The organism is Bacteroidota bacterium (assembly GCA_016706255.1).
In the GTDB taxonomy this organism is placed as follows: Bacteria; Bacteroidota; Bacteroidia; order Chitinophagales; family BACL12; genus UBA7236.
The window spans coordinates 57,672-288,357 of the sequence record JADJJZ010000001.1; the positions used below are offsets into that span (position 1 = coordinate 57,672).

Annotated in this window: 199 protein-coding genes, 3 tRNA genes and 2 pseudogenes (2 of these 204 only partly in view); 95 read left to right on the plus strand and 109 right to left on the minus strand. The window is 36.8% G+C overall.

The window, feature by feature from the left end:
* Nucleotides 1-18, minus strand: partial view of a ribulose-phosphate 3-epimerase gene (locus IPI65_00250; GenBank protein ID MBK7439992.1) — the beginning only. 642 nt of this gene lie to the left of the window's left edge; only the first 18 of its 660 coding nucleotides appear in the window; the start codon lies at nucleotides 16-18; its stop codon lies beyond the left edge, outside the window.
* Between the two features lie 229 nt (nucleotides 19-247).
* Between IPI65_00250 and IPI65_00255 the strand changes: the two genes are divergently transcribed.
* The 7 genes from IPI65_00255 to IPI65_00285 all read left to right on the plus strand — a co-directional run bounded on the left by IPI65_00255 (nucleotide 248) and on the right by IPI65_00285 (nucleotide 7,111).
* The gene (locus IPI65_00255; GenBank protein ID MBK7439993.1) at nucleotides 248-2,002 is read left to right on the plus strand and encodes a S9 family peptidase; all 1,755 of its coding nucleotides are present in this window, start codon (nucleotides 248-250) and stop codon (nucleotides 2,000-2,002) included.
* Entirely contained in the window at nucleotides 1,999-2,859 is an 861-nt protein-coding gene (locus IPI65_00260) for a TraB/GumN family protein (GenBank protein ID MBK7439994.1), read from the plus strand. Before IPI65_00255 ends, IPI65_00260 begins: the two co-directional genes overlap by 4 nt.
* A gap of 17 nt (nucleotides 2,860-2,876) precedes the next feature.
* Nucleotides 2,877-3,659: an ATP-binding cassette domain-containing protein gene (locus IPI65_00265; protein ID MBK7439995.1), complete on the plus strand. Its 783-nt coding sequence runs from the start codon at nucleotides 2,877-2,879 to the stop codon at nucleotides 3,657-3,659.
* Between the two features lie 26 nt (nucleotides 3,660-3,685).
* A complete protein-coding gene (locus IPI65_00270) occupies nucleotides 3,686-4,891 on the plus strand; it encodes an ABC transporter permease (GenBank protein ID MBK7439996.1) in 1,206 nt (401 codons plus the stop codon).
* A gap of 207 nt (nucleotides 4,892-5,098) precedes the next feature.
* Nucleotides 5,099-5,575, plus strand: a complete 477-nt coding sequence (locus IPI65_00275) for a GNAT family N-acetyltransferase (protein MBK7439997.1) — start codon at nucleotides 5,099-5,101, stop codon at nucleotides 5,573-5,575.
* Nucleotides 5,576-5,672: 97 nt separating this feature from the next.
* On the plus strand, nucleotides 5,673-6,086 hold the full coding sequence (gene mscL, locus IPI65_00280) for a large-conductance mechanosensitive channel protein MscL (protein MBK7439998.1): 414 nt from the start codon (nucleotides 5,673-5,675) through the stop codon (nucleotides 6,084-6,086).
* 98 nt (nucleotides 6,087-6,184) lie between these two features.
* Nucleotides 6,185-7,111, plus strand: coding sequence for a DUF3078 domain-containing protein (locus IPI65_00285; protein ID MBK7439999.1), 927 nt, complete (start codon nucleotides 6,185-6,187; stop codon nucleotides 7,109-7,111).
* 53 nt (nucleotides 7,112-7,164) lie between these two features.
* On the opposite strand, the gene IPI65_00290 is transcribed toward IPI65_00285, so the two are convergent.
* The 5 genes from IPI65_00290 to gcvP form a co-directional block, all read right to left on the minus strand.
* Nucleotides 7,165-8,454, minus strand: coding sequence for an acetyl-CoA hydrolase/transferase family protein (locus IPI65_00290; protein ID MBK7440000.1), 1,290 nt, complete (start codon nucleotides 8,452-8,454; stop codon nucleotides 7,165-7,167).
* A 105-nt stretch (nucleotides 8,455-8,559) separates the two neighbouring features.
* Nucleotides 8,560-9,534: a deoxyhypusine synthase family protein gene (locus tag IPI65_00295; protein ID MBK7440001.1), complete on the minus strand. Its 975-nt coding sequence runs from the start codon at nucleotides 9,532-9,534 to the stop codon at nucleotides 8,560-8,562.
* 59 nt (nucleotides 9,535-9,593) lie between these two features.
* Nucleotides 9,594-10,232: a hypothetical protein gene (locus tag IPI65_00300; protein ID MBK7440002.1), complete on the minus strand. Its 639-nt coding sequence runs from the start codon at nucleotides 10,230-10,232 to the stop codon at nucleotides 9,594-9,596.
* A gap of 138 nt (nucleotides 10,233-10,370) precedes the next feature.
* Nucleotides 10,371-10,754 carry a nuclear transport factor 2 family protein gene (locus IPI65_00305; GenBank protein ID MBK7440003.1) on the minus strand — a complete coding sequence of 128 codons (384 nt, stop codon included), beginning with the start codon at nucleotides 10,752-10,754 and terminating at the stop codon, nucleotides 10,371-10,373.
* An 84-nt stretch (nucleotides 10,755-10,838) separates the two neighbouring features.
* A complete protein-coding gene (gcvP, locus tag IPI65_00310) occupies nucleotides 10,839-13,733 on the minus strand; it encodes an aminomethyl-transferring glycine dehydrogenase (protein MBK7440004.1) in 2,895 nt (964 codons plus the stop codon).
* A 148-nt stretch (nucleotides 13,734-13,881) separates the two neighbouring features.
* Between gcvP and IPI65_00315 the strand changes: the two genes are divergently transcribed.
* Complete coding sequence (locus IPI65_00315; protein ID MBK7440005.1) at nucleotides 13,882-15,813, plus strand: flotillin family protein; 1,932 nt, start codon at nucleotides 13,882-13,884, stop codon at nucleotides 15,811-15,813.
* 179 nt (nucleotides 15,814-15,992) lie between these two features.
* Here the strand turns inward: IPI65_00315 and IPI65_00320 are convergent, their stop codons facing one another.
* The 4 genes from IPI65_00320 to IPI65_00335 form a co-directional block, all read right to left on the minus strand.
* Nucleotides 15,993-18,449: a TonB-dependent receptor gene (locus tag IPI65_00320; protein ID MBK7440006.1), complete on the minus strand. Its 2,457-nt coding sequence runs from the start codon at nucleotides 18,447-18,449 to the stop codon at nucleotides 15,993-15,995.
* 43 nt (nucleotides 18,450-18,492) lie between these two features.
* Nucleotides 18,493-19,350 (minus strand): helix-turn-helix transcriptional regulator, encoded by an 858-nt coding sequence (locus IPI65_00325; protein ID MBK7440007.1) that lies wholly within the window; start codon nucleotides 19,348-19,350, stop codon nucleotides 18,493-18,495.
* Between the two features lie 225 nt (nucleotides 19,351-19,575).
* Nucleotides 19,576-20,991, minus strand: coding sequence for a serine hydrolase (locus IPI65_00330; protein MBK7440008.1), 1,416 nt, complete (start codon nucleotides 20,989-20,991; stop codon nucleotides 19,576-19,578).
* 156 nt (nucleotides 20,992-21,147) lie between these two features.
* Nucleotides 21,148-22,323: a T9SS type A sorting domain-containing protein gene (locus tag IPI65_00335; protein MBK7440009.1), complete on the minus strand. Its 1,176-nt coding sequence runs from the start codon at nucleotides 22,321-22,323 to the stop codon at nucleotides 21,148-21,150.
* A 187-nt stretch (nucleotides 22,324-22,510) separates the two neighbouring features.
* Here IPI65_00335 and IPI65_00340 point away from each other — a divergent pair, with 187 nt between their 5' ends.
* Nucleotides 22,511-22,981: a hypothetical protein gene (locus IPI65_00340; GenBank protein MBK7440010.1), complete on the plus strand. Its 471-nt coding sequence runs from the start codon at nucleotides 22,511-22,513 to the stop codon at nucleotides 22,979-22,981.
* A gap of 43 nt (nucleotides 22,982-23,024) precedes the next feature.
* On the opposite strand, the gene IPI65_00345 is transcribed toward IPI65_00340, so the two are convergent.
* Nucleotides 23,025-24,293: a hypothetical protein gene (locus tag IPI65_00345; protein ID MBK7440011.1), complete on the minus strand. Its 1,269-nt coding sequence runs from the start codon at nucleotides 24,291-24,293 to the stop codon at nucleotides 23,025-23,027.
* A gap of 459 nt (nucleotides 24,294-24,752) precedes the next feature.
* On the opposite strand from IPI65_00345, the gene IPI65_00350 reads away from it, so the two are divergent.
* From IPI65_00350 to IPI65_00360, 3 genes are all read left to right on the plus strand, one after another.
* Nucleotides 24,753-25,262, plus strand: coding sequence for a T9SS type A sorting domain-containing protein (locus tag IPI65_00350; protein ID MBK7440012.1), 510 nt, complete (start codon nucleotides 24,753-24,755; stop codon nucleotides 25,260-25,262).
* Nucleotides 25,263-25,531: 269 nt separating this feature from the next.
* Complete coding sequence (locus IPI65_00355; GenBank protein MBK7440013.1) at nucleotides 25,532-25,771, plus strand: hypothetical protein; 240 nt, start codon at nucleotides 25,532-25,534, stop codon at nucleotides 25,769-25,771.
* A gap of 53 nt (nucleotides 25,772-25,824) precedes the next feature.
* Nucleotides 25,825-26,466, plus strand: a complete 642-nt coding sequence (locus IPI65_00360) for a carboxypeptidase-like regulatory domain-containing protein (protein MBK7440014.1) — start codon at nucleotides 25,825-25,827, stop codon at nucleotides 26,464-26,466.
* A gap of 14 nt (nucleotides 26,467-26,480) precedes the next feature.
* Here the strand turns inward: IPI65_00360 and IPI65_00365 are convergent, their stop codons facing one another.
* From IPI65_00365 to IPI65_00380, 4 genes are read right to left on the minus strand one after another with little or no spacing between them, the layout of a single operon-like run.
* Entirely contained in the window at nucleotides 26,481-27,068 is a 588-nt protein-coding gene (locus tag IPI65_00365) for a peptide deformylase (protein ID MBK7440015.1), read from the minus strand.
* A gap of 2 nt (nucleotides 27,069-27,070) precedes the next feature.
* Nucleotides 27,071-27,481 (minus strand): Holliday junction resolvase RuvX, encoded by a 411-nt coding sequence (gene ruvX, locus IPI65_00370; protein MBK7440016.1) that lies wholly within the window; start codon nucleotides 27,479-27,481, stop codon nucleotides 27,071-27,073.
* A gap of 3 nt (nucleotides 27,482-27,484) precedes the next feature.
* On the minus strand, nucleotides 27,485-28,339 hold the full coding sequence (locus IPI65_00375; GenBank protein MBK7440017.1) for a UbiA family prenyltransferase: 855 nt from the start codon (nucleotides 28,337-28,339) through the stop codon (nucleotides 27,485-27,487).
* Nucleotides 28,340-28,350: 11 nt separating this feature from the next.
* Entirely contained in the window at nucleotides 28,351-30,006 is a 1,656-nt protein-coding gene (locus tag IPI65_00380; protein ID MBK7440018.1) for a DNA polymerase/3'-5' exonuclease PolX, read from the minus strand.
* Between the two features lie 121 nt (nucleotides 30,007-30,127).
* Between IPI65_00380 and IPI65_00385 the strand changes: the two genes are divergently transcribed.
* The 7 genes from IPI65_00385 to IPI65_00415 are packed head-to-tail and all read left to right on the plus strand — an operon-like array spanning nucleotide 30,128 to nucleotide 36,811.
* Entirely contained in the window at nucleotides 30,128-30,739 is a 612-nt protein-coding gene (locus tag IPI65_00385; GenBank protein ID MBK7440019.1) for a TetR/AcrR family transcriptional regulator, read from the plus strand.
* A gap of 4 nt (nucleotides 30,740-30,743) precedes the next feature.
* Complete coding sequence (locus tag IPI65_00390; GenBank protein MBK7440020.1) at nucleotides 30,744-32,012, plus strand: TolC family protein; 1,269 nt, start codon at nucleotides 30,744-30,746, stop codon at nucleotides 32,010-32,012.
* Nucleotides 32,013-32,016: 4 nt separating this feature from the next.
* Nucleotides 32,017-32,907: an HlyD family efflux transporter periplasmic adaptor subunit gene (locus IPI65_00395; GenBank protein MBK7440021.1), complete on the plus strand. Its 891-nt coding sequence runs from the start codon at nucleotides 32,017-32,019 to the stop codon at nucleotides 32,905-32,907.
* An 18-nt stretch (nucleotides 32,908-32,925) separates the two neighbouring features.
* Entirely contained in the window at nucleotides 32,926-33,840 is a 915-nt protein-coding gene (locus IPI65_00400) for an ABC transporter ATP-binding protein (protein ID MBK7440022.1), read from the plus strand.
* Nucleotide 33,841: 1 nt separating this feature from the next.
* Entirely contained in the window at nucleotides 33,842-34,588 is a 747-nt protein-coding gene (locus IPI65_00405; protein MBK7440023.1) for an ABC transporter ATP-binding protein, read from the plus strand.
* A 1-nt stretch (nucleotide 34,589) separates the two neighbouring features.
* Nucleotides 34,590-35,696, plus strand: coding sequence for an ABC transporter permease (locus IPI65_00410; protein MBK7440024.1), 1,107 nt, complete (start codon nucleotides 34,590-34,592; stop codon nucleotides 35,694-35,696).
* Complete coding sequence (locus tag IPI65_00415; GenBank protein MBK7440025.1) at nucleotides 35,693-36,811, plus strand: ABC transporter permease; 1,119 nt, start codon at nucleotides 35,693-35,695, stop codon at nucleotides 36,809-36,811. Before IPI65_00410 ends, IPI65_00415 begins: the two co-directional genes overlap by 4 nt.
* 50 nt (nucleotides 36,812-36,861) lie before the next feature.
* Here IPI65_00415 and rpmA read toward each other — a convergent pair whose 3' ends face one another.
* The 9 genes from rpmA to IPI65_00460 form a co-directional block, all read right to left on the minus strand.
* On the minus strand, nucleotides 36,862-37,128 hold the full coding sequence (gene rpmA, locus IPI65_00420) for a 50S ribosomal protein L27 (GenBank protein ID MBK7440026.1): 267 nt from the start codon (nucleotides 37,126-37,128) through the stop codon (nucleotides 36,862-36,864).
* An 11-nt stretch (nucleotides 37,129-37,139) separates the two neighbouring features.
* Nucleotides 37,140-37,448 carry a 50S ribosomal protein L21 gene (gene rplU / locus IPI65_00425; GenBank protein MBK7440027.1) on the minus strand — a complete coding sequence of 103 codons (309 nt, stop codon included), beginning with the start codon at nucleotides 37,446-37,448 and terminating at the stop codon, nucleotides 37,140-37,142.
* Nucleotides 37,449-37,692: 244 nt separating this feature from the next.
* Nucleotides 37,693-38,766 (minus strand): ketoacyl-ACP synthase III, encoded by a 1,074-nt coding sequence (locus tag IPI65_00430; GenBank protein ID MBK7440028.1) that lies wholly within the window; start codon nucleotides 38,764-38,766, stop codon nucleotides 37,693-37,695.
* A gap of 85 nt (nucleotides 38,767-38,851) precedes the next feature.
* Nucleotides 38,852-40,246 (minus strand): NAD(P)-binding protein, encoded by a 1,395-nt coding sequence (locus IPI65_00435; GenBank protein ID MBK7440029.1) that lies wholly within the window; start codon nucleotides 40,244-40,246, stop codon nucleotides 38,852-38,854.
* 256 nt (nucleotides 40,247-40,502) lie between these two features.
* Nucleotides 40,503-41,114: a cupin domain-containing protein gene (locus IPI65_00440; GenBank protein ID MBK7440030.1), complete on the minus strand. Its 612-nt coding sequence runs from the start codon at nucleotides 41,112-41,114 to the stop codon at nucleotides 40,503-40,505.
* A 1,014-nt stretch (nucleotides 41,115-42,128) separates the two neighbouring features.
* Nucleotides 42,129-42,212, minus strand: a tRNA-Leu gene (locus IPI65_00445).
* A gap of 126 nt (nucleotides 42,213-42,338) precedes the next feature.
* Nucleotides 42,339-42,860: a Fe-S protein assembly co-chaperone HscB gene (gene hscB, locus IPI65_00450; GenBank protein MBK7440031.1), complete on the minus strand. Its 522-nt coding sequence runs from the start codon at nucleotides 42,858-42,860 to the stop codon at nucleotides 42,339-42,341.
* Nucleotides 42,861-42,898: 38 nt separating this feature from the next.
* On the minus strand, nucleotides 42,899-44,218 hold the full coding sequence (gene rseP / locus IPI65_00455; protein ID MBK7440032.1) for an RIP metalloprotease RseP: 1,320 nt from the start codon (nucleotides 44,216-44,218) through the stop codon (nucleotides 42,899-42,901).
* Nucleotides 44,219-44,277: 59 nt separating this feature from the next.
* Nucleotides 44,278-45,777, minus strand: a complete 1,500-nt coding sequence (locus IPI65_00460) for a GH3 auxin-responsive promoter family protein (protein ID MBK7440033.1) — start codon at nucleotides 45,775-45,777, stop codon at nucleotides 44,278-44,280.
* 87 nt (nucleotides 45,778-45,864) lie between these two features.
* Here IPI65_00460 and IPI65_00465 point away from each other — a divergent pair, with 87 nt between their 5' ends.
* The 4 genes from IPI65_00465 (at nucleotide 45,865) to IPI65_00480 (ending at nucleotide 48,008) form a co-directional block, all read left to right on the plus strand.
* On the plus strand, nucleotides 45,865-46,338 hold the full coding sequence (locus IPI65_00465; protein MBK7440034.1) for a hypothetical protein: 474 nt from the start codon (nucleotides 45,865-45,867) through the stop codon (nucleotides 46,336-46,338).
* Nucleotides 46,339-46,407: 69 nt separating this feature from the next.
* Nucleotides 46,408-46,896, plus strand: a complete 489-nt coding sequence (locus IPI65_00470) for a methylated-DNA--[protein]-cysteine S-methyltransferase (GenBank protein MBK7440035.1) — start codon at nucleotides 46,408-46,410, stop codon at nucleotides 46,894-46,896.
* An 85-nt stretch (nucleotides 46,897-46,981) separates the two neighbouring features.
* Nucleotides 46,982-47,368: a T9SS type A sorting domain-containing protein gene (locus tag IPI65_00475; GenBank protein MBK7440036.1), complete on the plus strand. Its 387-nt coding sequence runs from the start codon at nucleotides 46,982-46,984 to the stop codon at nucleotides 47,366-47,368.
* Nucleotides 47,369-47,450: 82 nt separating this feature from the next.
* Complete coding sequence (locus IPI65_00480) at nucleotides 47,451-48,008, plus strand: septal ring lytic transglycosylase RlpA family protein (GenBank protein MBK7440037.1); 558 nt, start codon at nucleotides 47,451-47,453, stop codon at nucleotides 48,006-48,008.
* On the opposite strand, the gene IPI65_00485 is transcribed toward IPI65_00480, so the two are convergent.
* Nucleotides 48,005-48,442 (minus strand): GNAT family N-acetyltransferase, encoded by a 438-nt coding sequence (locus IPI65_00485; protein MBK7440038.1) that lies wholly within the window; start codon nucleotides 48,440-48,442, stop codon nucleotides 48,005-48,007. The genes IPI65_00480 and IPI65_00485 overlap by 4 nt on opposite strands.
* Before the next feature lie 168 nt (nucleotides 48,443-48,610).
* Here IPI65_00485 and IPI65_00490 point away from each other — a divergent pair.
* The 4 genes and pseudogenes from IPI65_00490 to IPI65_00505 all read left to right on the plus strand — a co-directional run bounded on the left by IPI65_00490 (nucleotide 48,611) and on the right by IPI65_00505 (nucleotide 52,737).
* A pseudogene (locus tag IPI65_00490) lies at nucleotides 48,611-49,190 on the plus strand (YdeI/OmpD-associated family protein).
* A gap of 237 nt (nucleotides 49,191-49,427) precedes the next feature.
* Nucleotides 49,428-49,904 carry a transcriptional repressor gene (locus IPI65_00495; protein MBK7440039.1) on the plus strand — a complete coding sequence of 159 codons (477 nt, stop codon included), beginning with the start codon at nucleotides 49,428-49,430 and terminating at the stop codon, nucleotides 49,902-49,904.
* Between the two features lie 33 nt (nucleotides 49,905-49,937).
* Complete coding sequence (katG, locus tag IPI65_00500; protein ID MBK7440040.1) at nucleotides 49,938-52,145, plus strand: catalase/peroxidase HPI; 2,208 nt, start codon at nucleotides 49,938-49,940, stop codon at nucleotides 52,143-52,145.
* 118 nt (nucleotides 52,146-52,263) lie between these two features.
* Nucleotides 52,264-52,737 carry a hypothetical protein gene (locus IPI65_00505; GenBank protein MBK7440041.1) on the plus strand — a complete coding sequence of 158 codons (474 nt, stop codon included), beginning with the start codon at nucleotides 52,264-52,266 and terminating at the stop codon, nucleotides 52,735-52,737.
* Nucleotides 52,738-53,922: 1,185 nt separating this feature from the next.
* On the opposite strand, the gene dnaK is transcribed toward IPI65_00505, so the two are convergent.
* On the minus strand, nucleotides 53,923-55,821 hold the full coding sequence (gene dnaK, locus IPI65_00510) for a molecular chaperone DnaK (GenBank protein ID MBK7440042.1): 1,899 nt from the start codon (nucleotides 55,819-55,821) through the stop codon (nucleotides 53,923-53,925).
* Between the two features lie 239 nt (nucleotides 55,822-56,060).
* Here dnaK and IPI65_00515 point away from each other — a divergent pair, with 239 nt between their 5' ends.
* Nucleotides 56,061-57,134: a hypothetical protein gene (locus IPI65_00515; protein MBK7440043.1), complete on the plus strand. Its 1,074-nt coding sequence runs from the start codon at nucleotides 56,061-56,063 to the stop codon at nucleotides 57,132-57,134.
* 15 nt (nucleotides 57,135-57,149) lie between these two features.
* On the opposite strand, the gene IPI65_00520 is transcribed toward IPI65_00515, so the two are convergent.
* The 3 genes from IPI65_00520 to IPI65_00530 form a co-directional block, all read right to left on the minus strand.
* Complete coding sequence (locus IPI65_00520; protein ID MBK7440044.1) at nucleotides 57,150-58,211, minus strand: hypothetical protein; 1,062 nt, start codon at nucleotides 58,209-58,211, stop codon at nucleotides 57,150-57,152.
* Between the two features lie 145 nt (nucleotides 58,212-58,356).
* On the minus strand, nucleotides 58,357-60,738 hold the full coding sequence (locus tag IPI65_00525) for a CRTAC1 family protein (protein MBK7440045.1): 2,382 nt from the start codon (nucleotides 60,736-60,738) through the stop codon (nucleotides 58,357-58,359).
* Nucleotides 60,739-60,849: 111 nt separating this feature from the next.
* The gene (locus IPI65_00530) at nucleotides 60,850-63,138 is read right to left on the minus strand and encodes a CRTAC1 family protein (protein MBK7440046.1); all 2,289 of its coding nucleotides are present in this window, start codon (nucleotides 63,136-63,138) and stop codon (nucleotides 60,850-60,852) included.
* 275 nt (nucleotides 63,139-63,413) lie between these two features.
* On the opposite strand from IPI65_00530, the gene panB reads away from it, so the two are divergent.
* Entirely contained in the window at nucleotides 63,414-64,241 is an 828-nt protein-coding gene (gene panB, locus IPI65_00535; GenBank protein ID MBK7440047.1) for a 3-methyl-2-oxobutanoate hydroxymethyltransferase, read from the plus strand.
* A gap of 67 nt (nucleotides 64,242-64,308) precedes the next feature.
* On the opposite strand, the gene nifJ is transcribed toward panB, so the two are convergent.
* On the minus strand, nucleotides 64,309-67,890 hold the full coding sequence (gene nifJ, locus IPI65_00540; protein MBK7440048.1) for a pyruvate:ferredoxin (flavodoxin) oxidoreductase: 3,582 nt from the start codon (nucleotides 67,888-67,890) through the stop codon (nucleotides 64,309-64,311).
* Between the two features lie 181 nt (nucleotides 67,891-68,071).
* Nucleotides 68,072-69,001 (minus strand): hypothetical protein, encoded by a 930-nt coding sequence (locus IPI65_00545; protein MBK7440049.1) that lies wholly within the window; start codon nucleotides 68,999-69,001, stop codon nucleotides 68,072-68,074.
* Between the two features lie 26 nt (nucleotides 69,002-69,027).
* Here IPI65_00545 and IPI65_00550 point away from each other — a divergent pair, with 26 nt between their 5' ends.
* From IPI65_00550 to IPI65_00570, 5 genes are read left to right on the plus strand one after another with little or no spacing between them, the layout of a single operon-like run.
* Entirely contained in the window at nucleotides 69,028-71,430 is a 2,403-nt protein-coding gene (locus tag IPI65_00550) for a T9SS type A sorting domain-containing protein (GenBank protein ID MBK7440050.1), read from the plus strand.
* A 20-nt stretch (nucleotides 71,431-71,450) separates the two neighbouring features.
* On the plus strand, nucleotides 71,451-72,338 hold the full coding sequence (locus IPI65_00555) for a 3-hydroxybutyryl-CoA dehydrogenase (protein MBK7440051.1): 888 nt from the start codon (nucleotides 71,451-71,453) through the stop codon (nucleotides 72,336-72,338).
* A gap of 40 nt (nucleotides 72,339-72,378) precedes the next feature.
* Nucleotides 72,379-73,308 (plus strand): hypothetical protein, encoded by a 930-nt coding sequence (locus IPI65_00560; protein ID MBK7440052.1) that lies wholly within the window; start codon nucleotides 72,379-72,381, stop codon nucleotides 73,306-73,308.
* A gap of 52 nt (nucleotides 73,309-73,360) precedes the next feature.
* A complete protein-coding gene (bioD, locus tag IPI65_00565) occupies nucleotides 73,361-73,987 on the plus strand; it encodes a dethiobiotin synthase (protein MBK7440053.1) in 627 nt (208 codons plus the stop codon).
* Between the two features lie 3 nt (nucleotides 73,988-73,990).
* Nucleotides 73,991-75,265, plus strand: coding sequence for an adenosylmethionine--8-amino-7-oxononanoate transaminase (locus IPI65_00570; GenBank protein MBK7440054.1), 1,275 nt, complete (start codon nucleotides 73,991-73,993; stop codon nucleotides 75,263-75,265).
* Here IPI65_00570 and IPI65_00575 read toward each other — a convergent pair.
* The 5 genes from IPI65_00575 to IPI65_00595 all read right to left on the minus strand — a co-directional run bounded on the left by IPI65_00575 (nucleotide 75,262) and on the right by IPI65_00595 (nucleotide 82,522).
* Nucleotides 75,262-76,044, minus strand: coding sequence for an enoyl-CoA hydratase/isomerase family protein (locus IPI65_00575; GenBank protein MBK7440055.1), 783 nt, complete (start codon nucleotides 76,042-76,044; stop codon nucleotides 75,262-75,264). The genes IPI65_00570 and IPI65_00575 overlap by 4 nt on opposite strands.
* 36 nt (nucleotides 76,045-76,080) lie before the next feature.
* On the minus strand, nucleotides 76,081-78,477 hold the full coding sequence (locus IPI65_00580) for a TonB-dependent receptor (protein MBK7440056.1): 2,397 nt from the start codon (nucleotides 78,475-78,477) through the stop codon (nucleotides 76,081-76,083).
* A gap of 142 nt (nucleotides 78,478-78,619) precedes the next feature.
* Nucleotides 78,620-79,177 (minus strand): hypothetical protein, encoded by a 558-nt coding sequence (locus tag IPI65_00585; GenBank protein MBK7440057.1) that lies wholly within the window; start codon nucleotides 79,175-79,177, stop codon nucleotides 78,620-78,622.
* Nucleotides 79,178-79,263: 86 nt separating this feature from the next.
* On the minus strand, nucleotides 79,264-81,870 hold the full coding sequence (locus tag IPI65_00590; GenBank protein ID MBK7440058.1) for a valine--tRNA ligase: 2,607 nt from the start codon (nucleotides 81,868-81,870) through the stop codon (nucleotides 79,264-79,266).
* An 88-nt stretch (nucleotides 81,871-81,958) separates the two neighbouring features.
* Entirely contained in the window at nucleotides 81,959-82,522 is a 564-nt protein-coding gene (locus IPI65_00595) for a hypothetical protein (GenBank protein MBK7440059.1), read from the minus strand.
* Nucleotides 82,523-82,741: 219 nt separating this feature from the next.
* Between IPI65_00595 and IPI65_00600 the strand changes: the two genes are divergently transcribed.
* From IPI65_00600 to IPI65_00610, 3 genes are all read left to right on the plus strand, one after another.
* Nucleotides 82,742-83,359 (plus strand): endonuclease/exonuclease/phosphatase family protein, encoded by a 618-nt coding sequence (locus IPI65_00600; protein ID MBK7440060.1) that lies wholly within the window; start codon nucleotides 82,742-82,744, stop codon nucleotides 83,357-83,359.
* A 5-nt stretch (nucleotides 83,360-83,364) separates the two neighbouring features.
* Nucleotides 83,365-83,964 carry a T9SS type A sorting domain-containing protein gene (locus tag IPI65_00605; protein ID MBK7440061.1) on the plus strand — a complete coding sequence of 200 codons (600 nt, stop codon included), beginning with the start codon at nucleotides 83,365-83,367 and terminating at the stop codon, nucleotides 83,962-83,964.
* Between the two features lie 124 nt (nucleotides 83,965-84,088).
* On the plus strand, nucleotides 84,089-85,297 hold the full coding sequence (locus IPI65_00610) for an alanine dehydrogenase (GenBank protein MBK7440062.1): 1,209 nt from the start codon (nucleotides 84,089-84,091) through the stop codon (nucleotides 85,295-85,297).
* A 64-nt stretch (nucleotides 85,298-85,361) separates the two neighbouring features.
* On the opposite strand, the gene IPI65_00615 is transcribed toward IPI65_00610, so the two are convergent.
* Nucleotides 85,362-85,964: a sigma-70 family RNA polymerase sigma factor gene (locus tag IPI65_00615; protein ID MBK7440063.1), complete on the minus strand. Its 603-nt coding sequence runs from the start codon at nucleotides 85,962-85,964 to the stop codon at nucleotides 85,362-85,364.
* Complete coding sequence (locus IPI65_00620; GenBank protein ID MBK7440064.1) at nucleotides 85,955-87,004, minus strand: glycosyltransferase; 1,050 nt, start codon at nucleotides 87,002-87,004, stop codon at nucleotides 85,955-85,957. Before IPI65_00620 ends, IPI65_00615 begins: the two co-directional genes overlap by 10 nt.
* Before the next feature lie 181 nt (nucleotides 87,005-87,185).
* Between IPI65_00620 and tgt the strand changes: the two genes are divergently transcribed.
* Together tgt and IPI65_00630 are read left to right on the plus strand one after the other, a co-directional pair.
* Nucleotides 87,186-88,316 (plus strand): tRNA guanosine(34) transglycosylase Tgt, encoded by a 1,131-nt coding sequence (gene tgt / locus IPI65_00625; GenBank protein MBK7440065.1) that lies wholly within the window; start codon nucleotides 87,186-87,188, stop codon nucleotides 88,314-88,316.
* Nucleotides 88,313-89,440 carry an LptF/LptG family permease gene (locus IPI65_00630; protein ID MBK7440066.1) on the plus strand — a complete coding sequence of 376 codons (1,128 nt, stop codon included), beginning with the start codon at nucleotides 88,313-88,315 and terminating at the stop codon, nucleotides 89,438-89,440. The genes tgt and IPI65_00630 overlap by 4 nt, the downstream gene beginning before the upstream one ends.
* 345 nt (nucleotides 89,441-89,785) lie before the next feature.
* On the opposite strand, the gene dnaB is transcribed toward IPI65_00630, so the two are convergent.
* The 4 genes from dnaB to IPI65_00650 form a co-directional block, all read right to left on the minus strand.
* The gene (gene dnaB / locus IPI65_00635; protein ID MBK7440067.1) at nucleotides 89,786-91,333 is read right to left on the minus strand and encodes a replicative DNA helicase; all 1,548 of its coding nucleotides are present in this window, start codon (nucleotides 91,331-91,333) and stop codon (nucleotides 89,786-89,788) included.
* 255 nt (nucleotides 91,334-91,588) lie between these two features.
* Nucleotides 91,589-92,572, minus strand: a complete 984-nt coding sequence (locus IPI65_00640; protein MBK7440068.1) for a YitT family protein — start codon at nucleotides 92,570-92,572, stop codon at nucleotides 91,589-91,591.
* 144 nt (nucleotides 92,573-92,716) lie between these two features.
* Entirely contained in the window at nucleotides 92,717-94,180 is a 1,464-nt protein-coding gene (locus IPI65_00645) for a hypothetical protein (GenBank protein ID MBK7440069.1), read from the minus strand.
* Between the two features lie 104 nt (nucleotides 94,181-94,284).
* On the minus strand, nucleotides 94,285-95,463 hold the full coding sequence (locus IPI65_00650; protein MBK7440070.1) for an acyl-CoA dehydrogenase family protein: 1,179 nt from the start codon (nucleotides 95,461-95,463) through the stop codon (nucleotides 94,285-94,287).
* Nucleotides 95,464-95,701: 238 nt separating this feature from the next.
* On the opposite strand from IPI65_00650, the gene IPI65_00655 reads away from it, so the two are divergent.
* Both IPI65_00655 and IPI65_00660 read left to right on the plus strand, forming a co-directional pair.
* On the plus strand, nucleotides 95,702-96,070 hold the full coding sequence (locus IPI65_00655) for a dihydroneopterin aldolase (GenBank protein ID MBK7440071.1): 369 nt from the start codon (nucleotides 95,702-95,704) through the stop codon (nucleotides 96,068-96,070).
* 37 nt (nucleotides 96,071-96,107) lie between these two features.
* A tRNA-Cys gene (locus IPI65_00660) sits at nucleotides 96,108-96,178 on the plus strand.
* A gap of 71 nt (nucleotides 96,179-96,249) precedes the next feature.
* Here the strand turns inward: IPI65_00660 and IPI65_00665 are convergent.
* Nucleotides 96,250-96,870 (minus strand): hypothetical protein, encoded by a 621-nt coding sequence (locus tag IPI65_00665; protein ID MBK7440072.1) that lies wholly within the window; start codon nucleotides 96,868-96,870, stop codon nucleotides 96,250-96,252.
* A 95-nt stretch (nucleotides 96,871-96,965) separates the two neighbouring features.
* Here IPI65_00665 and mqnB point away from each other — a divergent pair, with 95 nt between their 5' ends.
* Both mqnB and IPI65_00675 read left to right on the plus strand, forming a co-directional pair.
* On the plus strand, nucleotides 96,966-97,643 hold the full coding sequence (mqnB, locus tag IPI65_00670; GenBank protein ID MBK7440073.1) for a futalosine hydrolase: 678 nt from the start codon (nucleotides 96,966-96,968) through the stop codon (nucleotides 97,641-97,643).
* The gene (locus tag IPI65_00675) at nucleotides 97,640-98,470 is read left to right on the plus strand and encodes a 1,4-dihydroxy-6-naphthoate synthase (GenBank protein MBK7440074.1); all 831 of its coding nucleotides are present in this window, start codon (nucleotides 97,640-97,642) and stop codon (nucleotides 98,468-98,470) included. The genes mqnB and IPI65_00675 overlap by 4 nt, the downstream gene beginning before the upstream one ends.
* 1 nt (nucleotide 98,471) lies before the next feature.
* Here IPI65_00675 and IPI65_00680 read toward each other — a convergent pair whose 3' ends face one another.
* Nucleotides 98,472-99,080: a class II aldolase/adducin family protein gene (locus IPI65_00680; protein MBK7440075.1), complete on the minus strand. Its 609-nt coding sequence runs from the start codon at nucleotides 99,078-99,080 to the stop codon at nucleotides 98,472-98,474.
* A 153-nt stretch (nucleotides 99,081-99,233) separates the two neighbouring features.
* Here IPI65_00680 and IPI65_00685 point away from each other — a divergent pair, with 153 nt between their 5' ends.
* Nucleotides 99,234-99,536 (plus strand): hypothetical protein, encoded by a 303-nt coding sequence (locus IPI65_00685; protein MBK7440076.1) that lies wholly within the window; start codon nucleotides 99,234-99,236, stop codon nucleotides 99,534-99,536.
* On the opposite strand, the gene mtnA is transcribed toward IPI65_00685, so the two are convergent.
* Nucleotides 99,537-100,640, minus strand: coding sequence for an S-methyl-5-thioribose-1-phosphate isomerase (gene mtnA, locus IPI65_00690; GenBank protein MBK7440077.1), 1,104 nt, complete (start codon nucleotides 100,638-100,640; stop codon nucleotides 99,537-99,539).
* A gap of 2 nt (nucleotides 100,641-100,642) precedes the next feature.
* On the opposite strand from mtnA, the gene IPI65_00695 reads away from it, so the two are divergent.
* Nucleotides 100,643-101,608 carry a hypothetical protein gene (locus IPI65_00695; GenBank protein ID MBK7440078.1) on the plus strand — a complete coding sequence of 322 codons (966 nt, stop codon included), beginning with the start codon at nucleotides 100,643-100,645 and terminating at the stop codon, nucleotides 101,606-101,608.
* A gap of 60 nt (nucleotides 101,609-101,668) precedes the next feature.
* Nucleotides 101,669-102,172, plus strand: coding sequence for an OmpH family outer membrane protein (locus tag IPI65_00700; protein ID MBK7440079.1), 504 nt, complete (start codon nucleotides 101,669-101,671; stop codon nucleotides 102,170-102,172).
* A gap of 37 nt (nucleotides 102,173-102,209) precedes the next feature.
* Here IPI65_00700 and IPI65_00705 read toward each other — a convergent pair whose 3' ends face one another.
* The 3 genes from IPI65_00705 to IPI65_00715 form a co-directional block, all read right to left on the minus strand.
* Nucleotides 102,210-103,622 (minus strand): T9SS type A sorting domain-containing protein, encoded by a 1,413-nt coding sequence (locus IPI65_00705; GenBank protein ID MBK7440080.1) that lies wholly within the window; start codon nucleotides 103,620-103,622, stop codon nucleotides 102,210-102,212.
* A 17-nt stretch (nucleotides 103,623-103,639) separates the two neighbouring features.
* Complete coding sequence (locus tag IPI65_00710) at nucleotides 103,640-106,093, minus strand: carbohydrate binding family 9 domain-containing protein (GenBank protein MBK7440081.1); 2,454 nt, start codon at nucleotides 106,091-106,093, stop codon at nucleotides 103,640-103,642.
* 138 nt (nucleotides 106,094-106,231) lie between these two features.
* Nucleotides 106,232-107,191, minus strand: coding sequence for an alpha/beta hydrolase (locus IPI65_00715; GenBank protein ID MBK7440082.1), 960 nt, complete (start codon nucleotides 107,189-107,191; stop codon nucleotides 106,232-106,234).
* 139 nt (nucleotides 107,192-107,330) lie between these two features.
* Here IPI65_00715 and IPI65_00720 point away from each other — a divergent pair, with 139 nt between their 5' ends.
* The 3 genes from IPI65_00720 (at nucleotide 107,331) to IPI65_00730 (ending at nucleotide 111,312) form a co-directional block, all read left to right on the plus strand.
* Nucleotides 107,331-108,917: a hypothetical protein gene (locus IPI65_00720; GenBank protein MBK7440083.1), complete on the plus strand. Its 1,587-nt coding sequence runs from the start codon at nucleotides 107,331-107,333 to the stop codon at nucleotides 108,915-108,917.
* A 61-nt stretch (nucleotides 108,918-108,978) separates the two neighbouring features.
* On the plus strand, nucleotides 108,979-109,827 hold the full coding sequence (locus tag IPI65_00725) for a PIG-L family deacetylase (protein MBK7440084.1): 849 nt from the start codon (nucleotides 108,979-108,981) through the stop codon (nucleotides 109,825-109,827).
* A gap of 45 nt (nucleotides 109,828-109,872) precedes the next feature.
* Entirely contained in the window at nucleotides 109,873-111,312 is a 1,440-nt protein-coding gene (locus tag IPI65_00730) for an MFS transporter (protein MBK7440085.1), read from the plus strand.
* 9 nt (nucleotides 111,313-111,321) lie between these two features.
* Here IPI65_00730 and purE read toward each other — a convergent pair whose 3' ends face one another.
* Nucleotides 111,322-111,873 (minus strand): 5-(carboxyamino)imidazole ribonucleotide mutase, encoded by a 552-nt coding sequence (purE, locus tag IPI65_00735; GenBank protein MBK7440086.1) that lies wholly within the window; start codon nucleotides 111,871-111,873, stop codon nucleotides 111,322-111,324.
* Between the two features lie 50 nt (nucleotides 111,874-111,923).
* The gene (locus IPI65_00740; GenBank protein ID MBK7440087.1) at nucleotides 111,924-112,928 is read right to left on the minus strand and encodes a hypothetical protein; all 1,005 of its coding nucleotides are present in this window, start codon (nucleotides 112,926-112,928) and stop codon (nucleotides 111,924-111,926) included.
* Nucleotides 112,929-113,123: 195 nt separating this feature from the next.
* Here IPI65_00740 and IPI65_00745 point away from each other — a divergent pair, with 195 nt between their 5' ends.
* Nucleotides 113,124-113,714 carry a 2OG-Fe(II) oxygenase gene (locus IPI65_00745; protein ID MBK7440088.1) on the plus strand — a complete coding sequence of 197 codons (591 nt, stop codon included), beginning with the start codon at nucleotides 113,124-113,126 and terminating at the stop codon, nucleotides 113,712-113,714.
* Here the strand turns inward: IPI65_00745 and IPI65_00750 are convergent.
* The 4 genes from IPI65_00750 to IPI65_00765 form a co-directional block, all read right to left on the minus strand.
* Nucleotides 113,711-114,973: a transglutaminase domain-containing protein gene (locus IPI65_00750; protein MBK7440089.1), complete on the minus strand. Its 1,263-nt coding sequence runs from the start codon at nucleotides 114,971-114,973 to the stop codon at nucleotides 113,711-113,713. The two genes, IPI65_00745 and IPI65_00750, sit on opposite strands and share 4 nt — an antisense overlap.
* Before the next feature lie 35 nt (nucleotides 114,974-115,008).
* Nucleotides 115,009-115,845 (minus strand): hypothetical protein, encoded by an 837-nt coding sequence (locus tag IPI65_00755; protein ID MBK7440090.1) that lies wholly within the window; start codon nucleotides 115,843-115,845, stop codon nucleotides 115,009-115,011.
* Nucleotides 115,832-116,614, minus strand: a complete 783-nt coding sequence (locus IPI65_00760; protein ID MBK7440091.1) for a hypothetical protein — start codon at nucleotides 116,612-116,614, stop codon at nucleotides 115,832-115,834. The genes IPI65_00755 and IPI65_00760 overlap by 14 nt, the downstream gene beginning before the upstream one ends.
* A 123-nt stretch (nucleotides 116,615-116,737) precedes the next feature.
* Entirely contained in the window at nucleotides 116,738-117,271 is a 534-nt protein-coding gene (locus IPI65_00765; GenBank protein ID MBK7440092.1) for a hypothetical protein, read from the minus strand.
* Between the two features lie 199 nt (nucleotides 117,272-117,470).
* On the opposite strand from IPI65_00765, the gene IPI65_00770 reads away from it, so the two are divergent.
* Nucleotides 117,471-117,983 carry a hypothetical protein gene (locus tag IPI65_00770; GenBank protein MBK7440093.1) on the plus strand — a complete coding sequence of 171 codons (513 nt, stop codon included), beginning with the start codon at nucleotides 117,471-117,473 and terminating at the stop codon, nucleotides 117,981-117,983.
* Nucleotides 117,984-118,140: 157 nt separating this feature from the next.
* Here IPI65_00770 and IPI65_00775 read toward each other — a convergent pair whose 3' ends face one another.
* The 3 genes from IPI65_00775 to IPI65_00785 form a co-directional block, all read right to left on the minus strand.
* Nucleotides 118,141-118,545: a hypothetical protein gene (locus tag IPI65_00775; GenBank protein MBK7440094.1), complete on the minus strand. Its 405-nt coding sequence runs from the start codon at nucleotides 118,543-118,545 to the stop codon at nucleotides 118,141-118,143.
* A gap of 137 nt (nucleotides 118,546-118,682) precedes the next feature.
* Nucleotides 118,683-119,207 (minus strand): hypothetical protein, encoded by a 525-nt coding sequence (locus tag IPI65_00780; protein ID MBK7440095.1) that lies wholly within the window; start codon nucleotides 119,205-119,207, stop codon nucleotides 118,683-118,685.
* A 97-nt stretch (nucleotides 119,208-119,304) separates the two neighbouring features.
* A complete protein-coding gene (locus tag IPI65_00785; protein MBK7440096.1) occupies nucleotides 119,305-120,459 on the minus strand; it encodes a 5-(carboxyamino)imidazole ribonucleotide synthase in 1,155 nt (384 codons plus the stop codon).
* Nucleotides 120,460-120,507: 48 nt separating this feature from the next.
* Between IPI65_00785 and IPI65_00790 the strand changes: the two genes are divergently transcribed.
* On the plus strand, nucleotides 120,508-122,190 hold the full coding sequence (locus IPI65_00790; GenBank protein ID MBK7440097.1) for a gliding motility-associated C-terminal domain-containing protein: 1,683 nt from the start codon (nucleotides 120,508-120,510) through the stop codon (nucleotides 122,188-122,190).
* A gap of 10 nt (nucleotides 122,191-122,200) precedes the next feature.
* Complete coding sequence (locus IPI65_00795) at nucleotides 122,201-122,743, plus strand: CopD family protein (protein ID MBK7440098.1); 543 nt, start codon at nucleotides 122,201-122,203, stop codon at nucleotides 122,741-122,743.
* Between the two features lie 47 nt (nucleotides 122,744-122,790).
* On the opposite strand, the gene IPI65_00800 is transcribed toward IPI65_00795, so the two are convergent.
* From IPI65_00800 to IPI65_00810, 3 genes are all read right to left on the minus strand, one after another.
* Nucleotides 122,791-123,258, minus strand: coding sequence for a hypothetical protein (locus tag IPI65_00800; GenBank protein ID MBK7440099.1), 468 nt, complete (start codon nucleotides 123,256-123,258; stop codon nucleotides 122,791-122,793).
* 167 nt (nucleotides 123,259-123,425) lie between these two features.
* Complete coding sequence (locus IPI65_00805; GenBank protein ID MBK7440100.1) at nucleotides 123,426-124,139, minus strand: response regulator transcription factor; 714 nt, start codon at nucleotides 124,137-124,139, stop codon at nucleotides 123,426-123,428.
* On the minus strand, nucleotides 124,136-125,281 hold the full coding sequence (locus IPI65_00810) for a histidine kinase (GenBank protein ID MBK7440101.1): 1,146 nt from the start codon (nucleotides 125,279-125,281) through the stop codon (nucleotides 124,136-124,138). The genes IPI65_00805 and IPI65_00810 overlap by 4 nt, the downstream gene beginning before the upstream one ends.
* 252 nt (nucleotides 125,282-125,533) lie before the next feature.
* On the opposite strand from IPI65_00810, the gene IPI65_00815 reads away from it, so the two are divergent.
* The 7 genes from IPI65_00815 to IPI65_00845 all read left to right on the plus strand — a co-directional run bounded on the left by IPI65_00815 (nucleotide 125,534) and on the right by IPI65_00845 (nucleotide 131,373).
* Complete coding sequence (locus IPI65_00815) at nucleotides 125,534-126,340, plus strand: MotA/TolQ/ExbB proton channel family protein (protein ID MBK7440102.1); 807 nt, start codon at nucleotides 125,534-125,536, stop codon at nucleotides 126,338-126,340.
* A gap of 36 nt (nucleotides 126,341-126,376) precedes the next feature.
* Nucleotides 126,377-127,069: a biopolymer transporter ExbD gene (locus IPI65_00820; GenBank protein ID MBK7440103.1), complete on the plus strand. Its 693-nt coding sequence runs from the start codon at nucleotides 126,377-126,379 to the stop codon at nucleotides 127,067-127,069.
* Nucleotides 127,070-127,081: 12 nt separating this feature from the next.
* Nucleotides 127,082-127,648: a biopolymer transporter ExbD gene (locus IPI65_00825; protein ID MBK7440104.1), complete on the plus strand. Its 567-nt coding sequence runs from the start codon at nucleotides 127,082-127,084 to the stop codon at nucleotides 127,646-127,648.
* Between the two features lie 61 nt (nucleotides 127,649-127,709).
* Nucleotides 127,710-128,516 (plus strand): energy transducer TonB, encoded by an 807-nt coding sequence (locus IPI65_00830; protein ID MBK7440105.1) that lies wholly within the window; start codon nucleotides 127,710-127,712, stop codon nucleotides 128,514-128,516.
* Between the two features lie 137 nt (nucleotides 128,517-128,653).
* A complete protein-coding gene (locus tag IPI65_00835) occupies nucleotides 128,654-128,842 on the plus strand; it encodes a C4-dicarboxylate ABC transporter (protein ID MBK7440106.1) in 189 nt (62 codons plus the stop codon).
* A gap of 25 nt (nucleotides 128,843-128,867) precedes the next feature.
* Complete coding sequence (locus tag IPI65_00840) at nucleotides 128,868-129,749, plus strand: substrate-binding domain-containing protein (protein ID MBK7440107.1); 882 nt, start codon at nucleotides 128,868-128,870, stop codon at nucleotides 129,747-129,749.
* Nucleotides 129,750-129,768: 19 nt separating this feature from the next.
* Nucleotides 129,769-131,373, plus strand: coding sequence for a tetratricopeptide repeat protein (locus tag IPI65_00845; GenBank protein MBK7440108.1), 1,605 nt, complete (start codon nucleotides 129,769-129,771; stop codon nucleotides 131,371-131,373).
* A gap of 846 nt (nucleotides 131,374-132,219) precedes the next feature.
* On the opposite strand, the gene IPI65_00850 is transcribed toward IPI65_00845, so the two are convergent.
* The gene (locus IPI65_00850) at nucleotides 132,220-133,071 is read right to left on the minus strand and encodes a hypothetical protein (GenBank protein MBK7440109.1); all 852 of its coding nucleotides are present in this window, start codon (nucleotides 133,069-133,071) and stop codon (nucleotides 132,220-132,222) included.
* 129 nt (nucleotides 133,072-133,200) lie between these two features.
* Here IPI65_00850 and rpsF point away from each other — a divergent pair, with 129 nt between their 5' ends.
* The 3 genes from rpsF to rplI are packed head-to-tail and all read left to right on the plus strand — an operon-like array spanning nucleotide 133,201 to nucleotide 134,315.
* A complete protein-coding gene (gene rpsF / locus IPI65_00855; protein MBK7440110.1) occupies nucleotides 133,201-133,593 on the plus strand; it encodes a 30S ribosomal protein S6 in 393 nt (130 codons plus the stop codon).
* A gap of 1 nt (nucleotide 133,594) precedes the next feature.
* On the plus strand, nucleotides 133,595-133,861 hold the full coding sequence (locus IPI65_00860; protein ID MBK7440111.1) for a 30S ribosomal protein S18: 267 nt from the start codon (nucleotides 133,595-133,597) through the stop codon (nucleotides 133,859-133,861).
* Nucleotides 133,862-133,868: 7 nt separating this feature from the next.
* Complete coding sequence (gene rplI, locus IPI65_00865) at nucleotides 133,869-134,315, plus strand: 50S ribosomal protein L9 (protein MBK7440112.1); 447 nt, start codon at nucleotides 133,869-133,871, stop codon at nucleotides 134,313-134,315.
* A gap of 64 nt (nucleotides 134,316-134,379) precedes the next feature.
* Here the strand turns inward: rplI and IPI65_00870 are convergent, their stop codons facing one another.
* The 5 genes from IPI65_00870 to IPI65_00890 all read right to left on the minus strand — a co-directional run bounded on the left by IPI65_00870 (nucleotide 134,380) and on the right by IPI65_00890 (nucleotide 141,906).
* Entirely contained in the window at nucleotides 134,380-135,279 is a 900-nt protein-coding gene (locus IPI65_00870; GenBank protein ID MBK7440113.1) for a T9SS type A sorting domain-containing protein, read from the minus strand.
* 4 nt (nucleotides 135,280-135,283) lie between these two features.
* Nucleotides 135,284-136,546, minus strand: coding sequence for a T9SS type A sorting domain-containing protein (locus tag IPI65_00875; protein MBK7440114.1), 1,263 nt, complete (start codon nucleotides 136,544-136,546; stop codon nucleotides 135,284-135,286).
* 115 nt (nucleotides 136,547-136,661) lie between these two features.
* On the minus strand, nucleotides 136,662-137,888 hold the full coding sequence (locus tag IPI65_00880) for an ABC transporter permease (GenBank protein ID MBK7440115.1): 1,227 nt from the start codon (nucleotides 137,886-137,888) through the stop codon (nucleotides 136,662-136,664).
* Nucleotides 137,889-138,020: 132 nt separating this feature from the next.
* Nucleotides 138,021-139,910, minus strand: coding sequence for a T9SS type A sorting domain-containing protein (locus IPI65_00885; GenBank protein ID MBK7440116.1), 1,890 nt, complete (start codon nucleotides 139,908-139,910; stop codon nucleotides 138,021-138,023).
* An 85-nt stretch (nucleotides 139,911-139,995) separates the two neighbouring features.
* Nucleotides 139,996-141,906, minus strand: coding sequence for a hypothetical protein (locus tag IPI65_00890; protein MBK7440117.1), 1,911 nt, complete (start codon nucleotides 141,904-141,906; stop codon nucleotides 139,996-139,998).
* A gap of 153 nt (nucleotides 141,907-142,059) precedes the next feature.
* On the opposite strand from IPI65_00890, the gene IPI65_00895 reads away from it, so the two are divergent.
* Nucleotides 142,060-144,318, plus strand: coding sequence for an aconitate hydratase (locus IPI65_00895; GenBank protein ID MBK7440118.1), 2,259 nt, complete (start codon nucleotides 142,060-142,062; stop codon nucleotides 144,316-144,318).
* Between the two features lie 121 nt (nucleotides 144,319-144,439).
* On the opposite strand, the gene IPI65_00900 is transcribed toward IPI65_00895, so the two are convergent.
* The gene (locus IPI65_00900; GenBank protein ID MBK7440119.1) at nucleotides 144,440-144,790 is read right to left on the minus strand and encodes a GTPase; all 351 of its coding nucleotides are present in this window, start codon (nucleotides 144,788-144,790) and stop codon (nucleotides 144,440-144,442) included.
* Between the two features lie 49 nt (nucleotides 144,791-144,839).
* Between IPI65_00900 and IPI65_00905 the strand changes: the two genes are divergently transcribed.
* From IPI65_00905 to IPI65_00925, 5 genes are all read left to right on the plus strand, one after another.
* Nucleotides 144,840-146,129, plus strand: coding sequence for a hypothetical protein (locus IPI65_00905; protein ID MBK7440120.1), 1,290 nt, complete (start codon nucleotides 144,840-144,842; stop codon nucleotides 146,127-146,129).
* Between the two features lie 159 nt (nucleotides 146,130-146,288).
* A complete protein-coding gene (locus tag IPI65_00910; GenBank protein ID MBK7440121.1) occupies nucleotides 146,289-147,758 on the plus strand; it encodes a T9SS type A sorting domain-containing protein in 1,470 nt (489 codons plus the stop codon).
* Nucleotides 147,759-147,817: 59 nt separating this feature from the next.
* On the plus strand, nucleotides 147,818-148,345 hold the full coding sequence (locus IPI65_00915; protein MBK7440122.1) for a hypothetical protein: 528 nt from the start codon (nucleotides 147,818-147,820) through the stop codon (nucleotides 148,343-148,345).
* Between the two features lie 122 nt (nucleotides 148,346-148,467).
* Complete coding sequence (locus IPI65_00920; GenBank protein MBK7440123.1) at nucleotides 148,468-149,004, plus strand: YceI family protein; 537 nt, start codon at nucleotides 148,468-148,470, stop codon at nucleotides 149,002-149,004.
* A gap of 3 nt (nucleotides 149,005-149,007) precedes the next feature.
* Nucleotides 149,008-149,400 carry a hypothetical protein gene (locus IPI65_00925; GenBank protein ID MBK7440124.1) on the plus strand — a complete coding sequence of 131 codons (393 nt, stop codon included), beginning with the start codon at nucleotides 149,008-149,010 and terminating at the stop codon, nucleotides 149,398-149,400.
* 88 nt (nucleotides 149,401-149,488) lie between these two features.
* Here IPI65_00925 and IPI65_00930 read toward each other — a convergent pair whose 3' ends face one another.
* Nucleotides 149,489-150,775, minus strand: coding sequence for a T9SS type A sorting domain-containing protein (locus IPI65_00930; protein ID MBK7440125.1), 1,287 nt, complete (start codon nucleotides 150,773-150,775; stop codon nucleotides 149,489-149,491).
* 278 nt (nucleotides 150,776-151,053) lie between these two features.
* Between IPI65_00930 and IPI65_00935 the strand changes: the two genes are divergently transcribed.
* Nucleotides 151,054-154,434 (plus strand): lamin tail domain-containing protein, encoded by a 3,381-nt coding sequence (locus IPI65_00935; GenBank protein ID MBK7440126.1) that lies wholly within the window; start codon nucleotides 151,054-151,056, stop codon nucleotides 154,432-154,434.
* A gap of 92 nt (nucleotides 154,435-154,526) precedes the next feature.
* Here IPI65_00935 and IPI65_00940 read toward each other — a convergent pair whose 3' ends face one another.
* Complete coding sequence (locus IPI65_00940; GenBank protein ID MBK7440127.1) at nucleotides 154,527-155,918, minus strand: hypothetical protein; 1,392 nt, start codon at nucleotides 155,916-155,918, stop codon at nucleotides 154,527-154,529.
* 50 nt (nucleotides 155,919-155,968) lie between these two features.
* On the minus strand, nucleotides 155,969-156,550 hold the full coding sequence (locus IPI65_00945) for a YceI family protein (GenBank protein ID MBK7440128.1): 582 nt from the start codon (nucleotides 156,548-156,550) through the stop codon (nucleotides 155,969-155,971).
* A gap of 233 nt (nucleotides 156,551-156,783) precedes the next feature.
* On the opposite strand from IPI65_00945, the gene IPI65_00950 reads away from it, so the two are divergent.
* Nucleotides 156,784-157,191 (plus strand): hypothetical protein, encoded by a 408-nt coding sequence (locus IPI65_00950; GenBank protein MBK7440129.1) that lies wholly within the window; start codon nucleotides 156,784-156,786, stop codon nucleotides 157,189-157,191.
* Between the two features lie 287 nt (nucleotides 157,192-157,478).
* Here IPI65_00950 and IPI65_00955 read toward each other — a convergent pair whose 3' ends face one another.
* From IPI65_00955 to IPI65_00970, 4 genes are all read right to left on the minus strand, one after another.
* Nucleotides 157,479-158,405 carry a c-type cytochrome gene (locus IPI65_00955; GenBank protein ID MBK7440130.1) on the minus strand — a complete coding sequence of 309 codons (927 nt, stop codon included), beginning with the start codon at nucleotides 158,403-158,405 and terminating at the stop codon, nucleotides 157,479-157,481.
* Nucleotides 158,406-158,738: 333 nt separating this feature from the next.
* The gene (locus IPI65_00960) at nucleotides 158,739-159,305 is read right to left on the minus strand and encodes a DUF1572 family protein (GenBank protein MBK7440131.1); all 567 of its coding nucleotides are present in this window, start codon (nucleotides 159,303-159,305) and stop codon (nucleotides 158,739-158,741) included.
* Between the two features lie 17 nt (nucleotides 159,306-159,322).
* On the minus strand, nucleotides 159,323-159,820 hold the full coding sequence (locus IPI65_00965) for an acyl-CoA thioesterase (GenBank protein ID MBK7440132.1): 498 nt from the start codon (nucleotides 159,818-159,820) through the stop codon (nucleotides 159,323-159,325).
* Nucleotides 159,821-159,884: 64 nt separating this feature from the next.
* A complete protein-coding gene (locus tag IPI65_00970; protein ID MBK7440133.1) occupies nucleotides 159,885-160,487 on the minus strand; it encodes a TetR/AcrR family transcriptional regulator in 603 nt (200 codons plus the stop codon).
* A 979-nt stretch (nucleotides 160,488-161,466) separates the two neighbouring features.
* Here IPI65_00970 and IPI65_00975 point away from each other — a divergent pair.
* From IPI65_00975 to IPI65_00985, 3 genes are read left to right on the plus strand one after another with little or no spacing between them, the layout of a single operon-like run.
* Nucleotides 161,467-162,003, plus strand: coding sequence for a hypothetical protein (locus tag IPI65_00975; protein MBK7440134.1), 537 nt, complete (start codon nucleotides 161,467-161,469; stop codon nucleotides 162,001-162,003).
* Entirely contained in the window at nucleotides 162,000-163,010 is a 1,011-nt protein-coding gene (locus IPI65_00980; GenBank protein MBK7440135.1) for a T9SS type A sorting domain-containing protein, read from the plus strand. The genes IPI65_00975 and IPI65_00980 overlap by 4 nt, the downstream gene beginning before the upstream one ends.
* An 11-nt stretch (nucleotides 163,011-163,021) precedes the next feature.
* Entirely contained in the window at nucleotides 163,022-166,288 is a 3,267-nt protein-coding gene (locus IPI65_00985; protein ID MBK7440136.1) for a VCBS repeat-containing protein, read from the plus strand.
* Between the two features lie 465 nt (nucleotides 166,289-166,753).
* Here the strand turns inward: IPI65_00985 and IPI65_00990 are convergent, their stop codons facing one another.
* From IPI65_00990 to IPI65_01035, 10 genes are all read right to left on the minus strand, one after another.
* Nucleotides 166,754-167,638 carry a hypothetical protein gene (locus tag IPI65_00990; protein MBK7440137.1) on the minus strand — a complete coding sequence of 295 codons (885 nt, stop codon included), beginning with the start codon at nucleotides 167,636-167,638 and terminating at the stop codon, nucleotides 166,754-166,756.
* 333 nt (nucleotides 167,639-167,971) lie between these two features.
* Nucleotides 167,972-168,643 carry a hypothetical protein gene (locus tag IPI65_00995; GenBank protein ID MBK7440138.1) on the minus strand — a complete coding sequence of 224 codons (672 nt, stop codon included), beginning with the start codon at nucleotides 168,641-168,643 and terminating at the stop codon, nucleotides 167,972-167,974.
* 14 nt (nucleotides 168,644-168,657) lie between these two features.
* A complete protein-coding gene (locus IPI65_01000) occupies nucleotides 168,658-169,839 on the minus strand; it encodes a hypothetical protein (GenBank protein MBK7440139.1) in 1,182 nt (393 codons plus the stop codon).
* 157 nt (nucleotides 169,840-169,996) lie between these two features.
* Nucleotides 169,997-170,395: a hypothetical protein gene (locus IPI65_01005; GenBank protein ID MBK7440140.1), complete on the minus strand. Its 399-nt coding sequence runs from the start codon at nucleotides 170,393-170,395 to the stop codon at nucleotides 169,997-169,999.
* A 280-nt stretch (nucleotides 170,396-170,675) separates the two neighbouring features.
* A complete protein-coding gene (locus IPI65_01010; protein MBK7440141.1) occupies nucleotides 170,676-171,026 on the minus strand; it encodes a hypothetical protein in 351 nt (116 codons plus the stop codon).
* A 364-nt stretch (nucleotides 171,027-171,390) separates the two neighbouring features.
* A complete protein-coding gene (locus IPI65_01015; GenBank protein MBK7440142.1) occupies nucleotides 171,391-172,254 on the minus strand; it encodes a T9SS type A sorting domain-containing protein in 864 nt (287 codons plus the stop codon).
* A gap of 141 nt (nucleotides 172,255-172,395) precedes the next feature.
* On the minus strand, nucleotides 172,396-173,172 hold the full coding sequence (locus tag IPI65_01020) for a hypothetical protein (protein ID MBK7440143.1): 777 nt from the start codon (nucleotides 173,170-173,172) through the stop codon (nucleotides 172,396-172,398).
* A gap of 167 nt (nucleotides 173,173-173,339) precedes the next feature.
* Entirely contained in the window at nucleotides 173,340-173,690 is a 351-nt protein-coding gene (locus IPI65_01025) for a hypothetical protein (protein ID MBK7440144.1), read from the minus strand.
* Nucleotides 173,691-174,818: 1,128 nt separating this feature from the next.
* Nucleotides 174,819-175,331, minus strand: a complete 513-nt coding sequence (locus IPI65_01030) for a hypothetical protein (protein ID MBK7440145.1) — start codon at nucleotides 175,329-175,331, stop codon at nucleotides 174,819-174,821.
* Between the two features lie 35 nt (nucleotides 175,332-175,366).
* Nucleotides 175,367-176,431, minus strand: a complete 1,065-nt coding sequence (locus IPI65_01035) for an ImmA/IrrE family metallo-endopeptidase (GenBank protein ID MBK7440146.1) — start codon at nucleotides 176,429-176,431, stop codon at nucleotides 175,367-175,369.
* Nucleotides 176,432-176,690: 259 nt separating this feature from the next.
* Here IPI65_01035 and IPI65_01040 point away from each other — a divergent pair, with 259 nt between their 5' ends.
* The 6 genes from IPI65_01040 to IPI65_01065 all read left to right on the plus strand — a co-directional run bounded on the left by IPI65_01040 (nucleotide 176,691) and on the right by IPI65_01065 (nucleotide 180,305).
* Nucleotides 176,691-176,912: a DUF2188 domain-containing protein gene (locus IPI65_01040; protein ID MBK7440147.1), complete on the plus strand. Its 222-nt coding sequence runs from the start codon at nucleotides 176,691-176,693 to the stop codon at nucleotides 176,910-176,912.
* Between the two features lie 4 nt (nucleotides 176,913-176,916).
* A complete protein-coding gene (locus IPI65_01045; protein ID MBK7440148.1) occupies nucleotides 176,917-177,333 on the plus strand; it encodes a hypothetical protein in 417 nt (138 codons plus the stop codon).
* Between the two features lie 8 nt (nucleotides 177,334-177,341).
* Entirely contained in the window at nucleotides 177,342-177,854 is a 513-nt protein-coding gene (locus IPI65_01050) for a hypothetical protein (protein ID MBK7440149.1), read from the plus strand.
* 4 nt (nucleotides 177,855-177,858) lie between these two features.
* On the plus strand, nucleotides 177,859-178,884 hold the full coding sequence (locus tag IPI65_01055; GenBank protein MBK7440150.1) for a hypothetical protein: 1,026 nt from the start codon (nucleotides 177,859-177,861) through the stop codon (nucleotides 178,882-178,884).
* Nucleotides 178,853-179,548, plus strand: a complete 696-nt coding sequence (locus tag IPI65_01060; GenBank protein MBK7440151.1) for a hypothetical protein — start codon at nucleotides 178,853-178,855, stop codon at nucleotides 179,546-179,548. Before IPI65_01055 ends, IPI65_01060 begins: the two co-directional genes overlap by 32 nt.
* Nucleotides 179,549-179,738: 190 nt before the next feature.
* Nucleotides 179,739-180,305 carry a transposase gene (locus IPI65_01065; GenBank protein MBK7440152.1) on the plus strand — a complete coding sequence of 189 codons (567 nt, stop codon included), beginning with the start codon at nucleotides 179,739-179,741 and terminating at the stop codon, nucleotides 180,303-180,305.
* Nucleotides 180,306-180,323: 18 nt separating this feature from the next.
* Here the strand turns inward: IPI65_01065 and IPI65_01070 are convergent, their stop codons facing one another.
* From IPI65_01070 to IPI65_01110, 9 genes are all read right to left on the minus strand, one after another.
* On the minus strand, nucleotides 180,324-182,312 hold the full coding sequence (locus IPI65_01070) for a hypothetical protein (GenBank protein MBK7440153.1): 1,989 nt from the start codon (nucleotides 182,310-182,312) through the stop codon (nucleotides 180,324-180,326).
* Nucleotides 182,309-183,436, minus strand: a complete 1,128-nt coding sequence (locus tag IPI65_01075; protein MBK7440154.1) for a hypothetical protein — start codon at nucleotides 183,434-183,436, stop codon at nucleotides 182,309-182,311. The genes IPI65_01070 and IPI65_01075 overlap by 4 nt, the downstream gene beginning before the upstream one ends.
* A gap of 241 nt (nucleotides 183,437-183,677) precedes the next feature.
* On the minus strand, nucleotides 183,678-183,920 hold the full coding sequence (locus IPI65_01080; GenBank protein ID MBK7440155.1) for a hypothetical protein: 243 nt from the start codon (nucleotides 183,918-183,920) through the stop codon (nucleotides 183,678-183,680).
* Between the two features lie 15 nt (nucleotides 183,921-183,935).
* A complete protein-coding gene (locus tag IPI65_01085) occupies nucleotides 183,936-184,643 on the minus strand; it encodes a hypothetical protein (GenBank protein ID MBK7440156.1) in 708 nt (235 codons plus the stop codon).
* Nucleotides 184,644-185,508: 865 nt separating this feature from the next.
* Complete coding sequence (locus tag IPI65_01090; protein MBK7440157.1) at nucleotides 185,509-185,820, minus strand: hypothetical protein; 312 nt, start codon at nucleotides 185,818-185,820, stop codon at nucleotides 185,509-185,511.
* Complete coding sequence (locus tag IPI65_01095; protein MBK7440158.1) at nucleotides 185,801-186,259, minus strand: tellurite resistance TerB family protein; 459 nt, start codon at nucleotides 186,257-186,259, stop codon at nucleotides 185,801-185,803. Before IPI65_01095 ends, IPI65_01090 begins: the two co-directional genes overlap by 20 nt.
* Before the next feature lie 11 nt (nucleotides 186,260-186,270).
* A complete protein-coding gene (locus tag IPI65_01100; protein MBK7440159.1) occupies nucleotides 186,271-188,766 on the minus strand; it encodes an Hsp70 family protein in 2,496 nt (831 codons plus the stop codon).
* A 12-nt stretch (nucleotides 188,767-188,778) separates the two neighbouring features.
* Nucleotides 188,779-189,171: a hypothetical protein gene (locus IPI65_01105; protein ID MBK7440160.1), complete on the minus strand. Its 393-nt coding sequence runs from the start codon at nucleotides 189,169-189,171 to the stop codon at nucleotides 188,779-188,781.
* A gap of 38 nt (nucleotides 189,172-189,209) precedes the next feature.
* The gene (locus tag IPI65_01110; GenBank protein MBK7440161.1) at nucleotides 189,210-190,862 is read right to left on the minus strand and encodes a hypothetical protein; all 1,653 of its coding nucleotides are present in this window, start codon (nucleotides 190,860-190,862) and stop codon (nucleotides 189,210-189,212) included.
* A gap of 1,695 nt (nucleotides 190,863-192,557) precedes the next feature.
* On the opposite strand from IPI65_01110, the gene IPI65_01115 reads away from it, so the two are divergent.
* From IPI65_01115 to IPI65_01135, 5 genes are all read left to right on the plus strand, one after another.
* Nucleotides 192,558-193,922: a pyridoxal-phosphate dependent enzyme gene (locus IPI65_01115; GenBank protein ID MBK7440162.1), complete on the plus strand. Its 1,365-nt coding sequence runs from the start codon at nucleotides 192,558-192,560 to the stop codon at nucleotides 193,920-193,922.
* A 7-nt stretch (nucleotides 193,923-193,929) separates the two neighbouring features.
* A complete protein-coding gene (locus IPI65_01120) occupies nucleotides 193,930-194,679 on the plus strand; it encodes an ABC transporter substrate-binding protein (GenBank protein MBK7440163.1) in 750 nt (249 codons plus the stop codon).
* A gap of 74 nt (nucleotides 194,680-194,753) precedes the next feature.
* Nucleotides 194,754-195,695, plus strand: a complete 942-nt coding sequence (locus IPI65_01125) for a ribose-phosphate pyrophosphokinase (GenBank protein ID MBK7440164.1) — start codon at nucleotides 194,754-194,756, stop codon at nucleotides 195,693-195,695.
* A gap of 12 nt (nucleotides 195,696-195,707) precedes the next feature.
* On the plus strand, nucleotides 195,708-196,343 hold the full coding sequence (locus IPI65_01130) for a 50S ribosomal protein L25 (protein MBK7440165.1): 636 nt from the start codon (nucleotides 195,708-195,710) through the stop codon (nucleotides 196,341-196,343).
* A gap of 104 nt (nucleotides 196,344-196,447) precedes the next feature.
* The gene (locus tag IPI65_01135; GenBank protein ID MBK7440166.1) at nucleotides 196,448-197,005 is read left to right on the plus strand and encodes an aminoacyl-tRNA hydrolase; all 558 of its coding nucleotides are present in this window, start codon (nucleotides 196,448-196,450) and stop codon (nucleotides 197,003-197,005) included.
* Nucleotides 197,006-197,024: 19 nt separating this feature from the next.
* Here IPI65_01135 and IPI65_01140 read toward each other — a convergent pair whose 3' ends face one another.
* Nucleotides 197,025-197,927, minus strand: coding sequence for an alpha/beta hydrolase (locus IPI65_01140; GenBank protein ID MBK7440167.1), 903 nt, complete (start codon nucleotides 197,925-197,927; stop codon nucleotides 197,025-197,027).
* 101 nt (nucleotides 197,928-198,028) lie between these two features.
* Here IPI65_01140 and IPI65_01145 point away from each other — a divergent pair, with 101 nt between their 5' ends.
* Both IPI65_01145 and IPI65_01150 read left to right on the plus strand, forming a co-directional pair.
* Nucleotides 198,029-198,637 carry a fumarylacetoacetate hydrolase family protein gene (locus tag IPI65_01145; GenBank protein ID MBK7440168.1) on the plus strand — a complete coding sequence of 203 codons (609 nt, stop codon included), beginning with the start codon at nucleotides 198,029-198,031 and terminating at the stop codon, nucleotides 198,635-198,637.
* A 54-nt stretch (nucleotides 198,638-198,691) separates the two neighbouring features.
* A complete protein-coding gene (locus IPI65_01150; GenBank protein ID MBK7440169.1) occupies nucleotides 198,692-200,770 on the plus strand; it encodes a tungsten formylmethanofuran dehydrogenase in 2,079 nt (692 codons plus the stop codon).
* A 516-nt stretch (nucleotides 200,771-201,286) separates the two neighbouring features.
* Here IPI65_01150 and IPI65_01155 read toward each other — a convergent pair.
* From IPI65_01155 to IPI65_01165, 3 genes are all read right to left on the minus strand, one after another.
* The gene (locus IPI65_01155) at nucleotides 201,287-201,802 is read right to left on the minus strand and encodes a GNAT family N-acetyltransferase (GenBank protein ID MBK7440170.1); all 516 of its coding nucleotides are present in this window, start codon (nucleotides 201,800-201,802) and stop codon (nucleotides 201,287-201,289) included.
* 211 nt (nucleotides 201,803-202,013) lie between these two features.
* A complete protein-coding gene (locus IPI65_01160; GenBank protein ID MBK7440171.1) occupies nucleotides 202,014-204,332 on the minus strand; it encodes a PKD domain-containing protein in 2,319 nt (772 codons plus the stop codon).
* Nucleotides 204,333-204,467: 135 nt separating this feature from the next.
* Nucleotides 204,468-206,489, minus strand: coding sequence for a T9SS type A sorting domain-containing protein (locus tag IPI65_01165; protein MBK7440172.1), 2,022 nt, complete (start codon nucleotides 206,487-206,489; stop codon nucleotides 204,468-204,470).
* 176 nt (nucleotides 206,490-206,665) lie between these two features.
* On the opposite strand from IPI65_01165, the gene IPI65_01170 reads away from it, so the two are divergent.
* A complete protein-coding gene (locus tag IPI65_01170; GenBank protein MBK7440173.1) occupies nucleotides 206,666-207,736 on the plus strand; it encodes a rhodanese-related sulfurtransferase in 1,071 nt (356 codons plus the stop codon).
* Between the two features lie 137 nt (nucleotides 207,737-207,873).
* The gene (locus tag IPI65_01175) at nucleotides 207,874-209,127 is read left to right on the plus strand and encodes a methionine adenosyltransferase (GenBank protein MBK7440174.1); all 1,254 of its coding nucleotides are present in this window, start codon (nucleotides 207,874-207,876) and stop codon (nucleotides 209,125-209,127) included.
* Between the two features lie 76 nt (nucleotides 209,128-209,203).
* On the opposite strand, the gene IPI65_01180 is transcribed toward IPI65_01175, so the two are convergent.
* The 7 genes from IPI65_01180 to IPI65_01210 all read right to left on the minus strand — a co-directional run bounded on the left by IPI65_01180 (nucleotide 209,204) and on the right by IPI65_01210 (nucleotide 217,530).
* Nucleotides 209,204-210,070, minus strand: coding sequence for a sigma-70 family RNA polymerase sigma factor (locus tag IPI65_01180; protein MBK7440175.1), 867 nt, complete (start codon nucleotides 210,068-210,070; stop codon nucleotides 209,204-209,206).
* A 194-nt stretch (nucleotides 210,071-210,264) separates the two neighbouring features.
* On the minus strand, nucleotides 210,265-212,418 hold the full coding sequence (locus IPI65_01185) for a polyribonucleotide nucleotidyltransferase (GenBank protein ID MBK7440176.1): 2,154 nt from the start codon (nucleotides 212,416-212,418) through the stop codon (nucleotides 210,265-210,267).
* 268 nt (nucleotides 212,419-212,686) lie between these two features.
* Nucleotides 212,687-212,959, minus strand: a complete 273-nt coding sequence (rpsO, locus tag IPI65_01190; protein MBK7440177.1) for a 30S ribosomal protein S15 — start codon at nucleotides 212,957-212,959, stop codon at nucleotides 212,687-212,689.
* A 146-nt stretch (nucleotides 212,960-213,105) separates the two neighbouring features.
* Nucleotides 213,106-213,975 carry an acetyl-CoA carboxylase carboxyltransferase subunit beta gene (locus IPI65_01195; GenBank protein ID MBK7440178.1) on the minus strand — a complete coding sequence of 290 codons (870 nt, stop codon included), beginning with the start codon at nucleotides 213,973-213,975 and terminating at the stop codon, nucleotides 213,106-213,108.
* Between the two features lie 82 nt (nucleotides 213,976-214,057).
* The gene (locus tag IPI65_01200; protein MBK7440179.1) at nucleotides 214,058-215,131 is read right to left on the minus strand and encodes a class I fructose-bisphosphate aldolase; all 1,074 of its coding nucleotides are present in this window, start codon (nucleotides 215,129-215,131) and stop codon (nucleotides 214,058-214,060) included.
* Between the two features lie 318 nt (nucleotides 215,132-215,449).
* Nucleotides 215,450-215,522, minus strand: a tRNA-Gln gene (locus IPI65_01205).
* A gap of 796 nt (nucleotides 215,523-216,318) precedes the next feature.
* Nucleotides 216,319-217,530, minus strand: a complete 1,212-nt coding sequence (locus tag IPI65_01210) for a TlpA family protein disulfide reductase (GenBank protein ID MBK7440180.1) — start codon at nucleotides 217,528-217,530, stop codon at nucleotides 216,319-216,321.
* Nucleotides 217,531-217,575: 45 nt separating this feature from the next.
* Between IPI65_01210 and IPI65_01215 the strand changes: the two genes are divergently transcribed.
* Both IPI65_01215 and mnmH read left to right on the plus strand, forming a co-directional pair.
* Nucleotides 217,576-217,830, plus strand: a complete 255-nt coding sequence (locus tag IPI65_01215; GenBank protein MBK7440181.1) for a hypothetical protein — start codon at nucleotides 217,576-217,578, stop codon at nucleotides 217,828-217,830.
* 26 nt (nucleotides 217,831-217,856) lie between these two features.
* Nucleotides 217,857-218,609: a tRNA 2-selenouridine(34) synthase MnmH gene (gene mnmH / locus IPI65_01220; GenBank protein MBK7440182.1), complete on the plus strand. Its 753-nt coding sequence runs from the start codon at nucleotides 217,857-217,859 to the stop codon at nucleotides 218,607-218,609.
* A 46-nt stretch (nucleotides 218,610-218,655) separates the two neighbouring features.
* Here mnmH and IPI65_01225 read toward each other — a convergent pair whose 3' ends face one another.
* On the minus strand, nucleotides 218,656-219,423 hold the full coding sequence (locus IPI65_01225; GenBank protein MBK7440183.1) for a hypothetical protein: 768 nt from the start codon (nucleotides 219,421-219,423) through the stop codon (nucleotides 218,656-218,658).
* 171 nt (nucleotides 219,424-219,594) lie between these two features.
* On the minus strand, nucleotides 219,595-222,267 hold the full coding sequence (locus IPI65_01230) for a T9SS type A sorting domain-containing protein (GenBank protein MBK7440184.1): 2,673 nt from the start codon (nucleotides 222,265-222,267) through the stop codon (nucleotides 219,595-219,597).
* Between the two features lie 284 nt (nucleotides 222,268-222,551).
* Between IPI65_01230 and selD the strand changes: the two genes are divergently transcribed.
* Nucleotides 222,552-223,589 (plus strand): selenide, water dikinase SelD, encoded by a 1,038-nt coding sequence (selD, locus tag IPI65_01235; protein MBK7440185.1) that lies wholly within the window; start codon nucleotides 222,552-222,554, stop codon nucleotides 223,587-223,589.
* On the opposite strand, the gene IPI65_01240 is transcribed toward selD, so the two are convergent.
* A complete protein-coding gene (locus tag IPI65_01240; protein MBK7440186.1) occupies nucleotides 223,586-224,140 on the minus strand; it encodes a hypothetical protein in 555 nt (184 codons plus the stop codon). The genes selD and IPI65_01240 overlap by 4 nt on opposite strands.
* A gap of 268 nt (nucleotides 224,141-224,408) precedes the next feature.
* Between IPI65_01240 and IPI65_01245 the strand changes: the two genes are divergently transcribed.
* A complete protein-coding gene (locus IPI65_01245) occupies nucleotides 224,409-225,653 on the plus strand; it encodes an aminotransferase class I/II-fold pyridoxal phosphate-dependent enzyme (GenBank protein ID MBK7440187.1) in 1,245 nt (414 codons plus the stop codon).
* A 29-nt stretch (nucleotides 225,654-225,682) separates the two neighbouring features.
* Here IPI65_01245 and IPI65_01250 read toward each other — a convergent pair whose 3' ends face one another.
* Complete coding sequence (locus IPI65_01250; protein ID MBK7440188.1) at nucleotides 225,683-226,075, minus strand: acyl-CoA thioesterase; 393 nt, start codon at nucleotides 226,073-226,075, stop codon at nucleotides 225,683-225,685.
* A gap of 100 nt (nucleotides 226,076-226,175) precedes the next feature.
* Here IPI65_01250 and IPI65_01255 point away from each other — a divergent pair, with 100 nt between their 5' ends.
* On the plus strand, nucleotides 226,176-227,039 hold the full coding sequence (locus tag IPI65_01255) for an SDR family oxidoreductase (GenBank protein MBK7440189.1): 864 nt from the start codon (nucleotides 226,176-226,178) through the stop codon (nucleotides 227,037-227,039).
* 1,788 nt (nucleotides 227,040-228,827) lie between these two features.
* Here the strand turns inward: IPI65_01255 and murB are convergent.
* Nucleotides 228,828-229,843 (minus strand): annotated as a pseudogene (murB, locus tag IPI65_01260) (UDP-N-acetylmuramate dehydrogenase).
* Between the two features lie 115 nt (nucleotides 229,844-229,958).
* Between murB and IPI65_01265 the strand changes: the two are divergent.
* Nucleotides 229,959-230,686 carry the 5' portion of a T9SS type A sorting domain-containing protein gene (locus IPI65_01265; GenBank protein ID MBK7440190.1) on the plus strand. The gene runs 781 nt beyond the window's last position, so the window shows 728 of its 1,509 coding nt (coding positions 1-728); its start codon is at nucleotides 229,959-229,961; the stop codon falls past the right edge of the window.

Consider the following 230,686-nt stretch of genomic DNA (forward strand, 5'->3'; position numbering starts at 1 on the left):
CGCAACTAAATGACTCATGGCGCAAAGATACACCCTTGATTTTGAAGAATTGGGGGCTCAAATTTGACAGTCGAAAAAATATTCCACTTGTCGAAAATAAGTAGCTTACTAAACTTTGAATCGCAGATCTTTGACTGGTAAACCAGCCTCAAATGTAACTTTGACAGAAATTTTTAAAAATGCGGATTCCTTACAAGACTTTTTTCGTAACCCAAAACAAACCGGATTTCATATAGCACCTGACGGAATGCATATTTCCTGGCTTTCAGGTTATAAAGACCGCATGAATATTTTTGTCAAAAATGTAGCTTCCGGAACAATTCGTCAGCTAACTTTTCAAACAAACAGAGATATTTCCACTTATTTATGGCTTAATAATACCCAACTTGCTTTTTTGCAAGATAATAATGGGGATGAAAACCATCATGTATTTGCTGTTGAATTAGCCGATGGCGCAACCCGCGACCTTACGCCATTTGAAAATGTAAAGGTGGATATTATTGATGAACTGGAAGATGATGAGGCACATATCCTCATCATGATGAATCGCAGGAATCCACAATTATTTGATGTTTTTAAGCTGAATACCATTGATGGCACGCTTACACTTTTAGAAGAAAATCCTGGAACAATAACCGGATGGGTAACCGACCACAAAGGTGATATTCGAATTGCTATTACAACAGATGGTGTAAATTCAAGTTTATTATATCGAGATGTAATTAGCGAACCTTTTAAACCTATTGTTACAACTAATTTCAGAGAAGGTATTTCACCTTTATTTTTTGATTTTGAAAATAAATATTTTTATGCACTAAGTAATATCGGTCGCGATAAAATTGCAATTGTATTATTTGATCCGGTTGCAGTTAAGGAATTGGAAATACTATTTGAGCACAACGCAGTAGATGCCGACAATCTGGGTTATTCGAAAAAAAGAAAAGTAATAACCAGTGCAGCATATACAACCGATAAAAAACATTATACTTTTTTTGATAAAACCAGTGAACAACGTTACGAACGTGTTAAATCGCTGATACAGGAAGATGCTGAAATTTATTTTACGGATAAGGATAAAAATGAATCATTTTTTATCATCAGAACATTAAGTGATGTATCGCTTGGAAATTATTATTTGTACGATGCAAATCTGGATACCATTACCCATCTCGCTAACGTAAGCCCATGGCTCAACAGCGAAGCACTTTGCCACATGGAGCCGATACAATATACCTCACGTGATGGTTTAACGATAAATGGTTATTTAACATTACCAAATAATAATTCATCACAACCATTTCCTTTAATTGTAAATCCGCATGGTGGACCATGGGCGCGGGATACATGGCATTTTAATCCCGAAGTACAATTTTTAGCCAATCGTGGTTATGCTGTTTTACAAATTAATTTCAGGGGTTCCACCGGTTATGGCAAACAATTTTTGGAAGCTGCATTTAAACAATGGGGCAAAACCATGCAAAATGATATTACCGATGGCGTTCAATATTTAATTGAAAAAGGAATAGCCGATAAAAATAAAATTGGTATTTACGGAGCAAGTTACGGTGGTTATGCAACGCTTGCAGGTTTAACATTTACGCCTGATTTATATGCCTGTGGTGTCGATTATGTTGGCGTGAGCAGTTTATTTACATTCATGTCGTCTATTCCACCATATTGGGAACCTTACTTGGAAATGATGTACGAAATGGTTGGGCATCCTGAAAACGATAAAGCATTACTCGCTTCATCTTCTCCCCTTTTGCATATCGATAAAATTAAAGCCCCACTTTTTGTTGCTCAGGGCGCTCTTGATCCTCGTGTAAAAAAATCGGAAAGCGACCAGATTGTTGAAGCATTAAGAGCAAAAAATATTGATGTAGATTATATGGTTAAAGATAATGAAGGCCACGGGTTTTCAAATCAGGAAAACAGGTTTGAATTTTATGCTGCCATGGAAACATTTTTAAGTAACCATTTATTAAACGATTCGCAATCATGAAATCATTTTTGTGTGTTTTATTTTTAGTTTGTTCATTTTGTGTCGCACAGGCTCAAAACACGGGCTACACGGGTTCTCTGCTGTGGAAAGTGAGTGGTAACGGTCTGGAAACACCATCATATATTTATGGCACCATACATTTATTGGAGCAAAGTGATTTTAAAATTAAACCTGAAGTTGATTCTGTGTTTGATGCTGCAGATAAAATTATTTTCGAAGTTGATTTAACCGATATTACTTTACAATCCACTTTTCAAAACTGGATGTTATTACCGGACAATAAATCTATTAAAGATTATTGTAGTGCTGATGAGTTTAATAAAATATCGAAATACTGCACAGATTCATTAAAAGTAGATATTTCAGCTTATGCTAATCAAAAGCCATTCGCAATTTATCAATTACAAACAACACATTTAATAAAAGGCGAATTAGCATCATTTGAATTGTATTTTTTACAAAAATGTATGCGCAGTCAAATTCCGGTTGGCGGACTGGAAACACTAAATTCACAATTGCACATTTTTGATTCAATCAGCTATGAGGAGCAACTGGATTGGATTGTAGCCTCAATTGATTCTTCTGATGAACAGTATACCAATTTTGATAATATGGTGGCAAGTTATTTGTCGGGAGATTTAAATGCATTATTAAATTTAATGGAAACCAATTCACCTGAAATAAAAAAATATGATGATTTATTTTTGGTGAACAGAAATAAAAATTGGATACCGGTTATTATGAATGAGATAAATAAACAATCTTCATTTATTGCAGTTGGCGCAGCACATTTAGGTGGGCCAACCGGTATTTTACAATTATTAGCAAATAAAGGATATACCATTACACCATTATAAATAAGTAAATTTAGAATATGATAACAATTACCAACCTCTCAAAATCATTTCAGTTGTCGAGGCAACAAAAAAAAGAAATGAATTATGCGCAACAGGGCGACACAGTACATGCCGTGAAAAATGTATCATTTACCTGCCAGCCGGGTCGCATTTTTACGTTGCTGGGGCCTAACGGGGCAGGTAAAACAACCACTCTGCGTATGATAGCCACTATTTTAAAACCAACATCGGGTACTATTGTAGTTAATGGATTCGACACGGTTACCAATGGTGTAGATGTGCGCAATAATTTAGGGTTTTTAACCGGTTCAACCGGTTTGTACGACCGACTTACACCGGATGAAACAATTACCTATTTCGGCAGGTTAAACGGTATGGATGAAGTTACGCTAAAACGCCGTAAAAAAGAATTATTCGATTTATTGGGCATCAACGAATTTGCACATCGTCGCGTAGGGAAATTCAGTACAGGTATGAAACAAAAAGTTTCTATTGCCCGAACAATGATTCACGACCCGCAGGTTGTTGTATTTGATGAGCCAACTTCAGGTTTAGATGTAATTGCTGCAAAAAGTATTATCGAATTAATCAGACAATGTAAGCGCGAAAACAAAACCATAATCTTGTCGACACATATTATGAGTGAAGTAAATATGCTTGCAGATGATTTAGCAATTATTTACAAAGGTGATCTTATTTATAACGGTTTGTTCGAAGATTTCAAAAAAGGTATGCGCGAAATCACTTTAGAGGATGAATTTATTCGCATGGCACAAGAACATGAACCCGCAACAATCTGAACAATTTAACTTTATCAATCAATACAATGAAAAATATAATTACCATATTTCTTAAAGAAATAAAAGATATCATGCGTGATAAACGCACACTGATGGTGATGCTGCTTATCCCACTTGTAGTTTATCCGGCCATTTTTGTAGGTATTACCAAATACATGACCGCACAAAGTGAAAAGGCCGTATCTGAAACCTTGCGTATAGCAATTATTTCAAACGGCAATGAAGCAAATTTTAAAGGGTTTATTACACCAATGCCTAATACAAAAATTTCTTCAGTTACAGATACCACAAAAGCGAAAGAACTCATTTTAGCAGATAGTATAGATGTAGCCTATTATTTCCCTGCTGGTTACGACTCAGCGCTTGCTAAATTAGAAGCAACTGGTTTTCAATATTTTTATACATCCACGAATAATGAATTTGAAGTGGGCATTGTTCAAAATATAAATTCCGGTTACAAACAACAACTGGTAAAACAAAAACTCGCAGAAATAAAAGTAAGTGAAACTGTGCTTGAACCTGCAAAAAGTATTGAACGTAACCTGGCTTCATCACGTGAACAATTAGGTAGTATTGTGGGTGGTATTATCCCTTACTTTTTTATCATTTTCTGTATGATTGGATGTATGTATCCGGCTATTGATCTTGCTGCAGGGGAAAAAGAAAGAGGGACACTTGAAACCTTATTGGTTTCATCTGCAAGCCGTATGGAAATTTATACCGGGAAACTCATTACAGTAACCTTAAGCGGGTTTATTTCCGCAATGGCAAGTATTGCCGGATTAATTGTTTCTGCAAAACTTATTGGCAGCGGTGCCAGTGATTCTGATATGTCACAAATAAGCGAATTATTGTCAGGAATTATCTCTCCGGGGTCCATTATTATGATGCTCGTGATATTATTACCACTTAATATCTTTTTTGCGGCAATCACACTCATGTTATCTATTTATGCAAAAACATTTAAAGAAGCACAAAGTATGATTACGCCATTAATGATATTTATTGTTTTCCCAACCATTTTTGGTATGTTACCGGGTGTTACCCTCGATTATAAAACTGCATTGGTTCCAATCTTAAACGTTTCACTCGGTGCCAAGGAAATTATTTCCGGTACAATTGAAATTGGTCCGCTTTTAATGACCTATGCTGCATTATTTATTTATGCCGCTATTGCATTGATTATCAGCGTTCGTTTCTTCAATAACGAAAAAAATATTTTAAGGGGTTAAGAAAAAAAAGCTGAAATTCCTGTAAACTGAACACAAATCCCGGTAATCCACCATTACCGGGATTTCTTTTTTTGATTTTTTTCTTCGGATGACGGAACATTGCACTCCCGAATTTTGTTAACTGAATGTTGACAATTAGAAGTGGCACATCACACAACCATTGTTAATTTTATAACGTTTATCTAACTTAGGAAAGAAATCGGTTTCATGGAGAATTTATTCTGGAAAATAAAGAGTTTTCATCAGTTGAATGTATTTGAGCTGTATGGTATACTGCGTTTAAGGCAGGAAGTGTTTGCTATTGAGCAAAATTGTGTATACCTGGATGTTGATGGAAAAGACCAATTTTGTGACCATATTTTTGGGGTAGATGATGCAGGAAAAGTTATCGCCTCTTGTCGCATTGTTCAACCCGGTACCGGTTATAATGAAGTAAGTATCGGACGTGTTGCAACGCATCCTGAACACCGCAATAATGGTTACGGGAAAATGGTTATGGATAAAGCAATTAATTTTATTGAAGATAAATACGGCCCGGTGTCCATCAAAATTGAAGCCCAGTATTATTTAGAAAAGTTCTATTCTGGTTATGGTTTTGAGCCGAAAAGTGACATATACTTACTCGACGGAATTGAGCATATTGAGATGGTACGCGAAAAGAACGCCGTTCACGTCAGAGCCTGATAGAAACCCACACTTTTTCACATTTGAGTTTTGCAAAATTTTGTTACTATTGTGACAGAATAAACCAATATTTGTTAACCTAAAAATCAATCACATTATGGGAATGTTAAAAGAATTCAAGGATTTTGCCATGAAAGGCAACCTAATCGATATGGCAGTCGGTTTTGTAATGGGTACCGCTTTCGCCGCAGTTTCGAATACCTTTATTAATGGAATGGTAATGCCTTTGGTGAGCCTAATTTCAGGTAAAGATTTCCACACATGGAAATTTACACTGAAAGAAGCTCAAATGGCCGCTGATGGCACAGTTGCAAAAGCTGAAATTGCCATCATGTATGGTGATTTTATTTCAGTGCTGATCAACTTCATCATTATTGCTTTTGTAATGTTTATGGTAATAAAAGCAATTAATTCAATGAAGAAAAAAGAAGAAGCAGCACCTGCAGCACCTCCGGCTCCTTCCGCTCAGGAAGTTTTACTTGGAGAAATTCGCGATCTGTTAAAAAAATAAATCGTATAATATACAATGCCTTCCAATTGGGAGGCATTGTTATGTATAATTGGCCCGATTATTGAAAAACGGCCTGCAATTAAATCAATCAAAAAAATATGAAAAAATTATTTACCCTTGTTATCCTGCTGAGTACGGTTACAATATCTTTCAGTCAGGTGGATACTACCTGGAAAAAAGGTGGTGGCGCTATTCTTAATTTTAATCAAACATCTTTAACCAATTGGGCTGCCGGTGGTGAAAGTAACCTCTCCGCTACCCTGCTCACCAATTTTTATGGTAATTACAAAAAAGATAAAACTACCTGGGACAATACCTTAAATATGAATTACGGTTTAATTACTGCGAATAATTATGATGATATCCGCAAAAATGACGACCGTATCGAATTAAACAGTAAATATGGTCGCTATGCATTCGCCGACGATTTTTACTATTCAGGAATGTTGAACTTTTTGACTCAGTTTGCAGCAGGTTACGATTATGTTACCGACCCTGCCGCTGCAATGCCTATTTCTAAATTATTATCTCCGGGTTATTTAACCGCAGCTATCGGTTTGGACTGGAAACCAAGTGACAAATTTTCACTATTCCTGTCACCTGCAACCGGCAAATTTACTTTTGTATTAGATGAAGATATATCTACTGCAATAACCGACACAGCCAACAATAAAAACCGTTACGGTGTTGATGCAGGAGAAAATTTACGCGCTGAATTTGGTGCCTCAATGGTGGCCGCTTTAAATACACCTATCGGAAAAAACACCAGCTTTTCTTCTAAACTCGTGTTGTTTAATAATTACACCGATCCAATTGCTGAACACAAAGGAAATATTGACGTCGATTTTCAAAATAATATCAATATTAAAGTGAGTAAATATTTTGCAACAACAATTTTCTTACAAGTATTATACGATCACGACATTGCAATTGCAACTTATGAGGATGGTGTGCAGGTAGGCACAGGTCCAAAAACACAATTTAAAGAGGTATTCGGAATCGGATTAAGTTATTCGTTTCAATAATATACGATAAACCCCTAAAATAAATCCGATGTGTTGAGCATCGGATTTTTTATTTATACAAATAATTTAAATCGTTCAAAACAGGATTGATGCAATGCTGCTCGATCATCCGGATGTGCAATTTCAATTAAAGCCTTTGCGCGTTGACGTAAATTTTTTCCAAACAAATAAGCAATACCATATTCAGTTACAAGATAATGTACATGTGCTCTGGTTGTTACTACTCCGGCTCCCGGTTTTAATACAGGCACAATTCGTGAAACACCTTTTGCAGTGCGCGATGTTAATGCAATAATCGGTTTTCCGCCTTCACTTAACGCCGCACCACGCATAAAATCCATTTGTCCACCCACACCCGAATACTGAATAATACCAATTGAATCAGCACAAACCTGACCTGTTATATCTACTTCTATAGCACTATTGATTGCAACTACTTTATCGTTTTGTTTAATTACAGATGGTTCATTTACATAATCGATATCTAAAAATTCAAAAGCCGGATTATCATCAACGTAATCATACAATTTTCTTGAACCCAAGGCAAACCCTGATACTGTAGTATTTGGATGTATTTTTTTGTATTTGTTATTCACTACATCCGATTCAAATAACGGAATCAATCCATCAGAAAACATTTCTGTGTGTACACCTAAATCTTTGTGATTGGTAAGTGCTTTTAACACGGCATCAGGAATAGCACCGATGCCCATTTGTAATGTACTTCTGTCTTCAATTAATCCCGCAATATGTTCGGCAATTTTCATTTCATCTTTCCCTACCTTTTCACCGAATGAAGCTTCATGCAAAGGTTCATTTACATATACCATAGCGTGAAAACGGGATGCATGAATTAAACTGTCGCCATGTGTGCGTGGCACCTGCGGATTTACCTGCGCAACAACATATTTTGCCATATTTACTGCGGTTCGTGCAATATCAACTGAAACACCTAAAGAGCAGTAACCATGTTTATCAGGAGGTGAAACTTGCACTAACGCAACATCTAACCCTAAAATACCGCGTTTAAATAACTCCGGAATTTCACTTAAAAAAACGGGAATGTAATCTGCAAAACCACTATTTACATCTTGTCTGATACTGTTAGAAACAAACATACTGTTCATCGAAAAGCTGTCGCGATGTTCCGGTTTATCTACATGCATATCTCCATACACACTGATAAATACCAATTCTACGTCGTGAATCTGGTTGCTTCTTTCGGCAAGATGTTTTAATAAATGTGTTGGTGTACATGCGCTGCCATGAACAAAAACGCGATCACCCGATTTAATGCAGCTTAATGCCTGTTCGGCAGAAATATAATTTGGCGTTGTATACATAATAATTATAGTTTAATAATCATGCATTTACAAAAGGTGCAAATGCATGATAAATATTTACAACGCAAAAGTAGATACGTAATTCAACAAAAAAGTTGATAAAAATCACCAACCTAAAACCCAGGCAAAAATTAATGGCGCAACAATAGTCGCATCACTTTCTACAATAAACTTGGGCGTATGAATATCTAATTTACCCCAGGTAATTTTTTCGTTAGGCACAGCACCTGAATAACTACCATACGACGTTGTTGAATCGGAAATCTGACAGAAATATCCCCAAAACGGCACATCATGCCATTCTAAGTCCTGATACATCATAGGCACCACACAAATTGGAAAATCGCCGGCAATACCACCGCCAATTTGAAAAAATCCTACGCCTTTACCTGCAGAATTATTTCTATACCAATCGCTCAACCATACCATGTATTCAATACCACTTTTCATGGTGGAAGTTTTTAATTCGCCTTTAATACAATATGATGCGAAAATGTTACCCATTGTACTATCTTCCCAACCCGGAACCACAATCGGGATATTTTTTTCTGCAGCAGCAATCATCCACGAATTTTTCGCGTCAATTTCGTAATCTTCTTTCATTACGCCACTCAATAATAATTTATACATGTATTCATGCGGAAAATATCTTTCACCTGCAGCTTCTGCATCTTTCCAGATTTTTACAATATGGTGCTGTATTTTTCTGAATGCTTCTTCTTCAGGAATACAGGTATCGGTAACACGGTTTAATCCCTGCTCCAGCAATTCCCATTCCTGAGCAGGTGTTAAATCACGATAATTCGGCACGCGTTTATAATGTGAATGGGCAACCAGGTTCATTACATCTTCTTCAAGGTTTGCACCGGTACAACTAATAATATCAACCTTGCCTTGTCTGATCATCTCGGCAAAAGAAATGCCTAACTCGCCTGTACTCATAGCGCCGGCAAGGGTAACCATCATTTTGCCGCCTTCCAGTAAATGTTGTTCATATCCTTTGGCAGCATCAACCAGCGCCGCAGCATTAAAATGGCGATAATGATGTGCTATAAAATTCGAAATAGGTCCTTTGTTCATTGTTCGTTATTTTGAACTGCAAAGTAACGAAAAAAAACGGCAACCCTATGCTGTAGTGTTTATTCGAAATAATACAAAAGTCCCAGTCTGAAATAGAATCCGCTTTCCATGGAAGGATTTACACCGGTGTATGACCAATATTCAGAAGTACCAATGAACGGGATTTTATACATCATATCAAATTGCACACCTACAACATCGGTTGGCAAATACAATAATTTCAGCCCGCCAAAAGCATTAAAGGTTTGTCCGGAATAATTAAAGATAAAATCATCTCCATTATGTACGCATTTTTGTTCAACGGTTTGAAAAATAAATTCACCACCTCCGGTTACGCCTATCATAAAGTTATTATACGCTTCGCTTTCATACCAATATGTTCCACCTATGCCAAGGTTATACCAATTTACAATTTCGTCAATATTTTCGGGATCAGCAAAACTTGAGTTTCCAAAAAAATCACTGGTATAATGCGTTAGTTTTGGTAAACCGATTCCGGCATTTACATAAACATCGTAATTACTCATGAATTCATAATAACCTGCACTGAAAATTGCGCCGGGTAAAAACGCACTTTCTCCGTAATATGCATTTCCTTTTTGATACAAAACATTTATTTGACCTGTGGCGAATATCTGCGCATTTACGTGTTGCAGAAATAAAAAACTGATGCCGATTGCAAGTAATGTTGTTTTCATAGTGTTATTTTGAGTGTGAAAACAAAATTAATCTTTTGCAGGTATTTTACAAATCGACAACGTTTCTGTCACGCTGTATTATAAAATAAAAAAGGGGCGCTATTGCACCCCAAAACAAACAACCTGAAAATTTTAATGTTATGCGTTGTAATAAAATTTTTCTTCTATTATTTTACCATCCTTCCAGCGTTGAACAGAAACCTGTTTGTAATTTCTGTCGCCCCATTCACTATGTGTATAATCAAATTCCCACTCATTAATAGCAATGCCATCGCTGATTAACACATTATGTAATTTTGCTCCGCGAAATGCTGTGAGTTTACCTACAAATTCTTCTTCAAATTTGCGACATTCATCCTTTCCCGTACGAACCGGAAAATTATTGTCTTGCATAACTACGTCGTCAGCATAAAATGTTTCAAACGCTCCGAGAATATCTCCACCCAGAATGCGTGCGTTGAGCTCGTCAACCAATTGTTTTAAATTGTCCATGTTTTTTAATTTATATGTATACACATACATGTATATACAGGTTTTTGTTCACTAAAACATAAAAAAACCTGTTAAACGATAACATTTAACAGGTTTTTGATGTGATTTTAAGTTTTAAGCGGTCATGTAGCTCTCAACCGGCGGACAAGTACAAATCAAATTGCGATCGCCCTGGGTGTTGTTGATACGGCTTACACTTGGCCAGAATTTTCTGTCTTTCAAATAGCTAACCGGAAACACAGCTTCTCCCCTGCTATAAGCATGATTCCATTCTTCAGCCATAATATGGTTCAAAGTATGCGGTGCATTTTTTAATACATTATCTGCTTTATCTGCACTGCCATTTTCAATTGCTTCAATTTCTTTCCTGATACCACTTAAAGCTTCAATAAAACGATCCAGTTCTTCTTTACTTTCACTTTCAGTCGGTTCAATCATTAATGTTCCGGCTACTGGAAATGAAACAGTTGGTGCATGGAAACCGTAATCCATTAATCGTTTTGCTACATCTTCAACTTCTAAACCAATAGTATGTTTCCATTTTCTGAAATCAATAATAAATTCATGCGCTACTCTACCGGATTTACTTACATATAAAATGTCGTAAATTTTTTCCAGGTTACTTTTTAAGTAATTCGCATTTAATATTGCCATTTTTGTTGCATTGGTACAACCTTCACTACCCAGCATTTTAATATAAGCATAACTGATTAATAAAATACTTGCACTGCCAAACGGCGCAGCATTAATTGCTTTAATTGCATGTGAACCTCCTGTTAAAAATAATGGATGTCCCGGTAAAAACGGTGCGAGTTTTTCATTCACACAAATTGGTCCCATGCCCGGACCACCACCACCGTGCGGGATGGCAAATGTTTTATGTAAATTGAGGTGACAAACATCTGCACCAATTTTTGCAGGAGATGTTAAACCAACCTGTGCATTCATATTTGCACCATCCATGTATACCAAACCACCATGCTGATGAATAATATTACAAATCAGCATAATTGTTTCCTCAAACACACCATGTGTCGACGGATAAGTAACCATCAAACAAGCAAGGTCATTTTTATGTTCTTCTGCTTTTAATTTTAAATCTTCAATATCAATATGTCCTTCAGCATCACTTTTAACCACTATAACTTCCATACCTGCCATAACAGCACTTGCAGGATTTGTTCCATGTGCACTTGCAGGAATTAATACTTTATTGCGATTTGCCGAATTGTGATGAATATGATAAGCACGAATTACCATTAATCCGGCATACTCTCCCTGAGCGCCAGAATTTGGTTGTAAACTACAAGCATCAAAACGTGTAATTTCACATAAATCGCGCTCCAACTCTTTTATCATTTCAAGATATCCTTCAACCTGTTCAGCAGGAACAAATGGATGCACCATCGAAAATTCTGGCCATGAAACCGGAATTAATTCAGTAGCTGCATTTAATTTCATTGTGCAACTGCCTAATGGTATCATCGAAGTGGTTAATGATAAATCTTTATTTTCTAATCGTTTAATATAACGCATCATTTCACTTTCAGAATGATACGAATTAAATACAGGATGCGTTAAATAGGTTGATGTTCTGATTAAAGCAGTTGGGATAGATGATTGTAATGTTTCAATATCACTCACTTCTATTTTATGGCCATTTAATAACCCTTTTGCTTCGCCAAAAACTGCTGCAATATCTTTTATATCTTCTATCTCTGTACTTTCATCAATAGTAATTTGTATATCGCCATTTTTTTGGTAGAAGAAATTCATGTGATGCGCAATGGCATGTTGATGAATTATTCCACTTAAAGTGCCGGCTTTAACATTAATCGTATCAAAAAAAGATGTGTTCGATTGTTCAAAACCCATTTTGTTTAAGGTATCGTTTAACACTGATGTTAATCCATGCACCTTTTCGGCAATTTGTTTTATTCCCAGCGGACCATGATAAACACCATACATACCGGCCATTATAGCGAGTAATGCCTGTGCAGTACAAATATTGGAAGTTGCTTTTTCGCGACGAATATGTTGCTCACGTGTTTGTAATGCCATACGTAATGCAGGGTTATTATCACGGTCAACACTCACACCAATAATACGTCCCGGTATATCACGTTTAAATTCATCTTTAGTTGCAAAAAATGCAGCATGTGGTCCACCAAATCCCATTGGCACACCAAAACGTTGTGAATTTCCGACAGCACAATCTGCACCCATTTCGGCAGGTGAACGCAAAATAGCTAAAGCTAAAATATCAGCAGCTACGGTTACATAAATATGGTGCTGATGCGCTTCATTTATAAAATCAGTGTAGTCATATAATTGTCCGTTACCGGCAGGATATTGTAATAACACGCCAAAATAACTTTCATTTAATTGAGCATTAGTATGATTACCTACTACAACTTCAATTCCAAGAGGTTCTGCTTTGCTGATTAATAAATCGATTGTTTGCGGAAAACATAATTCGCTCACAAAAAATTTATTGGAGGTAATTTCTTTTTTGTTTTTGAGATGATAAAACATGATCATGGCTTCAGCTGCTGCCGTTCCTTCATCAAGCAGACTGGCATTGGCAATATCGAAACCGGTAAGGTCAGCAATCATGGTTTGGAAGTTCAGTAACGCTTCTAACCTACCTTGGGCAATTTCTGCCTGATAAGGTGTATACTGGGTATACCAACCCGGATTTTCGAAAATATTTCTGCGAATCACACTTGGCGTAAGTGTATTGTAATAACCTAAGCCAATATAGGTTCTGAAAATTTTGTTTTTAGCTGCCAGCGTTCGCAAGTGTTTAAAATAATTGTGCTCCGTCATAGGTGCACCAATATTAAGCGGACGTTTTAACCTGATGTTTTCAGGTACGGTTTGGTTGATAAGCGCATCAAGCGAATCGGCGCCGATACTACTCAGCATTGCGGTTACATCATGTTCGCGAGGGCCGATATGGCGTTGCTCAAATTGCTCGTTTGTGGAAGTACGAAGTTTCACTGGCATTGTTTTAAAAATTCCTGCAAAATTAAGTGTTCAGATAATGGTTTTTGCCTCAATAAAAAAAGATTTCACAGTTAATGCACAAATTTTAAAATAAGCGAATTAATTTGCCGTCTAATTAGGGTAATTCCTAACAATAAAAAATAAGCACATGGACTCAATTAATCATGAAACACTCACCTGGACCCTTTGGATTGTAGGCGTTCTGGTTTGTATTATCTTTTACAAATTTATTTTAAGGTTCTTTTTCGGGATGGTTATCGTTCCTGAAGACAGAATTGGTTTAGTCACCAAAAAGTTCGTTTTGTTCGGCAACAATAAGGAGTTGCCCGACGGTCACATCATTGCAACCAAGGGTGAAGCCGGTTACCAGGCACATTCTTTAGCTCCGGGATTATACTTCTGGAAATGGATTTGGCAGTATGAAATTACGATGCAGCCCTTTGTTATTGTGCCTACCGGCCAAATTGGTTTGGTGCTGGCAAATGATGGTAATGAACTCGAAACAGGGCGTATCCTTGCCCGCAAAGTGGAGTGCGATACCTTTCAGGATGCTTCAGCATTTATGAATGGTGGCGGTAGAAAGGGTCGTCAATCGGCATTAATACCTCCCGGTTCGTATCGTATCAATTCATTTTTGTTTGATGTAGAAATTGTTGACATGACCAACGTTCCTGAAAATGGTGTTGGTATTGTTACCACATTAGAAGGTCAGCCTTTGGATGAAGGCCAGATTGCAGGTAAAATTATCCCCGACCATAACCGATATCAGGATGCCGATACTTTCCTGAATAACAATGGTTATAAAGGTTTACAGGAACAGGTAATTCTTGCCGGTAGTTACTTCCTTAACCCATGGTTTGTGAGGGTAGAAATAGTTAAGATGACTGAAATTCCAATCGGTTATGTTGGTGTAGTAATCAGTTATGTTGGTGCTGATGGTATCGATTTAAGTGGCACTGAATTTAAACACGGTAATATTGTAGCGAAAGGTCAAAAAGGTGTTTGGGCAGAAGCTTTAGGACCCGGAAAATATCCGATTAACCCTTACATTATGAAAGTGGAGTTAGTACCTACCACAAACCTCGTTTTAAATTGGGCCTCTGCAAGAACTGAATCGCATATGCTGGATAAAAATCTCAGCACAATTACCGTTCGTTCGAAAGATGGTTTTACATTTAATTTAGATGTTTCACAAATTATTCATATTCCAACTTACGAAGCACCAAAAGTAATTGCACGATTCGGAAATATGGCCAACCTGGTAACGCAAGTGTTGGAACCTACCATTGGTAACTATTTCCGAAATTCAGCACAGGATGCCGACGTAATTGACTTCCTTAAATCGCGTAAAGAACGTCAGGAAAGTGCTAAACAACATATTGGTGAAGTGTTGGAGCAATACAACGTATTTGGTGTAGATACCTTAATTGGAGATATTATTCCACCTGAAACCTTGATGAAAACTCTCACCGACCGTAAGTTGGCTGAAGAACAAAAAGTAACTTACGATACACAAATGAAAGCGCAGGAAACACGCCGTACACTTGAAAAAGAAACCGCTGTGGCCGAAATGCAAAAAGAGTTGGTAAAAGCTGATCAGGGTGTTGTAATTGCTGAGAAAATTGCAGATGCCAGCGTTAAAAAAGCAACGGGTGATGCTAATGGAATCAGAATTCAGTCAACAGCAGAAGGTGAACGTTTGAGGATTCTTGCAACAGGTGAAGCAGAAAAAATCCGATTATTGGCAGAAGCGGATTCACAAAAAATTAAATTGATTGCCGATGCTGAAGCGGAACGTATTACCAAAACAGGTAATGCAGAAGCTGAAAAAATTCTCGCAATCGGTAAATCAAATGCTGAATCCTATAAATTATCGGTTGAAGCAATGGGTGGCGATAATTTCACCCAATTAAAAATTACAGAAAGCCTCGGTATGAATAAAGTAAAAGTAATACCTGAAGTACTGATTACCGGAGGAAATGATTCTCCAAACGGTCCAATCAGCGGATTACTCGGCCTTGAATTAATGAAAGAACTCGGTAAACGCATTCGCGAAGGCAGTCAGGATAAAGCTGAATAATTTCAGCTCCTGTATCGAAATAAGTGCAACCCCTGTGGTTGGTCTTGGGACCAAATCACAGGGGTTGTTTCGTATAATAAGCTTCGAAGTAAAGTAGTCCAATCAAAGCATAAATTCGCAGACAACCCCGAAATCGGCGCTAATTATGAAGTACAAACCTCAAAAGCCAAATCGAAGCCCTACTCCACCCGCGACTTCTCCTCAGGTGCTGTCGTACTCCGTGCCTGCATCCCTTCACCCTTATTAAAACGATAACTGAAGGATATATTAATTGTTCTGGTATCTAAATAACTGTACCAGCTTGCAGTTGAATTTCCTAACCCTTGTATATCACCACCCGGTTGGTTGGTGTAAAAAATATCATTTACACTTAATTTGATAGTTCCTTTTTTCTCCATAATTTTTTTGGAGACACCAACCCTGCTGGTCCACGAAGGAATTAATATAAATTGTCCGCTATACACTTTAGTCTGATAACTGCCGGATAATTCAAATGACCAGGTATCTTTTATCTGAAATTGATTTACAGGACCGATATACCAATGTGTACCATTATTAACTAAATTCTGGCCATACAATGTTGCAGAAAATTCATTGTGCATTAACTCTGAATAAAATTGAAGTGTCCACCAAGTTTTAATCGGTATCATTCCGTTAATTGAAATACCATAACTTAATTGATTACTGATATTGCCCGGTCTGCTGTAAAAAATACCATCGCGTTGTTCAATGGTTTCGTTAATCATATCGTTTACAATGCTCAATAATCCAGTGGTGGTAATCATGTTATTATACGTATGTGATAATTCGAAATTGTGCGAAAATGTTGGTTCCAAAAATGGATTGCCTTCATACAATGTAAATAAGTCCAGCGGATAAGTAAACGGATTTAAATCCTGATAATTCGGGCGATCAATTCGTCTGCCATATGAAAAACCCAAAATATGTTTCCCGATTGAGTCAACCTGATATTGTAAATATGCTGTTGGAAAAATATTATTTAAACTTCTGGTGAATGATGAATCCGGTGTAACAGCATTCCCAAGCTGGTTACCGGATAATTCGGTATTTTCAAATCGTAAACCTAATTGATACGAAAGTTTGTTTTTTGCATTACTGTAATTTACATAACCGGCATTAATATTTTCACGGTAAATAAAATGGTTTGAAAAAACATAATTGGGTGTTAATTCGCCATCAACTTCATCTTGAAAATCTGCAATATTATCTGCGTCAACTAAACTTGATTTAACACCTGCATCAAATCTTGCCCCATTTTTTAGCGGATGCATGTAATCAACTTTTGCACTTACAATAGATAAAATGGTTGGCAATGTACTTACCAAATTACTTTCTCCAACAAAAATATTACCCGGTAAATAACTTTTAGTAAGTAATTCCTGATCCATAGCAGAGTTATAAGCAAGGTAATCTGCCTGAAACGTGAGTTGTTTGCCGGTTGAGTCTAATTTAATATCATAATTCAAATTGATATTACCATTTTTAAAATTGCGAATTGATGGTGCATCCGTAATCACGACACTTTGTAAAGCACCCAATGAATCACGCACCTCAGCAGTATTATGTGAAGTATTACCTAGGTCTGAATTAAATCCACTCAGAACAATACCAAAAGTTGATTTATCATTTACATAAAAATCCATACCTAACTTTCCTGTCAGGCTTTTATTTTCAATTTTAATAAAGGTGTTTTGAAAAAATGTTGAACTTAAAGAAGCATCAGTATTATAATAGGCGCGATTAATATCTAAATCCTGAAATGTATTGTGCAAGGTATATCCTAAATTCGTATAAAAATTAAACCGGTTAATTCTATAATTAAAATTAGCACTATTATTACTTTTTGGATATCGGCCCTGCGTGTAGCCAACATTTATTCCACCGTTGATACCTGTTTTTTTGCTGCGTTTTAATCGGATATTAATTATGCCACCGGTTCCTGCTGCATCATATTTTGCAGGCGGATTAGTCATTATTTCTATACTTTCAATACTTTCAGCCGGCATCGAACGTAATAAACCTGCCAGGTCGGCTGATGATAAATATGTAGGTTTATCATCAATATAAACTGTTATGCCCCCTTTTCCTTTTAAGCTGATATCACCATTCATATCCACCCGAACGCCGGGCGATTTTTCCAGAACATCCAAAGCCGTAGAACCTGCATTTGAAATCAATGCATCCGGGTGAACGATAATTCTGTCGATTGCATATTCAACAAACGCTTTTGTTCCGACAATTTCTACCGATTCTAATGCAAGTTCTCCGGTGGTAGATAACATAACAGGTGGAATACTATAAATAGTATCGGTTGAATTCAAAACTATTTCCCGAGTGCGAAACAGTTGATATCCTAATGCATTAATAGTAATAAAATAATTCGAATTAGCAGCAGCCCAAAATGTATACACTCCCTCCTCAGCAGTGATTGCTGATTTTACAACAGCTGAATCTGTCGATTGGTACAAGGTAACCAAAACATCCGGTAAACCCTTACCTGTTGAATCCTGCACCGTTCCCGTTAATCTTGTTTCAACGTTCTGTCCAACAACATCGCTATTGCTTACCGTTAAGGAGAAAACAATTAAAGCAATTACAGCACAAATTTGTTTCATAGTAAATTTTTAGGCAAAGTAATAGCATTTTATTGCTAATTATTTATCCAATCCTGCTATTTCCCGGAGCAAGGCCAAATTGTTTTTTGAATGCTTTACTGAAGGCATGTACATCTGCAAAACCAGACTGGAAGGCAATTTCGGTTATAGATAAACTTTGAGTTTTTAATTTGGCGTATGCATACTGCAGCTTTCTTTCTAACACATACTGATAAGGCGTTGTCCCGAATGTTTGTTTAAACAACCGAAAAAAATGAAATTCAGATAAATTAGATATTGCAGCTATCTGACGAATGGATGGTGATTGAGCAAAATTTTCATCTATAAAAAACTTACCTTTCAGTAAACGACGATATAAATCCTTTTTGGTGCTATACTTAATTGCTTTTACATTTTGCAATTGTTTGCAAATGGGTATATGATCTACTACCAAATGTTCAGCAATCGTAAAAAACAAATCATCAGGCACCTCTCGGGGCTGGTCAGGGTTTTTAGATAAAATAGTACTCAGATTTAATAAATCTAATCCGGTCAGTGTATTTTTCGCAACATAGCAGTTTTCAAGAAATTCAGGTGCATTAAAAAACGTATTAAGCGCCATGTCTGCAAAGGGCGTATCCGGGCGAACAATACTGCCTACTGCTTCTGACAATAAATCGGGTGATAAGTCTATGCAAATTCCTTTAACAGGTATGTTATTATTAATCGTTATTGAACCTTCTGCAAATTGATTGGCTAATAAATAACTGCCGTCTGAAATTTCATATTTGTTGCCATTTACAGTGTATTCCTCTTTACCTGAAACTACATACTTAATGGCAAAACGCCTGAACGGTACTTTGTGTTGGAAATTATTAAGTATGGAATAATTTAAAATATTCGTATTCTGCGGTAAAGGCACCGACCCCGTCATTTTCCCCGTGCTAAAACTATACATCGTTTGCTGTTATCTGGTTGGCTGATTTTTTTTTAGTATTTGAAATTCCCGGATACAGGTTATCATTTCAAAATACGCTTTAGCCTTAAAGATAAAAGCATAAACAGTGTATTAAAACAGCATTAACAGATTTATTAAAACGTTAACTAAATTTAATACATAAAAAGAACAACGGTTAATTTTGCCATTTTAGGATAGTTTTAAAATAGTACTATTGTAAAGTATATTTTTTTCAGAATTTATCTCAATAAAATAAGTACCATCCTGCAAATTTAATGGCAAACTACAGTTGATTATTCCATTTGAAATAGCACTGCCACTTAACGTTTTTACCCAAACCAATTGACCATATAAATTACATAACTTTATTTCAAACGGTTTATTTTCGGGAGCTCCGGTTATCGCAATATTGAAATTTCCGGAAGTTGGATTAGGAAATACCTTGATATCAACTTTATTTACAACATCATCAACAGGCAGGGTGAGTTTCCAGTTTTCATAAGTTTGCAACAAAGCAATCGTAACAGGTTCTAAATCCCAGGAAATCACTTCTGCATCGTTATTTAATACGGTTATACTTAAATCTAAATCCGGTAAATACCACGAATTAGCAGAATACGATAAATCACCTCCGTGCCCGTATGCAGTGTATCCTTTAAATGTTTTTTTCATGAGTCCAAGTCCGTAAGTGCCTGAAATGCCCGGCGCAGTTACCGTTTCTTTCGCTTCATCCATAATTGCTGCATCAATTAAATCGCCTCTTAAATAAGTGCGCATCCAATGTGTAATATCGGTTGCATCTGAATAATATCCACCAGCCGCACCTGCAACGGAATTTAATGCCTTCCAATTATAATAGAAAAAATGTGCATCTTCAGTAACACCGTCACCGGTAATATCTAACCATACATGAGCAATTGGACCACTCAAAGTTTCGAACGAAGGAATACCCATGCTGCTTAATGCAAGCGGATCCAAAAAACGATTTCTTATTTCAACATAATAAGGATTACCTGTTGCGGCTTCTATAATCATCCCCAATAAAAAATAACCCGTATTACAATATGACCAAACAGCACCCGGTACATTGTAAGGCAGATTAATAAATGTTGCAATCACATCACTTGCCTGCCATACCGAATCTGTGTTGGCTAATAAAATTGGTTGCAATTCAGGGTTCGCGAGTACTTCATACAACCCACTTTGATGCCTTAATAATTGACGAATTGTAATATTGGTATCTATATAAATAATTGGTTCAAGCCATTTATTTATACTGTCATCTAATTGCAAAATACCTTCATCCACTAATTGTAAAATACATGCAGCGGTAAATGTTTTTGTTACACTACCAATTTCATATTTAAATTCAGGTGTAACTGCTACAGCCGCAGAAGAAATCCCCGCGGCATCAGCCCAAATGGTTTCATCATCAAATTGCATCGCAGCACTTAACGATTTATTCCCAATTACTTCCAACATACTATCCAAGGTTGCAGTTAATTTAATACGCAACGATTCAGGCACTTCTTGTGCTTTAACCTTGGCAGAAAAACATAGCAGTGAAAAAATAAATAAAACCGGTAAACAATTATTTTTAAGCATAGGTATAATTTATATAAAAGGTAAGGCAAAAATAAACCGCTTGTGCGTTGTAGCATTGTCAAATCCTGCTAATTGCCTGTTAAAAATGTTAAAGTCAGTATAAATTGGAAATACCAACTCATACTGACTTTATCAATATTTAGACGAAAAAATGTATTATTCTTTTACAAGCATTTTATTTACTTCGCTATTTTCATTTTTAATATTCAGCACATAAATGCCGGCCGGTAAAAAGTTGAAATCTGTATTAAGGGTTTTGCCGCTCCAAACAGTTTGGCCAACAGTATTTACCATATTAAATTGCACATCAAAATCTTGTAACCCGCTTACTTGAAGTGTATTGGAAAATGGGTTTGGTGAAACTTTAATAGTTTGTGCATTCAATTCGTTAATACCAATAATTATTATTTCAATATCAACACATGCAGAAGTATCAGCACAAATATCATCTGTAATAATTACCGCATAACTTCCTGTTGCTGTTGCAGTAAACGATTGTGCTGTTTCTCCTTCAATGATTTCGCCTGTTAGGCAATTCCACCATTGATAGTTAACGTCTGTAGCATTAGCAGTTATGGTAGTCTCATCTGTACTTGTTGAATTATCGATAGCACACCAGGTAATTCTGGCATATCCGGGCGCACCGTTTCCGGGACCACCACCATTACCATTTCCACCACCGCCGCCGGCACCATAATTTGCACCTGCCGCTGCTGGATCTGACACGCCACAAAAAGCATCAACAAAACCTGCACCCTTGCCACCGTTTCCGGCCGGCGCACCACCTGAAACCCCACCGTCACCACCGGGTGTTAAACAAATGCCAACCCAGGCAATTGTATTTCCGCCAACACCACCATTTCCATCAATACCCGCAGCTCCACCGCCGCCGCCGCCAAAGTAAGTGTAATATCCACCACCACCGGCACCACCTGTAAAGTTGGAAATGTTACCACCATTACCAAAACCGGCTGCACCGCCTCCTCCTATTTCGGGATTTGGAACAGATACACCGTTTTCGCCACCCGTAGCATATAGTAAATCTTCAACTATAGTTGTGCCTGAAACTGCACCTAAACCGGGAACACCAATTGCAACATCTAAAACTTCACCTGGCGTAACTGTAAAGTTTCCACTAGCATAGCCACCACCGCCACCACCGCCTGTTCCATTGTAACCACCATTTCCACCGGCACCTACAACTTCAACAATTATTTCGGAAACACCTGCTGGAACAGTAAAACTACCGGAAGTAGTAAATTCTTGAGTTCCGGACTGCGCTGTAGCTGCTAGCGATAAAAACAATAAACTTAAAGGAGTAAAAATTTTCATATTGCAGTTATTTTGAGATGTAAGGTAACAAATAATCAGGTTATTACTGTAAAGTTGATGCACACATTTAAAATTGAATGCATTTAAATTGAAATTGTTGCCTTATTTTATATTTCATTATTTTGAATAATTCTAAATAATTCTTATTTTAGATTTTAATTCAGGCGAATTATTAAATCACCCACTTATGAAACTACTCATTGGATTATTACTGTTATCGAATGTTGCAATGGCACAAATAAATAATATTGGCGACATCACTTTAAACAAACCTCAAATCACTGTTCCTTTCGCATTTTTTGCAGGCATGTGCGATGGCGTATCCCAAACTTTATATGCTCATTACAGTGCCTTCGAAAAACGTTTCCCCGAAGCGAATGACCAATATTGGAATCCTTATCAAAGCTGGACAAATAAATATGCGAATAACGACCCGAATATGGGCGAAAAATTTCCGGGTTCTACTACGGTTTTTGTTTTTACTACCGATGCCTATCATTTATTCCGTACAATAAATAAAGTAAATCTGGTCACCCTAGGCGCACTTGAATTTTCAGAAAGACGACCACTGCTCAATTATGCCATAGATTTTTTGTTATACTCTGCTGTTTATTCTGCAGGATTTACCTTAACGTATCAGGTATTTTTTAAGCCGTAGAAAAAGCTAATTGTCCGGGAAAAATATTTATTATCAAATAAAATTACTTCCGCCAATTGCCCGTTAATTTTTCGGATTTAGACTGCAGTGTTTCCAATTTCTTGCGCATCCAAAGGACATCAACAACCGGTTTGGTATTATTAAATTCATCAACAATATCCTGAATACTGTTTTTGGGATTTAATTTCCATTTATACATTTTAGAAGTAAGTTTTATCATATTGATATAACCCGTTTTCTGATATGCCGGAATCAAATTATTGCGTTTGATATACACCTTAAAAGCCTCCACCAGACTGAACAAAGCCTCGGTTTCTTCTAATTCAAAATAGGTTTTTAGGAGAAGTGATTTTGAGTCAAGATGGTAATAAAAATCTGTAAATTCCACTGAGCGCAATAGCGTCAACACCTCGTCATAGTTATTCTGGAAGAAATGATAATACGCCATATTAAACGTATAGGCATTTTGTCTGATTGCGGGGTCAAGATGTTCATTATATTTAGTAATGAAATTTTTAACCCATTCAAACTCATTTATCCGTAACCCGAGATAAACAATGTTTTTATAATCGAATTGCGATAAATAATTTTCTTTGAAAATGATTCTGTCCTTCAGCATCACTTTATACAAATCAAATAACTCCCGAATATATTCAACATCACCATGATTAATTTTACGAATACAATAATTTTTCGCATAAACATACATCTCAAAAATCTCTTCTTTCGAAAACAATTGATGATGTTCTTTTAATAAATCAAGTAAGTTGGTATAATGTAATTTATTTTCCGGCTCTGTTAGTGTAAGTATAATATTATAATAAATTTTTGCAGATGGCACATAGTCGAGCGGATTATGCCTGATATGATTCATTATTTCATCATAAAGGAATAATTTATAGTTTATGGCAACTACATTTTTATTATTGATAATTTCTGCACTATACCGCATTTTATTCAGGATATAATATTTATCCAGATTATCAACTACCTGCTGTAAATTGGTTTCATGTAAATGTTCGCGACGGTCAGACATAAACCGATAACGGTCTTCTTCAATCAGATATTCATAAAACGCATGACTAACATCCCTGCGCGGCTGGTCGTGCAGCGATTTTTCGGCAAGTTTTAAGGTATTGAGAAAAGCCTTATCTAATCGCCGTAACCGATAAGTGTATAACAACAGGTGATATTTAAAAATCTGCTCATCCGAAATCGCTTTATAGCACAAAAACTCCTCAATATGTTTAGTAAGGTCGGTCATCAAATACCGCAACTTCTGTTCATCATATTGTTCGTTGTTAAAAATCAACTTACAACAGGGTCCGCTCCAGATTCGGATGCTCGTATAACGGGTGCCAGGCCTTGATTACATCGAATGCCTGAATTATGGTTTGGTTTTTGTTAAAGAATGGGGAACGCAGGTACTCGTCAAATTGACGCACCTCCTGGGTGGTGAATGTTCTTAGGATTACAATGGATTTATTTTGAAACATCGAAAAAATCGCTTAAATTTAACAAACGATTTGTTGTAAACACCAAATCAACAAGTTTCGAAACCGATAGAATTGTAAAAATTGGACCGATATTTTATACTAAAGTGCTGATTATCAGCATTTTATATATTTGTTTATAAGTTAAAACTTTTTAGGTGTCCCGATAAAGACCTATATTTGTCTTTAAGAAGTGTGCGGTGGGATACATAATTTTAAAACTAATTAACGGATGAGTCCGTATAACGTAGAATAAGCAGACCTAAATTATTACCGCTATGAAGAAAATCATGTTCACCTTTTTATTGCTCGTAGTTGCAGGTGCAACTTATGCGCAAAGCAATGCCCGAGTGCGTTCTGAGGATACTAACCTACCGGAGATTGACAATTTGAGCGGCTTAAAACCAGATGAAACTGACCTGATTCCTTCAAGTACCGTGGCTACCGTTTCTTCAACAAGTACGGCAACCGGAACTACGGGAACAAGCGATAACTACTATCCATCTAAAGATTTTGATAACGGCGCAGTTGTAAACGATAAAGCTGTTAGCACATTAGAAGCTACCGAAGTTTATCCAAACCCTGCTACCAACTATATTACTGTATCAACAGAAGTTGAAACCGGAACTATTCGGATTCTCAATTTGTTAGGTCAGGAAATGTCAAGCCACGAAATAAGCAGTAAGCTTACCGGCATCGACATTACAGCTTTGGGTGAAGGTATTTACTTTGTAAGTATCGAATCCGGCACAATGAAAATTACTAAGAAAATTAAGGTCTTATATTGATTTTTAGGGGTTAAATCAAACAAAAGCCTCTCCGACAGCCGGAGGGGTTTTTTGTTTTTAGATAGTCCCCCAAACTTCAGGCTTTCCGATAAGGGTGGTTTTTTGTCATTTATTCTTCATTTAACATTTCCTTAATTTCAATAAAATCAAGGCTTTCAGCAGAAACACCCCCTTTTTAAACGTTAAAATGGCATTGATAACCCATCCGATTTTGTACTTGGCACGGGCTGATAACGACTGTAATTTGGCATCATAAATCAATTACAGCTATGAAAAAGTTAACCGGAACACTTATTATTTCAGCAGTGCTCATTGCACATGTCGGAATTACAATAGCAACTGAAGAATCCTATATTTTTTCAACTGCAGATTATGAATTATCAGCTCAACCTGCTGCCTCAACTCCTGCTACCTATGTTTCGCTGCCAATTGGAAATTCAGCAACCGGAGCAACCGCTATGTCGCCAAAAGGTATGTTTTCTGCCGATGATGCCTTTTTTACGTTTTAATTTACAATTAACTGCAAATCCCCTCATCCTACTTCTTTGATATAAACGTATCTTTGAGTTACGTTTATTCAGGCATGCGCAAAGTCATTTTTATAATATTATTTTTAATTTGTAATTGGGTCACTGCCCAAGTTGCAGACAGTGTTATCCAATTTTCAGGAATTGTTATGACAAGCGATAGCCTCATGGCTATTCCTAACGCAAATATTAAAGCATTTCCAAGTAAAGCTGTAACCAGCGGTAATTATAATGGCTTTTTCTCGTTTGTTGCTTCCAAAGGTGATACCATTCAATTTAGTGCAGTCGGATATAAAGATGCTACATATATCATCCCTTCCGATTTAACGGAATCTATTTACTCAGTTATTCAATTGATGACCAGAGATACTATTTATCTTACGGAAACCATCATTTATCCATGGCCATCTAAAGAAGAATTTAAAGATGCATTTTTAGCATTAAATATTCCGGATGATTACTACGAAACTGCACGCAAAAATCTTGAGCGTGAACGTTTAAAAGAAATTGGTGAACAAATGGGCATGGATGCTGATATGAATGCCGATTATCAAACCAAAGCTATGGCGCAAAAAATATATTATGCCGGACAATATCCGCCAATGCGCATTTTCGATGTTTTTGCCTGGAAAGAGTTTATTGAAGCCTGGCAGCGTGGTGATTACAAAAAAGATTAAACTACAAGCCGTAATTATTTAGGTAAAAATTTCATTCTGTATTTAACGGCAATATTTCCTTTACTGATATTATCGAGTTTCTTTTTAATTAAACTTCTTTTTAAAGGTGTCATGTGATCGGTAAGTAAAACACCTTCCAGATGATCATATTCATGCTGAATAATGCGCGCATTCATCTCACTGAAGTCTTCAGTATACTCAACAAAATTTTCATCCTGATAACGTAAACGAACTGTTTCGTTTCTCGATATTTTTACTCGCACATCAGGAATACTCAAACATCCTTCTTCATAAACCCAGGGCTCACCCGATTCGGAAATTATTTGTGGGTTGATAAAAACTTTTTTTATGCCTTTGGTTAAACGCACTTTATCTTCTTCATCATCATCTTCATCTTCATCGTCTTTTAGTTGTTCACTGTCAATCACAAACAAACGAATATCTAATCCAATTTGTGGAGCAGCCAAACCCACGCCACGGCCATTGTACATTGTTTCCCACATATTGGCAATCAACTCTTTCAAACCGGGATAATCAGCTCCTATAGGTTCTGAAACCTTTTTTAATACCGGATTGCCATAGGCTACAATAGGTAAAATCATAATTATAAATTTTGTAAATATTCTTGCAAAAAAATTGTTGCACTAATTTGATCTAATAATTTTTTATCTCTGCGTTGTTTCTTTTTTACACCGCTGGCAACCAGTGTTTGCATTGCCATTTTACTGGTATAAGTTTCATCCCATTTTTCAACGGGTATGCTTGGAAAATGTTTATTTAATTCAATAATAAATTTTTCGACATAGGGTGTTGCATGTGTCGGATTTCCCCGTAAATCGGTTGGGTATCCAATTAAAAATTTTTCTACAGGCTCTGCTAACACATAAGCTTTTAAAAACTCAATGGTTTTTTTTGTTTCAACTGTGGTGAGTGCTGTGGCAATAATTTTTAAGGGATCGGTTACTGCGATACCTACACGTTTTGCTCCATAATCAATGCCAACTATTCGTCCCATGGTTTAAAAATTTTGTAACAAATCAACTACAACAAAAATTCCAAATACCACGCTCGCAATACCGTTAGCTGTAAAAAATGCTCTGTTTACCTTACTCAGGTCGTTGGGTTTTACAATTAAATGCTGGTATACTAACATGCTCACAAAAATTCCTGCACCTATCCAATATAAATTATCAAACAAAACATAATTGCCGGCATACCAAACTAATAATGCTGTGTTGAGATGTACAATTATAGAAACAATTAAAGCATTACTTTTTCCCAATTTGGCTGGCAGGCTGTATAAATGGTTCGATTTATCAAATTCTTCATCTTGTAAAGCATAAATAATATCAAAACCTGAAACCCATGTGAAAACAATAAATGAAAAAATTAAGGGCAGCGTTTGAAATGTTTCAGTTACCGCCAAATATGCGCCAATGGGAGCCAATGCAAGTCCGATTCCTAAAATAAAATGGCATAACCATGTAAATCGTTTAGTATAAGAATAACCTAGAATTACCAATAATGCGACAGGTGATAAAAAGAAACACAGTTTATTGAGCAATAATGCACAAATCATAAATGCAACAGAACTGCCAATAACAAAATACAATGCATTTTTAGAAGAAATTACACCTTTGGGAATTTCGCGCTGTGCCGTACGTGCATTTTTTTTATCGATATCAGCAGCAATATATCTGTTGAATGGCATTGCTGCACTTCTGGCAAAAACCATACAAGCCACAACCAATAACAAATCGGTCCACTCAAATGCAGCTCCCGGTTGGGTTATGCCTAAGGTAAAACCAATAATGGCAAAGGGCAATGCAAAAACGGTATGACTAAATGTAACTAATGAAAGGTAATTCTTCATGTGGTGTAAAGTTACAAAATGCCTTTTTTCTTTTTTCTGGCAGTTAACCAGTTTTCAACTTCACCAACTTCCATCGCATTCCAGCACATTTTTTTGGTAAGTCCGCCTTTTCGCGCAGAAATGGTTCCCCATCTGATATCTTTTATACCCTCAACACTATGTGCATCCGGATTAATGGAAATCATAACCCCTTTATGCATTGCATAGGGTATATAGGCATAATCAATATCTAAACGATACGGATTGGCATTAATTTCAATCACTACATCATTAGCAGCGCAGGCATCAATTATTTTTTTATGGTCAACGGGATATCCCGGCCTGCTCAGTAATAATCTACCCGTCATGTGGCCTAGAATTGTAGTATATGGATTTTCAATTGCACGCAACAATCGCTGCGTTGCTTTTTCTTCATCCATTTTTAAATTTTGATGGATGCTGGCAATAACAAAATCAAATGTACTCAGCACCGAATCATCATAATCCATACTGCCATCATTTAATATATCACATTCAATACTTTTAAATATTTTAATTCCTGAAGTTTTATTGAGTGCATCAATTTCTTTATGTTGTGCAATAATTTGTTGCTCTGTTAATCCACCTGCATAAACTGCAGTTTTACTGTGGTCGGAAATTACAAAATAAGTGTACCCGCTTTCAAGACAACCTGCCGCCATTTCTGCAATTGTATTTTTGCCATCACTCCATGTGCTGTGATTATGCACTACGCCTTGAATATCACTTAATTCAATTAAACCTTCAACCTCCATTAATCCTGTCGATTCCCTCAATTCGGGCAGTACATATGGCATTCCGGCTGCTGCAAAAATTTCAGCTTCTGAAGAAAAAGTAGTTTTGCCACCTAATTTATTTTGAATTGTTGCAACAAATTCCGGGCTACCGGTTTCAACAAATAACTGATAATAATATTCCTTATCGTCAACAATTTTTATTTCATACTGCACATCCGTTTCTGTTTTGCCCTTAATAAAATCACCTTCAATTATGGCATTACTAAGAAATGAAATAGATTGAATATGTTCATTGATTTTTGCATCTCTGTTTATCAGAATATTTACAGTATCGATTATATTATTTTGGCGACGAATACCTCCACTCAAATTAATTAACGCATCAGGTATTGCAGTTTGTAATTCTGTAACCAATAAACTGGCATAATCTGCAACGGCTGCATATCTGAATTTGCCCTGATTACTTTGGTAATAATTAATAGAATCAATTACACTTTGTTGCGTTTTTTCGCCAAAACCTTTCAACTTCGATAAACGGTTTTCATTACAGGCATACAATAATTCACCAACCGTTTCAATGCCTAATTCTTTCCAGATGACACCCACTTTTTTTCCACCCAAACCTTTAATGCGCAGAATTTCGATGATACCTGGAGGGGTAACCGCCATTAACTCTTCTAAAGCTGAAATTGTGCCTGTGTCACGCAATTCGACAATTTTGGCCGCTACCGATTTGCCTATCCCCTGACGGGAAGCTAAATCAGCCTCTTCCAGACTTAAAACCGGTTCGTGGATGCGACCAATCTGAAAAGCTGCATTCGCATAACTTTTCGTCTTGAAATCATTTTCCCCATGCAGTTCCATCAAACCGCCTATTGTTTTAAAGATGGTAGAAACTTCTTTATTGGACAACATAAGTACAGCCGCAAAAATACAGCCCTGAAGGCATTTTTTGGTCAAAATTTGGAAAATTGAAAATTGTACTGTTACCTTTGCAAAATTGTTTAACAATATTGTTAAACTTTCTAACTAAATGGTAGAAATAGACAAAAACACGGAACAGAAAATCCTTGACGCTGCCCGGGTGGTCTTTACCCGACATGGGTTTGCCGCTGCCAGAATGGATGATATTGCCACCGAAGCCGGTATCAACCGCGCTTTATTGCACTATTATTTTCGTTCCAAACAGAAGTTATTTGATGTAATTTTTGAAGAGAACCTCTCACGCTTCTACCGGAGCTTTATTGAAATATTGTCCTCTGAGTTAGATCTCGAAAGCAAAATTCGTAATCTGATCAGCGCCGAAATCGATATGTTGCTCGAAAATCGGGATTTGCCTTTATTTATTATCAGTGAAGCCAGCCGCAATCCGGAAATGATGGTTGAAAAAATGACACATCTGCCTGTTAAGCAGTTTGTGATGCAATTCAGCCAGATTATTCATGAGGAAATTACAAAGGGCAACATCAAACCAATTAATCCGATACATATCCTCATGCATATCATGTCACTTTGTATTTTTCCATTTGTCGGCAGACCGGTGTTTACAGCAATTACAGGCACCGGTTCCGAGCAGTTTAATCTGTTGATGGAAGATCGAAAAAAAATAATTACCGAATCAGTTATCCAATTGTTTAAAAAATAATAGCATGAAAAAGTTTTTGCTGATAAGTATTTCAATACTGAGCCTCAATTTATCTGCTCAGGCTCAAAATGAAGTTACTTTACAACAATGTTATCAGCTTGCAGAAGCCAATTTCCCTTATCTCGCCCAACAAAATATTGTTCAAAGTATAACGGATGAAGCAATTAATAAAATTAATGCCATCTGGCAACCACAGGTTTATTTAAATGCACAGGCCACTTATCAAAGTGAAGTAACCTCCATTGGTTTAAACATTCCCGGAATAGAAATAAACGAATTGAGTAAAGACCAGTATAAGGCTACATTAGATGTTAATCAGGTATTATATGATGGTGGCATTTCTAAACAACAACGCAGCATACAAATGTCAGGCGCTGCAGTTGAAACGCAAAAAATTACTGTTGACATCTATAAAGTTCGTGAACGCGTAAATCAATTATTTCTCATTTTATTACAAACCGATAAACAACAGGAATTAGTTAATAATTTAAAACTTGAATTAAATAATCAGGAAGAAAAAATAAAAGCCGGGAAATTATTTGGTACTGCCACTCAATTTCAGGCAGACATTTTAGCCGCAGAAATAATTAAAGCCGATCAGCGCACCATCGAAATTAATGCAGCTCGTGAAACTGCATTAAATATGCTAAACCTGCTTACTGGAAGCAATTTTAATACTAATACAAAATTTATTACACCGGAAGTAAATATAAATACTAGTGATACATTAAATCTGCGCCCTGAAATAAAACTATTTGATTTACAGGAAGCCCTTGCACTATCACAAATGTCGTTTGCAGAAGCCGCTACTTTACCTAAGCTCAGCTTATTTGTACAAGGTGGTTATGGCAGACCGGGGTTAAATTTTCTGGATGATACTTTTCAGTTTTATTATATCGGTGGTGTAAAATTCAGCTACCCAATATGGACCGGAAATACTAAATCAAACGACGCTGCAATTTATCAATTGAATGCACAAAATGTAATGGCAAACAAAACATCATTTTTAATAAACAATAATATTCAAAGTGCGCAACAATTAGGCGAGATAAAAAAATATGCGCAGTTGATAGAAAAAGATAATGCCATAATTGCATTAAAAGCCAACATAAAAAACGGTGCACAAGCCCAACTTGATAATGGCACACTCGCAGCCGATGATTTTGTGAAATATCTGACCGATGAAAATGAAGCAAAAATAAATTTAGCGATACATCAGGTGCAGTTACTTGCAGCACAAATTAATTATCTGACCTTATTAGGAAAATTATAATACTATGAAAAAAATCTGGTTTATTATCAGCGCTGTCGTTGTATTCGGCAGTTGTTCAAATGAAGAAAACACCTTTGATGCTACCGGCACTTTTGAAGCAAAAGAAATTATTGTTTCGACAGGTGTTGCAGGAAAAATAATTGCCTTAAATACCGATGAAGGTGAACAATTGGATGCCAATAAAATTGTTGGTATGATTGACACCACACAATTGTATTTAAAAAAACAACAACTGCAGGCACAAATAAAAGCCGTATTAAGCAAACAACCTGACATTAACACACAAATTGCTTCGTTGCAGGAACAAATTAAAACCGCAAACAGCGAAAAAATTCGTATCGATAACCTATTAAACGCAGGTGTTGCAACTCAAAAACAGGCTGATGATATCAGAAGTCAGATTGCCGTTTTACAAAAACAATTAGATGCTCAACAATCTGCATTACAAATTACTTCTCAATCTATTTACCAGGAAGTTGCACCGTTAACCATACAAATTGCACAAATCGACGACCAGTTATTGCAGTCGGCAATTGTAAATCCTGTAAAAGGTACTGTGCTCACACTGTATGCTGAACAGGGTGAATATACTGCACCGGGTAAAGCAATATATAAAGTTGCCGATTTAAGTGAGATGACACTGCGCGCTTATATTTCGGGAACACAACTTTCGAATGTTAAACTTGGACAAAAAGTTAAAGTGAAAATCGATAATGGTGAAAAAACTTATACTGAAATGGAAGGTACAATTTATTGGATTTCCGACAAAGCAGAATTTACACCAAAAACAATTCAGACAAAAGAAGAAAGAGCCAATTTAGTATATGCTATTAAAATACGTGTGCCTAACGATGGCAGTATTAAAATTGGCATGTATGGAGAAATTGTATTTTAATTTTTGAGCAACAAAGTAATGAACGCAATTCAAATAGAACATATCAGTAAAACTTTTAATAAAGGCTCCATAAAAGCCCTTACGGATATTTCTTTTGATATAAAAAAGGGTGAATTATTCGGTTTGATTGGCCCGGATGGCGCAGGCAAAACTACTTTATTCAGAATATTAACAACCTTATGGCTGGCTGATTCAGGTAACGCAAGTATAGAAGGAATGGATGTGGTAAAAGATTATTTATCCATCAGAAAACAAATCGGTTACATGCCCGGGAAATTTTCTTTATACCAGGATTTAACGGTAGAAGAAAACCTCCAGTTTTTTGCCACACTATTTCATACTACTATTGAAGAGAATTATCATTTAATAAAAGATATTTATATTCAGCTGGAACCGTTTAAACAACGTAAAGCAGGCAAGTTATCCGGTGGAATGAAACAGAAACTAGCTTTGTGTTGTGCCCTCATTCACAAACCCAGTGTGTTATTTCTCCATGAACCAACAACAGGTGTTGACCCTGTTTCCAGAAAAGAATTTTGGGAGATGCTAAAACGTTTACAAAGCGATATTACCATTCTTGTTTCAACACCTTATATGGATGAAGCCAATTTATGCGACCGAATTGCATTAATTCAAAACGGTAACATCATGCAAATTGATACACCGGAACAAATTATAGCATCCTATTCAAAAAAATTATTTGCAGTGAAGGCAGAAAACATGCATCGTTTAATTCAAGATGTTCGTGGTATTCCTGCTGTTTTCAGTTGTTTTGGCTTTGGTGATTATTTACACGTAACCCTAAATGATAATCAATTGGATATCCCCTACTTAACCGATGCCATTACAAAACTGAACCATCAACAGGTAGAAGTAAAAATAATTCAGCCCGAAATTGAAGATTGTTTTATGGCATTAATGGAACATAATTAATATGCAAACCGAAAAAGTAATTATCACAGAAAAACTAACGAAAAAATTCGGCGATTTCACTGCTGTCGACAATATTTCGTTTCACGTGAATAAGGGCGAGATATTTGGTTTTCTTGGTGCAAACGGAGCAGGTAAAACAACGGCCATGAAGATGCTGATCGGTATTTGGGAACCTACTTCCGGAAAAGCAGAAGTTGCAGGATACGATTTATATACCAACATGGAAAAAGTAAAACAAAACATCGGGTATATGAGTCAGCGGTTTTCTTTATATGAAGATATTCCCGTGATAGAGAATATTCGTTTTTTTGGTGGCATTTACGGATTAAGTAACAAACAAATTAAAATAAAAGCGGCAGAACTATTGAATAAACTCGACATGGCGCATGAATCCAAAACATTGGTTAAGGCATTACCATTAGGGTGGAAACAAAAATTAGCATTTTCAATCGCAATTATACATCAACCAAAAATTGTTTTTTTAGATGAGCCAACCGGGGGAGTTGATCCTGTAACCAGAAGAAAGTTTTGGGAATTAATTTACGACGCCGCCAATCAGGGAGTTACCGTATTTGTAACAACACATTATATGGATGAGGCTGAATATTGCGACCGCATCAGTATCATGGTTGATGGAAGAATTGAAGCATTAGATACACCTGCTGCATTAAAAAAACAATTTAATGCGGCATCCATAGATGAAATTTTCACGCAACTCGCAAGAGGTGCAAAAAGAACAGCAGATTAATATGTATCAGTTTCTCGTTTTTGTAAGAAAGGAATTTTATCATATTTTCCGCGATAGAAAATCGCTGTTGATTATTTTTGCGTTGCCCATCGCTCAAATGCTGATTTTTGGTTTTGCTTTAACCAATGAAATAAAAAATACAGAAATCGCTATAATGGATGGTGCAAACGATGAAGCATCTCATAACCTAATTGAGGAATTAAATGCCAGTCGTTATTTTGAAATAGTTGCCACTCCAAATACAATTGATGAAATTGATAAAGCCTTTAAAGCTGATGAAATAAAACTGGCCATTATTATACCGCCTCAGTTTAAAGAAAATTTGCTGCACAACAACAGTGCATCTATTCAATTACTTGCCGATGCCACAGACCCAAATACTGCCACAACTTTAGAAGTTTACGCAGGTTCCGTTATTCGCGATTATCAGAATAATGCAAATGGTGCGTTTAAATTACCATATACTATTACCAACGAAATCAGAATGTTATACAATCCTCAATTAAAGGGTGCGTATTTATTTGTTCCCGGCGTTATGGGAATGATTTTATTGTTGATTTCGGCAATGATGACCTCCATTTCAATTGTTAGAGAAAAGGAATTAAATACCATGGAAATATTATTGGCATCTCCGCTCAAACCAATGGTTTTGATTTTAAGTAAGGCTGTTCCATACATGGTAATTTCTTTAATTAATGTATCAACCATCTTAATTATCAGTGTCACTTTGTTAGACCTCCCGATAAACGGCAGTATATTTTTAGTATTGGGTGTTTGTTTTTTATTTATTACTACAGCCTTATCACTGGGATTAATGATAAGCAACATTACCGACTCACAACAAACTGCAATGTTTATTTCTTTAATGGGTTTGATGTTGCCAACGTTAATATTAAGCGGCTTTATGTTTCCAATTGAAAACATGCCGGTACCCATGCAAGTGCTTTCAAATATTGTTCCTACAAAATGGTTTTTTATTATCATTAAAGATGTAATGATTAAAGGATTAGGATTTAATAGTGTTTGGAAAGAAATATTAATCTTATTTGGAATGACGGTTTTCTTTTTAACCATAAGCTGGCGCAAATTTAAAATACGACTCGAATGAAAATGTTATTGGTCATACTGCGGAAAGAGTTTCAGCAAATCAGGCGAAATCCTGCAATTTTGCGTATCATATTTATGATGCCGGCTGTACAATTACTGGTATTGCCACTTGCTGCTGATTATGAAGTTAAAAATGTAAACTTATGTATTGTTGACCAGGACCATTCCTCCTATTCACAATTATTATTAACCAAACTCGCCGCGTCCGAATATTTTATAATTAAAGATGTTGCCGATTCTTATGATGAAGCACTTGGCAGTATTGAAAAAGATGAAGCCGATATCATTCTTACCATCCCTCCTCATTTTGAAAAGGATTTAATTAAGGAAAACGGTTCGGAATTATCATTAGCTGTTAATGCTGTAAATGGTGCAAAAGGAAATATCGGCGCATCTTATGCAGTAAATATTATAAATGAATACAATCAGGAAATACGTGAGCAGTTAATTACCATGCCGAAAGTAAATCCGGTTCCCGTAATTAATGTTACGTATAGTAATTGGTATAATCCTGGAATGAGTTATACTTTATTTATGGTGCCCGGCATTTTGGTAATTCTATTAACCATGGTAGGCAGTTTTTTAAGTGCTTTAAACATTGTTCATGAAAAAGAAGTTGGCACAATTGAACAAATAAATGTTTCTCCAATTAAAAAATACCAGTTCATTTTGGGCAAACTCATACCATTCTGGATTATCGGATTTATTGTATTAACTATTGGCTTAGGTATTGCACGATTTGTTTACGGAATAATTCCGGAAGGCAATATTGGGTTAATTTACTTATTTGCTGCAGTATATCTGTTGGCTTTATTAGGAATAGGATTATTAATAAGCACCATTGCCGAATCACAACAGCAAGCAATGTTTATTTCCTTTTTCTTTATGATGATATTTATTTTGATGGGTGGATTATATACCTCCATTGATAGTATGCCATATTGGGCACAGGTAATTACCTGGTTTAATCCCGTGAAATATTTTATTGAAGTAATGCGTATGATTGTGATGAAGGACAGTTCGTTCAGCGATATCAGTCACAGCCTGCTCATAATCGGAATCATGGCAATTGTATTTAATACTTGGGCCGTATTAAAGTATCGCAAGCGGGTATAAAAAAACCCCGACTAAAAAGCCAGGGTTAAATATTTTAAATCCGGAATTAATTAAGCTTCTGCTTCTGCCGGAATTACATTTACGAATGAACGATCTTTGCGACCTTTTGTGAAAGTAACTACACCTTCAACTAATGCAAAAATTGTATGATCTTTTCCCATACCTACGTTTTTACCGGGATGGAATTCAGTGCCTCTTTGACGGATGATGATATTTCCTGCGATAACAGGTTGACCACCCCAGATTTTAACACCTAAACGTTTGCTGTGACTTTCACGACCGTTTTTGGAACTACCGACGCCTTTCTTATGTGCCATGATGTTTAGATTTAATTGATTTTTTCGATTTTAATTTTGGTAAATGATTGGCGGTGACCGTTTTTAACACGGTAATTTTTGCGGCGTTTCTTTTTGAAGATAATCACCTTATCGCCTTTTACATGTGAAAGAATTGTAGCTGAAACACTTGCAGAAGCTACAGTTGGACTGCCCACCTGAACTTTGTCGTCTTTCGCCTTAAGGAGTACTTCCTTAAACTCAATGCTGTCCCCTTCATTGCCTTCCTGGCGATGAACAAAAATTTCCTGGTTTTCTTCAACCTTGAACTGTTGCCCGGCTATGTTTACTATTGCGTACATGACTTTTTTAAATGAAGTTGCAAAGGTAATGAATGCAACCAAATTAAACAATACTATAATGAAAAATTAATTTTATAAACGTAACTCGTTGATAATCAGTCCAAAAAACTTAAAAAATTGACCAAAATCGTATTTCGCGTTAACACAGTGCCAACATTCGGTCCAACTTCTTCAGCAGACTGTAAAAGTATGGCTTTCCGGGTGAAAATGGAAAGAATTCCTGTTAAAAAATTGTATTCCCGGTTTAAATCCGGTAACAAACCGCATTGATATTCATTCCGGCTCCGACTGAGGCAAACAAAACGATATCCCCTGAATTGAGCTGATGTTCCGGCAGCTCGCCTCTTTTCACCATATCAAAAAGTGTTGGAATCGTCGCCACCGAACTGTTTCCGAGTTTATGAATACTCATTGGCATGATATGCTCCGGTATGTTTTTCAGGTCGTATAACTTAAACAACGCCTTTATAATACCCTCATCCATTTTTTCATTTGCCTGATGGATAAACACCTTCTTTACATCCTGAATCCCGATTCCGGCTTTGTCCAGACAATCTTTCATGGCCATAGGAACAAATTTCATTGCATATTCATAAACCTTACGGCCTTTCATTTTGATATAACGCACCCTTGGGTCCGATTCCGGGAAATTTGCTTTTCCCATATGCAAGTAATAAGCTTCGTCGATACAATGTGAAGCCACACTACTGCTCAAAATTCCACTTCCCGCCGCTCCTGTTTCAAGATATTCCAAAACAGTAGCTCCTGCCCCATCCGAAAATATCATGGAGTCACGGTCGTACAGGTCGAGCACACGGCTAAGCGTTTCTGTTCCAATAACTAACGATTTTTTAGCAATACCCGCTTTAAAAAAGGCATCACTTTGTATAACACCTTGCAGCCAGCCAGGACAACCAAATAATATATCGTAGGCTACACATGCCGGATTGTGAATTTGTAAATCATGTTTAATTCGGGAAGCCAATGCGGGTAAAATATCGGTTTGGATGGTATGTTTGGTAACATTCCCGAAATTATGTGCAACTATAATCTGATCGAGGGTTTCAGGATCTATTCCACTTGCTTCAATTGCAATTTTCGCAGCAATGGTGCCCATATTGGAAGCATTCATATCCGTTTCCGCATACCTGCGTTCTTCAATACCCGTAATCTGTCTGAATTTATCCGTAACTTCCTGAGGTGGTGTCGTTATTTTACTATTATCCTCATCATAGAAATCATATATCGCAAAATCGCGGTTTGTTTTTATGATGGGCGGAATATAAGCTCCGGTTCCGGTGATAATTGTCCTTAGCATTTCAAAGATTATATACAAAAGTAAACAGAAATTGTTGTAGCATCGTTTGATAAAACCCTAGAATTAAAATTTTTCAGTTACAGGTTTAATCTAACCAGGGTTCGGTTGCCAATTGATTTGTTTTGGTGAGAAATAGATCCCGTTTATTTTCAAGAATCGCCGCTGCAGCAAGTAACCCTGCATGCATTGAACGGTCTAGTCCCGTTCGGGTGATATAATAAAGCTTAGGATTCAAATTTACATTATTATATGCTGAGCGCAATTCTTCATTAACCAGATAATCTTTAGGACTTAAACCGGCTTCGCCAAAAGGAATTCGAAGCACTTTTGAATTTATTATTTTATCCGCATCAATTAAATTAGCTTTTTTACAAAATGAAATTGCTGTTTCAAGATACCAATTATCAGATTGCGTAAAATCAACATTATTTTGGTGTAAAAACAATTCAATACCAATACAACATTTACCACTACCAACCATATTTGCATGATATGCATTGTAATTTGTAATTCTTGTAATGGGAGTATTCGGTGTTGCGATACGTAAAAACGTATGTTCAAATAAACAATCTCCTGACATTACCAGATAAACAATAATAGCAGAGCGCATTTTAGGGGTTACCTTGTTACTATTAGTTTTACCGGTTATCCAGTCATTTATTTTGGTTAGAGGGGCCGAAACAATAACATTATCAGCAAAAATATAACTAACACCACCTTCATTTTGAATGGTTACTTTATGCAGATTGTTGTCATCAATATCAATGCCTGTAACTTTTGCATTAAATAAAATTGGAACACCTTGTTGTTTAAGATAAGCCGTAATGTTTTCAGCAATTTTACCTGTGCTCTGGATAGGATGTTGCCATAACGGTTGTTTGCTTTTTATTTGTTTAGAGTGTGAAACAAATCGTTTTAATCCACTTATCAAATTTTTATCGGGCTGTAAACTTTCTAATTTAGAAAACGGAACATCCTTCCATAACAATCCTGTTACTTTTTCTTCATATACCTGGGCAAATATTTTAGAAAATAATTCACCTCTTAACTGATGCATTTGTTTTTCGAAATTAGCAGGTTTAACTCTGGTGGCTTTCAATTTGTTTTTTACCAGGTCTAATAACCCTTGAACCAGGAGAAAAAAAGGCATTCCTCTACGAACTCCTCTATATTTTGATGACTGTTCAAATATCCTGTTATTGTATACAATACCAATCCGTTGCACATAATTGGTCATTTCACAACCCAGATCATTTTCCAGAAAGTCAATTAATTCAGGAATTCTACTGTAAAATTGTTTATTACCGACATCAACTTTAACATCATCTAAACAAATGCTTTTAGCCTGCCCGCCGGTAACATCTTGTTGTTCAATAATTACCGGAACAATACCGCTTTTCACTAATTTAAATGCCGCACACAATCCGCCAGGGCCAGCGCCTATGATTAATACTTTATTATGTGTTTCAAATTTGTCCACGGGATTGTTTGAACAAATTTAATAAATTAAAATATTTAACAATATGGATAATGGCTGGAATGTGCAGTGCGCAATATTTTGTTCAATTCTCAAACAATATGCGAATAATTATCCGTCACTACATCGTGTTCAACTGAAAATTGGTAAAATAGTAGATATTTGACCCATGTCAAATCAATCAAGTTTGTTCTATAAGTAAACCAATTATTTTACTCGTTGAGTTCAGTCGCAAATTAAGTCAGTCATTTTAACTGTGTTATTTTAAATTGAATTTTGTAGCAATTTCATTGCGTTGATCAAATGCACCATCAGGAAAAATAAGGCCGAATTTTTCATTCAACAAATTAATTTCCCTATTTTTTTCTTCTGAGCCATCTACATAACCATTTTCGACAGTAAGTTCATGGAAAATTCTTTCCAGATATTCCTCAAATGGCTGATTAAAATACATGTCCATAAATCGCAGTGGCTTATCTGAAGCATTCCAAAAGGTATGTTTAATCATTCTTGGACGTAAATGCCAACCTCCTGCTTCAACCTGGACAATATCATCCCCAATTAGAATGCTAGCTGTTCCTTCTAAAACATACATTAACTCATCCAATTCTTTATGGTAATGTGGTGGAGGCCCCATCAATTTAGGCGCACAGGCACATTCAATATTGGAATATACGCCGTTAGTCATTGCCGACCTTATCCAAACCCGAACGGTCATCCCATTATCATGTGCCAAAGGAGCTAATGGTGGTAATAATACAGGGCTTAATTTATCCCCATCCGCAGCTGGTGATGCAGTAAACGCAGTCTGCCCAACAATACCAAATGCTGATAATATACCTGATTTCATTAAAAAGTCGCGACGTTCCATTTTAAAAATTTGTTTAAAGGTAACCTAATTATGGTATTGTGAGTTACAATCATAAAATAGGTAAATTACGGGCTTTTCAAATTTAAAGCGTTTGATCATATTATGTAAGCGGATAATTGAATAATAATTATTCAATAAATTTTGATCGATGAAAAATTTCTAATAAAATAAATAGCGATTTATGCATTAGTAGTAAAGACATATTTATCAGCCATTAGGAAGTATTCAATTTGCACTTGCAAAACAAAATGATTGCTTGAAATTCATCAAATCATTTAATCTATCAATCATGTTCTCCCGATAGCTATCGGGATTATTCAATAAAAAAATCTGTAATTCAATCGAAATAATCCTGTAATAAAATACATGCCGTCAGGCAGGCCAACACATTCAATCAATCAATTTTGCTCTCCCGATACCTATCTGGATTGTTCAATTTTGTTCAATCTTATCCAATCTTGTTCAATAAAAAAATCACTGTACCGAAAGTGGGACTCGAACCTGCCTTAATTCTGTTAAAATTGGAAATCAATATTTTTTGAACGAATGATTAAAATTGAACAACTATATTATCAATCCGGCAGGCAGGCCCACACAATCAATCATCATTGTCAACTACGGATTGTTCAATTTTGTTCAATCTTATCAATCTTGTTCAAAAAAATCACTCCGAAAGTGCGACTCGAACCTGCCTTAATTCTGTTAAAATTGGAAATCAATATTTTTTGAACGCATGATTAAAATTGAACAACTATACTATCAATCCGGCAGGCAGGCCCACACGCAGCAATTTATCAATTTTGTTCAATAATCAAATCTTGTTCAATCAAAAAATCAAGGTACCGAAAGCGGGACTCGAACCTGCCTTAATTCTGTTAAAATTGGAAATCAATATTTTTTGAACGAATGATTAAAATTGAACAACTATATTATCAATCCGGCAGGCAGGCCCACACAATCAATCAATAAATTTTGTTCAATCTTATCCAATTTTGTTCAATAAAAAAATCACTGTACCGAAAGTGGGACTCGAACCCACACGCTTTTTGAGGGCACCGGATTTTGAGTCCGGCGTGTCTACCATTCCACCATTTCGGCATGTGTACTCATTATTTTCAAATGAGGTGGAGCTGATTAATCATCAATCAGGGCTGCAAAGTTAATCGAATAGCGCTTATTTTCAAATAAAAAACTGTTTTCCGGGACACCATATGCTGTGAGGCCTTATATATCAACGATTCCGGCCAATTGCGATTTAATGCGCAGTAGGTATTTCCGCTTAAAGTAAAAGGTCTTTATTTCCCGGAATATTTGTGCATCAGCTGTTTCCGAAAATGCCGTCAATACAGGTTTAATTTCATCTAATAGGTTATGCTCCAATGTGGCAACTTCGTTTTCAATTTTTTGTGTTGCTGCTGCATCTCCATCCATCTGAACCTCCATCAAATGTTCGTTGAGGTCCATCATTTCCATCAGAAAATCCTGAGGCAAAACAAATTTTTCTTCTTCCTGCAAATAACCGGATTCCATCAAAATGTATTTCATCCGTTTATCAAAATCGAGCAGGGTTTGATACGCCTTATTTACTTCTGTTGAAGTAGCTAAAATTTCCGCTTGTTTTTCCGGGCTTTCATTGGTATAAAAGTCAGGATGATATTTCTTGCTTAAAACGAAATATTGCTTTTTTATGAATTGCTCATCAGGAAAAAATTGAACAGGAATCTGATACAAATCGAAATATTGCATGCTACAATTTTTAATGAGCCGATAAATTAAAAAACACCTTAATTGAACATCTTCATAATATCGTTACCAACAGCAAATACCATGAGCGATAATAATAAAATCATACCAACTAATTGCGCCCTTTCCATAAATTTATCGGAGAGTTTTTTACCGGTAATACTTTCAATTATAATGAACATAATATGGCCGCCATCTAATGCCGGTATCGGTAATAAATTCATAAATGCCAACACCATACTTAACAGTGCCGTCAAAACCCAAAACGAAGCCCAGTCCCATGTTGGCGCAAATAATTTTGTAATACCAATCGGACTTGAAATACTTTCTTTTGCAGGAATATCGCCTGAAAAAATGCGTGCCAGACTAACTGCCTGAAAATAAAATACTTCAAATGCATCACGTGTTCCATAAGCAATTGATTTGCCTAATGAATAGTGCACTGAATCATACGCATAAGGTTTTATATTTTGTTCAATACCAATTTTACCATTATCATTAACAGCAGTGGTTAAATCCACCTTATTACCATCACGAATTACCGTAACAACAGCATTACCATTTTTCTTTGCAGCTAAACCTTCAATAAATTGTGATGGATATTCAATAACGGTGCTATCTACTGCATAAATAATGTCGCCTTTTTTAAACCCGGCTGAAGATGCTAATTTCAGCGTATCACTTAACCCCGCAATGGTAGATGTTCCTTTTAAATCGAATAACATCTTACCCCGCATTTTTGTTTTAAATGCACTATCAGGAACTACAATGGCAACTTCCTTACCTCCGCGATTCACAACTACATCTGAACCAAAATATAAACGTGCAGAAACATAATCATCAATACGTTCGTACGATTTTCCATTAATGGAAACTAATTGATCTCCTGTTTCAAAACCATAATCTTTCCCTGCTTCGGTAGCGTAAATTCCACCTGCATTATTAATCCCTTCAACAGTAGTATAATTTTTAGCGTAGTTGGATAAAATAAAAATGTATAATAGGATACCGAGAATTACATTCATCACGATACCGCCTATCATTACAATAAATTTTTGCCAGTTTGGTTTCGACCTTAACTCCCATGGTTCAGGTGGTTTTTTCATGGCATCTTTATCCATACTTTCATCTATCATACCGGCAATTTTCACATAACCACCCAGCGGTAACCAACCGATGCCATATTCCGTGTCACCACGTTTTATCGACCAGATTTTTTTGCCGTAAGCATCAAAAAATATAAAGAATTTTTCAACGCGAATACCAAACATCCTGGCAGCCATAAAATGACCTAATTCGTGAATAAAAACCAATATTGTAAGCGCGAGAATCAGTTGCGCAATCTGTATTAAAACTTCCATAAGTGCTGCGAAATTCGTGAATTATCTTGTTATTACTTCTAAGCTATGATTAAACTTTGTTAACACACTGTCCATTCTTTTAGTTCATCGGCTATCTGCCTGTCGTTACTCAGCCTGGCTACTTTGTTTTGCCCGCCCAGCTTTCCTTTCGACCGCATATAACTCCTGAATCCTGATGGCTGAACTAACGTTACCACCAGTGGTTTCAGTATTTTACCCGCTATCAGGTCTTTATAATAAATGTTCTTTTCCTGTAAATAGGTGTCCACTTTCACTGCAAATGTTTCCATATCTGCAGGCTGCTTGCCAAATTCAACAAACCATTCGTGATATGGCAAACCACTTTCAGGTGTCACCTGCGGAGCCACAGTAAATTCTACTATTTCCGCATCAACCTCAGCGGCCGCTTTTAATAATGCATATTCTACCTCCTCACCTATCACATGTTCGCCAAATGCTGAAATAAAATGTTTGATTCTTCCTGTAACTACTATTCGGTATGGCGACAGCGAAACAAATTTTACCGTATCACCAATATTATATCCCCATAAACCGGCATTATTATTTATAATGATTGCATAATTTACATCCAGTTGAACATCTTTCAACATGATACGTGTTGCATTTTCATCAAATATTTCTGCTGCCGGAATAAACTCGAAAAATATACCTGCATCCACATTTAATAATAAACCGGGCGCTTGCTGACTATCCTGATAAGCAATAAATCCCTCACTGGCAGGATAGGTTTCAATAGATGGAATTTTTTTCCCGACAATCGCTTCAATTTTTGCGCGATAGGGTTCATAATTTACACCACCGTATACAAATAATGAAAATGAAGGAAATATTTCCTGCACCGTTTTTTTGCCGGTAATTTCTGTGAGTTTTTCAAAATACATCAATACCCATGGTGGAATTCCACTGATTAGTGACATATTTTCATTTAATGTTTCATGCGCTATGGCATCCACCTTTGTTTCCCAATCTTCGATACAATTCGTATCATAAGCCGGCATGCGATTGCGTAACAAATAGCCCGGAACAAAGTGATAAACAATGCCCGACAAACGTCCGGTTTTAATTCCGTTTTTTTCTGTTAATTCGGGTGATCCCTGCAAAAAAATCATTTTACCTGAAATAAAATCAGTATTGCGTGTTTCATGCACATACATCAACAATGCATTTCTTGCAGCATTAATATGACTGGGAACACTTTCTTTTGTGAGCGGAATATATTTTACACCTGAAGTAGTACCTGATGTTTTTGCTAAATACAATGGCTTTCCCTTCCATAAAACATCACTTTCTCCCGCTACCATTTTATCAATGTAAAAACGTAACCCTTCATAATCACGAACCGGAATGTTTTTTTTGAATGCGGCATAGTCATTGATATTACTGAATCCATGATCACGACCAAATTGAGTATGAGCTGCATCACGAACCAAACTAAGCATAATTTTTTCCTGTCGCTCAACCGCATTACGAGCAGCAGCATATACTTGCTTTGCAATGTAATCGGCAAATGGTTTGGCGAGCAGCGACTTCAATCCCATGCCGCAAAGATATAAGCCTCAACCGAAATGCGAACAGCAATTTAAATAAAGCCACCAATAATATCGTTTAACGTGTCATAAATCCGGATGAATAAAATCGTAATCGTTTTGCTTCTTTGTTTACCATTTACAGCTTACTGCCAAAAGTATGTTACTGCAGGTGGCATTCGCATGTCGAAAGAAGGCATTGGCCTGAGTTTACAGCAAAAGGTGTTTGACCATACTACAGTTGAGGGAATAGTATTGTTTAATTTAAACGAAACCTCGGTTGGCGGCTTACTGGAATACCACAATAATTTGTTGTTTACAAAAAGCCTAAATACTTACATCGGTGCCGGTCCGGTATATGGCAAGTATTACAATGCCGACTCGTCATATTGGGGCGCAAATGTGGTTTTTGGGTTAGAATATAAGGTGCTGCTTTTGCCATTTGTTGTTTCTGCAGATTTAAAACCAACCGTAAAACCGGGCCAGGACGATTGGTTCAATATTGGTATGGGCATTACCTTTCGATATGTTTTAATTAAAGAAAAACGCAAATTATTCGACCGCGATAAATAAACGTTGTTGGCTTTAGTTGAAAACATTTTTTTCCGCATCCCAAAATATTGTTCAATTTTGTTCAACAGCATGCCGGAATTACTTACCTCATATTATATATCGCCAATAGGCACCATTGAAATAAAACATAACGATGAATTTATTACTGTGGTGGGATTTGTTGAAAAAACAGCGCCTGAAGTAAATAAACCAAAAGGTGTATTACAGCAATGTATGCATCAATTAGATGAATATTTTAACGGCAAACGGAAAGTATTTGATTTGCCCTTAGCGCCCACCGGAACTGACTTTCAGAAGAAGGTGTGGAAATCGTTACAGGGAATTCCTTATGCTGCAACCGTGAGTTATCTGGATATTGCAAAATTGGTTGGAGATGAAAAATCGACCCGAGCAGTTGGGGCAGCGAATGGAAAAAATCCGATTGGCATTATTATTCCCTGTCACCGCGTTATTGGTTCCGATTCAAGCTTAACCGGATATGCAGGCGGAATGTTTCGAAAAAAATGGCTTTTAGACCATGAAGCGAAATTCGGATTAGGCATTCAAACGCTTTTTTGACATAAAACCAACAATTGAACTTTGTAATAAGTAAAAAATTAATATACATTTGCTTAACGATTCAATTCACAGCCATAACTTAAACATGCTCAAACATTTACTCTTTGCACTCGTAGCCGTTGGTATATCTTTTACCGTGTCGGCTCAAACTGTTGTAACATCAAATGGTAATAAGTCAAAGCAGCCTGTTAACGAGCAGGTTCAGGCAAAATTGGGGTTAGGCCAGAGTTTAACAATCGCACCAAACCCTTTGCAAGCTGCAAATGCGGTTTTAACTGTTACTACTATTGGTGTTGATTATTACAGCTATACTGTTTACAATTCTATGGGGCAAATTGTTGAATTGGAAAACCTGAGTGGCAGACCTGATTCAACCTATATCGACCTCAACGGAGCTGTTCACCCTGGTATGTATGTGATCATTTTCGATACCAATGCCGGTAAGGTCAATCGCAAGTTTAATGTGATCTGACCCAACGTTTCCCTGCTATGTGGAAAACATCCTGGCCCAAAATTTGGGTATATTGGGTGTTTGAACTAATTTTCATCTTAGCATGAGGAGATTTACAGCGCTTTATATTCTATTTACACTGTGTTTCGCTTTCATTTGCAATACTGGTTTTGGCCAGGCCGGCAAGACTGAAACCGGCACTGCCAGCTTCTATCACGACAAATTCGTAGGTAGGAAAACGGCTAACGGCGAAGTATATAGCCAGGAAAAACTGACTGCTGCCCATAAGTCGCTCCCATTGGGCACTTGGGTAAAAGTGACCAATTTAAGCAACGATTCTGTGGTAATTGTCCGCATTAACGACCGGATGCCCCAGTGGAATAAACGCACAATTGACCTAACTGAAAAGGCTGCCGGTCAGTTAAATTTTATCAGCAGCGGACTCGCAAAGGTGAAAGTTGAGGTAATCCCCTCCCCTAATCTTGCAGCCAAAGAAATTTTGTTTCCACATGATTTGCCGATTGAGCCCATCCCTTTAATAGAAATTAGCCCTTTAGCCCTTGCAGATAATTCAAAGTTGGAACTCCTTAATATCACCGATCTTATCGATTGGGAGGTTTATGATATGAATATCAATAAAAAGGGTAAAAAAACGGATTAAATGTGCTTTTCCATTTCCCAATGCGGAATGGTTACTTCTTCAAACATTTCACCCACTCTGCTATAACCTAATTTTTCGTAAAAAGGCACTGCAGTATCTCTTGCATGACAATACATTAAGGTAAATCCTTTTTCTGCAGCCAATGCTTCAGCACCTTTAACTAATTGAGCGCCGTAACCTTTTCCCTGCATATCGGCTGCAACTGCAACCTGTTTCATTTTAATTTTGCCGTTTGCTTCGGGTGCAAGTATTAAACAGGCCAGTAAATTGTCGCCTTCAAAATAACCCAAATGCAAAAAATCACCCTCCGCGGCTAATTGTTCAGCAGTAAATTGTAACCGTAGTGGTTTTCTTAAAACGGCATAACGTAATGCAACCTCCTTGTCGTAATCAACACTTTGGAATTGTATAACACGAATATTGAAGTTTGACATAATTTTAAGGTTTTACTTTTGTAAAGGTAAAGGCTAAGTTTTAAGTGTTCAAATTCATTGTAATTTATAAGTATTTTTAAACGCCATATTTTTTTTATTGCAAGATAATCATGTTGAACTCGACTCAACTTTTTAAGTAAAACTATTACCATTTAATTAAACAAAAACATGCCCGCGATCGATACGGAATTATTTTATGCAGCCAATAAAAGCCAATGGCGTAAATGGTTGGAGAAAAATTATAATAAAAAAGATGGTGTATGGCTGGTGCAATATAAACGCAACTCAGGCGTATCAACCATATCGTGGAGCGATGCTGTAGATGAAGCATTGTGTTTCGGATGGATAGACAGTATTAAACACCCGATTGATGAAGAAAAATTTAAACAGTTTTTCAGTAAACGAAAAGCAAGCAGCACCTGGTCGAAAGTAAATAAAGAAAAAGTGGAACAATTGATTGCATCAGGCAAAATGCATCCTTCCGGTTTAGCCTGTATTGAAATTGCCAAAAAAAACGGGATGTGGTCAATTTTAGACTCAGTTGAAGCATTAGAAATTCCCATTGATTTGGAAAAAGCGTTCCGCAAAATAAAAGGCAGCAAGGCCTTTTTTGAAAGCCAAAGTAAAACGAGTAAAAAAGGAATGCTACAATGGCTTGTTTTAGCAAAAAGACCGGAAACCCGACAACAGCGAATTCAATGAAATTGCTATGTTAGCAGGTGAAGGGAAAAAGCCAAAACAATTTTAAATCTCAAAACAGCATCCTCACAAATTAAATTGTTTACCCTTTAATTTTTTATGCACTTCTAACCAACAACGTAAAGCTGCAATACAGTAGGTGTTTTATCTAAATTACAAGTATTTCCGGTTAAAGAAAGATTGCATCTCTCCCCCAAAAAACATTAACAGCTACACGATTGAACTAAAACAGTTTAATTTTGCTTACCTCTAAACGAGAATTATTCTCATTTAATAATCATTTACTATGACTACAGAACACATCAGGCATCAGTTAAGTGAAAAAGGATTAAAAGTGACCCCACAGCGTATCCTGGTTCTTGAAGCAATTTATCGCTTAAATAACCATCCCACTGCAGAAAACATTATCGCGCACCTCAGAAAAAATCATCCTAACATAGCAACAGCAACGGTTTACAAGGTTTTAGATGCCTTAGCAGAACACGAATTGCTAAAGCGTGTTAAAACCGATAAAGATGCCATGCGGTATGACCCGATTATGGAAACACATCATCATTTATACTGTGTTGAAACGGACAAAATTCAGGATTTTTTCGATGATGATTTAAATCACCTTCTTACTAATTATTTCAAAAAACGTCGTATCCTTGGTTTTGAAATTGATGATATTAAATTACAAATTGTAGGGAAGTTTAAAACGGCAAGAAAAACAAGTATTACTAAATCGCGAAAAGTGGTTTCAAAAAAAAATAAATTCAATTAATCGCAACTTAACATTGATAAATACAAATTAAAAATGGAAGATAACTCAAACAACGGCGGCAAATGCCCTTTTACAGGTGCAATGCAAAAACACAGTGTAGGAACCAGCGGCACAAAAAATCGCGACTGGTGGCCAAATCAGTTAAAATTAAATATCCTGCGTCAAAATGGAAATTTGTCAAATCCTTTAGGCAGCGAATTTAATTATGCGAAAGAATTTAAAAGTCTGGATTTAGAAGCACTAAAAAAAGATTTACATCATTTAATGACCGATTCACAAGATTGGTGGCCGGCAGATTTTGGTCATTATGGACCATTATTTATCCGCATGGCTTGGCATAGTGCAGGAACCTACCGTACAGGTGATGGTCGCGGAGGTGCAGGAAGCGGACAACAACGTTTTGCGCCATTAAATAGCTGGCCTGATAACGTAAACCTCGACAAAGCACGTCGTTTGTTATGGCCGATAAAACAAAAATATGGTCAGAAAATTTCTTGGGCAGATTTAATGGTTTTAACCGGAAACGTTGCGTTGGAATCAATGGGTTTTAAAACGTTTGGATTTGCGGGTGGTCGTCCTGATGTTTGGGAACCGGAAGAAGATGTGTATTGGGGTTCAGAAACAAAATGGCTGGAAGCGGATAAAAGATATTCAGGAGAAAGAGATTTGGATAATCCTTTAGCTGCTGTGCAAATGGGATTAATTTATGTAAATCCGGAAGGTCCTAATGGCAATCCCGACCCACTTGCTGCAGCAAAAGATATTCGTGAAACATTTGCGCGCATGGCAATGAATGATGAAGAAACAGTTGCATTAATTGCAGGCGGACATACATTCGGTAAAACACATGGCGCCGCAGTATCTACACATGTAGGCGCGGAACCTGAAGCTGCAGGCATTGAAGAAATGGGCTTTGGATGGAAAAATAGTTTTGGAACTGGTAAAGCAGGTGATACAATTACCAGTGGTTTAGAAGTAATCTGGACACAAACACCGGCAAAATGGAGTTATTATTTCTTTGATAATTTATTCAAATTTGAATGGGAATTATCTAAAAGTCCGGCAGGTGCACATCAATGGATTGCTAAAAATGCAGATGCTGTTATGCCTGATGCATTTGATGGTAGCAAAAAACATGTACCTACCATGCTAACAACAGATTTAGCTTTGCGTGTTGATCCTGTTTACGAAAAAATTTCACGTCGTTTTCATGAATATCCATTAGAGTTTGCTGATGCTTTTGCTCGTGCATGGTTTAAACTTACGCATCGCGATATGGGACCTCGTTCGAGATATTTGGGTAGTGATGTTCCCGCAGAAGTATTAATATGGCAGGATCCAATTCCGGAATTAAATCATGTATTGGTAGATGCGGATGATATCACTATATTAAAATCTAAAATATTAAATACAGGCTTATCTGTTGCACAATTAGTATCTACTGCATGGGCTTCGGCATCAACTTTCCGTGGTTCTGATAAACGTGGTGGTGCAAACGGTGCGCGCATTCGTCTGGCTCCACAAAAAGATTGGGAAGTAAATAATCCTGCGCAATTAAATCGTGTGTTAACTGCATTAGAAAATATTCAAAAAGAATTTAATGCTGCTCAAACAAACGGTAAAAAAATATCAATGGCAGATTTAATTGTTCTTGCCGGTTGTGCTGCTGTTGAAAAAGCTGCAAGTGATGCCGGAAATCCGATTGAAGTAACATTTACTCCGGGAAGAATGGATGCTTCACAAGAACAAACAGATGTTGAATCATTTGCAGTATTAGAACCTGCAGCCGACGGATTCAGAAATTATTTAAGAAAACGATATGCTATTACGCAATCAGAATTATTAATTGATAAAGCACAATTATTAAAACTAACTGCACCTGAAATGACTGTTTTGTTAGGTGGTATGCGTGTGCTGAATACAAATTTTGATAATTCTTCAAATGGTGTATTTACCAATCGCCCCGGTGTATTAAGCAACGATTATTTTATTAATTTGCTGGATATGAATACTGCTTGGGTACCGACAAATGAAACGAAAGATTTGTTTGACGGACACGACAGAAAAGTTGGCGGTGTAAAATGGAAAGCAACTCAGGTTGACCTTATTTTTGGTTCAAACTCTGAATTGCGTGCACTTGCCGAAGTGTATGCCACCGGCGATGCTCAAGCAAAATTTGTTAACGATTTTGTTGCAGCATGGGTAAAAGTAATGAACAACGACAGATACGATTTAATGTAACTATTGTCGGCATTTATATTACATATTTTGAAAGCAGTCCGTATTGGGCTGCTTTTTTTTAGTAGTATATTAGTGTTGGATGACGTATAATATATTTTTAAAATTTCGTTTTGTAATTATGCAAAAATTGCTCAAACCGCTGATTATAATTATCAGTATTCTTTTAGGTCAATCTTCTACCCAAGCGCAACATCCTGATTATTCGGGCACATGGATTTTAAATTTGGAAAAAAGTAAACTGGAAGATGTTTCAGATGGGTTTACCGGTAGTATATTTATTATCGAACAGCGTGAGGATGTTGTTAAGCTTACGCGGTATCATTTATTTGGTGAAAAACAGAATAAGATAAAATTCAAGATGAAACCTGATGGTGAAGCAAGAAGAGTAAAATTATTTTTCACAGGTAAGTTGGAGTGGCAGGGAACAAACCTGATTTCTTCTTTATGGAGAGAAAATTTTTCGAATATCGTTACCTACCATTTCGGAGCTGACACGAATGAATTTATTGCAGACGAAATATTCAAAGGCGCGCCGCGCGACCATCATAATATTTGGGTGTTTGACAGGATGATTGGTGCGCAGGTGCATTAATTGTGTTGCTCGCGATGTGTTTATTTGTATGATTTATTTTTTGGTTGTTTTTTTTTCGCGCTAAGACGCAAAGGGCAAAGGTCGCTATGGGTGTATGTGTCTGTAAAATGTTTTAAGCGCGCAAAGGGTGGGTGTTTTTTTGAAGGATGTATTTTTTGGTGGATTTTTTTTCGCGCTAAGACGCAAAGGGCAAAGGTCGCTAAGGGTGCATGTGTCTGTTTAATGTTTTAAGCGCGCAAAGGGTGGGTGTTTTTTTTGAAGGAGGTATTTGTTGGATGTTTTTTTCGCGCTAAGACGCAAAGGGCAAAGGGCGCAAAGGTGGACGTGTCTGTATAATGTTTTTAAGCGCGCAAAGGGTGGTTGTGAATTTTTGTTTTTTTTAAATTGATTTTATTACGGGTGAAAATAATTTGAATAAACTAAATTTTAAACCAAAAATTAATATAACAATAACCACCCCACAACGCACTAAATCCCAACCAACCACAAAATTAATCAGCGTCCCGCTAGCGGGTATCATCCAAATACATCCTAAAAAAATCAGCTTCAATCTAAACAAATCAGCGCTGTCGGCGCGTTCCTTATCAAAAAAAAAAACGACAAAAACCCGGAAACCCGGCCCAACCGGGGCCCCCCGGGGGGGGGGGGGCCCCCCCCCCCCCCCCCCCAAACAACCAAGGACCCCCCCCCCCCCCAAAAAAAAATCAGCGACCCGCTTGTCGGGTTCAGCGTTCCTTTTTCAAACACCATCCACAAAAAATCCGTCCAATATCCGTTAAACCTGTTCAACCTGTGTTCCTTTTCAAACACATCCGACAAAAAATCAGCGAGTATCATCCTACATCATATAAAAAAAATCAGCCTAAATCACCAAAATCAGCGACCCGCTAGCCGGGTTCTGCGTTCCCTCCAAAAAATCCGTTCCCATCCCTTTCCGCTTTAGCGGCCCATCCATCCCCAAAAAAATCCGTCCATTTCCTGTTCAATCCGTTCAACCCGTGTTCCTTTTCAACACACAACAAAAAATCAGCTTCAATCTAAACAAATCAGCGACCCGCTTGCCGGGTTCAGCGTTCCTTTCTCCCACGACATCCACAAGAATAATCCAAATCCCATCTCAGAAATACATCAAAAAAAAACCCGCTGATCACTCAACGGGTTTTCGAATTAATTATTGATCTAAAATTACTTTACTTCCTCAAACTCAACATCATCTGTTTTGCTTGCATTTTCGGTAGTTTGATCAGTATTATCGGCAGCGCCGGTGTTTGGTTGTGCCTGTTGTGCTGCATACATTTCCTGACTTGCGTTGTTCCATGCTGCGTTCAGTTTTTCGATTGCGGCATCACATGCAGTTGCATCCTGTGCTTTATGCGCTTCACGCAATTCATTCAATGCATCCTGAATTGGCTGTTTAGTTGCGTCACTTAATTTATCTCCAAACTCAGCTAATTGTTTTTCAGTTTCGAAAATCATACCATCTGCACGATTGAGTTTTTCGATTTTTTCTTTAGCCACTCTGTCGGTTTCTTCGTTTGCTTTTGCTTCATCGCGCATACGTTTAATTTCATCGTCGCTTAATCCTGTTGAAGCTTCAATACGAATACTTTGTTCTTTACCTGTTCCTTTATCTTTTGCCGTAACATGTAAAATACCGTTCGCATCGATATCAAAAATTACTTCAATTTGAGGTGTTCCTCTTCTTGCAGGTGGAATGCCATCTAAAATAAAACGACCGATTGTGCGGTTATCTTTAGATAATGAACGTTCACCTTGTAAAATATGAATTTCTACAGAAGGCTGATTATCAGCAGCAGTTGAAAACACTTCACTTTTTTTTGTAGGAATCGTTGTGTTTGATTCTATTAATTTCGTAAACACACCACCATAAGTTTCAATACCTAACGATAAAGGTGTAACATCGAGTAAGAGTACATCTTTTACTTCACCTGTTAATACACCACCCTGAATTGCAGCACCAACGGCAACAACTTCATCAGGGTTTACACTACGGTTAGGTTTTTTTCCGAAATATTGTTCAACAACTTCCTGAATTTTCGGAATACGTGTTGAACCACCAACTAAAATAATTTCGTCGATTTCATTTTTGCTATATCCCGCATCTTTTAAAGCAGCTTCACAAGGACGCAGTGTACGTTGAATTAAATCGTCAGTTAATTGCTCAAATTTTGCGCGACTGATTTTTTTAACAAGGTGCTTAGGCACGCCATCTATAGCTGTGATATATGGTAAATTCACTTCAGTTTCCATAGAAGCAGATAATTCCACTTTTGCTTTTTCTGAAGCTTCCTTTAAACGTTGTAAAGCCATTGGATCTTTGCGTAAATCGATGGTTGGTTCTTCTTTTTTGAATTCATCTGCCAACCAGTCCATTATTTTTTTATCAAAGTCGTCACCACCTAAATGCGTATCGCCATTGGTTGATTTAACTTCAAAAACGCCGTCACCTAATTCAAGAATAGACACATCAAAAGTACCGCCACCTAAGTCAAAAACGGCAATTTTCATGTCTTTATGACGTTTATCCATACCGTAGGCTAAAGCCGCAGCCGTAGGTTCGTTGATAATTCGTTTTACTTTTAAACCTGCAATTTCGCCGGCTTCTTTTGTTGCCTGACGTTGTGAGTCATTAAAATATGCAGGAACAGTAATAACAGCTTCAGTAACTTCTGTTCCGAGGTAATCTTCAGCCGTTTTTTTCATTTTTTGCAACACCATGGCAGAAATTTCCTGCGGTGTATACAAACGATCTGCAATTTTAACACGGGCAGTGTCATTATCGCCACGTGTAACTTCATAACTCACCATTTCAAGTTCTTTGCTCACTTCGCTGTAACGGTGACCCATAAAGCGTTTGATAGAACTGATTGTTTTGCGCGGATTGGTAATCGCCTGACGTTTGGCTGAATCACCTACCTTGCGCTCACCATTGTCTAAAAATGCTACGATAGAAGGCGTCGTGCGGCGTCCTTCGTCGTTTGGAATAACAACAGGTTCGTTACCTTCCATCACTGAAACGCAGCTATTTGTTGTTCCTAAGTCTATACCTATGATTTTTCCCATTGTATAAAGATTGTTTTTTTACGAGTTTTTAATCAACTCCACAAGTCAATGATTATACCATCACGAAATTTATGACACACTGTCAGACAGATAGTCAGTTTTTTGCCCGGGAACATGAATTTTGTCCTGTTTTTGACCCCTTCCCTAACAAATTTGCAGTTTGTGTATTAACATCCTTTAAGGTTAAACTTTACAATCGGCTTACAATCCGATGACCAAAAAACTTATCTTTGCACCCTATGAATAAATGGCTGGTGGCGGCAGGGATAACAATTGCTGCATTTACAAATAGTTGCTCAACCGATTTCGATCTGAATGCTGATTTTATTGAAACACCCGTTGTATATGGGTTATTGGATGCTTCAGTAGATACACAATATATTAGAATTAACCGCGCTTATTTAAGTGATGAAGTGGACGGACTTACGCTTGCTGCCGACCCAAATTCTATATATTATGGTGATGAATTGCAAGTGCGTATTGAAGAATATAATGGCGCACTGGTAAATACTTATATACTTGAGCGTGTTGACGGCGATACTTTAGGCATGCCAAAACAAGATGGCATTTTTGCTTCATCTCCAAATATTCTATATCGTTTTGTAGCTGATTTAGATTATACGCATTATTATAAATTGGTTGCAGAAAATACCGAAACCGGGAAAATTATTGAAGCAACTACCAACGTTATCGATAGTTTTGCTATTACCCGCCCCGACGATGAAAGCGTGTTCCCATTTGCAGTTTCATTATCGCCGCAAAATGTGTTTCAATTAAGATGGAAATCGGCACAGGACGCAAAAATTTATGATATCACCATGCGTTTTCACTACCGTGAAGGTATTTATTATCCGGAAGGCGACAGTATTCATTATACATTTTCAGGTTACAAAGATTGGGTTGTAGAACGCAACGTTGAGGCTGAAAGCACGGATGGAAATCTTACCATTACCTATGATGTTCCGGGTGAAACATTTTATAATTTTATTAAAACAGAATTTGATCCTGTAGATGATTTCAGTTTTATTCGTATCGCCGATTCAGTGCAATTTTTTATTGATGGTGGCGGATTAGAACTCTTCACTTATTTCGAATACAATGCTGCTACGTTAGGCATCACTGAAGGGCAAATTACTGAGGCATATACCAATGTTGTTGGCGGATTAGGAATTTTATCCAGCCGCTACCACAAAGAAGGTCATATTTATCCGCTGGCAATTCAAACCAGAGATTCTATTGCCTGCAGTAGTGTTACTAACGGATTAAATTTTGCGCCTGATGGAAGTACATTTGGATTTCCATATTGTGATTAAATAAATATTCTTATTTTAAAAAGCACAACCCGGATAAGCGGGATTGGTTTTGCTTGAAACAAATCGTAGGTTGCCTGTTATGGAACCACATGCAATTGAGTCGAGTGTGGAATCATATAATTTAATATCGGTAGCATGCTGTCCGTGGCGCGAAGAAAACATCCCGATACCGCCCTGTATGTTTGTATATTCCGGTGAAATATAATCCTGATTTAATCCTACGTTGGCAAGCATATTTAAATACAAATCGTAAAGCTCAGTTCCTCCAGCATACCAATGGTAATTAACACCAACGGCAGTTCGAATTACATTTTCATCTTCCGGAATTGCGCTGACTAAAAAACTGTAAAATGAATGTCTGGGTAACGAATAACTGATGTTGCTGAAACCGTCGGTATTATCTCCTACTTTCTCATTAAATATTTGCCAGTTTAATGTTTTTAAAATAGAATCTCCGGTGTAAATATTTTTTTCGTAATAATTAAAATCCATCCACAACTCATACATGATGCCGTTTACAGCCTGCTTACAGGTGTAAGTTATTTTTCCGGTATCTGCAAAACTGATATAGGTATTGGAGATGGTTGGATAATACAAATAAAAACTTTGCACTAAATTGGTTTGAGATGTAATGGTATCGCCGGTATTATTATTTATGATAAATAACTTATAGGCAGCCATACTATCCAGCTTAGTTGTTATACGATATAATATATTTTTGGATGTAGCAAATACACCTTCTTCTTTTTCGATGCCAAGGGAATCACCATCAACATAATCTATACTAATGGTTTTAATAAATGCTCCGTTTAACCATTCTTCAAGATAAACATGTAAATCGTTGTAATCATAAAATATTTCATCAGCATCGGTTGCCAAAATATAGGCATTAGTATTTGGTTCCAGAAAAGTTTTTTCGATGCGGATAAAGTTGGTATCAACACCATAATCCAATAATCCAAACACTACTACTTTTTCTGTGTAATCACCATTAATTTCTAATGTATTATCACATGAATAAAATGCCGTTGCAAAAATGCAAAAGCCCAAAACCCATGTAAGTGTTTTATTGAACATATGTCAAAAGTAATGTTACAATGCATTGGTAACTTAGTAAAATTAACAAATGACAAACAGCTTACAAAAAAATAACAGGAATATGGCAGGCATAAAAAAACCGGGTTGTTTTAAGCAACCCGGTTTATTATTTTGAAAGCAAGTATTAATGATTATGCTGCATATTCATGTAGCGGTCATTTCCACCTTCACCCATTGTCATCATCATTTTGTGTGTGAATGATTTTTCAGGAGTACTTTGGAAAACGAAAGGAACCAATGCGATTGGCGTAAACCCTTCTTTACCCTCAGTAACTGCAATAAACTGGTTCATTTGAACATCGTTTAATACTGTTACAATTCCACTGGTAGGCCAGGTAATTTCGATTTTTTTGATTGCGGTTGCTTTTCCAAGACCAATTTCCTGGCGTAAGCTGTTAGCACCAAAACTAGAACCTTGAGTAACCCATTCATAAATGTAACGTTCTTTACCGTTTTCAATTGTTGTAATTTTTAAACGGGCACCACGTGCACATCTGTTTGTTTTTGTTCCTTCAAGGTCAATTGAAATCCAGTTATTACCAAAAGATGCTGGATTTTCGAATAAACAATCATAAAATCCTGAAGCTTCATAAGCACCACCCATTTGAGCAAATATTTCAGGGTAACCATCATTATTTAAATCGGCAAATGAAATTTCGTGGCCTTTTTGTAATACGCCTACACCTGCTGCTGTAGATACTTCCTGGTAGTATTTACCACCATCGTTACGCAACATACGGTTTGGAGTTAATGAGCGCATATCAGGCTTACCTGTTCCAACGTAGAAGTCGATCCAGCCATCCATATCAAAATCGCCATAACTGGAGCCCATTACTAAGAATGTACGGCTTGCCAATCCTGTTTTATCTGCAATATTGGTAAATGTTCCATCGTGATTATTGCGATATAATGCAGTTTTATCACTTTGAGTTGGTTTACCAAAATATTCTGCAGGAATATCATTATCAGAAATATTAGCGCTATAACTAAAGTTCATAATATCTAACCAGCCATCGTTATCAAAATCGAAGAACCAGCAAGGGAAACTTGATTCAGGACCTTGAACACCGGCTTCTTTAGTTACGTTTGTAAATGTAATTTTTGCGCTGCCTTTTTTGGTATCGTTGCGGAATAAATAATTTTTGAAACCATTTGCAGAAATATAAACGTCAGCATCGCCATCATTATCATAGTCACCTGAAGTAACACCTTTTACAAATGAATTCACATTGATACCTGCTTCTTTAGCAATTTCACGGAATTTACCTTTTTCATTAATCCATAATTGGCAGTCGTTAATTTTATCACCTTTACGAGAAGCCTCGTTACCAATATATAAATCTAACCAACCATCATTATTAAAATCGGCCCAAGTTGCAGCCTGTGAAGGTCTTGTTGTCCAAATACCAACCTCACGAGTTACATCTGTAAATGTTGAATCACCATTGTTACGTAATAATGAACTTGGTAAAATACCAAAGTTGCTGTACCATGCACCACGAGAAACCCAAACATCTAAATTACCATCATTATTGTAATCGGTTTGCTGAATCATTAATCCACCCGGATATTCACTTAAACCTGCTTTTTCAGAAATATCATCAAATGTACCATCGCCTTTATTTAATAAAAGGAAACTTCTTTCTTTTAATCCCCAACCGCAAGTGAAAATATCGATAAGGTTATCATTATTAAAGTCATCACAAATAACACCACCACACATGTTAGGATTATCTACACCTAAATCGATAGCAACGTTTTTAAAACGTGGAACATCATATTCCGATTTTAAAGCTGCAGGTGGAACCAACCATTGTGTCGGAACTGATTCAGGATAAGTACCTAATTGCATGTAAGCGATATTCATCAACCACATTGCCGATAAATTTTCAGGTTCATATTTCAAACAATCAGTATATGCCTGAACTGCCATGGTAGGACCATCTTTTTTCTGACTTTGAGCAGCCTTAGAAAGTGGCCAAATACAAGATTCAGCGTTGTGTAAACCAATACAGTTTTCTACTTCGCCAAAACGTAAATACACTAACCCTTTTGTATAATACCAACCGCCGAATTGTGCGTCAGTCAATTTCTTAAATTGGGGTGATTTTTCAAACTCATCTATTTTTGTAATTGCATCGTTTACACGTCCACAATTCAACAACTGATTACAAACATCAAAATACCATTGATATTTTCCGCTTGCATCTTCAGGAATTGGAAGGGCTAATAAACTTTCTGCAATTGCAGTGTTCATAAAACGTAAGCCCGGTTTGTTAACTACATCATAAACCTGATGCAGGTAGTCTGTCATCGCTTTGTTACCGGTTTCTTTTGAAGTCCAGGCAACTTCTTTGATGTCGGCAGACTGCTGTGCTGCTACACGTTTGTTGTCACGGCCTTTTACGAGGCCCATGATTTTACCTTTCATGGCATAAGAACCAACGCCTAAAACAGCGATAATTACGCCACCGATTAATAAAATCCTTTTGGTTTTCTTGTTCATTTTTTCTGATTGAAGTTGCAAAATTCCGCAATTAAATGCGGTTTTAAGCTATTTTTTAGTTTGAAACGATTAAAACTTTCTTAAGTGGTTTTTAAATATTTTGTTAATTGATTACATCGGGTGATTATGATGCATCATCATGGTATCCATCGGCATAGCTGCAAATTTGAACGCTTTGAAGCCCTCAACTTCAACAGCATCCTGACCTTCAGTAATTTTTACAAAGGCGTTTATTGGCACATTGGTGATGATTTGTTTTGTATTTGGCCCTTGCCAGGTAATTTCAATCTGTTTAATTGCAACCGCTTTACCAATACCTGTTTCCAGGCGATTACTGTTTACACCAAAACTACCGCCATTGCTTACTACCAGATAAATATCACGGGTAGTTTTATCGGCATTTTCAACGGTTATTTTTACTTTCGAGCCCATTGCACAACGGTTTGCCTTAACACCAACAAGTTGAATGGATACCCAGTTATTACCGGTATTACCCGGATTTTCATAAAAAGCACCCTGAAATCCATCACCTTCATAACCACCACCCATATCTTCATATACATCCTGGTCACCATCATTGTCTACATCACCAAAACCAATTCCGTGACCTTTTTGTAAATGCCCGAAGCCTCCTGAATGGGTAACATCCTGATAAGATTTGCCTTCATTATTTCTAAACATTCTTTTAGGAACAAGTGAAGTATAGTTTGGTGTTCCGGTTCCGGAATAAATATCTAACCAACCATCGTTATCAATATCACCAAAACTTAAACCCATTACTGTCATGGCAACATCCATATGCATCTCTTTAGTAACATCCGTAAATGTGCCATCACCATTATTGCGATATAATACTGAATATTCACCTTTAACCGGTTTATTAAAATATTCTGCTGCATTATCGTAATCACAATTTTCTGCATCATAAGTCATTATGGTTAAATCTTCCCAACCATCATTATTATAATCTAAAAATGCAACAGGGAAACTCTTAATTGGCATACCGACACCGGCTTCTTTTGTTACATCGGTGAATTTAATTTTTCCGCCATTTTTTCCGGTATCGTTGCGTAATAAAAAGTTTTCTGTTCCCTGACTTGAGATGCAGATATCCATGTAACCATCATTATTATAATCTGCAGCCGCAACACCTTTTGCAAAACATAAAATACCTGCTCCTGAATCTTTTCCTGCATTTATAAATTTACCTTTTCCATCACTGATAAATAATTCACAAGGATATTTTTCAGTATCGCGACGCGTTTCATTGCCGAAATAAATATCTAACCAACCATCGTTATTAAAATCTGCAAACACAGATGCCTGAGTCGGATAAAGATGTTCCATTAAACCGGTTTCATATGTTACGTCGGTAAATGTGCCATCACCATTGTTACGTAATAATGATGCAGGTAATTTTCCAAAATCGTTCCACCATGCACCACGCGGAATCAAGACATCCATCCAGCCATCGTTATTATAATCGGCGCATTTCATATCCAATCCGCCTGTAATACCTTTTAATGTTGATGCCTCAGTAACATCTTTAAATGTGCCATCTCCATTATTAAACATGACCTTTACCTGTTCATCTAAAAACCAACCTGAAGCGATGATATCTAAATTGCCATCATTATTAAAATCTTCAACACATACACCACCCGATTTAGTAATAAAATCAAGACCCAATTCACCAGCTATATTTTTAAATTTACCAACATCATAAGTTGATTTAAATTCTTCGGGATTAATTCTATATTGCGCAGGAACACCATCAGGATATTGACCTAAATTCATATAAGCCACATTTAATAAAAACATGGACGTTAAATCATCTGGATTATCTTTTAAGATTTCCAGCCATAAATCAACTGCTACTTTTGTAGGATCAGTAATTTGATACCAACCACCTTTTTGAATGGGTAAAATACATGATTCTGAAGTGTGCAGTGCCACACAATTTTTTTGTTCACCTAAACGCATATAGGCAACTGCTTTCATGTATTTAATATCTTTTAATAAATCACCACCGATTTTTGCTTCATCTGCCTTTTTTATTGCTTCATCGTATGCTGCAATCGATTTTTCAGTATCACCCGCAAATAACCATTCATCAGCTATTGCTTTTTTCCATTCTACATATTTTTTCGAATCTTTTGGTGGAGTTGCTTTTTCGTAATCTGTTGCACGTGTAGTACTTGCAAAACGATTTTTCGGGTTTTTAAAATAAGTACTGTTACAATCAGCTAAATATTTAGCCATTGCTTCATTACTCGGCAAACTAGTATCATATACAATCGTGTTTTGTGCGAATTCGCGTTGTTTTTTCTCTTTTCCGCAACCTGCAACTACCAATAAAATGGTGATGGTAAGGATAGAAAACAAGGATAGTTTGTTCATATTTAGAGGTGTTTTAAAAACGGTGCAAAGGTACCGCTAATTCAGGCGAATAGGGAACAATTATAAAAAGTTTTAAAGTGTATTTCGACCATTGAACTATCAAACAACGTAAAAGAAATCGTTAAAAAATAAATACATATATAATTGATAACCAATGCTTTACAACGGTTTATCTACAAATTAAGCAAAAAACACACCAATTTGCAGTGGAAGGCTTTTTCCCATCCCAATCCAAAAATAAACACTAACTTTCGCCCGAACAAAAGCGATAGTATATGTCAGCAGCAACGCCCGATTTCGGCAAAGTTAAACGTGTAACGGTGCATACCTTGCAGGAAATGAAGGAACATGGAGTTAAAATTTCGATGTTAACAGCCTACGATTATTCCATGGCAAAAATTCTGGATGATGCAGGGGTAGATGTAATTTTAGTGGGCGACAGCGCATCAAACGTTATGGCCGGGCATGAAACTACCCTACCCATTACTTTGGATCAGATGATATATCATGCTTCGAGTGTTGTTCGTGCTATTGAACGTTGCCTTGTTGTGGTTGATCTTCCTTTTGGCTCTTATCAGGGAAACTCTAAAGTGGCATTGGACTCTACCATTCGTATCATGAAAGAATCAGGTGCACATGCCGTTAAACTGGAAGGTGGTCGCGAAGTAAAAGAATCTGTTGAACGTATTTTAAGCGCAGGTATACCGGTAATGGGCCACCTGGGACTTACTCCGCAATCGATATACAAATTCGGAACATATACCGTTAGAGCAACTGAAGAACTGGAAGCAACCAAATTATGTGAAGACGCCGATTTATTGCAACAATTAGGCTGTTTTTCCATTGTGCTGGAAAAAATTCCAGCAAGTTTGGGCGAAAAAGTAGCCAAACAATTACAAATTCCGGTTATTGGCATTGGTGCCGGTGGTAAGGTAGATGGTCAGGTATTAGTAATGCACGACATGTTGGGTATCACTAAAGAATTTAAACCCCGATTTTTACGTCGCTACCTGAATTTATACGATGAAATAAAAAAAGGTGTTGGTCAATATATCACCGATGTTAAAACCAATGATTTTCCAAATGAAATGGAAGAATATTAATTAGTTATTAATAACGATTTTGTATAAAAAATGCTGTTTTGGTTGCATGCCAAAACAGCATTTTTATTTATAGTCCTTTCAATAAATTTAATCTGTCGTATTTATCCAGAATATCATGTTCTGCTTCATGCAGGAAATTTTCTGCAAGGGCTGCATCTTTTGCTTTTATCAGATTAAATCTGTTTTCGTGATACATAAATTCAGAAAGCGGTAAAACAGGCGCTTTTGAATCAAGTGAAAAACGTTCTCCTTTTGCTTTTAGCGGATTATATCTGAACAAAGGCCAGTAGCCGGAATTAACAGCATTTTTTTGTTGCTCATTACCATGGCACATATCATATCCGTGTGCAATACAATGGCTGTAAGCTATAATAATTGAAGGTCCGGGATAGGCTTCAGCTTCCTGAATTGTTTTTATAGTATGCATATCGTTTGCACCCATCGCAATTTGTGCAACATAAGCTTTACCATGTGCAATTGCTTGCAATGCAAGGTCTTTTTTTCCGGTGCGTTTTCCGTCAATAGAAAATTTTGCACTTGCTCCCAATGGTGATGCTTTAGATTTTTGTCCGCCAGTATTTGAATAAACTTCTGTATCCAAAACAAAAATATTTACATTTTCACCTGTTGATAATACGTGATCTAATCCGCTGAATCCGATATCATAAGCCCATCCATCTCCACCAATAATCCATACTGATTTTTCAACCAGAAAATCGGCAAGCTGCATTAAAATTTTCGCCTGCATTTGTGGCAATTCGCGCAATTTTTTCCGCAAGGCCACAACATTATTTTTTTGATTTTGGATATTGATTTCATCAGTAGTATGTTCCATTAAAATGGCATCAGTTAATTCTGCACCAATTTCATCACGCATTTCAGCCAATAATTGTCGTGCAATTTCGCGTTTTTTATCAGTTGCCAATTTTATTCCTAAACCAAATTCTGCATTATCTTCAAATAAAGAATTCGCCCATGCAGGCCCCTCCCCTTCATGGTTTTGCGACCATGGTGTTGTAGGTAAATTACCACCAAAAATAGATGAACATCCTGTAGCATTTGCAACAAGCATTCTGTCACCAAATAATTGAGTGAGTAATTTCAAATATGGTGTTTCACCACATCCTGCACATGCTCCGGAAAATTCAAATAAAGGTTGTAAAAATTGTGTTCCCTTAACGGTGTTTTTGTTTGCACGACTGCGGTCTAAATCAGGAATGGTTAAAAAGAAATCCCAGTTTTCGCGTTCCGGTTCAACTAATTCCATCTTGTCTACCATATTAATTGCCTTATGTCCGGCTTGAGTTTTACTTTCAACAGGACAATATTCAACACATAAATTACATCCGGTGCAATCTTCAACACTCACTTGCAAAGTATATGCTTCGTGGTCTTTATAAAATTCTTTCCCAATTGGTTCAACAAATTTAAATGTAGACGGTGCATCCTGTAAAACATCTTTTTCATATACTTTACAACGAATGGCAGCATGCGGACAAATTATAAAACATTTACCACATTGAGAACATAAATCAGCATCCCAAACAGGTACATTATCTGCTATATTTCTTTTTTCAAATTGTGTTGTTCCTGAAGGATAAATACCATCTATCGGAAAAGCACTTACCGGTAAATTATCTCCATCGCCTGCAATTATTTTTGCTAAAACAGATTTCACAAAATCAGGTGCATTATCAGGAACAGGTGCATCTATCTGCATGTTTCCGTTTTTATACGCATGATAATCTATGAGATATAAATTTTCCAGTGTTTTATCTACCGCCTCGTAGTTTTTCGCAACAACAGCCTCACCTTTTTTGTAGTAGGATTCATAAATTGCCGATTTAATTTTACCAATGGCAACATCTTTATCCATAACATTACTGATGGCAAAAAAGCAAGTTTGCAAAATGGTATTTATTCTTGAACCCATGCCGGTTTCTTTTGCTACTGCAGTGGCATTTATTACATAAAATTTTAATTCTTTTTCAATAATTTCTTCCTGTATTTTTTCGGGCAGATTTTCCCAAACCTCATCTTTACCATATGGTGCATTCAATAAAAATGTTGCACCGTGTTCAGCATCTTTTAATACATCATATTTTTTCAGATAATTAAAATGATGACATGCGATAAAGTTTGCCGAATTAATTAAATAAGTAGACCGTATCGGTGCTTTACCAGCGCGCAAATGCGATACGGTTAAACTGCCTGATTTTTTTGAGTCATAAACAAAATAACCCTGCACATAATCGCCGGTAACATCGCCAATAATTTTAATGGAATTTTTATTTGCACTCACAGTTCCATCTGCACCTAAACCAAAAAACAAACCGCGGAAATAATGTTGACTTTCCAATGAAAACAGCGGGTCAAAATCTAAACTGGTATTAGTTACATCATCATGTATGCCAATTGTGAAATGGTTTTTAGGCTGCTCTTTATTTAATTCATCAAAAACAGCTTTTACCATGCCTGCATTAAATTCTTTTGACGCGAGTCCGTATCGTCCGCCAATTATTTTTGGTGCCGGTAAATCCCAGCCTTCATTAAATGCATTTATTACATCTGAATATAATGGTTCTCCAATTGCACCGGGTTCTTTACAGCGGTCTAACACCACAATTTTTTTAACCGATTTTGGCATTGCCGCAATAAATGATTTGATAAAAAACGGGCGGTATAATCTGACAGTCAGCACACCGGTTTTTTCACCCTGCGCATTTAAATAATCCACTACTTCGTGCACTGCGCCTGAGCCGGAGCCCATAATGATCACAACTTTTTCAGCATCTGCAGCACCATAATATTCATATAATTTATAATTTCTTCCGGTAAGTTTTCCAAATTGTTGCATCATTTGATCTACTACAAAAGGAACATTTAAATAATATTTATTAGCAGCTTCGCGACTTTGGAAAAATACATCCGGATTTTGAGCAGTACCTTTTATAAAAGGATGAGCCGGATTTAATGAACGGCTGCGATGCGCCATCACATCATCAATACTTATCATTTTGCGAATAACATCATCGGGAATAATTTCTACTTCAGTTAATTCATGTGATGTACGAAATCCATCAAATATATTTAAAAATGGAATTCTTGATTTTAATGTAGCGGCCTGGGCAATTAATGCCATATCCATAGCCTCCTGTGCATTATTACCAAACAACATGGCAAAACCGGTTGAGCGGCAAGCCATTACATCACTGTGATCACCAAATATCGATAAGGCATGTGTTGCCAGCGCGCGTGCGGCAATATGAAAAACGGTTGGTGTTAATTCTCCTGCAATTTTATACATATTGGGAATCATCAACAACAAACCTTGTGAACATGTAAAAGTTGTAGATAAAGCCCCACCGGTTAATGCACCATGTATTGCTCCTGCTGCTCCTGCCTCACTCTGCATTTCTATAACTTTCGGAACCTGCCCAAATATATTGGTTAACATTTTTGATGACCACTCATCTGCCCATTCACCCATTGCTGATGAAGGTGTAATTGGATAAATAGCACAAATTTCATTTGTTTTATAGGCGATAGTAGCGGCGGCTTCATTACCGTCCATAATATCGCGAACAGGTTCTTCATGTGTAGTAACTTGTTCGGTACCGGTTAGGTTTTTTTCAAGTATTGCTGACATAGAATTACATTTATTGTGAAATAAAATCAGGACTGCCTGAACGGAGGTAAACTTCGCAAGAAATCAATCTGAGTGGCATGACTCAGGTCAGCAAAAACGGTGATAAATGTCAATCCGTAAACAGGAATTGCTTTAGTAAATGTTTTTTTGGGGCAAGATGTTATTACAGGCAAGCTTAAAATTACCAGATACTAATTTGCACACTGCCAATTTCAGGTTTGCGGGCAGGAATATCCCAAAACCCATTGTATTGAATAGAAACAGGAACCTGATATCCATTGATGTTGGCCAGTTTTACATCCATTACCACATCAAAATCAAAAAGTGCAGTAAAATAACTTAAGCTATAATGACGGGCTACAATTTGCATCGTTTTTTTATCAAACCAGGTTACCAATTCATTAATTACCACATCTTCACCCTTTTGTGTTTCGGGTTTTCGGGTGGTGGTAAAAACATAACAATCTACACCCGTAGTATATTTTTTCTGAGAGATGGAATAATCATAAAACTCACGCATTTCAGGACTAAAAATTTCCATTTTATCTTTAATCAGCGGAATATTATCAACGGGTTGTCCCGGATTAAAAATTAATACCTTTAATTGTTCTTTTCTTTCATCCAGTTTTGAATCTGTATTTTGATTATTATCCTCCAAAATCAGATTATTACAAATGGTATCCTTATACATGAAAATATAGGCAAACATTCTTGCTGTATAATAATGCATATCATCCTGCTTATCAAAAAAATCACCGGTATTAACTTCAAAATCGAAGTCCATCCATCTGCAATTATTTTCAAGATGCTGGAAAGTGCGGTTAGAATAACTTCCGGTATTTAAATGTTCCTCATCGAACATCCGAACAGTTGCTGAACTATGGTATTCTATACGCCGCAAATTGCGAAAAGCTTCATAAAAAGTAGTATCTTCTTCTACAAACCGAACAAAGTCGTTTACGTTAAAACCCTGTTGTACAGCAGTTATAACAAATGAGTCGAGGGTAATAATACCGCCAATTCCGGCCGAATCGTCAACCTGCGCAAACACCTGCTTTCCCGCAGATATTAACAAAACGATAAGAAAGAATTGCCTAATTTTACCCAACATAACAAGGCAAAATTAACAATTCTGATATGCAACACCTTACGCGATATATTTTCTTGCTGTCCTTTATAATTACAACCAGCACATTATTTGGTGCAACACCAACCATCAGCGACTCAATTGACATTCGTCATTTTACCATACAATTAGACATAACCAATTATGCCGATCAAACTATTTCGGGCAGCGCAGAACTGGATTTGAAAATGAAAGTGGACAATATCAGCATGATACCCCTTGACCTTACCGGACTCACTGTTGATTCAATTATTGATAATAATGGCAACAATTTAATTTATTCGCATATAGGTGAACAATTAAAAGTGCAGTTTGCAGGAATATTAAATACGGATGATTCAATTAAAATTACCGTTTATTATCAGGGCGAACCAGAAAAAGATTTGAGTTGGGGTGGATGGTACTGGAGTGGCGATTATGCGTATCAGTTAGGCGTTGGTTTTGATGCACTCCCACATAATTTTGGACGCATCTGGTTTCCGTGTTTCGATAATTTTATTGAAAGAAGTACATTTAAGTATATCATCACTACAGAAGAAAATAAAAAAGCATATTGTGGTGGTTTATTAGAAAGTGAAACTGATAATGGTGATGGAACAAAAACATGGATATGGAATTGTGCGCAGTCCATTCCGAGTTATCTTGCTTCAGTTGCCGTTTCTACTTACACAAGTTATACCGATACTTATGTTGGTATTGAACGCGACATACCAATTGAAATTGCTGTTAAACCGGAAGATTTAAGCGACCTCACAGGCTCATTTATTAATTTACATGGCGCCCTGAGTGCATTTGAAAATAAATATGGTGCTTATTCCTGGGATAGAGTTGGATACGCAGTGGTGCCATTTAGTGGAGGCGCAATGGAACATGCTATGAATATTGCCTATCCCCTATTTGCAGTAAATGGCACCATTACCTGGGAAAAATTATACGCACATGAATTATCACATCATTGGTGGGGAGATTTAGTTACCACCTCTACACCGCAGGAAATGTGGTTAAATGAAGGCTGGGCTGTTTTTTCAGAACATTTATTTACAGAAGCATTGTATGGAGAAATTGCATACATGGAAGCTGTAAAAGCAAATGCCGTTGATGTATTACATTATGCTGCAGCACGCGATGGCAATAATTATTTTGCAATTTCCGGAGTACCTGAAACGTATACTTATGGTGCAACAACTTACAATAAAGGTGCATCAGTAGTGCATACTTTACGCGGTTATATGGGCGATGAATTATTTTTTAGTTGTGTGACTTCATTTTTAAATACACATAAATATCAACCAATTAGTGCAGCTATTTTACGTGATTATTTAAGTGATTGCAGTGGTATCGATTTAACTAATTTTTTTAACGATTGGGTATATCAACCGGGTTCACTGGCTTTTGAACTTGATGATATCGGAGCAGGGAAAAGTGATCTAAAGTCAATTTGTCTTGAACAAAAGAAATCGCATGCAACAAATTTAGGTAGTCAAATACCACTATCCGTATTTTTTATAAATGATGATGGCGAGATAAAAGATTCTATAAATATTGTAATGAGTGGTGAAACAATGATGTTTGATGTTCCGGGTGGTAACGCAGTTGATTATAATATAGTTATCGATTATCGCAATAAATTAAATGATGCTGTAACATCTGACGAATTGTTTATTACAGAAGCATCAGGAAATATAACATTAAATAATGCCCTTATGAGCATTGATGTAAACAGCATAGGCGGACCACGTTATTTATATGTTGAACAATATTGGGTAGCGGCTGATAATTTTAAATCGCCACATCCGGGATTACACGTAAATACAGAACGTTACTGGCGGGTAATTAATAATTTTGAAGATAGTGATGATATCGAAGCAAATTTTAATTTTAACGGACAGGAAACTTTAAGCGGCGGGTATTTAGATAATGCATTTATTACAAACAGTGACGACAGTCTGGTTTTATTATACAGGATTGATCCTTATGAGGAATGGATGGTGTATGAGTATGCAGAAATAAATACATTTGGTAGTACAATAGACAAACGCGGAACATTTGATTTAACAAAATTATTAAAAGGCGAATATTGTTTTGGCATTTATAACCATTCAATTCCTGATGCACCACTTGATGTAAATTTAGATTGTCCTGAATTTGGAAGTATTCAAAATATTAATGCAAATTATATTCAAATTATCCCCAACCCTGCTGATAGTCAGTTAACTATTGAAGCGAATCAAATTTGTTTTGGCAACCGGTTAATTATTGCTGATTTAACAGGTAAAATTGTTTATGAAACCAAGATTGTAACTGAAAAAACTAACATTTCAACCACAGGCCTTCCGGCAGGAACTTATCAACTTTATGTTGAAAACCCCCATTCTGAGCGGATTTCGGCGGAAAAGGTGGTAATTATACATTAATATTGCGCAAATTTTGTGCAATGAAAAACATTACGGTAATAGGTGCAGGAACCATGGGCAATGGTATAGCACACGTTTTTGCAATGAAAGGTTTTAAGGTAAACCTTGTTGATGTATCAGAAACTGCGCTGCAGAAAGCAGTCCAAACAATATCCGGAAATCTGGACCGAATGGTGGCAAAAGAAAAAATAACTGCTGCCGATAAAGACAACACTTTAGCTAATTTAAGCACTTATACTTCTTTCGATTATTCAGCAAATGCTGATTTAGTAGTTGAAGCAGCTACTGAACGAATTGATCTTAAGTTGAAAATATTTACAGAACTGGATCAAATTTGCAATACTGATACTATTTTAGCATCTAACACTTCATCCATTTCCATTACAAAAATTGCTGCCGCAACAAAGCGTCCGGATAAAGTAATCGGTATGCATTTTATGAATCCGGTACCGGTTATGAAATTGGTTGAAGTAATTCGCGGCTATGCAACCAGTGATATCACAACTAAAACAATTATGGATTTGAGCACCACGCTCGAAAAAGTGCCAGTTGAAGTAAATGATTATCCCGGATTTGTTGCCAATCGTATTTTGATGCCAATGATTAATGAAGCAATTTATTCATTATACGAAGGCGTTGCCGGTGTGAATGAAATTGACACCGTAATGAAACTCGGAATGGCACATCCAATGGGTCCTTTACAATTAGCTGATTTTATTGGATTAGATGTTTGCCTCAGTATTCTCAATGTATTATACAACGGATTCGGCAATCAAAAATATGCACCTTGTCCGCTGCTGGTAAATATGGTAACTGCCGGATACCTCGGCGTTAAATCGGGCGAAGGTTTTTATAAATACGAGGCAGGCAGCAAAGAATTAGTTGTAGCATCTCGTTTCAAAAAATAATTAATTTTTTTTATCTCATCGATTACTAATTATAAATTAAATGACACCTGTTTTTGCAAAAGCGTATGGCCCTGCCGATGTACATTTCCAACTGGAAGATTGTGATGTGCGTGTTGAGCCAAGAAAAGTTTTGATGTGTACACCTGAATTTTACAATATTGTAGATGTAAAAAATGTACACATGCAAAATCAGAAAGGCAATGTAAATAAAGAAAAAGCAAACATCCAATGGGATGCCATCAGAAATACTTATCTCGCATTTAAAAATCAGAAATTAATTGATGAGGTACATGTAATTGATGGCGTTGAAAGTCTGGAAGACATGGTATTTGTTGCCAATCAGAGTTTCCCTTGGGTGATGTGGAATGGCGAAAAAATTGCATTAATGAGCAGAATGCGTTTCGAAAACCGCCAGAATGAAGTGCCTTATATAGAGGATTTTTATAAAGACCATGGATATCGTATTGTTGATTTACAAAGTAAATATCATTTTGAAGGAATGGGCGATATGGTTGCACATCCGGGCCGCAGATTATTATATGGTGGTTATGGATACCGCAGCGAAAAACAAGTGTATGATGAAATTTCCAGAACACTGGATGTGCCGATTATTACGTTGGAATTAATTAACGAAAATCATTATCACCTCGACACTTGTTTTTTACCTTTAAATCACACAGAAGTATTAATTGCACCTGATGCTTTTGCTCCGGAAACAATTGCGATTATCAGAAGAATGTTTGAAGGCGTATATGAAATTCCTGAACATGAAGCAATTGAAGGTTTTGCATGTAATGCGCATATTATTTATGGTACAAACAGAGCAACATCCGCTGCTATAATTCAAAAAAATAATCCCGTTTCATTAAATATTGTTCAGCAAAGCGCCAATATTGTTGCTGAAGTTGAAACTTCTGAATTTATGAAAAGCGGAGGTTCTGTATTTTGTATCAAAATGATGGTATATTAGCAGTCGACTTGGTTGAAATCACAATATTTCAATCTGATATGAGGATAGTTTTATGAAAAAGATTTTCGTAACCGGAATTGGTACCGATATTGGTAAAACCATTGTTTCTGCAGTAGTAGTTGAAGCATTGCAAGCCGATTATTGGAAACCAATACAAAGTGGCGGTTTAGATTATACTGATACTCAGCGTGTTCGCAACCTCACTTCAAATCCTAAAAGTCAATTTTTTCCTGAAAATTATTCATTCAAACATCCTGTTTCACCGCATCTGGCTGCAGCAATGGAAAGCACTTCCATTTCACCTGAAACGCTCATCACCCCAGAAACAAAAAATACATTGGTAATTGAAGGAGCAGGCGGATTGATGGTACCGCTGAACGGCAATTTTTTAATGCTGCACCTCATTCAACAATTACAGGCGAGCGTGTTATTAGTTTCAAAACATTATTTAGGCAGTATAAATCATACTTTACTCACGGCCAGTGTTTTACAGGCAAATAATATCCCTGTAATCGGAATTGTTTTTAACGGAAATGAACATCTTGATTCAGAAACCGCAATTTTAAATTATACTGCCTTACCTTTAATCGGCAGAGTTGATTTTGCCGACGTAATTGATAAATCATTTATCAAACGTAATGCAGATAAAATAAAATCAACGTTAACAAAACGATTATAAACCATGGATAGTAACGGACCAATTTGGTATCCCTTTACTCAAATGAAACTGGCCACTGAGCCCATTCATATTATGCGTGGTGCAGGTGCATTGTTATCAGATAAAGATGGCAAGCTTTATATTGATGCCGTTTCGAGCTGGTGGACCAATATTCACGGACATGCTAATGCCTATATCGCACAAAAATTATACGAACAAAGTTTACAATTAGAGCACGTAATTTTTGCAGGATTTACACATACTCCTGCAATTAAACTCGCACTCCGTTTGTTAATTCATACGGAAGGACATTTTTCGAAAGTGTTTTTTTCTGATAATGGTTCTACCGCTGTAGAAGTAGCCTTAAAAATGGCTATTCAATATCACAGCAATACTGGAAGCTCAAAAAAAACAATTATTGCATTTGAAAACAGTTATCATGGCGATACATTCGGTAGTATGAGTGTGAGCGACAGAGGTGCATTTACGCAACCTTTTCATGATAAATTATTTGATGTCACTTTTATTACACCACCGCTACCCGGAAAAGAAGAAGAGAGTTTAAAGCAATTACAAAATTGCCTGAATAAAAATGATGTTGCTGCATTTATTTATGAACCACTGGTAATGGGTGCAGGTGGAATGTTGATGTATCAGCCTGAACATCTGGAAGCGCTATTAAATCTGGCTAAAAATGCAGGTGTTATTTGTATTGCTGATGAAGTGATGACAGGATTTTACAGGACAGGCAAAATGTTTGCAAGTCACTATTGTGAAACCCGACCGGATATTATGTGCCTGAGTAAAGGCATTACCGGCGGCACTATGGCTTTGGGTGTAACATTATGTTCTACAAAAATATTTGATGCATTTTACAGTGATGATAAAATGAAAGCACTTTATCATGGTCATAGTTATACAGCAAATCCACTCACCTGTGCTGCTGCAAATGCAAGTCTTGATATTATTGAACAAGCAGGATTTACAGATAATGTTGTAAGTATCACCAATATTCAATCTGATTTTGCAGAACGATTAAAACTATTTAAAACAGCAGAAAATAAAAAGGTAGAAAATATTCGTCAGCACGGAACTATTTTAGCCTTTGATGTAATTACACCACATCAAACAGGATATTTTAATACGATCCGAGATGAGATGTATCAATTTTTTATTGCTAACGGCGTGTTGTTAAGGCCTTTAGGAAATACCATTTACATTATGCCACCGTATTGTATTAATGTTGAACAGATGGTAAAAATTCACGCAGTTATTTTGGCGTATTTAGCACAACCTTAATCCCATTCAGGTTTCTTTTTATCGATAAACGATTGAATACCATGTTTGCAGTCGTTTGTAGCTCTTGCTTTGGCATTCATTTCAGCAGCGTAATTTAATGCTGTATCTAAATCCATTTCCTGCACTGCGGCAATCATTTGTTTAGTTGCTTTTAATGATGCACGGCTGGTTTGCTGAATTAATTCTTTACATAAATCATCAACAACACTTTGAATATTTTCTATACCAACAACGGCATTTATGAGACCAAGATCCTGAGCCTGGGCTGCAGAAATTAATTTTCCGGTGAGTAATAAATCTTTCGCATTGCGTTCACCTATCTTGCGCAACAAAAATACCATCACAATCGCAGGGATAAATCCGATTTTCACTTCTGTATAACCAAATTTTGCTTCGTCTACTGCAAATGAAAAATCGCAAATAGCAGCCAGACCGCAACCTCCGGCAATGGCATGTCCTTCTATTTGTGCGATAACAGGTTTTGACAACGTATAAATCTGTTTATATAATTCCATTAGTGAGGATGAATCTGCAAGGTTTTCATCATAGGTGTTTTTCTGCAACGATTGCAAATAAGATAAATCAGCACCTGCGCTAAATACTTCACCTTTTCCTTTTAAAACAACAACTTTAACAGCAACGTTATTATCTGCATCTGTAAAAGCCTGTTTTAATTCAGCAACCAGCTCGGCATTAAACGCATTTCGTTTTTCTGGCCGGTTTAAGGTGATGGTGCCAACCTTATTTTCTATTGTATAAATGATGGTATTAAATTGCATAATATAAATCCTGAACGAAAGTTAACCGTTTAGTTGTTAAAAATCAATTTTATAATAAAACAAAGGTAAAAATCCCAGTTGATACTCTTCTTTAACCGGGCTCGCAGTTGGGTCAGCCGGATTTGGCGCATAAGTTAATCCCAAAACATTTTGAACATTCAGCAAATTAACAAGGTCAATTGCTATTTCATGTGTAACCTTATTTTTTTGCGAATTAATGCGATAGGCCAGTTTGAGGTCAAATCGGAAATAATCTTTTAATTGAATGGTGTTAGATAAGGAATCAATGTAAATGAGTTCCTTTGCTGCAATTGTTGCTAAAGTATCAACCGGAGTGGTTAATTTACCTCCTGCGTAAGTGAGTTTAATCCCGGTTGTGATTACGTTGTTATCGTTTATGGTAATTTCATAACCCCCTAATAAATTAGCAGCATAATTACCGTTAAAATCGGTTTTGCGTTCAATGCCATCAGAGCCGGTGTATAATGAGTTGTATAAGGAACCTGTTGCAAGAAAGAAAAAGTGGTTACTAAAAAATTTCTCCAGGGTTAATTCGACACCGTAGTTTTTTCCGGTTCCCGTGTTTTGTAATGAATCAGGAAAAAATCTTGAAAACCCACTGCCTTCATTTGCCAGTGAAAATGCAGATGGTTTTATTTCTACCGGCACATCAAATAAATATTGATAATACGTTTCCAATTTTAATCTGAAATTATCTGACAACATTCTGTCATAACCCAACACATTGTGAAAACTTCTGATAAAGCCCACTTCATCATTCAGCAAGGCAAAGGTATTATCAGGTAATTGTTGCTGGAAAGTATATTGATAACTCGGCAACATCTGGCTATGTAAACCAATTCCGAAATTAATTGAAGATTTTTCATCCAGCTTGTAACTCAACCCTGCTCTTGGCTCCAGCGATTTACTGTTTTTATTCATGGTATAGAGCTGACTGTGCAAGCCACCGTTAATTACCAATTTTTCATTGGCTTTATATTTCCATTGAAAAAAGGCCTGGAATAAAAAAACATTGTCGTTATAATTATATCTTTTATCCCAATCCCAGGTAAATAAATTCAGGTTTGAATCGATGTGATTATAATAATATTGTTCAGCGCTGATACCGGTTTTAAAACTATTTTTATTATTTATTTTTTTGTTTAGATGATAAAGTGCCGTTAGTTTTTGATCCTGATATTTATAATTCATATTAGGAACAATAGAATCAATATTAAATTCAAGGTCGCGATAAACGAGTTCATGGTTTGCATGATTTTCTTGTAAAGAATACGCGATTACTGCTTTACCATACATGGTTGGATTTATTTGCATGCCGTAAGATATTCCACCCACAGCCATACTGGTACCAAAATACTGATCACGATCGCTATCGCCATACAATTCAGTTTCAGCTTTAGTGTATTCACTCACTAAAATATCGATATTACTTTTTCCGCCAACACCAAATACACTGATAATATTATTGCCTTTCGGGAAAGATAATTTAAATGCACCATCATAATAATTCGGAACAGCGGATGTGCCGATACTTAAATTCATAAATTGAAATAATTGTAAGGTAGAGTAACGAAAACTGGCGAGATATGATGAACGTTTCGTTTTATTGATTGGGCCTTCTGCAAATAATTCTGTTCCTAAAAATCCAAGTTGAGCGCTGAACTCATGTTGTTCATTATTGCCTCTGCGCATATTTAAATCGAACACACCGGCTATTGAATTACCATATTCAGCAGGAAAAGCACCTGTGAAAAAATCGGAATTATTGAGATATTTATTATTTATGATTGAAACCGGACCACCTGTAGTTCCTGCAATGGCAAAGTGATTGGGATTAGGAATATCAATTCCTTCTAAACGCCAAAGTACACCGATTGGAGAATTACCTCTAACAACAATATCATTTCTGGAATCATCTGCACCCTGAACACCTGCAAAATTACTCGCCATACGAGCCGGATCACCACGGCTACCGGCATAACGGTCGGTTTCCTCTACACTAAACGTACGCACACTAACCACGGCCATTTCATTGTTCACTTCTCCCCTGTTTTGGTTGGCAGAAATGGTTACACCCTCTAACATCACGGCACTTTCCTGCATTTCAACATTCAAAATCATTTCTTTGCCTCCGGTGAGGATGAGGTTACTCAGAAAAACATCATCATAACCAACGTAACGCACTAATAAATTGATACGACCTACCGGAACATTTTCAATTCTGAAGTTCCCTGATTCATCGCTAACAGCACCTGCAACCATGGTGGAATCGATATATACAATAGTAGTAGCGCCAAGTAAAATGAATTTTGATTCTTTATCAGTTATTTGACCTCTGATGGTTTGGGTAACATTTTGCGTAAACGTGAAAAGCGGTAGTAGCAGCAGGATGAGTGTGTTTCGAATTCGCATAAGATGAGATTTTGGACAAAAGTACGGATGCAAATTGCGAATTATAATTGAATTTTGAACATAGCGCCGGTTACCATTATTGAAAATCGCAAAAAAAGGGCATTCTCCGAAGAAAATGCCCTTTAAACAAGTTAATAATGTATTATTTCGCCGGCATCATCATTGCTGCCATTGCATCACAAGTTGCTTTGCAAGCAGCCTGAATACCTGTTAATTGTTCGTTCATACCAACTAATTGCTCATTGTAAGTTGCCAATTTTGCAGTCCAGTTGTTAGTTAATTCTGAGCTAAAAGCTGCATCATCCATTTTTTCTTCAGAAGCTTTTTTCTTCCAATCAGCATAAGCTTGAGCGTCAGCAGACCATGAAGCCATAGCTGCAGAATACTCACCTTTCATTTTTTCCATTTGACCTTCAATCATAGTGCACATAGTAGTCATTGAATCCATACTTGCTTTTTGAGCAGGTTTCATTTTTGACATATCCATACCATCATCCATTTTCATCATGGTAGTCATTTCAGCAAATGCAGTGTTCATGGTAGTACCCATTGCAGTCATATTTGCTTCTGTAGCTTTCCAGTTTGTTTCAAAAGTTGTCATAGCAGCTTTTGTTTCTTCGCTTAAGCCACCTTTTTTTCCGCATGAGGTAACGAAAAGCGCTGTTGTAATCGCCAAAACGGCGAGGAATCCTTTTTTCATTTTGTTTATTGGTTTAGGTTAGTATTATTTTGTAAAGGTAAGGCGTGGTAATGGTATTCAATTAATATTAACACACCTAAGTAGCATTAGTTCAGGCTTTTTAAACTTTCTTCCAACATTTTGATTTTTTCCTCAGCATCAGCCCGTTTTCTTTTTTCCATTTCAACTACCTGAGGATTGGCATTAGCGACAAATTTTTCGTTGCTTAATTTTTTATCGATACTCGTTAAAAACCCTTGTTGGTAGGCAATGGCTTCTTGTAATTTTTTCTTTTCTTCAGCAACATCAATCTGCACATTAATTACAACGTAACACTTCTGTGTTCCCCGCAAAAAAGTAACTGCTTTTGGAATTTCTATTGCTGTTGGTTCCAATGTTGTGAGGTTGGCCATTTTTATAATGATATCCTTAAATGCCAGGTAATTATCCATGTTACCATCCAAATAAAGTGGCACTGCAATTTTCGGACTCATATTATTTTTTGCACGAATGTCGCGCACTTTAGAAATCAGGTCTTTAACACCTTCCCCTGTTTCAATTAATGCTGCATTAATTGCCCCTGCTTTTGGTGAATCGGCAATAATAATGTCATCACCTTCTTTTCTGTCACCTAATAAATGATACAATTCTTCTGTAATAAATGGCATGTATGGATGCAACAACACAAGGCATTTTTCGAAAAATAAAATTGTTTTTTCGTATGTATTTTTATCAATCGGTTTTCCAAATTCAGGTTTAACAAATTCAAGATACCATGAACAGAAATCATCCCAGATAAAATTATATAAGGCCATTAAGGCATCACTTATTCTGAAATTTGTAAAATGGTCGTCGATTAAATTTATTGTGTAATTTAATTTTGAGTCAAACCATTCAATTGCAGCAGTATTTTGCGGGTTATTTTCTCCTGCTATCTCCCAACCTTTAATTAAGCGCAATACATTCCATAATTTATTATTAAAATTACGGCCTTGTTCAATCAGTTTATCATCATAAATGATATCATTACCGGCAGGCGAACACAATAAAATTCCCATCCTAATTGCATCTGCTCCGTATTGTGCAATCAAGTCGAGCGGGTCAGGTGAATTACCCAAACTTTTGCTCATTTTTCGGCGTTGTTTGTCGCGAACAATTCCTGTTAAATAAACATCGCTGAACGGTTTTTCATTTTTATATTCGTATCCTGCAATAATCATTCTGGCTACCCAGAAAAATAATATCTCAGGAGCTGTTACCAATACCTGAGTTGGGTAATAATAATTAATGTCTTTACCGTGCGGGTTTTTTAAACCGTCGAATATTGTTATCGGCCACAACCAGCTGCTGGCCCATGTATCGAGCACATCTTCATCCTGTTTAATTGTGTTAAACGGAATGTTTTTTTCAGCAAATTGCGCTTTCGCTTCTGCTTCTGTTTTTGCAACTACAAATTCACCTGTTTCGTTATACCAGGCCGGAATTCTTTGCCCCCACCACAACTGGCGACTAATACACCAGTCTTTCACGTTTTCCATCCAGTGTTTGTAGGTATTGATAAATTTATCAGGATGTAATTTAATTTTCCCGTTTACCACATTGTCATAAGCAGGCTTCGAAATTTCCTTCATACGAATGAACCATTGCATACTTAATTTAGGTTCAATCATGGCATCAGTTCTTTCAGAAAAACCAACACTATTTTTAAGGTCTTCAATTTTTATTAAATTGCCGCTTTCTTCCATCAGGTCGACCATTTTTTTGCGGGCAATTTTCCTGTCTTCTCCAATTAAAATTTCGGCATTTTCATTTAATGTACCGTTGTCATTAAAAATATCAATAACACGTAAATTATGTTTCAAACCGATTTCATAATCGTTCACATCATGTGCAGGTGTTATTTTTAATGCACCTGTTCCAAATTCACGATCAACATATGTGTCTGCAATTACCGGAATTTCACGATTTATGATTGGAACTAAAACTGTTTTACCGATATACGACTGAAAACGTTCATCATCAGGGTGAACACAAATTGCGGTATCACCTAAAATGGTTTCAGGTCGGGTTGTAGCAATTGTGATATAATCATTATCACCTTTTACCTGGTATTTTACATAGTGTAACTTTGAAGTAACATCTTTATAAATTACTTCTTCATTACTCACAGCGGTTTGCGCTTCGGGATCCCAGTTTACCATTCGGAGGCCGCGGTAAATAAATCCTTTGTTGTATAAATCGATGAAAACATTAATTACATCATCATAATAATTTTCATCCATTGTAAAGGAAGTACGATCCCAATCGCAACTGCAACCCAATTCTTTTAGCTGCTGCAGAATAATGCCACCATATTTTTCTTTCCATTCCCACGCATGTTCCAAAAACTTGTCGCGGCTGAGACTGGATTTTTTGATACCTTGTTCACGCAACATCTTAACCACTTTTGCTTCGGTAGCAATAGAAGCATGATCGGTTCCCGGCACCCAGCAGGCGTTTTTGCCATGCATACGTGCGCGGCGGATTAAAACATCCTGAATGGTATTGTTCAGCACGTGGCCCATGTGGAGCACACCTGTTACGTTTGGCGGAGGAATTACGATGGTAAAAGCCTCACGGTTATCGGGTTCTGAATGAAAGTAACGTTTGTTTAGCCAGTGTTGATACCACTTTTTTTCTATCTCGGCGGGATTATATGTCTTTGAAATTTCCATAATAAAGCGCGCAAAGATACGAAATACGGGGTTGTGTTGCGGGAAGGAACGCGGAACCCGGCGGGGCGGTTCGCGGATTTTCGCAGATTTATGTTGATTTTTTGGAGGATGGGTGGAGGTTGCCCGCTGGGGATGCTGATTTTTTGGATGGTTTCACGCAAAGCTCGCGAAGGGCAAAGGGCGCGAGGGGAATTGTTTTTGGAGGATGTGTGATTGGGATGGTGTGTTTTTGGATGGTGTGTTTTTGGATGGTGTGTTTTTGGATGGTGTGTTTTTGGATGGTGTGTTTTTGGATGGTGTGTGTTTTTTCGCAAAGAACGCGAAGGGCAAAGGGCGCGGAGGGAATTGTTTTTGGAGGATGTGTGATTGGGATGGTGTGTTTTTTCGCAAAGCTCGCGAAGGGCAAAGGGCGCGAAGGGGATTGTTTTTGGAAGATGTTTGCTTGCGAGGGTGTGTTTTTGGATGGTTTGTGTTTTTTCGCAAAGGGCGCGAAGGGAATTGTTTTTGGAGGATGTGTGTTTGGGATGGTGTGTTTTTGGATGGTGTGTGTTTTTTCGCAAAGCTCGCGAAGGGAATTGTTTTGTAGGATGTTTGCTTGCGAGGGTGTGTTTTTGGATGGTGTGTGTTTTTTCGCAAAGAACGCGAAGGGCAAAGGGCGCGAAGGTTTGGGTGAAGGCTGTGTTTGGTGGATGTTTAGGCTGGTTTTGGTGGAAATTTTTGATTGAGGATGGTTTTTCTGGGTTTAAAATATTTTTATGTTGTTAAAATATGCTTCATTGTGTGGGATAAGCGGTTAGGTGTCGTTTAATTAGGATGTTATAGGAATTGGATTTGGTGGATTGCGTTGGGTTTTTAGCATCTTTGTAGCATTATGCGAAAAATTGTTTTGGTTTTGGTGGGGTTTCTGATGTGCAATGTTGGTCGTGCGCAGGATTTTGATACTTGTAGGTTTATGACTTATAACGTATTAAATTTTGATAATACGGGTAATGACAAAGAGCAATATTTACGCGCAGTAGTTGATTCAATGCGTCCTGATATTTTAGTCGTGCAGGAATTAATTGAATTATCAGGAGCAACTCGATTTTTCGATTCGGTGGTTTATGTACTTGACACGAATTATGCGATGGGTACATTTATCAATAGTTTCGATACTGACAATGGCATCTATTACAGAAAAGATAAATTCGGATTTATTTCGAATACGGTAATAACGACTGAATTACGTGATATTAATCAGTTTAAATTAGTCCATTTACTAAGTAATGAAATCGTATATTTTTATTCTCTTCATTTAAAGGCAAGCAGCGGTGGCACTAACGCCGATCAGCGAAAACGAGAAGTGGATAGTTTGCGCAAGGTGACCGATTTATTGCCGGATACTGCTAATTTTTTAGTTTGTGGTGATTTTAATATTTATGACTCGAATGAGGATGCCTATATTGCCTTATTAGATCAAAGTAATTCGGGTTATGTATCGACCCGTTAGATGGATTGTTAACTACCACCTGGAATAATGCTTCCAATGCACCTTATCATACCCAAAGCACACGAATTGAAAGTTTTGGCGGCGGATCTACAGGCGGTTTAGATGACCGGTTTGATATGTTACTACATAGTCAGTCAATTGAAGATGAAGGCGGCATGACGATGCTGGCAGGGAGTTATCACGCAATTGGAAATGACGGCAATCATTTTGATGATGCAATGAATGATTTACCTAATGCAGCTGTTAGTGCAACAATTGCAAATGCGTTATATATGAGTTCAGATCATATTCCGCTTGTTGCCAATTACATATTTGAATATGTGAAAGATACAACCGGAAATATAGATACCACAATTAGTATTGTTGAGCAAAAACAAATGCAATTTCGTTTATTTCCAAACCCTGTTAATACGAATTTGACCATACAATCTGATGGCATAATTGACGCTATACAAATTTATGCTGCGGATGGAAAATTAATGTTCGCTGACTTTACAAATTCGAAAGAAATTCAACTTACAACAGGCAATTTGCCGAAAGGAATTTATGTTGCAATTATGCGTTGCGGAGATGTAAATTATCGTCGCACATTTGTAAAAAATTAATCGCAAATACCCCTCCGCTGCAGTCGGACAAACCGCTCAAAAGTATTGCATTTACTAGGTTTTCGGCCTTTTAACGATATTCTAGTTTTGGGCTTCAAATTAAGCGCTTATCTTTGCAACAATTATGAAAGTTAAAAAGATAGGCATTTTACGTGAGGCGAAATTTCCACCTGATGCACGTATACCCCTTACTCCTACACAAATTCAACAATTAAAAAATAGTAATCCCGATATAGACATTGTAGTACAGCCAAGTAAAGGCCGTTGTTTTGCAGATTATGAATTTGAGGAAGCAGGCATTACATTACAGGAAGATTTACGCGATTGTGAAATTATTATGGGTGTTAAAGAAGTACCTTATGATTTATTAATTCCTGATAAAACTTATTTGTTTTTTTCTCATACCATTAAAAAACAACCGCAAAACAGAAAGCTGTTACAAACGCTGGTGAAAAAAAATATTCGTATGATTGATTACGAATGTTTAAAAGATGAAAATGGCATTCGTGTTATTGCATTTGGCAGATGGGCCGGTATAATTGGCGCACATAATGCATTATGGACTTTAGGGCAGCGAATAGATGAAGGCCATTTAAAACGTGCAAAAGATTGTCGCGATTATCACGAATTAAAATTCCAGTATAAAGGATTAAAAATTCCGAATGTAAAAATAATTGTAACCGGAACCGGACGAGTAGGAAAAGGTGCTGCTGAGTTTTTAGATGATATTAAGTTAAAAAGGGTTACCAAAGATGAGTTTTTAAATTATGAATTTAATGAGGCTGTTTACTGTATTTTAGACAGCGATGATTTATATGACAGAATTAGTGATGGTGGTTTCGACCGGAATGAATTTCATCATCATCCAGAACTTTATAAATGTTCATTTAATTATTACATGAATAAATGTGATGTATTAATTAATTGTATTTTCTGGAGCCCAACGGCGCCACAATTATTTTCTAAAGAAGATATGCGCAATCCGAATTGGCGGATTAAAGTTATAGCAGATGTGAGTTGCGATGTAAACGGGGGTGTACCGGCTACAGTTCGCTCTACCACTATTAATGAGCCTGTTTACGGATATGATGTAAATACCGAATTAGAAATTGCCCCTTATATTCCTGAATCCATAGATATTATGGCAATTGATAATTTACCAAATGAATTACCAAGAAGCGCTAGTGAAGAATTTGGTTCATTATTAATAAAATCGGTGTGGGCTGAATTGTTTTTAGAAAATTCCAGAATGATTAATGAAGCAAGCATTACAGTAAACAGCAATTTAGGTAGCGAATTCGAATATTTAAGAGATTATTTGGAAGCCAATTAAGATTGAATTAAATCATAATTAAACAGTATTCATCACTCATTATTCATCACTCATCACTCATCCCTCATATTCTCCCCTTTCTTTCAGCCAGTAATTCATATAGAAAATTACGGGCGCGGAAGAGTTGGGCTTTTACAGTGCCCAGTGGCATATTGAGTTTTTCTGCGATTTCTTCATAACTTAATTCTTCAAAATAGCGCATTTCAATGAGTGTTTTATACTTGGGATTCAGTTCATCTAAAATGGTGCGCATTAATCCGGCACGCTGATCTTTTATAATTGATTCTTCCGGGTCAAGCGCACTCGTTTTTATTTTGGAGAAGGCATATTTCGAAGACTCATCATTTTCGTCGTCGAGGCTTAATGTGTGTAATTTCTTTTTACGGATAAAGTCGATGGCATTATTCAGTGCAATTTTAAATAGCCAGGTACTGAATGCAAAATCGGGTGTATATTTATCGAGATGTAGAAACGCTTTTCCGAATGCTTCTATCGTTAAATCATCAGCATCATCACGATTGTGCACCATTTTCAACAACATGTAATTAATCGAATCCTTATATCTTGCCATAAGCACACTATAGGCATGCTGGTCGCCGCTACGGGCTTTTGTAACCAGCTCCATGTCCTCTTTTGCGCGATCGGAAAGATTTTCGTTTAATCCCATCTATATTTTGTTTTTACCAATGCCGCCTTAGCGAATCGGAAATAATACCCTATTTGAATAAAATCGTACCATTCGATATAGGGTTTTAAATCTTTTTCATCCAATTTATTCATTGCCTGCGTAAAGGTATATCTCAACAAAATCCAGCGTAATACAAACGCTGCTGCAACGATATACCAATAGGCAAAAAGTATGCATAATAAATAAACAGACGTAATCCAGAATAAAATATGCGAAATGGGTTGCAGCCCTAACCAGAATTTATGTTTAAAACGATAAAATTTAGCGGTACTCAGGTGACGCGTTTTTTGTTCAATCCACTCGTCTCTGGTTTCTTTTGGTTCCGAATAAGTAAATGCATCGGGTGTTATAACAATTTCCGTATTGCGTTTAGTAGCGACTTTATTTATAAATAAATCATCATCACCACTCGGAATATGGCGATGATCGAAAAAGCCGTTGGTATTAAAAAATAATGTTTTGTTATACGAGAGATTTCTTCCAACCCCCATATAAGGCAAACGTGCAAGGGCAAATGATAAATAATTTATGGCAGTTAAAACTGTTTCGTACCGTATTCTTCGGTTTAAAGCACCGGGTTGTTTTTCATAAGCGCCATAACCTAAAACAATTTCTTTTCCGCCTGCATATCCGCTAACCATTGTTTTTAGCCACTGATTGGATGCAGGATAACAATCGGCATCGGTTAATAAAACCAATTCGTTGGCGGCAGCTTTTAAGCCCAATGTTAAAGGGAATTTTTTTCCGGCCATCATTCTGTTACTGTTACCGGTTTTTGTTCTTTTTAAGCGCGGTTCTTTTTGCGAAAGAAAAAATAAGTATTCTGTAGTACCATCTTCTGAATTATCATCTACCACAATCACTTCAAATGCAGGATAATCCTGAGCTAAAATTTTTGGTAAATTCTTTTTCAGATTGGTATCTTCATTTCTTGCGCAAATGATAATTGAAACCGGCGGATACTGTGTTACTTGAACAGTTTTCGGTTTGTAATTCGCAAGGCGTAAATAAAAAAACAAAAAATAAAAAAGTTGAAAAAATGCCGCTCCGCAAAAAATGTAAAATATAAGGATATTAATAAATGACGCTTCCATAAGTGTGCAGGGGCAAAGTTAGATTATTGATTTGGGGCTCCGCATTTAAGTTGACAACAGTTCATAACATATAAACAAGGTTTCCACAATTAAGTATTTTTGCCCCGTGTTTTTTCAGTTAACAACAACAGATTCAGGCTCAAAAGCCCGTGCCGGTGTAATTCAAACCGATCACGGCTCGATTGAAACGCCCATTTTTATGCCGGTAGGCACCATTGGCACCGTTAAAGGTGTTCATTTTAAGGAGCTCAAAGAAGATATTTCAGCCCAAATTATATTAGGTAACACCTATCATTTGTATTTGCGCCCCGGAACAGAAACAATTGTTCAGGCAGGGGGATTACATAAATTTAATACCTGGCAGGGGCCAATTTTGACTGATAGTGGTGGATTTCAGGTGCATTCATTAGCACAAATCCGTAAAATAAAAGAAGAAGGTGTCACCTTTCAATCGCATATTGACGGGTCGAAACATACATTTACGCCTGAAAATGTGATGGATATTCAACGCAAAATCGGTGCTGATATAATTATGGCTTTTGATGAGTGCACCCCCTACCCTTGTGAATTTGATTATGCAAAAAAAAGTATGGAGCTCACACATCGCTGGTTAAAAAGATGTGTGGAGCAATTTAATAATACCCAACCAATTTATGATTATCGCCAATTTTTATTTCCAATTGTACAAGGCTCAGTGTATAACGATTTAAGGAAACAAAGTGCGGAAGTAATTGCCGGAATGGGTTTGGAAGGTAATGCCATTGGTGGTTTAAGTGTTGGTGAGCCGCATGAAGAGATGTATGCCATGACAGAAACGGTTTGTGGTATTTTGCCGGAAAACAAACCCCGCTATTTAATGGGTGTCGGCACCCCTGCAAATATTCTGGAATGTATTTCGTTAGGTATCGATATGTTCGACTGTGTGATGCCAACGCGTAATGGAAGAAATGGCATGTTGTTTACTGCTGAAGGGATTATAAATATCAAAAACAAAAAATGGGAATCCGATTTTAGTCCGATTGATGCTGACAGTCCGGCTGAAACCAGCCGATTACACAGTAAAGCGTTTTTACGTCACTTGTTTGCGAGTGGTGAGCGACTTGGCCCGCAAATTGCCAGTATTCACAATTTGAGTTTTTATTTGTGGCTGGTGAAGGAAGCAAGAAAACAAATTATTGCAGGCAATTTTACCGGTTGGAAAAAAACCATGATTAAAAAAGTAGCAACACGATTGTGAAAAAAATTAGTGATTATATCTTTTTACCGTTTCGACGCTGGATTAGCATTACGGATATTTACGTAATCAAAAAATTCTTTGTCTCAACTGTATTTGCGCATATCATCATTATTTCTATAGCCATTGTAATTGACCTTTCTGAAAAAACAGAAAAATTTGTTGAGCGCAGTGCTCCTACCATGGAGATTGTTCAATATTATCTCGATTTTATTCCGTTTATCACATCTATTCTTGCCCCGCTGCTTATATTTCTGGCAGTGATATTTTTTACTTCCCGCATGGCGTATAACAGCGAAATTATTGCCATGTTTAACAGTGGGATGAATTTCAGGCGTTTCCTGCGACCGTATATTTTTTGCGGGATTGCGGCAGTTGCTGTTTTATTATATGCAAATTATTGGATGGTTCCTGAAACGAATAAACGCAAATTAGCATTTGAAGATAAATATATTCACGCTCCCAAAAATTACGGAAACAATAAACATCTTAAAATAAATAAAAATACATTTATTTCACTTGAGCGATTTAAGTTTAAAAATAACGAAGGTTATAATTTTTCGCTGGAAGAATTTAAAGGCAGCGGTGAAAATCGCGAACTGGTCCGGAAAATAAATGCATCCAAAATTATTTATTTAAAAGAGCAGGATGCCTGGCGTATTGTTGACTATAAATATTGGGAGATAAAAAGCCCTTCGGAAAAATATACGGAAGGCAAACAAATGGACACCACACTGAATTTATTACCTAAAGATTTTGATGAAGATATTCGTATTAAAGATGTGTTGAATTACGAAGAGATGGAGGAATATATCGCAGAAAAAAAGGCTGAAGGAACAGGCGAACTCGAGTACTATACTGTGGAACAATACCGAAGGGCATCTTCAGCAATTTCTGCACTCATTTTAGTAATTATGGGTGCTGCTTTGGGTTCAAAAAAAATACGTGGTGGAAACTGGTTTAATATTATTGCCGGTGTGGCTTTAAGTGCATTATATATTTTCTTTATGCAGTTTTCTACTTCCTTCTCTATTAATAGCGACCTGCATCCGATTATTGGGACTAATATTCCGAATATTCTGTTTGCGTTTGTTGCGTTGTTGCTGGTGCGGTATGCTAGTAAATGAAGCTGACAGGGGAACGCTGATGGCGCTGATTTATTTTTTTTGTAGGATGTGTTTGCTGATTGGGGCTGATTACTTTTGAGTATAATTGGCATGCGTATTATTACAGGGACACTGATTTATTGGTTGGGTATGGATTTTTAACAGCCGAAAATGCAAAGAGGCTGAGGCCGCGAAGGAATACGAAGCGTTAGTTTACAATTAATTCTCGTTTTTGGATATTTAATTCCAACATAATTAAAATTATTCCTATAAAGCTTAAATTTTAATCTCAATTTTTTATCATCACTCATCACTCATCTCGCATCACTCATCTCCTATCACTCATCTCGCATCACGCATCTCGCATCAAAACGGAGGTTCCTCGCTCATGTCGATATTGTCCATATCATCCATTTTTGATTTGCGGGTGATGGTTGCTTTATTTTCGGTTATTACGTTTGCAAGTGGTGTGAGATTATTTGGTGTATACATCTCATCGAGGTCAACGAATTTGATGAATTTATCTACGAAACGAACACGAACATTTTCCAGGGCACCATTTCTGTGTTTTGCAATCATTACCTCACCGATACCTTTTGTTGGCAAACCATTTTCATCTACATCTAAACCATAATATTCAGGGCGATACAAGAAACAAACCAAATCGGCATCCTGCTCAATAGCTCCAGACTCACGTAAATCGGATAACATTGGACGTTTGCTGCCTCCACGATCTTCCACTTTACGCGATAACTGAGAAAGTGCAATGATCGGAATATTTAATTCTTTCGCAATTGATTTTAATGAACGTGAAATTTGACTAATTTCCTGTTCGCGGTTTCCACCACCTTTATTTGAATCGGAAGCGGTCATTAATTGTAAGTAGTCGATTACGACCAGTTGAATATCATGTTGCATTTTCAAACGACGACATTTAGCGCGTAATTCAAAAATGTTGATGGCGGGAGTATCATCTATAAAAATTGGTGCTTCACCGAGTTTACCTGATAATTTCACCAATTGAACCATTTCATGTTCAGCGAGGTGACCTTTAATAATTTTTTCTGCGGGGATTTCAGTTTCAGCACTTAACAAACGTTTTACCAATTGTTGCGAGCTCATCTCGAGCGAAAAAATAGCAACACCTTTTTTGAAGTCAACCGCTGCATTTCGCGCAAGTGATAATGTGAACGCGGTTTTACCCATTGCAGGTCGAGCAGCCACAATAATTAAATCCGATTTCTGCCAACCGCCTGTAACACGATCGAGGGCACTAAATCCGGAAGGACAACCGGTAAGTGAATCTTCATGTTTTCTTGCCTCATCAATTTCTTTAATAGTTGCACTTAGCAAATTGTTAATTTCATTATAACTTGTCCGTAAGTTTTTATCAGCAATGTTAAACAGGTTTTGTTCTGCTTTATCTAATAATTCAAACACGTCGGTAGTGTCTTCATATGAATCGTGCACAATTTCACTGGAAATGCGAATTAATTCGCGCTGAATAAATTTTTGCGTAACAATACGTGCATGATGTTCAATATGCGCCGCTGATGCAACACGATTCGTTAATGAGGTAACATAAAATGGTCCGCCTGCTTCTTCCAGCTGCCCCATTTTTCGTAGTTCTTCAGTAACTGTAAGTAAGTCAATAGGTTGCGTTTTTTCGAATAATCTTCTTATCGCAGAAAAAATAATTCTATGTCTGTCGTCATAAAAACTTTCAGAACGCAAAATTTCAATGGCATTGGTAACAGCATCCCGGTCGATCATAAACGCCCCTAAAACCGCTTCCTCCAAATCCGGCGCCTGAGGTGGTACTTTTCCGTACACTACACTCGACAGGTCGGCCTGGTTGCGTTTGCGTTCGTTTCTTTTATATTGATTGGTCTGGTTGTTATCGAAATCTGCCATTTGATTGTTGTTTGCCGGTTCACTGACTTTGTTGGGACGCCAAAAGTATAACGGTTAAAGGCAGTAACCCAATATTTACGTATAAAAATGTTTACACAATTCAACCGTTAATTTACCCCCAACTGAGGGGCTGATTTTACTGTAATTTACAATTAAAAAATTTATTTCTCAACGTTTTATCCACAGCATTTCAAACCCGGCAAACGTAATTGAAAGCATCTGCCTGAAACTGAGCGGGTTTAATAATTTGAGGGCTCAATCGTGTTTGTGGACACGTTTTTTTATCATGCCGCCTTTGGTATCGCGAATTGAACTCATTACGATAAAGGCATCCTTGTCAATTTTTTCGATTTCCGAGTTGAGTTTACTTACTTCGAGGCGTGTAACCACTGTGTATACGATATCTATAGCATTGTTTGAATGTCCGTGAGTGCCATAACCGCTTTTACCGTTTATAATTGTAACGCCGCGTCCTAGTTTTTCGGTAATCATTTTCCGGATGGTTTCTGAGCGTTTGGATATCACGGTTACACCAGTGTATTCTTCTATACCTTCCAAAATAAAATCAACTGTTTTTGAAGCAGCGAGGTAGGTTAAAATGGAATACATTGCTGTTTCCAGTGATAATACGTAAGCAGCTACAGAAAATATGATGATATTAATAATTAAAATAATATCGCCCACACTGGTACCAATTCGTTTACTGATATTTATTGCTAAAACTTCGGTGCCATCAATAACACCCCCTCCCCTCATCGCTAAACCAATTCCAATACCTAAAAAGAAACCTCCAAAAATGGCGACCAGTAATTTATCTTCTGTAATAATCGGATAAGGAATAACGGCAACAGCGATAGCTAATGCTATAATACCCAAAATTGTTTTGATAGCAAATTCATTCCCAATCGTTTTAAATCCTAAAAAAACAAATGGTAGATTTATAATTATCAATAAAATTGGCAGTGGCAAATTTGATATTTCCGCAATTAATAATGAGATGCCGACTGCGCCGCCGTCGATAAATTCGCTAGGCAGCAAAAAACTTTTTAATCCAAAGCCTGCACTCAAAACACCCAATAACAACAGAATACCACTCTTAAGATTAAATTTTACATTTATTTTCAGGATTTGTATCCTACGCGCCAGTTCATACTGCGTAACCGTTGTGGCTGTTTTCCCTTTTCGCTTTAAATCTTTAAATACATTATTTATAAATACTTTTTTCCACCATGAATTCATATTCCTCCTTTTTTTTGCCTGATGTGTTCAAAAATAATAAAACGAAGGTGAGGAAACAAATCCAAACAGGATTAAATTGAAAATTGAATAAAAATTAACTATAATAAATATGAAACGGCAAATATGAAGGAAGAAAAAAATAATTTAATGTAACGTGCGATACACTTTAAAATCATTATTTTGGTAAATTAGTTCCAATGTATTGATTTCATTTTCAATATAAGTGGCAATACCTCTGTTGTAATCTGCAGTATGCTGAATGATATATTGAATTGGATATATTTCAATATTTTGTTTTATGTCTTCTACATCATGGCCATCCGGATAAGGGATAGCCATTTTTTCAGTAAACAATGCAATAGTTCGAGCCCGCTGACACATAATCAAATCAGTTGATGGAATTTGTTCATTAATAAAATTAAAAAGCCCAATTGCAGTTGCATTATCTGTTCGATTTTGATGGTAAGATTCTGTTTTTACAGCATAAAATCGAATAAAAATAACCGCTAGTAACATTCCTAATCCGGCTACCACTACAGAGCGCATTTTTTCAATTTTTATGGCTGAGATACCTGCTGCCAAATAAAAGAGGTATAAGGGCACAACTGGTAAAATATAACGTAATATCTGAAACCCAGGGAAGGTAAATACTACAAATAAATATAAAATAGCAAATATTTCATAGATATGAAATTTTCGGGCGCGAAAAATACCATATCCAAACAGTAATAATCCAATACCGGAAATTAAGAAGCTTAATAAAATCCAAATATTTGAAAAACTAACATCATCACCAGTATTAATTAAATAAACCAGAGAACCACAATTTTCATATACCCGATAAAAAATATCTTTTACAGATTGAAGTATAGGAACGCCACTGTAACCACCGGCCACCATTTCAAGATAATTAGAATCTATTGGCAGCAACATCCGTTGTAAAATAATGGGAAGTATTGTTGTAGCGGATAATAATAAACCATATTTAAAATTAATTTTCTTAAAGCGATAGGCATAAATTAATACAGCAGGAAATAAAATTAAATCAACAGGGCGAAATGCATAATTCAGAAATAACAATAACCCGCCAATTAATGCAATTTTTATATGATTGAAGTGCTCCTTTTTTTCGAAGTACCATACGGTAGCTAATAGCACAGCCAAGGCCGGAAAATCGGCAATAATATAATCGCGCAATACCCAGATACCGGAACTAAAACCGATAAACGCCACGCACATTATTGCTGCAATGGAATTAATACGTAAACGCAACCATAAATACATAAATAGCAGGGCGACAATAAAGCTACCTAATACCACAAATTGTAATACCTGTAAATCAATTCCCCAAACGGCTACAAAAGGGGTTAGTAAAACGGGGAAACCGGGCGGATACGAAGCCGGTGAGTAAGTAAATGCATCAGGATTATAAATGTAGGAAGTTTGACTATATGGAATGCCGCTGGCAATATTATTTGCATGCATTACATATAAAGCAAAATCATCGCTCCAGCTTTGGCCGGGAATTTGAGTAAATATACCATGTACGATAATTAGTATAAATAAGATACTAAGCACTAAAAATTCTCTGCGCGATGTTAAATGCATGGAGTTAAATGTTTCCTAAAAATAAAAAAAAATTGCCATTACTTATAGTAACGGCAATTGAAGTATTCCTGAACTGAACAGATAAAATTACCTGTACAAATTATTTATTTAAATGCATCTATTCCGGTAACATCAGCGCCGGTAATGAGTAAATGGATATCATGTGTTCCTTCATAAGTAACAACACTTTCCAGATTCATCATGTGACGCATAATGGAATATTCGCCGGTAATACCCATACCACCAAGCATTTGACGTGCTTCACGTGCTACATCTAATGCCATAGCAACGTTGTTACGTTTCGCCATCGAAATTTGTGCAGCTGTTGCTTTATTTTCATTTTTTAATACCCCTAATCGCCAAACCAATAATTGTGCTTTGGTAATTTCGGTAATCATTTCAGCTAATTTTTTTTGTTGCAACTGGAAACCGGCAATTGGTTTGCCAAATTGTTTACGTTGTTTGGTATAACGTAATGCTGTGTCGTAACAATCCATAGCCGCTCCTAATGCACCCCAGCTAATTCCGTAACGCGCAGTAGATAAACAGCTTAAAGGTCCACGTAATCCTTTTATTTCTGGAAAAATATTTTCTTTTGGCACTTTCACATTATCAAAAACCAGTTCACCTGTTGCACTGGCTCTTAAACTCCATTTGCCATGCGTTTCAGGCGTTGTAAATCCTTCCATTCCGCGTTCAACAATTAAACCGCGAATTTTTCCTTCTTCATCTTTTGCCCAAACCACTGCAATGTCAGCAAAGGGTGAATTACTAATCCACATTTTTGCGCCGTTCAATAAATAATGATCGCCTTTATCTTTAATATTAGTAATCATACTTCCCGGATCTGAACCATGGTCGGGCTCTGTTAATCCGAAGCAGCCAATCATTTCTCCACTACCTAATTTTGGTAAATATTTTTTGCGTTGTGCTTCACTGCCGAAAGTATAAATCGGATACATCACTAAACTTCCTTGCACACTCACTAATGAGCGAATACCGCTATCGCCTCTTTCTATTTCCTGCATAATTAATCCGTAGGCAATATTATCGAGTCCGCCGCCGCCGTATTCAACCGGTATTGTCGGGCCAAAAGCGCCAATTTCTGCCAACCCTTTAATCAGGTGTTTCGGAGTTTCTGCTTTTTGTGCATATTCTTCAATAATGGGAGAAATTTCCTGCTTTACAAATTGACGAACAGTATCGCGAATCAACTTGTGCTCGGTTGTAAGCAGGTCGTCTAACTGAAAATAATCTACTCCTTCAAAAAGATCGTTTGGCATATCGTTAGGTTTAATTTTTGCGCAAAGTTAAGGCTTTTGGATGAAGTGAAAATTTGTAATTAAATATTCATCATCTTACAAACTTGAAAAACGCCGCCAATTGTGCTTTTGTAGGCAGAACTACATGGTAGCCGAATTGTTCATCTCCCCCATAAAAATACATACTTTCAATTTTTTCAGGAAGTATTGAAAATAGGTAAAATTCATATGTGAACACCTATTTTTGTGAAAAAAACTGATGGCAAAAATTATTTTGGAGGGGATGTTATTTAAGAGTTATATCGGGGTTCACGATTTTGAACAGGCACATGGTAATCGTTTTGAAGTGTTGCTGGAGGTAGATAGTAATGCAATAACGAGCAAAAATGATAGTATTAACGCTACCATTGATTACAGTAAACTATACCGAATTTGTGCTGATGTAATGCAGGAGCGCCATCATATTATTGAAACAGCTGCAGAACATATTATTGACCACGTAAGAAATTTAATTGGTGCTGATGGAAGCATTTTAGTCCGCATTTGTAAAATCAATCCTCCCCTTGGTGGCGATGTAAAAAAGGTTTGTATAGAAATAAAAAATGCCGGGAACGAAAATATAAATTAGTGAGTTATGCAATAAGTTTATAAATTTGCGCCTCAATGGTCGGATGGCCGAGTGGCTAGGCAAGGCTCTGCAAAAGCTTCTACAGCGGTTCGAATCCGCTTCCGACCTCAACTCCGCATTATTTTAGTGCGGATTTTTTTTGCCCGAAAATCCTGATTTTAGGTAATTGCTTCCCTGAATTATTCTTTAGGTTTTATTTGTGCACCCTCAGGAACAGCAGCAGCATCGCGCACACAGCGGCACATCATTCCGTAATTTTTCGAAAAATAATTGGTGTAAACCAAAGGCAATTTCTGGCGAATAAAATAATATACCCAGGCTGTTGACGGACTATTTTCATCTGCAGTCCAATAGCTGGCCTGAACATCTGAATCACTATATCTTCCGTTTACATTTGGCGGATATCCGAATTTTATCAAAAATCCCAAACTGTCGCTAAATGCTAACGGGTAGCCGGCCTTTCTATCTCCCCCTAACCAACTAACCAGGGTATCCCATTCCGGTTTCGTAGGGAGATGCCAGCCGTTTGGGCATGCTACTTTTGCTTCATCCCAACTATACATTCTCCCAAATTCCTGACAATTCGACGATTTATTATCATAACACCAGCTATCACCTGTTTTATGGCGCAGGTTTTCACCCATCCAGGCAACGCCATTTATTTCAAAAGCCATATAGGTTTTACCGTCACGGCTGTCTTTAAAACTGAAAATGGTGTCTGCCTTTACGTTGATTGCCTCAGTCTGGCAAAAAACAGCACCGCATGTGAGTAAACAGAAAACAACGATCAACGATTTCATATTATGGGCTTATATCCCCAAAGTTCGTAAAAATTTTGGTGGGGTTTTTAAATGAATACTAATTCGGCGTAAATTTTTGCCCTTACCTTAGCAGCATGAAATTGCTTTTGACTGCCGCCACCCGAAATGAAATTGCACCATTATTGGGTGATGTGCACTGTGCAGTGGGTCAGATTGTGGAAGTAAACATGGAATCCGGAAAATCGATTTCCGTTTTAATTACCGGCGTTGGAAGTGCTGCCATGATATTTCAATTGACCCGTTTATTGGCTGTTACCCGCTACGATTTGGTAGTTCAGGCCGGGATTGCCGGTGCTTTTGACAGAAATCTTGAATTAGGCTCGGTAGTGCAGATTACTAGCGATCGCTTTGCGCAAACCGGCGCAGAGGATGGTGCAGAATTTATGGATATTTTTGAGATGGGTTTGGCTGATGCCAATACTTATCCTTTTAAAAATGGGTGGCTGCAACCGTTACCACCAAAAAACAGCAATCCACTCGCTATAAAACAGGTAAACGGTATTAGTGTTGAAACCGTACATGGACATGTTCCGCATATTGAACGCATTATTGAAAAATATCATCCTGAAATAGAAAGTATGGAAGGTGCATCATTTTTTTATACCTGCATGCAAATGCATATCGACTGTTTGCAAATTCGTTCCATTTCTAATTATGTAGAAAAAAGAAATAAATTGAACTGGAATATTCCGCTCGCTGTTGAACAACTTAACAAACACCTTAAAGACCTTCTTAACGACATTATTTCATGAAATTAACTTTAGCTTATTCGCCCTGCCCTAACGATACCTTTATTTTTGATGCATTAGCACACCAAAAAATTGATACGGAAGGATTAACATTTGAAATTATTCATGATGATGTTGAATCGTTAAACAGAAATGCACTGGAAGGCAATTATGATATTACAAAATTAAGTTATCATGCGTATGCTTATGTAAGTGCAAATTATCAGTTATTAACCGCAGGTTCCGCCTTGGGTCGTGGTTGTGGGCCGTTAATGATTTCGAAAGATGATATTCCACGTTCGAAAATTGAATTTTGTTTAATTGGCATTCCCGGTAAATTAACCACTGCTAATTTTTTATTGTCGATGGCATTTCCTGAAGCTGCCACAAAAAAGGAAATGGTATTTAATACGATTGAAGATGGCTTATTAAATGAAGCAATAGATATCGGATTAATTATACATGAAAACCGATTTACTTATTTGCATAAAGGATTAAAAAAAATAATTGACCTTGGTGAATGGTGGGAACAAAAATATCAGTTACCCATTCCTTTAGGTGGTATTGTTACACGTCGTGATTTTGATCAGGACTTAAAATCAAAAATAAACCGCGTGCTGAAACGCAGTGTGGAGTATGCTTTGGCGAATCCTGCACAAACAATGGATTACGTACGCGCACATGCTCAGGAAATGGAAGAAGCTGTAATGCAACAACATATTCATTTATATGTAAACGATTTTAGTGTTGATTTAGGTGAAGAAGGCAAAGCTGCTATTGAAGCCTTGTATGCCGTTGCCGGAGATAAAAAAATAATTCCGAATATGTATTATCCCATTTTTGTGGAATAAATTAAATTAACGCTGCATAATATTGCATTAAGGTATTATAAGCAACATCTAAATTTTCACCAAACGTAAAAATACCTTCTGCATGCCCTGCTGTAATGATAAGTTTTTGCGCCTGTTGCGTTAAAATTTCACCAACCATATTTTCCATTGCTGCTGCCATTTCTACTGTTCCGTAGGCAATATCTTCAGGTATAGTAGCTTCAATATTTTTGAGTTTTTCCCAAAGGGCAAGATGATGCACATGAATTACTGCATTAATTTCGGCATCTGCAGCATAAATTGCCGCATGTGTCATAGCCTCTGATGAGGCAGCAACGGGACCTGCACAATACAAGGAATTTGTTTTACGATCAACAATATTCACCTGACTAAAATGCATATCATTAGCAATTTTAATTTGGCCGGTTTGCGTTCCGGATATGATGAAAACGTTACCTGACACCCGACTGCTGATATTGCCAAACCCAATTTGATAAGGATAAACACCTATTAAACCTAGTTCAACTAATTTATTGCGGTAAGTAAGTAATCCTTCAGGTAATACAAGTGGCTCAGTTGTTTCGAGCCAATTCATTTTATATTTTACATAGCCATCGTCGTGGGTATTCATGATGCAAATGTATCGGATTTAATTCATCCTTGTTTTTAGGTGCTTTAGGTTAATAATTGGTTTGCCTGACGAAAAAATGACCACGCAACATACCCTTGATGTGGTTTTTAGCGTTAGAATTGGTAGATTTGTAAACATAATCAGATGCCGGCTATGAAAAATAAAATCCTGACAATCGTTGTTATCATTGTGATGGTAATTGGTTGTAACACCGTGGCTGCTCCGGATGGCATTGATACTACACACGGAATATTGAAAGATTATACCGGGTTGGATGGTTGTGGATGGGTGATTGAACTGGCAGATGGCACTAAACTCGAGCCAACCAATTTAAATGAATTTGAACTTACTCCTACGGATGGTTTACCAATTGATTTTACTTACACCCAATTTGAAGGCGGCAGCATTTGCATGGTTGGCCAGGTAGTTAAAATTGATATGATAATTTCACGCTAATTACTTTCCTGGAAACAAATCGATTATGCCTACTTCAGTTGCGGGACAAAGGCCACGTTCAGTAATCAATCCGGTTACATATTTGGAAGGTGTGATATCAAAAGCATAATTAATTGCCGGTGTAGATTCGGGAGCAATGAGCACATTTTTTATTTTTCCTTCACTTAATCCCTGCACATATTTTACTTCATCCGGATTTCTGGTTTCAATAATTAATTCTTTAAATGCATTGCGCATAGAAAAATCGATACTGGAAGATGGTGCTGCAACATAAAACGGAATTTGATTATCGAAAGCAGCAAGCGCCTTTAAATAAGTACCGATTTTATTTGCAACATCACCGGTTCGTGATGTGCGGTCGGTGCCAACTAATACAATATCCACCATATTATTTTGTAATAAATGGCCGGCAGTATTATCTGCAATTAACGTATGCGGAATATTATTTTCCACAAATTCCCATGCAGTAAGTTGTGCGCCCTGATTGCGGGGACGTGTTTCGCTTACGTAAACGTGTACAGGAATACCTAATTCTGCAGCTTTATAAATTGGCGCTGTTGCAGTACCGCGGTCAACTGTGGCCAGCCAGCCTGCATTACAATGTGTTAGAATATTTACCGGTGCGCCATTTTTATTAGCTGCAATATTTTTTAATAATTCAACACCATGTTCACCAATTTCAGTATTGGTTTTGATATCATCTTGTGTAATCCATTGAGCTCTTGTTTTAGCATACCATTTTGATTCAATAATAGAATCGTTGCCGGTAATTGCTTTCAACATTTCATCTAATGCCCATTTTAAATTAACTGCTGTTGGTCTGGTTTTAAGCAGACGGCCATAACATTCTTCAAAAAAGAAATCGCGCGCACAACTTGCGGGCACTTCAACAGTTGCAAGATACATTCCCCATGCTGCAGCGGCACCAATAAGCGGTGCACCTCTAACCCACATATCTTTTATGGCTATACAAACATCATCAACAGTTTTTAAATCGGCAATAACAAATTGATGCGGAAGCCAGCGCTGGTCAATAATTTGCACGATATTTTCGTTATCGGGATGTAACCAGATTGTTTGATAATGTTTACCTTTAATGTTCATTTATGTTGAAGCTACCGCAGTATTTTTTAGTTATTCTGATATTATTTTGTTTCGGGGCGAAATCTATTTACGGACAAAGTTCGGATATTTATTTGTTTATTGACTCCACCACAATTATCGGTAAAATTTCTGATAATCAGCTATTTACATCTGAAACAAGCGTTGCTTATACTATGCGTGGCAATACTATTTATACCGGTGACACCACAACAACCCAGCAAATATTATTTTTAGTAAATGCGAAAGATATTTTAAGCAAAAAAACCGGTTTAGTTTACCAAAGCGATTCAAAAACGATTCAATACATAACCCGAAATGCTACCTTTTTTCTTGGTGATCATCCAATAGATGAAAATTTAGAAAAATTACTTTGGATGGAACCTCAAAATGATAGCGTAATTCTAGTATACAGCGGTCCGGAGGGGAAAAACATTGGGTTTATCAGCGGAAAGTTTACTGAACAGGTGCAAATAGTTGCTGCTGCTCATATGTATATCAAACATTATCATTTAGATGATCAGGTAAATGCACAGATGGCGGCTTTGTATGATACCAATTTGGGTAGTGGGATGGCCTATATCAGGCTGGCAAATGAATATGCACCTTATTTTGAGTGGGTTTGGGATGGCAAGATATTAAAACCGGCCTGGGGTTACCGCCCGGAGGATGAATGGTCATTTGATGGTAAATATTTGAAGTCGGTGTGGTCGGCTGACCCGCAATCGGAATGGGTTTGGGATGGCAGTATACTTAAACCATTTTGGGAATCGGGAGTAGAAAATCAGTGGGTTTGGAAAGATGGCAATTTGAAGCCCTTTTGGGACTCAAACCCTGATTTGATGTGGATTCTGGACGGCGACATTATGCGTCCGATGTGGTCGTTTGACCCTGCAAGACAATGGCAGGTAGAAGGCGCATTTCCCTTGCCGCTGATCGCTTTTGTAGTGTTAGGTAAGGCAGACCGCTGATTTGGCGGTACCACCCATTTACTTATCTTTGCGCTTCATCTTAAAATTTAATCAGTATTTATGAAACATTTAAAATTGTTGTTATTTACAATACTTGTTACAACAGCAGTATTCGCGCAGGCTCAGGGCAAAATTGCATATATAAATTCTCAGGAATTGTTAGTATTACTTCCGGAATATAAAGACGCTAATACACAACTTTCAGGTTATGCAAAAGAATTTGAAACACAATACCAGGTTTATGCTGCTGAATATCAAAAACTGGTTAATGAAATTCAGGGTGACCCAACTTTAAGTGAAGTGGCGCGTGAAGCGAAAATCCAGGATGCTTTGATGTTAGAACAACGTATACAACAATACGAACAAGAGATAAACGATAAAATTGAAGCTAAAAAAGCAGAATTATTTAAACCTATAATTACATCGGTTACTGAAACAATTAAAACCGTTGCGAAAGAAAATGGTTATACTTATGTGATTGATAATTCGCTTGCTATTTTAATTTTGGCACCGGAAGGAGATGATATTTTACCTTTAGTGAAAAAGAAATTGAATATTTTATAATTAAGTATTTATATTGTTTAATAGCCGGTTGGTATTTTTACTGACCGGCTATTATTTTTTTAGTAATTATGTTATCTGTTGTAACGATAGTTATCATATAAACTGATAAGGGTAAATCAATGTTTAATTGAACATTTTTACTATTCATACCATCTTGCCCCAATAAAAAATTACCCGCTAAACTTTGAATGCGAATGGATTGAATATTTTCATTTGAAGTTAGGTTTAAAATATTTGCAGCCGGTTGAGGGAAAATTTGCACATTATTGTTACTTATTGTATTTTTTACAATATCTCCTGTTTCAAACATATCATATACTAAAGTAAACATGAGTGTTCCAAATTGTGTAGAAAATCCGGCTGCCAAAAAATGTGTATCGTCAATGCGTTTAATATCGTAACCTAAATCAGCACCGCCATTTTCGAAAAATTTGCGTTGTAAAATTTCGCCTGCTGCATCAATTAAAAAAAACACCATATCATTTTCAGTGGCCAATGGATTATATCCGAAACCGGTAACATAATACGTTGAATCGCTTGCTATTGCTATATCGTAGCCGGCTTCAATTCCTAAACCCGGAGTGCTGTTTATAAATAAAATATTTCCTAGTGTATCAGCTTCAGCAATCAATAAGTCGAATTGAGGGTCAATTACTCCTGCAACTTCGCCGGAAAAAACCAGGTTACCATTATTGTTCAATAACATCGATTTACATCCGCTATTTTCATCAATTCCAAAAGCCTGATTAAATACTATATTTTCTTCGCGTGTAACTCTGGCATAAAATGGATTGTAAACGGTTGCAGAAATTTCTTTATCGCCGCTGATAATTAAATCACCACTTGGCAATTCGATAAGGGACATGCCATACTCATTGGTGTTATCACCAAAAACAATTTCCTGTATAAAATCACCATCCTGATTATAAATTACCGTGAGTACATCGTTTCCGGAACCAATTGCACCTGTGACAAATCCGGTGACAGCAATATCACCGTTTTGCAATAAGGTAAGCCCATAAAAGTCTTCATTTGAAATACCGTTCCCATAAGATTTGAACCAGATTAAATTTCCTGCTGTATCGGTTTTCATAATAAAACCATTGGTGTTTCCGGTAAGTGTGTCCGTTTGATCGCCACAAACAATTGAATAAGTGTTATCAAAAAACACCATATTATTTACAAATTCATTGTGACCATCCCCATATAAATAAGCAAATTTAATATTGCCATTTTTATCAAGTTTTGTTAGAGCAATATCATCCGTATTATTTTCAAAATTGCGTGCTGTTCCTGCAAACCAGATATTTAAGGCATCATCAAATACAGCAGCACTTCCGCGGTTATTACCGGCCGGGTCGCCAAATTGCAGGCTGCTAAATGTTATTTGTGCCCAACAATTACCAAAACAAATAGTTAATAAAATGAATAACCCGTATTTATTTATCATACCTTTTCAAAGGTATATTATTTATTTTTCTTCAGGTATAAATAATCGAGATAGTAAAGGAGTTTGATTGAAAAGTTATTTCCAACCGGTGAATCAAAAACTGCATCCAGGTCATCAATATAATTTTCGGGTAATAATTGACCAAATTGATATATTGAGTTTTTCCAAACGATATTCAATTCACTTCCGGGTGCAAAAAACCAGGTGTAAACAAAATCGACATTAAAGGCATTAAAATTCACATCGTCGGTTGAGTTTCCTTTTTCGTTGAAACTGTTATAGGTTGTAGGCAATAAACTACCATCATCACCCAAATTAAAAAATTCGGAATATTCGGCGTAACTCCAGTAGTGGCGGGCGCGCAGACTAAAACTCATTTTTACATTCGGTGTATAGTTTACACTCAATAAACCTTCAAAAGTAACATTGTCGCGGATACCAAAAATGATTGAATCAGGTGTAGTGGTTACAAAACCAACATCATTAGGCCAGAAGAAACGACCGGCATAAGCAGATAATAAAATTTTATCATTCAATCTGAATCGTGGTCCAAAATCGATGTTGTGACGGTAACGTCCTTTTTCAGCGAATAAACGCAAATTGCTGCTGGCATCAAATGCAAAACGTTTACTGTAATCAGATGAAATCCAGCCACCGAAATTGTAATTTATAGGATAAGTATAATACCTGCCCGGTTCACGTGGTTCAAAATAATCGTATGTAACTACAGGTTCGGTATAAATCCATAAACCCATAAAAACGAAATTGCGGAAATTACCCCATGCATCAGCATTAATTGAAAAATTATGAAATACATCCGGATTTATTATCCTTGTATAATTGATATCGATAGTTAGATTAAGTTGATTTAAATGCCATAACGGGTCGTAAGTATGATAACTGGTATTCCCGAAAAAATTGAGCAAATTATTTATGGGCAGATATCCCAAATCGTTGTTATTATAGGTTTGGCCTGTATATTCATACCCTGCGGCAAAGCGACGTTTGCCACCTGATTTACCTGCAGATAAATAATGATAAACACCATTGTTTTCGGCAGATTCAACACCGGTGTATCGCTGACTGTAAGCGGCACCACCTTCTATTGCATAAATATTCGTTTTATTATTCAGTGAAAAATTTGCCGCGGTAACATTTGCATCTGCAAATCCACTTTCACGAATCACATTGGTATTTGTAAAAGTTACGTAGGAATTATTTTTCAAACTTTGATCAAAAACCAACACATTATAATTTGTTCTCGGACCGGTAATCGTTGTACTTTCATGTCCGGTTGAATCCTGAATTACGGCAACAGTTTCTCCTTCCACCGCATTAAATACACCAACCCCTAAACCGGTAGTGGTTCTCCCGGAGAGTTTAGCTGCATTTAATAATCTTGCCTGTGTTGGATTGCTGATAATTGTTGACGAAGGATCAGTGCCATATAATACATCATAAAATTTTTCAGGTGTAGATCCTACCCTTCTGGAATAAAATAATCCGCTTTTATTAAAGAGCTCTGTTCCTTCGGTAAAAAATTGTCGCTGCTCCACAAAATATGTTTCAAAAGGAGTAAGATTTAAAACCTGATTATCACTTTGCACCTGGCCAAAATCAGGAATCAAAGTCATATCTAATGTAAAGGCATCATTTAAACCATATTTTAAATCAGCCCCACCATTAAAACTCCAAGAATGTGAAGTTAGGTCAGCATCATTATCTCTAAACACATCATAATAAGTTGAAAAATATGGAGAAAGTGACAGGCGAACCGGTGCTTTTATATCTTTAATTCCGGTTAATAAACCACTTTGATTAACAAACCCTTGAATTTGCGGGTCAATTGGGTTCCAGGCACTTTTATCGCGGTTGCGTTTTACTTCGCGAACAAAATTGATGTACCAGGTTTGTTCTTCCTTGTTTGGAAAACGAATTGCGCTATAAGGAATTTTAATTTCTGCAACCCAGCCATCCTCAACAATTTTTGCTTCACTTACCCAAACAGCATCCCAGCTAAAGTCTTCACCATTATTACTACCCGGGTAAGTTTTTGCTTCACCTTGCACACCGGATGCAGTCACAAAAAATTCAACTCCGTTTACACCTTCCATATACGGGTCAAGAATAATTCCGATAAAATCTGCTGAACCAAATTCATCACGAGCAGCTAAATCTTTTTGAATACTGTCGGGCTGATTGTCATACATTTTTGCACCAATGTAAATTGCCGTATTATCATAAATTATTTTGAAGGAAGATTTAAATGCAGAAGGTGTATTCCAATTAAATTGAAACTGTATAAAATCGGTTGCTTCCTGTGCGTTTTGCCACTCAGGTTCATCTAAATTGCCATCGATGTGAATATTACCGGTGATGCGGGTTGCAGCCAGTTGTTTGCGCTGAATATCCTGAGCTTCCGATTGCAAAAAAGCGCAGATTGCAACAAGGGTAATAAGTGGTTTACGCATGCCTGATTGGTTGAAGATTACAATGGTATTTATTTTTTTTCGAAATATTACTAAATACCCTGTTAATTGATGTTAAATCGTATAAACAAAAAAAAAGAGCCTGCAAGTGCAGGCTCTTACAATTAATTGTAGCGGTAATTATTGAACAGTTGGTGTTCCGGTTAAGAAACCAAGTTTGATCAAAAATTCGTCTGATAATTTTAATGATTCTTTATAATATTTACCATCCTGAAATTTAACGCTGGTAAATCCGTGTTTCATTTTATCATAAGCATGTAATTCAGCAGTATTTCCGGCAGCCTGATAATCGGTACAAAATTGTTGCACATATTGGAAGCCTGAAATACGGTCAGCTTTACCATGAAAAATAATTGCAGGTGGCATACCGGATTTAATATTGGTTAAGGGATTGATAGCGCCGGCATGTGATTCACTGTCAGGTGCTTTTTCATCATCCTTAAACTTCACAATACGGAAATCGTGTTCCATTGAGTTTACAACAGGGTTTAATAATACCATTGCATTCGGTTTACAAGAAACAGCAGTATTATCGGTTGGGTCTTGCCAGTTACTGTCGTCCATAGCACATTCAATAGCCAGGAATCCACCTGCTGAGCCGCCACCAACAATAACTTTATTTGGATCGATATTTAGTTCCTCAGCATGTTCGCGCACATAACGCACTGCACTTTTGGCATCATAAATACAACTTAAAGCATTGCCTTTGTTGCGTGAAATTACGCGGTAATCGGCAGTAATGGCAACAATACCACGGCTTGCGAAATACTGGCAATGAGGTTCATATTGTGAAGGACTGCCGTGTAAAAAGGCGCCTCCGAAAAAGTATATGATAACTGCAGTAGGGTCTTGTTTTTTATGTTTTTCAGGGTAATATATGTTGAGATGCATTTCAACGGTATCGTTGATTTTTTTGTAAACCGGAGTTGCATCAGCCGTGCTTAAAACGGGCTCATAATTATTGGGATTTTCATCCTCATTTTGCATTTCAGCTAAGGATTTGTCCTTTTTTTCGAGCTTATCCTTGCAGGAAGCCAATAAAACAGTAGCAATTGCTGCACTGAGCAGTAGTTTTCGCATGTTGGTAAATTTTGGGCAAAGGTAAGAAGAATTTGAGCAGATTAGTGCTTAAAACGGCACCGTTTGCATTACTTTTAAAAAGTGTAAACCCCTATGGGTCAACTTATTGCCCTATATTTGGGCAAAATTTAAAATAACTATGAAAAACAAAATCACGACCATGATTACATGCTGTTTAATGACAGCGGGCGTATTTGCTCAAAACTTCGATTTAGACTGGGGAACGGCAACTGAGGCCGGAAGTAATTCCGCTTCTTACCTGCCGATAGGTTTTCACGGTGGATTCTTTTATACCGTTCAGTTTGAAAAAGGTGATGGCAATCTGATAAAAGTTGACACCAAAAATAATATCGTTATGCAAAAGGAGTTGGTGACTGCAGAAAAGAAATTCGAAACAGAAATGATGTTCAGCCGCGGTGAAAATATTATTTTTTTAAACACCGATTTTGAAAACAAAGAAAACAGATTATCTGTATTAGCAACTTCATTTAATTACACCGGTAAATTATTATCAGTAAAGCCGAAATCTTTAGTTTCAATCACCGTTGAAAAAAACAATGAAATAACTGATTTAAAATATAAATTATCACCGGATAGTTCGAAATTGCTCATCATAATGGATCACAATATGCCAAATAAAGAAAATGCAAGATTTACGGCATGTGTGGTTGGCACCAACGATTTGAAATTAATTTGGCAGGACACTTATGATGTAGAATATGATGATACTGATTTCTCTTTATTATCATGGGCTGTTGACAATAATGGAAATGCATTGGCATTAGCTGTAATTAGTGGTGGTGAAGGAAAAAGATTAATGCAATACAGCACCCGTATGTTTTCAATTGATGCTGCCTCTAAAAAAATTGTTGATCGTGAATTAAAAATTGATGGTAAATATATTTCAAGTGCACTCATCCGATTTGTTACCAATAATAATCTGATGATTACAGGCTTTTATAATGAATTAACAGATAAAGGTAAAAACGAAGGAATTGAAGGTGCATTTATGTGTATAACAGATGTACAAAATTTAGAAAATTTAGATTTACGTACGCATAAAATCGACGCAAAAACAAAAGCTGCAATCACCCCTTCAGGCGGTTGGGCTAAAATGATGGGTGGTTCTCAATTAAATGCATATAATATTCGCGATATCGGTATTCATGCTGATGGGAGTGGATATGTTATTGCTGAACAACAGTATATCACCTATTCTTCTTCTTCCAATTCTGAATCCAGAACTTTTAATTTTAATCATATTATCATTTATGCCTTTGACGCAAATCAGGAAATAACCTATATGGCATCAATCCCTAAATACCAGCGTACAACAATTACAGCGCCTAAGTTGAGTCTTGGAGGGGCAGTTTCAATAAGTGTAACTGTTTGGACAGGTTCATTAATTAGACAAGGTTATAAATACAATAGTTATATTTCATATGAGCAGGATGGCAAAATTTATATCATGTATAACGACCATCGCGATAACGGCGATGCGCGCACATTGGATGATGTAAAAGTGATGGCGAATAAAGACAAAGCGAATGCAGTAATTGTAACTGTTGACAGCGAAGGTAAGTGGGAAAAAGAAGCATTGTTTATTGGAAAAGATATTGATGTGATATTAGAAACCAGTAGTTCGATGCCTATTCCTAATGAAGGATTTATTATTTCCTGTGAACGCAAAAAAGACGTTCAATACGCTCGAATAAAAATTGAATAATACGTAACTTAACAATAAATACCCCAACAGCACGTTAAATTTGTTGTTGGGGTATTTTTTTATGAAAAGCTCGATACTCATATTAATAACCGTTTTAATTTACAGTTGTCGCTCTGAAAAACCGGATTACAACGCTATTAAAAATCTGCCCACCACTACCCTTCCGGAATGGAATATTACAGCCAATAATCCGCAAAAAGTATTACTCATATTTCCACATCCCGATGATGAAATAATTTGTGCCGGAACAGTTGCTAAAATGATGAACATGGGTTGGGAAGTTAGTTTGCTTACCCTTACACAAGGTGAATCGACCCAGGGTAAAAAAATACGTAAAGCAGAATGGATGTGTACACATACAATTTTGCCCTATCATTACATGTATATACATGATTTCTATAATAACCCGTGGGATAGCCTCCTCAACAATCAGTTGCAGTTTTGGGATGATCATCAGGACACCATATTATCGGTAATACGCAGTGCCATTGATTCGCTAAAGCCTGATATTTTAATCACTTATGATGATGAAATAGGTGGCTATGGGCATCAGGAGCATGAAATAACTGCCCAGTTGGTGCACGACTTATTCGAACGAGAAAAACAGAATCCCGCTTTTGCACCGCAATTACTGTATCAATTTACACTGCCGGATGCCTGGGAACAATTTGTTATTAGCAAGGTGGCTTCTTACCAACCGGCACTGGAACGCCAGCACTCCGCAGGTTTACCCGAACCTACTGTTGCTGTGGATATTATTGACCAATGGCCGGCGAAAGCAGCGGCTGCTGCCTGTTATAAATCGCAGAAAGATATTCTTAACAAATTTTATTTATTACCTCCAAATACAGACAGGACAAGGTTTTACGCAACTTTCAACAAGGAATATTTTATACTTTTCCAACGTTGACAGGGCTTTGTTCTATTTTTGCACTTCATTTCTGGCTAGGCCGTAATGCAAACAGAGAAATTACCCTTAAGGGGTCAACTTATATATGCTTCAGGAACGCTTGGTTGGAGCGTGGTAGTAAACCTCCTCGCTGGTATCATCATATATTTTTACCAACCGGTAGGTGATGACCAACTGAATAACCTTATTCCTAAAATAACCATTTTAGGCTTCATCAATGCACTAACACTGGTGGTTTTAAGTGCACGTTTAATTGATGCTTTAATTGACCCGTTAATTGCGCATTTAAGTGATAAAAGCGGACATAAACGTGGCCGAAGAATTCCATTTATGGCCTTCGCCTTATTACCCGTTTTAGTCACCGGTTTTTTATTATGGATGCCACTTACCCGAACTGAAAGTATGGGTAATATCTGGTGGCTAGCCGGAATTCAAATTTTATTTAATGTCGCTATTTCCTTTTATGTTATTCCGTATAACGCATTACTTCCTGAATTTGGATACAATAGTGAAGTAAAACTGCGCATTTCTACCTTTCAATCTATTGCATATACCATCGGTTTGGTTATTGCAAGTGCTTCAAATGCCTTACTCAACTTTTATCAGGATGTATTCCATATGGAAGATAAGTTCAGAGCTTATCAAGTTGCGATTTGGACCATTTTTGTAATCGGTTGGGTATTTTTATTAATTCCTGTTTTTCTGAAAGAAAAAAAATATATCATTCCAAATCCTGTAACTACCAGTATTAAAGATAATTTTAAAACGGTTTTAGGAAATAAAAATGTGTTGTTGTATTTAATTGCCGATTTCACTTATTTTATTTCATTAACCATTATCGGAACCGGTGCGTTATATTACGTGAAAGCCTTGCTACATCTGGAAGAGAAGCATGGCACCGGAATGGTTGCCACCACTGTAGGATTGGCAATGATATGGTCGCCAATTGTATATTTTCTTGCTAAACGTTTTTCTAAAAAAATAATGATTCTATCTTCATTATTTATGTTGTCACTGGTGTTTTCCTGTGTTCGGTATTTAGGTAATTTTGGTATGGGAAATGTATATGAAGCTTATTTATTTGCCGCAATATTATCTATTCCGTTTTCTGTTTTAGGCATTTTACCACCGGTAATTTTAGCTGAGCTCACACAGGCCGATGCGCATGAAACAAAAGAAAACCGAGAAGCAACCTTTTTTGCCATTCGCAGTTTGTTTATTCAGTTCGGGCAAACAATGGGGATAGTAATTTTTACAATTTTAATTGGGTTAGATGAAACCAAAGGATTAGGCAAATATCTTGCGGGTGTATTTAAAAATGTTCCTTTCGAGGAACTGGGCATTCGCTTATCGGGTGTATTTGGATTTGCCTTATGTTTGCTCGCTGCAATTATTTTCTCCTTCTTCAATGAGAAGAAATTGAAAAAAAGTATTGATGCTATGGAAGAAGAGCAATTGTCTGTTAAAGAAACCCCTGCTGAATAATTACTTCAGTTAAAAGTTTTTATATCCTTCTTTTTCTATTTTACCTGCCTTAGCGGTTACCGTTTCCTGCATGGATTTTTTATAGGCGATAATTTTATTTCTTACCGACACACTACTTAATCCCAATATTTCGGCGGCGAGTATACCGGCATTTTTAGCTGCATTAAGTGCAACAGTTGCAACAGGAACACCATTTGGCATCTGCAAAATAGATAAAATGGAATCCCATCCGTCTATTGAGTTACTCGATTTTATTGGAACACCAATTACAGGCAAAGGCGTAATTGAGGCTACCATTCCCGGTAAATGTGCTGCACCCCCGGCACCGGCTATTATAATTTTAATTCCCCTGTTATGAGCATTCGCAGCATAGTCGAACATACGCTGTGGCGTGCGGTGTGCCGAAACTACGGTAACTTCTACAGCTACCCCAAACTCTTCAAGTATAAGTGCTGCATCGCGCATTATTTTCAGGTCAGAATCGCTGCCCATAATAATACCTACTGCAGGTGCAATTTTTGCTTTTGCAGATTTGCCGGAATTGGATTTAGATTTAGCCATCAATGCAAAATTAACGAAACCCTTGGAATTGAAGTAAATGCCGGATACCCTTATTTAAGCGCCTCCAGCCACAAGGTATGTTCCATATCTATTAAGTTGAATTCAATTTTATCGGATTCCTCAGTAATTGCTTTACCTTTTTTATAGTCTTCAATTTTGCGATTGTAGATGTTTGATTCACGGTAAATAACTGAACTAAAACTACCGGTTCTGAAAATGGCATCCAGTGTAGTTTTTGAGCCTGATGTTGTTTCAACAACAGTTGCTTCCATTGCACCACGTAAATCCACGAAACGCAACCAGCCGAGGTCTTCGCTCAACCCTGATTTGTTATCGCGTATAATTGGTGTAATTGCCATTATTCTGTAATCCGATAACTGATATGTTTTATAAAAATTCCACCCTTCATAAATGCGATATCCGATAATTTCCCAGTCGGGGTTATTTATTTTCTTTTTGATAGACTCAAGGTCATACACATTATTGAGTTTATGATCATCAAAAACAACAGTGCCTTTTTCTTTGAGGTAATTAGAAATGATGTTTTGCAGTCTATTATTTTCAAACAAAATAGCATTATCATCATTTTTATCGATTTTACGCCAAATATCTTTATAGGCCAGAATATCGCTATATTCCACAATCGGATAATCCGGTGCACCAACACTGTTTATTATAGAAATGTAATTAGGATATGCAGGTAATTGAATAGTTGTTCCGTCTGTCTTTTTCGCCAATTCAGTTACAAATGTGAATGCGTCACTGTAATTGCGGATAATACGAACATTGCCTGATGAATCCCAAACTGTCCATTTTCCATTACGCTGATTATTGGAAAAATTGCCCTCTGCCTTTTTAATGCCATTTGAATACCAAGAGGTATATGTGCCATTAAACATGCCGTGGTCAATAGTGGCTGATGCTTTTAATTTTCCATTTTCAAAAAACTGCTCTTTAACCTCAGGTTTGTTAAAAGCTAAACAAAAAAGGATGCAAATAGTTAGGGTAAATCTGAAATACATAATGTGGTTAATTAATGAGATAAAGTAACGCATATTTTAACATTTTAGTATATTTTGTGATGACATTTTTATCAGCAATTCAACTGATATTAAATAGCTTTAAAAAAGAGTGGAAATTGCTTTTTACCATTATCCGGTTATAATAATACCACATTCATAATTTAGAGTTACCTTTAAAAAATTAAAGCCGTCCGGCTTCTTCTCCTTAATCATTCAATCCATAAATAAATGTTGCCATTTGAGACAATAATACAATCGTATGTAGATACCAAACTGGGTGTAGATAAATACTTTATCGATAAAACCCTGGCTAAAAGTCTCACCACACGTCTGCTCACGTTATTTGAAACCAATTTAATGGTTGGTGCCGGAACCGGCGACACGGCTAATCAACAAGTTAATCAACTTATTCGTAACGATAAAATATTTTGGCTGGATCGTTCACATAACGACGAAAGTGAAAATGCATTTCTAGATCATATTGACCAGTTTGTCACCTATTTAAATAGCAGTTGTTTTACCGGAATTACCGGTTACGAATTTCATTTTGTGTTATACGAAAAAGGTAGTTTTTATAAAAAACATTTCGACCGTTTTAAAAATAATGGCGACCGCGCTTTTTCGGTCATCACCTATTTAAATCCGGATTGGGTTTTAAATGATGGAGGAGAATTATGTATACATCAAAATAATACCATGCAACATATTGCACCCGAAAATTGCAAAGGTGTGTTTTTTAAAAGTGATGAACTGGAGCACGAAGTTTTAGTTACAAACGTGCCGCGTTTGAGTATTACCGGTTGGTTGAAAACGAATTAATGAACAGGTGGCGCCCAAAACAATTTTGCATTATTGGTATTATAAGTGATTGCCGTTGTTGAATTGCCCCATTCATTTTCTTCTATATCCTGCTGCTGTTTAAAATAAGCTGTCGGTAATAAACGAATATAGGTAATTTCTTTACCGATAACCATCGTTTCCAAATCGTAACGACTTTCAACAGGGCATTCCAATTTATATAAATTTTTTGCCATGTAGTTATATAAATAATACTCTTTTGTTTGTGTTTGTTTATTATTCCAGTTAGCGTCCGGATTTAAAATCAACATTTTTCCATTTATTATACGTTCTCTTACTTCTTCTATACCAAGTAATTGTCCGGTTTCATCCATAATGTAAGCATCAAAAGTAGGATCAATCCAAATCCATTTTGATAAAGAAGGAATCCAAACTGAATTAATTACATGGCAGTCAAAGTCAATGCCCAGGCTATCTTTGGGCGAACATTGCACATACTTGGAATAAAAACCCATTGACAAAAAACACTCATTTAAAATCGTTGCCAATTGTCTGCAATTTAATCCCCTCCCCTCACTTTCACATAATTGTAACATGCTAGATGCATTTACTTCCTTCGGATATTCACCATTTGCATGCGGTATTTTATCGTGCAGCCAGTGCATTAAATTTAAAACCTGACTAATATCGTTACCACTTCCTGCAATTGAATCTAAATTATATTGTTTACGCAATTTCTGCAATTCCGGGAAATCGGCTGACTGATAAGTAAAAACAGGAAGTGACCTGTTATCACCATTATTATATGCTGCAGCACCTTTTAAAATATATAAATAATCTCCAACAGCGCGTAGCGGCTCAACTAATTTGGTAAACTCGGGCATAGATCTGATAATCGCAATATCCGGGTCCTCCATCAAATGCATATAATCCGTATAACCAAAATGTATTGCGGAATCGAGACAATTAAGGGCCTGATTTTTATTGTTCGTTAAACCATAAGTGCAACTTAAATTATAATAGGCATTAGCCATAAACGGGTTGTACTTTTTATGATCTACTGTATTTAAACCATTATCACGATTTTTCAATTCATAGTAGTAGCCCCTGGTTACATCAAGCAATTCTCTATAACGAGCAGTATCCAGTTTGTAATAATTATCGAGAAATATACTATCTGCAACCACTGTAAATTTTTCGAATTGTGTGAGATAGGATTGCGAATATACTGGTAAATAAAAACTGCCAAAAAGCAGGCAAAATGTGACAAAAGGCCTCATGGTAAAGGGTTATGATCTTGTAACGAATTTTCCGGTTATTTATTGTACTTAGGCGCTGGAATTAACTCGCTTCTTATTTTATGAAGCGAACTGGGTTCAGTACCTAAAAAATTATATTCATAAAAAGCATCCTCATCTCCATTAGACCAAGGCGCTCTAAAATAAGACAGTGGCACATTTAATTGGTTGGGATTAAAAAACACGGTATAAGGTTCTGAAACCCGTACGCTGTCGTTACAAACATACCGCAAGCGTGCACTTGTTTGGACTGTTCCTGAATACTTTTTTTGCAATACCAAAACGCTTTCACCAGGATGTAATACTATCCCTGTTGAATAGGTTCCACATATGTAAGGAGTAACAATTTCAATAGGTTCGTATTGTTGCGTTGCAGGATTTAACACTTCCTGTAAGGCAATTGTCCAGCTATCAATATAAAAAAACACTTTATCCGATTTGCTATAGTTAGTATAGTAAACCGGAAAAAACATGTTACCTTTTTCAATATCTGCTCCTTTCAAACAAACATTTGTATTGTAGTCTACATAAATAAATATACTATCGCGACCCAGTGAGTCGCGCAATTGTTTTGCTTGCCCGCCATGATAATAATCTTTGTAATTTGTTTTTAGAAAATTTATAGTGTCTAAGTTAATACTATCCTGTCCTGATATTTTAATCATAACCCAACTGGCATTATTGCCCATGCTGTCGCTTTCATGCAGTATATAATTTTCAATATCACCATTAGCTGAGGTTATAATAACCGGCAGTTTAAAAGGAGGATCTGATTTACTAACATGCTTAAGCCCTGTGCACGCATGTAAGCCAACTAAAAATAGCAAACCTACATAAAAACTATTTTTTCGCATATCGCAATAATTTACAATTTTGATGGAGATAATCAAAATTTTCACCTTTATAAAGATAACTTTTAGTTTTCAATTTATTATTTTCATAAAACTCAAGCCAAATTTCAGCTTCTTCATCGGGGTTTATCGAATAACTTAACGTTTCACGAGCTATTAACTTAAGCGAATCAACTCCCCAGTAAAACAGGGCATGCCCAAACTCATTTACGCCGATATTCCAACATGAATGTATTGTTTTGGTGCTACTATCAAAATATGGGTTAATTAAATCCGTCAATTGTTGATTGAAAAGAAATTTTCCTGTTTTCGCACTAAATAAATAAAAATCATATCTGAATTGACGATTTATGCTCACCCAATTTAAAACACTAAAATCATCATACCCATCAAAATTAAAGTCACCTGTCACAAATATTTCACCCAATTCTGTTTGAGTATCGTAGTAATAATCGTCACTACTAATACAAGCCTTACTAGTAAAGAAATCTTTTTGCGAAGTATCAATTAAAACAATGCGGGTTTCGAATAGTTTCTTTTCTTTGTAAATGGAATCGAAATAAACTTTTATTACTGAAGTTCCATTTAGTATGTATTTTATTGGTGTTATACTGTCAATTATTTTGCTGTCAATTGAGTCAATTGTATTAGCATTATCAGTCAACAACATTTGATTACCCAAATCAGCATCAATAACTTGTTTGCCCGCATGTTTGCAACTAACAGCGCTAATGAACAGGATGACAATTAGGATAAAATAAGTTGGTTTCATTGATGATATAAAAGTAAGAAAAAGAATGTAAATCCTTCCTTAAGAACCCCCAAAACCAAATAGCCAAACTTATACATAAGGGGACAACTCACCAATCCCTAAAGAGATTTAACACACGAAGCATTAATAAACAAAATCAGGTTGTATTGATAAATTTGAAATAACAGCGGCTTTGATTTGAAAATAAATATTAATTTTTACGGCAGGTTTAATTTTAACAATATCATTTTGCTGAAAGTCAACAGGAATATCAGTTTCATTTAAATAAAAATAATCGGTTAAATAAAATGAGGGGTCTTTTACATCGACAGTTTTTACAAATTTATTTTTATATTTTATAACCACATTGCTCATTGGCAAAATGGCGTAAATCGAATCAACAGCTCCCTCAAATACGCGGTAAATTTCAATCTCATTATTATCACCTAGTATACCTAAAGTACCATAGGTTTCATAATCAATCGTGTGGTCTTTGATAATCTGCCCTTCTTTAACCGGGTAAAATAATGTGTCGGTTGTAGATTTGTTTATAATCTTTAACGCACATTCAACCCGAACCGTGTCATCAGCAATATTATAGGAACAGTTTACCTCAAAATCAGTATCTTCTGCAGCAAAATGCAAATTGAGCAGTAAAAACAGCGTGTTGAAAATCATAGGAGTAATTTTGAATAGTGGGTTTATGGTCCAATGCAGACATTAAGACACCTTAAACGATAAAAACAGCCAAAGTCTTATATTGTCAGGTGGAAAAATTATTATCCGCTTGTTATATAAAACGCAATCCACCCCTGTGCTTGATAATTAATATATTTTTCAACTTTAAAATAAATATTTATTTTTATATCCCGAAATCATGAAAACAAACCCAGTCATATTCTTTTTTATCCTGCTAACAATAGCTGTTTCTTGTAGCCCATGCAAAAATATCTATAGTGAAAAGAAAAATGCTTTCATTTTAAAAAATAAAATATATGCAGACAGCACAATAATGGCTTCAATAGGCGTAACTAATTTTGAACAACATATCACCGGTCTGACAAACTGCGCAATAATTGATATTCCATCAACCTCATTCTATTATAAGCACGGACCCGATACACAGCAAATCGAATTAGTTGCTATAGTTGAAAATGTTAATAAAATAACTTATTATTACAACTACAATTTAGGCGAACCAAATTATGATATTCAATTCACCGTTGAAGTTGAAATTGATTCATTACTTAAACCCTCACAAATAAACAGCACCAAATTGCCCTATATCAAACTAATAGAAGAAAACACACCTTCAATTGCGATGCAGGCACTTAAAAATATAGCTGAAAAATATCAAGTGAAAAAAATCAGACCCCATAATTTTTGTTGACTTTTACAATATGGATAAAACAACTACTATCCCAAACAATAAAAATAATAAGTAAAAATAGCAGTCACCGGATACCTACAATATGAAGACTGTTCAGCAGCAATTGCAATTACTTGTGGGTAACTAAATTTACAACCATGTATACCATTCCTTTCGCCTATAACACATCGGCACAGGTTTTCTGTATTTCCTCTTTTACAATGTTTACAGACTTCAATTGTTGGACGCAAAATTCTTTTGTATAGCCGAACTGGTAAATGCTATCGTATTTACTCCAATTATTAATGAATTTATTTTGTTCATCTACATTTACATTAATGGCACTTATAAACTGACAATAAGCGTATTTCTTCACAATAAAACATGCAACTAATAAATCTTCTACATCCTTACTTTTTATTAACCGATCAATTAATTTCAAATATTCTTCCTGGCTCAATTTCATTTTATATCCGGCCATCAAATCCATTCGTTCATCAAATTCAAATTCTTTTTGAAACATGGCAACATCTGCACTTACATGTTCAACATTCCAGCTTACATCAAAATGTTGCTTTATCATTCGGTATATTATAAAGACGAAACCTAAAGCTAAGCACCCTATAATAACCGCGGTAATTAAACCAGTTTTACGTTTGATAATTATTTTCATCAAGGAGATTGATTGATTTTGAAATTAATTTTACAACTAAAATTAATTTATCTTTCATAAACCGAATAAAATTCCCAGCTTTTCAAAGAATTTACCAATAACTCCAAATCCTTAAAATAGGCCTCCCGTATTAGCGATTTTGATTTATCCAATTCGTATTCACATTTGCCAAATTGAATCAGGTAGCGGTTTGAGCCAATATGCACTACTGATGTTTTGCAATATTTGTCAAAATTCAGCGGTGGGTTAAAAACTAATTTATTTTCAAATTCACGGACATATAAATTAGAATTTTCCTTTAGGTCTAAGTCTGAGGTATTTAATATAACACATTTTAAAATCTTGGTAGCATAAATTTTATACGCTGTAATTATACTACTGTCAAACATCATTAAGTAAGTAATGTCTGAATCATTTTCAACAGTTATATAATGAATTTTGAAATTGGTTGCTACGTGCTCCTTACTACTGCAAAGTGCGTTAATCAAGCTATCATCATAAAAAAAATTCGGATTTACAAACTCATTTTGTGCTTTTAATGAGCTACTTAATAACAGCGTTATAATAGCCATTATTATTTTCGACCTGCCTATCGCAAATTGATGCTTAAAAAAAATTGTATTTATTTTCATTGCCATCAACACTAATAAAATAAATCAGAATAACATCTCAAGCCACCACCTTCAACATCTCTTTCACCTTTTGCGCAGTTGCTTTTATTTCAGTTGCATCTGCTCCAATTATCGTTACATGGCCCATTTTGCGGAATGGTTTCGTTATTTTTTTTCCATATAAATGCACAAATACACCCGGTATAGCCAAACATTCTTTCAGCCCCTCATATAAGGCTGTTCCGGTATAACCGGCTTCCCCTAATATATTTACCATAACGGCATGATCACGCGGCGTAGTATCACCCATCGGAATTTCAAATATGGTGCGCAATAATTGTTCGTATTGGGAAACTAAATTAGCTTCTATAGTATGATGTCCACTGTTGTGCGGTCGCGGTGCAACTTCATTTATTAATACGGCGCCACTTTTTGTAAGAAATAATTCCACTGCCAAAATACCGGTTAATCCAAAAGCAGTAATACACTGTTCAGCAATTTTTTTTGCCTCATTGGCAACCATTTCAGAAACATGCGCAGGAGCCAATAAAAATTCTACCAGATTAGCTTCCGGATGAAACTCCATTTCAACAGCAGGAAAACAAGTTGTTTTTCCGTCTGTATCTCTGGCAACAATTACCGCTAATTCTTTTTCAAAATCAATTAACTGTTCAATCACACACGCACCCTCTAGTAATTTATCCATATCCGCTACACTGCGAATTACCGCAACACCTTTTCCATCGTAACCCGCTGTCCGCGATTTTTGCACAAACGGAAATTTAATACTGCCATTATCTATATTTGATTTTACTTCTTGTAAATTCGACAATAAGGTAAATTCAGCTGTAGGCAAACCGTTTTCAGCATAAAATAATTTTTGTTTACCCTTGTCCTGAATTATTTGTAAAACCGCTGGCTTTGGATAAATCGATTTACCTTCTTTTTCCAATTGAATTAAAGCCTCAACATTCACATGCTCAATTTCAATTGTAATTTTTTGCAGGTTTTTTCCAAAATTGTAAACGGTATCGTAATCTTTAAAACTACCCTGCACAAAAGTATGTGCCATGTGCGCGCAACTGCAATCTGCATCAGGGTCAAGCACATGACATTGAATATTCCAGTTACTGGCTGCTTCTATCAGCATTTTCCCTAATTGTCCGCCCCCTAAAATACCCAGCGTTAAATCGCCCGATGCAATTGCTTTCATGCCGCAAAATTAATATCCCTTTAATACAAAATCACTAAATTTGCCCACATGCGGAAATCATTTACAATTACCCTTGTGGTGTTTTCCATGCTGCACACACCACAACTTTTTGGACAAGCCTGTTTATTTGCTGAAGATTTTGCTGATGAATCGGCCTGGGAATACTTTTACTGGTATTACCCGGTTACAGGTGCATGTACATCTAACAACCAAACAGGTGATTTAACCATTTCAGGTGGAACCCTCAATTATGAAACCGTAATTGATGCGAACGACACCCGCTTTTATCATGAGCTGGGCGAAGACCTGAACGAAGATTTCTGGACCGCCTCCATGACCTTCACCCCTACACAGGGCGGGGCTTCCGGAAGAACCGGCGACCTCATATTATCACTTACTGAGGGCACCACAAATCCGTATTCCGACACCTACTCTATTTGCGAATTTTCCAATACCGATGCCATCATGCTCGGGTGGACCTCCGAATTTGCAGCAGCACCCGAAAACATCGGTTTTGTTTTATATGCGAACGATAACGGTGTTGTAACAACGTCTGAAGTGTTATCTGCTCCATACAACGATACCTATTATATTCAGTTAATTCGTGTGGCTTACAATTATATGCACCTCGATGTGTATGAAGATGAAGAACATGAAATTATGTACGGCCAAATTGATTGTTTTATTGTGCCATCAACTATCGATGGACTAAACACTGTTCAAATCGGCAATTTACCGGGTGGTTCTTATCAGCGAAAACTCACTGCAACCATCGATGACCTATGTGTTCGAAACGTAGATGTTGTAGCCGCTTCAATCGATGGGCCCACAACTATTTGTATCGGTTCTGTTAATGAGTACACCATGAATACCCTGCCTGCAGCTACTATCGACTGGGATGTTCCTGCAGGTGTGGTTTATACCGGTGACGACATGACCACAATGACAGTAACCGATTGGCCTGGCGCAGGCACTTATACGCTTGCATGTATGATCAGCTACAATTGTTATTACGACACTGCTTACCTCGATGTTACCGTTATTGACCCCGGCACAACACAAATAATTGAGGAAGGATTTTGTGAAGGCGAAAGCACAACAATTAGCGTGGCGCAGGATTCTGCAACCTATCTTTGGTACGATGGTGCCACCACTGCCGACCATTTATTTGAAGATGCAGGCACCTATTGGGTTACTATCAGTGTTGGCGATTGTTTTTATACAGACTCAATTATTATAACTGAATATCCGCTTCCTGCTCTCGATCTCGGCAGTGATATTACTTTTTGCGGACCAACTTCTGTAACTGCACCCGATGGATTTAATTTATACGAATGGAGCAATGGAATTAACACACCTTCATTTACAACAACTGTTGCAGGCGATTACACTTTAACCGTTACCGATTTCAACGGATGCACCACTTCCGATGAAATTACATTAATAGATGGTTGTGGTGACCATATCGATTTTCCTACTGCCTTTTCTCCAAATAACGATAATGTAAACGATGTATTCGGACCCATTTATTCCGGTGCAATTGAAAATTATCACATCGAAATTTATAATCGCTGGGGACAATTAGTTTTTGATACCAATAAGCTGGAAAAAAACTGGGATGGTACTTTCGAAAATGAATTACAGGAAATGGGTGTATACACTTATTTGGTAACCGCCTCATTAAACGAAAAAAGTTTGTCGAAACAAGGTAACTTTACACTCGTTCGTTAAACTTTTTTTCATGGCATATTATAATTATTTCGTTGCAGCACATATCATTTTTATTGTTACCTGGTTTGCAGCACTGTTTTATATTGTACGACTGTACATCTACCACACCGAAGCCCTTCAAAAGCCGGAGCCGGAGCGCAGTATACTCGCCAATCAGTTTATTATAATGGAGCAACGATTAATGAATATCATCGGAACACCTTCCATGATTTTAGTCGTAATTTCAGGAACCACATTATTAAGTTTAAACAGTATTTTTTTACAACAAGGTTGGATGCATATTAAATTACTGTTTGTAATTTGTGTAATTGCTTATCATTTTAGTTGTTTGCGTATACAAAAACGCCTCGCAAAAAATACTTCCAAATTAACCTCTCAAAAATTGCGTTTATTTAACGAACTCGCTACAATTTTTTTGGTAGCTATTGTATTTCTTGTTGAATTAAAAAATGCAGCAAACATGTTGTATGGTTTACTTGGCCTCATAATTTTAAGTGTAATTATGATGATAGCAGTTCGTTTATACAAAAAAAAGCGGGAGAAAAATGCATAAAAAAACCGTTCCGGAATTTCGAAACGGTTTAATTAAAAATGGTTTTATTAAAATACCCAACGAATACCTAAAGCAGGGTCAAAATAAATATCTTCTTTACTATTAAACACACCAATTTGGGGCATAATATCTACTGAAACCTGAAACGGAATATTCTGTAAATTATATTCCAAACCGGCTTGTCCGCCCAACAAAATAAATAACCCATCTTTACTGCCATCCACATCACCATCAATAAATTGCAAACCAGCAGTCGCCGATGGACCCACATAAACATTCCAACCGATACCAACATCAAATACCCATTGGTAAATTCCCGACGCGCGCAAATACGTCACACTTTCGCCCAAACCAACAGCAGCATTAATTTCAAAACGATTTGTTTTACTCAATTTGCCCTGATACGAAATTCCACCGCCATAACCCATGCGGATACCAAGTGCGTGATCATTCACCTGTGCATGCGCAAACTGCAATCCGCAGGTAATCATAATAAGTAGGATAATTTTTTTCATGTATGTTTTTTTACAAATAGAGTGAAAATAAAATAGGTGTGCAAATTTTTTGGGGGAAATGTTCATTTTTCAATTTTATGTAACTTTTTCGTTCAGTGCATCTACACCAAAACAGCACGCAGGCAAACGTTGCAATTGCCCTTCGTTTGCAATTAAGAGCACCTACCCTATCCTCCGCCAACAACCTTCATCAGTTCATCTTTATAATTGGCACCAATCGGCAACCGCCCCTTTGTAGTTTCAACAACATTCCCGAAAATAGATTGTATGGCAGGAATATGCACAATATAACTTCTGTGTATCCGCACAAAAAGATTTTCCGGTAAAACAGTTTCAAATTTTTTCATGGTATGATGTGTAACAATCATCCGTTGTTTAGTGAAAATTTTTGCATAATCTTTCATACATTCAATATGATCAATATCCGAAAAATTAATTTTCACCAGTTTACTGTCTTCTTTCACAAAAAAATAATCCGGTAAATTTTGTTCGTTTTCGTTATTATTTTGTTGCAGCAAAGCAATTTGTTCCGAAGCTTTATTTACAGCTTTTAAAAATCGTTCAAACGAAACCGGTTTTAATAAATAATCAGTAATATTTAAATCATAACCATCCATTGCAAAATCAGGGTACGCCGTTGTAAAAATAACAGCAGGCGGATTTTGTAACGTGCGCATAAATTCCACACCGGTAATAACCGGCATCTGAATATCCAAAAATAAAATATCAATCGATGTATTGTGTAATACTTCATATGCTTCCATGGCATTATCACATTTTGCAACCAGTGTTAGCGATGGTGTTTTTTGAATATACGTTTCAATCACCTGCTGTGCCAGCGGTTCATCATCTACAATCAGGCAGTTTAATTTTGCATTCATAATTTTTCGATACTTAATTCTACAATAAAAGTATTGTTTGTTTCTTCAATACGCAATTGATGTGTTTTAGGATAAATCATGTGCAGCCTTTTTTTCGCATTTTCAATTCCAATGCCACCATTCAATTGCTTTTTGGGTTCCGGCAAGGTTGGCTTATTGTTTTCGATACTAAATAAAAAAGCAGTTGCATTAGTATCCAGTTTTAATTTTATATGCACCCATGCATTTCCGAATTGTGCATTTATGCCATGTTTAAATGCATTTTCAACAAATGGTATCAGCAGCAAAGGTGGAATATTTTTATTTTCAGTTTCACCTTCAACAGTAAAAGTAATTTCTGCCTTATCGCCGTGTCGTATTTTTTCCAATGCAATATAATCCTCCAAAAACTGAATTTCCCTTTTTAAGCTAACTGTTGCTACATTACATTCATACAACATATAGCGCATCAAATCGCTCAATTTTAAAATCATTTCCGGTGAGCGATCCGATTTTTGCAGCGAAAGCGAATAAATATTATTCAGTGTATTAAATAAAAAATGCGGGTTAATCTGCGATTTCAAAAAATTGAGCTCCAGGTCGGTGTTGAGTTTAATCAAATTGGCATGAGCGGCATTCATGCGCATATACCTGCGCATGGTCATAATACTCAAGGGAATAAGGGTAACAATCACCATTCTGAAAAACTCCAGTGGATCCAGCACCGACCTTTTGAGTGATTCCGAAAATATGGTTATTTCATGTTCGGTAACAAGTTTATCGAAAAATGCCCGCATAATGAGCTGACAAACCCATGAAAACAGCGTATAGCTTAAAAGTGTGCTGATAATGAAGAAAGGCCATTTCTGCTTATTAAAAAAGCGTGGAATCAAACTATAGGCTACAAGATAATAATAAGGCAGAAACGCGAGGTTGGCTAAAATCAGTATTACATAACTGTATTTTGATAAATCTTGATTGATATAGGAATAAAATGGGCTGGACAAATAGAGCAGCCAAAAAGAAATATGTAAGAAAACACGCCATAACGGCGATTTCAACATTTTATTCACCCCCGGTGAAATACGCATCATGCTGCAAATTTGTGCAATTTGTATGAAGCCGGCATCTTTTTTCGACAAAGTGAGATTACCATTCGACAAAAACCGCGGTGGAAGCTGATTTTCAAGGGGTTATTGTCAAATTTGTGTAAAACGGCAAGGGCTGTATACCATAATGTTTTACGCAGGAGTTTATGCTGTAAACAAGGTTATACAACAATTTGCCAACTTTGTGGTTAACATAAAAATAATAAGCAGTATTTTTAAAATCGGCAATTGCAAAACGGTTTTTTTAAAAATTAATCTATATTTGCCCACTATAACATTTATTAAAAGGAAATTAAAATTAACCTTATGGCTCAATCAGCAGCAAAAACAACTAAAAAGACTACTATAACCAGTCTTGGAATTATTGTAATCCTAATCAATCTCGTAATTGGTATTTTGTTTTACATTTTCGTAGCAGGTGACAAAGGCAACTTTACGGAAGATGGACATCCAAAACCAGGTAACTACCTTGCATTAATACATGAAGGTGGATTTATTGTACCGGTTTTATTGGCATTGTTCTTAACGGTAATGGTTTTCGCTGTTGAACGCTTACTTACAATTACTAAAGCAAGAGGAAATGGCTCGATTCAGGGATTTTTACAAAAAGTGAAATATCACTTAACCAACAAAGACATTGAGGCTGCCTTGAAAGAGTGCGACCGTCAGAAAGGTTCTGTGGCTAACGTTGTAAACGCAGGTTTACATAAATATGCCGAAATGAAAAGTGATACTGAATTAACAACTGAACAAAAAGTTGTAAATATTTCGAAAGAAATTGAAGAAGCTACAGCATTAGAAATGCCGGCTTTGGAAAAACACCTTCCAATTTTGGCTACCATTGCGTCAATCGGAACACTCATTGCCCTCCTCGGAACGGTATTGGGTATGATTCGCGCGTTCTCTGCCCTCGCTACTGAAGGAACTCCTGACCCTACCGCTTTATCTGCAGGTATCTCAGAAGCCCTTGTAAATACTGCGATTGGTATCGGAACATCAGCTTTTGCCATCATTTTCTATAACATATTTACAGGAATGATTGACAAATTAACTTACGGAATCGACGAAGTTGGTTTCACAATCACACAAACCTTCTCTGCAACAGAGAAATAATAACTAATTCAGTGCACGTTTCAAAACGTATTAACGATGCCTAAAATAAAAGTAAAACGCAGTAGCACAATTGTAGATATGACCGCCATGACTGACGTGTCGTTCTTGCTGTTGACGTTCTTCATTCTAACAGCGAAATTCCGCCCGGCACAGCCTGTTGTTATAGACATGCCTGCTTCGGAATCGGAAATTGCTGTTCCGGATAATATGATGGTTATTTCGATTGACAAGGAAGGATTAGTTTATTTTTCGGTAGAAAATCCGAAAGTGAAAGTAGCCACCTTACAAAATCTGAAACAACGATATGCTGAAACATATCCTTCGCTTAAAACCCTCACTGACAAGCAGATAGCTAATTTTATCAATTTACCGGTTTATGGTTACGACATTAACCAGTTACCGCAAATATTAGATATACCTGCTGCCGATCTGGGTTCGCTAAAGGATTTTTCGGGTGTTCCTATCGATTCTGCCAATAATCAGTTGCGCGACTGGATTCAGTCTGCACGCTGGGCCGACAGGCTTGACAAGCAGGAATCAGGGGCTACCGACCGCGAAGACATTCGTGTTGCCATAAAAGGCGATAAAACCACGAACGTAAAAGCTGTTCAGGATGTTATTAAGATATTGACTGAAGAACCTGTTAACATTCATACATTTAATTTAATCACTTCACTGGAAGGCCCTGTTTCTGCACCTGCTGCAGAAGCTGCACCGCCGGCGAAATAAAGAAATCAAGCAATGGCTGATATACAAACCCCCGAGAAAGGGAGTCACAGTAAGCACGGCAAAGGCAAGGTTCGCTCTAAAAAGATGTCGACCCGCGTTGACTTTACGCCGATGGTTGACCTTGCGTTCCTGCTGATTTCCTTTTTCATGCTGACTACAACGCTGAACAAGCCTGTGGCCATGCAATTAAATATGCCTAAAAAAGATGATCAGATTAAAACCGATGTTAAAGCATCTCAGGTTATGAATCTGCTCCTCGATAAGGACGATAAAATCTGGTATTATGAAGGTCAGGTGGTGTATGATATGCAAACAACCAACTATTCACCGGAAGGTATCAGAGAAGTGCTTTACAAAAAGCAAAAAGCGGTGGCTAAACAATTCGGTGACCCGGAAAAAATGATTGTAATCATTAAAATGACAGAAGGCGCTTCCTATAAAAATATGGTTGACATTCTGGATGAAATGGACATTACAAGCACTAAAACCTATGCTATTCAGGATATTGCTGACCTTGAAAAAGAAGCAATTGCCAATGGCGGCCGCCTGGATTTAGGACCAGATGCAGTAATTGAATAAATTTACAGTATGTTTTATGGAATTTTAATTCCTTGAGCATCTGAATAATAAATTATCCGATATGATGGAAGATAATAAAAAGTATTTGAATCAAACCATGGACGAGATTGTTTTCGACAATCGGAATAAGTCCTATGGCGCGTTCTTTTTGAGACAACTTACTCAAAAAAATACCATTAGAGCCCTTGTGTTGATGGGTATTGTAAGTGTTTTGCTTACCAGTTTTACCTATATCGACTTTGGATTTTTAACCAAAAAGGGTGAAGATTTGAGTATTGAGCGTGTAGTTACCTTAACAGAACCACCTCCGCTGGATGAAAATGCTCCACCTCCACCACCTCCGCCACCACCACCACCACCGGTTCGCCCAACGGTTAAATTCGTTGAAATGGTTGTGAAAAAAGATGAGGAAGTTGCTGAAGAAGAAGTAGTTGACGTTACAGAAATCAACAAAGACATCTCAGTTGTTGACCAGGAAGGTGATGAAGATGCGGATATTGTGATCGAAGCAGCACCTAAAGTGGTTGAAACACCTGTAGTTGTTGAGAAAAAAGTTTACGATTTCCTCGAACAAATGCCGGAATATCCGGGTGGAACTAAAGCCCTTTACGAATACCTGGGTAACAATATTAAGTACCCACGTATGGCAAAAGACAATAACATTGAAGGAACAGTATATATTAAATTTGTTGTGGACGAAAAAGGTGCCATCAGTCAGGCATTCGTAGTTCGCGGAATCGGAGCAGGTTGCGATGATGAAGCTTTACGTGTGGTTAAAGAGATGAAACCATGGACACCGGGCAAACAAAATGGTAAACCGGCAGCTGTTTGGTATACCGTACCGGTTAAGTTTACATTGAATCAATAATTACTTCCTAATTTTATTATAAAACCATCTGCGGTTAATTCCAAAGATGGTTTTATTTTTAATGCCAAATGCGAAATACCATTTTTAACCACCCGCTTACACTGCTGAAGTTATTTGCTTCGGTTATGTATATAACTATGGGTGGCTTAGTTTTGCTGTATCCCGGAGCTGTGATGGATTTGTATAGTGGAATTACACTCCCGTTAACCAGAGCACTGGGTGCCCTATTGATAGTTTATGGCATTTACCGCTTATACCGGGCTATTAGCGATTATAAAGAAATAAAAACATCGTCGTTTGACGAACAGGAAGATGAAACGGAGTAAAATATTTTGGGTTTGCTGTTTAATAATGAGTGTTGCAATTAATTCCGGTTGCAGCAGCAAAAAATCATTTGACCCTGATGTTGAATATATGAACAAAGGCACACTCAACATTTATGCTGATGAAAGTTATCGTGTTTTGGTAGATGAATTAATTCAGTCGTACGAAAATGTTTATCCGGGTTCTGATATTATCCCTACCTACACCAGCGATGCCGAGCTGCTAACTGCCATGCTCAACGATAAAACAAGAATGGTAATTACCGGCCGAACCCTCACCAAACAAGAAATTGATGCCATTTCGAAAGTGAATGAACTTGTTCCGAAACAATATGTAATTGGCAAAGAAGCAATTGCGGTAATTACTTCCATAAATAACACCGACAGCATTTTTAATATAGATGAATTTATAAAAAGTCGTGCGCAGGGTTACCGTGGAATTTATAGCGAAACCAGTTTTGTATTTAATAAACAAAACACCGATATGATTGCCCAATTATTAGGCTATCAGAATAACAATTTTACTAATTTATTTTCACTGGATAATACTGATACATTAGTAGCCTATATAGCAGCAAATCCTAAAGCAATAGGATTTATGTCGTTTGCCGAATTAAGTGATACCGACGACCCTGCTGTGGCAGCATTACTCAAAACGAACAAAATTTTGGCGGTTTCCAAAGCTGATACAAACGGTGCTGCAATTGTTACAGATTTGTCACAATCAACGCTAGCAACCAATAAATATCCACTTTTGCGGAATGTTACCGTTATTAAAGGAAACACGTCCGAATTATTAGGCACGGGTTTTGTCAACTTCTTATATAGAAGTAAGGCCTCAAGGATCATGTTGAAGGCAGGATTGATTCCTGAGAAGATGACCGAGCGGCAAATACAAGTTATAGACTAAAAATAAATAAAAACCTAAAATGAAGAGCATTAAAACATTTATCGTTTTATTTTTAATTACCAGCGCCATCCAGGCTCAAACCATCCAGGATGCAAAAAAGGCCATTGAAGCGGAATTTTATTTCAAAGCGAAAAAAATTCTGGTTGGTATAAATAAAACTGCTCCAACTGTTGAATCGAATTATTATCTGGGTAATGTGTATACATTAACCGGCAATATCGACTCTGCAAAAATTTATTACAAAAAAGCAAGCGAAATAATTGAGAACAAAAATGCACTCATTTATGTAGCTATGGGTAAATTAAGTTTACTTAATAAAAACGAAGCTGAAGCAAAAGAACATTTTGATGATGCCGTTAAAGTAAGTAAATCGAAAAGTGCTGAAATATTTTATCAGATTGGGGATGCGTATTTAAATATTAATAATGCAGAAGCCATTCGTTATTTCGAAATTGCCTATAGCACTGACCCGGCATTAGTTATTAATTTATTAGCATATGGTGATGCTTATTTAGCTTCAGGCGACCCAAGTAAAGCCATGACTAAATACGAACAAGCCAGAACGTTAAATAATAATATTGCGGCTACACATTTACGTATTGCACGTATTCACTCTAAAACAGGTAAACATAAAGAAGCGATTGAAGCTTATGAAAAAACTGTTGCTCTAGACCCTACTATTGCTATTGCCTGGAAAGAATTAGGTGAAGAATATTATCTTGACCGTCAGTATACTAAAGTAAAAGCTTGTTTCGACAAATACAGCGAATTAAATGCGGAAGATAAAGCTGCCCGTTTAGTACCTGCAATTACTTTATATCAGATTGGTGATTTTGAAGGCGCAATTGCTGAAAGTAACAGTATAGTAGCTGAAGAGCCAAATAATTTTGTGGCATGGAGAATTAAATATTTTGCCGATTTCGATTTGGGTGATTCATTACGCAAAATTGACCCTGCAAAATCTACCGAATTATTTAATGATGGTTATAATGCATCACAAACATTCTGGAATATTCAGGATAAAAAAGTAATTGCGTTAGACTATCCTTATTCTGCACGGTTAGCTGTTGAAGCAAAAGACACTGCAAAGGCTATGTTTTATTACAACCTTGCAGTAATGAATGATACAACTTCATCTTTGGAATTGTACTCTGAATATGCTAAATATTTATACAACACCAAAAAATATCCTGAAGCCATAATTATGTATGATTCATTAATTGCCAAATATGATGAAGGTCCGCTGGATGTTTATTTTCTCGGTCGCTCATATTTTTTAATTGGTGACTTTGTAAATGCAGATACCACTTATGCCAACTTTATTATTATGCAACCCAATTCACCTGACGGATATTTGCAACGTGCAAAAACACAGGTGCGTATTGAAGGAAGTGATGTAAAAGGTGGCGCGTTACCGTATTACCTGAAATACATTGAACTGGCAGAAAAGGATATGGAAAAAAATAAAAAGAATTTAGTTGATGCATATTTATACTGCTGTGTATATTACAACTCAATTGATAATAATACCGATGCCTGTGTTTATTTAGTTAAAGCAAAAACATTGGATCCGGAAAATGCATTGATTAAAGAATTAGAAACTGTAATTAAGTGTGCTAATTAATTGATAAGTTAAAAATATAATTGAGAAACCTCCTTCGGGAGGTTTTTTTGTTTTCGGTAGTTTGTAAGAATGGTTTTAAAAAGGGAACGCGGAATCCAGCTTGCGGGTCGCTGATTTTTAATTGATTTAAACTGATTTTTTATAGGGTGTTTGTGGGAGATACGCGCTGATTTTTTGGATGGCGTGTGAAAAGGAACACGGATTAAACGGATTGAACGGATATGGGACGGATTTTTTTGGGGGGATGGATGGGCCGCTAAAGCGGAAAGGGATGGGGACGGATTTTTTTGATGAATGTATGTAGGATTCCCGCATGTGGGATGCTGATTTTTTAGGTGGTGTGTGAAAAGGGAACGCGGAACCCGACTGGCGGGTCGCGGATTTTTAATTGATTTAAACTGATTTTTTATAGGGTGTTTGTGGGAGATACTCGCTGATTTTTTGGGTGGTGTGTGAAAAGGGAACGCGGAACCCGACTGGCGGGTCGCGGATTTTTAATTGATTTAAACTGATTTTTTATAGGGTGTTTGTGGGAGATACTCGCTGATTTTTTGGGTGGTGTGTGAAAAGGGAACGCGGAACCCGACTGGCGGGTCGCGGATTTTTAATTGATTTAAACTGATTTTTTATAGGGTGTTTGTGGGAGATACTCGCTGATTTTTTGGGTGGTGTGAAAAAGGGAACGCGGAACCCGGCAAGCGGGTCGCGGATTTGGATGGATTTGGGCTGATTTTTTAAAGTGTGTAGGTGATGATACCCGCCAGCGGGACGCTGATTAATTTTGCGGTATAAAAAAAAGAGACTGCCATACATGACAGTCTCGGAAATTATTTTTACTTCAATTAATTAATACAAGAGGGTAATTTCAGTAGAAAATTCACCTACTGTAAGGGTTGCTTTATTATCACAATCGCCGGAACCGAAGTCGAGTTCGCGGGTAAGCATGTCATCAGGAGTTACTTCCAAAATACCTGCTGTGATATAGCGGCAATCGAGGCGTTTAATGAGGGGTTCGGCAATGTGTGCTGTGAAGGCAACGCCATTTCGGTTGATGCCGGTTACTGAAAAATCGGCTCCTGCCCCATCGCTGATGGCATAAACGTCGTCTTCAATTTCGAGGGTTTCATCCCCTTCCTGCCATTCGCGGGTGCGGGTGCTGTTCCAGGAAATGGTTTCGCCTGATGCGAGGGTAATGAGCCCATCGGCTACAGTAATACTGAAAACCGGGTTGTCTGATGCGTTTAAACCTTCATTCACAATGGTTTTGGTGCCTTCAACCTTACTGCCGTTAACGTAATAGTTATCGGTTGTAATGGTAATGGTTGTGCCTTCAGTGCTGTAAGGGCCTGTGAAAGTGGCGATAATTTTACCTGAACGTTCAACGCCCATGTATCCAACGCAGGAAGCGCCGAAATCGAGGGTCATCGTGTTCGGAAAAACGCCGATTGTTTCACTAAAGGTGGTTGTAGGGCAATCGTCCAGAATTTTGGCTTCATCGGTGCCGGAGTTTAACCGGAACAAGCCGCCGGCAGCAGCCTGCTGACTAACAACGCCCATCATGTCCTGAAAGGCGCCGTCGGCAATCGAATTGTCCAAAGCAATGGTAGTGTCAGTGTCAGCAATTTCTTTTTTACATCCGGCCAGTGTTGCAATGGCAACGCAGCAGATGATGGTGGTTTTAAACAGTAATTGCTTCATAATTGATATGATTTTGGCGATTTGACTACAAATGTAAGGATTGGTTTAATGTCAAATATTGGAAATTTTGGAAATCTTGAAGAAAAAAGGCTATCTTTGCAGTCCATTTTCTAAAAACAAACAAAAAAAATGAACCAGTACGAAACAGTCATCATTTTCACTCCTGTCCTCTCAGATGACGACGTGAAGAGGACCGAGGAAGCCTACAAGGACTTCCTTCGTTCGAACGGAGGTGAAGTAGTTGCCGAAGAACACTGGGGCCTTAAGCAGTTAGCTTACAAAATCAAGAAAAAAAGCACAGGTATTTATTATGTGCTTGAGTACAAGGGCCCAAGTGACATCAATGGTAAATTGGATATCCAGTTTAACCGTGATGAGAATGTATTACGCTTTGTAACCATTCGCTTAGACAAGTATTCCATCGACTATAACGAACGCAAGCGCCGCGGTGAAATTGGACGCAAAGCCAAAGCGGGCGCTAATTCACAAGATAAGTTAACCAAAGCAACTGAGGAGGCTTAATATGGCAGGTGGAAAAAACATCAGATACCTCGCAGCGCCCAAATTAGGGATGATGCGCAAGAAATACTGCCGTTTCAAAAAAAGCGGAATTAAGTATATCGATTACAAGAATCCTGAGTTCTTATTGAAATTTGTTAACGAACAAGGTAAAATTTTACCTCGTCGCTTAACAGGTAACAGTCTGAAATATCAGCGCAAAGTAGCTCAGGCTATTAAACGCGGCAGACAGATTGCTATTTTACCTTACGTAACTGACCTTTTAAAATAATTGAGCTATGGAAGTAATATTAATTAAAGACGTAGACAATTTAGGCGATGCCAACGAACTTGTAAAAGTACGTGATGGTTATGGCCGCAATTACTTAATTCCAAGGGGGTTAGCTGTAATTGCCAATGTAGGTAATCGTAAAATGATGGTTGAACGCCAAAAGGGTGAAGTTGCGCGTGAGCGTAAATTACTCGAAAAAATCCAGGAAGTTACCGCTCAACTGCAAGCAAACACCATTAAAGTGGGTGCTAAAGTAGGTGCAAGCGATAAAATTTTTGGTTCTATCACAAACGTTCAGTTAGCTGAAGCAATCAAAAAACAAATCGGATTAGTTGTTGACAGAAAGAAAATTGTTCTTCCTGAAGAAGTTAAAACTTTAGGCAACTTTACTGCGCACATTGCGTTAGATAAAGACCACAACATTCCGGTAAACTTTGAAGTTATCGAAGGATAAGCATAAAAGGTTGGAGAATATATAGTAAAAGCCCTCACAATTTATTTTGTGAGGGTTTTGTTTTTTAATACGTTATTGCAATTTGTTGCGAATAATGATTTGTTGCGTCTTGCAATATGATGATATACAAGCCCTGACTAACATCAGGTTCAATAATAGCATTTTTTTGATCCCAGGTTGAGGTAAATACAATACGGCCATTCATATCTACCAGTTGAATAATTCCATTTACAGGAATCATACTCGATTGTATTTGAATACCATTATTCGTTGTAATTATCGACGCCTGCCAAAGTTCATTTTCAACGCTCAATATAATTGGTTCAGGAATATCAATAATTAAGCCTTCACCCGGATTTAAATTGCAGGAATAATCTTTCAGATACAGTGCCTCTCCCTCCCATCGCAAACGAATCCAACAATAATTAGTGTCCTCCTCAATCATTCTGACAGCAATAAATTGATCATCAATTGAGCCATAATCACCTCTGAAAAATCCCTGAATACATCGATCACCATACATACCACAACTAAAATCATACAACTCGGGTGCATCATTTAAAAATTCTGCTTCAGGATTAACCTCCTGCCCTTCTACTAAAAAATTGGTTAACCATTTTCCTGGAACATAACAAGTGCCATCACTGTAAGCTGTAGATAAAACACAAGGACCATCAAAAGCAACAGCAGCTTCGTTTGGCAAATTGACATTCACCCTAAAATCGAACCAATATGGACAATACCCGCAATTATACCCCACTTCAAATAACACACCAACATCAATAATATCATCATCATTTAAATCAACATAACCCCAACCTTCCGCTTCATTTACATATTGGTATAATAAAATATCAGGTTCTATATCCGTATAAATAACCTGAGCATTTAAATTGTTTGTTACACCTATTGCACTTGCCATCAAACTGTATTGCATTAACTGCGATTGAAGATCTTTTGGCATGGTATTATAATTTAATTTGATTACTTACAATTCCATCTGATGTTAATAGTGAAATGATATAAATACCTTCATTAAATTGATAAGGAATATTTATTTCATTTTGAATTAAATCTGTTGTTTCATTAAAAACAATTCGGCCAAGTATATCTGTAATAATAATTTGTTGAATGTTTGAATTTGTTGATTTAATATGTAACATATTATCGTACTGCCATACCTGATAGTGGTTATTTTCATCTCCCATCACTGCAATTTCCAATGCATGTTTTTCAAGTTCATTTGATACGGGTGACAATCCGTTTAACAGTGTTACCGGATAATCAAATTTGCCGTAAACGTATGCTACCATTCCATCACCTTCTTCTAAAACACCGCCCACCCAATCGGTGGTTAAATCAGATAAATCAACGGTATAATTTGAAATACCGGTTTTAGGTACTGCAATATAATTTTCCGGAAGTGTAATTTCACATTTAGTTGCGGTAAATTCGGAAGTAAACATTGTATTGCGCAGTATCACACGATATTCTTCCAAACTATCTTCATGTATAGCTGCATCAAAGGTGAGTGTTAATTTTCCTTCAGCGTTATAAAATAAATTTAAATTATCAGGAGCCGGTGCAATATGATTAAATAAATCGGGCGTAACTAATCCCGGACCTGCCGTTTCATTTAAATAAAAATCTTTTACAAAATCTACCTCACCAATATCATTATGGCGTAGACGCATCCATCCGTATTGAGCTATTGGCGTATTAATTCTAAATCCCACAAAATAATCACGTGTGCCACCGGTTAACTGCCAATCGCCCTGCTCACCTAAGCCTCCATAAAAACCACACTGATCAACCTGAGCCATAATATCTGCTTTACCCCAATCGGCAAACATATCTATAACGGTATTTTCTTCTAATTGCATTACACCCAATGCTTCAGGTAAGGAGCAATATAACATCATCGATGAGGAATAAAATTCAACAGATGGCATAGTAATCACCATTACTTCATTTTCTGCATTTTGAGTAGCCCGAAATTGAAATACATCGCCATTATAAGAAGAAGAACTATTTACCCAGTCCTTCGCAAAATAAAAGGAAAAATCATTTACCCCATCATCATCCACATCAATAAATACATCATGCGCATTAGTAAGTGGTAAATACGGATCAAATTCGTGATACTCAACCTGGGCGTTGGTATTATTTGCAATTAAAAATGCCGATGAAAGTGCAGCATATTGCAGGAGTTGTTGTTGTCGGGTTTTCATTTTGAGTGATTTTATGAAATAAAGGTAGATTTCGTTTTTTGTGAATAAAAACGGGTTTACCTGAAACAACTCAAATTGCGGGTGAAGTGTGCTAATTATTTAGCGAAGCAAAAAATTATTCGTAACGGAGGGCTTCAATTGGGTCGAGGCGTGAGGCGCGACGAGCAGGCATATATCCCGCTGCAACACCTGTGATAACACAAACGGTTAAACCAACAAAAATCCAAATCCAGGGAAGGATAAATTTGGCGCTAAGTGCCAGTGCAACGAGGTTTCCGATTACAATTCCAAGTATAATTCCGCAGATACCACCAATGATACAAATTACGATACTTTCAATAAGGAACTGACTTCGAATGGTAGCCCTGTTTGCGCCAATTGCCATACTTACACCAATTTCGCGGGTGCGTTCGTTTACCTGAACGAGCATAATATTCATCAGTCCGATGGCAGCACCAATCAGGGTGATAAATCCGATAAACATGGCACCAAAGGCAACATATTTTAAATTATCGAGCATTACATTTACTACGCTATCACTTTTGGAGATGGTAAAATCATCCGCCTCTCCTAACTTCAGTTTACGTACCTGGCGCATAAGTCCTGTTGCATCTCCAATTGCCGGTTCCATATCTGTAGGATTATTTACGCCCACAGAAATTACGTATGAATCGATACCGGGCTGAGGAAACACACTTCTTGCAGTAGTGAGCGGAATTAACACCCTCGTATCCGACTGCATAAAACTGCTGCCTTTTGCTTCGAGAATACCGATAACACGGAAATACTGGTTATTAATAGAAATACCTTTATCGATAGGATTATCTTTTTCGGTAAATATTTTTTTTGCGACATCACTGCCAAGTACTACAACGCGGGAAGCGCTTTCGAGTTCTGTTCCTGAAAAGCCGCGGCCGGAGCTAATCGTATAACCGCCAATGGTAATAAAGTTTTCATCTACCCCTATAACATCCACATTGGGGTTGGTCTTTTTTTCAGCCTGCTTAACAATAGCGGAGCCGCGGATAAACACGCTGGAAATAGAAACATAACTACCCTGATATTGAAAATCGTTTTTAAAGTTTGTCGCTTCCTTGTAGCTGATTGCCGGTTTCGGCTTTTCATTACCATCGGAAATCTCATTAAAGTTCCGGATGGAGAAGGAATTTGCGCCCAAAGTGGCAAAATTTGAGTTTATAGAGCCCTCCAGTGCATCAATAGCCGTCAGTATGCCGATTAGTGCCATCAACCCAATTGCGATGATTGTAATGGTTATTATGCTTCGCAAGCGGTTAGCACGGATAGCACGCAGGGCCAGACTGATATTTTCTTTTAGCGTCAAGTGATAAAATGTGGTGTAAAATTAAGGGATTGGGAGAAGAATGTATTGTTAACGTTTATTAATTATTTCAAATTCTGAACACTTAATCTTAACAAGATTATTTTGGATATCGAGATTACATCAATGACCAATTTATTTGTGAAAAAACTTTTTGGTGATTGTTTTTTCTTTTGTAAAAATACAAATCAAATAAATTCCGGGTGCATAAGTATTGATATCAATTTCTGTTACGGCATCTGTTAATTGTGCTTTATAAACTAATTCACCTGTTATGTTGGTAATAATTACATTATTATTTGTTGAATCGACTCCATATATTATAATACTGTTTTCTAAAATATCAAACGAAATTTCTGATACAGAATCAATGGGAGTGGGTGTATTTGCAACTGTAAATTGCTCAGAGCGGTCAGATAAAATATAATAGGCATATGGTGAATCCTTTCTCATCGCCACATAACAAACATAACTTGAGTCGGTAATAAGTGGATTTGAATGATAATCTTCCAAGTGTGCCGGCAAGGTAACATGTAAAGCATTTCCATCAGGAGTAACTGACACCTTAGAAGCCCCGAGATCATTAGTTAAGTTATGGGCATCAATAGTTTCAGATGCAGGTGCAATAAATATATTATATGATTTCAAATAATCTTCAAAGTAAACAGATGGAAAGTCAACTATCAAATCTATTGAATCATTTGAAATGTAATTATCATAAATAATTGGGGTTAGATGAAAATAGGGTGCATAAAAAAGATCCGCTGCCTGATTTACCTTAGAAGAAATAAATGAGGTGTTTGTAGAATCTGGATAGGTTAAAACGTAAAGATAATATTGTTCAAAAAATACAGGCGTTATGTCGGGATAAATATAAAAATCAGCAGGTAGGGTAAAATTATACTGATTATAATCCTCAAGCGTTACATCATGGTAATATACATCTTCCAAACCAAGCAGATCTTCTAAATCAAGATAATCATACGGTGAAACAACTAATTTAATTCCACCAATACCTACTGTATCTTCATCATAATTAAAAGTTACATTAAAATCAGTAATTGTTCCCTCATCACCCGGAAAGTAATCTAAACTGATAGAAGGAGTTGGTGCTGCGTTTTGATTCAGATATTCGGGATTTGAACCAACTGAAACAGAATTTTGTGTTACCAGTATACCATCATTAATGGAAAAAATAAACGCTTTGTAATTAATTCCACCGGTAATAATATTACCTTCAAAATCGCGAAGTATGCCTGATAAATTTATATTATCGTATACTGTATTTGGCAGTATACTTATAAATTGATCTTCGTCTAAACTATCTATTGAATCAAGTGGTAAAGTAGTGACATAATCGGAAGTCAATACTATTCTATATTCACTTACTGTTTCTTGATTACACGCCGGTCCAAAGCTCAGGTATAGATCAGCGGCAGTGTTTGTTTCGCCAAACTCTTCCAGAAATAAGTTTTCTGCAATTGAAGCTGCGTAAAATGTCGTCAACGCACCTTCACCCGGGGTAGCATTATAGGCATAATCACGAATAAAATATACAGGTGAGTATAGCTTGCCCGGAGAACTAATACAGAGGCGCACCCATCCATAATAAGTTTGACCGTCAACATTGAAATTACAGCCTATAAATACTTCATTATTTATAAATTCATCTCCATAAATTGGGAATGCAATGTTATTTGCATATAAAAACACCCAATAATCGGAATTAAACGACAAGTCACCATTTATATTAAAACCCATTGATTCTATTGCCTGTTCATAAATACCTCCGTTTAGGGCAGCCACAGAACAAATTATTGAATTTTCGCCGTAGACATAGCTAGTATATTCATAAAAATTAAATTGTATATCATTAATTCCATCATCATTAAAATCAATAGGATAGATATCATTAGCATTACTGTAAAAATCCGGATCTATATCCGTATATACCAGTTGAGCATCGACACTTTTGGAATGTAGCAAAAATGTGCCTGCAATGGAGGCATATATTGTTAAATCCATTTTTTTCATCTGATATAAAATTAAGTTAAAGTTAATAAAACTGCGCTAAAACACAAAACAGCATCTTAAAACGTTTTTGTTCATTTTAAAATAAATAAATCTGTTGCCGATAATTAACAACACCACTTTCAATTTCAATAATATAGATACCTTCGGGTAAGTCCGGAATTAATAATTCATAATTTGTTCCTGAAAAATTCTTGCGGATTATTTCCTGGCCTATATCATTTAAAATAATTATCGTGTGATTTTCTTCTGAAGCTCCATCAATATAAATCAAATTATTATCAGCCCATATTTTAGGTGCCGCTATAAGGTTTGATTCCTGTATTTGTTCAACTAATGGTTCTTCTAAAATAAATTCAGCAGGGGCGGCAAGTGAATAAAAATCCGGAGCAAAATCAAAATCACCTACTAAAGCCACGTAAACTTTATACGGTTGGTTAAATTGAATATTATTACCATCTGTATCATAATTAATTTCTGCTAAGTTGATATCAAGATCTGATCCTGAAGGAGCAACATCAATTCGTTTTATTGAAGGAATTGCCGGAATATCGTCAATTGTAATAATTTCATCCGATTTAGCAATAAAAATTCGGTAATATTTAAGATTTTCTTCAGTTTGCAACATTGGAAAATACAATTGAATATCTGCTCCCGTACCTGTGGAGTCCACTATTGTAACAGTAGGTGCTACTTCATAGTTATAATATTTAAAATATCCAAAGGTATTGTCATAGGTTGGGATTGAATTTGTGATACTATCCGGTATGGAAACAATGTTTAAATAATATTTTTCATAAAGATTGGGTGTTAAGGAACTGTAAATTAATTTATCCGGAGTAAACATTACGTAATTGGAACCTGAATCAGGTAAAAATTCAATATAATATTCAGAACCTAAGGCTAATAATTCCCCGATTTCCATCCAACTATCGGAAATATATGCGCGCAATGTTGCAAGATTAGTAGATGGCATATAAAAACTTCCATAAATGCCTGATATGTCAGAGATCTCAGCATCAGAACCCATACTAATATCCATGGCAACCTGAGCCTCTCTATAAATAAATGCCATATTATTTGATGCATACGATAAATCATTTTCAGATACAATTATACCATCAGCAACTGAAAGGATAATAGCCTCGTAATACATGCCCGGTAACAGGGGATTACCATATAAATCGCGAGTTTCTTCAGTGAAATTTATTGTGATATCAGCACCGGTTGGAGTCAACTCAGTATAGCGTTCGGAAGTTAATGCATTTGCCTCTTCAAGTGATGGTGCAAGAAAATAATTAAATAAAATTACCCGATATGCACTAATGTTGCTTTCATCATCAGCTTTTTGAAAATGCAATTGCAAATCATTTGGGGTTCCGGTTTCTCCCGCATCACTTAAAACAGGAAATTGTGCTGTTCCAATATGTACATTTATTGGTGCCGGTGAATCAGGTGTTAAATTAAATGCAAGTTCCTTAACAATTAGCTTAGGCAGTTGATACGCATCAGCTTGATATAATCCTAATCTGACCCAACCATAATGTGAATTACCATCAATTTCGAAACGCATTCCAATATAACTGTTGTTATTAACCCACGAAGTACCTTCATAAAAATGAATCAAACCATCATGTCGATAGCAATAAACAAATGACTGGTTATTTACATTGAAATCCAAGTCAGGGCTAACAACATCTCCCTCAAACATTTGCAACAGACCGCTATCAGTTGCGATTTCAGCATAATTTGTTAAATAAATTTTTTGTACCGTAAAAATTCCAAAGGCTGACGAGGCCCACCACATAGAAGCATGCATCATCATTTCTGACACACCATCCTGGTTCAAATCAATCGGATAATCCATATCACCAGCCACAAAGACATCCGGATCAATATTAAAATAAGTCATTTGCGCATTTGCTGCATTGGAAAGCCCTAAAAGCAGACTTGAAGCTGTGGAATAGGCAGCTAAAGATTCTATTTTCATGGTGGAGTTTTATCAAAAATACAGGTTTTTAATTAAAATGGCAGTTATCAGATATAATTTTAGACCTGCCTAAAAAATAATTTTGCATACCTTAAACTAAAACTGCGTTAGCTTTGTTACCTTTGCAGACGAATTCAAAAAACACCTTCAGATATGGCTTTCGATATTGAAATGATTAAACAGGTTTATGCTAATTATCCTTCAAAAATTGCTGCTGCAAGAGCTATTCTCAACCGCCCTTTAACGCTTACTGAAAAGATTTTATATGCTCATCTGAGCGAAGGTATTGCGACAAAAAGTTATAGTCGCGGGGAAGATTACGTGGATTTTGGTCCGGATCGTGTTGCGATGCAGGATGCAACTGCTCAGATGGCTTTGTTACAATTTATGAGTGCCGGCAAAAAAAAGGTGGCTGTGCCTTCAACTGTGCATTGCGATCACTTAATTCAGGCGAAAGTAGGTGCACAGCAGGATTTAGCTTCGGCATTAGAAAGTAGCAAAGAAGTATTTGATTTTCTTGCTTCGGTTTCAAATAAATACGGCATCGGTTTCTGGAAGCCGGGTGCGGGAATTATACATCAGGTTGTTTTGGAAAACTATGCTTTTCCGGGTGGTATGATGATTGGAACCGATAGTCACACTGTAAATGCAGGTGGTTTAGGTATGGTAGCGATTGGTGTTGGTGGTGCTGATGCAGTGGATGTGATGGCGGGTTTTCCGTGGGAATTGAAAATGCCGAAATTAATTGGGGTGAAATTAACCGGTAAAATGAGTGGATGGACCAGCGCGAAAGATGTAATTCTGAAAGTTGCCGGTATTTTAACGGTAAAAGGTGGAACAGGTGCTATTGTGGAATATTTTGGCGAAGGTGCTGAAAGTATTTCCTGCACCGGAAAAGGAACTATTTGTAATATGGGTGCTGAAATTGGAGCAACTACTTCGGTATTTGGATACGATGACAGCATGCGCAGATATTTAAATGCAACCGACCGTGCAGATATTGTTGCACTGGCTGATACTGTTGCAGCACATTTAAATGGTGATGCAGAAGTTTATGCAAATCCGGCTGCTTATTTTGACCAATTAATTGAAATTAATCTGAGTGAATTGGAACCACATGTAAATGGTCCTTTTACACCGGATTTAGCATGGCCGATTTCTAAATTAAAAGATGCGGTTATTGCAAATAACTGGCCTGCTGAATTAGAAGTAGGTTTAATTGGCTCATGCACGAATTCAAGTTATGAAGATTTAGATCGTGCAGCTTCATTGGCTAAACAGGCAGTAGCAAAAAGATTAAAAGTAAAATCAGAATTCACGATAACACCGGGTAGTGAACAAGTTCGTTACACCGTTGAACGCGATGGTATTTTAGCTGATTTCGAAAAAATTGGCGGTGTGGTTTTAGCGAATGCCTGCGGACCATGTATCGGACAATGGGCGCGTCATAGCAACGATCCTGAAAGAAAAAATACCATCATTACTTCTTTCAACAGAAACTTTGCAAAACGTAACGATGGCAATCCAAATACCCATGCTTTTGTTGCTTCACCAGAAATTGTAACAGCTTTGGCTATTGCAGGTTCAATTACATTTAATCCGCTTACCGATACATTAATTAATGAAGATGGTGTTGCCGTAATGTTAGATGAACCTAAAGGTTTAGAATTACCAACTAAAGGATTTGCTGTTGAAGATGCAGGATATATTGAACCGGCAGTTGATGGCAGTAATGTAAGTGTTTTGGTGGCAACTGATTCAAAACGTTTGCAATTATTAGCGCCATTTAAAGCATGGGAAGGCACTGATTTAAGGGGATTAAAATTATTAATCAAAGCAAAAGGTAAATGTACAACTGACCATATATCGATGGCTGGTCCGTGGTTAAAATTCCGTGGTCACCTGGATAATATTTCGAATAATATGTTGATTGGTGCATTAAATTATTTTAATGAAAAAACAGATTCAGTAAAAAACCAATTAACGGGTGCTTATGAATCGGTTCCAAAAGTGCAGCGCGATTATAAAGCTGCAGGAATTGGCAGTATTGTAGTTGGTGATGAAAATTACGGTGAAGGTTCAAGCCGCGAACACGCAGCAATGGAGCCGAGATTTTTAGGCGTGCGCGCGATATTAGTAAAATCGTTTGCGCGTATTCACGAAACCAATTTGAAAAAACAAGGTATGCTTGCATTAACCTTTGCTGATAAAAATGATTACGATAAAATTCAGGAGGATGATGTTATTGATATTGTTGGTTTAACCACATTTTCACCAAATGTTCCGTTAACATTGGTTTTAAATCACAGCAATGGAACAACCGAATCAATAACAGTGAATCACACTTACAATGAACAACAAATTGAATGGTTCAAAGCAGGTTCAGCTTTAAATTTGATTGGCGATAAATAATTAAATTTTTATTAAATAAAAAGCATGTATTTTAAACGATACATGCTTTTTTTGTTTTAAGGATTTAGAACCTGGTATTCCAACCAACTATCTAATTCGCTCAAAAAATATTGTGGTGGTATTATAATTTGTATAAACTGTCAATTTTTGAAATTAACTGCTGCAAATTAATTTCATTTAACTCGGTTGCAGGAATCACTACATTTAAGACATTGTTTTCACGTTTAAAAACAGCAGGCAACTTCGTTTTATTTCCCGGATATAAGGTTTCAAATTCATCTTTATGTAAAAAAACAGGTGCTGAAGGGAGTGTTTTTAAAAAGTTTTCCCATTCAGGTTCGATTACAAATGTGCCATAGGTAATAGCGCATAAGCTGCATGGATAGGTGCGCGGACTAAATGTTTTATGCATCGAATCGAGCCAGCCATTCCATTTTCCACCATTAGCGTTGTATACAAAAACCAGTTCCATTGTCCGCTAAAACTAAGCACATTTCATCAAATTGAATAACTTTGTTATTATGCAATCGGGGAAATATTTATGTTTTTTTGTTTTAATACTGTTTGTAAAACAATTTACGTTTGCTCAGCAGATTTATACTGCAACGATATTTAATTCTGAAACCGGAAAACCCTTTGCCAATTGTCCGGTAAAAGTGAATAATTACAATTCCATTAATAGCACAGATAGTTTAGGAAAACTTGAGGTGAATTTACCGGATACAGGTAAAATCAGTTTGACGGTTTATGCGCTAAATTGTCATACTGAAGTTGAAATCAAAAAACCCGGCTACCAATTTGAGCCTATTTTAATATTTTGCCCTACTTATGAATTAGCACCCGTTGATATTACTTACATGGATGCAAATACAATTATTAAAAAAGCTGCAGCAAAAATACCAACCTTATATGCCGATTCAGCTTATGTCGCATTTGGGTTTTACCGAAATTATAAAAAAATAAACGGTGTATTTAAAGAATTTACCGAAGGTGATATTGCAACTGTAATGCGCATCAATAAAAATGAACATGACCAATTAATAAATGAGGAAGCGTTTGGCATTCAAACAATGCGGCGGACAAGGTATACCATACCAATTGATGATTTTTACGACCGTGCATTGATGGATTTGTTCAGGCAAAATTTAATTTATCATACTGCTTTTGCGGTGTTTAATCCATATTTTTTCAGACATGCCGAATTTGAAATTGACAGTGCATCTACTGATAGTACATGGATAATTAATTATAGATTAAGGGGAATTATCGGAGAAAATCATGGCATTGATAATTATGACCCGGATGCTTTTTTTGGAGAAGGTAAAGAAACCGGTTATTATGTAATTAACAAATCGGATTATGCCATTTTAAAAATTGTTCGCGAAACTATTCGTGATAAACGTTATCAATATCCAAAATACAATAATTTCTTAATGCCGGATTTAGAATATACGGGTGAGTTTGATGAAGGTTTTCTGGAAATAAATTTTGTGTTATTTGAGGGAAAATATTATTTAAAAAACATTTATCATGCGCATACCAATTCGTTTACGCATGTGGCAACGAATCAGTTATTATATAAGGTTACCGACTACTCGGAATATACATGCGATTCTATAGGATATGTGATAACACCAACAATACAACAAACGCTGGAAACCTATGCTAACAATGAACTCGTAAAATATAATTACAATGAAAACGATTGGTTAACTACTCCCCCATTTTATTTCATCAACCCAGACATCGTTTTTTCCGATATAAGAAAAAGGGGGCAGTTATACGACCTATTTGTTGCAGGTGGAAAATGACTTCTCCCCCCCCAAAAAAAAACACATACTTCATTTTATGAGAAATTAGCGGAAAATGGCTATTAATGTCATGTGACTAAGTAACAAATGTCACATTAGCCGGTTCGTTTGCAGGTGAACTTTGTAATGAAAATAAGTTTACTTAAAAACGAACATATTATGAGAAACAAATTGATAACTTTTTTATTGGTTGTATGTTTTGCCTTTGCTGCCAATGCGCAATGGGCAATTGACTCTACCAACACGGCAGGTGTAAACATGTACGCTGCCTCTACCTCAACAGCAGCTGTTTTTTCGAACGGCACAGAGTGGAATGTATTTAATGCAACAACTGGAGTGCATACCTGGGGCAATTTAACCATTGCCAGAACTATGATTGACGTTGTAAGTATTGGTGATAAAGTATATTTTGCAGGTGGAAAATTCGGGTATTTTGCTGACCCACAATACACCAAAACTGTAAATGTATATAATAGTGCAACCAATACCTGGTCAACATTAACAATGAAAACCGCACGTGAAGTTGGTGGTGCCGGTGCGCTTGGAAATAAAGTAGTTTTTGCAGGAGGAACAGGACGTGCCGATATAGCCGGTCCGGTTTATATGTATAACAAAGTTGATATTTTTGATGTAACTACGGGCGCAAGAACAAATGCGAGTTTATCGAAAGGCAGAAGCAATATTGCATGTGGGGCAGCAGGAACAAAAATTGTTTTTGCAGGCGGATGGTATTGGGATATGATGTATAGTATTTTACCATCCAATAATGTAGATATTTATGATATTACAACAGGTGTTTGGACAAAAACCACACTATCGAAAAAACGTGATAATATAACTGCGGCTGTAATTGGTAATAAAATATTATTTGCAGGTGGAACAAGCAATATGGGTGATGTAACCAATGTTGATGTTTATGATGTAAGTACTAATACATGGTCAGTGATTTATATGCCGGCTGCCAGATCATCAATGCGCACTGCAACAATAGGAACAACTGCTTATTTTGCAGGTGGAACCGGTGGAGTTGCGAATGATGTGTATGCCTATAATTCTGCAACAAATGTTTGGACAACTTTAAGTATGCCAACAGCTTTAACAGGATTTTCGATGAGTGTAATTAATAATAAATTATATTTTGCAGGTGGAACATTAGTAGCCGGAGGAGCATATTCCAATTTATTACAAATTTATGATCCTGCAACAAATAGCTGGAGTACAGAAACTTTATCTATTGCACGCACAGGCGTTGCCGCAACTACAGTTGCCGGTAAAGGATATTTTGCAGGTGGAACTATAATTTATGGTTACCCTACTCCTACCAATACCAAACGTGTAGATATTTACACTGCTCCTTTGCGAATTGTTGCTGAAGAAATGATTAATCCGGTAATGGAAATGCAATTATATCCAAATCCTGCACATGATATTATTACTGTTGATTTAAAAGGAATTACCTCAAATGCAACAGCAGTGATATTAGACTTTACAGGTAACGAAGTAATGCGTTTAAAATTAGATGAAGCAAATTCAGGAATCAGTATTTCGAATTTAATACCGGGCACTTATATTATGGTTGTAACTGATGAATCAGATATGCGTGTTGTTAAAAAATTTATTAAACAGTAAGATTTAATTTTTGTGATAGTAAGCGGCAGTAATTCTGCCGCTTTTTTTATCTTTATAGCATGATAAAACATACACTACTACTGATTATTGTTTTCCTTTCTGTTACGGCTTTCGCACAGGTTCCGCGATTTGAAAAACATCAGGTGGGCACAACAGGTGTTTCGTTGTATTGTCCGGCAACACCTGAATTTGACCTTTCCTATTCAGAAGACAGCTCGGCTGTTTACACTACAGATATGGAAGTGGACAGTTTTTATTTCAGCGCGATTGTGGTGGAGTTTAGCGCTGATATGGGTGATGATTATAATGCGAATGAAGAATTATTGATTACTTACCTTGACTTTCTTCAAAATCAGTTTGCGATTACCGGTAATGCCGGATATGGCAAAGGACATACCCTAGTGCAATACCCTGATGTGGTTGGGGTTATTGATTATTGGGAAGATGCTGAAAGCACAAAATACAGTATTGCCGGATGGATAAACAGTAAATATCTTATTGTGCTGCTGATATATGGTCCGGAATCTTACCCCAATTATTCTGTTGCTGAGCTATATTTTAAGGGCGTTCGTTTCGACGCAAATTAAACTGGCAGGCATTTTGCTTGTTTGATGTCCACCCTTAATGTCATACGATTGTTAAATTAAATTTTATGATTTGGGAACTTTTATGTATATACATACATTTACAGGACAAACAAACAAAAATTATGAAAAAACTAATGATTCCTTCAGTTGCAATAGTATTACTATTGGCTTCTGCATTTACATTTAAGGCTGCACAATCGTGGAAAATTGCCGATGGTTATAAAGTTGCTTTCAGCAGTGCAGACCCTTCAGGTGTTTTTAATGATTTAAAAGGTAATGTTTTATTTGATGAAAATGACCTTGCGAATTCAAAATTTGATGTTGTTATAGATGTAAATTCGATTAATACCGGTAATGGTATGCAAAATAAACATGCTGTGAGTGCTAATTGGTTTGATGCTTCAACTTATCCTTCTATTAAATTTACGTCGAGCAGCATTACAAAAGGCAGTGCCGGATTTATGGCAAAAGGAATTTTAGATATGCATGGCGTTCAGAAAGAAATTACCATTCCTTTTACTGTAGAAAAAAGCAGCACAGGAGCAACCTTTAATGGCAGTTTTGAAGTGAACCGCAACGATTGGAAAATTGGTGAACCTGGTGGCAAAGCATCTGAAGTAATTAAATTATCTGTTTCTGTTCCTGTAACAAAACAATAAATTATGACCTACAAAAATCTTCTCATACGCGGACTTGTGTCAGCTGTATTTGCAGCTATTGCTTGCATTGTTTGGGATAAAATATATTATTTTGCGATGATGACCGATTTTTCGGCTATTATCAATATTGGTTCAATATTCGGTGCAAATATTTTTGCCGGTATTTTAATGGCAACAGGATATTTTTTTATTACAAAGTACATTAAAAAACATGGTGTATTGGTATTTAATATTTTGCTTGCAACCTTATCGATAGCCAGTTTTTACGGTCCTTTATCACAGGCTTTACCATTAGATATAATGGCACCGGAACTATTTTTAGGTTTAGCAGCGCCAATGCATTTATTTCCTGCGTTGGCATGGTTTACACTGGAGCCGGTGTTTGTGAAGAAATAAAAAAAATATTGTTTATTAAACAAATAAAGCGACTCTTCATCGGGTCGCTTTATTTATTTTTATGCATTAAAGAATTAATTAAAACACACTAATCTACTATAATCTTTTTAGTCATTTTTATATCATTGGCATACACAACAACAAAATAAATTCCTGCAGGCAAATCTGGCATATTTACATGTGTTGATACACCACCAATTGTGGTTTGAATGGTATTACTGTAAACCGTATTCCCCAGACTGTTTACGATATTAATTGTGCAGTTTTTTTCTATTACATTTTCCCATGCAATATAAAAATTGCCATCGTTTGGTGAAGGATAAATGATTAATTCATCTTCGAAGTAATTATCGTTTGAAGAAACTATTGTTTCTGAACCATCAGCTAATCTTTCAACCGGAATGCAACCGGTCCATTTAGGTCCATTGCGGAACCATTTTTTTGAACTCGGGCTATTATATAAAAAATTAATCAGCATGTCTGATTCTTTGGCTTTTCCTTCTTCAGAAAGGTGAAATCCTCCACCATCGGGTTCGTAATCGGAACAAACCCAAGTGAGGCCATCGGCAACTCTAGGAATAATGCCATCTGCCCAATAATAAGGCCCCCAGCTTAACCATGGTGAATTTGCAGCAGGACCACTAAATACTAACTCAGGAGAACCTTCAATTTGGTCTTCAATAACCCATTTCACAGCAAAACCACCGTAATAGGCCGCTGGTTCGCCTGCTAAATCTGCATTATCGGAAAGTTCACCCGCATAACCACCATAAGCATGACTGCTCATGTATAGGATTTTCAGGTTGGGGAAATTTTCTTTCATACGCTGAATTGTAGGAATATATTTATCGTACAAAGAATCTGCCTGCATTGGAAATTCAGGAATTGAATCATCTTTGGAAGCAGTTTTAATCCAGCCGATTTGAACTTGTTCTTTACTAATTTCTGCATCAACCATCAGTGTATCGGTAATATAAGCCCATAGCAGGTTATTATGTGGTGGAACCATTGATTCAAGGCCTTTTCCACCTAAACATAAATTGACAAATTTCAAACAGGGGTTATATAGATCGGGTGTATTATTAACTGTTGATTTAAAGGTATTAAACGTGTTTCCGGCGGTAGAAGCACCAAATGCGACAAATACCACCTTCCCGTTTTCAAAATCAACTTCACCAGCTTCATTTAAGGGTTTAATGGAATTGCCAATGTTTTTTCCGGCCTGGGCATGAACCATGGGCATTGTGTTACTGCCCTCTGGGTATAATCCACCCTGATAACCCATAAAAAATCCCGGGCCTATTTCCGATATTGGAATATTTCCGGTTGAGGTGTTTTCACAATCCAATTGAGCATGAACCGTGTGTGTACACAAAGAAAAAGTTAAAATTGTAAGCAATAAAAGACATGTTTTCATAAAAAAAAGGAGGTTGTTTTGAAGTTTGAAGTATTAGCCTGAGTGATTTCAGGTCCAAGATAGGGATTTTTTCCCAACAGAAACAAGGCATGCAGGTCCAATTGCAACCATTTATCGGCATTTTTAGGCCTTGGAAACCTGCTTTATGGCTAAAAACCGACCTATTTTTGTCTCATCATGAGCAGGCTTGGTTTTGAGGGTATTTGAACAATATTAATTTTATGTAAATTAGCCGAATGAAAAAACTCCTTCTACTCCTTTGTCTTATCCCCCAAATCCTGTTTTCGCAACTTGTAATAAACGAAGTAGCCCCTAATAACCGATATTTTGATGATGAGGATAATACCTTTCCGGACTGGATTGAGATTATGAATATTGGTGTTTACAATATCAATGTCGCCCAATTTGGTATTACCGATAATATGGACACCTGGAATAAATGGTTGTTACCTGATATTACAATTTACCCGGGCGAGCGACTGATCATTTATGCATCAGAAAAAAATCGCGATTGTTATGGTTGTCCGGGCGTGATTAATTATTTACATACCAATTTTAAAATGAGTAATGGTGAAACAGTTGCGTTGTTTGATGATGCCGGATTATTAATTGACAGTATTACAATTGGTGATTTGTATGCCGGACATACGATGGCTAGAATTCCTGATGGTGGAGCATGGTGTTATTCAAATGAGCCTACACCTGATAATGCAAATGATGTAACCTGTTACAGCGGATACTCAACAGAACCCGCATTTAATACAGCTCCGGGATTTTACGCCGGAAGTGTTGACGTTAGTGTTACAGGAACAAATGTATATTATACAACAGATGGCGATTGGCCTGAAGCAAGCGGCATCGCATATACATCACCAATTACAGTTGGCATTAGTAAAGTAGTAAAAATTGCAACTATAGAACCCGGTAAATTGCCAAGTCGCACAGTAACCGGTTCATTTTTTATTAATGAAACTACATTGTTACCGGTTGTAAGTATCAGTTCAAATTCATGTGATATGTTTGATGAAGGTCCATCGTGTATTGCAGCATATGATGGTGCTGACGGATGGGAACCGGATAATCCGCAAATACCTGCAAGCGTTGAATATTTTACTGCAGACCACCAGCAACAGTTTAATAAAAACATAAAATTTGAAACAGCAGGAAATTCATCAATATACGTATATCCACAGCGCGGAATGCAATTTACTATTGATGAAGATTTTGGTGATGCGGGTGAATTTCAATACAACATTTTTGATCAATATAAATATCTTGATTCATTAAACGGATTTCGTGTGCGTGCAAATAATGACTGGGGTAATTCAGCCGCACGTATGAAAGATGTAATTAATAACAGAATTGCTGCACCAACTTTTTTAGTTGCACCTGCTTACCAGAATGTTGCAACATTTATTAATGGTGACTATTGGGGTCATTATAGTGCTAGAGAAGAACTGGATAAATATTTTTTGAGAAATAATCAGGGTGTTAATATAGATAAAGTAGATATCATAAGAAGTGGTGCCGGTGAAGACGTTTGGGATATTGCAGAAGCCGGAACAATAACTGCTTATAACGAATTAAAAACATTTTTTAATACACATAATATGGCCAACGATGCCGATTATGCATTAGCGTTAGATTTAATTGATATGGAAAACTGGGTAGATCATTTTGCTTTACAATTTTTTGTAAACAATGATGAAATGGCCTACAATCTCCGTTGTTTCCGTTCCTATGAACCGAACATGAAATGGAAATTTATTTTGTGGGATACAGGGGCCGGTTCTGAATGCGCTGCTTGTAACAGTATTGAAACACTTATTAATTTCCCATACTTAAGTGAAGAAATTAATATGATGAATGACTTGATGGATAACCCGTCGTTCAGAGATTATTTTATTAATCGTTATGCTGATTTGATGAATTATTATTTTACGTGGGATATTATTGAAACATTAATTGATGAAAATGCGGATGAAATTGAAGAAGAAATTCCTGCCCAAAAAGACCGTTGGGGCTCACCTACCGTTGCAGCATGGAACTCAGGTGTTACTGAATTAAAAGATTTTTTTGAACCACGTGTAGGTTATCAGCGCAATGAAATTGAAAATTATTTTGATTTAAATGACCAGGTGAATATTACCATTGCCGTTAATCCTCCGGGCGCCGGATATATTAAAATATCTACAATAGTACCGGAAAACTTGCCGTGGACAGGCGTTTATTTTGATGGTGTTCCGGTAACATTGACTGCCATTCCAAATCCGGGATATACTTTTGTTAATTGGGATGATAATATTTTTATTGATGATGAAACTGCAATCTCATTTACCGGAGATTTTACCGATAATACAACAGCCACAGCAAATTTCACCGGCGCTGCAGTTAGCAATGCCATAGTAGTTAGCGAAATTAATTTTAACAGCGACAGCACGAAAAATTCCGGCGACTGGATTGAATTATATAATACTACCGGTTCTGATATTTCATTGTCTAATTATATTTTTAGTAACAAAGAATTTTATAATAAATTTGTTATGGGGCAAGATGCCATTGTTCCGGCAAATGGTTATTTAATTGTAGCAGAAGACATCACTGCTTTTAACACCGTTTATCCTGCTGTAGCGAATGTTATTGGAAATACCGGATTTAGTTTATACAATGATGGTGATTCGATAATAATTCGTGATCCGGCTGGAAAAAATTTCATTGCATTTTGGTTTGATGATGTTTTTCCTTGGCCGGTAACTGCTGATGGTTATGGCCGTACTATGGAGTATTATGATTTTTATGGAGATCCGTCTGCATCAGGTTCATGGTTTCCGGGATGTATTTTAGGCTCACCGGGAACAGCTTTTGCAAACTGTGGTGAAAACCCGATAATAGATGAAATTAATTATAAATCATCAGCATTAGAAGATGCCGGCGACTGGTTTGAATTGTATAATTGGGGTGCTGTTGATTTTGCTTTAAATGGGTGGTCTGTAAAAGATGAAAATGGTAATCAATTTATATTCCCGTCGGGAACAACAATTCCTGCAGGTGGATATATTGCGATATATCAGGATGCCGTGAAATTTAATTTACAATTTCCGGAAGTGGAAAATAAAGTGGGTCCATTAAATTTCGGATTTGATGGTAATGGTGATGTACTGTTAATTTATGATGCAGCCGGTAATATTTTTCAAAGTGTGAGTTATGAAGACCAGGCTCCATATCCGTTATCACCTGATGGTGGTGGAACAGCTTTGCAATTGGCAAACATTGGTCTCAATTTAAATATACCTAGCAGCTGGACCGAAAGTTGTCCGGAAGGTAGTCCGGGTGCTGCTTTTGTAACACCTTGTGCGAATAGCATTTCAGATGAAGCACCTATTAGTTTAATTAGCATTCGTCCGAATCCTGCAACAGATATTGTAACTTTTACAATAAGTGAATTACCGGGTGTTGGGGTTTTATATGTGTTTGATGTGACAGGTAAACTGGTATCTACACAACGTATTGAATCAATTGCAACTAAAGTAGATGTTCAAACATTAAACGCCGGTGTGTATTTTGTAAAAATGGTTTTTGAAGATGTTCAGTTTACAAATTCATTTGTAAAAAACTGATTATCATTAATAACATACTTTCGATATGAAACATAAAAAAAATGCTGCATCATTAAGACGCAGCATTTTTTTTAACCTATTGATTATAATGATTAGAATCCAACGGATGCTTCAACCATCACGCCTTTGAATTCAAGTCCATTTCTTACATCTGTAGTTTTGAAGTTGTCATATTTTTGATCAACATATTCTAATTTCACTAACAAGTTTTCAGTTGGGAACCAGCCTGCTGCAATTTGCAAACGGTTAACATTGATATCACCATCAGTATCAGAATATCCGTATAAACGACCGGTTACTGTATTGTAGCGAACACCAACATAACATTGTTCTTCAGGAAGGAAACGATAAACAACAGCTGCTGCAATTTGATTAAATGAGCGGTCAACAGAATCTAAAACATTTGATAAACTTGCATTACCGTTGCTCATTTCATAAGTTGCGAATACTTCTAAACCATGGAATTTAATGAATGGGTTAACCATGATTGACATTACCTGACTGCTGAAACCAGGGTCAATTCTGCCTGAAAATGCTTTATTTGTTGGAGTTGATGCAGTTAAAGTAGTTCCACTCATATAATATTGAGGTTCACCTGCAAGATAATAACGAGAACCTGCGCGGTCGCCACCATATAATGTATTACGTGAAGTACCACCATTTGCATAAACTGAACCGGTTAAACGAACTCTTAAATCATCGTTCAATTGTTTGTCGTAACCAATTTTAGCATAAATAGATGGTTTTCTTGAAATAGTATCGCCTGTTGCAGGATCTTTAAAATAAGATAAGTCAGCATTTAATAAACCTGATGACATACCCACCATTGCAATAATACCATTTGAAGGTTTGAAATATAATTCACCTGAAATTTCTGTAGCAAATGCATCCATAATATTTTCACCAACAAATGGGTTGTAAATACCATTGGCATTATCAGTTCTGTAAAAATGTGCATCACCGTAGTTTACTTCCATTTGTCCAACTTTAATTGTAAAGTTGTCAGAAAACCATTGTGGATTTCCAAAGAAAGGTAATTTGTCTACTTGCACATAACCACCTTTTACCCAAAACTCGTTATGGTGGCGGGCTGACATATAGTTTTCTAATTTAACAGAAATACCATCTGCCAATTGTGCAGTAAGGATTAAGTTAGCAGTTGCAAGGTTAAATCCGTTTGTCATTGGATATAATGCATTAATATTAACTGAATCGCCTGTTGCAGGAGTTAATGTATTATCTTTTAATACAACATCGGCAGTATTGCTGTGTGATAAACCTTGATACTGTTGAGTAAATCCACCACTTATTTTTAATTGAAATCCGGTAAACGGAACTGTTTCAATTTTAGGTGTTTCAAACATATTCAAACCAGCTTTATCGTATGGTCTGTCGAAATTGATTTTATTATTTTGATTATTTTGAGCAGATAATGAAACTGCAGAGATTACGAGCACGAATAATGCAAGTAATGTTTGGTTGATTGAATTTTTCATAACATATTATTTTATACAGGTTAAAATTTATTTGATGATTATTTAATAGTGTAATTTAATTTGAATTTGATAGTAATGTCATCCCCTACTTTCATTGCACCCATCATAGCTGTTGGCGGATCAATGCCATAATCGCTCATTTTAATTGCTTTGGAAGTTTCAATGTAGAGTTTACCTTTTTCTTTTACGTAAACCATACCGCTGATATCTACATTTTTAGTAACTCCGGCAATAGTTAGTTCACCGTTTATTTTAACAGCATAACCGGTTCCACTTTTTGTGATTGATTTGATAGATAACATTTTAAAAGTGATATAAGGGTATTTTTCGCCTTTCAGCGCATCATAGGTTTTATCGTCCATGATTGAACCTTTATCGCTTTTAATAGATTTTACGGAAACTTTAATATTTAATTTCTGAATATTAAAACTTCCGTCAGTATTCCACAATACAACTGCATCTCCTGAAGCTGTTTGGGCTACCTCTTCCCATTCATGTACATTTGAAGTACCATCAATAGTGATTTTATGGTCACTTGCCAATACATAATTACTTTGACCTTTTGCAATTATTGCAGCAGGTAGTATAAAGAGGGTTAATATTAATTTGAAGAATTTCATAGTTTGATGTTTAATAGCTGTCATCATTTAACAATGCAAAGTAATTATAGTCAGTACCGACTATACATGATATTTATACTACCGGGAAGTGATTTAAGTCACCTTTTAAACCTTAACGCAACCTATCTTTGTGAAAGAATTTGAGCAATTGTGCAGATATGTAAATTTACAACAAGCAAGCACCATTGTTATATTTATTTAATCCATATATTAATTTAATAAATACGTACTATATGAAACGCGTTCTAACAGCTTATTTTACTGCCGTAATTGTATTATTGATATTCAGTTATGCAGCTTTGTATTTTTCAATTTTCTTTTTCCCGAAAATTGCGGAACAGTATTTTGACCCAATATTTTCCAGCAGTGAGAAGCGTACCTGGATGTATTTTGCGCATCCGTTTATAGTAGCACTCGCATTAAAATATTTTTGGCAACGTTTTCGCCACATGTTTAAAGGTGGTCCCGGTCGTCGCGGAGCAGAAGTTGGATTAATTTATGGCTTAATAGCAGTATTACCTGCTATGTGGATCACATTTAGTGGTATTTCCATTTCAATATCAGTAGTTGCAACCTGGATTTTATATGGCACACTGCAAGGAATTATTGCGGGGGTGATATATGCGAAGATGAATCCTTGATTCGCAATTTTCAGAATAAGAAACGAAGCAACCCCATTGGTTTGGTCATCTGACTAGCCAATGGGGTTCTTGCTTGTGTTATATCATTCGCAGCTCCGCCATCGACACATGGTTGGTCTGGGGACGCAACCATGAGGAGGAGGAATTGATGTGATTTCGAAGACAACAAGCAATTTATAGCCCCGATTGAAGCGGAAACCCCCTTTGCCCGCCTCGGAAAAGGGGTTGCAGCGGAAAGCGGGCAGCGCATGTGAAACGGAGCGGGATGTACATGCTCCATTTATACATTATTGATGCTTTTCATTCCATTTAGTTACAGTTTCATCATCGGGCATTGCCGGTAGGGTTTGCAAATAATTATAAATGGCTTCCAATTCGGTATCCGTCATTAAACCGATTGGCACCCAGGGCATAAATTTCGGATCCAGCGATTTGCCTTCGGGTGTAGTTCCTGAACGCAATGTTGTTTTAAATTGCTCGAGCGACCATTTTCCGAAATTTCCACCTTTGGTAATATTGGAACCGGGAGGAGAAATTGGGTCGGGTGTTTTTTTGCCATTCATATTATCGCCGTGACAAGATTTGCAACCGTGAAAACCAACAGTATAGGCACCAAATTCCGGAGAAGTTCCGAAAGTTGGAGCAACGCGTGTTGAAGTATCGTTCAGGTCGATAATTTTTGCATGATATAAATCGCCGAACAAACCTGCGCCTGCTAAAACTTTGCTGAACATTGTAAATTCAGGAGCGGGCCATGTTTTATCGCTTGGGGCAACAGTTTTAAGATAACCAACCAGGGCAGCAAGATCGGTATTACTCATGGTGCCCATTTCTTTGCTCGGCATAATAATTACGCCATGATTATCCGGTTTTACGCCGTAACGAATTACTCTGAGCCAGTCGGCATCGGTATAATTTTTTGTTTTACCACCTGAAGTAATATTAGGTGCCGGAACACTGCCGGTGGCATCATCTTTAAAAAACTCAGTCCCGGCAAAATCGCCGCCATGGCAGCCACCACACAATGAATTTGCAATAACTTCTCCCCGAACGAGCGAAGCAGAATCGTTTGTAGCAACAAATTTGGGTAAGGTAACTTCATAAGTGGCCTTAGCCATACTATTTGTTTTGTTGACCATTAATAAAACTACAATAGCCAGAATTACAATAAGTGTGAGCACAGTAATGCCCAACCATTTAAAAAATTTGCGCATGCCTTAATTTGGGTTTGTATCCGCCGCGGCGGAGGGTTAATTGGTAAATAAATTTAGGAATTATTATACAGCGGTGCAAATGATTGGGAATTATGTGACGAGAATCACAGTGGGTGGTGGGTTCCGGGATTCATTTGGAGCTCCGCCATCGACACATGGTTGGTCTGGGGGCGCAACCATGAGGAGGAGGAATTAATGTGATTATTTGATGGGATTTACGGGGTTGCTTCGTAGGCATTACTATCGAAAAAAAAAGTATTTGGTATAGCACCAACCATTATTCGAAGCTCACCCATTGGTTGTGTCCCCAGACCAACCAATGCGGTTCCATATTTATTTTTTATTTTTTAAAACATCATCTGTAAAATGTTCCATCCCTTTTGGCTTTGCAAATTTTTCAGCATTAAATTGTTGCGAATTACCGCGCGGTATCGAAAGCGATTCCCAATGCGTGGCATACAATTTTCCGATATATACAATCTGCCCAATATGATATGGATAATGCGCCAACTGCCTGTTAATGGCTTCTAGCACCGTATGCCCCTGATTGCGGATATAAATAATTTTGTCAAGATCAGCTTCAGTTAATGCATTTAATGTTTGCAAAAACACCTCCCACCCTGCTTGCCAAACAGTCATCATTTTTTGTCTGGTGTCAATATCATTTTCAAACTCCGCATCGCGGTTGCGCCATTCTTTTTCGCCATCGCTGTTTAAAAAATCAGTCCAACGGCTGAGCATATTTCCCGATAAATGTTTTACAATGATGGCGACACTATTGCTGTCTTCATTCATTTGCCAGAACAATTTTTCATCCGGCATTTGATTAAATGTTTTTTCGCCTAACAATTTGTAATATTCAAATTGTTTGATGACACTTTGTAAATATTGAGCAGACATGATATATAATTTAGTAATTAATTATTATTGATATTGCGATAAAATTTAGCTCTTTCATCAAAGGTAGGATTTTCCGGAATCGGGTCTCCAATTTGATCAAAAAAAGTCATTAATTCAGCACTGTGTTCCTGACTTTTTCCGCTGCGTAAATTGTAGTGTGCAAAATAACACCACATCATCGCTTTTACTTTTGTTTTATCGTCATTCCACATAACAGCTTCCATTAACAACATTTTTGGAAATGCGGTGAGTAATCGGGTTTCAATCGTGACTGTTTCCATACAATTAACCGGCAGCATATACGAAATATTGGTTTGCGCCACCACCCAGGTAATCCCGGTTGTTCTGGCCATTTGGTGCAGGTCGAAGTTGTATACTTGCATCAAATGGTCTTCACGTGCATTAATAATGTAGTCGATATATTTCGAATTATTTAAATGATTAAACGGGTCGCAATCGGGGAAACGTGCCTGCACTTTACTTTCTGCCGATTTAGGTAATGAGGTTGTTTGCATTTTAGTTGTTTTTTAGTTTCAAAATAAAATATACCGTTCGGTATATTTTTATAGCAAAAAAAAATTATTCTTTTAAACTCAAAATATATTGTGTTAAAAACTGCATGGTAATTTTTAATTCCGTGGATTTACCATGCACCTTTGCCTGCATCACAGCACCTTCAATGAGCGACATCATAACAACTGCTACTTCAGCAGGTTTAGTGCAACTTTTTATTTCGTTGCGTTGTATGCCGCGTTTAATTTGATTTTCAAGTGATGTCTTCCAAAAAGCAAGTGCAGTTGCAGCGCGTTCGCGCAATTCAGGATGCGTATCATCTGCTTCAGTTGACGTATTTAATATCGGACAACCCGCTTTTAAAAAAGGAATTTTCAAAAAATCGCGATACACATTCGGATACACCAGCAAACGTTCAATCGAATTTTCGGTAGCCAGAATACGTTTTTTAATGTAGTTGGTAATCCGCCCAAAATTATAATCAAATGCTGCCAGCGCCACCTCATCTTTATTCGCAAAATTGCCGTAAATGCCGCCCTTGGTAAGTCCCGTCGCCTCAGTCATGTCGTTCAGCGAAGTCCCTGCAAACCCCTTTGCATTAAACACCGGTGCCGTTTGTTCAATAATAAACAACCTGGTGCGCTCCGATTTGCTCAACTCTTTGGACATAATGATGCAAATATATAAAATATACCGATTGGTATATTTTTTTAGAAATATTTTTTATCTCCAAAATTGAATACAAATTCCGGCAACTAATTGCATCATAATTAATTTAATTTGGGCGTGTGCCGCAATGGCAATTCCGCTACACCAACAACATCGTGCGCGGCACCGTGCTTTCCGCTGCAAATCCTCGTCCTTCCCCCGATAGTTATCGGGGTCAGTCCTGCGGGTTTTCCGCTACAATCACTCACGCGGGGTTTGCGTTGGCAGCGCATAAAGTATTAGGCATAGCACTAACTATGATTCGAAGAGGTTGAAATTGTTAGCACAAAATATCATTCGCAGCTCCGCCATCGACACATGGTTGGTCTGGGGACGCAACCATGGGGAGGTGGAAATAATTTCATAATCCGATGGGATTGAAATTATTAGCACAATATATCATTTGCAACTCCGCCATCGACACATGGTTGGTCTGGGGACGCAACCATGGGGAGGAGGAAATAATTTCATAATCCGATGGGATTGAAATTATTAGCACAATATATCATTTGCAACTCCGCCATCGACACATGGTTGGTCTGGGGACGCAACCATGGGGAGGTGCAATTATTGGGATGATTCGGAGTGATTGATGGTGTTGCTTCGTAGGTATTACTATCGAAGAAAAAAAGTAATTGGTAAAGCACCACCTATCATTCGAAGCTCACCCATTGGTTGTGTCCCCAGACCAACCAATGGACGCAACCATGAGGCGGAGGAATGAAAGTGATTTTTCGAAGTGAGTTACAGGGTTGATTCCTTGGTATTACTATCGAAGAAAAAAAGTATTTGGTAAAGCACCACACATCATTCGAAGCTCACCCATTGGTTGTGTCCCCAGACCAACCAATAGGGTTGTGTCCTCAGACTAATCAAGGGTGTTGTGCACCAGACCAACCTATACGTATTTTTAGTTTTATTTCATATCTTTGGTAAACCCATGCAACGATTATTTTTTATACTTCTACTTTTACCAATTTCCTGTTACGCACAGGTAACTTGGTTGCCGGATTCCTCTTTCAACGGTGATGGCATTTACAGCTTTAAAACAGGCAAGGAAGGGCACGCAATCTCACTCCAAAGCGATAACAAAATTTTAATTGCCGGTAATGATGACAGTTGTTATTTGGTCCGATTACATACCAATGGTTCTGTCGATTCCAGTTTCGGAAATAATGGTTATGCAAGGTGGGCACGTTATAGTAATGACAAACATGTACTCACTGAAATGACTTTACAACAGGATGGAAAAATTATAATAATCGGGTACACAGACACCTATGATTTGTTTATTGCCAGATTTAATGAAAACGGAGAATTGGATTCATCATTTAACGGAGGCTACAGAATTATATCTTCACTGGACGAAGAAGACTATTTACCTTTTGATGTTGTGGTTTTACCCGACAACAAAATTCTCGTAACCGGATTATTATATTATGGAGGTTTTTTGGGTCATATACTGATTTACTCTTGATAAGACTGAATCCGGATGGTAGTTTTGATAATACACTTTCAACCGACGGGCAATTGAGCTTGAATTTGAGTTCAGAACATAATATTCCACGAGCAATGGAAATTCAATCTGATGGTAAAATAGTGATTGGCGGATATTATATGGATGGAGCTTTTCCGGAGGAGACTGATATTTATATGGAATTAATCAGATTAAATACTGACATGACATTGGATAACAGTTTTAGTGGTGATGGTGTATATAAAACCAAAATAAACGGAACAAATTGCAGGGTAATGGATCTCCAGATTACAACCTCCGGTAAAATAGTATGTGCAGGTTATGCAGTAAGTAATGAAGAAGAAGTTGGTTATTTATTACAATTAAACAGCAATGGAACAAATGATGAAACATTTGGTGATAATGGTGTGTGGCTTGCTTCTGATTCGGCTTCCTCCAATTTCCGCAAATTGGCCATTCAAGATAATAAAATTTATGTCACTGGTGAGCTCATGAATGTATACAACAATAGTAGTATACTATTAATGTGCTTTAATCAGGAAGGGGTTCCTGACAATACATTTGGTGTGAATGGACTGATGATATTAGATAATTCAAACAAGGATGATGTAGGATTTGATCTTATAATTGATCCTGAAAACCATATTGTGATTTGTGGTGGGTTTGCGGTTGGTTCTAATATTGGGGAAATGATCGCCCTTCGGGTAATTCATGGTAACATTAAACCCGATATTATCAATATAGAAAATCCGCCAATCTTTGTATTTCCAAATCCTGTTTCGAATTTAATTAATTTAGAAATTTCTTTGCCATTAAATACCACCATTAATGTTGATTTAACTGATATAACCGGTAAAGTTTGTAATAATTTATTACAATCTGCACATTATGATAGAGGAATTTATACGATAGCCCTTGAAATCCCAGAAAGTATAAGTCCGGGAAATTATTTTATACATGTTACATCTGAAGATTATCATTATGCCACAATGATTTTTATTAAATAAATATCCTATCCATGAAATATTTTTTTATAATACTTTTAACATTTTTGTTCAAAAAAAATACTTCCTGCCAGCTGGTGATTGGTGTTGATAGTAGTTTGCACGGTCAATTTTCAAATTTATGTATAACTGACTTTAATGGTGATGGTTTTAAAGATGTTGCCGGAGCGAATTATACCGGCGATCTGGCTATGTATGAATACTATGGTGATTCCTCAGAAAATCTACCGTTTATTTTTAATTCTATTAATACAATTTCAAAATTACGATCGGCAGACATGGATAATGATGGAGATATGGATTTCGTAATATCAGGGCTATATGATAAATACATTAGATGGATTGAAAATGTAGATGGTGGTACATCATTTTATGAGCTTAGCATCGGTTCTTGGGTTGGAACAGGGCCAAAATCACTTGTAGTTTCCGACATTAATAATGACGGCAGCATGGATATTATATCCAATATGGGTACTACAAATTTACTTATCTATAAAAATTCCGGAGCAACAGATCCCACTTTTACAGAGGAATTAATTGATATTGGCGCATCAGATCCTATACTAATTAATGTGACAGATATCGAAAATGATGGAGACCAAGACATCCTTTATTATGATGATACTAATAATAAAATTATTTTGCGAGTAAATAGCGGAGATGGTGATTTTACAATGGCAGGTATACCACTATTAATAGCTACATATGTAACAGCTTTAAAATTTGATGATTTTGATCTGGATAATGATCAGGATATGCTGGTGGGTTATGATAACTTTGTTTCAGCTGAAATTGAATTGTATGAAAATATAGCCGGGGTTTTTACACTAAAAACCAGTTGGGCAATTCCACACGATATCAGCGGCTTAACTACGGCGCATTTTAATACAGACAGCCTTCCTGATATTTTGGCAGTTTATAATAATTTTACATTATCTAATGACGAAATATCTTTTAATGAATCCGCAGTATTTATTAATGATGGCAACCTTTTATTTGAACCGTCATTAACCCCTCTGGATGGTGTAATTTCATCTCCTTACAATGATGGGATACTTTCGTTGGCAATATCAGACATGGATCTTAACGGGACCGATGATATCGTGTTTGCGGATGAATATTTATTGCTAACTGCTTACAGTAGTGATACTTCAGATGTTCTATTTTCAAGTTATCATGAAGCATTTAAACCACGGGCCCCCACGCAGAGTTTATTTACAATTACAAATGCAGATAGCTCTGGCATTGTCCCTATCATAATTGATGACAAACTCGATATCTATAGTTATAATATAAGTGGTGATATTGCAGTATATAAACAAGCAATTGAATCCACAGGAATTAATTTTGACAATGGCAACCGTGCATATTCCACCATTGTATTTGATATGGATAACGATGGTTTTAAAGACGATCTGTTTACATCCGGCGGTCAGATGTACGAAGGATCTGAAGGTGAATTTCAATGGCAGGTTTATCGCAATCTCACAAAACCTTTGGTGCAGAAATATGCAATCAAAACTTCATATAGTTGTCGGAACGTATTTGCACAGGATATAAACGGAGATGGATATCAAGATATCGTGGGTTCAAATGGTCAATTATTTTTTACCGGATACGATTATGAAGGTTTTGAAATTTATGAAGAATTTGATGCTTATTTCTGGTTAAAAAACATTTCCGGTACCGGTGTATTTACTTATGAAGCATTACCAGGAGATTATTTTCTAGATGAAGGTTATCCTATAGCAACTGATGTTGACTTAGATGGCGACCCTGACATTCTTGTATATAACCAAACTGATGATAATGTATATTGTTATTATAATGTTGATGGATTAGGCGAATTTTTTCCACGAAGTCCAATATTAAATATTTATAATGGCCAATATTTGCATCCGTTTGATGTTGATGGTGATGGAATTGAAGATTTAGTGATAAATACGTCCGGTGATCTGATAAAATATATAAAACACCTTGGCCCAAATGAATATGCAGCCCCCCAAACAATTTGTTACAATGCCAAAGTAAGAAAACCTGAACGTCTTACTTTCGAAGATGTTAACAGCGATGGATTTAAAGACCTACTTACCGGAAACGAAACCACGCAAATTTATTTAAATATGGACGGCTTTGGTTTTTATCCATACCCTTATGTTTTACCATTTAATTATGTAAACAGAAAAATTACCGATATTAATCAGAATGGCATTATAGAAATAGCCGGTATTTATTCCACTAATTATGCATATGCACAAGAATTAGGTGAAATTCCGGTTTACCCAATCAATTATTTTACAAATACAGATAAAGTTTTAGATGAAGCTCAATTATTATCAGATACCATTTTTATTAAATTATCGGCAATTCCTGATGACACTTTAATTATGACCGTAACTGTAATTTCAGTATCAGGTCTGGAATCTGAAGTAATGTTAAACGATGGAGTTACAGATATAATTGAAATATTTTTATTGCCAGACAGCTCAGCATTAGATTATCAATATTTTGTAATACATGCAATCGATGATCCTGAAGTGGATGCCATCGAAAACGGTCGTATTTCATATACATTAAACAACCATGAACATACTTATCCGTTAGCTAACAGTATAATACAGGATTATACGATAATTGATAATGATTACCCTGTTGCAGATAATATCAATAACATAATTTTAACTTGCAATGATACTTTAATCACAGAAGGTGAATTTGGCACAGCCTGTTCAATAAAGTTAAATACTACAGTTGATTATCCTGTAAATTTCATACTTATTACGGACAATCAATTAGATGCAGGAGCTGGTTCAGATGATTCAATTCATTTTCAGCTACAGAGTACGCTTACAAGTAAAACATTTTATATTGATGCCGTTTACGACACATTGACGGAACCATTGCATACGGGAAACTTGCTAATAAAAACAACATCTGATGATGATAATTATGATGCGATTGATGATATCATACAATCATTTTCAATAACAGATAAAGTGACCGATACTACAGGAAATAATTTAATTGAAGAAAATCAGGAAATCACTGTTTGGTATATACCCGAAACTGGCATCATTAATTTAAATTATTCGTTACTTGAAAAAGATGCTGCTGCAATTTTATTCAATACTTTTGGTGAACAGGTTCAAGCAATCTCATTAACATCCTCTGAAGGCGAAGTTCAGTTCTCAGTCCAAAATTTACCTGAAGGATTTTATTTTGTAATGGTATATTCCATCAATAATAGCTTCCAATTTGGCAGAACTGTAGTTGTTTATTAGAATATTATCTCTACTGCCAGCAATCGCACATGATTGGTCAATCCGGGGGGCGACCATGAGGAGGTGAATAAATTCATGTATCGCATACTACATGGTTCGTCGGGGGACGCAACCATGAGGGGGAGGAATTAATGTGATTATTCGATGGGATTGAAATTATTAGCACTATATTTCATTCGCAACTCCGCCATCAACACATGGTTGGTCTGGGGACGCAACCATGAGGAGGAGGAATGAAAGTGATTATTCGAAGTGAGTTACAGGGTTGCTTCGTAGGTATTGCTATCGAAGAAAAAAAGTAATTGGTAAAGCACCACCTATCATTCGAAGCTCACCCATTGGTTGTGTCCCCTGACCAACCAATGGGCGCAACCATGAGGAGGAGGAATTAATGTGATTATTCGAAGTGAGTTACAGGGTTGCTTCGTAGGTATTACTATCGAAGGAAAAAAGTAAATTATTTACTCAAAATTTTACAGTATTTCTCAAGTAAGCAGGCAATGTAACCGTATATGAGAGGTATGGAAGAATTGGCACCCATTCAACATAAGAAGGTCCGGCATACATGATACCAATATCTGCTGTAAAAACTCGTTCATTGATACGCAAACCGCCTAAAAAATAAAATTCATTTTCGACAATGCCAAAAGCGTTTTCGGATATTATCCATAGGTGTTTTTTTATTCTTACCATTCCCGATAAGCTGCCATATGGATGTGTGTCATCACCGGAAATTAATCCGCCAGTAATGGTAATATTATTATTTGTATTACCGAGTCCGATATTTAAATAACTTAAAAACTGAGGTGGTAAACTTGAGCCTGCAAGTTGATAATAATTGCCTCCACCGCCGACATAAACCAATTCATCGAGTTTAAATGTGAATTTAGTATTTAGGTAATACAAATAATCATAACCATAATTTTTTTCAGGATTTACAACATTTTGAAAACCTGCACCCAATGAAATATTTTTAGTTAATCCATAATTAAAAGAATTAAAAAACAGATACGATTGTTTTACATTTATATCTCCTTTTGCTAAAGGCAAACCGCTTGGCTGAAAAAAATAATTACCGGGAAGTGGGTTTGGATACCAATGTTCTCCTTTAATTATATTAGCAGCATCAATTGGTTCAATCCAGCGAATTAAATCTTTATTTATGGTATCCTGTTTTCCGTTTAACGAAATGGCAACAATATTTTCTGAATTAATTTGAACAATATTGCCAATAATAAACTTTTTATGAAATAAATGCACTTCATATAATTGATTACTATCCACCTGACTGAACAGGTTAAATGCTGAGCCAGAAAATATTATTAGGAAGTATAGTTTTAAGGTGTTCATGGTAATGGGTTTGGATGGGAATATAAAATTAATAAATATAATCCGAATGGTCGGTCTGGGGACGCAACCATTCGGAGGAATTAATGTGATTATTCGTAGTGATTGAAATTGTTAGCACAAAATATCATTTGCAGCTCCGCCATCGACACATGGTTGGTCTGGGGACGCAACCATGTGGAGCTGCAATTATTGGGATGATTCGAAGTGAGTTACAGGGTTGCTTCGAAGGTATTGCTATCGAAGAAAAAAAGTAATTGGTAAAGCACCACCTATCATTCGAAGCTCACCCATTGGTTGTGTCCCCAGACCAACCAATGAGGACGCGGCCAGCATTCAACAAATTAACAGCAAACGATATTCACCATCATCTTCAATCGGTGCCCGATGTATACAAGGTAATGCCTGACTATTAGGATGATCCACTGCTAAGCGACAAATATGTCCCAGCGGAATTTTTTCGATTTGAGCGTTGGGTAAGGCTGCGAAATGTAAGTCGTAAAATTGTTCTGTTAAATATGTTTCGAAGGCGACTTCTGAGCCGGCAAAATTATTTTTTAGCTGTTCGCGAATTTCGGGGATAAGTATTTTTTGGATGCTTTGTGCATTGGGTAATATTTCAGTGGTTGCACCATAATAAGTGCATAAAAAAGTATCCACAGGTATTGGCGAACGGTCGATATGAAATGAATATACATCGGTTGGGAAAATATTTTCATCAGTATCTCTGTCGTATTGTTTTATAATATTTAATGTTGGCGCTGCACCATATTCGGAAAGTAATTCAAAGTCGTTTAAAATTATATTTCGTGCAAGTTCACCTGCGGCACTTAATTTAATACTGCGTAATAATTCCGGCTCAATAACGGTGATGTTTTCAGGGGAAACACATTGCTGAATTATTTCATTAAAATCACCAATGAATGCACGTTCCCAGCATACTACATTTGCGCTGCCTTTAAGTGGAGTTGTTACTAAATCGTTGAAATTGGTGCCGCGTTGGATCATTGCTATGAATACTTTTAGTTTAACGCTGTGTTATCACCGCTGTCTGTTACTTTATATTTTGCTATCGTTGAAAAACTCTTGTCAAACGAATTAATTTTTACGCATATAGACAACTCTTTTCCGGCCGGTTTGTGCGATATTGTGAAGGTATCATTTTCTTTTTTAAAATAGTGCCAATTGTCATCATCAACCAATGCGATTTCTTCTGCATAGTCGGATTGAATTTCAAATTTTATTTCACTTTGCCGAGTTAAATTTAATGCATATGGAACCTGAATCACCTTAATTGGGAATTCGTAACTATAAATTTCAACGAACTCTTTTGCTTTCCCCGACATTACATCATTATAGATGATATCCGGGTTGAAACCAAATTTGAAAAACGATACTGGTATAAATGGCATCGTTTGATATTTATCTAAGGTAATTGAACCACCTGTCAGTTGCCACTCAGGTTGTTCAGGCAGATGCGTAAAAATAAATGCTTTCGGATTTACATTAAACCAATAGGGTTCAAACTTTAAAGTGCTAACCAACTTCCCATTCTTTTGTGTCCCGGAACCGCTGCCCCAAGTTGGGTCAAACAAAAGCCATTTATTGTCAACTTTAATTGCATTCCAAGCATGATTGGTTTCGTCAATCTTTTTTCCGATGCTGTAACTGTAACCTTTTGCATAACCCACTATTTTTTCCGCTTCAAATCCTGCGGCTTCACATAATGCTTTAAAAATATTGCTATAACCCTCACAAACTGCTTTTTTGTTTACCAGAACATTATCTGCCGAATAATCGGGGTAGTTCCCAGAATTGAAAGCGTCATCGTCATAACTTACATGTGTCGCAACCCACGTAAATATCACCCTTACTTTTTCTAAGTCATTTTTTGCAGGCTTAATAAGATATGCCGCAAGTGTTTCAATGTCCTGCTCATTTTGCTTTGGGGTTTTTCTTGCATATTCGTCAAGTGACGCATAAGCGCCCGGCTTTAGTGATTTAGGGGTTTTCTTTTGGGTGGACTTTTTCTCTATTATTACAGGAGGAGTTTGGGTTTGTGTAGTCAATGTATCTGCACTTTGCTCCTCTTTTGGCAACAACTCCACCACAAAGTTTCTAAACTCCTCATTTGTGTTATAGTAATAATAAGCTCCTGCACCAACCAGCGCTAAAAAAAAGAGTATAGATATAAATCGTCTCATTGATTTTAAAATTTACAATTAAAGGGGTTGCATCTAACAGCAGACCAGGTAACAAATAAGTTTGTTATTTAGCCTCTTCAAAACTACCAAATAATTCGAAAAGGTCGAACTACTTTTTAAAAAATAACCATCCTCCCCCCTGCCTTATCATGCGTTATTAGGGATGATTCATACCTGTCCGTTCCTTTATGATATTAGCAAAGGTTTTGTAGCCCATAATATGTTCATGAATCATTACATTAGTATGAGGTGTTTCAATTTTCATTGATGAAGCTAATATCGAATGAGAAATCCGCTCAACTTCACTCCAATGAATTTTCCTTTTTTTACCAGTCCAGCTAATGACCTCAATTGTTTCGTCATCGTATATCACTTTATGATTAGTAAATAGTAACAAAGTATTAAATCCACCAAAACCGATAAGCGCACCGAATAATCCAAAAAGTATAAACTCAGTATTGTTTATGTCACTTTTGTTATCAAAAAGTAAAACATAAATAGTTAAAGCAAATAATGAAAATAGTCCTATTGAAACCAAGATGTAAATTTTTGGCATTTCAAGAATTACGTATCCACTTTTTCGCCGGTTTCGCCTTGTTTAAATAGTATGTAAGTGCTTTCGATGCAATTATGGCTATTAATCCAACAAGAATGTATCGAAACACGTCCATACTCAATGACATTTTTTAGTATTTAACATTCGGCAATCAAAGTCAATTCAAAAATACCAAATAATCCTAAAAGTAGTAATAGCTATGATGCAGACTATGCCGGTATTTTTATTGTGACCCGAGCTACGTTTGGACATTGTCCAGTTTACAACTTTATAATTCGCCTTAGTCTTTTTTCACGTTATTATCAATTGGCTTTGTCTTACTACTTTCTTCATCCCGCTTATCCAGTTCAGGCGTCGCCGAAATTCGGGAGAGAAAAAAAATAGTCCCCTTCCCTTTCCATTTTTTTGTTGCCCAATAGATACCAATAACAAGCCCAATACATGCTACAATTACTCCGATGATTAATCTAGAATTTGATGGATTTGGGAAATAAATTATTGCTCCAATTCCAAGTCCAATTAGTAGTGGTGAGATAACAATCTGCAGCCATCCAAATACTTCAGTAATAAATTCAAATACTTTGAAAATTCCGAAGTTGTTGTTATTGGTGTCTTTTTTATCTTTTGGCATAAAATAAATTTCGTTGTGTTCAATAATAATTTGGGGGGCATGCCGCATTACAATTTTTCCTTCGTTTCACAATACTGCTGCGGCACCGTGCTTTTCGCTCCAAATCCTCTCCCGCTGAAAAAGCGGGCTGCGGGTTTTCCGCTGCAATCACTTGCCCGGGTTGGGTGGTAGTATGGCATCTTTCCTGTCCGAGCAGGGTTCTCGCGACCAATAATAAATAATTTAATCCCGCGAAACCCTGCGACTTTGGGACACGAAAAATTCGATTTAAATAACTCACAACTCCGAATGACGCAGGGTTAGGCCGGTATTTTATTTTTTTATTATGGCCGGAACCCTGCTTGGACTGGATGGTTCAAATGAGTTATTCGATGAAAACCTTTTTGTCAAAACGATTTCCATCAATTAATAATGATACCAAATATATTCCTGTCGGGTAATTCTGCATATCTATTTTATCGTTAGCAATAAGCAATTCGTCTTTTATTAATTCCTTACCGGTAATATCTGAAATAATTAGTTGTAGTTCTGTAATTTCATTTAGATGTAGATAAATTATTTTGTTAAAGCTATATACGACTGCTCCGATTTCATTTTGCGTTTCGTTTATTCCGCTAATCAGTTCTCCTGCATAAAGTCCCGTTCCACATTCGGCGTTATAGGCATAATCTTTTATATGAATGGTTTCGACCGAATCTGTAAATGAGCAACGCATCCAACCGTAATGAATACACGCTGCTTCATCAATAAATTTAATACCAAGATAACGATCTTCATCTGGAATTTCATTCCATAAACCAGAGTGATAAGTCCAAGGCCCAATTGGTAAAGCCGAAGTGTATGAAACCTCTTGGCGCTTCCCTGCCATATTGAAAAAACCAGTATTAAATGGTGCAGATTCATTAATATGAAACCCAGTTGAAAGTGTAAAGGCGATTTGTGTTGGTATTCCAATAATAGAGTTGCCTGTATAACTCGTTCCTACTTCCCAAATTTTTAATAAGTGAGCACTAAAAAAATAGGAATCGAATGTGTAAAAAGTCTCCTTCAAAATTCTAAAATCCTGAGTGCCATTATTATCTATATCAAAATTCACTTCACCATAATCGCAAACTACATCCGGTTCTAAGTCTACATAAATTACCTGCGCATCTGAAATATTACTAAATAAAATGAATACTCCTGCTGCTGCGGAGTATTCATTTATTAAGTATTTATTTCGTTTCATGATTATTCTGTTTTAATTAATTGCTTTGTTATATCTATGCCGACAACTCATTTAACGTTTTTAGGCTTGGCTAACGTGGTGATTTTCACTACAAATATAGATACAGGAAACCAAACTTTGATTAACCACAAATGTAATTTTTTAGTAATTATCATATTCTATCAACGGGTTAAAATTTTGATATCTTATATAACCAGCCTTGTTTGTTTTGTCTGCTTTAATTATTTTTTCGTTGCCGTTTTTATCGTAAGTCTTTACTGTTAAACCATCCGACAATTCAACACTTGCAAACATTTTTAAACTATCACCAGCTATGTTAAGAAATATTGTTGAACATCCACCATAAACTAAAAACGCATCAATACAGTCAAGTTTTTTGTTATAAAGCATATTTGGATAGTCCTCTGAATTGACGATTGATACTAGGTTTTTGTTTTGATTATCATAAATAAAAAGTCGTCTTACTTCGTTCGCACCACGAGCAGCAGTGCCTGAAATAAAAGTAATGTCATTAAAATTATCATTATTAAAATCTGAAATAACAGGCTCAAACCCCATTATAGCGGTGGTTTCATAACTATAAGTATTTGTATTCATCCAATATTCCGGGTCTTTAGTTGTATTACTTCCTTTTATATAAAACTTAATTATTACAAAAATGTCGTCATAAACTCGATGTTTTATTAGTTCAACTTTGCATTTTCCTTTTACACCGATATTTAAACTGTCAACAAAGGTTTCGATAATTGCTGTTTTAGCGGTATCTACATTTTGATTGGCAACAAAAGGGTTGTCACCTAATGGTATTTCACTGTTTTTTATTTCTGTTGTGTCAGCCTTGGCAATTTGTTGCTTGGGCTCTTGGTTTGGTTTACAAGAGAGGAAAATTGTAAGTAGTAGAATTGGGATTTGTCTCAATTGATTTCGTTTATTAAAATTGTGAATAATATTTTTGGGAGTGCCGATGGTAGGGTGTTGCATCACTAAACTCTATATGAAGAACAGTACTTCCTCTATATACAAATATGTTTGTGGAGAAAAGCACCGCCACTTTCGCAACCCTATTGTTGTAGACAATGTTTTTTTCATTTGTCAGTCGGATAAAATGATTTTGTTACTTCAATTTCCCCGACAATGTTGTTGTTAAACTCATCAAGTTGCTCAGCCGGAATCCAAAGTTCATTATGAATATGTCCACCCACGTTTTGCACATCAAATTGTTTTAAGTAGTCCGTTTTAACTGCAAATTTTGTCACGAACCCCGCTCCTGATGCAGCAACATTCCAGTCTCTTGCAATTTGTATTGCATATTCTTCATTCATTACCGGATAAAAAATAGGTTGCTCGGGAAGTCGTGGTGGAAACTTTTTCCAGCCTGACTGCTCAATCAAAGCTAGTTCTTTCGGGCCAACTGGTCGATATAGTGTTGTTGTCATATTATTTATTTGTGCGCCATTTGGTCAATCTTGTTTTCCATTTAAATATTTGTTGTTTAAAAGCTCCAATTAATTTTAGTTATCACTACCATCATGGCGCAACCGCTAATATGAGATTGTGAAAAAATTCTCCAACAATATAGCCCATTCAAAACTACTAAATAATCCTAAATGCAGTAATAACATTGACGCAGCGTTACACCGGTATTGTATTTATTATGCAGCCGAAACCTGCCTTGCACAGATAATATTATTTTGGGGGCATGCCGCATTACAATTTTCCTTCGATTCACAATCCTGCTGCGGCACCGTGCTTTTCGCTCCAAATCCTCTCCCGCTGAAAAAGCGGGCTGCGGGTTTTCCGCTGCAATCACTTGCCCGGGTGGGTGCAGGTATGACAACACTAAATTATAATCGAAGAATGGTTTTAGTGAGGTAAACGTCCCATTCTTAGAACTTCGATACAATAGAATTTTTAATTATTTTATTATCGTTTTTCGAGCACATTTACTACACCACCAATATTCTGAATCTTCCTTTTTCATTAACAACCTATAAGCATAATTACAATCCGGACATGTTGATTCAAAAGATTCGTCTTCCAATGCATGATAACCACATATAGAACAATTCCAAATAGTTAATGAAGTGATTTCATGATCTACAGACCAAAAGAATCCTATTTCTTTACAATTTGGGCATTTATGCAGAGACATAATATTTTGTGTTTAGCATCATTGAGTATAAATTCAAAGTGTAAAAAAACTCGTTTTTAAATTTAACCTTTTCAAAACTACCAAATAATTTATTTAACATGTAATACCTTTTGAAACATACCAGAGATGGGTTTTATAACACTTCTAAATATTCCGGTGTACCTGGGCCCTTTGTTACGTGAATGTTCTGCTTTAATGAAAGTTTTATTGGATGTATTTTAAATGCATTTGCAGTATGCGAATATTAGAAAATTTATAGCCTATGAATAATCGGCAGGCCTTAAAAGGACCGAAACTGAATGTTTCATTTGATTTAAAATTGAATTTTTAAAAATTAATCGGTTGTGCATCAGCTACAGATATTGGCATCTGGCCTTCTCAGTTGGCTGTATAGCGAAACAATTATTCATAGTTATTTCCAAATTTTCATACGTTTTTCTATTTCTGCAACTAATTGTTGATTATTCCGAAAAATAAAATTTGTAACTACAAGCTGATTTAGTTTGTTTACTGCTTCTTTCTTAGTTAAAACAGATGTTTCTACTAATTTATCAAATATCCAAATCATACCGTGATATTCAATGTACTTGTTTTTTGCGCAATTTCTAACTGTTTTATCACTGCTCAAAACACAAGCATTTATTTTGTTGGCAATGTGCAGAACTGATTTGTCTGTTTCTGATAGTGATTTGGGGTAGTCTTCCGAGTAAATTTCTATGAAATCCTTTTCCTGTAAATTATGAACTATAAGCCTATCCACAGACTGATAAGCCTTAAGAACTTGCTGTTGTTCGGGGTATAACTCAAAATATACTGCGGAAGTAGTATGTATTTCTATTTCAAGATTAAAAAATGAAGCTACAAGATCTAAATCATATAGGTCTATAAAGATACAGGCATCCGTGACAGCAATTTTTAATTTCATAGCCCGAACAAATATTTGACATAAAAATATGATAATTAAAACATTGGTTGATGCTCTTTCTTAAATTCTGCCAAAGATTGATTTGACAATGAAGCTGCTTTGGACATTGAAATTTGGTCTTCTATGAGTGCTCTAAATAAAAGTTGTTCAAAACGATTGCTTTCTTCCACTCCCTTATATTCTACAGGTTCATCTACCTTCCAATTCAGTTGCTTGATTAAAAAGAAAAACTGCTTGGTGTAATGGTCATTAATGATTCCACAATCTTTAGCTCTCATAACAACTGCCTGCATAGAAATGCCATATTGTTTTTTGATAATACCTAACTCATTTATTGAAAGTTTATTTCTGTGATTGCCCAATTCAGTTTTAATAGTTTCTTCGGGTAATAACATTGCTCCTGCAAACTGATGACACAAAGTTTCTTTTTGCCGTTCGGTTACATCGCCAAATTCTAATAGCAAGTGTGCTAACTCGTGTAAAAGTGTAAAACGTATTCTGTCAGGCTTGTTTATCTTATTGGCATTATATGCCACAACAGGGATAATTTCGTTTACAAAGGTTTGCAAACCATCAAAATCATCATTAACTCTCAAATCAATAACTTTAATATTATTGTCCTCTAAGAGTTCAACAACATTGAAAATTGCTCCATTTCCTAAATTCCAATCTGATCTGATTTTTTTTGCTGCTTCGTTTACGTGCTCGTAAGCAGTAATTTTTCCGATACCATTTAATGGGTTTTTAAAATCGACTGATAAACCTAAAATTTCTTCTAATTCTAAATATCGTGATAGTTTTTCTTTAGTAATTTCTTTAATTATAGAAGCTTCTCGTTGAGGCATCTTACTTAGCTTACGAAATTCTACTCCACTTAATTCCACTTTAGTAGTTCGGAAAAAGTAATCGGGATTTACATTCAGAGCTTTACTCATTGCGTTGATTTTTTCAGCATCGGGAATTACTTCCCCTTTCTCGTAACGGTGTAATGCTTGACGAGACAACTGATTATCCAAGGCGTCAGCTAAGTCTTGCAATGAAAATCCTTTCATCAAACGAGCTGACTTAAATCTTTCGGCAAATACAGCATTTATTCCCATTGTTTGTTTAAATTATGGTACAAAGGTAGTGATTATTAGTTTACAAACAAGCAAAATAACTGCCATTATTTCCAAAAATATGTAACTATGCCATTTTTTCATACAGTTAAAATACCAATATACTGACATTTTTACCGAATTTGGAAAAAAACTGACAGTTGACAATAGTCGATTGACACATTTGTTATTTGGCATACACTTTGTAACTTTGTAGCCGGATGCAAATGACTGCACCCATAACTTTTAAATATTTTAATAAATGGGAAAAAATCAACACGTAGTGCCCCACGGTAGAGATTGGGCTGTAAAAGGTGCCGGTAATGACAAGAGCACAAAAATTACACCAACACAGAAACAGGCTATTGACATAGCACGAGAGATTGCCAAAAATCAGCAATCAGAATTGGTAGTTCACAATAAAGAAGGAAAAATTAGGACCAAAGACAGTTTTGGAAATGACCCACGAAACATTAAAGGATAACATTATGAACAGAAAATTTTACTTAGACACCTTGCGGCCTGCTGACCGTTTAGTAATTCCTAAAAGTGGTTGGAGGCTGGTTCAGCATCACGCCATTTATCTTGGTAAAGACAACAACGGTAACAGGTTATACATTGAAAACGCTATCGGCAAAGGTGTTCAAATTGTAAGCGAAGCCTACCTTTTTAGGGGTGGCAATGAATTGACAAGAGTTGAACGATTTACAGGAAATCAACAACAACGAAATGCTGCTGTGAAGTTTGCGTTGCAACTCAAAGGCAAACAGTATGATTTACTCTATTTCAACTGCGAACATTATGCAAATACTGTACAACATAGAAAAACCCACAGTAATCAAGTCAGCAACGGACTTGTGTTAGGATTGTTCGCTTTGGTTCTTGGCATTGGACTTTCAAAATAACAATAGTTATGAGTAGTATTAGTATAACTGAAAAAATTGAAACGCTTAAACATACAATGGATAGATACGACCATTACTATGATAGCGTAAATAATAAGGCGAACGTGTTTTTAACACTCAACACTTTTTTATTGGGTGGTATTGTTACTGGGTATTACACAATAAAAGATCAAATTGATTGTGGTTTTGACATACACTTTTTTGTATGGGCGGGCTTAATTCTGTGCTTACTAAGCATTGCCTTTTCATTATGGGCAACTGTCCCATATTTAAGTAAGCAAGCGGATAGCGTATATGGGTCAGTAATTTACTTCGGAAACGTTGCCAATATTTCATTTCAAAGCTTTAAACAGATTTACAGTGAAATGACTGATGAAAAGCGGTATGAAGATTACCTTCAACAAGTGCATTTATTGGCTTTAGGGCTTCAAAATAAATTTCACAGGTTGAAATTAGCAACCTATTTAATAGGTGGGTGCTTTATCTGTATCATAATAATTGGATTTAAAATTTTAAATTAAAAAGATGAATAATAAACTTTACAAAAACTATGTAGATGATATTGCCCACTACTTGAAACAAGAAAAGAAAGGTAATCTTTCAAAAGGACTTGGTAGCGTTCGTTTAAATGAAAGTTTTTCTAGCACGCCAACAATGCTTTGGCAAGACAAAACCAAAAGCGAAGCGAATTTTAGAAGTCTTAGCGCGTTAAGTTCTGTAACAGGATATACTGTTAAGTATGAAGAAAAATTGGGTGCACATCCAAGTTTTAGCCATTTAAAGAACAGTGATAAAAGTGAATACCACTATATCGTATCTATGTTTATTGACGTAAGAAACTCAACAGGGTTATTCAAAAAGTATGAACCTGATGTTGTTGCCAACATTTGTCGAACTATACAACTTGCAGCTATTCATACTTGCTGGTATTTTGATGGTTACATACATAGATTGCAAGGTGATGGTTTGATGGTATATTTTGGTGGAAAAGGAATAACTAAACAAGCTGCCGTAGATAATGCGTTAATGGCTGCCTCTTTTGTTAGTTATTTCGTAAAAAACGATTTGAAAAACTTGTTTGACGAACAAGGTGTAAACCGAATTTACACAAGGATAGGTATTGACTTTGGCGAAGCTGCTGCTACACTTTGGCATAATGCGGGTATCGGTGAATGTAGTGAAGTAACCACTACAAGTTTACACACAAGTTTGGCTTGTAAAATGCAGGCACAAGCTGAAAGCAACGGCATCGTTGCTGGGGATAATGTTTTGCCATTTAAACCACAACACAGTGATTATTTCACTTACAAAAAATACAAGCATAACGGCGGTGAACATAATTATGTTTATGAAATAGCCGAGGAAAATTTACGATACAAACAACACGATTTTAATTGGGAACGATACTTAAAAAATCACCCGTCTATTGACGAATCTGCTGATGGAAATTTGACTTTTAGAGGTATGCCTATATTACCAAATACGCAAGTACAGCAAAACATAAATCATTTACAACAAAATGTTATTTACTATAAACCTTACCTCAAATAGAAGTTTCCAAATAAGGAATTTTGAAGAAGATAAAATTGCCACATTAAAAGCTAATAAAGGATTAAGATATGTTGGCAAGGTAAAGGACTTTTTTAAGTTTAGTGGCAATTTTTATCTTACTAATCCGCAAGGTGATTTAATTGAAAGCTTTGAAATCGTTATTTTGATTGGTAAAGCATATCCAAATGTTTTTCCTATTGTAGTATTGATAGATGATAAAATTGAAAAAAATGAAGATAACCACATGAGCGTTGATGGAATTATTTGCTTTGAACACGACTATATAACTAATGCAATCTCCAAAAGCGGATTAAGGTTATATGATTTTGCAAATTATTATCTACCAAAATACTTTTCTTGGGTATTGGTAAAGAAATATGGCGCTGCGCAAAATTTACAGGAATGGGCACATGGTGATGAGGGCACAAAGCAATTTTATGAAACTCTTTTGGGAACAACCAATAAAAATACTGTTCGTTTGTTTTTAGAAAACTATTGTAAGGCACCAAAAATAAATCGTAATGATAAATGTTTTTGCGGAAATGAAAAAAAATTAAAACATTGCCATTTAGAAGCGGCATATTATTTAAAAGCTACTTCAAAACAAAACATTTCAAAAGATATAGCTTTATTTGCAATAAGTATTAATCCTTCTGACAATTAAGGGTTTTTCACCTTTTAAATTCCTGCTGGGGCTTTTAATCCAATACCCTCGTTATTTCATAAGCTGACGTTCCGCCGCTCCGGCATTCGCGAAGTTCGGAAATTATTATTTTCTGGTAAAGATAAAAATTCTTACAAAACTTGAACTTACCACCTATTGTTTCAGCTATATTGATTAGCATGTTTTCAATATTAATCCAAATTATGGCAATACCGTAAAACAAGCGAGGGATTTATTTACAACATGGAACAGGATCAACATTAATGTCAACTTTCAAATAAGGCGATATAACCATTTAAAAGGAATAAGAACCGACAGCAAAGGTTATGATAAAAAAACGTATCGCAGTAGTGAAACGGATTGCAAAAATTGTCCGCTAAGAAAAAGTTGTGCCGGAGAAAAAACAAAGTTTAAAAAACTTGATGACACAGTCGATAAACCATATTACGACCGGATGCATGAACGTATGCAAACCGAGTATGCAAAAACGATGGTGCGTATAAGGAGCAAAACAGTAGAACCTGTGCTAGGAACATTACTCAATTTTATGGGTATGCGTAGAGTGAACACGCGCGGCATAAATAAAGCAAATAAGCATGTGTTAATGGCATCCCTATGTTACAATCTGAAAAAATATTTAAAGTTTATTCGCTTAAGTTGTGCAACAGTAACCCTTGTTATGGGCATGCCCTTCTTTTTCTGCAGTCCAATTGTCGTGTTTGTATGGGTCAACTGTATGCATTGTCCGCTTATCTAAAAATATAAAGACAACCTCTTATGTTAGTAATTCTGTAGCCACGTCAGATTTAATGTTTCCAACCACAAAGGCATCTTTATTCAAAACTCTAAATTCAATCGTTGTCCATATGTCAATGATTACAGATGTCTTGATTAACAGTAATGCTTCGGCATCTGTTAAAACTGTTCCGTCTTCGGTTGTAGTCCACTTAGTTCTGTTCTCACTCAGTTTTCTTTGAGCTTCGGCATCTTCTACTTGAAAAACCTCAACTGTTAATTCGTTCTCAAACCAGTTTTCATTCGTCTTGTAAAGCATTTTAAATGCCTGTTGGAAATTGCAGATTAGAATTCTGCTTTTAAGAAAATCACTGAATGAGCTGTAAATAGGAATTCCATCAAATGTTCCAATCAGGAAAAAAGCCAAGTCGTTATCAGGTTGCGGCTCATTTAGTTTTGAAACAAATCTTTTGCTGTCCAACAAATCTTTGTCTCTATAACCGTATTCGGGTGCAAGTAAAATTAAATCGGGCTGAAAGCTTTTCTTTTCAAGCTCTTTTAAACCAGCATCAAGTATCTGCAAAGCATTTGTACCATTTACTTTATTGAATTCGCCTTGGAGTATTGTGCTAAAAAAATAATTGTCTTCCCATCTGCCTGTTTGCCCTCCGATTTGGTCAATGCCATACATGTGCTGATTGTTTTCTTTGGTGAACATCATTTTCGCTTTCTCAAAAACTGTTCGCTGCCCGATGCGTTTCAATTCAACCTCCTGACCAGTTACATCCTCTGAATTCCCAAACTGTTTAAACATTCTGTGCATTCTTGCTTGTGACTTCCATGCTTTGCCGATGATGTTTTTAAAATCGGTAATGAATGGTTGATGTAGCGGTGCAATTGCAACTGCTCTGTCCTTATCGTTAATGCTTTTTCTTTTCACTAGTTCAAAATCCTTAAGAATGTCTTTTGAATTTGATTGGAGGTCCTCAATCCCATTTTTATTCAATAATTTTTTCCATTTCGCAAAATTCTTTTCAAAGTATTCAGCAGTTCGTTTTAGCTCATCAAAGAGAAATTTTGCTTGGCTTATTTCCTCAGCATCCAATTCATTGAGATTAAAGAATACTTTCTTTTCCCTTATCTGGTCAGCCATGAATCCGAAAGTCATCCAATCGTAAGGTTGCGGTGGTGAATAAACTTTTCCTGAATGCCTTTCCATGAAATCCCATTCACTCCAACCCATGTAGAAGTTGCTTGCGTTTCCACGGAAAAATAAAATGTCATTAACCAAATCTTCCGAGTCAGCGTAAGGAATATTTAAGTGTTTGAGGAACTCCGTTGCAACATCTTCTTTTATTTTATTTACTCGGTAGAGGTAATAAATCCAATACTTTATTCCAAGCAATACATGCCTTTTGTAATCGTCAAACGATTTTACAATTTTGTATTCTTCTTTTTTCGTTTTAATAATTTCATCTTTGCTTCCATCAGCATTTTCCCTTTCCAAATTTTTTATTTCCCATTTCAAATCAAAATAATTTCCATATCCAACATCTGAAATTTGTTCATACTCGTCCATTGCAAATTTGAATTGAGCAATATCCCCGTTCTGAACAATGTAATAGAGTAATCTGCTGAATCCTTCAAATGCGCTGTAGTAAAACCGATTTATGATTTTGCGTTCTTCAATCTCCTTACTTCGTCTCCCAGCAAAAGCAATATCAAACCATATAACTTCTTTCAAGTGAATTGCGGCCTGCTCCGAACAGAACAAATGAAGATCAGTGAGCGAAGGTTTTTGTTTTGCTTTTTTATAAGAAACGCTATAGAAGTAAGAAAAGAAAAAGATGTATTTCCGAAAATGATTAAGTGATTGGTAGCGAACGCTTGTCTGTAATACATGGCGGACAAAACTTTTTAATACACGAAAGGTTTCAGCATTATTGATGTTAATTGATTTATCAATTGCTTTCCAAACATTTGAATCAATGCCGTCTGTAATGTCTGTATCATCTCCAAATAATCTCATTTCTGATGTTGCATTTGGTATTCGTAAAGTTTTGTTAAAGTATCAAGTAATGACTCAAGGTTTCTATATTTTCCCTGTTCACTATACTCTTCTAATTTTTCATCAAAGTACTTTCTCATTTCATCAGTGTCTTTTGGCTTTTTAGGCTTCTGTTTAACAACAATGCTGAACCTTAGAATCAGTTTATCAAGCCAGGAATTCTTTTTAGCCTTATCCCAAATGAAATCATTGGCATTATTAGCGCTCATTTCCAAATTCAGCTTTCTATAAAAAAGTTTTTCTGCCTTTCTTTTCTTTTTGAAAAACCAAGAAACTCTTTTTAAGTTTAAATCGTGAATCAGTTTTTCTTTAGATTGCTTCTGCGAAATTTCTTCTTGCGATACTTCCGTGAATTCAATTTTTGGACTTCCACCATCCCATGCTTCTGCCCAGTCAAATTCTTTTGCATTGTTTGTATTCATCAAAGCGATGAATTCCTCGCTGCTGTACTTCCGCAAAAGAATTTGTTTGGTGTTTTCTCTTGCCTCTTTCATCAATTCGTCTTCAATTATTTTGGCAATGTATTTATCATTGGAAAAATTAAACACCGCACGAAACAGGAATGCAATTAAAAAAAGGATGAGTAATGCAAGATAGGTTCCTGCCATAACAACTCTTGTAAATTCAAAAGATGGAAGCGAATCACGCAATGTTGAAGCTGCTATAAAACAAGCGATAGTGCTAAGTGTTAAATAAATTATAGGATACAATAATGATTTTTTGAAAAGCAATCTGTAAACAAGGGCAGATTTAACAGCAAGATTGTTAAGTATGAAACCAACTACTACCAATGTAATACTAATGATGGTGGCAATGTTTGCTGTTCGTTGGTCAACAATGTAAACTGCAGTTTCTGATTTGATGTCAATAATATTAAGCACTGAGATATCGATAAAAGGACTTATGATGAAAATCAGAAGGACACCCAAAAAAACAAACCAACCGTTTTTACTTTCAGAGATAAAACCTAGAAACCACCTCCATCCCGATTTATGTATGGGGTCAAATAAATCTCTGTGCCTCTTTTTCATTTGAGAAATGACACGATGTCTTAGCCAATTTCTATTTGCTCGGAACGGATTCATTTTTTACTTTGTATGTTTGTCCACTGGTCAAACTGGTTGTCCTCTATTTTTTTCTTGTCAGTCTGCACAAGCTGCATTGTTGTCAAGTAGCATTGCCTATAACGTTTTGCAGCTACCCGAAGATGGCGATTTCGAAGCACTTCACTGTCAACCAAGCAGAAACTTTGATAGATGCACAAAGCTTGATTTAACCACTGAAACGCCACTTTTGGGTAGGCGCTGTTATATGCGGTTTTTTTGATCATTCCTTTTTCAGTCCAAATAAATACCCTGCTACTGCTCCTAAAATTCCAATACATGCAGACAGCTTGTCGCTTGGAATGTCAGTCAATGCAATAATTGCACTGAATCCTACAACCAGTGTTAATCCGTAAACTTTTAGATTAAATGGTCCAAATCCATCTTTCATTTTTTTTAATGCCCCTAATAGTGACCCAGCTGTCAAAACAGATATTGCTATCAATGCAATTGTGGTGTTTTCCATTTTATTTCTTGTTGATTAAAAACTCATAAAGGAAGATGTCAAGTTTATTAATAAATCAACTTCATCTTCTTTAATTGAGTCACTATGCTTTACATAAGTATTTTGGTACTTGGAATAATAGTCTGTTAAGGTTCTAAACATATTGGTCAATTCTTTAGATGTTCCTCTTTGTTTTAAAAATTCAACTAAGGGCTCAAGCTGATTTTCTAAACTCTTTGAATTATTTAAAACCTGCTTTGCCACATATTCAAGAGAAAGCCTTAGGTCATCTAATAAATTCCGTTCGAATCTTGATTCATTCAATTTGTCAAGTGCTGATTGAAATAACTTAGCTGCTTCCGGAAAATCTTTTAAAAGTACTAGGTTTTCTTTTGCAAGATTAGCATTAATATTAGGACGTAGTATCGTAAAATCAAACGTTGGATTTAACTCACGAATTTCTTGCTCAGTAAAATATTTACATTTTATGTAGAATAGATTTACTGAACACATTTCTGGATTGTCTTTGTGCTGACATTTTAATAAGTGCTTTTCATAGGCTTTGTCAATTTGCTTGGCAACTTCATAAAGAAATATTAGCTTGTCAAGGTTGTCATAATAATCATACAGTGCCGTCTTCAAATCACTATTGAAGTCATTAACACCGTTGTATTCATGCTCATAGCCTTCAATTACCCTTGAAAACTTTGAGGCTTCATCTCTTATTATAGTTTCTGCGTTCATTCTTAAAATCACTTATAAATAGATTATTTAAGCAGGTTTCCCTTAAAAACCTTCTAATATCCCTCCAAAAATACATATATTGAGAAGCCAAGTGTTTTCTAATTCTCCACTTCTTCCACAAAAACTATATATAAATTACCCGCTATAATAATCCTGTCCAAAACTTTACTTTCAAACTTACAAATTTTTGGCTGACAGTGCCTATCCACCCCATCAAATTCACGGAAAACCGTTAATCCCCACCCTGTCACATTTTTCTAAAAATCCATCATCCCTTAATAATCACGTTAACACAAAAATAAAACCCCCACCAACCCAACCACCAATCTCACTCCAATATACCCTGTCACAAAAAAGCAAATTATACGAAAACCTAATTCCATGGTTACGTTAAAAACCTCACCTAACCCCTAGGGTTAAATGCTAATTCCTTTAAATCAAAGCTACCTGAGTATTTTCAAAGTTCCCAAGGCAATAATTAGTTCAAATATCAGCCGGATTCACTTTAGGGCAGAATTTTAGCGGTTGGCGGCTTTGAGAAGAATCGGATTTCGGAGCTTAAAACTATCAACATTCCATAAAATTTGATGTGAAGTAGAATGTTCAGTTAACCACTGAAACCGTTTTTTTTTCAAAACCGCTGTTACCTGCTTGCTTTCTGTCTGTCGTGTCGCTGAATGCCTTGTAAATATAGAGTTTCCGTGTCAATGTCTGTTGTGTTTGTCGGGCCGTGTGTCGGTGTATTTTTATTTTTTTTAGTGTTGGTAATTTTTAAAAAACAATTTTTATCTGGGTTGGCAAAGCAAACTCTTTTGCAATTTTTGGTCTGTGCTTTGGTTTGTGCGAATTGCATATGGGCTTACCTTTAGCGTGAGCTTTCCTTTTGTTTCATAAATATTGATATTAAAAGTCCTATTCCTACAACTACATCAACTATGTTCCATATCTCTCTGCCAAGCGCAATTTTGAAAAAAGGTTGAAATAGTAATGCAAGTCCACTGTAAATTATCATTTCTGTTTGGCTGCCTTTTTTGTTCGCCTGATAAGCTAAAATTGTAAAAGCAATTAGTCCTACAAACCTGACGAACTGGTAATAACCGTAGGGCATATCAGCCAAACAGATAAAAAATAAAATCGCCAATACAATTTTAATGGTGCTAATCAAATTTAATTTCATCTGTAAATTCTTGATGTAAACCGTAATTATGGAAGTTAAGTAAATAGTCTATTTGTTTTGGGAATTTTACAATCAGGGTTTGCTCGTCTACTTTCAATTTTGACTTTGCCATTTGAAGAAATTTTAATTCCCTTGGTTGAACAACATTGTCCGCTTCCATAATGCGCAATAGCACTTCAATTAATAATATTTCTTGGTGTTCATTAAGGTTGCTTGTTCCTATTTCCTCTAGGTATTGATTTATTGCACCTTTACCGTTGGCTTTGATATTGTCAATATTATCTTGTAACGGTGCTTCAACGTCATATCCCATAAAATATATTTCATTGGTAACTATGGCTTTTATTTCTTCAATTTCTGTTTCCGCAATGTCACCATCACAAGCCATTGCCATAACAGCTGACTTAAATAGGAAATCTTTAAAATCTTGATTTTTCATTTTGTCGTTTTTTAAAGTCCAAAACCAATTTTTGTTGTTGCTTCTTTTTCAGCACCCTTTGGTAGCAAGTTAAGTAGTCCGCTATTTATTTCAGAAAGTCGTTCCCAATTTTGGCTTCCAATTGCAAAGTTCCCAGCATCAACCAAACTTTTTGCTTGCGCTTGGTCATTCATCTTTGTTTGATTGCTTTTACACCATTGAAAAATGCCTGTTAAAAATTTTGGAGTTCTCCATCTAATTCTTGATAGGATGCTGTGCATTTCATCAGATTTTTCTTGAATTTTCAATGGGCTATTAGTTGCAAAAAAAGCGTTCTCTTGTGCAACTATGTCGTTGTATGTTTTGCGTTCGTGGTCGTTTCCGTTTTCTTCTAAAATCTTTAAACATTCCTCTTTAACTTCATAGTAATGTGCTTTTACCTGTTGAATCCTTTTGTTTTTAGTTGCACTATCTATCTCTTGTGCAATTTTTCGTTTTTTATCTTCAAGTTGATAACGCTTGTCTGTAACATCATCATTTGTGAGGTTCTCAGTTTCCTCACTTACTTTATCCATTTCATCTTTTAATTTTTTTAATGCACCTGCTGTTTCGTAATCTTCTTTGTTTGTTGCTTCTTGAATTTCCAATTCTAATTTTTCTGATAAATCCTCAACTTGTTCCTTTAGAAATTCAATAGGTGTATGCCTTTCTTTTGGATTGAAAGTTTGTTTAAACTCTTGGTCTGCCATGTTAAAATAAATGGAAATTGTAATGTCTCTTGATTCTGAAATTGAAATAGTAATTTCTATATCAGAACCCTTAGCAATATCCCTTTTTATTTGCGTTCCCCTGATTTCCATAAACCCAATTCCTTTATTGGCTTCAGGCAATGCTAAATGAGAACCCTCTAAAACATTGATATAGATAAAATCGAGATCGTTTCCTTTAATAATTCCTTTGTTTAGCGGAAAACTAATACCGTGTGAACGAAGCGGAAGAATTGAGTTTTTTTGGAATACAAGCTTTAATCTTGTTTTGCCAGGATTGTCATAATCGTCAACTTCCAAACAAATATCTTCAGGAATTGGCTGCCCACTGATTCCAAAACCACTGTTGATTCCAATTGGCTCTATGTCGGTTTCAATTAGATTGTTTTGCTCATCATAAACAGTAAGTGTAAAAAAATTGTATGCTCCGTCAACTAATGGCAAATCTTCATTTATACGGTTGCTTAATTTCTTAATTCCAGAATCATAACCTCCGTCCTGTCTTTGTATACGGTAACTCAAACCTGTTAAATCACCAGTTAATCTTGCAGCAAATAATTCTTCTTTTTCTTTAGATGCTTTGTTGTAAGATGCTTTTATTGAAATTGAGGTTTGCTTTTTATTGTTGTCGCTTTTTGAAATTTCTTTTGGTTTGGTAGCTGCATAATATGCCGCACCAATTGCTACTGCTGTTGTAGGGTCAATTTCACAATTTGAGGGTATTTGTAAAACTTCTTCAACACGACTACGAACGTATGGAATGTAAGTAGAGCCACCAACCATTAACGTAAATTGAACATCAATTGGTTTCAGTGAATTTCTTGTTATGATTTTTTTAATCATATCAATTGTTTCGTCAATATTCGGTTTGATTAATTCGTTAAACTCGGACCGTGTTATTACAATTTCCATATCTACCTCGTTTCCATCTTCATCTTCAAAACCGTCTATTACTATCTCTGCTGATGTTTTGGAAGACAAAGTTATTTTGGCTTCTTCTGCTCGTCTTAATAGCACGTAGTATTTTGCATTAAATTTACCTGTCGCACTTTTCATTTCGTCTTCCAAATTGGAGAAACTATATTTTTCAAGGATTTTTGGAATAACTAATTTCTCAACTATCATATTATCAAAATCAGCACCACCCAAAAAGTTGTCTCCTTCGTGGTCTAAAACCTTCATTTCTCCCTCTTTGATTTTTATTAGGGCAACATCAAAAGTTCCACCTCCCAAATCGTAAACCAACCATTGCCCGTCTTTCATTTCTCTTTCCTTCTTCATATTAGCGTATGCTAAACTGGCTGCAATTGGCTCTTGAAGCAGAACAACTTGTTTGAAACCCGCTTGTATTCCCGCTTCCTTGGTTGCATTGGATTGTATCGTGTCAAACGATGCCGGAATAGTAATTACAACTGCGTCTAACGTATCGCCTGTATTTACAAATGTTTTCAACTCTTTTAATACTTGGGCTGAAAGCTCAACAGGTGTTTTAGATTCATTGATTGATTTAATTTTAAAACTTTCAGCAGTTCCCATTTTCCTTTTGAAAACGCCAACAACACTTTTTGGGTCTTTTTCCAAAAATTCTTTGGCTTTGTTTCCAACTGTTATTTTGTCCTTTTTGTAGGAAACAACTGATGGCAAAGTGTTTCTGCCATAGTCTTGAGGGTTTGAAAAAATGATAACTTCTCCTTTTACAAACTTTGCAATAGCACTGTTTGTAGTACCTAAGTCAATTCCGAAATTGATTGTATTTTCCATTTTGAATCCTTTTTAAAGATTAATTATTTTAGATTGAACTATAACTAAAGCAGGTTGAACAATTACTTTTATTACTTTTTCATTTTCTTGATAAGCATAAAAGATAATCGGTTTTATTACTTCTATAATTTCAAGATTTTCAACACCTGTACCTGAAATTGTGGCTTCACAGTCAGTTCTTGTATCCGAATAGCTTTCGCCAATTGGATTATGATAAGTTAAACCAATAGTGGAACTACCCTTGAAAAACTCTTCTTCAAGTATCCTTTTCATTTTATTGAGATTTCTTTGAATTGAATTCTCTTCTTTTAAGTTGGTTACTTTTTTCTCGATTTCAAATATCTGATTCATAAAATCTAGATATGCTTGTGGCACTTTTACGGTGACTTTTTTTATTTCTTGCATATTGTTTCGTTGTTAATTTTATACTTTCAAAATTTGTTTCAATTTCCAATTAAAGCACCGATTGCAGAAATTATTAAACCAATAATTATTATGTAAATTATAAATGTAAGTTGCGGAGATAAATTATTTACCATTGCTTGATTTGCTTTACCAACACCAGTTCCTACATTATTTAAAACATTTTTTGCTTTAAACTCTACTCCTGAAATATTTTTTTCAATGCTTACAGCTAATTCTCCATCATTATTGCCAATTGGCTTGATACGTTTAAAAAAACTGTTTGAGTAAAAAGCATCCAGTTTTACTAATGTTTTTTCAAGCGTATAAAATAAACTACGTTTTAAAGCTAATTCTTTTGATTCTGATAAGGATTTGATTAATTTATCAGTGAATATTTCGTTCAACATTTCTTTAACTTTAACTGCCTTAATATTTACCATGCCGTGTGAACTTATTTGAGAATTGATATTTTCAATCAGGTTAATTAAACTTTTTATTTCGTTTTTCTCATTATCTTTTTGTTTCTGTTTCAGTTCCAAAAGTTGTTTCAATGATTCGCTTAATTCCTTTTTTGTTTCGCTATCAACCTTTATTGTCATAGCAATTTGTATCAATAAAATTGATTCATCTAACTCACCATACTTATTCCAAATTGAAACGGAAATACCACGAAAAAGCATTGCCATTTGATTGCGAATTTCGCTTAAAACGGAAGGAGTTTCATTTAATTCATCAATTGACAGTATTGAATTCATTTGTTTTATAATAACTTGGGGTTGCTTTGTTTTATTTTCAATTTCCTCTCTTAACTTGCGAAGGGCCATTAAGCTTATAGCATATTTTGTTAAAATTGGAGCATGTTTTTCTTGCTCTTTTCTTTCATTATTTTTTTTATTGATGATTTTGAAATTATTCTCAAATGTTGGCCTATCTAATCCGCCAATGTTTAATGTCAACAAATATTCGGTCAAATCATTTGGAACTTGCGTTGAATCAAAAGTATCCCAAATAGAATTAGATAGATAGTTAATTGAGTGTGCAATTTTTAATATTTGGCTTTGAAAATATTGCGGCAAACAATTGAGGGTATTGGTCGGAAAGTGGTCTTTTACCAACAAAACAACTTCTTCAATGTCGTCCTCATCATAAGAAGTTTCTTCATTTTTAATGTCTTTTGTTATTCCATCAATTTCTGCAATTTTATTTTGAATGTTATTTGAAACACTCTTAAACGCAATGTTTAATTCTGACTGTGCAATTAAAGTTGAGGTATTTAAAATTGCTTTTGTAAGTTCGACATTGTCATTTTCAAATGCAGCCAATAAGGCTTTGTCAAATCTTGGTGCAAAATATGGGCTTATGAATTTGACAAATTCGGGCAACTTAAAAATGCTGTCATGTTTGAAGTTTTTGAAAATTACCTCTTTACCACTTGCTAAAAATTCATTGAGAGGTTTGTTGTTTGCCAAATACAGATAAAATTCTTTGCAGTCATTGTTCATCAACTCGTCAATTGCTTTTTCACAATTTCCTTTTGTGAGTTGTAGTCCATAATACTCAAACGCTCCATTGTCAGACAAGTCAATATCTACAAACAATTTGCGTTTTGCCTTTTTTATAATTTCGTTATCAATGCATGTTGTGTCAGTAGCATTTGATAGGCCTAAAATTTCGATTGGATTTACATACATTGCTATAAGTTTATTGAATTTTCAAATTCCACTGGAAAGACGTTGGCAAAAAATGACAATTTCGGTATAGCGAAGGGTCGGTTTGTGTTTCGGGCAAAAGCAAATGTGCCAGTTGTGTGGCTGACTAAATTTGTTTTTAAATAATGAGCGTTGGGTAAAAATAAAAATACAGAAGCGTTGGCTTTTGGGTCGGCTGCCTGATAGTTCAATTGTCCAGTCATTTGTTTAAGTTTTATTCAGTCGTTCATAGTTGCTGTGCCGACTTTTAGGCTTGCAGGTAACTAGTTTATTTCAGCAGGTTGTCCTTAAAAAACTTCTCATATTCCCAAAAAAAATGCATCCATTGAGGAGCCACGTGTTTTCTAATTCGCCACTACCTTCACAAACCTAACCTCAATCTCAAACATACAAATTTTACTCTCAAAAATATTCCTACCCTCTCAAATTCACGGAAAACCGTTAACCCCAATCATGTCACATTTTTCAAAAAATTCAACACCCATAAACAAATACATGATCACAAAAACAATACACACACCAAACAAGCCTCCAATCTAACCCAAATTTATCATGTCACAAAAAAGCAAATTATACGAAAATCACTGAAGTAGAATCCTGTTTCCTACAATTCCAAGCATGAAGCGTAAATTCACATTTACACCAGCAATGGCATAGCTGAAAATCAAACGGATTCCCTTTAGGGCAAGCCCTTAAATTTTAACATTACCCTTAAATTAATTTCAATCGTAGTCGAAAATGGTATCATAGCCCCTGAAGTAGAATCCTATTTCTCAGAATTCAAAGCATGACGAGTTAATTCACATTTACAACAGCAATGGCATAGCTCAAAATCAAACGGATTCACTTCAGGGCAAGCCTCTAAATTCTAACATTACCATTAAATGAATTTCAATCGTAGTCGAAAATTGCAATTTAGCCCCGATTGCAGCGGAAACCCCGCAAGCGAGGAACGAGTGCGGAGTTGCAGTGGAAAGCGGGAGCTGAATTCGCTACGAAGTGCAATGTCCATGCTTCCCTGAAGTAGAATCCTGTTTTTTACTAAAATTGTAATTCTGCCTGAAAATCCAATTTCTACCAAAAACAAAATTCCTTATTAAAATTACGGATTCACTTCAGGGCAGGCCCTTACAATAGAATCCTGTTTACTACTAATGTCTTGCATCCTAAACGATAATGGTCGGTCTGGGGACGCGACCATTGGGGGCTGCATATATAGTGACTGTTCGTTTAGAGAGAACATTTTTTGCTCCCATAAAGTAGAATCCTAATTCCAAGTTGGTTTGTCATTTTACACATCGCAGCTACTTTTTTACCGGATTCAAGTTTTTCATATTATTTACGGATTCACTTCAGGGCAGGCCCTTACAATAGAATCCTGTTTACTACTAATGTCTTGCATCGTAACCGATAATGGTCGGTCTGGGGACGCGACCATTGGGGGCTGCACATGACGTCATTCTTCTTTGGTGAGCATATTCGTTGCTCCCATGAAGTAGAATCCTAATTCCAAGTTGGTTTCTCATTTTACACATCGTAGCTACTTTTTTACCGGATTCAAGTTTTTCATATTATTTACGGATTCACTTCATGGCAAGCTTTTTTCAATGCACGCTCTTCCCTCAATTTCACCATTCTTTTCCTGCCAAATAATAATCTTCCTACCTTTGCCGCATCATGTGGAAAAATAATATACTCGAAGCGATAGGCAATACGCCGCTGATTAAGTTGAATAATATTGTGAAAGATATTCCGGCGACTGTGCTGGCGAAGGTGGAGACGTTTAATCCGGGGAACTCGATTAAGGATAGGATGGCGCTGAAAATGGTTGAAGATGCGGAGAAGGATGGTCGCCTGCAGCCGGGTGGAACTATTATTGAAGGCACCAGTGGGAATACGGGAATGGGACTTGCCATTGCGGCGATTATAAAAGGTTACAAATGTATTTTTACGACTACCGATAAACAAAGTGTAGAAAAAGTAAATGCATTAAAAGCGTTTGGCGCAGAAGTTATTGTTTGCCCAACCGATGTTGACCCTGAAGACCCGCGCAGTTATTATTCGGTGAGCAGTCGTTTAATTAAAGAGGTGCCGAATTCGTGGAAGCCTAATCAATACGATAATCCGAGTAACGCCGTTGCGCATTATGAAACTACAGGTCCGGAAATTTGGGAACAAACGGAAGGAAAAATTACGCACTTAGTTGCGGGTGTTGGAACGGGTGGAACGATATCGGGAATTGGTAAATATTTAAAAGAAAAAAATCCGAATATTAAAATTTGGGGCATCGATACGTATGGTTCTATTTTCAAAAAATTAAAGGAAACAGGAACCATCGATAAAAATGAAATTTATCCTTATGTGACGGAAGGAATTGGTGAAGATTTTTTACCGGAAAATGTGAATATCGATATCATTGAAGATTTTGAAAAAGTAACGGATAAAGATGGTGCAATTATGACTGCACGTATTGTTCGCGAAGAAGGTATTTGGGTTGGAAACAGCTCGGGTGCTGCATTGCAGGGACTCATTCAATTAAAAGATAAATTTACAAAAGACGATGTGGTGGTGGTGATTTTTGTGGATCATGGCACACGTTATTTAGGTAAAATGTTTAACCCGGACTGGATGATGAAAATGGGTTATATCGATAAAACAGGTTTAACTGCAAAAGATTTAATTTCTACAAATCAGAAAGGTGCGTTAATTAGTGTTGATACACATACCACCGTTGCACAGGCATTACAAATTATGATGCAAAATGATTTTTCGCAAATGCCGGTTACTGATGGCGGACGCATTGTTGGTGCAATTAATGAAAGTGTTTTATATCAGCAAATTGTTGCACACCCCGACATTAAAAATAAACATGTTGGTGAAGTAATGAGCGCTGCATTTCCGTTTGTAGATATTTCGGCACCAATTGATTCAATCAGTGCGATGCTTACTTCTGATAATCCCGCATTATTGGTGCGCGATTTTAAGGTGGACAAAACATATATTATTACACGTCACGATGTAATGAATGCATTGACTAAATAATTTTATTTTGAGCGCAAAACGTATTGTTTCGCTGGTTCCAAGTATTACCGAATTGTTGGTGGATTTGGGGTTGGAAGATCGTATTGTGGGGGTAACAAAATTTTGTGTGCACCCTGCACATTTGCGCAAAGAGAAAACCATAGTTGGCGGGACAAAAAACCTGCGGATGGATGTAATACGCAGCTTACAACCAGATTTGATTTTAGCGAATAAGGAAGAAAACGTAAAGGAACAGGTGGAAACGCTGGCTTCGGCGTTTACGGTGTATACAAGTGCAATCAGCACATGGCAGGAAACGCTGGATATGATAACCCGGGTTGGTGCGCTGACCGGAACTGAAAATAAAGCGGAAAATCTAGTCGATGCACTCAATCAGAAAAAAAGCGCGTTTCAAGCGGCTAAAGTCAGCAGTGGCAAACGTTTCAGGACATTATATCTCATTTGGCAAAAACCCTGGATGAGTGTTGGTGGCGACACATTTATACATGAAATGTTGTCGGTTGCCGGTTTTGAAAATTGTTGCGGGGAAAAAAGTCGTTATCCGGTATTGGAGGAGGCTGAAATTATTTCGCTGGCTCCGGAGGTAATCTTACTCAGCTCGGAGCCCTACCCTTTTACGGAAAAACATATTTCAGGGTTACAAAAATTGTTACCTGAAGCGGTTATTTTGTTGGCAGACGGGGAATTGTTCAGTTGGTATGGAAGCAGGCTGCTGGGGGCTTTCGACTACTTTGGCGACTTGCGCAGCAGAATTTGACATTTCATTTCCGGGAAAACTTCAAAATCCGTAGTCAATTTGCTATCTTTGCGGCCTCAATTAACCCGACAGCAATGGTTACGAACGATGTAAAACTGTTTTCAGGCACCACCAGCCGATATCTCGGTGAAAAAGTGGCGGATTACTACGGTCAGCCCCTTGGAAAAATGACCATTGAGCGGTTCAGTGACGGCGAGTTTCAGCCGAATATTCTGGAGAGTGTGCGGGGTAGTTATGTGTTCTTTATTCAAAGCACTATGTTCCCGTCGGACAACCTGATGGAGTTGTTGCTGATGATTGATGCGGCTAAAAGGGCTTCAGCATCGTATATCACAGCGGTAATTCCTTATTTCGGACTTGCCCGTCAGGACAGAAAAGATAAACCACGTGTTTCAATCGGCTCGAAACTGGTTGCGGAATTATTGACTGCAGCGGGCGCTAACCGAATTGTTACCATGGATTTACACGCTGATCAGATTCAGGGGTTTTTCGATATTCCGGTTGACCACTTGAGTTCTACAGCGATTTATGTTCCTTACATTGAAGAAAATCTGGACCTGACAAATGTGATTTTTGCTTCCCCTGATGTGGGCAGCACTAAACGCAACAGAAAATACGCCATGCATTTTAACACCGAACTCGTTATTTGCGATAAATACCGCAAAAAAGCGAATGAAATTGCTGAAATGACTGTAATTGGCGATGTTACAGGTAAAGATGTGATTATGATTGACGATTTGGTTGACACCGGTAATACTCTTGCCAACGCAGCCAATTTGATGAAACAAAAAGGCGCAAAAACGGTGCGTGCGTTTTGTACCCATCCCGTATTAAGCGGGAAGGCTTATGAAACAATCGAAAATTCTGCTTTAGAGGAAATTGTTGTTACCGACACCATTCCGCTGAAACGGGAATCACCAAAAATTCGTGTGTTGTCATCTGCGAAATTGTTTGCAAGAGCAATTCGTAATACGCACGAACACAGAAGTATTAGTTCACTATTTATTAATAATTAAATCAAAATTCAAATGCAAACTTTTGTATTAGAGGGAACATTGAGAGACACACTGGGTCGCCGCGCTTCGAAAGATGCCCGCGCTTCAGCTATGGTTCCGTGTATCCTGTATGGCGATGGCGAAAACATTAATTTCGAAGTAACCAAAATTGCACTTAAAAACTTAGTGTATACTCCAAATGTATACAAAGTAGTTATTAAGGTTGATGGCAAAGAAATTGAATCGTTAATGCGTGAAATTCAGTTTCACAAAGTAACTGATGAAATTCTGCACATTGATTTCTTAAAATTAAATCCATCAAAAAAAGTAACCCATGTTGTGCCTATCGTTTTAGAAGGACAATCAATTGGTGTTAAAGGTGGTGGTAAATTAGTTCAACGCATCAGAAAAGCAACTATTAAAGCTTTTCCTAAAGATTTAGTTGATAAAGTTACAATCGATATCACTGATTTAGACGTAAACAAAACAATTCGTTTAGGTGATTTAAAAGTGGCTAAAGTAGACGTATTGGGTTCTAAAAGTATCCCGGTAGTTACTGTTGTTTCTCCACGTGCACTTAAAGCTGCGGCTGACGCTGCTGCTGCTGCAGATGCTAAAGCGGCTCCGGTTGCTGCACCTGTTGCTGCCAAAGAAGAGAAAAAAGACTAAATACAATTTTCTGTTAAACGAAGCAATTTCTATCTTTAATGATTATGAAATTGCTTCGTTTTTTATTTCCGCAAACGCATAAAAAAGAAATTCCGCTAAACGATATGAAATATCTTATTGCAGGCCTGGGCAATTTTGGAATTGATTATGTAAATACTCGTCATAATATTGGTTTTGATGTTGTTGAAAAATTGGCTGCGGATAAAAATGTAGTATTTACTTCAGGTCGTTATGCAGACGTAGCTGAATTTAAATTTAAAGGGAAAACATTTCTGTTAATTAAACCTACCACTTACATGAATTTAAGTGGGAAGGCTGTTAAGTATTGGATGGATAAGGAAAATATTCCACTAGAAAATATTGTAGTTGTAACGGATGATTTGAATTTACCACTCAGCAAATTACGCATCCGCAAAAATGGCAGTGATGGCGGACATAACGGATTAAAAAATATTCAGGAAATATTACAAACCAATCAGTATATCCGCTTGCGTTTTGGGGTTGGCAATAATTTTCCGAGTGGCCGACAAGTTGATTTTGTTTTAGGCAAATGGGAAAAAGAAGAACAGCCTGCTGTAACTGAAACGGTAACAAAAGCAGCCGAGGCCGTTGTTTCCATCATAATGGAAGGTGTTGAACGTGCGATGAATAAGTTCAACTAATTAATTTACTCCGGCAATCTTAATTATCGCCTTCCGGATTTGTTTTGGATGTTCCGGGTTTTGGATTTGACTTCGTATAAAAGCGCAACAGCATATTATTAAACTGCATGGTAACCTCTTTTGGTAGTTGATGCGTTGTTCCCGGCATTACACTTAATTGTGCATTGGGTATAGCTTCATAAATAGCGACGGTGTGCGCGAGTTTCACATTATCTTTATCGCCACTCACAATTAATACCGGTGCAGTAATATTTACCAATAATTCCGGGTCAATTGCATATTGATTGATTTGCAGATTTAATAATCGTAAAACATTTTTATACTCAAGGTTACCGGCTTTAATAGAATCTTTTGCAGCTTTAATATCATCATTAATTTTTGCAATGGCTGTTGATTGCAAAGCAGTTGTATCTCCATTCAATGAAGTCCCCAAAATGGCCAATGATTTTACTTTTTGCGGATAATTAATTGCCAATAACAATCCAATTTTTCCGCCATCGCCCCAACCAAAAATATTTACACTATCGAGTTCCAGTTTTTCGAGTAATAAATAATAATCGTCGGACATTTGCTCATAACTCAAACTGTCTTTATTTAAAGTAGATTTTCCCTGACCACGTGAATCAACAACAATAACTTTGAATTTTTTTGAGAGGAAATTAATCTGACTGTTAAATGATTCCACAGAACCATTATTGTCGTGAATCAATAACAATGGTTCACCTTCACCGTACATCTCGAAATAAATATTTACACCATTTATCGATTGATATTGACCTTCGGTATGTTCAAAGTTTTTACCTGCGTTGCCACCATTATTATTGGCATTACTGATGGGTTTTGGAGAAATGGGTGAACGTTGAGCAAATGTACTTGCACTCAATACCACACAACAAAAAGCAAAAGTCAATATTTTTTTCATACAGATAAATTCAGTATTAAAGATACATCAATATTTAAAAAGCAATTCAAAACACAGGCAGCCGCAATTTTAATGCCCTTTCGTAACTTTGCACCCTAATTATGAAAATATTCTGTGTAGGCCGCAATTACAGCGAACATGCCAAAGAACTGAACAATGCTATTCCGGAGGCGCCGGTAATTTTTATGAAACCTCCGACAGCCTTGTTAAAAGGTAAAGATTTTTACATACCTGCGTTTTCGAAGGATATGCATTTTGAGTGTGAACTGGTGTATCGGGTTTGTAAAAACGGCAAACATATAGCAGCGCAGTTTGCCTCCAAATATGTTGATGCAGTAGCTGTCGGCATTGATTTTACGGCAAGAGATGTTCAATCGAACCAAAAAACGAAAGGATTACCCTGGGAAATTGCCAAAGCATTTGATAATTCGGCTGTGGTGTCTGAATTTACGCCGATAAGTGCAATTGCTCATCCTTCAAGCATTAACTTTTCAATGGAAAAGAATGGAACTACCGTTCAAACCGGCAATTCTGCCGATATGTTGTATTCGATTGATACCATAATTGAATATTTGTCCAAGTTTTTCACGCTACAGCAGGGCGACCTGATTTATACCGGCACTCCTGCGGGTGTTGGGCCTGTTGCCATTGGCGATATGCTTACCGGTTATCTGGAAGGCGTTAAAAGTTTTGAAATAAACATCAAATAAGCAACCAAACTGCTTCCACCCCACACTATTACTTCATAGCTTTGCACCAGTAAAATGAACCAGAAGGAAACCTTAGAATTAGTTGATAAAAAAATACTGCTTGAAGCTTATCGCAAGATGTTTACAAGCAAGGTAATGAGCGATGTTTTTAACGAAAATCGCCAAACCTGCATTTTTGTGCACGCCAATTCCCGCGGCCACGAAGCGATTCAGCTCGCCATGGGTATGCAATTAAAAAAGAGCGACTGGGCGAGTTTATACTACCGCGATGACTCCATTTTGATGGGTATGGGCTGGGATCCGGGTCAAATTATGCTGCAGTTGATGGCTAAAGCCGATGACCCGTTTAGTGGGGGCAGAAATTATTATTGTCACCCGAGTTATAAAGGTGATGCCTACCCGCAAATGATACATCAAAGCTCGGCAACGGGTATGCAGGCCATTCCGACCACCGGTGTGGCACAGGGTTTACAATATCTTGAACAACAGGGTTTATTAGCTACAGCGGCTCAAAACCCGCTTGTGGTATGCTCTATAGGCGATAGTGCCATGACGGAAGGTGAAGTTTCTGAAGCTTTACAATTTGCCGTTTTAAAACAATTACCCATCATTTATCTGGTTCAGGATAATGATTGGGGCATTTCGGTTTCCAAAGAGGAAGCCCGCACCATGGATGCTTACGAATACGCAGCCGGATTTAAAGGTTTGCGTAAAGTGCGTGTTGATGGCAGCGACTTTTTAGAAAGCTGGCAATGTGTGCGCGATGCAATTGGTTATGTGCGCATCAACAGAAAACCGATATTAATTCATGCAAAAGTGCCATTATTAGGCCATCATACCAGTGGTGTCCGCATGGAGATGTACAGAACGGAGGCCGATTTGCAAGAACATGCGAGTCGCGACCCGCTGCCAAAATTGCGTCAGGTTTTACGCGATGCCGGATTTACGGAAGAGGAAATTTTATCGGTTGAAGCGGAAGCTGATGCCAAAACAAGAGTGGATTTTGCTAATGTTGTAGCTGCTGCCGACCCGAATCCGGATACTGTGGAGTTATTTGAATTTGCGCCCTCTCCTATTACTGCTGAACAGGGAACAAGAGAACCTGCAGGTGGTGAAACGGTTATGATGGTGGATGCGGCTTTGTTTGCGATGGATGAAATTTTGAGCAAACATCCGGAAGCGTTATTATATGGGCAAGATGTAGGTAGACGTTTAGGGGGCGTTTTTCGCGAAGCAGCAACTTTAGCGGCCAAACATGGTGATCATCGTGTATTTAATACTGCTATTCAGGAAGCCTATTTGGTTGGTTCTACACTTGGAATGAGTGCCGTTGGTGCCAAGCCGATTGTAGAGATTCAATTTGCAGATTATATCTGGACAGGTGTGAATCAGTTGGTTTCGGAACTTTCGAAGTCGTATTATTTAACTAACGGAAAATGGAATGTGCAAACCGTTATTCGCATTCCGATTGGTGCTTATGGTTCCGGTGGTCCTTATCATTCAGGCTCCATAGAATCGTCGATAACTGCCATTAAAGGCATTAAAGTTGTATACCCAAGTAATGCAGCCGATATGAAGGGATTGTTGAAGGGCGCCTTCTATGACCCGAATCCGGTGGTTATGTTTGAACATAAGGGATTGTATTGGAGTAAAGTGCCCGGAACAGGTGCTGCGAAAAATATTCAGCCTGCTGATGATTATATTATTCCGCTGGGTAAAGCACGCATATTTCAACATGCTGCTGAAGAAAAAATTCAAGCCGGTGAAAGCATGCTGGTGATAACTTATGGCATGGGTGTACATTGGGCATTAAATGCATCAAAAAGTTTTTCGGGGCAGATAGAAATTTTAGATTTGCGCACATTATATCCTTATGATTGGGACGCTATCGTTTCATCTGTTAAAAAACATAATAAAGTATTTGTATTAACTGAAGAACCATTAATTAATTCGTACGCTCAGGCAATGGCAGGAAGAATAGGTTCTGAATTATTTAAATATCTTGATGCACCGGTTCAAATGTTGGGTGCAAAAAATTTACCTGCAGTGCCGCTTAATTCAGGTTTAGAAAAAGCAATGTTACCGAATGTAGAAAAGGTGAAAGCGGTGATGGAGGAGTTGTTGGGTTGGTAATGAAAAAAATCTGCTAATAAGCGATTAAAAAAAACACCTAACAGGTTTTTAGAAACCTGTCAGGTGTTTTTTTTATTAAATGTTTAAACAGCCGTAACCACAGAGAAAACCCAAAGGGAACAGCCCGCAGAGTCCACAGAGTATTAATTAAAAACCTTAAAAACATCCTACAAATTTTATTTCATGTTCGCTACCGGAATCGTACGGATTTTCTCTGTGTGCTCTGTGTGGGTTCTCTCTGTGTGCTTTGTGGTTTCGGCTGTTCTAATCTCAATTTTATAAACAGCCGTAACCACAGAGAAAACCCAAAGGGAACATCCCGCAGAGTCCACAGAGTATTAATTAAAAACCTTAAAAACATCCTACAAATTTTATTTCATGTTCGCTACCGGAATCGTACGGATTTTCTCTGTGTGCTCTGTGTGGGTTCTCTCTGTGTGCTTTGTGGTTTCGGCTGTTCTATTTTCAATCATATAAACAGTCGTAAACACTGAGATAACGAAATTTTTTATTCGATTACAAATTTTGCAAATCCTCTTTTCGAAAACCGTAAATTAATTCGTCTTCAAATTGGCCGTTTTTAAAAATATTATTTTTAATTCTTGCTTCCAGAGTGAATCCGAGTTTTTCGAGTGCTTTTTGTGAGCCGATATTTGTTCCGAAGGGGCGTGCATAAACGCGGGTGATATCATAGGTTTCAAATGCGTATTTTAATATCTGCGGAATGGCGCGAGAAATAATTCCGTGGCGCCAGTATGTTTCACCCAGCCAATATCCTAACTCGGCATTTTTGCGCATAATATCAGCTTTTTGATGTACACCAATACCACCAACCGCCTTTCCATTTACAACTATGGCAAATATATGAATGGGTTTATCTTTAGTTGCAAATGCAATAAATGCTTTTCCATTTTCATAATTGTAAGGAAATGGAAATCCATCGGTCATAAATTTTGCAACTTTAAAATTATTCGCATGTTGCACTAAACTTTCTAAATCACTTTCCTGCCAGGGGCGCAAAATAAAATCCATTGGGTTTTTGGTAAATTAAACTAGTGATACTTAAATATTTACTACAAAGTAAAATAAAAATATGTTATAAAAAGTCGTGGTATTAGTGATATCAACAAACCGATATAACAAAAAAAGCTGTCAACATGTGACAGCCTTTTTTTAAGTAGTGAAATAATTTATTGTTTTTGCAATAAACCGGTGCCAATCTGGCTGCCATCTGTTATATGTATCATATAATTTCCGGCCGTAAACGGCTTGTGTTTATAATAATTTCATTATTGTTTTGAGTAAACGCCATATTAATCTGACGACCGGTTACATCGTAAAACAATACTGATGTTACCTGTAAACCTGAAGCAGTAATATGCACTAATCCTGTTGTAGGGTTAGGTGACATTTGTAAAGTTAGTGGCTCAATTGTAGTTGCAGCATTTGTATTAATTACTTTACAATTTTCATCACTGCCAAAATCATTTGATGCAGTTAAACAGATATTATAATTTCCACTCACAGCATAAGCGTGTGAAGGATTTTGTTCTGTAGATGTTCCACCATCACCAAAATCCCATGCCCATGTATTTGGATCGTTGGTAGATAAATCGGTAAATGATGCTGTGAGTCCGGCAAAGCTTACACTAAAATCAGCAGCAGGAATTAATAATTCAGTGCTGTCGATTGTAACAGGTAAACAATAAACTTCAAATCCGAGTGCATTGGTTGCAGTTAAACAAACGGTAAATGTTCCTTCCGTTACAAATGTATGTACCGGATTTTGTAATGTGCTTGTTCCGCCATCACCAAATACCCAACCCCATGAAGTAGGATTATTTAATGTTAAATCGGTAAATGTTACAACCGGATCACCTGCATACGTAAATGCAGCATCAGGAGGTAAAATCACTGTAACGTTTGCACAATATTCATCGCTGCCATAAGGATTTTCTACAGTAAGGCAAACATTATAAGTATCTGCTATTGTGTATGTATGCACAGGGTCTGCTTCATTACTAAAAGTGCCATCACCAAAATCCCAAGTATTACAACCTGAAGCATTGGTAGATAAATTCGTAAATGTAACTTCACCAATATCTACTGCAGAAGAAAATGCTGCATTCGGCAATGTTGGATTAAAGCTTTCAATTTCCCATGCGTTGTATAACATATTATTAGTTGATATTGGGTCGCCTTCATTAAAATGTCCCGGTTCATTATCCTGTTGCCAGATAGCATGAATTTTTCCGTTTTTCATGCGGTCGTTTACATAGATATAAAAATTTTCTTCACCGGATTCAGCAGTATTGGTAAGATTTACGCCCGGTGACCAGGAAGCGCCACCATCGGAAGAATAACATCCAAAAATATCATGAAACGATTGCGCAGAAAGATTCAGCGGGTCGTCATAAATATCGGTGTATTCAATTTTCATGGCATACAATAAAAATAATCTGCCTGAAATCGGATCAAATGATGCAGCAGGGTTGGTAACATTTGCTGCACTGCGATAATTAAATGTGCTGGCACCAATTCCGGTGTAAGGATCGCCTGTGCAATCTGCATCAACCCAATCCATTTCCAAATCAATTATTTCAGCAGCCGGCATACCTGTTTTCCAATGCCACATGCCCATGGTATTCCAATTTACAATCCATGAAAATGCACCAAAGTCGCTATAAATACGATAGAGCGGAGAAAATATATGTAACGTTCCGTCATCTTCCAAAATCATATTATGCGATCCGTCTGTTGTATTAATCGTATCTGTTATTCCATCGAGATCGGTATCTGTTTGCACAGTGCCTGTATAATTATCATAAGGAAAATCTACTATCGGCATACTTTCCCAAGAACCATCAGCACCATAATCGTCAGAGTGAATTAAAACCAAGTCGGAATTAATCATCCCAAATAAAATATACACATGATTTTCATAAGCTGCTACCTGATAATTTTCTGCACCATTTGTAATAATAGGGAAACCATCTGCATCCGTTAAAAATGGAACAGTAAAATTTAAAATACTCCAGCTGTCACCACCATCATCGGAACGTGAAAATTGTATAGAGGTAATAACTTGCGTATCTGCACAAACTACATAAATATCATCTGTTCCCGGAGGACAATACGATACCGGCCAGATACCACGAATGGCATCAGAACCACTTTTTTCTGTCCAGCTATTTGAGCCAATTGCATCATTTGCAAAAATTTGAATTTTATTAGCAGCCGCATCATGTGAAACAATTACTTCATGATCTTCTACATTTATAATTTCGCCAAAACCGGTGCGCACTGATTCAGCTCTGGTTGTTGGTGCGGCACCCCAGCCGCCGTCGTAATGATTATAAAACATTCCACGATCCAGAAATACACCGGTTACATCAGTTGATCCGGTCCACACTGTAGAAATTCGTCCATCGTCATAAACGATGATACGATGTTTTGCACTGTTATTGGTTTGTACGTCGTACGTAGTTGTTCCGACATTTGTTTGTCCGAACGCAAACATAGTAGTAAACGCACAACTTAAAAGGAGTAAAATTTTTTTCATGCTTTTTTAGTTCTAGTTGGTGTTACCAAACAGGTTAAATGATTAGTTAAATGAAAAAAATAAAAAACACTTTTTTGAAAAAATAAAACCTCCGGTCAAATGAACAACAGGAGGTTTTATTTTTAATTTATCTGATTAATCAATCATCATTGTTTTGGTTATTAATTTACCGTTATAAGCAACAGTAACATAATATAATCCGGCAGGAACTTCATCCAAATAAACCGGTAAGGTGAAATTAAATTCATTTGGTGTATTTGTACTTTGATAAACAATTTGACCAACTGAATTCATAATTACGGTATTTGTTTCAGTTGCTTCAAATCCGTCTAACTGAATAGTGAAAACACCATCCGAAGGATTAGGAAACATTTCAACAGATTCGCGCACTTCACCTTCTCTTAAAGGTAATGTTGTAAAGTAGGCAATTTCAGAATACGGAGAAATTGTTCCTTCGTCGTAACAAACAGTTTTAACACGGAAACCATAAGTAGTTTCAGGTGCTAATTTACCTGTAGGAATTGCATACATATTTGTATTTGGGCGACGTTTACCAACGGTAGCAATATCTGCAGCATTCCAGAATGCAACAATATATTGATCAGCTAAATCAACTTCATCCCAATGCATAACTGCAGAAGATGAAGTGATGTCGTCAGCAAATAATCCACCGGGACCTGTAACATCATTACATACAGGAGGTGAATCGCCAAAATCGGCAGCAGTCCAACCGTTATACATAATATTATTTACGCCAATCGGATCTAAATCGGTAATTGTTGTTCCGGGATAAACATCTTCCTGCCAAACGGTATGCACTTTACCATCCATAAATTCTGGATAAACGGAAACATAGAAATTTTCTTTTCCTGTTTCAGCGGTATTCGTAAGGTTAACCGGAGTTGACCAAGTAGCACCCATATCATCACTATACACACCAAAAATATCGCGGAATGATTGTGCAGATAAGTTTGTTGGGTCACCAAATAAATCGGTGTACTCGATAGCCATGGTATATACTAAGTAAATTCTTCCTGAAAGTGCATCAATACAAGCACCCGGAGTTGAAACAAGGCCTGTATAACGATAATGTGATCTGAAAGCACCAATACCTGCAATTGGGTCACCGAGACCATCCGTATTATCCCAATCGAGTGTTAAATCAATTTTTTCAGCCTCATCCATACCGGTATGCCATTGCCAAATACCCATTGCATTTGTATAATCGTAAGACCAGAATGCACCTAAACCATCGTTAAATATTTTTACATAACCTGAATAAATATGCACATCACCACCTGCATCAACAAACATTTGGTGGTTAGCATCAGTTGTTTCAATCACGTCAGTAACTAAATCGCCATCAACATCAGTTTGTGTTAATCCGGAATAATTATCAATCGGGAAATTATGAATCACTGTACTTGTCCAAGTGCCCACTGCGCCGTTTGAAGGAGAATGTAATAACACTAAATCAGAATTCGGAACACCATATAAAATGTAAACATCTGTTCCATGAACTGCTAACTGATATGTTTCAGCAGCTGCAATAAGACCAACTGATAATCCCGGAATACCTTCAGCGGCAGTCAGGAAAGGTACAGTTGAGTTTAATACTGTCCATGTTAAACCACCGTCATCAGAACGTGAAAAACGTAATTCAGTAGGTGGGTTTGCATTCGCATTTAACAGGTAAATATCATCTGTTCCGGCAGGGCAAACTGCGCTTGGCCAAAAACCTACAACATCATCAGAACCTGCAATTTCAGTCCAGGTAGTACCACCGATTGCAGCATTTGCATATAATTGGATGGAAATAGCTGCACCATCGTGTGCGAAAGAAACTTCGTGGTCCATTACTGTAATTACCTCACCAAATCCGGTTTTTGTAGATTCGATACGTGTTGCAGGAAAGGCACCCCAAGAAATTCCATTATAATGATTAAAAAACATACCTCGGTCCGGGTTGGTCGTTCCAACTGCATAATCGGTAGAGCCCGTCCATGAAGCTGAAATACGCCCGTCATCATACACCGAAATGCGGTGTTTGGCGCCATTATTGGTTTGCACGTCGTACGAAGTGTTCCCGATAATGGTTTGGGAGAACATTACTGATGAGGAAATCAGTAACACTGGTAGTAAAAGTGTTTTTTTCATTTTGAGTTCGTTTGGTTAATAAAAGTTAATATTAAACATTACTTGTAAGAAATACAAACGCCTTGAAAAAGAATATAAATCACCTTCCAAAATTTCGGTGTAAGCCTGAAACTCCTTACCTTTGCGCCGTTTATTGAGATTTCACCCCGCTTGTAACGGGATACAAAATTTCTACTATGGCACTTTTATACAACAGAATTTCCCACAAGGAACTTAAACAGCGTATGCTGGAATCGGATGAAAAAAGAATGACACTTTCTTTTTATGAATATTTTCCGATAGCTGAACCTCAAATATTTCGTGATCAATTATTTACCGACTTAAGTGCAATAAATGCATTAGGTAGAATATATGTTGCACATGAAGGAATTAATGCACAAATGAGTATTCCGGTTGAACAATTTGATAATTTTAAAAATTATATTAATTCAGTTGTTCCCTCAACACAATTTACTGACCCAACTACAGGTAATAAACAATTACGATTAAATATTGCTGTTGATGATGACGGTAAATCTTTTTTTGTATTAAAAATTAAAGTGCGTGAAAAGGTTGTTGCAGATGGCATTACCGACCCAACATTCAGCATGCAGAATAAAGGTAAATATTTAAATGCCGAAGCATACAATTCGATGTCGGAAGACCCTGAAACCATTATTGTTGACATGCGCAATCACTATGAGTATGAAGTGGGTCATTTTAAAAATGCCATCGAAGTTCCGAGTGATACTTTCCGTGAACAATTGCCAATGGCGGCCGACATGTTGAAGGATAAAAAAGATAAAAATATTATCATGTATTGCACCGGTGGAATTCGTTGCGAAAAAGCAAGTGCATATATGTTACACAACGGTTTTAAAAATGTTTATCATATAGAAGGTGGCATTATTCATTATGCTAATACCATTAAACATGAACATCTTGAAAATAAATTTATCGGTAAAAATTTTGTTTTTGATGATCGTTTAGGTGAACGTATTGGTGATGAAAGTATTTCCTGTTGTCACCAATGTGGTAATCCTGCCGACACACATACCAATTGTGTAAATCCGGGTTGCCATTTATTATTTATTCAATGTCCGAGCTGTGCAGCAAAATTTGAAGGCTGTTGTTCACAAACATGTTATGATATCATTCATTTGCCTGAGGAAGAACAAAAGCAATTGCGTCAGGGAATCGACAAAGGGCAGAATATTTTTAATAAGAGCCGGGTGCGGATGGAAAAAATAAAAATCGACCCTTCCTGACCTATTGCAGATAAATACGCGTAATTCCTACATTTCAGGGTGTATCCTGATTCAGCAGTACATTTCCACATACAATATTGTGCCATTACGAACCAAGAAAGTATCTTTGCCGTTCATCTATAAAAAAACGCTTAAACATGCCATATTTATTCACTTCTGAGAGTGTGAGCGAGGGACATCCGGACAAAGTAGCCGATCAGATCTCTGATTCCCTGATTGACCATTTTTTAGCTTTTGACCCTGAAAGCAAAGTAGCTTGTGAAACATTAGTTACTACAGGTCAGGTTGTGCTTGCCGGTGAAGTTCGTTCTAAAACCTATCTTGATGTGCAGGAAATTGCCCGTGAGGTTATTCGTAAAATTGGTTATACCAAAAGCGAATATATGTTTGAGGCAAATTCATGTGGTATAATTTCAGCAATTCACGAACAAAGTCCGGATATTCATATGGGTGTTGTTCGCAAGAAAAAAGCAGACCAGGGCGCCGGTGACCAGGGGATGATGTTTGGTTATGCTTCACGTGAAACGGATAATTATATGCCGCTTTCATTGGAAATTGCACATTTATTATTAATTGAACTGGCAAGTATTCGTCGCGAAGGAAAAGTAATGAAATACTTACGCCCCGATTCAAAAAGTCAGGTGACGATTGAATACGCTGATGACAATACACCAATGCGTATTGATGCAATTGTTGTATCAACACAACATGATGATTTTGCTGAAGAGAAAAAAATGTTGGCAGGCATTAAAAAAGATGTTGAGGACATTTTAATTCCACGCGTTAAAAAATTATTGCCAAAAAGAATTCAGAAATTATTTGACGGGCAATATAAATTATACGTAAATCCGACAGGCAAATTTGTAATTGGCGGACCACATGGTGATACCGGATTAACCGGACGTAAAATTATAGTTGATACCTACGGCGGAAAAGGTGCTCACGGTGGTGGTGCATTTAGTGGAAAAGATCCTTCTAAAGTTGACCGCTCAGCAGCTTATGCTGTAAGACATATTGCAAAAAATATGGTAGCTGCCGGTTTATGTGATGAGGTATTGGTGCAAGTTGCTTATGCCATTGGTGTTGCTGAACCTGTTGGTTTGTATGTAAATACTTATGGCACTGCAAAAGTGAAAATGCAGGATGGCACCATTGCTGAAAAAATTCGTAAAATATTCGATTTAAAACCATACGCTATTGAACAACGTTTTAAATTGCGCACACCTATTTATGCTGAAACTGCAGCATACGGACATATGGGTCGCGAACCAAAAACTGTTCAAAAAACATTTAAAGACGGAAGCGGTCGCGTGGTGAAAATGAAAGTAGAATTATTTCCATGGGAAAAAACAGATTATGTAGCGGCTGTTAAAAAGGCGTTTAAATTATAATAACCAATTACAAATAAAAAAATAACCCCGGAGCTAACTTCGGGGTTATTTTTTTGCGAGATATAATTTTAAGTTATCAACCCAAATACGGTTTCAACACTTCACTTGTTGTTGCTTTTCTTAATCTGCGTATTGCTCTTTCTTTTATCTGACGCACACGTTCACGCGATAAATTAAATTTCTGGGCAATTTCATCCACACTCATCATTGGAAATCCATTAATTCCGAAAAATGCTGCTACCACTTCTGCTTCTCTTTCCGATAATACTTTTAAGGCAGTTGAAATTTCATTTTTAAGTGATTCGGTAATTAGCGAATGGTCAGGTGTATCTTCACCAACATCAGCTAAAACATCAGCCATACTGCCATCTTCACCTTCACCACCTAATGGCGCATCCATTGAAATATGTTTGATATTACTTTTAATAATATCGCGCACATCAGCATCTTTTAAATGTAATACTTCAGCCAGCTCTTCCGATGTTGGTTCACGTTCAAACTCCTGCTCAAATGCACTTACTGCTTTATTTACTTTAGATACATTTCCGGCTTTATTTAATGGCAAACGAATTAAACGCGAATGTTCAACTATTGCCAGCATAATAGACTGACGAATCCACCAAACGGCATAAGAAATAAATTTAAATCCTTTTGTCTCGTCGAATTTTTTTGCTGATTTAATTAAACCCACATTTCCTTCATTAATTAAATCGCTTAATGTTAATCCATGACCCTGATATTGTTTTGCAACCGATACCACAAAACGCAAATTTGCTTTGGTTAATTTATCCAAAGCTTCTTCATCACCTTCCCGTATTTTTTTTGCTAAAGTAGCTTCCTCTTCAGGCGTAATCATATCGATTTTCCCGATTTCGGAAAGGTATTTTTCGAGCGAATCGTTTTCCCGACTCGTTATACTTGCAGTTATTTTTAGTTGGCGCATATCAGTGATTTAACGAAGTATACGTTTCTAAATTACAAAAGTTATGATTATTTACTAAACTTTTATCGATTTGACTAAAAAATGATACAGCAAACCGGACGCGTTTTTTACCTTAACAACTGTTTACACTGCAGCGTTCACAAAAAAAGGGATGCTGAAAATCAACATCCCTTTTGGCTAAAATTAATTTGGTATTAATTATTTTGTTCCTCGTTATTTGCAGGTGCCTGACGCTGAGGGCGATCGAGCAATACTTTACGAGACAATTTAAATTTACCTGTTTTTTTATCTACTTCAAGTAATTTCACTTTCAGTTTATCACCTTTATTGATAACACCTTCCAGTGTTTCAAGTCGCTGCCAGCTCACTTCTGATATGTGCAACAAACCTTCTTTACCCGGTAAAAATTCAACAAAAGCGCCGTATGGCATAATTGATTTAACAGTTGCTTCATACACATCACCAACTTCAGGAACGGCAACAATACCTTTAATACGGTTAACTGCTTTATCGATTGATTCCTTGTTCGGAGATGAAATATCAATCATACCAAATTCACCAACTTCTTCGATAGAAATTTGTGCACCGGTTTCACGTTGCATTTCCTGAATAATTTTACCACCAGGCCCGATAACCGCGCCGATAAATTCTCTAGGAATTTGAATTTGTACAATTCTTGGTGCGTGTGGTTTATAGTCCTCACGCGGCTGAGTCATCACTTTAGCCATTTCACCTAATATGTGTAAACGACCTCTGCGGGCTTGTTCCAATGCTTCTTTCACAACACCAAAACTTAATCCGTCAACTTTAATATCCATTTGCGTTGCAGTAATACCTGCTTCTGTTCCTGCAACTTTAAAATCCATATCACCTAAATGATCTTCATCACCAAGAATATCACTTAAAATGGCATAACGCACCATATTTGGTTCAGAAATTAAACCCATTGCAATACCTGCAACCGGTTTTTTAACCTGAACACCGGCATCCATTAATGCAAGTGAACCTGCACAAACAGTAGCCATAGATGAAGAACCATTTGATTCTAAAATATCAGAAACTATACGTATGGTATATGCATTATCTTCAGGCAACGACCATTTAATGGCACGCATGGCCAGGTTTCCGTGACCAACTTCTCTCCTGCCTAAACCACGCATCGGTTTTGCTTCACCGGTTGAAAAAGGTGGGAAATTATAGTGTAATAAAAATTTAGAATTGCCTTCATGCACAACACCATCAATCAACTGCTCATCCATTTTACTACCTAATGTAACGGTAGTTAACGATTGTGTTTCACCACGTGTGAATACTGCAGAACCATGTGCTGATGGCAGATAATCAACCTCTCCCCAAATAGGGCGCACTTCATCTAATTTACGGCCATCCAAACGCTGACGATCAGTTAAAACCATTTCGCGCATTGCATGTTTTTCGATATCGTGATAATACGTTGAAATAAATCCACCTTTTTCTGCTAATTCTTCTTCTGTAAAAAGTGCTTTAAAATCTTCCTTCACTTTTTTAAATGCCTCACTACGCTCTTCTTTTTTAGATGGCATGTGTGCAACTGCACTTACTTTATCATACAATTCCTTCCACATGCGTTCTTTTAATTCTTCGTCATGTGTTTCGTGATTGTATTCGCGTTTTGTTTCTTTACCTGTTAAGCGCGTTAATTCACTTAATTTTTCGCATTGTGCCTGAATAGCCTGATGTGCAATACGAATTGCTTCAAGCATATCTTCTTCTTTCACTTCTTTTAATTCACCTTCAACCATTACCACGTCTTTGTGCGAACCGGCAACAATCATGTCGATATCTGAATTTGATAATTCAGTACGTGAAGGGTTAATTACATATTCACCATTAATACGACCAACGCGTACTTCAGAAATCGGACCGTTAAAAGGAATATCAGAAACGGCTAAAGCTGCAGCACCTGCTAAACAAGCGAGTGCATCAGGAAGAATTTCTGTATCGAGTGAAATTAAAGTAACCAATACCTGTGTATCGGCATGGTAATTATCAGGAAACATTGGGCGCATTGCGCGGTCTATCAAGCGGCTGATCAGAATTTCATATTCTGAAGGGCGTGCTTCACGTTTCAAAAAGCCACCCGGAAAACGACCGGCTGCAGCATAATTTTCACGATAATCAACGGTTAAAGGCATAAAGTCTACACCTTCTTTTGCTTCTTTGTTAGAAACAACTGTAGCCAGCAACATTGTGCCGCCACATTTTACTACTACTGAACCATCTGCCTGCTTGGCTAATTTGCCTGTTTCGATGGTAATCGTACGGTCATGCCCAAGCGGGATCGTGACTGTGATTGGATTTGGTTTCATTGTTTTGTTCGAAATTTTGTAGGCAGGAGTTTGAAATATTTTTTGGGGATTTTGGTTTTAAGGGACCAATTAGTTTAATCAAACTCCACACCCGGTTATTGAAAAATTATATAAAAAGTTAAAATGTTTTTGTTGTTTCCGGAAACATACTGTTTGGAGGAAGAAAGTGTTGTGCCGGATTTGGGATACTGTATTATTTTAAAAATGAAAAAGGGCTACGGGATAATTTTCATTTTCCACATAGCCCAATATTGTTATCATTGTTTGATTAGCGACGTATATTTAATTTCTCAATTAAAGAACGGTAAGCCGCGATATCTTTTTTCATAAGATAATTCAGGAAACGACGGCGTTTACCAACCAACATCAATAAACTACGTTTTGTAGCGAAGTCTTTTTTGTTTTCTTTTAAGTGTTCGGTAAGGTGATTAATACGCGCTGTAAAAAGTGCGATTTGACCTTCAACTGAACCTGTATTTGCCTCAGAACCACCGTGTTCTTTGAAAATCTGTTTTCTATTTTCTGCTGTTACTACTGGCATTTTATTACTGCTTTTGATATTTGAGGAGCAAAGGTAAGGCTATTTAATGAAAAAACAAAGGTTGTTTCAACAGAAAAAAGTCCACAACCCGGCCCGCACGATACAAACCACAGGCCAAATTAGATAAGTGATTGATAATGAACAAATTACCCTTTAAAATGGCCTAATAAAACGGCTATTTTGTTTTTTAAATCTTTTCTTTCCACAATTAAGTCCAGAAAGCCGGTTTCGAGTAAAAACTCAGCACTTTGGAAACCTTTCGGTAAGTCTTTTTTGATAGTTTCTTTTACCACACGTGGACCTGCAAAGCCGATTAACGCTTTTGGTTCAGCAATATTAATATCCCCCAACATGGCATAACTTGCAGTAACACCACCGGTTGTTGGGTCGGTGCACAATGAAATGTAAGGTAATTTATGTTTAGCCAGCAAGGTAAGTTTTGCTGAGGTTTTTGCCATTTGCATGAGTGAAAATCCACTTTCCATCATCCTTGCCCCGCCCGATTTTGATATAATCATAAAAGGCAAATGGTGTTCCACACAATAATCAATTCCACGTGAAATTCTTTCCCCCACAACGGTTCCCATACTGCCACCAATAAATTCGAAGTTCATGCATGCAATAACTGTATTATGACCATCAATTGGACCAACGCCAACGCTAATGGCATCGGTGTATTCCGACTTTTTCCAGGCTTCGTTTAAGCGGTCGCCGTATTGTTTAAGGTCTTTGAAATTGAGGGCATCTTTTGAACGCACATTTTCGAACAATAATTCGTGTTTGCCTTCATCAAAAAACAAAGCAAAATATTGTTTTGAACCGATTCGTCCGTGGTAACCACAGTTGGGGCAGCACCAGAATTTTTCTTCAAATTCAATTGCCGTAGTGGTTTTTTTGCACTCCGGACATTGCCACCACACACCTTCAGGCGTATCGAGTTTTTCTTCTGTTGAAGTCTCGATGCCTTTTCTGCTCCGCTTAAACCAACTCGTTTTATCCGGTTTTTGCTCTGACATAACTGCCCTGTTTTATCTAAAGTAAAATCAAAGTTAATACTAAAATCGCCGTTAACAGCGGGTTATTAAGGGAAACAGGTGCTTAGGCAATGGTTACCTCTTTAGTAAGGTAAACATCCTGAATCGCATTCAAAATGGCAACACCTTCATTCATTGGGCGCTGGAATGCTTTACGACCTGAAATTAATCCCATACCACCGGCACGTTTGTTAATTACGGCAGTAGTTACAGCTTCCGTTAAATCGGCTGCACCTGAAGAAGCACCACCTGAATTAATTAAACCGGCACGGCCCATATAACAATTTGCAACCTGGTAGCGACAAAGGTCAATCGGGTGATTGGTAGTTAATTCGTCGTAAATGCGTTTATCGTTTTTACCGTAAGCCGATTCTTTAGTGTTTAATGCTAAGTAACCGCCGTTGTTTTCCGGTAATTTTTGTTTGATAATGTCTGCTTCAATGGTAACCCCTAAGTGGTTTGCCTGTCCGGTTAAATCTGCGCTCAAATGATAATCCACGCCATCTTTTTTGAAGGCCGGGTTGCGCAAATAACACCATAAAATGGTAGACATACCTAATTCGTGGGCATATTGAAATGCTTCAGTAACTTCCTGTAGCTGACGTGTAGATTCATCTGAACCAAAATAAATGGTTGCGCCAATTGCCGCAGCGCCAAGGTCCCAGCATGATTTCACATTTGCAAACATCACCTGGTCAAATTTATTCGGATACGTTAAAAATTCGTTGTGATTCACCTTTACAATAAAAGGTATTTTGTGCGCATACTTACGCGCCACCATGCCTAAGCCGCCAAACGTTGTGGCTACTGCATTACAGCCGCCTTCAATGGCTAGTTCAATAATATTTTGCGGGTCGAAATAAATCGGATTTTTTGCAAATGAAGCACCTGCACTATGTTCAATGCCCTGGTCAACAGGTAAAATGGACAAATAGCCGGTTCCCGCCAAACGGCCGGTATTATACATGCTTTGAATGTTGCGCAAAACCTGTGGATTCCGATCGCTGTTAACCCATATACGATCAACAAAATCTCCCCCCGGAACATGTATAGCTGATTTGGAAATGGTTTTTGATTCGTGATTCAGTAAGTAGTCTGCTTTATCTCCAAGTAAACTAACAATGTTATTGATTGACATATTATACTATTGGTTTTAGTGTAATGAGGGGCAAAAATAAGGGAAAAAGGAAAAAATTGGGCGAGAAAAACAAAATTAATATGGAAAGTGCTGGAAATGAGGGGGATGGAGGGATGAGGGATGAGTAATGAGGGATGAGTGATTTGGAGTAGGCTGGACATTTAGATTATGGCAATGTTCATTTAGAGTGATATGTATAAAGAATAAACCCCAAGGCCCTCGTAGCTCACAACCACTCATCACTCATGTCCGCCTTAAGCGGACAACTCATCACTCATTTCCGGGCATAAAAAAACCCTCCGAAGTGGAGGGTTACTGTTGGCCGACTAGGGCTCGAACCTAGACTCTTCTGAACCAAAATCAGACGTGTTGCCAGTTACACCATCAGCCAGTTTCGCTTTTCTGAAATGAATTTCTGAAAATTGAGAGTGCAAAGATATTTTAATTGTTTGGGAGTAGCAAAAAAAAGTTGAAAAAAATAAGGCTGCACAAGCGCAGGCATGGGTAGGATAGCGTGCTGATATTTAAATTGGAATGCTGAATGAAGTTAATTGTATAAATAAAAATGATTTGGGCGTGCGCCGCAGATAGCATTTTTTGATATCCATCAACTTCACGCGCGGCACCGTGCTTTCCGCTGCAACAAACTATATAATTATTAGGTTAACTCAAATCCGGCTGTTCAATTAGCACATCAGCACATTATCACATTAGCACATTAGTTTGTTTCCGCTACAATCACTCACGCGGGTTTTTGTTTGTAAGCACAAATTGTTTTTGATGCACAATTTGTGTTTATATTTTATTCGGGCTCGTGTGAAAATGCAAATGTGGATGATGAAGTAAAAACGAGTGGGATAAGTTGCGTTTTGTTTTTGAGGGGAATAGATGAGATGATTTGGGATTGGGATTTAGGTGTTGGAGTTTTTAATTTGATTAGTGGATAAAAAATTAATATTCGTATCCTTGGGTGGAGCACCCTGCGGATTATTCGGGTGCGCCACCCGAATGGGACGATGTGTACTTTTCTTGTAGGTAATTTAGTGAGGTAATATTGGATTGTTATTTAAGTGGTGTAATTTTAATTAATTAATTAAGAATCGTATCCTTGGGTGATGCACCCTGCGGATTATTCGGGTGCGCCACCCGAATGGGACAGTCTGCTTAAAATCGTAATGGAAAAAATTTTATTTTATTGCAAGCAGGGAGTTTAGGAGTGCTTCAAATTCTTTTTGGTATTGAAGAAATAAATCGCCGGTGGCGGGGCCGTTGAAGCCGGTGTATATTTCTACTACTTCGTGATTGCTGTTTAATATGATGGTGGTGGGAAAGCCTAATACTTTATTTAACATGGGTAAGGCTGCACTTGCGGTTTTGGGTAAGCCGGCATTTAGGTACAGGTAATCAATACCAAAATGTTGTTTGAGTTTGGTAATATTTTGTTTAAATAAAACCGGATCCGTTTGTCGTTCGAATGCTAAGGCGACGAGCGCGAGATTTTTGCCTTTGTATTTTTCTTCAACTTCACTCAGGTAACTTGTTTCATCCATACAATTCGGGCACCAGCTTCCTGTTATCTGAATAACTATTACTTTGTTTTTAAATTGTTCTTCTTCCAGTGTTACCATATTGCCATTTTCATCGGGAAATGAAAAAGCTACTTTTGAATAACCATCTTTTAAATACGTTAATGATTTGGGATCCGGTAATGCAGCCTGCTCATTTTTTGCAGCAATAAATGGCGACTGAAAATGTTGTCCGCTGTAAAAATATCCGGATAATGCACCGTTTTCTAAAATTTTTCCTTTAAACAAAAATGCATGTGAGCCATCAAATGCAGTGAGATAAAAATCATCTCCACTAACATAACCATTTAACATGCGATAATCACCCGTTGTTGTTAAAAATGTGCCGGTTAGTTTATTACCTTCCTGTTTAAAAATGCCAACGGTATTATCAATTACATCACCATCAATAAATTTCGCATCATACCTTCCGCTAATATCTGCAACGGGCGTTTCCATTCCCGGTCTGTATACATTTTCTTTTACAAAAACTGCATTAAAGGGCAAATAATAATTTCCGGGTCTGGAGCGGTCGTACCATTTTCCATCGAGTGCGGAATTGTCTGCATTAAATTTTGCAATTATTTCTGAGTTAAAAATCGGTGAATTAAAAATTACTGAATCGCCTTTAACTGAGCAGGTTCCGGCAATGGTTTCTACACCATTTTCAAGGGTATATTTAAACGGTTCACCGCTAGCATTTCTATCCACCGAAAAGAAAAAAAGTAATTCCCCACCGGGCGTCGTTAAACTACCTCTGAAATAATGCGCTTGGGCGTTAACCTGAACAGTAACAAACAATAAAAATATGATGCTCCCAAAAAAATGTTTCATACACTAAGTGTTTAAGATTACTAACTTTACAACAAAGCTAATTTTTTGTTCAAAGAAATCACTATAGACCAATATCTCGAAAACGGTGAAAAAGTTCCGGTAATTGATGTTCGTTCACCAAAAGAATTTGCAGTTGCGCATATTCCCGGCGCAATAAATATCCCTTTATTTGATGATAACGAAAGAGCAATTGTTGGTATAACCTATAAGCAGGAAGGGCAACAAGCCGCTATAGAAAAGGGTTTAAACCTGGTTGGCCCCAAAATGGCCGGGTTTGTAACAACAGCAAAAAAATATTAACCGATAGCAATACAACACAATTATACATGCATTGCTGGCGTGGTGGTATGCGCAGTAAAAGTATGGCAACCCTGTTCAATTTTGCCGGAATTCAAACAACTGTGTTAAAAGGTGGTTATAAAGCCTACCGCAGAAAAGTGCAGGCATCGTTCTCGCAAAATTTACACTTAATTGTGGTGGGTGGAAGAACCGGAAGTGCTAAAACAGCAATTTTACAATCGTTGCAACAATCAGGAGAACAAATTATTGATTTAGAAAAATTAGCTAATCATAAAGGCAGCGCGTTCGGACATTTAGGAGAAGCTGCCCAACCGGGTACTGAACATTTTGAAAATCTGCTATTTGAAACTATTCAATTACTAGACCACACAAAACGTATTTGGATTGAAGATGAGAGCCATTTAATCGGCACCGTTTTTATTCCTGAACCATTTTGGGAACAAATGCGCGCTGCAACCGTAATGTATTGTGACTTTCCGGTTTCAGAAAGGGTTAATTATCTCGTAAATACGTATGGCAATTTTGATAAAGACGGCGTACTGGATGCTGTTAAACGTATTACAAAAAAATTAGGTGGACAACATGCAAAAACAGCGCTAGAAGCCTACGAAGCGGGTGACTTAAAAAAGGCTACGGAAACCGTTTTGGTGTATTATGATAAAACTTATGATTACGGGTTAAGTAAAAGAATAATTTCAAATATTATTACTGTTGCTTTAGATAAAATACAACCTACTTCAAATGCCGCAACATTACTTTCTATACTAAATAAAAAATAAATCCATGCATAATTGATTACACATAGATTTATTTTTTAAAATGTAATTAAAAATTAGTTTCAACAAGTTCCTGTGCCTCAATTTCACCAATTGCTGTAAATGAATACACCTGACCTATTCCCGGAGCATAATATTTATATCCTAAAATACCAGGGGCCAAAGGTGAAGTTTCTGCAGTTTTTACACAATTTGTAAACGTGCCTAACCCAATGGTAATAGTTTCATTAACACCTACAATTTTTGCACGGTCTTCAGCAAATCCGGCATAATTTTCCTGTTGATATTGATGCCCGATATGTGCATCTGGGTCTGCTAACATAAACAACCCACCAACTGCACCATCAACACCGTGCTCAAAAGAACCATCTGTAGAAAAGGTCCCATCTTCAAAATATTTTTTAGTGTCTTCCCCTAAATACCAAACGTTACCATAAATATCCTGCGCATACCAATCGTACGTATCTTCAGCAACAATTCCATCTACTGTAACATAATCGCGAATAACCGTACAATTTATTCCTTCAATTATTTTAGTATCAGTAGTAACAGTTACATAACTATCCTCAAATACGCTATCACCATCTTCTATGATATAAAGCTGATACCACAGTGTGTCGCCGATATTTAATGGGAAATATGGGTTTGTAACACCATCTACAAAATTACTTTCATCAATAAAATCAGCCGGAGCCAATTTTGCCAAATTGAAAGCCCCTGTCTGTGTAGTTTCAACCGGCGTAAGGTCGTTTTTTTGACAACTTGCAAATACACATAATGTTGTGCATACAGTAAATAACATTTGAATACTTTTCATAGTAATTTAATTTAATGTTTAATTAATAAGCACAAAATTAGAACCATGAATTGTGTTAAATCAGGAGCATTTCTGAAGTAATATTGAAGTTTTAGAATTGTTGATGAGCATGTAAAAACATCGAACCATGGTGAAATGCAAATGTGTTGTGGGAGATGGTTGGGGAATCATCTATTCAAACTTGATAAATTTACCCGTTAATACCACTGTTTCATTTGATATCGAAATTAAATAGATACCATTGGGTAAATCGGATGCAAAATTAATTACTTTTTCATGCTGATAATGGTTGATATTATCAGTAATTACAATTTCTCCTAAAGCATTGATTACCTGCAAAACACCATCAAATGGCTGATCAATTTGAACAGTTATAAAATTTTTAGCCGGGTTGGGGGAAATTAATATTTGGTTAGTTGCTGTCAATAATTTATCACCTTTCATCTGTTCTTTATAGTTGACATCGCAATTTAATTCATACAACTGGTATTCACCAAATGCAATTATTTCTGCACGTTTATCATCATCTGTATTTCCTATTAACCGTGAATTATTAATGGTATTGTATTCGGGATAATCAAAATCTGTATATAAGGCGATTGACGAAAAACTACTACCTGTTGACATTGAAACCATAAGACCGTTATTTCCAAAACCAACAATGTCGAACATATTATCTCCGTTCATATCAGCAAGCGTTCTGATGTGCAAACCATTTAACCAGCCACCTGATTGATTATTTGTTCCATAGTTATAAATCCAAAAATCAGGTTCTGAAAAACCTTCACCTGTTGAGAGTGACACCATTACGCCCCAGTAACCAAATCCCACAACATCATCCATCCCATCTCCGTTGACATCGGCTAATAACCGAACATTTTCGGTGTTATTCCAATTCTGGTTTTTACAAAAATCATTAATCAACCATGTATTCACTTCAAAATTGTTATCACTTGCTATACCGACCAAAATTTCATTATCACCAAATTCAATAATATCTTGTTTTTCATCACCATTCACATCACCTGTTAATCTTAAATTAAATTGATTATCCCAGTCTGCATCTTTAATAAATGTTTCATTCCAAATATCATCTGATGTGTTGGTTAATTCAAACTCCAAACCATTTGACAATGCAACTTTCGCGATACCGTTATCAAAATAGGCGATATCGATTTTATGATCAGCATTAAAATCACTGAATATATAGTTATTCGGATTAATAATTCCTATCGGTAAAATCTCATCATGTAAAACGCCATAATATCCAGATTCAAAATTTATTCCTGTGGATTTACAGATGAAAATACCGCTATCGTCTATCCCAATTAAATCATTATTATTATCACCATTAAAATCATAAAGATAAATTCTCTTTCCTGCAGTTTTAATAATTTCAAAATCAGCATCAGAGAGCCAAACCGTGCTTGCTGAGAAGTTTTTATCCGCAGAAGTTTTCACAAAAACACTGCTACTTGAAATTGTAATGATATCATCTGCATGATCACCATTAACATCACTCAATCGGTTGATCAGATTATGTTCAAGTAAATAGTTATCTGCCTTTGTAAAATCTGAGGATATTATTGTTTTATCGCAAAAATCAAACTTACCCGAATTATTCCATATCCATTTTATGGCAGTTTCCTGATTACCATAACCATTATTAGCTTTATAAATATCATCATGCCATGCGAATAAATTACGGCGTAATGGAATTTGAAAAAAAGCATTTTTATCTGTTTGATGGATTGTTTCATAAAAATAGGACAACAAATAATTTCTGTAACTTTCAGACTGTAATGCGAAATAAGTAATTTCATCCCAACCCCAAATTAACCATCGTGGTCGCTCTATTGCCGGATCCTGGTCCGATTGGCATTCAAAATTACCACTTGTATTTTCCCCTTCACAAACGCTGTGTGACTGTCCTTCATCCAGTTCGATAATCATTGGAATTGGGTTACTTTCGTCTGCAGTCCAACCCCACTCAGATGCTGTTATTCCGCCATACCCATGTGTTAGCAATGAAGGTTTTACATCCCCATCAACATAACATGTTCTGTCGTAGCCATCAAAATAATTATCAGGATTATTTACCTTATAGCCCTCTTGAATTACGCTAGGGAAAGAAAGTAAATCAAACAACAAGGTATCGGTGCAATTAAAATACGGAGCATCAAAATCCTCTTCTAATCCCGGTGTATGGGCATCACAAATTACGATACCTCTCCTTGCGCCGGGTAAATTAAATTCAGGGCTGCCATTTTTTGCAAATTCCCGTATACGTTTTAATGTAATTCCCCAATTATAATTGCAGATATCATTGTCATTCATTACTGCAAATTGCCCAAAATGCACTGCTTCATAACCAATTGAAATATATCTGGTAGCACGATAATAAATCCACATTTGAGTGAATAATTTTGTTATATCAGGCACATCTTTATGCGTGATATTGCTAATCCAGTCATCATACACCATTAAATCATAATCAAAATATCTAAGTGGTAGCGTATCTAACCCAAATTCTGCTTCAACATAATTTGGAATAATAATATTTTGAATCCCCTGGTCAGGCGGTTGCAAGATATTCTCAATATGTTCAAATACTGCAGCCTGTAAAATAATATCCGGATCAATTGAATGAAACCGTTCTGCTATATATGCTGCTCGTTCAAAATGTAATTCGTCTAATCCGAATTGGAACCATTCTCCTGCTGCTCTGCCAATAAACTTTGGCTGCAAATTGATCAACATGCTTAAATCGCCCTCAAGTTCTTCATCGTTATAAATTGGCACTAATATTTCACCCTCATATTGAAACGATGCTAATCCACTCATAGAAACAGCTCTCGAAAGATAATTTTCAAGTGTATTACGAGATATTTTTTCACAGAAATAAAAAGGAATTTCATTATGCGGTATACATTGAGTGTAAGCAAGTTGCGAAATGCACAACAAATAAAAAAGTAACCCTGGTTTTTTAAAAAATGAATGTGTACCTGTTTCTGGCATTGCGTTAACACGTTGATACGACCTCTAATAATCTGCTAAAATTAATAGATACTAGTGGCTTTAAAAACTTTCAAAATTGAAACCCGTAAATTTGCTTTAAAATAGTGATTATGGAACCAATCAAACTCACCCAATATTCGCATGGAGCCGGTTGTGGCTGTAAAATTTCGCCTAAAATACTGGATGAAATTTTGAAAACTGCCGGAAAACAAGGCATCTTTCCTCAACTTTTGGTTGGTAATGAAACCAAAGATGATGCTGCGGTATATGATTTGGGAAATGGGACCGGTTTAGTTTCTACTACAGATTTTTTTATGCCGATAGTAGATGATCCAATTAAATTTGGTCGTATTGCAAGCGTAAATGCCATTAGTGATGTATATGCAATGGGTGGCAAACCTATTATGGCTATTGCAATTTTAGGTTGGCCAATTGATAAAATTGCTCCTGAATACGCCGGAATGGTATTAGATGGTGCACGACAAGCATGTGCGGATGCAGGCATACCGTTGGCCGGGGGACACAGTATTGATTGTCCGGAACCTGTTTTTGGTTTGGCAGTGAGTGGTTTGGTAGATTTACCCAATTTAAAAACAAATTCAGGTGCAGGTGTGGGATGTAAATTATTTCTTACGAAAAAATTAGGTGTGGGCATTCTTACCACAGCTCAAAAGAAAAATATTTTGTTGCCGGAACATGCAGATATCGCTCCGGATAGCATGATGCAATTAAATAAAATTGGTGCTTTATTTGGCGGCTTAAGTTATGTTGAAGCAATGACTGATGTAACAGGGTTCGGCTTAATGGGTCACCTGATAGAAATGTGTGAAGGCAGTAATTTGAGTGCAGAAATAAATTTTGATTTGGTACCGACAATTGATAAAAATATACTCAATCATTATCTTGATCAAAAATCTGTTCCGGGTGGCACTAACAGAAATTTTGCGAGTTACGGAAATAAAATATCAGGCTTAGATGAATATAAAAAAGCCATTTTATGCGACCCTCAAACCAGCGGTGGGCTGCTAGTAGCCGTAAGCAAAGGTTTTGAGCAAATATTTATGCAGGTGTGTGCGAATGAAAATATTCAGGTTGAAGCATTTGGTGAATTGGTTGAGCCGCAAGCATCAACAGTAGTTATTCTTTAAATTGCAACATTAGGAAAATTAAATCCTATTCCGCACGACACGATTCTTTGTTGTGTTGAACCGTCTAATGCCATTACTCGAATAAATAATTGTTTTTGTATATCATCTAATTTATACCAGCGCATATTTTCAGGTAAAAAGTTGGGGGTTCTTATTCCTGCACTAAAAACAAATCCATTTAATGTTGAAGCATTTATATAAAAAATACTTTGGTATCCTAAATTTGCAAATACACCTATCGGTTTATTACTTAAAGAAGAAGACCCGTATCCATAATTATATTCAACTAACAATGGGAATATAAAAGTGTATTTATTTCCATAATCAGGGTGTTCTCCATAAATACCCAAACCACCGCCAACACCTAATGAATTTTCGGGATTTAATATAAAGATGGCATTAGCCAGACCTTCAACATTAGCATTAACAAACACATTCTCGTTTAAAGCTTCAATATTCACTAAGAAATTAGCATCTAATCGCAATTCCAACTGGGCATAAGTGCGTTGAAGGGAACAACACACACATAAAAAAAGTATGAGTGATTTCATTGGTAATACAATTGAGTCAAAAATAGGCAGAACCTCCATAAATTCCAATTTAGGCGGGATTAACAGGCTTGAAACCTTTATGCCAATTAGGTTTTAAACATCATCTCAACAGCTATAACCTTGAATCTATGCGCTTTTTCTGAAAAAGGCCAAAATTTGTCCCCTTAAAAAATGTCGTTTCCAAACCAAATCGTTAAAAATTTTGCATTATTTTGCACCTATGGCAGATGTACAATCTATGGCAAATCGGAAATTGAAGGTTTCCCAAATGGCAGAAAACCTGATTGGTTCAGAAATAATAAAACTGGCCGGCGAAGTAAATGAGCGTATGAAACGCGGCGAAAAAATTTACAATTTAACCATTGGTGATTTCGACCCTAAAATATTTCCTATTCCTGCTGAATTAGAAGCGGAAATAATCAATGCCTATAAAAATAATGAAACTAACTATCCGGCTGCCAACGGATTAGAATCGTTACGTAAAGCAGCACAACATTTTGTGGGAAGTCATAACGGTTTAAAATATGAAACTGATGAATTTTTAATTGCAGGTGGCGGTCGACCTTTAATTTATGCAACCTATATTACATTATTGGATAAAGGTGATAAAGTAATTTATCCGATACCAAGCTGGAATAATAATCACTACACCCATTTAAGTTTTTGTGAAAAAATTGAAGTAGAAACCAAGCCTGAAAATAATTTTATGCCAACGGCTGAAGAAATTGCACCCCATATTTCCGATGCTACTTTAATTGCATTATGTTCTCCATTAAATCCTACGGGAACCGCCTTTACAAAAAATGCACTGGCTGAAATTTGTGATTTGGTAATTGCTGAAAACAAACGTCGCAGTCCTGATCAAAAGCCATTATACATCATGTATGATCAATTGTATTGGACGCTTACTTTTGGCGAAACGCATCATTATGATCCCGTTTCTTTACGTCCTGAATTGCGTGATTATGTAATTTATATCGATGGTTTAAGTAAGGCATTTTCGGCAACCGGAGTCCGTGTGGGCTGGAGTTTCGGTCCGCGTTATATTATAGATAAAATGAAAAGTATTTTGAGCCATATCGGAGCCTGGGCGCCAAAAGCAGAGCAGGTTGCAGCCGCAAAATACTTGATGAACGATGAAGCGATTAATCGTTTTCTTTCTGCATATAAACATCAAATTCAAAACAGACTCGAAGGTTTTTATCAGGGCATTCAATCGTTAAAGTCGAAAGGATATCACGTTGATTGTATTGCTCCACAATCTGCAATTTATTTAACTGTTAAATGCGATTTACGCGGTGCTACAAAAGCTGATGGCAATAAAATAAATTCGATGAGTGATGTTGCTGCCTATTTATTAAATGATGCCGGAATTGCACTGGTTCCATTTTATGCATTTGGCAGTGAAAAGGAAAGTCCATGGTTCAGACTTAGTGTTGGAACTTGCAGTATGGAAGATGTAAGCGGTACTATTAGTAGTTTAGAAAGAGCCCTGGGCGAATTAAAATATTGATTCGTAAAACAGCTCGAATAAATTATTAATTATGCTGTCAGCATTGCTCTCAATTCCTCATCAATAGGAACAGATTTCATTGTGGTATTATCCACCATTGCAAAAGTTACATCTGCTTCAGCAATTAATTTCTGATCGTGTTTACGAACAACACGTTGGTGAACAGTTGCACTTCTATTGCTCATTTGTTTCATCTCTACACTAATTTCAAGCACATCATTTAATACACTTGGCCAACGGTAATGAATAGTTACACTTACTACCACAAAACTCATGTTTTTTCTTTCAAAAAAATCGAATGAAGTCAAGCGGTTAAGCCATTCCCAGCGGGTTTCTTCAAGAAATTCGAGGTATCGGGCATTATTAACATGTCCAAACATATCACAATGAAACCCTCTTACTTTTATTTCGTGCGTAAGCATAATTAACCACAAAGATGATAAAAGTTGAATAAATGGAAGTTAAAATGATTATATCAAACCGCTATTTCACATAAAACTGTATTTTTATAAAAAAAATAGCATGCATAATCAATCGATGTTGAAAGAAGGCAGCCTGAGTGGTAAAACCATTGTTGTTACAGGTGGTGGAACAGGTTTAGGTAAAAGTATGAGTAAATATTTTTTAGAACTTGGTGCTAACGTAGTAATTACCTCTCGCAAACTGGATGTAATTGAAAAAACTGCTGCTGAATTAAGTGCTGAAACAAAAGGGAATTGTTTTGCAGTTGCTTGTGATGTAAGAATTTATGAGCAGGTAGAAAATGTATTACAGGAATCGATAAAAAAATTCGGCAGAGTTGATATTTTATTAAACAATGCTGCAGGAAATTTTATCTCGCCTACTGAACGATTGAGCCACCGCGCTTTTGATACGGTAGTAGACATCGTTTTAAAAGGCAGTTATAATTGCACCCTAGCATTTGGAAAATATTGGATTGAAAATAAAATACCTGCTGCTGTTTTAAATATTGTTACCACTTACGCCTGGACAGGCAGCGGTTATGTAGTACCAAGTGCCTGTGGTAAAGCAGGTGTATTGGCACTTACAAGAAGTCTGGCTGTTGAATGGGGAAAATACGGTATCCGATTAAATGCAATTGCACCGGGACCTTTCCCGACTGAAGGTGCATGGAGCAGATTAATGCCACCCGATATGAAAGATGATTTCGATATCGCCAAACGCAATGCAATTGGCCGGGTTGGCGAACATCAGGAATTAGCAAATCTCGCAGCCTACCTGATTTCCGATTACGCATCCTATATTACCGGTGAAGTAGTGGTAATTGATGGCGGCGAATGGATAAAAGGTGCCGGTGAATTTAATATGCTGGATAAAGTGCCAACCCAGCTTTGGGATATGATGGAGATGATGCGAAAAAAGTGAGCAATTAGCTAATTAGCAAATTAGCTGATTAGCTAATGGGAGTAATCGTGCAATTGAACATTTGAGCTCTGAAGCAACTTTTATTTTGATTAGCTAATTAGCTGATTAGCTAATGGGAGTTATACTCGATTGAACATTTGAGCTCTGAAGCAACTTTTATTTTGTTTTATGATTAATTAATGCGCCCATTAGCTTGCAGCTAATGGGAGAAGAATGTCCATTTAACTACTTAGTTGATTTTACCGATAAATTTTGAATAATAAAACCAAACTTGTTGCTAGCTCAAAACCACATTAGCTAATTTGCTAATCACTGTTGTCGGGGAAAAACCAAAAAATTTTTTGGGGGTGTTTTTTTTTGGGGGGTTTTGGTTTGTGGTGGTTGGTGTTTTTGGGGGGGGGCCCCGGGGGGAAAAAAAAAGGGGGGGGGGGGGGGGGGGGTTTAAAAAAACAAATTTTTTGGGGGGGGGAAAAAAAAAAAAAAAATTTAAAAATTGTCCCCCGGCGGGGCCCCCCCCCCCCCGGGGGTGTGGGAAAAACCCCCCCCCCCTTTTTTGGGGGGGGTTTTTTTTTTTTTTTTTTTTCCCCCAAAAAAAACCAAAATCCCCCCCCCCCTTTTTTTTTTTTTTTTTTGGGGGGTTTTCCCCCCAAAAAAATTTATTGGATAGGGTGTTGTGTTTTGTGTTTTTTTTTTTTTTTTTTTTCCCCCGCCCGCGGCCGCCCCCGAACGGCCGGGGCTCCCGGCCCGCCCGGGAAAAAAAAAAAAAAAAAAAATTCCCCCCCCCGCCTCCCCTTCCCCCCCCCCCCCCCCCCCGGGGGGGTTTTTTTGGGTGTGTGCGGTCCCCGCCCGCCCCCCCCCCCCCCAAAAAACGGGGGGGGGGGGGGGGGGGGGGGGGGGGGGGGGGGGGGGGGGGGGGGGCCCCCCCGCCCCCCCCCGCCCGCCCCCCCCGGCCGGGCCCCCCCCCCCCCCCCCCCGCGGGCCCCGCGCGGGGGGGGGGGGGGGGGGGGGGGGGGGGAAAAAAAAAAAAGGGGGGGGTAGGGGGGGGGGGGGGGGGGGGGAAAAAAAAAAATAGGATTCGGGGTTTCGGAAAAAAAAAAAAAAAAAACCCTGGGGGGGGCCCCTTTTGGGGGGGGGCGGCGGGGGGGGGGGGGGGGGGGGGGGGGGGGGTGTTTCGGGCCCTCCCCCTGGGGGGGGGGGGCCGACCCCCCCGGGGGGGGTTTTTTGGGGGGTGTTCCCCCCCCCCCGGGGGGGGTTTGCGCCAAAGGGGGGGGGCGGAAAAACCCCCCCAAAACCAGGGGAAAAAGGGGGTAAACGACAAAAAATTTTGGTTTAGACCAATGGTCGTTTGGGGGGGGGGGCAAGGGGGGGGGGGGGGGGGGGGGGGGGGGGGGGGGGGGGGGGGGGGGGGGGGGGGGGGGGGGAAGGGGGGCTCGGGAAAGGGGGGGGGTTGGGGGGGAAAAAAAAAAAAAAAAAATTCTCCTTTTTTTTTACCGGACACCAGTGATTTGCTAATCAGCTAATTTGCTAATTCATTCCACCCTCTGCCAATTGTGCTACAAATGACGTTCTCGCTCAAAAACCCCATTAGCTAATCTGCTAATCAGCTAATTTGCTAATTCATTCCCCCCTCTGCCAATTGAGCTACAAATGACGTTCTCGCTCAAAAACCCCATTAGCTAATCTGCTAATCAGCTAATTTGCTAATTCATTCCCCCCTCTGCCAATTGAGCTACAAATGACGTTCTCGCTCAAAAACTCCATTTGCTAATTTGCTAATCAGCTAATTTGCTAATTAACCAAATTCACCTCCGGCACTATGGCAATTCCAAACTTATCCATCACACTTTGTTGAATGGTTTCAGCAAGTGCAATTATTTCCTGTCCTGTGGCATTGCCGTAATTGACTAAAACGAGGGCCTGGTCTTTGTGTGCACCGGTGTTGCCAACACGTTTGCCTTTCCAGCCGCATTGTTCAATTAACCAACCTGCAGGAACTTTGGTCAGGTTGTTTTGGGTGGTAAATCCGGGCATTTCAGGATAAACTAATTTTAAGTCATTGTAATGTGTGTTGCTTATTTCAGGGTTTTTGAAGAAACTTCCTGCATTACCTAAAATTTTAGGATCCGGCAATTTGCTGCTGCGAATAGCAATCACGGCATTACTGATATCTTTAATGGTAGGCGCAACTATTTGTTGTGCAGCTAACACATCCTTTATCGCACCATATTGCATTTTGATAACCGGATGTTTATTGAGTTTAAATGTAACAGCAGTAATAAAATATTTCCCTTTTAAATTGGTTTTAAATACACTGGTCCGATAACCGAATGCACACTCACCTTTTGAAAATATTTTGAGCTCACCGGTTAAAATATCAATAGCTTCAAGTGTTTCAAAAACATCAGTCAGTTCAACACCATAAGCACCAATGTTTTGAATTGGTGCTGCTCCAACTGTTCCGGGAATCAGGGAAAGGTTCTCAATTCCGCCCAAATTCAGATTTACACAAAACATGACCAATTCATGCCAAATCTCCCCTCCCGCTGCCTTAACCCAAACAAATTCGTCATCTTCATTAATGACTTGTTTGCCCTTGAGGTTATTTTTTATGACAATTCCATCGTAATCACCACCGAGTAAAATATTGCTGCCACCTCCGATGATGAAGTGTTTTGGGAAAATATTTTGGCATCTATAGATAGCGCAATCTCATTGATGCTATTTATAGTGATAAATTCCTTCGCGTTTGCAGATATGCCAAAAGTGTTATACGAACTTAGGTTAATATTATTACTTACTTCCAAAACTGACTTGAATTTTACTTATTAAACTTTCCGCAATCCCTATTTAAGGAGATTTTGAGTAATTTTACAGTAAATGTAAGGTAATTACAATAGTGTAAAAAATAAAATTTCTAACATGCAGGCATCTCGCAACCATTATATATTACTATCGATATTAACCTTTGCCTTGGTATTTACGACCCCTGTAAATGCACAAAATTACCGCTTGTTAAATGAAAATCGAGATCTAACGTTTGCCCGTCTCAAAACAACAGGGATGGATAGTATTTATTATTTCATTCAGGTTGATTCGTTTGAAGTTTCTGGCACTGACAGCATATTTTATTTCAACTATCAATTACAAAATTCCCCTGAACCTGAGTGCGACTTTATATATAATGATACCATTTTACTTGGCAACCGGGTAGTGGTTACGTCAGATACCGACGGCACTTATATCTTTTTCAACCAACAAAATGACAGTATTTTCATTAAGTCTACCATTAAAAATGGTGATACCTGGAAGATGTATAAGTGGCCTGATGGCAGTTATGTAAAAGCTACAGTTGTTAATCATATTTATGGCGGAATTATCAATGGCTTATTTGACTCATTGTATCGTGTTAAATTAAATGTTTTTACAGCCGCCGGCGCTATGCTTACAACGGTATTCCCTAATGACACAAAAATTGATATTTCTGAAAATTATGGACTCGTGGAAACTTTCAATTTAAATATTTTTCCATTACCGGGCGATTCACTTGCCAGGGTAACAAGGGGAATTACGAATCCGGATGTTGGCATTGTAGATGTTAATGCGCAACATGCATTTAATTTCAATACCGGATATGAATATCATTATAG

Excerpts from the sequence above, each read along its gene's own strand:
- IPI65_00850 (MBK7440109.1), bottom strand. The coding sequence starts at position 133,071 with ATGAAGCAATTACTGTTTAAAACCACCATCATCTGCTGCGTTGCCATT.
- IPI65_01040 (MBK7440147.1), top strand. The coding sequence starts at position 176,691 with ATGGGAAAAAATCAACACGTAGTGCCCCACGGTAGAGATTGGGCTGTA.
- IPI65_00410 (MBK7440024.1), top strand. The coding sequence starts at position 34,590 with ATGTATCAGTTTCTCGTTTTTGTAAGAAAGGAATTTTATCATATTTTC.
- IPI65_01165 (MBK7440172.1), bottom strand. The coding sequence starts at position 206,489 with ATGAAAAAAACACTTTTACTACCAGTGTTACTGATTTCCTCATCAGTA.
- IPI65_00350 (MBK7440012.1), top strand. The coding sequence starts at position 24,753 with ATGAAGAAAATCATGTTCACCTTTTTATTGCTCGTAGTTGCAGGTGCA.
- IPI65_00665 (MBK7440072.1), bottom strand. The coding sequence starts at position 96,870 with ATGAAATCGTTGATCGTTGTTTTCTGTTTACTCACATGCGGTGCTGTT.
- IPI65_00515 (MBK7440043.1), top strand. The coding sequence starts at position 56,061 with ATGAATAAATGGCTGGTGGCGGCAGGGATAACAATTGCTGCATTTACA.
- IPI65_00415 (MBK7440025.1), top strand. The coding sequence starts at position 35,693 with ATGAAAATGTTATTGGTCATACTGCGGAAAGAGTTTCAGCAAATCAGG.
- katG (MBK7440040.1), top strand. The coding sequence starts at position 49,938 with ATGGAAGATAACTCAAACAACGGCGGCAAATGCCCTTTTACAGGTGCA.
- IPI65_00870 (MBK7440113.1), bottom strand. The coding sequence starts at position 135,279 with ATGCCAAAAGATCTTCAATCGCAGTTAATGCAATACAGTTTGATGGCA.
- IPI65_00835 (MBK7440106.1), top strand. The coding sequence starts at position 128,654 with ATGGGTGGCTTAGTTTTGCTGTATCCCGGAGCTGTGATGGATTTGTAT.
- IPI65_01050 (MBK7440149.1), top strand. The coding sequence starts at position 177,342 with ATGAGTAGTATTAGTATAACTGAAAAAATTGAAACGCTTAAACATACA.
- IPI65_00400 (MBK7440022.1), top strand. The coding sequence starts at position 32,926 with ATGAACGCAATTCAAATAGAACATATCAGTAAAACTTTTAATAAAGGC.
- IPI65_00485 (MBK7440038.1), bottom strand. The coding sequence starts at position 48,442 with ATGTCAAACTTCAATATTCGTGTTATACAATTCCAAAGTGTTGATTAC.
- IPI65_00315 (MBK7440005.1), top strand. The coding sequence starts at position 13,882 with ATGGACTCAATTAATCATGAAACACTCACCTGGACCCTTTGGATTGTA.
- IPI65_00330 (MBK7440008.1), bottom strand. The coding sequence starts at position 20,991 with ATGCTTAAAAATAATTGTTTACCGGTTTTATTTATTTTTTCACTGCTA.
- nifJ (MBK7440048.1), bottom strand. The coding sequence starts at position 67,890 with ATGTCAGCAATACTTGAAAAAAACCTAACCGGTACCGAACAAGTTACT.
- rpsO (MBK7440177.1), bottom strand. The coding sequence starts at position 212,959 with ATGCCAGTAGTAACAGCAGAAAATAGAAAACAGATTTTCAAAGAACAC.
- IPI65_00965 (MBK7440132.1), bottom strand. The coding sequence starts at position 159,820 with ATGCAAACAACCTCATTACCTAAATCGGCAGAAAGTAAAGTGCAGGCA.
- IPI65_01145 (MBK7440168.1), top strand. The coding sequence starts at position 198,029 with ATGAAAATATTCTGTGTAGGCCGCAATTACAGCGAACATGCCAAAGAA.
- IPI65_00885 (MBK7440116.1), bottom strand. The coding sequence starts at position 139,910 with ATGGATTTAACAATATATGCCTCCATTGCAGGCACATTTTTGCTACAT.
- IPI65_01250 (MBK7440188.1), bottom strand. The coding sequence starts at position 226,075 with ATGCTTACGCACGAAATAAAAGTAAGAGGGTTTCATTGTGATATGTTT.
- IPI65_00860 (MBK7440111.1), top strand. The coding sequence starts at position 133,595 with ATGGCAGGTGGAAAAAACATCAGATACCTCGCAGCGCCCAAATTAGGG.
- IPI65_00765 (MBK7440092.1), bottom strand. The coding sequence starts at position 117,271 with ATGATTTTCAACACGCTGTTTTTACTGCTCAATTTGCATTTTGCTGCA.
- rseP (MBK7440032.1), bottom strand. The coding sequence starts at position 44,218 with ATGGAAGTTTTAATACAGATTGCGCAACTGATTCTCGCGCTTACAATA.
- IPI65_00775 (MBK7440094.1), bottom strand. The coding sequence starts at position 118,545 with ATGATAAAGCAACATTTTGATGTAAGCTGGAATGTTGAACATGTAAGT.
- IPI65_00985 (MBK7440136.1), top strand. The coding sequence starts at position 163,022 with ATGAAATATTTTTTTATAATACTTTTAACATTTTTGTTCAAAAAAAAT.
- IPI65_00785 (MBK7440096.1), bottom strand. The coding sequence starts at position 120,459 with ATGAAAGCAATTGCATCGGGCGATTTAACGCTGGGTATTTTAGGGGGC.
- ruvX (MBK7440016.1), bottom strand. The coding sequence starts at position 27,481 with ATGGGACGAATAGTTGGCATTGATTATGGAGCAAAACGTGTAGGTATC.
- IPI65_00825 (MBK7440104.1), top strand. The coding sequence starts at position 127,082 with ATGGCTGATATACAAACCCCCGAGAAAGGGAGTCACAGTAAGCACGGC.
- mtnA (MBK7440077.1), bottom strand. The coding sequence starts at position 100,640 with ATGAACATTAAAGGTAAACATTATCAAACAATCTGGTTACATCCCGAT.
- IPI65_00770 (MBK7440093.1), top strand. The coding sequence starts at position 117,471 with ATGAAAACAAACCCAGTCATATTCTTTTTTATCCTGCTAACAATAGCT.
- IPI65_00655 (MBK7440071.1), top strand. The coding sequence starts at position 95,702 with ATGGCAAAAATTATTTTGGAGGGGATGTTATTTAAGAGTTATATCGGG.
- IPI65_00385 (MBK7440019.1), top strand. The coding sequence starts at position 30,128 with ATGGTAGAAATAGACAAAAACACGGAACAGAAAATCCTTGACGCTGCC.
- IPI65_01060 (MBK7440151.1), top strand. The coding sequence starts at position 178,853 with ATGTTATTTACTATAAACCTTACCTCAAATAGAAGTTTCCAAATAAGG.
- IPI65_00390 (MBK7440020.1), top strand. The coding sequence starts at position 30,744 with ATGAAAAAGTTTTTGCTGATAAGTATTTCAATACTGAGCCTCAATTTA.
- dnaB (MBK7440067.1), bottom strand. The coding sequence starts at position 91,333 with ATGGCAGATTTCGATAACAACCAGACCAATCAATATAAAAGAAACGAA.
- IPI65_00840 (MBK7440107.1), top strand. The coding sequence starts at position 128,868 with ATGAGTGTTGCAATTAATTCCGGTTGCAGCAGCAAAAAATCATTTGAC.
- IPI65_00800 (MBK7440099.1), bottom strand. The coding sequence starts at position 123,258 with ATGAAAAAAATTATCCTACTTATTATGATTACCTGCGGATTGCAGTTT.
- IPI65_00365 (MBK7440015.1), bottom strand. The coding sequence starts at position 27,068 with ATGATTTTACCTATTGTAGCCTATGGCAATCCGGTATTAAAAAAGGTT.
- IPI65_00645 (MBK7440069.1), bottom strand. The coding sequence starts at position 94,180 with ATGCATTTAACATCGCGCAGAGAATTTTTAGTGCTTAGTATCTTATTT.
- IPI65_00560 (MBK7440052.1), top strand. The coding sequence starts at position 72,379 with ATGACACCTGTTTTTGCAAAAGCGTATGGCCCTGCCGATGTACATTTC.
- IPI65_00755 (MBK7440090.1), bottom strand. The coding sequence starts at position 115,845 with ATGCGAAAAAATAGTTTTTATGTAGGTTTGCTATTTTTAGTTGGCTTA.
- IPI65_01045 (MBK7440148.1), top strand. The coding sequence starts at position 176,917 with ATGAACAGAAAATTTTACTTAGACACCTTGCGGCCTGCTGACCGTTTA.
- IPI65_01125 (MBK7440164.1), top strand. The coding sequence starts at position 194,754 with ATGGTTACGAACGATGTAAAACTGTTTTCAGGCACCACCAGCCGATAT.
- IPI65_00925 (MBK7440124.1), top strand. The coding sequence starts at position 149,008 with ATGACCTACAAAAATCTTCTCATACGCGGACTTGTGTCAGCTGTATTT.
- IPI65_00745 (MBK7440088.1), top strand. The coding sequence starts at position 113,124 with ATGTTGCCATTTGAGACAATAATACAATCGTATGTAGATACCAAACTG.
- IPI65_00495 (MBK7440039.1), top strand. The coding sequence starts at position 49,428 with ATGACTACAGAACACATCAGGCATCAGTTAAGTGAAAAAGGATTAAAA.
- IPI65_00375 (MBK7440017.1), bottom strand. The coding sequence starts at position 28,339 with ATGAAGAATTACCTTTCATTAGTTACATTTAGTCATACCGTTTTTGCA.
- IPI65_00815 (MBK7440102.1), top strand. The coding sequence starts at position 125,534 with ATGGCTCAATCAGCAGCAAAAACAACTAAAAAGACTACTATAACCAGT.
- IPI65_00585 (MBK7440057.1), bottom strand. The coding sequence starts at position 79,177 with ATGAAAAAAGGATTCCTCGCCGTTTTGGCGATTACAACAGCGCTTTTC.
- IPI65_00590 (MBK7440058.1), bottom strand. The coding sequence starts at position 81,870 with ATGGAAATTTCAAAGACATATAATCCCGCCGAGATAGAAAAAAAGTGG.
- purE (MBK7440086.1), bottom strand. The coding sequence starts at position 111,873 with ATGGCTAAATCTAAATCCAATTCCGGCAAATCTGCAAAAGCAAAAATT.
- IPI65_01160 (MBK7440171.1), bottom strand. The coding sequence starts at position 204,332 with ATGAAAAAAATTTTACTCCTTTTAAGTTGTGCGTTTACTACTATGTTT.
- rpsF (MBK7440110.1), top strand. The coding sequence starts at position 133,201 with ATGAACCAGTACGAAACAGTCATCATTTTCACTCCTGTCCTCTCAGAT.
- IPI65_00915 (MBK7440122.1), top strand. The coding sequence starts at position 147,818 with ATGATAAAACATACACTACTACTGATTATTGTTTTCCTTTCTGTTACG.
- IPI65_00265 (MBK7439995.1), top strand. The coding sequence starts at position 2,877 with ATGATAACAATTACCAACCTCTCAAAATCATTTCAGTTGTCGAGGCAA.
- IPI65_00695 (MBK7440078.1), top strand. The coding sequence starts at position 100,643 with ATGTTGAAGCTACCGCAGTATTTTTTAGTTATTCTGATATTATTTTGT.
- IPI65_00685 (MBK7440076.1), top strand. The coding sequence starts at position 99,234 with ATGAAAAATAAAATCCTGACAATCGTTGTTATCATTGTGATGGTAATT.
- mnmH (MBK7440182.1), top strand. The coding sequence starts at position 217,857 with ATGCATTGCTGGCGTGGTGGTATGCGCAGTAAAAGTATGGCAACCCTG.
- IPI65_00820 (MBK7440103.1), top strand. The coding sequence starts at position 126,377 with ATGCCTAAAATAAAAGTAAAACGCAGTAGCACAATTGTAGATATGACC.
- IPI65_00950 (MBK7440129.1), top strand. The coding sequence starts at position 156,784 with ATGAAACGCGTTCTAACAGCTTATTTTACTGCCGTAATTGTATTATTG.
- IPI65_00405 (MBK7440023.1), top strand. The coding sequence starts at position 33,842 with ATGCAAACCGAAAAAGTAATTATCACAGAAAAACTAACGAAAAAATTC.
- IPI65_01175 (MBK7440174.1), top strand. The coding sequence starts at position 207,874 with ATGCCATATTTATTCACTTCTGAGAGTGTGAGCGAGGGACATCCGGAC.
- IPI65_00440 (MBK7440030.1), bottom strand. The coding sequence starts at position 41,114 with ATGGAACGTCGCGACTTTTTAATGAAATCAGGTATATTATCAGCATTT.
- IPI65_00970 (MBK7440133.1), bottom strand. The coding sequence starts at position 160,487 with ATGTCCAAAGAGTTGAGCAAATCGGAGCGCACCAGGTTGTTTATTATT.
- IPI65_00610 (MBK7440062.1), top strand. The coding sequence starts at position 84,089 with ATGAAAGTTAAAAAGATAGGCATTTTACGTGAGGCGAAATTTCCACCT.
- IPI65_00470 (MBK7440035.1), top strand. The coding sequence starts at position 46,408 with ATGCCGGAATTACTTACCTCATATTATATATCGCCAATAGGCACCATT.
- panB (MBK7440047.1), top strand. The coding sequence starts at position 63,414 with ATGTCAGCAGCAACGCCCGATTTCGGCAAAGTTAAACGTGTAACGGTG.
- IPI65_00975 (MBK7440134.1), top strand. The coding sequence starts at position 161,467 with ATGCAACGATTATTTTTTATACTTCTACTTTTACCAATTTCCTGTTAC.
- IPI65_01185 (MBK7440176.1), bottom strand. The coding sequence starts at position 212,418 with ATGAAACCAAATCCAATCACAGTCACGATCCCGCTTGGGCATGACCGT.
- IPI65_00320 (MBK7440006.1), bottom strand. The coding sequence starts at position 18,449 with ATGAAACAAATTTGTGCTGTAATTGCTTTAATTGTTTTCTCCTTAACG.
- IPI65_01070 (MBK7440153.1), bottom strand. The coding sequence starts at position 182,312 with ATGAGATTATTTGGAGATGATACAGACATTACAGACGGCATTGATTCA.
- IPI65_00890 (MBK7440117.1), bottom strand. The coding sequence starts at position 141,906 with ATGAAAATAGAATCTTTAGCTGCCTATTCCACAGCTTCAAGTCTGCTT.
- IPI65_00720 (MBK7440083.1), top strand. The coding sequence starts at position 107,331 with ATGAAAAACAAAATCACGACCATGATTACATGCTGTTTAATGACAGCG.
- IPI65_00270 (MBK7439996.1), top strand. The coding sequence starts at position 3,686 with ATGAAAAATATAATTACCATATTTCTTAAAGAAATAAAAGATATCATG.
- IPI65_00555 (MBK7440051.1), top strand. The coding sequence starts at position 71,451 with ATGAAAAACATTACGGTAATAGGTGCAGGAACCATGGGCAATGGTATA.
- rpmA (MBK7440026.1), bottom strand. The coding sequence starts at position 37,128 with ATGGCACATAAGAAAGGCGTCGGTAGTTCCAAAAACGGTCGTGAAAGT.
- mscL (MBK7439998.1), top strand. The coding sequence starts at position 5,673 with ATGGGAATGTTAAAAGAATTCAAGGATTTTGCCATGAAAGGCAACCTA.
- IPI65_01245 (MBK7440187.1), top strand. The coding sequence starts at position 224,409 with ATGGCAGAAAACCTGATTGGTTCAGAAATAATAAAACTGGCCGGCGAA.
- IPI65_00845 (MBK7440108.1), top strand. The coding sequence starts at position 129,769 with ATGAAGAGCATTAAAACATTTATCGTTTTATTTTTAATTACCAGCGCC.
- IPI65_00805 (MBK7440100.1), bottom strand. The coding sequence starts at position 124,139 with ATGAATGCAAAATTAAACTGCCTGATTGTAGATGATGAACCGCTGGCA.
- IPI65_00460 (MBK7440033.1), bottom strand. The coding sequence starts at position 45,777 with ATGGGATTGAAGTCGCTGCTCGCCAAACCATTTGCCGATTACATTGCA.
- IPI65_00705 (MBK7440080.1), bottom strand. The coding sequence starts at position 103,622 with ATGATAAATAAATACGGGTTATTCATTTTATTAACTATTTGTTTTGGT.
- hscB (MBK7440031.1), bottom strand. The coding sequence starts at position 42,860 with ATGCAATATTTCGATTTGTATCAGATTCCTGTTCAATTTTTTCCTGAT.
- IPI65_00570 (MBK7440054.1), top strand. The coding sequence starts at position 73,991 with ATGGATAGTAACGGACCAATTTGGTATCCCTTTACTCAAATGAAACTG.
- IPI65_01105 (MBK7440160.1), bottom strand. The coding sequence starts at position 189,171 with ATGCAAGAAATAAAAAAAGTCACCGTAAAAGTGCCACAAGCATATCTA.
- IPI65_00575 (MBK7440055.1), bottom strand. The coding sequence starts at position 76,044 with ATGCAATTTAATACCATCATTTATACAATAGAAAATAAGGTTGGCACC.
- IPI65_00780 (MBK7440095.1), bottom strand. The coding sequence starts at position 119,207 with ATGGCTATTATAACGCTGTTATTAAGTAGCTCATTAAAAGCACAAAAT.
- IPI65_00525 (MBK7440045.1), bottom strand. The coding sequence starts at position 60,738 with ATGAACAAGAAAACCAAAAGGATTTTATTAATCGGTGGCGTAATTATC.
- IPI65_01150 (MBK7440169.1), top strand. The coding sequence starts at position 198,692 with ATGAACCAGAAGGAAACCTTAGAATTAGTTGATAAAAAAATACTGCTT.
- IPI65_00300 (MBK7440002.1), bottom strand. The coding sequence starts at position 10,232 with ATGAAAACAACATTACTTGCAATCGGCATCAGTTTTTTATTTCTGCAA.
- IPI65_01155 (MBK7440170.1), bottom strand. The coding sequence starts at position 201,802 with ATGGATTTTATTTTGCGCCCCTGGCAGGAAAGTGATTTAGAAAGTTTA.
- IPI65_00650 (MBK7440070.1), bottom strand. The coding sequence starts at position 95,463 with ATGCCAAACGATCTTTTTGAAGGAGTAGATTATTTTCAGTTAGACGAC.
- IPI65_01075 (MBK7440154.1), bottom strand. The coding sequence starts at position 183,436 with ATGAATCCGTTCCGAGCAAATAGAAATTGGCTAAGACATCGTGTCATT.
- IPI65_00260 (MBK7439994.1), top strand. The coding sequence starts at position 1,999 with ATGAAATCATTTTTGTGTGTTTTATTTTTAGTTTGTTCATTTTGTGTC.
- IPI65_01180 (MBK7440175.1), bottom strand. The coding sequence starts at position 210,070 with ATGCGCCAACTAAAAATAACTGCAAGTATAACGAGTCGGGAAAACGAT.
- IPI65_01010 (MBK7440141.1), bottom strand. The coding sequence starts at position 171,026 with ATGCCAAAAGATAAAAAAGACACCAATAACAACAACTTCGGAATTTTC.
- IPI65_01210 (MBK7440180.1), bottom strand. The coding sequence starts at position 217,530 with ATGAAACATTTTTTTGGGAGCATCATATTTTTATTGTTTGTTACTGTT.
- IPI65_01200 (MBK7440179.1), bottom strand. The coding sequence starts at position 215,131 with ATGTCAATCAATAACATTGTTAGTTTACTTGGAGATAAAGCAGACTAC.
- IPI65_01080 (MBK7440155.1), bottom strand. The coding sequence starts at position 183,920 with ATGGAAAACACCACAATTGCATTGATAGCAATATCTGTTTTGACAGCT.
- IPI65_00960 (MBK7440131.1), bottom strand. The coding sequence starts at position 159,305 with ATGTCTGCTCAATATTTACAAAGTGTCATCAAACAATTTGAATATTAC.
- IPI65_01025 (MBK7440144.1), bottom strand. The coding sequence starts at position 173,690 with ATGACAACAACACTATATCGACCAGTTGGCCCGAAAGAACTAGCTTTG.
- IPI65_00740 (MBK7440087.1), bottom strand. The coding sequence starts at position 112,928 with ATGCGTTACTTTATCTCATTAATTAACCACATTATGTATTTCAGATTT.
- IPI65_00990 (MBK7440137.1), bottom strand. The coding sequence starts at position 167,638 with ATGAACACCTTAAAACTATACTTCCTAATAATATTTTCTGGCTCAGCA.
- IPI65_01110 (MBK7440161.1), bottom strand. The coding sequence starts at position 190,862 with ATGTATGTAAATCCAATCGAAATTTTAGGCCTATCAAATGCTACTGAC.
- IPI65_00520 (MBK7440044.1), bottom strand. The coding sequence starts at position 58,211 with ATGTTCAATAAAACACTTACATGGGTTTTGGGCTTTTGCATTTTTGCA.
- IPI65_00760 (MBK7440091.1), bottom strand. The coding sequence starts at position 116,614 with ATGAAACCAACTTATTTTATCCTAATTGTCATCCTGTTCATTAGCGCT.
- IPI65_00920 (MBK7440123.1), top strand. The coding sequence starts at position 148,468 with ATGAAAAAACTAATGATTCCTTCAGTTGCAATAGTATTACTATTGGCT.
- IPI65_01115 (MBK7440162.1), top strand. The coding sequence starts at position 192,558 with ATGTGGAAAAATAATATACTCGAAGCGATAGGCAATACGCCGCTGATT.
- dnaK (MBK7440042.1), bottom strand. The coding sequence starts at position 55,821 with ATGGGAAAAATCATAGGTATAGACTTAGGAACAACAAATAGCTGCGTT.
- IPI65_01100 (MBK7440159.1), bottom strand. The coding sequence starts at position 188,766 with ATGGAAAATACAATCAATTTCGGAATTGACTTAGGTACTACAAACAGT.
- IPI65_01195 (MBK7440178.1), bottom strand. The coding sequence starts at position 213,975 with ATGTCAGAGCAAAAACCGGATAAAACGAGTTGGTTTAAGCGGAGCAGA.
- IPI65_00935 (MBK7440126.1), top strand. The coding sequence starts at position 151,054 with ATGAAAAAACTCCTTCTACTCCTTTGTCTTATCCCCCAAATCCTGTTT.
- IPI65_01055 (MBK7440150.1), top strand. The coding sequence starts at position 177,859 with ATGAATAATAAACTTTACAAAAACTATGTAGATGATATTGCCCACTAC.
- IPI65_00680 (MBK7440075.1), bottom strand. The coding sequence starts at position 99,080 with ATGAATACCCACGACGATGGCTATGTAAAATATAAAATGAATTGGCTC.
- IPI65_00900 (MBK7440119.1), bottom strand. The coding sequence starts at position 144,790 with ATGGAACTGGTTTTTGTATACAACGCTAATGGTGGAAAATGGAATGGC.
- IPI65_00995 (MBK7440138.1), bottom strand. The coding sequence starts at position 168,643 with ATGATCCAACGCGGCACCAATTTCAACGATTTAGTAACAACTCCACTT.
- IPI65_00295 (MBK7440001.1), bottom strand. The coding sequence starts at position 9,534 with ATGAACAAAGGACCTATTTCGAATTTTATAGCACATCATTATCGCCAT.
- IPI65_00335 (MBK7440009.1), bottom strand. The coding sequence starts at position 22,323 with ATGAAAATTTTTACTCCTTTAAGTTTATTGTTTTTATCGCTAGCAGCT.
- IPI65_01000 (MBK7440139.1), bottom strand. The coding sequence starts at position 169,839 with ATGAGACGATTTATATCTATACTCTTTTTTTTAGCGCTGGTTGGTGCA.
- IPI65_00305 (MBK7440003.1), bottom strand. The coding sequence starts at position 10,754 with ATGTATGTGTATACATATAAATTAAAAAACATGGACAATTTAAAACAA.
- IPI65_01140 (MBK7440167.1), bottom strand. The coding sequence starts at position 197,927 with ATGAAAAAAATATTGACTTTTGCTTTTTGTTGTGTGGTATTGAGTGCA.
- rplU (MBK7440027.1), bottom strand. The coding sequence starts at position 37,448 with ATGTACGCAATAGTAAACATAGCCGGGCAACAGTTCAAGGTTGAAGAA.
- IPI65_01085 (MBK7440156.1), bottom strand. The coding sequence starts at position 184,643 with ATGAACGCAGAAACTATAATAAGAGATGAAGCCTCAAAGTTTTCAAGG.
- IPI65_00715 (MBK7440082.1), bottom strand. The coding sequence starts at position 107,191 with ATGCGAAAACTACTGCTCAGTGCAGCAATTGCTACTGTTTTATTGGCT.
- IPI65_00340 (MBK7440010.1), top strand. The coding sequence starts at position 22,511 with ATGAAACTACTCATTGGATTATTACTGTTATCGAATGTTGCAATGGCA.
- IPI65_00895 (MBK7440118.1), top strand. The coding sequence starts at position 142,060 with ATGGCTTTCGATATTGAAATGATTAAACAGGTTTATGCTAATTATCCT.
- IPI65_00290 (MBK7440000.1), bottom strand. The coding sequence starts at position 8,454 with ATGTATACAACGCCAAATTATATTTCTGCCGAACAGGCATTAAGCTGC.
- IPI65_00355 (MBK7440013.1), top strand. The coding sequence starts at position 25,532 with ATGAAAAAGTTAACCGGAACACTTATTATTTCAGCAGTGCTCATTGCA.
- IPI65_00830 (MBK7440105.1), top strand. The coding sequence starts at position 127,710 with ATGATGGAAGATAATAAAAAGTATTTGAATCAAACCATGGACGAGATT.
- IPI65_00750 (MBK7440089.1), bottom strand. The coding sequence starts at position 114,973 with ATGAGGCCTTTTGTCACATTTTGCCTGCTTTTTGGCAGTTTTTATTTA.
- IPI65_00675 (MBK7440074.1), top strand. The coding sequence starts at position 97,640 with ATGAAATTAACTTTAGCTTATTCGCCCTGCCCTAACGATACCTTTATT.
- IPI65_01170 (MBK7440173.1), top strand. The coding sequence starts at position 206,666 with ATGGCACTTTTATACAACAGAATTTCCCACAAGGAACTTAAACAGCGT.
- selD (MBK7440185.1), top strand. The coding sequence starts at position 222,552 with ATGGAACCAATCAAACTCACCCAATATTCGCATGGAGCCGGTTGTGGC.
- IPI65_01005 (MBK7440140.1), bottom strand. The coding sequence starts at position 170,395 with ATGCCAAAAATTTACATCTTGGTTTCAATAGGACTATTTTCATTATTT.
- bioD (MBK7440053.1), top strand. The coding sequence starts at position 73,361 with ATGAAAAAGATTTTCGTAACCGGAATTGGTACCGATATTGGTAAAACC.
- IPI65_01230 (MBK7440184.1), bottom strand. The coding sequence starts at position 222,267 with ATGAGTGGATTAGCATCGTTTCAATATGAGGGTGAAATATTAGTGCCA.
- IPI65_01135 (MBK7440166.1), top strand. The coding sequence starts at position 196,448 with ATGAAATATCTTATTGCAGGCCTGGGCAATTTTGGAATTGATTATGTA.
- IPI65_00285 (MBK7439999.1), top strand. The coding sequence starts at position 6,185 with ATGAAAAAATTATTTACCCTTGTTATCCTGCTGAGTACGGTTACAATA.
- IPI65_01035 (MBK7440146.1), bottom strand. The coding sequence starts at position 176,431 with ATGGGAATAAATGCTGTATTTGCCGAAAGATTTAAGTCAGCTCGTTTG.
- IPI65_01090 (MBK7440157.1), bottom strand. The coding sequence starts at position 185,820 with ATGAAATTAAATTTGATTAGCACCATTAAAATTGTATTGGCGATTTTA.
- IPI65_00475 (MBK7440036.1), top strand. The coding sequence starts at position 46,982 with ATGCTCAAACATTTACTCTTTGCACTCGTAGCCGTTGGTATATCTTTT.
- IPI65_01255 (MBK7440189.1), top strand. The coding sequence starts at position 226,176 with ATGCATAATCAATCGATGTTGAAAGAAGGCAGCCTGAGTGGTAAAACC.
- IPI65_00255 (MBK7439993.1), top strand. The coding sequence starts at position 248 with ATGCATATTTCCTGGCTTTCAGGTTATAAAGACCGCATGAATATTTTT.
- IPI65_01225 (MBK7440183.1), bottom strand. The coding sequence starts at position 219,423 with ATGAAAAGTATTCAAATGTTATTTACTGTATGCACAACATTATGTGTA.
- IPI65_00275 (MBK7439997.1), top strand. The coding sequence starts at position 5,099 with ATGGAGAATTTATTCTGGAAAATAAAGAGTTTTCATCAGTTGAATGTA.
- IPI65_00505 (MBK7440041.1), top strand. The coding sequence starts at position 52,264 with ATGCAAAAATTGCTCAAACCGCTGATTATAATTATCAGTATTCTTTTA.
- IPI65_00430 (MBK7440028.1), bottom strand. The coding sequence starts at position 38,766 with ATGCTAAGGACAATTATCACCGGAACCGGAGCTTATATTCCGCCCATC.
- IPI65_00945 (MBK7440128.1), bottom strand. The coding sequence starts at position 156,550 with ATGAAATTCTTCAAATTAATATTAACCCTCTTTATACTACCTGCTGCA.
- IPI65_00480 (MBK7440037.1), top strand. The coding sequence starts at position 47,451 with ATGAGGAGATTTACAGCGCTTTATATTCTATTTACACTGTGTTTCGCT.
- IPI65_00795 (MBK7440098.1), top strand. The coding sequence starts at position 122,201 with ATGGCATATTATAATTATTTCGTTGCAGCACATATCATTTTTATTGTT.
- IPI65_00580 (MBK7440056.1), bottom strand. The coding sequence starts at position 78,477 with ATGCGAATTCGAAACACACTCATCCTGCTGCTACTACCGCTTTTCACG.
- IPI65_01015 (MBK7440142.1), bottom strand. The coding sequence starts at position 172,254 with ATGAAACGAAATAAATACTTAATAAATGAATACTCCGCAGCAGCAGGA.
- IPI65_00545 (MBK7440049.1), bottom strand. The coding sequence starts at position 69,001 with ATGTTGGGTAAAATTAGGCAATTCTTTCTTATCGTTTTGTTAATATCT.
- IPI65_01130 (MBK7440165.1), top strand. The coding sequence starts at position 195,708 with ATGCAAACTTTTGTATTAGAGGGAACATTGAGAGACACACTGGGTCGC.
- IPI65_01240 (MBK7440186.1), bottom strand. The coding sequence starts at position 224,140 with ATGAAATCACTCATACTTTTTTTATGTGTGTGTTGTTCCCTTCAACGC.
- IPI65_00730 (MBK7440085.1), top strand. The coding sequence starts at position 109,873 with ATGCAAACAGAGAAATTACCCTTAAGGGGTCAACTTATATATGCTTCA.
- IPI65_00710 (MBK7440081.1), bottom strand. The coding sequence starts at position 106,093 with ATGCGTAAACCACTTATTACCCTTGTTGCAATCTGCGCTTTTTTGCAA.
- rplI (MBK7440112.1), top strand. The coding sequence starts at position 133,869 with ATGGAAGTAATATTAATTAAAGACGTAGACAATTTAGGCGATGCCAAC.
- mqnB (MBK7440073.1), top strand. The coding sequence starts at position 96,966 with ATGAAATTGCTTTTGACTGCCGCCACCCGAAATGAAATTGCACCATTA.
- IPI65_00395 (MBK7440021.1), top strand. The coding sequence starts at position 32,017 with ATGAAAAAAATCTGGTTTATTATCAGCGCTGTCGTTGTATTCGGCAGT.
- IPI65_00600 (MBK7440060.1), top strand. The coding sequence starts at position 82,742 with ATGCGAAAAATTGTTTTGGTTTTGGTGGGGTTTCTGATGTGCAATGTT.
- IPI65_00725 (MBK7440084.1), top strand. The coding sequence starts at position 108,979 with ATGAAAAGCTCGATACTCATATTAATAACCGTTTTAATTTACAGTTGT.
- IPI65_00465 (MBK7440034.1), top strand. The coding sequence starts at position 45,865 with ATGAATAAAATCGTAATCGTTTTGCTTCTTTGTTTACCATTTACAGCT.
- IPI65_00640 (MBK7440068.1), bottom strand. The coding sequence starts at position 92,572 with ATGAATTCATGGTGGAAAAAAGTATTTATAAATAATGTATTTAAAGAT.
- IPI65_00910 (MBK7440121.1), top strand. The coding sequence starts at position 146,289 with ATGAGAAACAAATTGATAACTTTTTTATTGGTTGTATGTTTTGCCTTT.
- IPI65_00790 (MBK7440097.1), top strand. The coding sequence starts at position 120,508 with ATGCGGAAATCATTTACAATTACCCTTGTGGTGTTTTCCATGCTGCAC.
- IPI65_00955 (MBK7440130.1), bottom strand. The coding sequence starts at position 158,405 with ATGCGCAAATTTTTTAAATGGTTGGGCATTACTGTGCTCACACTTATT.
- gcvP (MBK7440004.1), bottom strand. The coding sequence starts at position 13,733 with ATGCCAGTGAAACTTCGTACTTCCACAAACGAGCAATTTGAGCAACGC.
- IPI65_01030 (MBK7440145.1), bottom strand. The coding sequence starts at position 175,331 with ATGAAATTAAAAATTGCTGTCACGGATGCCTGTATCTTTATAGACCTA.
- IPI65_00905 (MBK7440120.1), top strand. The coding sequence starts at position 144,840 with ATGCAATCGGGGAAATATTTATGTTTTTTTGTTTTAATACTGTTTGTA.
- IPI65_00615 (MBK7440063.1), bottom strand. The coding sequence starts at position 85,964 with ATGGGATTAAACGAAAATCTTTCCGATCGCGCAAAAGAGGACATGGAG.
- IPI65_01095 (MBK7440158.1), bottom strand. The coding sequence starts at position 186,259 with ATGAAAAATCAAGATTTTAAAGATTTCCTATTTAAGTCAGCTGTTATG.
- IPI65_00550 (MBK7440050.1), top strand. The coding sequence starts at position 69,028 with ATGCAACACCTTACGCGATATATTTTCTTGCTGTCCTTTATAATTACA.
- IPI65_00875 (MBK7440114.1), bottom strand. The coding sequence starts at position 136,546 with ATGAAAACCCGACAACAACAACTCCTGCAATATGCTGCACTTTCATCG.
- IPI65_00530 (MBK7440046.1), bottom strand. The coding sequence starts at position 63,138 with ATGAACAAACTATCCTTGTTTTCTATCCTTACCATCACCATTTTATTG.
- IPI65_00700 (MBK7440079.1), top strand. The coding sequence starts at position 101,669 with ATGAAACATTTAAAATTGTTGTTATTTACAATACTTGTTACAACAGCA.